Genomic DNA, 230,686 nt, shown 5'->3' with positions numbered 1-230,686 from the left:
TGCCTACTACTACAAAAAAGAGAGTAATCTATTGCTTTTGCAAGAGATTATGCCGCGGATCGGGATAGGCTTTGAAGGGCGCGGACATCATTATTTTGAAGTGTTTTTTGGGATACCGGTGTATGCTAACTTAGAGGTGAAAAACACGCATTCTACCTTTGTTACCTCGCGCTATCCTAGGCATTTACGCTTGGGCTTCTCCTATATGTATAGATTCTAAGTGATTGGTATGCAATATAGCTTTGGCGAGATAATGCAGCAGTGGCTATATGGGCAAAATGGCTACTACCACAAAGCACACATAGGCAAAGACTTTTATACCGCAGTAAATGTCTCTAAGCTTTTTGGCGGCGCACTTGCAAGACATATCATCACGCTCCTAGAATCCAGCCAGCTCACACTGCCGCTGCATATCATAGAGATCGGCGCACATCACGGCGAGCTTATGTGCGATGTGTATGACTTTTTGGGCGTTTTGAGTGTGGGGGTGATGGAGCAAACGCGCTTTAGTATCATCGAGCCGCTAGAATCCTTGCGCATCGCCGCTAGGGAGAATCTAGCCACGCGTGCGATCGCGCAGGTGAGCGACTTTGATGCGGTGGAATTGGGTGGGGGTGAGAGTGTGTTTATCTTTAGCAATGAGCTTTTTGACGCCTTTGCGTGTGAGGTGGTGCGTGAGGCGCAAGGGCGCACGCAAATGCTCTGTGGCGTGGGAGAGTGGCAGAAAGTGGATTCTAGTGAAGTGGATTCTAAGGGATTGGATAGCGAGGGGGAAGTGGATTCTAGTGCGGTGGGGAAGGTGGATTCTAGAGGGTCGCTGCGCCTAGAGTGGTGCGATATGGCTGCGCTGCGGCATAGTGGCTTGGCACAAAGGGTGCAAGAGGTTAAGCGATTTATGCGTGAGTATGGGCTTAGGACAGGGGAGATCCCGCTTGCTTGGGAGGGCTTTGTGCGGGATCTTTGCAGCTTTGCTAAGCGGGCAAAGCTCTGGCGGTTTCTTAGCTTTGATTACGCGCCTTTGGGGAGTGGTGGGCTTTCTCTACGGGGGTTTAGGGCGCATAGGGTGCTTGATTTTACAGAGATTATGCGCGATGTCTCACTGCTTTTTGGCGAGATTGATCTCACTTATAATGTCGATTTTACGCTACTTGAAAGACTCTTTGCTAGCAATGGTGCGCACAAGCTTTTCCAATCTCGGCTCAATGCCCTGCTCGTGGAGTTTGGCATTATAGAGCTGCTGCAAAGCTTGCTTGAAGCATATCCTAGCGAGTATGAAAGCCAAGCCTTGCGTGTGCGCCAGCTTCTGGGTGGGGGCTTGGGAGAGAAATTTATGGGCGTGTGCTTTAGTAGCTAGGGTTGGTAAGCAGCTAAAGCGTTGCGTGAAGCTTTGCACTAGTGAAGCCCTAGGGCTTAAGGGCTATATCACAAAGCACGGATTCTAGCCTACACAATCCACTACGCTACGCCTCCGCCACATAGCGATACAAGCTCACTTAGCCCTCCACCTCTAGCAATGATAGAATGCAAGCTATTTTCCCCCACAAGCACATATCGCCACAGCTTCTGTCCCTTTGCTGCCAAAGCCGCATTGACTTGCTCCACATAGCTTATCGCCGCCCTTTTCTTACGCACTACATCTTCTGCCCTTAGATCTTTTTGCGATTTTGTCTCTATGATATACACTTCCCTTTCACTCTCTACCATAAAATCCACAAAATACCGCCCCAGCACCCCATCAGCACGGATATAAGGGATATAGGCAAAGCTATGTGTAGATTCTAGTATTTTCACAAACCGCACAATATCGCCCTGCTTTTGTATCCACTCTATAAATGTTCTCTCCAGCCCACCCTTATTGCTAGGAAATGGCGTGTGCGTGTAAATACTCTTTATCCCATCTAGGCAAAACTGCTCCCTATGTCTAAAGCCCTTTGCCTCGCTAAAATACCTAGACTCTAGTGTCACTTCAAGGCTTTCTTGCCTAGATTCTAGCTCTTGTAAAAGCTCTAAAAACACCTTGATAATATGCTCCCCCACATCTTTCAAGCACAGCACCCTCCAGCTAGAATCCAGCGGATCAAAGCCCTGCTGAAACAGCTCATAGCGGATATACCTATCTATCCGCCTTAGTAGCAAATACTCCACGCCCTGCAGTCTAACTGATAAGCCCTTGCCCCCACTCACATTCCCCCCACTTCTCTCAAGCTTCCCGGCGATACTCTCGCAAAGCACGCGTAAAAATTCGCTATACGCCCCAGCGTTGAAAAGCTCCGCACTTACTTCAAAGCCCCCAAACTGCGTTTGTGTCGTGAGATTTTCTAGGACAAATTTCTCCTTTGTCCCAGCGATTTGCTTAAGAGTATCTAGGCTAAATGCGTCAAAATGCGGCAATGGCTTTTGCAAGAGAGTTTCTAGCCGCTCATTTAATCGCGACTCCGTATGGCTGCCCACCACCCTATGCCACGCCATATCATAAGCTTCATAATCAGGCTTTAAGCCCACATAGAGCATATCCCCTGTAACAGAGCCTCCACCTTGCTCATCAGTATCCACAAACACCAAATGATTTTTTATCATCTCATCATAAAATCGCTGGAAGCTTGGGTGCTCTACGATAAACAAATGGTCTATATAGCTCTTAGGCTTTTGCCCATTTTGCAGAGCTTTGAGATTTTCTTGTCTCATCTGCGCCCCTGCATTATCTCGCCACATTAGCCTAAGCCCCCTGCCAATGGTCTGCTCTATGAGTTTAGCACTCTCACTCGCTCGTAATGGCACAATCACGCAAATATTACTCACATCAAAGCCCTCTTTTAGCATAAGCACAGAGATGACGACTCTAGGCTCTTTATGCTTATCCATAGCAAAAAGCCGCGACTTTATCCGCAGATACTCCTGCGTGCCGATTTCATTTTTCTTCCCACTATGGATACTTAGCACACTCTCCCCACCTAGCCCCCTAGTCTCTAAATACCGCTCCACAAACTCCACCACTTCCTGCTGCTCACACACGATAAGCATTTTGGGGTATTTGCTAGAATCTAGCTTGATAAACTCTCTCTCCAAAAGCTCTAGCTGCCTTAATCCCGCATCAATCATCACTTCTTGCCCCTGTGATAGCCCTAAAATCTTGCCATCACTATCCCTAAGAGCGCGAAAGTCCAAGCTCTCTATACTTGAGAAAAAATTGCGTTTTGATAGGGAGATATTTTTGACTAGGGCAGAGTGTATCGCTGTCTTCAAGTCAAAATCCACGATGATATGCAAAAAGTGTGTTTTGCTTGTTTGCTTTTTGCTCGTTTTAGCGATATAGGGCGTAGCAGAGAAATCACACTGCATAAACCGCCCTCCATTTTTCACTATCGCTTGAGCGATATACTTGATAATCCCCTCCCATTTTAAGTCCTTATCATCATCATAAATATGATGCGCTTCATCATTGATGATACAAAGATTTGTAAGCTTAGATAAATACTCCCTTTCCTCCCCCGCTTTCACAGCCCTATCAAGCTTCTCTAAGTCATTTATCGTGCTAGGATATAGGGGCAAAATACCCTGCACGATAGAAGCGACATTCTCTAGCGGATACATCGTTTGCAAGCTCTCATCTACTCTCTCTTCTCTCTCATCTAAAAAATGCCAATTACTAAGGAGCAAAAATCCATTATCCCTAGATTCTAGCTTTTTGCTCTCTTTATCAAACACACTGCCGCTAAGAAACTCCACTATCTTCTCTCGCCACATTTCAGGGACAAACAGCGAAGCATTTTGCATAATATCGCTACTAAATACATCGCGGCTTCCATTTTCCCCCACTCGCCCTTGATAAGAGTCCAAGAGCCGCTCATACACAATAAGCCCCGGAGCTAGCAAAACAAAATTGCTAAAATACTGTATGCCTTTATATTCTTTAGCATACACTGCGTTTAGATACTGCCATAGCACAAGCGCATTCATCACCCAAGTTTTCCCCGTGCCTGTCGCCATTTTCATACAGAATTTCACAAAGCTAGATTCTGCTAGCTCGTTTAAAATCTCGCCCATAGCCTCTGGGTAAAATCGCTCATACATCTGCGCTACGCTCTCCACCCTTGCTACTTCATAGAGATATATCATATTTTTGATAGCCTGCTCCTGCCCCTTGTGGAAGTTACACTCCCTTTGCTCCCTATACTCTTCATCAAACCAAAAGTGCAGTAGCCTGCTTGTTACAGGGCTTACACTATCCCATATCGCCCCACTCTCAAAGCACTCATTCACCTCTTGGCTAATCCTACTTGCCAAAATAAGCGGTATAGTAGCTCTACTCTCTTCACGCATTGCCGCCTCCTTTCCCCTTGCTAGAATCCACTTTTTGTTTAGCGGCGTTATTTTTGTCATTGCGAGACGCTGCGGTAGCAGCGGCGTGGCAATCTACTGCTTTTTTGTCATTGCGAGCGGATTTATCCGCGTGGCAATCCATAGCCCTAGTCCCTTCACGCATTGCCGCCTCCTTTATTCGCCCTAGAATCCACTCCGCTAGATTCTCCCCACTCCATTGCTAAGCTCTCTTGTGCCATAGCCTCATAGCCAAATATATCCACACTCTTTACGCACACGCTATATCGCATCTGTTTTGGCACTTCTAGCTCTATTTTCTCTAGCACACTTAGAGACTTCTGCCCATTATCATCTTCCCTACCCCCGCGGAAGTCCTGCCATTGTGAGATAAACACCGCTCCATTATAGTTTGTATCCACACTCCAATACTCCAGCAAGCTTAAAGGCTTAGTATTCATTATCTCTATGACCTTATCCCTATCCTCTGCCTTATCAAGCGGCAGGGCATTGGGGCTTAGTAGCACATAGTTTTCTAGCTCTATTGTTAGCAGAGCAGTATCTCTATTACTAGGATTTTCTCTCACGCTTAAAGGCTTTATGCTTAGATATTGCAGGGAGCTAAACCGCACCTTGCCTACTAAGCTTTCATAGCCTTTGTTTTTTCGTAGCTTTTCTAGCAGATCTGGCGGGATTACTTGCGGTTTTATCTTTTTATACCGCTTTAGCACATCATTTATCATTAGGCTATAGTTCCACCCTAGCAGGATCACCTCGCTCCACTCCTGCCCTAAAAAGCCCTGCCGCAAGCTCTCACATTTCTTAAAAGTCGCTTCACTTGTAATGGCATTTGGCGAATCCACATAGACAAGCACTCTGCTAGATTCTAAGTAGCCGATATTTTTAGGCGTATTATCCAAAGTCTTTGGCAGCTCCCCACCCTCGCTGACATACAGACTTAGCACGATTTGCGCTAGCTCGCCGATATTTTTGCTTGCCTTTTCATACTCGCCTACACTTAGCAGCCCAAACTCCGCGCCTATATCTAGCAGCCGCTTCCTAGTAGTCATCACCGCTGGCTTGCCTATATCACTGCCGATAAACCTCCGCCCAAGCTTATGCGCCACCGCACAAGTCGTCCCACTCCCCATAAAGAAATCCGCCACTATGCTTCCCTCATCGCTACTTGCTTTGATAATCCGCTCTAGCAGGGCTTCAGGCTTTTGGGTGGCATAGCCTGTGCGTTCTTTCGCCTGTGGGTTAATAATAGGTATATCCCAATTATCAGTTTCCAGCGTTCCTATATTTTGCTTATAAACAATTTTATCATTTTCGCCAATTTTTATTTTCCCAATTTTTATATTTTTCTCAAAAATATCTACATTTTCCACAATATATTGTTTTATTTTTGTTCCATCACTTTGTTTTATTGTATTTGTATTGTATCCGCTTGAAAAATTACTTCTCGTGCTTGAAAAATCTTTATATATTTTATTAAATACATAATCATTTGTTTTTGTGTATATAAAAATTGTATCGTGCATTTTTTGAAAACTTTTTGATGGTGCTGACCACCTTTTATAACACCACACAATCTCATTCCTAAAATTCTCCCTGCCAAATATCTCATCACATAGCACCTTGATATAATGTCCGCAATGCCAATCACAATGGATATAGATACTCCCCTTATCGCTCAAAAGCTCACGCATAAGCATAAGCCTAGGGGTTAGCATTTGCAGGTAGCTTATCGTGCCTTTATGCCAAGTGTCGCTATACGCAAACTGCTCTAAAATCGTAGGAGCTTTGGTGATAGTAGAATCCGCTCTAAGAGTGATTTTACTTTTATAATCTGCCTTAGAGTCAAAGGGCGGGTCTATGTAGATCAAATCCACCTTGCCCCGCAAGGATTTAGTAGTCTCATCGCCTAGGATAAGTGCTAGAAGTATGGGGAGATTATCGCCTAGATAAATGGAGTTTGTAGGAGTAGATTCTCGTGTCGTAGCAAGATGAGATTCTAAAGAGTTAGGAGTTCCCCCCCCCCCCCCGCAGCATTATTGTCATTGCGAGCGTTATTTTCCGCGTGGCAATCCATAGAATCCCCACTAGAATCCACTTTTTCTAAAGAAGCTATGCTTTGTGTTTTTGGGGCGTTTTCTTCGTGGATTGCCACGCCGACTTTGTCGGCTCGCAATGACAGAGAAGCGGATTTTTCAAAACCACCCCGATTGTCTTCTTCTAGGATTCTAAGATTTGCGGTGGGGCTTTCGTAGCTTTTTGGGGATTTGGGGGCAGAGCTAGACTTGAGGTCTGCGGTTGCCTCCAAATCCCCAAAATCTGCGGAATGCCTACCCAAAGCTGAATCCTCTCGCACCACTTGGGCAAAAAGCGCGCCATCTTTGGCATTTGGATAGACTATCTCACTCACCTGCGCCCTTAACTTAAGCGGCGAGTTCAACGCCCTCTCCACCTGCTTTCTACTCTCTTCTAAAATCTTTGGAAGTTGTTCTAACATTATTTTTCCTTATCTTGCAAAATGGCGGGATTGTAGCATAAATGCTTTAGAAATGGATAAATCCATAAACACAATATGTGTTTGTTACTTTTTGTATCGTTTGGTGGATAATGATTCAAAGCCCTTGTTTGCGTGGATTCTAGGCGAAATCCCACCAAAACTTGCAAAAAATTTTCAAAAAATCTATAAACACAATATGTATTTATCAAAAATTGCCTATAATTCTCCCATATCAACTACGGAAAGGAAATGATATGAGTCAAATTATTGGATTCCCACGCATTGGAGAGAATCGAGAGTTAAAAAGAGCGTTAGAGGGCTTTTGGGCTGGCAAGATCAGCCAAAACGAGCTAGAAAAGGTCGCCAAAGAGCTACGAGCAAAGCACTGGGCAGAGCAAAAGGAGCTAGAAAATGTCTGTGTCAATGACTTTAGCTTCTATGATAATGTCCTAGATCTTGCCTACGCACTTGGGGCAAAGCCTGCGAGATTCCAGCATTTAAGTGGGCTAGAGGGGTATTTCGCTATGGCGAGGGGGCATAAAGATGGGCAAGCGTGCGCGATGACAAAGTGGTTTAATACCAACTACCACTTTGTCGTGCCAGAGCTTAGTAGCAATGATACTTACAAAGTCAATGCAAGCGCGATTATCGATCAATATAAAGAAGCTAAAGCTCTAGGCTATAAGCCTAAAATCGCCTTAGTAGGGCTCTTTACCTTTGTCGCGCTAAGCACGATCACACAAGGGGAGTTTGCAGAAGTCTTTGACGCTGTCAAAAGCGCGTATTTCACGCTGCTAGATGAGCTAGCAAAGCTGGATTCTAGTGTGCTAATTGAATTTAGCGAGCCGATTTTCACGCGCGGGGTTGATGAGCGGTTTTATCATCTTATCAAGCCTACTTATGATGCCATAGCAAATAAGGGCATTAAAGCGGTGGTTACAAGCTTTTTTGAGCATAGCAATGAAGCTAGCGAGATCCTGCTAGAATCCAAAATCTACGGGCTTGGGCTGGACTTTGTCTATGGGGAGAAAAATACGCAGATCCTCCCAGCCTTGGCAAAGAGTGATAAAGTGCTTTTTGCCGGGGTGATTGATGGGCGCAATATTTGGATCGCTGATTTAGAATCTAAGCTTGCCCTGCTAGAGCAAATCGCCACGCATATCCCTAAAGAGCGCGTTATCATCTCTTCTTCTTGCTCGCTTTTACACGCGCCTTATAGCAAGAGTGCGGAGACAAAGATCGATAGCGAGATCCTTTCCTGGCTCTCCTTTGGGCTAGATAAGGTGCAAGAGCTTTTGGTCTTAGACGCGCTTTTTAAAGCTCCTAGCGATGAAGCTCGCGCCAAGCTTACGCACAATCAAGCCCTAATTGCCGCACGCAAAAGCTCTTGCAAAATCCACGATAGCGCGATCAAAGCTCGCCTAGAATCCACTCTTAAAACTTCGCGAGATGAGAGCTTTGCCGCACGCATAAAGGCGCAACGAGCCGCGCTTGCCTACCCCAATCTAGCCACAACGACCATAGGCTCTTTCCCACAAACTCAAGAGATCCGCACCTTGCGTCTAGGCTACAAAAAGGGCGCGATTAGCAAAGAGCAGTATGATGATGGCATTAAGGCATATATCAAAGACTGCATTGCATTCCAAGAAGAAATCGGGCTTGATGTGCTTGTGCATGGAGAGCCAGAGCGCAATGATATGGTGGAGTATTTTGGCGAGCAGATGAAGGGCTTTGTCTTTAGCCAAAATGCGTGGGTGCAGAGCTATGGTAGCCGCTGTGTCAAGCCCCCTATCATCTATGGCGATGTCTCTCGCCCCAAGGCTATGACACTTGAGTGGATCACCTATGCCCAAAGTCTCACTACAAAGCTTGTCAAAGGTATGCTAACCGGTCCGGTTACGATTTTGAATTGGAGCTTTGTGCGTGATGATGTGCCACGCTCTGTGGTATGCAAGCAGATCGCCCTAGGCATTGCCGATGAGATAGATGATTTACAAAAAGCTGGGATAAAGATTATCCAAGTTGATGAAGCGGCGTTTAAAGAGGGCTATCCGCTTAGGGCTGAAAATATCGCCGAGTATGAGAGCTGGGCATTAGAATGCTTCAAGCTTGCTACTGCCATAGCAGAGTCCAGCACGCAAATCCACACGCATATGTGTTATAGCGAGTTTAATGACATTATTAAAACCATTGAAGCCCTTGATGCTGATGTGATTAGCATTGAGACTGCTCGCAGTGGCAATAGATTATTACAAGTCTTTAAAGAAGTGGGCTACACACACGAGATAGGACCGGGGGTCTATGATATCCATAGCCCTAGGATCCCAAGCGTAGAGGAGCTAGAGGGGCAGATCCGCGCGCTGCTTGAAGTGCTGCCCAAAGAGCAGCTATGGATCAACCCTGACTGCGGGCTAAAGACACGCAAATGGGAAGAAGTCAAGCCTAGCCTAGCCAATCTTGTCAAAGCGACAAAAAATGTCCTGCATACTTTGCAGTAGGGCAGGGCTATAAGGCAAGCTAGAGCAAAAGCGCAAGGCAAAGCCTTAAGGAGAATCTATGAGCGCGACACTAGATAGCAAAATTACTGCGGCTTTTAGCAAGCTAGAGAGTAGTGGGGACTTTGTGAGCTTTGAGCTAACGCCCCTTGTAGGTGCGCAAGTGCTAGCCCAAGACACCTTAGATGAGCTGCGAGATTGCACGCTTTTTGATAGTTTTGTCTGCACAGATTCTCCGCTAGCACGCTTCAAGCCTTCATCGGTGCTAAGTAGCATTGCCTTGCAAAATGCTTTGCAAACGCCACTTATCTGCACGCTTTCTATGAGAGATAGAAACACTGCTGCACTATGTGGGGAAATCCTAGGGGCAAATGCCTTTGGCTTGCGGGCGTTTTTGAGCCTTACAGGTGATCCTACAAAGCTTGGCAATACAGATTCTAAAGCCGTGTTTGAGGACAACTCCACTAGGCTTAATGCCATCATCAACGCTCTAAATGCAGGGCTTGATCTCACGGGCAATACCCTAAAATCCACGCCAAATCGCATTTATAACTGCAATGTCATAAACTCCTATGCCATCAATACCAAAACTATTGAAAGCAAAATGATAAAAAAGATCAAAAGCACGAAAGTGGATTCTAGCTGCGCTCTTAGCGCGTTTTTTAGCCAGCCTGTGTATAGCATAGAGTCTGCCCACACGCTCCTAGATAGCCTAGAGTCTGCGAATCGCACGCTAGGCACTAGAGTGTCTTTGGTGCTGGGGTTTTTCCCTGTGGTAAGCTATAAAAGCGCGGTATTCTTGCGCGATAAATTGCCCGGGGTCTTTATCCCAGAGTCGTGGATTTTGCGATTAGAAAAGGCACATAAAAGTCACGATCCAAAAGCAGAGAAGCAAAAAGTAGGGCTTGATCTCTCGCGCGAGCTTTTTTATAGCTTGCGCAAAATCCACAATAAATTCCATTTTATGACAAACAACAACCTCCCACTAGCGCGACAAATCCTACTATAATACGCTATTTGCAGCTAGGGGATACAATGATAGATAAACAGCCTTCGACTATTGGCGTGATTTTTATCCAAAATGCCTTGGGCGAGTGTGTGATAGGCTTTGAGAGTTTGTATGCGATTAAGCATATTTACCCGTGCAGGCTTGTGGTGTTTGCCCAGCCGACTTTGCAAAATCTCTTGCGTGAATGCGACTTTGTCGATGTGGTGGAGCCTTGCACAAAGCAGGCTATTGATGCGTATGCTTGTGATTATGCCTTGCTTACAAACTCTAAAAGTGTGCATATCCGCTTCGCACTCTCCACCAATGCCAAGCGTATCATTTGTGCGACAAAGTTTATAAGCTTATTTTCTTGGCGGTGCAAGAGCGTGGGGATTTATCTATGGAAAAAGTATAGAAACTACGATGAGCGCGAGATCTTGCTAGCGTTTGTGCGCAGGATCAGCCCCAAGCTCTATGATGAGCGACTCCCTAGCATAGATCTCACACAAAGCAAGATCCCTTATAGCAAGAGCCACGCGCAAGTGGTGCGAGACTATCTAGAGCTAGCAGGGCAAAAAGTGGATTCTAGCACGCCGCGCTATCTTATAATGATAAATCCTTTCAACAATGCCTGCCCCTACTCGCTAACTAAACAGGGCTTTGTTAGGCTCATAAATGCAGTGGCGCAAATCCCAGAGTGTATCCCACTTGTGATAACTTTTGACAAAGTGCATAGAGACTTCACACAAGCCCTAGAATCCTACTTTAATCATAATTTGAGCCATATCGCTGCCCCCCCTTACACAAAATCCACCTATAAAGCCCATAGTCTATCGCAATGGCGATGATCTCTTGCAGCTTGCAGCGTGGGTGGCTCACTCTAGCTGTGTGATAAGCCCCAGCACAGGCACACTGCACCTAGCGTGCAACCAGAGAGTCCCTACAATCGCCCTCTATCCAGAATACGACACGCGCCGCTGGGCTACGCATAATAAAAAATATGTATTTCTGCACACGCTAGCCAAACACATAAGCCCTAAAGAAGAGCAAGAGGCAATCACACAGACTATCACTATGCTTAGGGCAATGATCCGCGCAGGAGAAATCACCCCTATGACCTACTAGAATCCACTTTTATTGTCATTGCAAGAGCAACTAATCCACTTCCTTTGCCCTAGAATCCACTTTTGTAATTCTGTGTTTTCACAAGTGGATTCTAGCAGCACCGCCCCCATAGTCATTGCGAGACTTCCGCAGGAAGTCGTGGCAATCCAAAAAAGTGGATTCTAGCGGATACTATGGCTCACAAATTTTGCATAGTTATCTAAAATCAGCCCGCCCTTGCGGAATCCCAGCCCGCAAGACTCATAGGCGAAAAACACATTTGGCTGGTAGTAGAACTCGCCATTTTTGTTTAGCTCGTGGTAGGCTTGATAGACTTTTTTGCAGTTTTGATACTCGCTAGTGTTTTGCACTATGATCTGGCTACTTTCATCAAAAATCTCTATCCCCTGTCCCTCTCTGCCAAAGCTAGCCTTACTCACCTGCGCCTTGCCTTGTAGTGGCTCAAAACTGGATTCTAGGAGCAAGGGGTGATTAGGGAAGAGATCCCATAGGATTTTTAAGATCCTTTTACTTTGGAAAAGCAGCGTATAGGCTGGGTTTAGGAAAATCCCAGCCTTGCTCTCCATAATAGATCGCATAAGCATAGCTAGCTCTGGCTCATCGATAGCGATACTCTCCCACGGCAACAGCTTAAATAAAAATTCATAATTGCACTCATTAAAAAACACCCCTTGATCTTGGGAGAACTGCACTTCATCAATATAGGCAAACTCCGTCTCAAAGCCCGCACTCCTAGCGATCTCTTGTAAAAATCTGGTCGTGCGCTCTTCTTCATCATTGCCACTCACGCAGCTAAAGAGTATCTTCCAGCCCTCATAAATCTCGCTAAATCGGCTTGTATCTGCCCCAAGCGTGATAATGCGCTTAAAATTTTCTTGCAGTGCCTCATAGATATTATTAAACTGCGCGTTTTCATCAAGCCTATTAGCTTTGAGCATAGCCCATTGGATAACCGCGCTTTCATAGAGCATTGTAGGGGTGTCGGCATTAAACTCAAGCAGCTTTAATGGCAGCCCATCAAGCCCCCCAGCAAAGTCAAATCGCCCATATAAATGCCAATGCACCTCTTGCTCCCAGCTCTGCTTGATCATAGGGATAAGCGATACAGGTATATCTAGGTCAAAAAATAAGTTATTATCAATCACATACTGCCCCGCTTCGCAAAACATCTCATAGAGCTCATTGCCTGCATTGTAGAATCTCTCTGCTTCTTCTTGGGTGATCTCTACCATTTCTGGCGCGATATAGTCCGTAGTGTCGCGATCGGTATGCCAGCTAAGACCTATGGATTCTAGGGCTTGCTTGTTGATTGGGGTAAGTGGTGTGATGTGCATAATTGTCCTTTGGATAGAAGATATATCATAGCATTTTTAAGCGATGATAAAAGAAAAGTGCATTATAATGCGCGTTTGCAAATCTTTAGGGATTTGTAGCGGAGTATGGCGCAGCCTGATTAGCGCGCACCCTTGGGGTGGGTGAGGTCGTGGGTTTGAATCCCGCTACTCCGACCACTTGTCTTTTATGCTTTATCTCTCTTACTCTTTATAAGTAAAAACATTGCCATCAAAGTCTTGCAATCTCGCGCTGATATTTTCAAGGTAGAAAATTGCGAAATCCGGGTGATTGGGGTTGCTATCAAACACCTTTGCTATGCGATCATACTTTGCCATAAGGGCTTCTTTGGCGTCGATATGATTGACCACTCTAGCTTCTCCACGCACACGAAGTGCTAGAATATCTGCTGTGCTTATGCAAATCTCCACGCCACTATGCTGTGTGATGTGTTTGTAGAGATTTTTGCTAGGTGTGGTGCCGATGTATAGCTTGCCATTATGCACGATATTAGAGCGCATAGGGCGCACTCGTGGATTCCCGCAAGTGCCCTTTGTGCCAAGATAAAACGCCCCAAGATCTAGAATCTTGCCTATTTCTACCAGTGTAAGATCCATTGCACCCTACTTAATGCTTGCAAGGGCTTTGTCATAATCTGGCTCATTTGTGATCTCTTCACACACTTCTACATAAGAGACCTTACCGCTAGGATCAACGACAATCACCGCGCGAGTCAGTAGCCCAGCAAGAGGGGAAGATTCTAGGATCACGCCATAGGCTTTGCCGAAATCTTTGTTTGCAAAATCACTGAGTGTGGTTAGATTCTCGATCCCTTCTGTGCTACAAAATCGCCCTTGAGCAAAGGGCAAATCCAAAGATACAACATACACTTTTGCATTTGCTAGCTTTGCTGCTGCTTCATTAAATTTACGCGTTTGTGTCGCACATACGCCTGTATCAAGGCTTGGCACGACATTGATGATTTGATAGCTTCCGCTAGCTCCGCCTACTTCTACTTGCGATAGGTCTTTGGCGATGAGCTTGACCTGCGGGGCGGTATCGCCGAGCTTGATTGTATTTGCGCTTAATTTGGCTGGAGAGCCTTTAAATTTCACTTCCATAGTTATCCTTTGTGTTGTGTATCTCTATAATTAGAGAAGCGTGATTATAGTCTAAAGAATATTAAGGCACAATATGGGCAATGCTATTTGCCTATATGTGCTTTTAGGAAGCTTTGCACTGCCCAAGTCGCCCTAGTCAAAAAACTGCTGCGCTTTAGCTAGGATCTGTCTAGCACCTTTGGCGATAAGCTTATGGGCTAGCTCCTTAGCGCAAGTATCTGCTTCTTGCGCGCTAGCACTTAGGGATTCTTGCAGGATATTACTGCCATCAGGCAGACCGATTATGGCATTGATTTGCACCTTGCCTGTCTCTATCTCTCCTATAAGTGTGCAATGCACGCCAATAGGCACTTGACATCCACCTTCAAGCACTTTGATAAACGCTCTTTCTGCCTGTGTGCAAAGCGCGGTCTTTTTGCACGCAAGATTTTCTAAGATCGCGTGTAATGCACTATCGCTAGCCCTACACTCTATCCCTAGAGCTGCTTGCCCCATAGCTGGGATCATCTCTGTCGTGCTTAGTGGCACTATGTAGGGGATATGTGTGATATTAAGTCGCTTTAGTCCAGCATAGGCTAGGATTATGGCATCAAACTCGCCGGATTCTAGCTTGCTTAGACGCGTTTGGATATTGCCACGCAAAGATAGGCAAGCAATATCCGCACGCCTAGCCTTAAGCTGCATACTTCGGCGCAAGGAAGTGGTGCCGACTTTGGCATTTTTAGGGAGAGAGTCTAGGGTGGGGTAGGTGTAGCTTACAAAGCAGTCCTGCACATCTTCACGCTCCGTGATACAAGCAAGCACTAAGGATTCTGGGAGATCGATGGGGACATCTTTGAGTGAATGCACGGCTAGATCGATTTGTCTTGTGAGAAGCTGCTCTTCTAATTCTTTGGTAAAAAGCCCTTTGCCACCGATTTTTGCAAGGGGGACATCAAGGATTTTATCGCCCTTAGTTTTGATGATTTCTAAGCGAGATTCTACTCCGCATTCTTGCAATAGGCGATCTTGGATATAGTGGGCTTGCCACAAAGCTAGCGCACTCCCTCTTGTGCCGATGACTAGCTTTTTCATTGATTGCTCCTTGATTGCTTCTGGCTAGCAACGGAGCTTGGAGTGGATTCTATCACCTCTACATCGATGATTTCATCTTCTTGCCGTGTTTTTGGATTGTGCGCATTAGCAAAATACTCGCCAAAGTCTTTTTGGTATTGGGCTTGCGTGTTTTGGTCGTAGGGAGATTGCTTAGTTTTGTGGGACGGGAGCAGTCCCCAAAGCACCAAAACCACCCCAATAATATCGCTAAAAATCCCGGGGACAATCAAAAGCACTGCCCCAATACTACTAAACATACCACTACGCAAAAGGCTAAAAATATCTCTTTGCCCAAATAACGCTAGCATCCCCATTTGTGCTAGTCCTTTGCGCAATAGCCATAGCCCAAAGCCAGCGGAGAAAAACACCTCCATTACCCCAAGCACTAGCCCAAAACGCTCGACAAATAGACTAAGCCCAATAATCTCTAACACTATGTATCCCAAAATAACCCAAAAGGCAATCGCACGCATTATTTCTCCAATCGCTCTATAATAGCCGCACACACTGCTTGTATATCATTAGCTTCTAGCTCTTGCTTCTGCAATCCATCGCGCGTAATACACTCTATCACATTGGATTCTAGTCCCTTGCCTACGACTATCCCATACAACGCCGCGCCCACTAGCTCAAAATCCGCCATTTTTGCCCCAAAGCGCAAGTCTCTATCATCACACAGCACCGCCACACCCTTTGCCAACAACGCTTGATACAGCTCTAAGGCATAGCGCGATTGCTGCTCGTTTTTGGTATTTGCGATGATGATTTGCACAGAAAACGGCGCACTAGCCTTGCTCCATACACAGCCTTTCTCATCAGCCTTTTGCTCTAAGATAGCAGGCAGCAAGCGCGAGATCCCGATCCCATAGCAGCCCATTATGAAGGGCTTTGATTGCGAGTCTTGGTCAAGATATTGTGCTTTGAGTGCGCTTGAGTATTTATCACCTAGCTGGAAGATATGTCCTACTTCTATGCCTTTTTTATGTGTGAGTGTCCCACCACAGCTTGCACATATATCACCCTCTCGCACAGCGCACAATGGCGCATACACCATATTGGCAAACTCGCTAAAATCCACCCCTACGATATGCGTGTCTTTTTCATTGCCACCACAGATAATATCCCTACCATCGCGTAAATCTTCATCAAAAATCACAGGCGCATCGCCCATAATCGCACTAATCCCAACCGCACCAATACTGCCTGCTATAAGCCCTAGAGATTCTAGCTCTTGTGTGCTTGCATCAAGTAGCTCTAAAGCTTGATAGCCATTAGCACGCAGGGCATTTAGGGCTTTGGTTTCTTCTAGCACATCATCACCGCGCAAGAAAAAAACGGCAAATTTTTTCACCACACTAGAATCCACTTTTTTTAAAGAAGCTGCGCTTTGCGTTTTTGTGGTTTTTTCAAAAGTGGATTCTAGGGCTTGTTTTTCACTTGTGGCTTGGTTGTTTTCTTCTAGGATTCTAGGAGTTGCGGTGGGGCTGTGGGAGCTTTGCGGATTTTGGGGAAGGTTAGCGGACTCCCTGTCCGTGCCTTTCACAAAATCCGCAACACTGCCGCATTGCTCACCCAAAGCCGAATCCCCAGAGAGAGTATAAGCCTTTACCACTGCTTTGAGTGCATAATACGGGCTAATATGAAACAGCGCGCATACATCATCGATAGTTTTGACATTTGGCGTAGGGAAGCGAGCAAATTGTGCCTTAGGCGCAGAGTCTGGACCCACTCTTTTGGCGCGTTTGGCAGCTTCTACATTTGCAGCATAGCTACATTGTGTGCAGACTACAAGCGTATCTTCACCAGAATCTGCTAGCACCATAAACTCCTTGCTGCCACTTCCGCCAATCGCCCCAGAATCCGCTTCTACCGAGCGGAACTCCAGCCCTAGCTCACTAAAAATCGCGCTATATGCGTGATACATATTGTCAAATTCTTTGATCAAGTCCTCTTTGGAGCTATGGAAGCTATATGCATCTTTCATAAGAAATTCTCGCGTGCGCAAAAGCCCAAATCTCGGGCGCAGCTCATCGCGGAATTTAAGCTGGATTTGATAGAGATTAAGCGGGAGGGCTTTGTAGGATTTGACATAAGAGCGCACAAGCTCTGTGATACTCTCTTCGTGTGTTGGTGCTAGGACAAACTCATTATCCTTGCGATCTTTAAAGCGCAAAAGCTCCTTACCATAGAACTCATATCGCCCAGATTCTTGCCACAGCTCTGCTGGGGTTATAAAGCTTAGTAGCACTTCTTGCGCCCCGGCTTTGTTCATTTGCTTGCGCACGACATTAGCGATTTTATCTAAGACGATCTTGCCAAGTGGTAGCAAGCTATAAATCCCACTGCCACTTTGGTGGATATAGCCTGCTTGCACAAGGAGCTTGTGGCTTTTTAGCACGGCGTCTTTTGGGGTTTCTTTGCTTGTGGGGATTAGTAGGCGAGATTGCAGCATAAAAACTCCTTATAAAGATATATCATCATACTCGCATTTATAGCGGTCTAAAAGCTTTGGCTTATCATTTTGCGTAAAGACTTTTTGCAATGCTTGGATAATGGTATCTCCCTCTTTGTGGTGGGAGAGCTCTTTGAGATTAAGCGTGGGATTGTGCAAAAAGACATTAAAAGCATTGTGCAAGATCCTAAGCACTTCTTCTTCTTGCTCTTTGGGGAGATAGCCCTTTTTCACCGCGCGGGCGACTTCTTGTATAGAAGCTTGCTTTGCCTGCTCGCGCATAGATTTGATAAGTGGCAAGACATCAAGGCTTTGTAGCCAGTGGAAATACTCCACCACAGCCACGCCTATAAGCCCATAGGCGTGGTGGGCTTGGGTTTTTTTGAGTGCGCGGTTTTCTTGTATGACTTGCTGCAAATCATCGACACATAGCATCTCTATACCACACTCTGCGCAAGTGGATTGTATATCTCTAGGGACTGCTAGATCAAACCATAGCCGCTTATACTCTCTGCTAGCACACATTTGCTTATAGATAATAGGCTCTTGCGCACTTGTGGCACTGATGATAATCTCAAAATCATTCAACATTGCTGGGAGATTCTCCCACTCAAGCAAGTGAAGCGCACTAGGATCTAGCGTATTTAGCGGGGTATCTGGGGTGATATGAGCGATATTTGTGATTTTCCTCTCTTGCAAAAGTGTAGTAGCAAAGCTAATGGCGCGATTGCTGCTGCGATTGCTTATACATACTGCTACGCCAGAATCTAGTAAATGCCTAGTCGCAAGCTGCGCCATCTCTCCAGCTCCTATGACAAGCGCGGATTTTGGGGTGGATTCTAGGGCTTTTTTCACCGCGATAGAGGCTATAGAAAGAGAAGTTTTGGCAATGGTGGTTTGTGTGCGGACTTTGGCAGCTGTGCGGAAAGCAAAGTGCATAAGCCGTGTGATCTCCTGTCCGCACGCTCCTAGCTCAAAGCACGCTTTATAGGCTTCTTTCATCTGCCCTACAATTTGCGTCTCCCCTAGCACAATGCTATCAAGCCCGCTTACCACGCTAAAGATATGATGCACAGCTTCTTCATCAAGCGCGCTTTGGCAGTGGGATTCTAGCGTGTGTAGCGTAAGCCCAAGCTCTTGGGCAAAGAGATTTAGCACGGCGACTATGCATTCTTGCGGTGTGCGCGTGTAGAGATAGAATTCCACGCGATTGCAGGTGCTAAGGAGTAGCACTTCTTGCAGGCTTGGGATAGTGTCGCGTAGAGATTTGACAAATGGCTGGATTCTATCTTGGGGTAGGGCAAGCTTCTCGCGCAAGGTTATGGGCGTGCTTTTGTGCGAGAAGCTTAGGGAGAGATAGTGGGCTGGCATTAGTGCGTCCTTTCAATAAGGGCTTTGGCGATAGATTCTAGCGCGGTGTTTTGCTCACTAGCGATAGAATCTAGGGCATTGTGGATAAAGTCATTGGCGATTTGCTTGGCGTGGGTGATGATAGAATATGTGTGTAAAAGCTGCTTGATTTGGGCTATGTCTTCATCGCTTGCGCGAGTAAAGGCACGCAGGAATGACTCTTTTGCACTAGAATCCAGTTTGTGATAGAGCAAGATATAGGGCAGAGTGCTTTTGCCCTCTTTGATGTCATTCATCGCGGGCTTGCCTAGGGTCTGCTCATCTTGGGTGATGTCTAAAATATCATCGACAATTTGAAATGCCATACCTAGATTATGTCCATATTGCTTATAGGCATTATCATCAAGCCCTACAAGCAAAGCCGCTGCCTGTGCGCTTGCGGAAATGAGAGAGGCGGTTTTATCAGCTAGGATTTGGTGGTAGATTTCTAGGCTTGGCTGAAACTCCTTGCTATAAGCGACATCTTCAATCTCGCCTTTTGATAGCAGGCTGACAGATTGGGCTACGCAGCGGGCGATTTTAGGAGAGAAGTCGCAGAGCTTGACAAAGGCATTGCTATATAGCACATCGCCTAGCATAATGGCAAATTTATCGCCAAATTGCGCATTGATACTAGGGCGATTGCGCCTAGAAGTAGCAGAGTCTATCACATCATCGTGCAGTAAAGAAGCGCATTGGATAAGCTCGATAATGGCGCAAAGGTCGATGATGGCTTGCTGATGTGTAGAAAAATGCTTGGCAGTGATGGCTAGGATCAGCTTTGAGCGTAGCATCTTACCCTGACTCATTGCCGCATACATAGAGCTAATATGCACACAATCTTGCTCGTTTATCCAAGTATTTGCGCGATTTTGTATGGCTTGTAAGATTGCTTGCTCGTTTAGTGTTGTAGTGTCCTTGCTCATTAGCAGTCCTTTGGGCTTAGTTTGGTGATTTTTTAGGGAGCATTATAAAGAGTCCAAGCTGGGCTATTTTCTCTTGCTCATCAAAATCTTGAAAACTAAGAAGTAAATAGGCTGTTTTATCAATGTCTTGACCTTGTGAGAGTGGAAGTGTAAAACTTTTTCGCTTATAATCTGTATAAAGCACAAACTGATATGGGAATCTATCATACTGCAAATGCACCACAAGCCCATAGTTTTTATACAAAGTCCAATAAAGCTTAAGTGTTTTAGGCACGCCTGAGAGCAAAAACTCTTGCGTATAGATCTCATCTTTTTTCAACGATAGCTGCTCTTGTATATCCCAAGCAGGCTTTGCTCCATAGGCTTGCACACCTAGTGCCAAGGCAATGAAAAGCGCGCAAAAATAGCGACAAATCCCCACTTGTAGCATTTGTGCTATTCGTTTTCGCTTAGGATTTTCGCGCTAGATTCTATGGCGATATTGCGCTTTTGCGCTTCTATGGCTTCTTTATGTGTGTGGATAAACTTCCGCAAATCAGCCCCGCTCTCTTCAAATGCTACTTCATAGATCGCCAAAAGCTCTAGCAGCCTATCAAGCTCTTTTTTCGCAAGTGTCGGCGAAGCGTGCAGCACAATATCGCTCCATTTTTGCACAGGATCTCCTGCTAGCACTTCTAAATCATTCCATTCTTCCCACATAATCACTCCTTGTAAAGATTGTATTAGAATCTACTTTTGATGGCTGTCGTGCGGTGCCACGCGCTCTAGGACAGAGAGCTTGTGTGCTACAAGCCCTTCAAGCTCTGCTAAATGCGCACAAGGCTTAGCAAGTGCGTTAATGCCCTGCTGACTAAAGGCGATCAATGAGCTTTTTTTCATAAAAGTATCGACACTAAGCGGGGAGAAAAACTTCGCGCTTCCTCCTGTGGGGAGTGTGTGGTTTGGTCCTGCGAGATAGTCTCCTATAGCTTCTGGTGTATTTGCACCGAGAAATATCGCTCCTGCGTGCTTGATCTTTGGCAAATATGTGAAAGCATTATCAAACAATAGCTCTAAATGCTCTGGAGCTAGGTCATTGCAGAGTGTTATGGCTTCTTCCAAGTCTTTGCAGATGATAATAGCACCGCGATTTTGTATAGAAGCTGTGGCGATAGCGGATTTTGGCAAGCTTGGGAGAAGCTCTGCTAGCTTGCTTACTACTTGCTTGGCTAGATCGCCACTTGTAGTAAAGAGCAAGGAGCTAGCCATTTCATCGTGCTCGGCTTGGGAGAGCAAATCCCTAGCGATATATGCAGGATTAGCACTAGAATCCGCGATGATAGCAATCTCGCTTGGTCCTGCGATCATATCAATCCCCACTTGCCCAAAGACAAGCTTTTTTGCCGTGGCGACAAAGACATTGCCCGGTCCGCTGATCACATCAACTTTGGGCATAATCTGCTGCCCTTTTTCGTGTAGCCCATAGGCAAATACCCCTATCGCACTAGCCCCACCTACGCGATATATATCTGTAATGCCACAAATATGCAAGGCTGCTAGCAATAGTGGATTTGCATAGCCTTGTGGTGTGGGCGTGCAGACAATGATCTCACGCACCCCTGCTACAAGTGCTGGGATAGCATTCATAAGCACAGAGCTTGGGTAAGCAGCTTTCCCACCGGGGATATAAAGCCCAGCGCGATCTATGGGCATATAAATTTGCCCAAGTATAGAGCCGTGCTCATCGCTATCAAACCACGATTTTTGCTTCTGCTTTGTGTGAAATGCGTGGATTCTATCATAGGCGATATGTAGGGCTTCTTTTGTCTTAGAATCCAGTTTTTCATACGCGCTTTTACACTCTTCTTGTGTAATTACAAGATCGGCTAGATTTTTGGGAGCAAAGCCATCAAATCGCGCCACTTGCGCTAGCAAAGCTTCTAGCCCTTGCGTGCGGATCTCATTTAGCAATGGCAGCACAATACTTTGGGCATTTTGTAAATCTTCTTGCCCTCTATTAAGGATAGCTTGAAATGCTTGAGTAAAGCCACTTTGACTTGTGTGTAATGTCGCAATCATCAACAACTCCAAAACAAATATGCGACATTATACACAATCATTGCAAGTGTATTGCTATAATACAAAATGCTTTGATCTCGTAAAATATAGGAGTAGCCAATGGAGCAGCCAAATGATCAATCACTCAACCAGCCAGCCAAGCAGCAGCCTGATACGCCAGAATCTAATGTGGAATCTAATGTAGGGTCTAATGCACAATCCAGCCCAGCTAGCGAGGAATATGTGGATTCTACTACGCAGACTTCTAATGCCCACGCTAGCACGCACACTGGGCGATTACACTTAGCTAAGGAGAAATTCGCAAGCGAGAGTGCGCGCTATATCACTGCTGCGCTACTTGTCGTGGGTATTGCGATTTTGCTTATTTGGAACAACGCTCTTGTGATTTGGGCGGTGCTTGGCGTGGCGTTTATGCTAGGCTTTAGAGAATCTCTTAGCCTATATAAACTTGAAGAAAATTTGTGGCTTTATGCCCTTGCAGTGGGCGTTTGGATTCTAGCATTTTTCAGCGCACGCCCTATAGAATCTGCTCTTATAGCCTGTATCATTCTAGCAAGCGTAGTAGCCTATAAACAACACCTTAGCCCAAAATCTATCCTGCCGTTTCTCTACCCAACTTTGCCATTTTTAGCATTGTATAGTGTGTATGTGGATTTTGGTGTGCTGCGCGTGGTGTGGCTGATCTTGATCGTGGCATTATGCGATATAGGGGCATATTTTGGTGGCAGAATCTTTGGGAAAACACCCTTTAGCCCAACAAGTCCTAAAAAGACTTTAGAAGGGGTGATTATCGGGCTAGCGGTGGCGGTGGTCATCGGTAGTATTGCTGGGATTTTAATGCTTAATACACACTTTTTCCTTGCGATTGCTTTGAGCTTGTTTGTCGCGCTTTGTGGGGTGTTTGGCGACTTGTATGAAAGCTATCTTAAACGCAGAGCAGAGGTTAAAGACTCTGGCGCGATCTTGCCCGGACACGGCGGGATCTTAGATCGCTTTGATGCGGTGTTGTTTGGTGCTGTTGGAATGCATTTTGTCTTAATGTTTTTTGATGAGTTTGCCTGCACTAAATGCTCGATTTTAGATGCGGGACTGCTGTGATTGTCTTAGGTAGCACGGGGTCTATTGGCGTAGCGGCACTAGAGATTGCTAGCACATTTTCTCGTGAAGTAGAAGCTCTTGCTGCAGGGCGCAATATCTCCTTGCTTAATCAGCAAATCGCTACTTATCGCCCAAAGTTTGTCGCTATCGCTGATGAGCGTGATCTAGGAGGCTTGGAGGCTAGGGGGGCTAGGGTATTTGTGGGTGGAGATGGGATTTGTGAAATGCTAGAGATAGCATCATCTTCTTTGGTGATAAATGCCATTGTGGGCTTTGCTGGGCTTAAGCCATCACTGCATACGCAATATTGCAAAAAGACTCTAGCCCTTGCTAATAAAGAATCCCTTGTCGCAGGGGGCTGGCTGCTTGATACTAAAGCAATTACGCCCATTGATAGTGAGCATTTTGGCTTATGGTATTTGCATACAAATCGCGCGATAAGGCGGCTTGTCATCACGGCTAGTGGAGGGGCATTCCGCGATACTCCTATCCACGCTATCAAAGAGCAAACAAAATCTAGCGCACTCAAGCACCCAAATTGGCAAATGGGGCAGAAGATCACCATAGATTCTGCAAGTATGATGAATAAGATTTTTGAGATCTTAGAGGCGTATTGGCTCTTTGGCTACAAGGAGATTGAAGCCTTTATCGAGCGAAGCTCAAGCGTGCATGCGCTTATAGAGTTTATCGATGGTAGCACGACTGCGCATTTTGCTTTGCCGGATATGCACTTGCCTATTGCCTATGCGATCGATCCTATAAGAGCTGCGGCAACTGCTATTATACCCCCTATGGATTTATCCCAGATTTTATCGATACGATTTGATCCTATTGAGCTTGATCGCTATCCGCTTTATGGGCTTAAAGATATGCTGCTAGAGGATCCAAAGCTTGGCGTGATTGTCAATGCGAGCAATGAGCAAGCCATCGCACATTTTTTGCAAGATAGGATCAAATTTGGCGCATTGAGCGAGATTGTAGAACAAGCCCTTAGTGTATTTGCCCCTAGTCTTACAGAGCTAGATTCTTATCACGCGATTGCCTCGCTTGATGCCCAAGTGCGTGCGTGGTGCGATGAGCTAATCCAATCTCGCATATCCTAAATTTCTAGAATCCTATTCTTTATATATTTACTATGTAATTGTGTTGTGCTTATTAGGCTTAGAAGTAAAAAATTTTTTTACCAAAATCAAAAAATAAAGGGATATTTAAGTTGTTTTATATCAAACTTGCACGCGTTCAAGATTCTAGATAGGACTTCTAGCAAGGCTAGATTCTAGTGCTGGTATTTTGGTTTATCAAAGTTTCATAAAGCTTCCTAAAGGAGAGAATATGTCAAATATGGTTGCCCCTAGTCAAACTCCTGTTTGGGTCAATGAGGCGCGTTGCAAGGCTTGTGATATTTGTGTATCGCTATGTCCTGCTGGTGTGCTTGGTATGCGCCTAGATCCCCATAAAGTTTTGGGCAAGGTGATTGAAGTAGCGCATCCTGAGAGCTGTATAGGCTGTCAAGAGTGTGAGCTTCACTGCCCTGATTTTGCGATTTATGTCGCTGATAGGAAAGAGTTTAAATTCGCCAAAATCACCCCCGAAGCGCAAGAGAGAGCGCAAAAGGTGCGTAGCAATAACTTTATGGCTTTACATATCAATACACAAAGGAAGTAAGTATGCGAGAGGTAATTTCTGGTGGCAATGAGCTTGTAGCAAAAGCCGCAATTGATGCGGGCTGTCGTTTTTATGGTGGATACCCTATCACACCATCTTCTGATATTATGCACGAGATGAGCGTGCTTCTCCCTAAAAACGATGGACACTTTATCCAAATGGAAGATGAGATTAGCGGGATTTGCGCTGCGCTTGGTGCCTCGATGAGTGGGGTAAAATCTATGACAGGTAGCTCTGGTCCGGGGATCTCGCTAAAGGTGGAGCAAATCGGACTTGGCTTTATGGCGGAAGTGCCTTTGGTGATCGCTGATGTTATGCGCTCAGGTCCATCAACAGGTATGCCTACGCGCGTGGCGCAAGGTGATGTAGGGTTTTTGAAGCACCCCACACACGGGGATTTTAAGTCTGTCGCTATTGCGCCGGGCAATCTTGAAGAATCTTACACGCAAACAATCCGTGCTTTTAATCTTGCAGAAGAGCTGATGACTCCTGTATTTTTGCTCCTTGATGAAACTATCGGGCATATGTATGGCAAAACCTATATTCCAGATATTGAAGAGGTGCAAAAAAGCATTATCAATCGCCGCACTTTTACAGGCGACCCCAAGAGCTATCAGCCCTATGATGTCAAGCCTGATGAAGGGGCGATTTTGAATCCATTTTTCCAAGGCTATCGCTACCACATCACAGGACTTCACCACGGACCACTAGGCTTCCCCACAGAAGATGCGACAATGGGGCAGGCTTTGATCGATCGACTCTATAATAAAATCGAGTCTAAAGAGTCCTATATCTGCCAAAATGAAGAGCTTGATTTAGAGGGGGCAGAGATTGCTATCATCGCCTATGGCTCTACGGCACTATCAGTCAAAGAAGCGATGATTGAGCTAAAGAAAATGGGTAAAAAGGTAGGATTATTCCGCCCGATTACTCTTTGGCCAAGTCCTAAGACAAGACTCAAGCAGCTTGGAGAAACTTACAAAAAAATCCTTGTGATCGAGCTAAACAAAGGGCAGTATTTAGAAGAAATTGAGCGTATCTTTGAGCGCAAAGTAGAGTTTATGGGACAGGCTAATGGGCGCAGTATATCGCCTACACAAATTATCGATAGAATTAAGGAGATGTAAAATGGCTTTTAATTACGATGAATACTTGCGCGTGGATAAAATGCCTACACTTTGGTGCTGGGGCTGTGGCGATGGCGTTATTTTAAAATCAATTATCCGCACAATCGATGCTTTGGGCTGGAAAATGGATGATGTATGCTTGGTAAGTGGGATTGGGTGTAGCGGGAGAATGAGCTCTTATGTCAATTGTAACACTGTGCATACTACACACGGCAGGGCTCTTGCCTATGCCACAGGGATCAAGCTTGCCAACCCTAAAAAGCATGTCATTGTCGTAAGTGGCGATGGCGATGCGCTTGCCATTGGTGGAAATCACACAATCCACGCCAGCAGACGCAATATCGATCTAAATTATGTCCTTGTCAATAACTTTATCTATGGACTTACAAACTCTCAAACTTCTCCTACTACGCCGCAAGGTATGTGGACTGTAACAGCGCAATTTGGCAATATCGAAAATAGCTTTGATCCGTGTAAGCTTGTCGATGCAGCAGGTGCGACATTTGTCGCTAGAGAATCCGTGCTTGATCCCAAAAAGATTGAAAAAGTGCTCTATGAAGGCTTCAAACACGAGGGATTTAGCTTCTTTGACATTCATAGCAACTGCCATATCAATCTTGGGCGTAAAAACAAAATGGGCGAAGCAGTGCAAACACTCAAATGGATAGAATCCCGCACGATTAGCAAGCGCAAATACGATGAGCTAAGTGAAGAAGAAAAGGTAGGTAAATTCCCAACAGGAATACTAAAGCACGATACAAGCAGGATTGAATATTGTCGCGCGTATGAGGGCGTGATTGAAAAAGCACAAGCACAAAAAGGAGGGCATTAAGAATGGAAGCTGAACTACGATTTACGGGTGTTGGCGGACAGGGTGTTTTGCTAGCGGGTGAGATTCTTGCAGAGTCCAGAATCCGCGCGGGTGGCTATGGCATACAAGCTTCTACTTATACTTCACAGGTGCGTGGTGGTCCTACCAAGGTAGATATTTTGCTAGATTCTAAGGAGATTCTCTATCCTTATGCCAATGAAGGGCATATTGATTTTATGCTCTCCACTGCACAAGTGAGCTATGATCAGTTCAAAAATGGCGTGAAACAAGGCGGTGTTATTGTTGTTGAGCCAAATCTTGTTACCCCTAGTGCTGAAGATAAAAAGCATTTTAAAATCTATGAGATACCTATCATTACCATCGCCAAAGAAGAAGTTGGCAATGTCGTTACCCAATCAGTCGTAGCCCTTGGCGTAACGGTGGCTTTCACGCAATGCGTTGATAGAGATTTGGTCTATGAAACGATGATTTCAAAAGTGCCAGCAAAAGTTGTAGAGCTAAATAAAAAGGCATTTGAGCTAGGTGAAAAATACGCTAAAAATGCTATGGCATAGTTTGGATTCTTGCGGTGAATGCTAATGCCCTTTATCCGCGAGAGACACTCTATACAAGCTCCCATAAAATCCACGCGCTTTCTCATTAAGACTTTGGGCTTCTCTCCAAAGCTCGCGCAAAAGACAATCGATAAAGCTAGATTTCGACTCCCAGATAACACCCCTATCCACAAATCCCAGCTCATAAGTGGCGAAGTGTGGCTCACGCGCTTTGTGGATACCTATCCGCAAAGTGAGCTGCTCTCTCCAATATTTTCTACAAAAGATTTCACCCTTTTTGATAAGCCAGCCAAATTGCTCACCCACCCCAAAGGCACTTTCACACACAAAAGCCTAGTGGATTCTATCCGCCATTTTTGCGGCACGCAAGCTCAGCCAGTCCATAGGCTAGATTATGAGACGAGTGGGGCGATCCTTGTGGCAAAGACTAGGCAGAGTGAAAAAGCCCTAAAAGATCTTGTAGCCACCAAGCAAGTAGAGAAGCTCTATCTAGCAAAAATCAGGGGTATATTGCGCGATGAGATTCTTATTGACGCACCAATCTACACACCACATAAGCACGCAAGAGGACATCTCTCTATCCGCTCTTGTATCAGTGATAAGGGGAAAGATTCTCGCACGCTTCTTACACCCATACACATCGACACAGCGCATAATTGCACCTATATCCACGCTAGACCTTTCACAGGCAGGACACACCAAATCCGCCTGCATTGTGCCCACATAGGACACCCTATTTGCGGCGATTTGCTCTATGGGGCAAGCGATTGTGTGGCGGATTCTTACCTAAACGCACTCAAAGAGCATTTTCACACCGTCTCCCTAGAATCCACTTTTTCACACAATGCCGCACAAGCACAAAAAACACAGAAATTACAAGAAGTGGATTTTGGCAAAAAGGTGGATTCTAGGGAAAATGTTATTTTTCATAAAACAGCCAAGCCCCTAGAATCCACTTGTAAAAACACCCAAAGAGCAGAAATCCTAGAATCCACTTTACACACTAGCCCAAGAAACACACTCCTAGCACAGACTCTCTGCCTCCACGCCTTTAGCCTGCACTTTTGCTACGACCACACTACCTACGCTCTTTCTACCCACCCACCATCGTGGTGGCTAGATTCTAGCGAATACCCAAATGGTAAAACCTAGAATCCACTTTTTGAAAAAGTGGATTCTAGTATGGATTACTAAAGAAGCTACGGCTATGCCTTGCTTTCTAAAGAAACTTCGCTTCGCTCGTTTTCTAAAGAAGCTGCGCTTTGCCACGCGGCACAGAAGCACCGCTTGCAATGACAGAGTGGGGAGGGTGGATTGCCACGCCTTGCGGTGCAAGGCTCGCAATGACAGAAAACAGCGTTTTTATACCACGCCACAGGTGGTAGGTTAAAAAGTGGATTCTAAGAAATGCTAAAAAGTGGATTCTAGGAGTGAAGTCCCCCCTCTGTCATTGCGAGCGAGTGAAACAAGCGTGGCAATCCACAAAGAGACATAAAATCACAAAAAGTGGATTCTAGTCCTAGAAATTCTAAAATCCACACCGCCTCCCTAGAATCCACTTTGGAAAACCCCCAATCCACCAAACTCAACAGCTATTTTCTCCTTAAGCTTTCTTTTTCTCGCTCTTTTTCTCGCCAAACCAGCCTTTGATCTTTTCAAACGCTTCTTGGAATATGTTTTCATACGGCTTGCTATGCACGCCGAAGCTCTCATCAAGCCTTTGGATAAGCTCCTTTTGCTCGCTGCTAAGTGTTTTTGGATATGTGATAGACACTTGCGCGATCAAGCGACCCTTGCCCCTGCCATTGACATCAGCGATCCCCTCATCTCTAAAGACAAATTGCTCTTTATCTTTTGTATTTGGTGGGAGATTTAGCTCGATTGGCTCGCCTCGTAGTGATGGGATATGGATTTTCGCCCCTAGTAAAATCTGTGTGAAAAACACAGGCACTTCAATATACACATCATTTCCATTGCGGATAAAGTGCGTATCTTCTTGCACATACAGCACAAGATACAAATCCCCCCTAGCTCCACTTTTTGCTTGATTGCCCTTGCCGCTTATGCGTAGGCGCATTTCATTATCCACGCCTGCTGGGACAGAGATTTCTACCTCTTCATTTTTGGTGCTAAAGCCCTCTCCCTTGCAGGCTTTGCAAGGATTGGTGATGACATTGCCAGAGCCTTGACAGCGCGGACAAGTCTGCCCAAACGCCATAAACCCCTGCTGGATAAAGACCTGTCCCTTGCCCTTGCAGTCTGGGCAGGTGGTTGATTGCTTATCTGCGCTACCGCTACCATTGCACTCATTACAAGGGGTTTTATAGACAATGGAGATAGATTTTTTACAGCCAAAAACAGCTTCTTTGAAGCTAAGATCAAGCCGCATTAAAAAATCAAGGTCATATTTCTCCTGCTCTGCCCTAGCTCTTCTCCCACCGCCAAAGCCAAATGCCTGCCCAAACAAATCCTCAAATATCGAGCCAAACCCAGAAAAATCTCCGCTAAAGCCCTTGCCCTGCCGCTCTAGCCCATCTTTGCCATAGCGGTCATAGATTTGCCGCTTCTCATCATCGCTTAGAATCTCATAGGCTTCATTGATCTGCTTAAATCGCTCTTCAGCACTCTTGTCATCTGGATTTCTATCGGGGTGGTATTTTAGGGCTAGCTTGCGGTAAGCCTTTTTGATGACTTCTTTATCATTTGTGCGCTCAATCTCTAGAATCTCATAGTAGTCAAATTCTTCCATATATGCTCCTTAAAATGCGTTAAAACAATATCCTAACACCTAGATTCCCACTATATAAATATGCGGAGTTTGTGTAGATCCCGTGGGCTTTAAGGGCTATTGTGCAAGTCTGCGTGGCACGCCACTCTAGCCCTAGGGATAGCAGCCCATAGCTGTGGTATTTACTATCAGGCAGGGCGATGATAAGCTCACCATTTGGGCTAGCCACAAGCGGACGCGCTAGTCTATCAACCCCTATCACCCCAACATCTTGGCGAAATGCCGGAGCAAGTGAAAGTGTAATATGTCTCCCCAAAAACTGCGTAAAAAGCACGCCTAGATCGATATTTGTCCGTAGCATATAAGGCGACATAACAGAGCCTTGTGAGCTTATGGGGAAGAGTGCGTGGAGATTGTAGCGCGCATAAGTCTCTAGAAAGCTGCTAGATCCTAGCACAAACACATAGCCATAGGATAGTAGCGCGTTTGTCGAGCTTGCAAAGATCCAATCATCTAGCCTAGAAGCTAGGCTTTGCTCACTCTTATTTGTGTATGAAGCTTGGAATCCTTGTGCGGCAAATGCTTGTATATGGTGATTTTCAATAAATACATCGCTAAAAATCCCAAGTGTTAGGAGCTGCGTGGAGGCAAGAGCTGGGGAGAGACTCTGCCCATACGCATAGCCCACAAACGCCCCAAGTGGGTATCTATCGATGATACCATCATAAGCGATAGCCCCTCCGCTATACCTAGAAGCAGCGGCATTTACGCTGGACTCTCCATAAAGTCCCATTACTTTAATCTCATTAGGCTTATCAAAGCGTGTCGTGTAGCGATGGGTGAAAAAGGAGTTTTGCGTGAGATTGGATTCTGGTGTCATCGTGGGTAAAAGTGTGGTAGCACTCTGTCCTAGGGGATCTTGCTTGCTTGCTGTGAGTGCTTGTGCTGTGGGCGTAGGTGTAGATCGCGCATAGGCTAGGGCGCAAAGACAGCATAGCACGCAAGCCGCCCTTTTAAACATCGTGGTAAAAATCCGCATAGTATTCCTTATGGCTTACATTAGAAAAGTGGATTCTAGCCTATCTAGCCCAAGGCGACCTAGAAGCAGCTAAAAGCGCGCATTATAAAAAAAATGTGTTGTAAAAGGGCTTAATTTGCTAAAATTATCGGCATTTTTATACCATTTCAAGGATTTGTATGAAAGCAAATGTCAAAGATTTTAGCCTGTGGTGTGATTTTATCGAGCGTGGATTCTTGCAGCAAGACTTTAGCGCGCATATACAAGAAGCGCATTTTGTCGGGGCTACGAGCAATCCTAGCATTTTTGCGAACGCGATTTTGCACTCTAGCGGATACGCCGCCCAGCTAGAGCAGCTACGATCTACCCCCAATCTCTGCCCAAAAGACATTTATGAAGCCCTAGCTATAGAGGACATTAAGCTCGCTGCCCAAGCACTTTTAGGACTCTATGAAGCCGATAGGGACTATGGCTATATCAGCATTGAGATCGACCCTACGCTAAGTGATGATGCAAAGGCTAGTATAGAAGAAGGGAGGCGATTGTATGAGAGTATAGGCTATGAAAATGTGATGATCAAAGTCCCTGCCACGCAAGCAGGCTATGAAGTGATGGGCGCACTTTTTAGAGAGGGGATCAATGTCAATGCGACTTTGGTCTTTTCTGAAAAGCAAGCCGCGCAGTGTGCGAAGATTTTGGATAAAAATGCCAAGAGCAATGCCCGCGCGGTGATTAGTGTCTTTGTCTCGCGCTTTGACTCTGCTATCACTCCAGCAGAGCCGCTGCAACCAGAGCTTGGCATACTCAATGCTATGGTGTGCTATGGCGCGATAAATGAGCTAGAAAACCCTAGGATCCGCCCTCTCTTTGCCTCCACAGGCGCGAAGCTCCCGGGACTAGCTAAAGACTACTATATCACCAATCTCATCGCCCCTCATAGTGTCAATACCGCGCCTTTAGCGACTATCCAAGCCTTTTTGCAAGCACCTAGCGCGCGTGTGATCCCTTGGCTTGATAGGAAAGAAGCCTTACGCGCTATCTCTGCCCTAGATTGCAATGGCAGCTCGCTAGAATCCTTACAGGCAAAGCTCTTTACTGATGGGCTAAATGCGTTTAAGCAAGCCTTTAATGCAATGCTCCAAAGCCTAGCCTAGGCTTTTCTACATTGCTCCTTTGGGCTACTTTCTACGCCGCTTTTATCTACTCTTTATCCGCGCCACCCCCCCTTGACTTGAAAAAAAAAAAAAAACGCTACAATGTGGCATTTATGGGGCGTAAGCTCACATTGACAAAGGAGTGTGGAATGGAAAACAGAAAGGCGTTTTTAGAGTTTCAGCAAAAATGGTCTTTAGAACGAGTGCAAAATATGGTTTTAGATGAATATACTTCAATAGGCGGTAGCAACCGCGATGACTTTTGTTATTGGCTAGAGAGCAAATTAGACAAGATTGGGTCTATTTGGGGTGGTAGTGCATTTAAATTTGGCATATATCGCTGCAATAAAATTGAAAAAGATAGAATCGAAGGTAAGCGAAAATATGAAAGCGGTTATGCGTGGCTTATAAAATATGGCGATACAAAAGAACAAGCATTTGCAACTATTAAATCAAAAATCATAGAGATTATAAAAGCGAGCAAAGCAAATGATTTGGGGCAGATAGATTCCATAGATTTTAGCCCAGCAATAAAATGGAAAATAGCATTTCACTACCAAAACATTGATGATTTTAAGATTATTGATATTTTTCAAAAAGAGATGTTGGAAAATATCGCAGAATATGAGCTTGGAGATAGGTCATTAACTATCCCACAAATCCACCAAAGCATTTTAGGTAATCGGCGTTGGGATTTGGAAGCTCTACAAAATAGGGCTAGGGAATTATGGACAAAGTATGCGGAAAATGGGGAGCAATCAACAGAATATATAGAAAGACAAGAAATACCGACACCAAAGAAAAATATACCGCTTAATCAAATCCTTTATGGACCTCCCGGCACAGGCAAAACTTATCACACAATTGACAAGGCATTGGAGATTTTATGCGAGCGTGGCGAGATAGACTCTATCCCACAAGAGCGAGATGAGAAAAAGAAAATTTTTAATGCTTTTATAAATGATGAGCAAATCGGCTTTGTAACCTTCCACCAAAGCTATGGCTATGAGGATTTTGTAGAGGGGATTAGACCGCGACTTAGTGGCGAAAATGATGAGAGTCAAATAAGCGAAAAAATGGAATATGAGATTAGAGATGGGATCTTTAAGAGTATGTGTAAAAAGGCGAGTGAAAATTATGAAAAGCCCTATATCCTAATCATCGATGAAATCAATCGCGGGAATATTTCTAAGATTCTAGGCGAGCTTATCACCTTGCTAGAGCCTAGCAAACGCAAGGGCAATGATGAAGCCCTTGAAGTGAAGCTGCCTTATAGTCAAGAGTCTTTTAGCGTGCCAAACAATCTCTACATCATCGGCACAATGAATACTGCCGATAGAAGTATCGCCCTGCTTGATACTGCGCTGCGTAGGCGGTTTGAGTTTATAGAGATGCTGCCAGATTCTAGCAAGCTATCTACAAATTGCGATGGCATAAATCTACAAAAGCTGCTAGAAGCGATGAATACTCGCATAGAATTTTTGCTTGATAGGGAGCGGAGCATAGGGCACGCATTTTTCATAGGCGTAACAAATCTTAATGACTTGCAAGCAGTGTTTAAGCATAAAATCCTGCCGCTATTACAAGAATATTTCTATGATGATTATGCCAAGATAAATGCGGTGTTGAATAATAATAAAATGCTAAAGTCTCAAACAATGAATGATGTGAAAATTTCTTTAAGCGAGGAATTTGTGGATCGTGAAAAGCAAATATGGAAAATCACAGATTCTAGCGAGTGGAGTATGGACACTTTTCAAACGATGTATAAAGACACGCAATCTAGCTAAGGCTCACCTATGCCGACATTATATATCGCTGAGTATCAAAGCTTCGGGGCTTTAGAGATAGAGCAAGCGTTGGATTCTAGCAAGGTCAAAGACACCAAAGCCACAGCGCAAAAGATTTTTAACGAGCTAAAGGACTTTGCTAGTGATGAAAAGCACAGCGACTTTCTAGCCCATAAAACAAAGCACACACTCAAAGCCAAAAACTATGTCGGCACGATCCAGACTAAAAGCGGCTTTTGTGTAGAGATCTTGCCCAAGACCTTTGCGGCAGAGCGTATCACACAATGTCAAAAAGTGGATTCTAGCGCGGAAGTAGATCGCGATCAAAAAGTGGATTCTAGGGAAATGCAGTGCAAGCATACATACCGCTTTGAAAGGGAAAAGATTTTTGAAGCGTTTAGCAAGTTTAGCGAGCATATCACCGCAAAAACTACGAAAAACGCCGCTAAAACCGCCCAAGCCACAGACCAAGCCACCGCCACACAAACAACACCGCAAACCCTCCCAACACCTATGCAACACCTATGCGCTATTTGCCACGCCAAAGCGATTTTGCTCAACTGCCTTGCCACGCTGAAAGACACGCCCTTTAAGCACAATCACCTAGCCAATCTCCACACGCTCCGCCTCCCTCTGCTAGAAATTTTCGTGCGTATGTTTATCGATGAATGCGAGCGATTAGTGCGAGCGGGGCTAAAGAGTGATTATCTCTGTATCGCGCAAAATAGGGCGTTTCTCAAAGGCAAGCTAGAGTTCAAGGACCACATCGCGCAAAATTTTATCCACAAAGAGCGGTTTTACACCAGCAGCGATGAATACACGCAAGACATCGCCCCAAACCGCCTGATACAATCCACCCTGCGCCTCCTAGCCTGCCTAAGCCTGCACCCTAGCACACGATCGCGGCTTGATACTATGCGCTTTATTTTCGCCGATATTAGCCCGAGTGAGAATATCCAGCGCGATTTCACGCACTCTGCTACGATGAGCCGTGCCAAAGAGTATGAGACAATCCTTTTATGGTGCAGAGTATTCCTAGAGCAGCGGGCGTTTAGCCCATATAGCGGTAGCGACAAGGCAGTGGCATTTGTCTTCCCAATGGAAAAATTATTTGAATCTTTTGTGAGTTTTTGGCTCAAACAATGCGCCGACAAAGACTTGCGCATAACAACCCAAGAGAGCAGCAAATATCTCCTATGCGATGAAGGGGGTAAAAAGATTTTTTGCTTAATGCCTGATATTATAATGCGCGCTAAGAAAGGCGCAGCGATCATCATCGCTGATACCAAGTGGAAAATCCCAAATAGCAGCACTGATGAGAAAAAATACGGAATCTCACAAGGCGATCTCTATCAAATGTGGGCGTATGCGAGCAAATATCGCCTAGAGTCTAAAAATGTCCGCGTGGTGCTTATCTACCCACAATGCGAGCGGACAAAAAAGCTAGAAAAAGAGTGGCAGCATAAGCAATGGAGCTTCAAAGCAAGCCTAGAATCCACACAATGTAAAAAAGTGGATTCTAGCGCGGAGGCGGATTGCCACGCGGATAAATCCGCTCGCAATGACAATGCAACAGCCGTAAGTGAAAAAGTGGATTCTAGCGCAAAGACAGATCCTATCACCATCTCGCTAGCCTTTGCCCCACTAGGCTAGATCCATACAAATCCCACGCCATAGTCTTTACACAATACCAAGCTTAATGTATCATTGCGCTTTGGCTTAGTGGATTCTGGGCTTGATCGCAAAATTGTTGATATAGGTGGTCTATGGTTTGTCCTGTGGTGGGTGTGTGTGGTGGGTGTGAAGCTAATCACAGCTTAGAGAAAAAAGTGCGAGATATATATGAGCGACTTGGGGCAAAACTACAAGAGAGCGCACTACATATCTATGCTTCGCCAGATTCTGGGTATCGATCTAGGGGGGAGTTTCGTATCTATAAAAAAGCTCCTAATATAAAATCTACAAATGCGGATTCTAGGGATTTGGCGGATTCTTTTGGGTTAGATTCTACTAGCTTGCCTAAGCTTTTTTTATCAATGAGTGCAAAAAGCAAAAACACGCATATCCCCATTGCTCACTGCCCCATTCTCTTGCCTGCTTTGCAAGATGTCTTGCACGCATTATTGCCACTACTTGAGCGCGTATCGGTCCTAAGCCACAAACTCTATGCCATAGAAGTGCTAGGCTCGCGCTTTAGCACACTAGGGGCATTACCGCCCAAATCTAGCACTCTAGAATCCAGTGTGCTAATCGCTAGCCACTCTGCACTCTTACACACCATAGTCAAAGATACACACCAGCATAGTGATGTCGTGATAAGTCTAATCTACCACAAGCATTTGGATCTTGCCTTTGAGCAAGCAGCACTTGATCTGCTTCTTGCACTTAGGCGCGATCTCTCCCAGAGCAAAGAGACACAAGCGCGACTAGGGCGCATTAGCCTGATTGCTCGTAGTAAAAATGAGCGGCTTTGTATCACGCCACAAGGCGAGCAGATAAGAGACTATGCCACTGATGTCGTGCAAGTGTGCGATAAGCCCTACACATATCTGCGCAAAGAGGGGCAATTCTGCCAGCCAAATGCCTATATGAATGCCTGTATGCTCTCTTTTGTCAAGCACGCTATCTCCTCCCACGAGCGTGAAGACTTGCTAGAGATGTATGGAGGCGATGGGAATTTCTCTATCGCTTTGGCAGAGTGCTTTGATAAGGTGCTAGTAACAGAAGTAGTGAAAAAAGCTAGCGCACATATCGCGCAAAATGCGGCACTAAATGGCATTAGCAATATCACAAGTGTGCGCTTAAGCGGGGCGGAGACTATGAGTGCATTGCGCTTTGAGCGAGAGTTTTTCCGCTTAAAGAGGGTTGATATAAGGGCTTTTAGCTTCTCGCATATTCTTATCGATCCGCCAAGGAGTGGGGTGGGCGATGAGGCAATGCTGGCATTTATCGCGGGCTTTTCTTCTATCATCTATATCTCGTGCAATCCTGCTAGCTTACTGGAAGATTTGCAAGTGCTTTTGCAAACACATAGCATAGAAAATGTCGCGCTTTTTGATCAATTTCCACATACACACCACTTAGAATGCGCCCTAATCTTGCGCAAACAATCTTAAGGCTTTTTGTGCTACAATGCGCGGCTTAATTATTTATAAAATTACATTATTTAAGGAGCAAAAATGAAGCAAGTCGCTGGAATTAGCTTTATGCAGCAGGTAAAGACTTTGCGAGATATAGATCTAAGCAATAAGCATATCCTAATCCGCGTGGATTTTAATGTCCCAATGGATGAGGATTGTGATATTAGCGATGATACGCGTATCCGCGAAGCCCTGCCTACGATCAACTACTGCATCGACAATGAGCCAAAATCTATCGTGCTTGTAAGCCACCTAGGACGCCCTAAGGGTGTGCAGCCAGAATTCTCACTCAAGCATATTATCAAACGCTTAGAGAGACTGCTAGAGACAAGTGTGATGTTTGCAGATTCTATTGAAGCGGTCAAAGATCTGCAAGAGAGCGCGCCTAAAGGCAGCATTATCCTACTAGAAAATATACGATTTTATAAAGAAGAGGAGCAAAATGCTAAAGAGCTAAGCAAAAAGCTCGCGTCTTTGTGTGATGTCTATGTCAATGACGCCTTTGGGACAAGCCACAGAGCGCACGCTAGCACACACGGGATCGCGGAATTTGTAGGGCAGAAAGTCGCAGGACTGCTACTAAAAAAGGAGATCGACTCTTTTGCCAAAGCTTTGGCTAATCCGCTAAAGCCTGTGCTACTTATCGTAGGTGGGAGCAAGGTAAGCTCCAAGCTAGAGCTGCTCTCAAATATCCTTGATGTGGTAGATAAAATCATCATCGGCGGTGCTATGAGCAATACATTTTTAGCCTCTCTAGGCTTTGATATGGCAAAGTCTCTTGTGGAAGTGGAGCTTATCGATGAAGCGCGCAATATCTTGCAAAAAGCCGCGCAAAAGGGCGTGAAAATCTATCTGCCTGTCGATGTTGTCAGCACAGATGATATTGCTACGCATACAAATATCAAAATCACCCCCGCCCAAGATGTCCCAAGCGGCTATATGGCAGTAGATATGGGACCTGCTACGACAAAGCTTTTTAGCGAGGTGATCCAAAGCTCACAGACAATTATTTGGAACGGACCGCTAGGGATCTATGAGATCTCGCAATTTTCACGCGGGACATTTAATCTCGCCCACGCCATCGCAGATACCTATGCCTTTAGCTTGATTGGCGGCGGCGATACAGCCGATGCGATCGAGCGTGCAGGCGAGAGAGATAATATGAGCTTTATTTCCACAGGTGGCGGAGCGAGTCTCGAGCTCTTAGAGGGCAAGATCCTCCCAGCATTTGAAGTGCTTGATAAAAAATAGGATTCTAGAGCGATGATAGGAGCAAGCGATGATGAATGTATTTTTCAAACAAGGTGGCGGAGTTTGTAGGAAAGATATTAGCAGCACAGATAGTTTAGATCTCCCACAAGAGGTGCTATGGATAGATCTGCTCCACCCAAGCACCGCGGAGGTCTCTCACATCGCCCAGACCTACACCCTTGACATACCCACTAAAGAAGAGCGAGAGGAGATCGAGCAGTCTGCGCGATATTTTGAGGATACGCAGAGTATCACTATCAATACTTACTTCCTTATGCGTAGTGCGAGTATGGATCTGCAGAATGAGACCGTTACTTTTATCCTCTTCCAGGGCATACTTTTTACCATTCGCTATGCGGATTTTAAGGTCTTTGGCGAGATCCAGCAGAGCGTGCTACTAAGCCCTAGAAGCTTTGAAGATGGCTATGATATTTTAAGCAAGATTTTTGAAGTGCGCGTGGAGCAAGATGCCGATATGCTAGAGGGTGCAGCCCAGCTTACCAAGCTACTTCGCAAAGCTGTCTTTGATGAAGAAGCCAGCGATCACACCGCCCAGCTCGCCAAGCTCTCAAACTTGCAGGAGTTTAATCTAAGCGTGCGAGACTCACTCTTTGATAAAAGGCGCGCGATCACAGCATTGCTTAAGAGCTACAAAGTCGATCCCGAGATCAAAAAGGACCTAAGTATCGTGCTAAAGGACTTAAACTCGCTTGTAGAATTTACCACCGTCAATCTCAATATGCTTGATAATACCCAAAGTCTCTTTGCCAGCCGTGTCAATATCGAGCAAAACAAAATCATAAAGCTTTTTACCGTGGCGACTATGGCGATGATGCCCCCCACACTTGTAGGCACGATTTATGGTATGAATTTCAAGTATATGCCCGAGCTTGAGTGGGAGTTTGGCTATCCTATGGTGATTATTGTGATGATTGTATCCACCGTGATCCCTATTTGGTATTTTAAGAAAAAGGGCTGGCTATAATGGCGTTTTTAAGCGATCCGCAGGCGTGGATCTCTCTTGCAACACTTGTGGTGCTAGAAATCGTGCTAGGGGTGGATAATCTCATCTTCCTTGCTATTTTAGTCGCAAGACTGCCCAAAGAGCAGCAGCGCAAAGGCAGGATTCTAGGGCTAGGCTTTGCGCTTATCACGCGCATAGCTTTGCTTGGCACACTCTTTTGGATCACCAAGCTTACAACGCCGCTGTTTAGCCTATTTGGGCTGGCTATCTCTGGGCGCGATATTGTGCTGATTGCTGGGGGGCTTTTTCTTATGTATAAAAGCGTGCAAGAGATTCACAATCACATCACACACGCGCAAGAGACACAAGCGATAAAGCCTCGCCACGCAGGCTTTTTGATCACGATCGCACAAATTGGGATTATTGATATTGTGTTTTCGCTAGATTCTGTCATCACGGCTGTGGGTATGGCAGAGCATTTAGAGGTGATGATCCTAGCTATTATCATCGCGGTGCTAGTGATGATGTTTGCTGCTGAAGTTATTTCAAAGTTTATTGACACCTACCCCACGCTTAAGATTCTAGCCCTAGCGTTTTTGCTAATTGTTGGCATTGTGCTGCTTGCAGATGGACTCCACTTTGAGATCCCGCGAGGCTATGTGTATTTCGCGATGTTTTTCTCACTTGGCGTGGAGCTGCTCAATATCCTAGCCCACGCCAGAAAATCCACCAAAGATTCTTAAAGATAGCTGCCAAAGAGTCCTAACGCAGATCCTAGCCTTTTTTCAAAAAGTGGATTCTAGCACTAATGCCCCACTCTGTCATTGCGAGCCGATGAAGTCGGCGTGGCAAAGTGCAGCTTCTTTAGTAATCCATACACAAAAGCATAAGAAACGCTATCCAACACAAAGCCAAGAGTAAAACACAAGAATCAAGCAGATTTGTAGCAAAGTCGTAGCAGAGTTTGAGAGAGAGTGTTATAATACAACGCCCCCAAGATAGGGGGCAAATCCACTTCAAAAGGCTTTGTTATGAAAAAACATAGCAAACGCCTTAGGTTCGCATTGTATCTAAATTTCAAGCTCTTTGGGCTAAGATTTAGGCTAAATGTTAGACGCTAAGGCGTGGGGGCTATGCCCCTGCCTTTTGAGTGGGATTACTTGCTAGCGATTCAGTCTTGGGCGAGCAATGCGGCAGTGTTGCAAAAATTACTAAAGAAACATCGGCTATGCCGAGCGGTGTCTCTTGTTTTGTGAAAGGCACGACCGCCAAGGTCGCTAACCTTCCCCAAAGTTTGCAAAGCTCCCACAGCCCCACCGCAATCCTTAGAATCGTTTTACTCTAAAGCTAACTTTAATCCCAGAATCCACTTTGTCAAATAACGCCCTTTTCTGGTCATATTGAGCCTTTAGGCGAAATATCTTTTGCCATTTTTACCCCACTTTTACAATAACTACATATTTTTTACACACCTTTTACAAACTCTCCCAAACAATGCGCAAATTTATAATTAAATCATAAAAAGCCGTTTTTTTTTTTTTGATTTTGGCTAGAATTGCGGCTTTACATTTTGACTATTCAAGGAGACATAATGCAAACACTACACAATAATGCCCATATTCACGGGGGGGGGGGGGGGGAAATAATCTCTCTCTAAATACCCCTAGTCAATCCGCTCTCTCTCCGTCATTGCGAAGCCCTTTAGGGCTGAAGCAATCCACACAAGCCAATGCCCCAAGCAAATCCACCCGCTTAAGCTTAAGCCTAGCGTGCTTTTTCGCCCTTAGCTCTATGGCAGCGGCAAGCACACCTACTATACCAGAAAATGACCCAAATAATCTTCTCTCGCAACTTGAGAACAGAACCTGTCGTGGCTACCTTGATGGGCGACACTACAACAACTGCTATAACATTGTGTGGCAGACTACTAATAAACAAGGCGCCACAAATAGTTCGATGAGTGGTAATTGGAATTTTGGTAATGCAGGTGTCTATGGAGATGTATCGCGTTACACTTACGCAAGCGTAGCTGTTGCCTATCGTCCCGGAGGCTTTAGCGGCAAACGATTTTGGTTTGCAAACAATGCACGAGTGGATCACCTTGTGTTCAACCTTAAAAAAGTTGGCGAGGGGGATTCTCCTTGGGTTAATTTGGTTGATAGCAGTAATCTCAATGTTACAACCCTTGATGTCATCGGTGATGTAATGTTTGAAGTAAGGCTAGGCGACAACAGCAATATTGATACTATCAACAACGCTGCTGATCGTCTAAGCCTTACCACAAATGGTAATGGCTCCCTAACAATTCAAACACTCAATCAAAACAGAGCCGATAGCCAGCTAGTCATACAAGAAGCTCCCGGCTCTATTGTGATAAATACCCTTCATCAAAGCGGCGGTAGTGTCTATCAAAGGAGCGAAGAAGTAACAACCGCCAACATAACCGGCGGACACTACTACCAAGGCTATGGACCTAGTGGCGGTGGCTACGCACCAGTAGGCGATGGCGGACAGATAAGCACGCTCAATCTACAGGGCGGAGCATTTACTCAATATGCTGGGCAAATCACTACTGCTAATCTCTCTGGCGGAGTTTTCACTCATAAAGGCGGCACACTTAGCAATGTCGTGCTAAAAGCAGGTGGCAGTGGCTCTACATTTGTCAATGGCACAGATTCTGCCTTTGATAACATCACCCAAGAGGGCGGTAACCACACCATAGGCAAAGGCAAAAATGCTATCACCAGCTTCACCCTAAAGTCCGGCTCTCTTACCAACAACGGCACGATCACCACACTCACCACAAACACCACCACGACACAAACTAGAGCCGCAGATACCACAAACACAGCTACCCCACAATTCCGCAATGCCCAAACCCCTCGCGCTACTGGCAACCACATCACCAACAACGGCACCATTGATAAACTAGAGCTCACCAAAGACGCTGATAGCGTAACCAACAATGCTGTGTATAACACAGGCGGCGGTTTAGCAAGCGGTATCATCAAAGAGCTTAATGTAACAAGCGGCAATGCCACCATCAACACCCTAAATGGTGTAGGGCAAGGAGATGCAAGCAATGTAGAGCCCCACTCGCTCTCAAATATCAGCATCTCTAAAGGCAGCGGCAAACTCACCGTTGATACCCTAAGCGTAGGACTTAGAGGCAATCAAGCAATAGAAAGGGTAAAAATCAATAATGATACAAATAGCGGTAGCAACAAAGAATTTGCCGTGAATAAAATCCAAGTAACCTATATCGATGGCAGCTTTGATCCTGCTAAAAGCATTAGCAAAGAGCTTAAAAACTATGTAACACAAGGTAGCCAAAGCTATGTCGATAACAATTCTAAACCCACCTTTGAGTCAAGCCCAGAGCTACAAGCCATAGGCGTGAAGTTTAATCCCGATGGCACCCCTATCTTTGATGTAGAAGCTTCTGTGGCTGCAAGTATGACAAGCGTAGTCGTGCGCCAATCTATGCGACGAAAAATGCTTATAGACACCTATCTCGCAGAACAAAACAGAAGAAGTTTGAAAAACAAAGAGCGCAGAACCAAGCAACGCATAGAAGCAGCCACCCTAGGAGATGCAAGAGCCCAGTATCAAAAAGACCTAGCCAAATACAAGCTAGACTTAGCCAAATGGGATAAACTCGCTAGCACCAAAGAAAACAAAGCTTTGATCGCTAAATACGAGCAAGAAGACAAAGCCTACCAAGCCGCCAAAGCTCAATACGACAAAGACAAAAAAGCCTATGAAGACAATCGCAAAAACCTAGAGCTACTCTCTAAAGCGCAAAAGATCAAAGCTCCCATAGAGCCTAAAGCTCCTGTAATGCCAAACCTAAAGCCAAGTGATAAACACTACAAAAAAGCTATGGCTAACTATGACAAAGCACAAAAAGCCTATGAAAAAGCAATGAGCAAATACGAGCAAGAGCTTAGAATCTATACAGAGGAGAACAACAAGCTAGAGACAATAGCAAGAGCAAGCAACCTCAAAGCGCCCATAGCTCCTAAAGCTCCTATAAGACCAAACCTCAAACCAAACCATAAAGACTATAAGCGAGTAATGGCAGCCTATGAGTCAAACCAAAGAGCCTACCAAGCAGCCCTCAAACAATATGAGCTTGATAAAAAGAGCTATGAAGAGAAGAGAAAGCGTCTAGAAGTGCTTGCAAAAACTAGTAAGTTTAATGCCAACCTCAAAGCTCCCACAGAGCCTAAAGCTCCTATGCGCCCAAATCTCAAGCCAAACCACAAAGACTATAAAAAAGCTATGAGCAAATACGAGCAAGAGCGCAAAGACTATCTAAAAGCCTTTAAGCAATACGAGCAAGATAAAAAAAGCTATGAGAGAGAGTATCAAAAGCTTATAGCCCTAGCTGATGCCCAGAGCAATAAGCTAAAAGCCCCTATACAGCCTAAAGCTCCTACTAAGCCTAAAATCCTAGCCAGCAAGCCAGAAATGCCACAAGAGCCAAAGCTTGGAGAGATAAGTGCAGAGCTACTAGCTAAGCATAAAGTCCAAGGGGATTTCTTTATCCGTGCCTATGGTGGGACAGGCTCACATAAAGCAACCAATGGCGCACAAACAAGCTCTTGGAGTGTGGGCACACTCTTTGGCTCGACTTGGGATCTAGCTCTTGGACAAACAAGTGGGAATATCGGCTTCTATGGTGGGTATGAGTATATCTACAATGGCTATAAGCAAGCCCATATCGATGCCCAAGGACACACAGGCTTCCTAGGGCTTAGATTCTCCCATATCTTTGCTAAGACTAAGCTAGCAGGATTCTACTATATGGCTGATGTCAATGGTGGCTATACAGATATATCTGTAGGGCAGGATATGAATGGTATGCGATTTGGCGCAAATGTGGGGAATATCAACTTTGGCTCTTCTATCCGCCTAGGCTCATCTATCTATATGGCTGGGGCTAAATCTATGCTTTTCCCATCAATTGGAGTAGGAGTAGAGGGCGGCTATCTAGGAGACTTTGAGATGAGGACACAACGCTCTGGTGAGCTACGCTATGGAGGACTAAGCCAAGGCTATGCAGTTACCTATGCCCAAGCAAACTTAAACTACTACCAAGAGTATGGCAAAAGGATTTCTACCACACTAGGCGGGGGCTTTAGGTATCTAATGAATGCAGATATAGGCATTACCCCTACGCTGAATGGCAAGGCTTATACCATAGAGGAGACCACAGGCAGGGCAGCAGCAGTGCATTTAGCTCCATTTTTCTACCAAGGCACATTTGTGATAAATTACCACACAGACAAAGCAGGAAACTTCTCTGCTGGGTATGTGGCAGTAGGGGGATTGCTGGGGATTACGCATAACGCCTCTATGCGCTGGCATTATTTCTTTTAACCCATAGCGATTCAGCTTTGGGTATCCATAGTGGCGATTTTAAGGATTTTAGGGGAACCGCAGACCTCTAGTCTAGCTCCACCCTAAAATCCTTAAAAAGCCCCACTAGCAACACCGCAATTCTTAGAATCGTTTTACTCTCAAACTAACTTCAATCCTAGAATCCATTTTTTACACCTTTGGCATTTAACCCTAGAATCCACTTTTTGTAATCCTACCGCCGCGACTCTCTTAGTTTTTCAAGCTTTTTAATTTCAAGCTTTTTTCTCGTCATTGCGAGCGGACTTGTCCGCGCGGCAATCCATTAAAAATAAAGCGCAATTCTTTAGTAATCCACAAAAAACAAAACCAAAATCCTAGAATCCACTTTTTTAATTTTTCCCCTTACATTTTTAACATTTTCCTAGAATCCACTTTTTGATTGTGGATTGCCACGATTTGCCACGCAAATCTCGCAATGACAGAATTTGGGCTTCACTCCTAGAATCCACTTTTTCAAATAACGCTCTTTTTCTTAATCAATCATTCCCCTGTCATTGCGAGCGGATTGAAAATCCGCGTGGCAATCCATAAAAACACAAAAAGTGGATTCTAGTGGGAGAGTGGATCGCCACGCAATCGCTACCGCGCTTGCTCGCGATGACAAAAAATAGGCGTAAGGTGTAAAAAGTGGATTCTAGTATGGATCGCCACGCCGATACATCGGCTCGCGATGACAGAGGGGGTAGCGTAGCGCAAGGCTCGCGATGACAGAGATATTTCGCCTAAAGGCTCAATATGACAAGAGAAGGGCATTATACGCAAAAAGTGGATTCTAGATTGTGGTGTGTGGGGGAGGCGTATTGCAAGCTTTGGATAATAATGCTAAGATTAGCCACATACAAAGCCACATAACACTGAGAAGCTAGCACGCCACAGCTTGGCGTAATTTTGCAAGGAGCGTATATGCCCACACTTTTTAGACTTATTGGCAAGGGGCTTTTGGCACTAGCTCCTGTCATTATACTTTTGTGGATACTCACTTTTGCCTATGGGATTTTGGCGCGCATTATTGGTGTGATTTTTAATACCACTGCAAACAACTCCATAGCCACGCTTGCGATCGTGCTGATTTTGCTTTTGATCCTAGCTTATGCTGGGTATTTGCTGGAGAAAAATAAAGACTTCATTTTGCTTAAACTCTCCGAATTTGTGATTGATAAAATCCCCGGAGTCGCATCAGTCTATCATGTCATCAAAGATGTGTTTAAGATGTTTTCTGGCTCTGGCTCTGCAGAGTATCTTGGGGTAGGGTATTTGCGCTTGGGGGAGCATAAGGTGATAGGCTTTATCACCAAAGAAGAGGAAGAGCATTTGTGGGTGTTTGTGCCTACTACGCCTAATCCAACTTCTGGATTCTTGTTTCGCGTAGAAAAGGACAAAATCGAGCGCACAGATATTAGCGTAGCAGATGGATTGAAAAAAGTCGTATCACTGGGGATCAAGTAGCAAGGAAGCAGTGGTAATGTGGCATAAAATCCAAACATCATTCAAGCATTTTAGCGAGCTAGTCGCCTTTGAACACACGATCTTTAGCGCGAGTTTTATTTTGATAGCGATGTGTGTGGCGAGCGTGGAAGTCAATCTAAGCCTATGGGTGGGCTGGGAGACATTTGCTCTATGTGCGTTAGCACTCATTAGTGCTAGAAATTTTGCTATGGGGTTTAATCGCCTGTGTGATAGGGATATTGATGCGCGTAATGCTCGCACCAAGAATCGCCCAAGTGTCGATGGCAGAATCTCTGCTCGTAGCATTGCGATCTTTTGTGTGCTAAATGCGCTGGTCTTTATCTTAGCAAGTGCTATGATAAATACCCTTGCGCTAATGCTTAGTGTGCCGTTTCTGGCTATTTTGGGTGGGTATAGTCTTATGAAACGCTTTAGCTCTTTGGCGCATTTGGTGCTTGGGATTTCACTAGGGCTTGCGCCTATCGCTGGGGTGATCGCGGTGGCTGGGGCTGTGCCTTTGTGGAGCGTGCTGCTAGCTTGTGGCGTGGCGTTTTGGGTGGCTGGCTTTGATGTGCTGTATTCCTTACAAGATATACAAGTCGATAAGCAAGAGGGGCTATTTTCTATCCCTGCGCGCTTTGGTGTGAAGCGATCGCTGTGGCTTTCTCGTGGCTTTCACTGCTGTGCGGTGGGGCTGTGGTGTGGCTTTGCGTATATGGCAGATCTTGGGGCTTTGGCGTGGATTGGCGTGGGGCTAAGTGCGTGTATGCTTATCTATGAGCAGTATCTCGTGCATAAAAACTTCGCCAATATCCCTAAAGCCTTTTTTGTAGCAAATGGCTATCTAGGCTTTGTGCTGCTGGCGTGTATCATAGGCGATGGGGCTGGGCGGCTGGGCGGACTATGAGAGAAGAATTGCTACAAAGCTTTATCCAAGCCGCACAAGAGTGTGGCATACAAACGCGCATCATATCCTGCCATATCCCCATAGAATGGACTAGAATCCACTCTTGCTCAAATGCCTTAGAAAGTAGCGATGATATAAGCTATCTGCAAGAATACGACACTCTTGGCGCGAGTAAAAATGACCTAATCGCCCAAGCTATGCACTTTGGAGCGAAGGAGAAAAACACCTCCATAGCCTTAGTGCTAGAGCTGCTTATAGATATGCAGCAGCGACTTAGCAGGATTGAAAGCCATATCCTGCAAGAGCAGCAACGCTTGATCCCGCTGGATTCTAGTGGCATTATGCTGGGGCTAGGGCACGGCGTGCTATGCGTAAGAGATGGGGGGTTTAGCAAAAGTGGATTCTACTATGTGCGCTTTAGTCTGCCTACGCTCTCCCAGCGCGTGATCGGGGTGTTTGCGTGCGCACTTACAGATAGTCTCTTGCACATTGTGCGCATACATTCGCATAATACGCAAGCCCTTGATAGCTTCATCGCCGCCAAAGAGATGGAGCAGTTGCGGCAGCGGCAGGTGGCGCAATTTCAGCAAAAGGATGGCAAATGATGATTGATTATGAGTTGTTTTTGGTCTGTGTGGGGGGGATTGGATTTGTGCTAGTGTGTGTGCTTGCCTATATGATCATTAAGGATAAAGACACTTCTAAGCGTATCTCGCGCTTTGAGACTGCGATAGAAACCATTGTCAAAGAAGTGTATAAAGTGCAAAAAACCCAGCAAAAGCTAGAATCCGCCCAAGCAAGTCAAGAGTTTCTCACCACAGAAAATGGCGAGTCTAAATTCAACGCCACAAACGACAAGCTCATCGCGCTTAATAAAAAGCTCATCGAGCTAGATAAAGACATTGATCTATTGCGCAATCATTATGATGAAAAGATTATGAGTCTTGAAAATCGTATCCGTGAGTATGGGAGCTTTAGCTCAAGTGGGGGGGATATTGATGAGAAAAAGATCATTGATATGTTTCAAAATGGCTTTAGTGTGGATTCTATCGCCAAAGAATTGCGCATAGGGCGTGGCGAAGTGGAATTCACCTTGAAGCTAGCTAATATCAAATAGGCTTTTCATTGCTTCAGCTTATCGAGTTTTACTCCAAGCCCTGCAATCCTTGCGGCTATTATGATGATAGGTATTCACATTTTCGCTACTTTTTTATCCAAAACTGCTCGAAGGCTTTTTGCCAAGCATTGATTGAGCGTGGATACCGCCGCTTTGGGGAGTATTTCTTCACGCCGATGTGTGCAGACTGCAGCGAGTGCTTATCGATCCGCCAGAGAGTAGGGGGCTTTGTCCTTAGCAAATCCCACCGCCGCATAATCGCCAAAAATACCCAAACCACCATCACCATAGCACGCCCAAGCCTAAGCGATGAAAAACTCCAGCTCTACAATCAATATCATCAAATTATGGAGGGCAAAAAGGGCTGGAGCTATAAGGAAATGTGCGCGGAGAGCTATTGCGAGAGCTTTGTTGATGGCTTTTGCGACTTTGGCTATGAGATTAGCTACAAAATCGCTGGCAAGCTTGTAGGGGTGGGGTATTTTGACCTGCTAGAAAATGCGATTTCTGCGACATATTTTTTCTATGACCATAAGTTTTCTAAACTTAGCCTAGGGACATTTAATATCCTTACCCAGCTTCTCATAGCTCAAGATAAAAATCTCGCATATTTTTATCCGGGCTATTGGATCAAAGATCATCATAGTGTGGGCTACAAGGAGCGATTTACGCCCTTTGAAGTGCTGAAAAATGCCCCAGAGATCTTTGAGCTGCCCATTTGGGAGCTTTATCAAGCAAACACAAAGGAGATATAATGCAAGAGATTCTAAAAACTTATTTACAAGCCATACAAGACATAAAAGACAGCGACAAAGAGCATACCTATCGCACTGCCTTAGAAAATCTGCTAAATGCCTTAAAAGAGTGTTTGACTCTGCAAAATAAAGCCTTGCAATCTATCCATATCAAGCACGAGCCAAATAACGACAAAGAAGGCAGAGGCGCACCAGACTTTCTCATCACAAAAGATTCTCTAACACTTGGCTATATTGAAAACAAACGCGTAAATGCAGATTTAGATTCCATATCTCAAAGCCCACAGATTGAAAAATACCTGCGACTAAGCGACAATCTAATGCTTACAGACTATTTGCGATTTTGCCTTGTGCGTAAAAATGACAAGGGCAATGCGGAGATTGTGCGAGAATGCAGGATCTGTGAGCTTTCACAGCTAAAAGCCTTAGGCAAAAACCCCAAGCTTTTTAACCTAGAGACTAAAGCAAAAGAGCTGACCGAGCTTTTCACACTCTTTTTTTCCCAAAGCCCAAGCCCCATAATCACGGCAAAAGAGTTTGCAAATGCCTTGGCTCAAAGGACTAGAATCCTAAAAGATGAAATGATAGAAAAGCAGAGCAACGCTCACATACAAGGGCTTTTTAACGCCTTTAAAGAATCGCTCTATAAAGAATTAGAGTTTATCGCCTTTGCCGATAGCTTCGCACAGACGCTAACTTATAGCCTATTTCTCGCAAGGCTAAACAACAATACAAATGAAACAATCACTTTAGACAATGCCTACAACTTTATCCCCAAATCGTTTGCTTTAATCCAAGCGATGAGTGAATACCTAAACAAATTAAAAAAGCTAGATTCTATCAAATGGCTTATAGAAGAAATCATCGCTATTATCAATCATATAGACATCACTGCCATTATCCACGATCTCAACAAGCTCTCGCAAAAAGACCTGCTAGGGGAATACATTTATAAAGACCCTTATTTACATTTATATGAAGATTTTCTCAAAGAATATGATGAGAGCTTAAGAGAAGTGCGAGGCGTGTATTACACCCCAGCCCCAGTGGTGAAATTCATCATAGATTCTATTGACTTAACCCTGCAAAAAGACTTTAATAAGCAAGGGCTACAATCCGCTATCACTGATGATAATATCACGCTTTTAGACTTTGCCACAGGCACAGGGACATTTCTGCTAGAAGCCTTTAGAAAAGCCCTAGAATCTAGCGATAAATCCACGCCTAGCTTTATGCTTAAGCCACTTTTGAAGCGATTTTATGGCTTTGAGTTTTTAACCGCCCCCTACACCATAGCGCATTTAAAAATCTCTCAAGTGTTAAAAGAAGAATTTGGCATAGAGCTACAATATAATGATGAAACAAAGGAATATGAAAGCCTAAATATTATGCTAACAAATACGCTGTATTTCAATAATGCTACACAAAAGCCACTACCCTTTTTTGCAGAGCTTACAAAGGAGTTTGAAAAAGCCCAAGAGATTAAAGGCAAAGATATTTTAATCATCACGGGCAATCCCCCATATAGCGGAGCTAGTGCGAATAAAGGCTTATATGAAGATGAAGTGCGTATTGCCTATGGGCTAGAGCCAAGCCTAGCCGAGCTTAGTGCAACCCAGCGCGATAAGATTGAAGCGTATTTTAAAGCAAAGGCGAAAATGCCACAAGATAGCACCCAACAAAGCGACAGCCAAGCCCTTAAAGAATGGCGTAAAGACAATGCTTGTGTGCTCTCAACCTTTGCAGAAATCCTAAAATATCGCAAGCTTAAAGATAATCCCCATAAATTTGAGCAGCTGCTAGAGACACATAACATCACAGGCATTGTAGAAAATGGCAATCTTAAAACCCTACAAGAGCTGATCGTAAAGCACAATATCCACAATGAAAAAAACCCAAAATGGCTACTCGATGATTATGTCAAATTTATCCGCTTTGCTGAAAGCAAGATTGAGAAGCAAGGGGGCGGAATCTTTGCCTTTATCTCTAATAATAGCTTTTTAGACAACCCCACATTTCGCGGTATGCGTTATCACTTGCTAAGGACATTTGATAAAATCTATATCCTAGACCTACACGGCAATACGCGTAAGAAAGAGACCACACCAAGCGGCAATAAAGATGACAATGTCTTTGACATTATGCAAGGCGTTTCTATCAATATTTTTGTAAAAACCAAGTCATTGCGAGACAAAGTCGAGGCAATCCACAAACAAGCCAAAGCTATGGACTGCCACGAGACTAAAGCCCATCACAATGACAATCTAGCGACAATCTACCACTATGATCTCTATGGCAAACGCAGGGATAAATATCACTTTCTTAAAAGTAACAATATAGATTCTATCGCTTGGGAGACCCTTAAGCCACACAGCCCCTTTTATCTCTTTATCCCCCTTAATGCAAAGACCGATAAAGAATGGAGTATCAAGGATATTTTTAAGGCTTCTGGTGTGGGGATTTGCTCTAAAAGAGACAAGATAGTGTTTCACAATTCTAAAGAAAGTTTAAAATCAATGCTACACGATTTTATCACTAAAGCAAAAGATGAGTTGTATAAAATCCATAATATAGGGGAAGATTCTGGGGGCTGGAAATTAGAATGGGCGATTGATGAAATAAGAAAAAATAAGGATAATTTAGATGAGTTTATACAGCTCTGTCATTATCGCCCTTTTGATCATCGCTGGACTTATTATACAAATAAAAATTGTGGCTTTATGGCGCGTCCTGTCTATGAAGTTTTTAGGCATTTTCTACACGATTTTGACAATATAGGCTTGGTGTGTTATAGAAATTGTGGCGTCAATGGGCTGGATAATATTTTTATCGCAAATGGTTTGATTGATTTGCATTTAGTAGGCAGTGGGAGCAATATTTTTCCTTTATACACTAAGGATTCTAGCCGCAACGAGAATCTAAGCCCAGAGTTTAGAAATTTTATAGATAAACACTATAAAGAGCATTTTAGCCCAGAGCAGATTCTAGGCTATATCTATGCGGTGCTATTTCATAAGGATTATAGAGAGAAGTATTTAGACTTTTTGAAAATTGACTTTCCTAAAATCCCCTTTGTAGAATCTAAAGAGAAGTTTTTAGAGTTTAGCGAGCTTGGCAGTAGCCTTATATCTCTGCATTTACTGCAAGATAATGCGCTAGACTCTCACATAGGGCGACTGCAAAAAATCGGCAAAGATGAGAGTAGAGTCATAGAAAAGCCTAACTACAACGCAGAATCTAAACGGCTTTTTATCAACAAAAGCTTGTATTTTGACAAAGTGGATTCTGGGGTATGGGAGTATAAAATAGGCGGCTATCAAGTCTTGGACAAATATCTTAAATCCCACAAGGGCGAAGAGATAGACTTCATACATTTTCAAAAGATAATCCAAACACTACACAAAAGCCTAGAGCTAGAATCCAAAATCACAGCCATAGAGATTGCCTAGCTATCTCCTACTTTTGCAATAGCCTTTTGGGATAGCTAGCAGCAGCGCATTTCTGTCATTGCGAGCAAGCGCGATAGCGGTTGCGTGGCGATCCATAAAAGACACGATAAAAAGTGGATTCTAGTAAAAGTTATTTTGCTAGCGCAAAATTATGGATTACTAAAGAAGCTGCGCTTTGCCTTGCTTTGCCACGCTCGTTTCACTCGCTCGCAATGACTATAAAAAAGGCGGAGAGTAAAAAAGTGGATTCTGGGGTATGGGAGTATAAAATAGGCGGCTATCAAGCCTTAGAGATTAGCTCCAAAATCTCTTGCTTGCTTTTGTCTCTTAATGACTCATAGCTACCGCTAAGGGCTAGGGCGCGGGCAATTTGCGCTTGGCTTAGTCCTTTAGATTTTAGGGCGTTGTTTTGCGTGAGTGAGAGCTTCTTGCTGTGGCGGTGGTAGCCTATGGCGTATTTATGCACGCTATCGCGCAGCTTTTGTAAGAATTGCAACCGCTTGTCGCTAGGATCAAGCCTTATATGCTTGGTGCTAGTGTAGATCGTGTCTTTTGCTTTGCCTTTGGCGCGGTGGGCTTTGGCATCGCGCTTTTCTTTGGCGATGGCGATCACATCGACATAGATCCCGCTAGATTCTAAGATCTCTTTAGCTAGGGTGATTTGTGCTTTGCCGCCATCAAGTAGCCACAGATCTGGCGGCGACTCGGTGTCAAAGCGTAGGGCGCGGCGGGTGAGCATCTCGCGCATTTGCCCATACTCATCGCTAGAGTCAAGCTTGTATCGGCGGTAGTTTTCCTTGCTCAATGCGCCATTGTCATAGACGATCATTCCGCCCACGCAGTCTCTCCCGCTATGGTGGCTTGTGTCAAAGACCTCAATCCTACTAGGCAGCTGCTCTAAATCAAGCAGGCTTTGCAGCTCACGCAGTAGTGCTAGCTCGCTGGCGTGCGTGCTTGTGTGCTGGGCTAGAAGCAAGGCAGCGTTTTCTTGGGCTATGGGGAGGAATTTCGCGTATTGTCCGCGGCTAAGCGAGCGGAATGGGATCTTTCTGCCCTGTATGCGTGCGATCGCTTCTTGCAAGGCGTGCTTTTGCTCATCGCTAAAGCACTCTGGCAGGGCTATGGACTCTGGGAGTAGGGGGAGCTTGCTTGCGTAGCGATTCAGCAGGGCTTGGGTGTAGATCTCGCTTAGGTCATAGTCTCTGCTAAGGCGCACGATCTCGTGGGAGAAAGATACGAGCTTGCCGCCACGCACAAAGAGCCATAGCAGCAGCCCTTGGGAATGGTCGCTTTCTTTTGTGCGCTCTATGGAGTCTGCGCTAGAATCCACCTTAGAATCCACTTTTGTAATCGCACGAGCATTTACCCTAGAATCCACTTTTTCACTAGATTCTAAGGAGCTAGAGAAATACACAATATCAAAGCTCACATCTCTAGCAAGATCAAGCACGCAAAGGGTGCGGAGATAGGAGAGCTTTGTGAGTCTATCGCGATAGGTGGCGGCTTCTTCAAATTGGAGATTTTGTGAAAGGGAGAGCATTTTGGCTTCAAGCAGGGTGATTAGCTTCCTTGGGGATTCTAGGGCTTTTTGGGCGGATTCTACGATTTGGGCATAGTCTGTTTGAGAGATTTTGCCCTCGCAAGGAGCTTTGCAGCGGTTGATTTGGTAGAAGAGGCACGCGCGCTTTTTGGCTACACAGCTTGGCGCGCGCTGCACTAGGGGAAAAAGCTCTAGCAAGGAGTGTAAGATCTCTCTACAGCCATTGGGGTAGGGACCAAAGTAGCGCGTAGTCTTGCTCCCTTTGACTTGGCGCGTGATGATTGGCACAGGGAAGTCTAGCCCCATATCAAAGGCGATGTAGGGGTAGGTCTTATCATCGCGCAGTAGCACATTGTATTTGGGCTTTAGCTGCTTGATGAAGGAGTTTTCTAGGATAAGCGCATCGCTCTCGCTCTCTACGACAATCGTCTCGATCCGCGCGATTTGGCGCACCATAAGTGCTATGCGTGGGCTGCAGTTGGGGCTGGGGATCGGGGTGTTTTGCTGCTTGGTTGGCGTTAGGGCGAAGTAGCTTCTTATGCGGTTTTTTAGGCTTTTTGCCTTGCCTATGTATAAAATCTTGCCGCTAGAATCATAGTATTGATAGACACCGGGCTTTTCAGGCAGGTGGCTTAGAGTGTGCGCAAAAGTGGATTCTAGCATAGCAGGGCTAGTTTGCAGGGCTTAATGATGGCTCCCGCACGCTTACTTCTGTGATTTTGGCAATGCCTAGGAGATAAAAGACAAAGCTTAATATCGTAGCGACAAACGCTAGGGCAAAAATGAGTAGCGATACAGAGAAAAGAGAAGGAGCTATCATAAGGGCTTCTATGTTGGGGGATTTGTTTTGCGCTAATGCTTCTGTAAAAACACTCAAGTCAATCGCCATAAACACCACAGCAAACGCAATGACAACAAGCGCAAATGAGCCGACATAGAATTTAAAGGCTAGGATAAATTGCTTAAGATTCGTGCGTGCGCTAAACTCTGTGCAGATCCTCCAAAATAGCCAGAGCATTAGCGGAATATCGATGAGATACACCAAGCCAACAGCACCTATGAAAAATCCAAAATTTCCTGTTTCGCGTTGTGCGGCGATTATGATCATCACCGCTAGCATAAGCCCAAGTCCAAGAGTAAGCAAAATCATAAATATATGACTTTGAAATACAGAAGAGTTGCTAAGCTTTGAGAATTTATACACCCCCACAAGATACCATACCATAGCCCCTAGCATTACCACCGAAGCGATAATCCCAACAAGAGGCACGACACTAAGAAAATAGCAAATAAGCAGCGTAACAAGCGAGCGAAACATCGCATTTTTAGCCGATTGCAGCTCGGGAGAATTGTCTAGGTGGATAATTTGCATAAACACTCCTTGATAAGTAGCTAGATAGGGTGCGATTATAGCACAAGGCACAAAGACAGGAATACAAATTATTATCTAGAATCTAGTTTTACAAAAGTGGATTCTAGTGGGGTAGGGTAGGGGTGGCTTAAAGTTGATTATGCTAGGATTGCGGTTTTATACAAGGATTTATGATGTATGCGGATTCTGCTTTAAGTCTTATTGTGCCTTTATCAGTGATCGCGCTGGTGTTTATCACAAGGCGGGTTACTTTGAGCTTGTTTTGTGGGATAGTGATTGCTGCTGTGATGATGAGCGATAGTATAGCGGCAAGCTTAGGCTATGTGTGGGGGCATATTTCTGGGGTGTTTTATAGTGTCGATGAGGGTGGGAGTATCACGCTAGCGCGAAATGCCCTCTATGTGTTTGGGTTTCTTATAATCCTTGGGATTTTAAGTCAGCTTATCGCGTATTCCGGTGGGGTAGGGGCGTTTGTCGCGTGGGCAAGGCAGAGAGTCAAAAGCCCCAAAGGATCGGAGTTTGTGGCGTTTATCGCTGGGATTGTGATATTTATCGATGATTATTTCAATGCCCTAAGCGTGGGGCAGATCTCCAAATCGCTTAATGATGCCAATGGCTCCACACGAGAGCGACTAGCCTATATCATCGACTCTACTTCTGCGCCTATTTGTATCCTTATGCCGCTCTCTAGCTGGGGGGCGTATATCATAGGGATTTTAGAGTCTAAGCATTTAGCCCTAGAATCTGGAGCATTTTTCACACTGCTTGCAAGTATTTGGCATAATTATTATGCGTGGTTGGCATTGCTGGTGGTGTTTTTAAGCATTTATTGGCAGATATATTTTGGGGCTATGCGCACGCGCGTGAATGTGGGGCTTAAAGAAGTAGAATCCACACATAAGCACTCTATCTCAAGTATCTGGCTGCTCATCGCGCCTATTGTGCTGCTTATAGTGAGTGTAGCGGCAATGCTGTTTTATAGCGGATATGCAGAGAGCGGGAGCCTAAGCCCTATTGTAATGCTGCAAAACACCCAAACAGGCTTCGCGCTTTTCTGGGGTGGGCTTTTTGCTTTGTGCATTAGTGTAGCTCTGTGTATAAGGCATTTGGAGACAGATTCTATCGTGCCTATTATCCGCTATGGGATTGGCTCTATGATGCCTGCTATTTTGATTTTGATCTGTGCGTGGGCGATTGGACCCATTATCAATGAAGATATGCAGACAGGGCAGTATCTAGCGCATTTGGCACAGGCGCATTTAGCGCAATACGCGGGCGCGATTTTGCCGGTGCTAGTTTTTGTGATTGCTGGCTTCATCGCCTTTGCCACGGGGACTAGCTGGGGGACCTTTGCCATTATGCTGCCCATTGCCGCGACTATGGCGCAGCTGTGTGGGGCAGACTATGTGCTAAGCCTATCGGCTGTGCTAGCTGGGGCAGTCTATGGCGATCACGCTTCGCCTATTTCTGATACGACAATTTTGTCCGCGACTGGGGCAGGGTGCAATGCACAAAGCCACTTTGTAACGCAGCTACCCTATGTGAGCTTTGCGGCGTTGTGGGCGTTGATAAGCTTTGGCGTGGCGAGTGCCACAGGGCTTGTGGTGCTTGGCTGGGTGTGTGGGATATGCGGCGTTGTGGGCGTGATTTATATGCTGAAAAATCGCTATGTCAAGCCCATAGGGCAGGGCGGCAGTATAGGGCAGTAGGGTAAAAGGAGAGGTGATGAAGCCAGAAAAGCGCGTAGCATTTGTGGATTGCTGTGATGATGGGATAAGAGATAAGGTCTGCCCTATTTTGGAAGAGCATTTTAAGCTTGTGTTTGATGAGATAGCACCAGAGTATGTGTTCTACTCTGCGTATGGGGAAAGGCATTTGGCTTATGACTGCGTGAGAATCTTTATCACCGGTGAGAATATCACGCCTAATTTCAATATCTGCGACTATGCCATAGGCTTTGATCATTTACACTTCTTAGATCGCTATTTGCGCTATCCGCTCTACCTTTTCTATGAGCAAGACACACAAAGAGCAAGCAACAAGCACAAGGGCGTTGATGAGACACTTCTAGCAAGCAAGAAGCGATTTTGCAATTTTGTAGTGAGCAATGGCAATGCCGATCCTTATAGAGAGCAAGTCTTCTACGCGCTTAATGCGTATAAAAAAGTGGATTCTGGGGGGAGGTATCTAAACAACATCGGGCAGCGCGTGCAAGATAAATTTGCCTTCCAAAAGCAGTGTAGATTCTCCCTTTGCTTTGAGAATTCTTCTACTCCGGGCTACTTGACAGAGAAGCTTATCCAAGCAGCAGCAGCGCAGACTATCCCAATCTATTGGGGCGATCCCTTAGCGACTAAGGCATTATCTACGGGGGGGGGGGGGTAAATGCAAAGGCGTTTATCAACGCCCATAGCTTCCTTACCCTAGAATCCTTGATCGCGCATATTGCAGAGATAGAAGCAGATGAAAAAAAGCAGCTTGCGATACTGCAAGAGCCGCTGTTTTTGGACTCTAATCATATCGAGCTTTTTGAACGCCAGCTTGAGCAGTTTCTGCTCTCTATTGTAAGCCAGCCTTATGAGAAGAGCTTCAGGAGGGGGAGAGTGATGTGGCAATATTTTGTCGAGCAGCGATATAAACGCGCGATGTATTTGCTAGCCTTAGAAGATCGTATCAAAGCCCCTTATCGCAAATGCCGCGCATTGCTACATACACTAAAGGCAAAATACCTGCCCAAAAGAAAAGGCAAAAGATAGGGGAGATATAATTATTTATATAAAAAATTGAAAATTATAGTTTTCATAACTAAATTATAATTTTCAATTCTTTAGATTTTGATATTTATGGAATATTGGCTAGGGAGATAAAATGCGTGTATCACAATTTTTGGATTCTAGTATCGCGCCATTTGATTTGGGTGCATTTTTTAGTCGCTATGTCATCAAAGATAATAGTATTGTGAGTGTTTCTAGCTATAGACATCACAAAGAAAACTATGTCAGCAATGATGAGTGTAATGAAAGCTTGGATAAGTATGAATGCATTCTTAATGCTTGTAGTTACCATAATCTTTGGTATAGAAAAACTTCTACAAATTTTGTAATAACACTAGAAAATGATCTTGGGCTTAATAATGAGCAGTTTTTCACACGCTTATTGCAGAAAATTTGTCTTGCACCATTTTTTATGGATAAGGATTTGAGTGAAAACAAAAAGATGTTTTTGCGTGGGTTTTTTGAGACAAGAGGAAGTATTGATACTTCGCTTAGCTTTTTAACACTAGATTATTTTTATAACTCATCTTTAGAGCTAAAACGCATTCGATATTTGATTGATAATTGCGCCCTACCCGCACAGGCATTGAATCTTAACTTTAGAGAGCTGCAAGCGCAGTTTGTCAAAAATATCAATAAAAGAAACACGCAATTTCGCATAAATCTCTATTGGTATTTGCACCATATTGGGCTAATCAACCCATACAAAGCCCTAAAAGCAAGCAGAGCGTATAATTTAGATTATAAACTAGATAATGGTGTCTATTATTTTGCTTGTGAGGAGCCAAGTTTTACTCAAAACTCTTTTGAAGAACGCATAGCACATTATCTATATACAATTTATGATAAGCATTTATCGCCTTATGAAATTGAGAAAATACGCAAGGATTTAGCATTTGAAAAGGAAAATGATAGAGAATCTTTTAGCAGAGATGGACAGATTGTAAAAATATTTAAATACTCAAGTGATGATATTTGTGCGGCTTGCAATGCTTACTATGATATAAAAGATAGAAGCTTTTTAACAAAAATGGGGCGGTATTACACAGAAATTCATCACTGCATATCTGTGGGGAGTGATAAGCAATTAGATGTGCTAGAAAATCTCACAAAGCTTTGCCCTGTATGCCACAGAGCATTAAAGAAAGGTGCAAGTAGTGAAAGCTATCAAAAACAACTTATAAACAATATTTTTACAAATAATCCACAGAATCTAGAATTTGCTTCTATCATTTTTGCAAGCGATGATAGAGGATTTTTAATCGATAAAGTGTATCAATCTTTATTGTAGGATTCTAGTCGCTTTTGTGCCATAGTGAAAAACTTCTTATCTTTTTCTATGCCGATAAACTCTCGCCCTAGCTCTAGGCAGGCAGCCCCCGTGCTGCCACTGCCCATAAATGGATCAAGCACGATTTCATTTGGATTTGTGTGGATTTGTATAAGATCTTTCATAAGCTTTAGGCTTTTTTGCGTGGGGTGTCCTAATTTTTCCTTACCGCTTACAAGAGAATGTGTAAAAATCGATCGCAAATATGGCATATCGCTAGGCTTGTTAAACACCCATTTTGCCCCACTTTTTACCGCCCATACGGCAAACTCCAAATCCTGCACATAACGCCTTGTTATGTTTCTTGGCATAGGATTTGACTTCTGCCATATCAAAATATCTTTTACAAGCATATTTGAGCTCTCTAATGCTTGTGCGATAAGGCTGATAAAACGATAGGAGCAAAAGACTATCATCGAGCCATTTTTGTCTAAAATCTCTACATATTGCGGGATCCACGATACAAGATCAAAGCCCTTATCCCACACGCCAAAATCCACGCCCTGCCGTCTCTGCCTCATAGATGGAAAATTATTGGGCTTAGAGATATTGTAGGGCGGATCAGTGATGATGTGATGCACCCTTAGCTTATTTTCTCGCATTTGCGCGATCAATGTGTAAGAGTCCGCATTATATAGCTTCATATAAGCTCGCTTGCGATGTGATCTGCTAATGCCTTTGCAAGCAGTGGTGGCACGGCATTGCCTATTTGCTTGCACACTTGCGTTTTTTTACCTAAGAATATAAAGCTATCGCTAAAGCTTTGGATCCTAGCTGCCTCTCGTGGCGTGATGGAGCGGTGTAAAAAGGGGTGAGAGTTTGTGCCATTGCTTGGAGTGTCAAATCTTGTATCAATGGTCGGGCTTATTTCATTCCATTTTAGTCGCCCCCAAGTTGTGCTGAATTTTTGCTTGCCGTGCAAGGTTTTAGGCAGGCACTCCTTGCCCTTTTCTTGTGGGATCATTTCTAGCTTTTTTATGGCGATTTGAGAGTGATTGCTTGCTTTGTGATATTGCAGGATCTCGCCACGCAGCAGCGTTTGATAGGCACTTTGTGCTGGATTCTTATAAGAGCTTATAATCTCTCCTTGATTGCTCTGCAAATATGCTAAATCGCTTATAGCATCTTTGACACAAACTTGCGTTTTACTTGTCGCTGGGAATCCTAAGTGCTGCCTTTTATGCGCGATGAAAAATGCCCTTTCTCTATTTTGCGGCACGCCATAATCTTTAGCGTTTAAAATAGTAGAATCCACTTTATAGCCTAGATTTTGTATGTGCTTTTCTATCTCATTTTTGAAATATCCATTTGCAGTGCTAAAAATACTTTTGACATTTTCTATGATAAATAGTTCAGGCTGCAGCTGCCCAACAATGTCTAAATACTCTAAAAATAGAAAATTTCTAGGATCTTGTAGCCCAAGCTTCTTGCCCTTAAGGCTAAATCCTTGACAAGGAGGACCGCCTATAAGCATATTGACTTTAAGTCTTTTTGCGTGTTTGATAAGCGTGTTTTTTATCTTTATGTCAGTAATATCACCACAGATCGCTTGTGCTTTTGGAAAATTATGTGAAAAAGTATCGATAGCAGCTTGCTCAAAATCTAGGGCAAGCAGTGTTGTAAAATGTGGATTCTGGTCGATCCCATAGCTAAACCCCCCTGCCCCACAAAACAAATCCAAGACTCTAAAGCGTGCTTTACCCACTCTTGCAGCTCCATAGTATAAAAGTGGATTCTAGGTGCCAGCCCAAGCCGCTAGAATCCTAGAAGCGGTCTTTGATATTGAGAGCGGCGATGAGCTTGGTATAAGCTTCGTATTTGGTGCGTTTAAGGTATTTGAGTAGGTGTTTTCTCCTACTTACAAGCTTAAGTAGCCCTAGCCTGCTGGAGTGGTCTTTAGGGTTTGCTTTCAAGTGTGCTGTAAGGCTGGAGATTCTCTCGCTAAGGAGTGCGATCTGCACTTCTGGGGAGCCTGTGTCTTTTGTATCACGGGCAAAGCCTGTGATGATTTCTTGTTTTTTCGCCGTATCTAAAGCCATAATGACCTCCTGATTGGTAGTTAAAATAAAGCCGCGATTGTATAAAACAGAATCTAAAAATAAGGTTAAATTCTGTCTTTGGCAGCCTCCTTAAAGTCCGCCCTACTGCTACAAGCACTAAAAGCTACTTTTTACCAAAATCTCGCTAGAATCCGCGCCTACAACACATCACATACAAGGCATTATATGGCGTCTAAGGGGCAAACAGCACTACAAAAGCTTATCGCTTTTGCACAGACAATGCTGCGTAGCAAAGACTTGACCGTTGTGGCGTTTTTGCTCTGTATTCTTGTGATTATCATCGTGCCGCTGCCCCCGATAATCTTAGACTTTTTGCTCACTATCTCCATTATGCTATCAATCCTTATCATTTTTATCGCGCTGTATATTACTAAGCCCACGGATTTTTCCGCCTTCCCTACCCTACTGCTGATTGTTACGCTATTTCGCCTAGCTCTCAATGTCGCTACTACGCGTATGATTCTCACTGAAGGCTACCGCGGACCTAGTGCTGTGAGTGATATTATCACCGCCTTTGGGGAATTCACCATTAGTGGCAACTATGTCATAGGGGTGATTATCTTTAGCATTTTGGTGCTGGTAAATCTGCTTGTTGTTACCAACGGCTCTACGCGCGTTACAGAAGTGCGCGCACGCTTCGCGCTTGATGCGATGCCCGGCAAGCAGATGGCAATTGATGCGGATTTTAATAGCGGACTCATCGATGAGAAAGAAGCCAAGCTCCGCCGCGCCGCTCTCTCGCAAGAAGCGGATTTCTATGGCTCGATGGACGGGGCGAGTAAGTTTGTCAAAGGCGATGCGATCGCTTCTATCATCATTACTATCATCAATATCGTGGGTGGATTTTTGATCGGTATGTTTGAGTATGATATGGGCTTTGGGCAAGCGGCGCAAACTTTCACGATCCTAACCATAGGCGATGGGCTTGTGGGGCAGATCCCTGCTCTTATCATCGCCACTGCCACAGGTATTGTCGCCACACGCACTGCCGCGCAAGAAAATGCCAAAGAATCCTTCGCGCAAAATCTCGTCTCCCAGCTCACCTCCCAGTCTAAAACGCTAGTCATTGTGGGCTTGATCCTCCTGCTTTTTGCCTCAATCCCGGGGCTGCCTACTTTCTCACTGCTCTTTGTAGGCGCGCTTTTGCTCTTTGTCGCGTGGCTACTCTCTAGAGAAGATGAAAAAAGCCTGCTTTCTATCTTGCTTGATTGGGTGAATAAGAAATTTAACACAAACTTCAGCCTAGAGACACAAGCCACACCAGCAGAGCCTGATCTCTCCCCTGCCCCCAAAGCTGAAAAGACACAAGAAGAAATCCGCAAAGAAGAGGAGCAAAATCTCAAAGACGCGCTTAAGGTGGATTTCTTAGAGCTTGAGCTTGGGTTTGAGCTTATAGGGCTAGCGGATCAAAAGCAAGGAGGCTTGCTGATAGAGCGCGTGCGATCAATGCGCAAGAAAATCGCGCATGATTATGGATTTTTAATGCCACAAATTAGAATCCGCGATAATCTTATGCTCCCTTCACCCAACTATGAAGTCAAGCTAAAGGGCGTGGTGATTGGCGAGGGTATGGTAATGCCCACCAAATTCCTAGCCCTTGATACAGGCGTTGTAGGTAGCAAAATTGAGGGGGTAGAAGTGCAGGAGCCGGCATTTGGTATGAATGCCGTGTGGATTGATGCAAAGGATAAAGAAGATGCCATTATCGCAGGATATACGGTGTTTGATCCATCTTCTGTGATTTCTACGCATATTAGCGAGCTTGTAACGCGCAATGCACAGGAGTTCATCACGCGCGATGAAGTCAATGACATACTAAGCAGAATGAGTGATGACTACCCTGCCCTAATCGAAGAAGCACGCAAGATCTCTTCCATTGTCCGTATGGTGCTACAAGCCTTGCTAGCAGAGCGCGTGCCTATCCGCGATATGCTCACAATCCTTGAAACCACAATCGATAAGCACGCTATGGGTATGGAGCTTGATGTGATTATCGAAGGTGTGCGCACCAAGCTTGCTAGGGTCATCACCCAGACTTTTGCGGATTCTGATGGGGTGCTGAAGTTTATAGGATTTACCCCGCTTGATGAAGAGTATCTTAAAGCACGGATTAAAAATGACCCTGATTACGGGCAAGTCCTAGCCCTAACCGCCGCAGAATCCGAGAAATTTACCCTAGGGCTGAAAAACGCCATAGAAGCGATGAAAGAGAAAAATATCTATGGTGTCATCGCTACTGATGTGAAGCTGCGGCGCGTTATGGTGAAAGAAGTGCGCGATCTTAAAGCGCGGATTCCGGTTGTGAGCTATGCAGAAATTGACCCTAATGCAAAATATGAGCAAGTAGGCATAATCTCGCCAAACTTCTAATGGCAGACAAGCCAAAGGATATAAGATATTAAGAAGGATTAGATTATGAAAGTGTTTCATCTCTCACATATTGATCTTGATGGCTATGGGGCGCAGTTTATCACACGCTACTTTTTTGATGATATAGAGTTTTATAACGCCAATTATGGCAGGGAGGTTATGGCGCGTTTGCAGAGTATTTTCACGCGCCTTGATACGCATTTTGCCTTTGAGGAGAGATTCCGCACCAAAACACACCAAAGCTTTTTGATCCTTATCACAGATCTTAATCTCACCTTAAGTGAAGCAAAATATGTCTATGAGCGGGTCAATGCCTACAAACTCCAGCAAAAAGATGTATCCCTGCTTCTGCTTGATCACCACATTAGCGGCGAAGAGTGTGCGAAAATGTTTGATTGGTATCATTTGGATTCTACTCAATGCGCGACAAAAATCACCTTTGAAACCTTGCAGCAGCTCTACCCAAAGCCCCTAGAATCCACTAGGAAATTTGAAGCCCCCCTAGAATCCACTTTTGATACCCTGCTTAAAAAAGTGGATTCTAGCCACATCGCCCCGCTTGCGGATATGGTGGAGATGATAAACTCTGTGGATATTTGGCGTGAAGATGGCTATGGATTTGAGTTTGGCAAGGTGGCGTTGGGGCTTATTGCCGGGAGCAATGAGCTTAATCGCTTTATGTTTGACAAAGCCCATAGAATCTACAAATTCAATCTCCTTGAAGCCGCTAGGTCGTATCTAGGGAGAGAGAAAGGCGCGGTGGAGTTTGATAATGCGATATTTGTGCTGAAAAAATGCGCCCTTGAAGGCGACCCAGATAATGAGACAATGGACCATATCACAAGCACAAAGCAAGCCGCGCTACTTGGCACGCTCAAAGAGCAATGCAGCGTGCATTACCGCGATAAGCTTGGGTTTTTAAGCTACTCTATGGGGGGCATTAGCGTGCTTGCTAATCTTTTCTTACGCCAGAATCCAGAATTTGACTTTTATATGGACATTAACGCTAGGGGCAATGTCTCACTGCGTGCGAATGGGAATTGTGATGTATGCGCGCTTAGCAAGGAGCTTTTCAATGGTGGCGGGCATAAAAATGCCTCTGGAGGCAAAATGGAGGGCTTTAGAGAGAGCTTTTTCTACGATGATATAAAAGCACAGATACAACGCCTAATCACCGATAAAACCAACTAAGGAGAGACTATGAGCAAACACCGCGCAGAATCTAAAAGTGCAAATGTGGATTCTACTGATGAAAATGATTTAGAGCTTTTTGATATGCTGTGTGTCGCGCTGCATTTTGCCGGGCTTAAACGCTCTGCACTCAAGCAGATCCTACAAGCATATAGCGATGAGCTTGATAGCTTTGATGATGAAGCTCCCTATGGGCAAGAAGAGATAATCGCCATTATCCACACACTGCAAGCAAAATACCCAGAGGCATTTCACCACAAAGCTCAAGAGCGCATAGACAAGGGAGAGAAGCAATGCTAGAATCCAGCGGCGCGAAAAAAATCGCGCTTTTTATTGATTGTGAGAATATCAGCTACAAGCTGTGCGATGAGATTATGAAGCGGCTTGATGAAGTGGGCGAAGTATGTATCAAAAAGGCGTATGGCGACTGGCGCAAGGATATGCTAGGACCTTGGGCAGAGGTGCTGCTGCAATACTCCATCGAGCCTATACAGATCCTAACAGGCGCAAGAGACTCTACCCACAAAGCCAAAAATGCTAGCGACATACGGCTGACCATTGATGTGATGCACACACTCTATCAACGCTCTATGGACTGCTTCGCGCTTGCTACAAGCGATAGTGATTTTGCCTCTTTGGCGCAAGAGATCCGCAGGTGGGCTGTCCCAGCGATCGGCTTTGGGAGCTATAAGGCAAGAGAGGAGCTAAAGCAGGCTTTTAGCAGCTATGATGAGCTAGACACACCCATCACCCTTGCTAACAACAAAGCCCTAATCAAGCTCCTACGCAGAGCCATAGAAGACACGCAAGACGCCCAGTCCTTTGCCTTTGTCTCGACCATTGGCAATTGGATCAAGCAGCACTACTACAAAAGCGCGTCTTCCTATGGCAAAGAAAGCTGGGGCGATGTCTTTAAGCAAATTTGCCAAGAAAACAATAGCGAGTTTGAAATACACTACCAAGGCGAGCGTAAGAACATTATGAAAGTGCGTATTAAGCGGTCTTCCCACTAAGCGCGTTTGGGATTGTAGCTACCAGCTAGGCTCTAGCGTGCTTGGCACATAGCTCATAGAGTCGCCCTAGCTTGTCTATCTCCTTTTGGCTAAAGCCACATTGCAGGCGGGCTTGTGTGTTGGGGATTTTGCCACAGAGGATAAAATCCGCAAATCGCACACACAAAGCCAAAAACACCCCCTCACTATCAAAGCTGGATTCTAGTCTAGAATCCAGCTCCTGCCACGCTGGGTGGGGCAAGTCTTGCTGCATAAGTTGTAGCACATCTTGTAGCGCGTTTGTGGCTTGTGGATTTGCGTGTGTGGATCTCGCACTTTGCGCGCTCTCTAGGGCAAATCTCCACCACACATCTCCCCTACTCACATGCCCTATCTCATCGCGCAGTATTATGCCTAGCACTTCTTGTATTTTACTGCGTATAGGGTGCTTTAGGGTGCTAAATTTCTGCAGGACAAAGGGGTTTGCATCAAGCCCGCGAGCTTCTAGCCCCCTATGCACCACGCCCATACGATACAAAAGACTCGTATTTGTGCAAAGCATCGCATCATACAACTGACTATGCACGGCGAAATCCCCATACCCTGCCCCAAGCTCATTAAGCAAGCCTTCCAGCAAGAAAAAATGCCCAAACTCCTCTCCTGCCACCCTGAGCCAATCGATGTAATACTCCCTAGGCAAATGCCGGAAGCGATACGCAGAGTCTAAAGAGAGCGTAATAGCACTATATTCTATATGAGCTATTGCGTGCAGGGCTTTGGCGAGTCCATTGTGAGAGTCTAGCTTGGCTTTTTTGATATGGTGTGCGGGCTTTATGGGGGCGTTTGTGTGCGGGGCGATATACCTTAGAGGCGTGCTATGCTCAATGGCAAGCCTATGTGAGTAAAAATCATCACACAAATCCAAAAACGCCCTATGCTTTTGTGCTATATCAGTGGTGCATAGCACTTGCTCTAGCGCGGTGAAAAATTCTTGCATATTTGTCCTTATGATGCCTTGCCCTACCCTTTGGCATAAGAATAGATCCGTATTATACGCTAGCCTTAGACTTTTGCAGTGATTTGGCTTTGCTAAAGATCGGCACGCCTAAGCAGTGCTGGCTCTTAAAACCTGCTGCTTGCTTTACACCCTTGGCTTGTTCTCAAAGAGCTACACTGCGTTTGTCATTTTGAGCCGTAGGCGAAAAATGTCGTTGCAAGCCTTGCTGTAAGACAAAGCGTAGCAGAGCAAGCGAAGCGATGTTTCTTAGAAAATCCTAGAATCCTAAAGCAAGAATCCACAAACAACACACAATCCCAGCAAACAAACTCCACAAGAATCATCATCGCGAGCCTTGCGCTACGCTGCCTCTCTGTCATCGCGAGCAAGCGCGGTAGCGATTGCGCGGCGATCCATAATTTTGCGCTAGCAAAATAACCTTTACTAGAATCCACTTTTCAAAAAGCGGATTCTAGTGATAAACGCCAAAAGTGTAAAAAGTGGATTCTAGGAGTGAAGCCCAAATTCTGTCATTGCGAGATTTGCGTGGCAAATCGTGGCAATCCACAATCAAAAAGTGGATTCTAGGGTTGAAGTTAGTTTGAGAGTAACACGATTCTAAGAATTGTGCTGAAAAACCAAGAGAGTCGCGGCGGTAGGATTACAAAAAGTGGATTCTAGGGTTAAATGCCAAAGGTGTAAAAAATGGATTCTAGGATTGAAGTTAGTTTGAGAGTAAAACGATTCTAAGAATTGCGGTGTTGCTAGTGGGGCTTTTTAAGGATTTTAGGGTGGAGCTAGACTAGAGGTCTGCGGTTCCCCTAAAATCCTTAAAATCGCCACTATGGATACCCAAAGCTGAATCGCTATGGGTTAAAAGAAATAATGCCACCTTACAGAAGCATTATGCGTTATCCCTAACTCCCCACCTACTGCCACATAGCCTGCAGAGAAGTTTCCTAGCTTGTCTGTGTGGTAATTTATCACAAATGTGCCTTGGTAGAAAAATGGAGCTACATGCACTGCTGCTGCTCTACCTGTCTTTTCATCAATGGTATAAGCCTTGCCATTAAGTGTTGGCATAATGTTTATATCTGTATTCATTAGATACCTAAAGCCACCACCTAGTGTAGTAGAGAGCCTTTTGCCATACTCTTGGTAGTAGTTGAGATTTGCTTGGGCATAAGTAACAGCATAGCCTTGGCTTAGTCCTCCATAGCGTAGCTCACCAGAGCGGTTTGTCCTCATCTCAAACTCTCCTAGATAGCCACCCTCTACACCTACACCAACTGAAGGGAAGAGGATAGACTTAGCCCCATACATATACACAGATGAGCCTAGTCTAAAAGATGAGCCAAAGTTGATATTCCCTACATTAGCACTAAATCGCATACCATTCATATCTTGTCCTACAGATATATCGCTATAGCCGCCATTGATGTCAGCTAGGTAGTAGAATCCTGCTAGCTTCGTCTTAGCAAAGATATGGGAGAATCTAAGCCCTAGGAAGCCTGTGTGTCCTTGGGCATCGATATGGGCTTGCTTATAGCCATTGTAGATATACTCATACCCACCATAGAAGCCGATATTCCCACTTGTTTGTCCAAGAGCTAGATCCCAAGTCGAGCCAAAGAGTGTGCCCACACTCCAAGAGCTTGTTTGTGCGCCATTGGTTGCTTTATGTGAGCCTGTCCCACCATAGGCACGGATAAAGAAATCCCCTTGGACTTTATGCTTAGCTAGTAGCTCTGCACTTATCTCTCCAAGCTTTGGCTCTTGTGGCATTTCTGGTTTGCTAGCTAGGATTTTAGGCTTAGTAGGAGCTTTTGGCTGTATAGGAGCTTTTAGCTTATTGCTTTGGGCATCAGCTAGGGCTATAAGCTTTTGATACTCTCTCTCATAGCTTTTTTTATCTTGCTCGTATTGTTTGAAGTCTTTTAGATAGTCTTTGCGCTCTTGCTCGTATTTGCTCATAGCCTTTCTATAGTCTTTATGATTTGGCTTGAGATTTGGGCGCACAGGGGCTTTTGGCTCTATGGGAGCTTTGAGATTGGCATTAAACTTATTAGTTTTAGCAAGCACTTCTAGGTTTTTTCTCTTTTCTTCATAGCTCTTTTTCTCTAGCTCATAGCGTTTTAGGGCTGTTTGGTAGGCTCTTTGGTTTGACTCATAGGCTGCCATTACTCGCTTATAGTCTTTATGATTTGGCTTTAGATTTGGTCTTATAGGAGCTTTAGGAGCTATGGGGGCTTTAAGGTTGTTTGCTCTAGCTATGGTCTCTAGCTTGCTATTTTCCTCATTATAGATTCTAAGCTCTTGCTCATAGTTGCTCATAGCTTTTTCATATGCTTTTTGTGCTTTGGTGAAATCTGCCATAGCCTTTTTGTAGTGCTTATCGCTTGGCTTTAGATTTGGGCGCACAGGGGCTTTTGGCTCTATGGGGGCTTTTAGCTTTTTGGCTTTAGCGATGGTTTCTAGGTTTTTGCGATTATCTTCATAGGCTTTTTTGTCTTTGTTGTATTGCTCTAGGGCTTTTTGGTAGGCTTTGTCTTCTTGCTCGTATTTAGCGATCAAAGCTTTGTTTTCTTTGGTGCTAGCGAGTTTATCCCATTTGGCTAAGTCTAGCTTGTATTTGGCTAGGTCTTTTTGATACTGGGCTCTTGCATCTCCTAGGGTGGCTGCTTCTATGCGCTGCTTGGTTCTGCGCTCTTTGTTTTTCAAGCTTCTTCTGTTTTGTTCTGCGAGATAGGTGTCTATAAGCATTTTTCGTCGCATAGATTGGCGCACGACTACGCTTGTCATACTTGCAGCCACAGAAGCTTCTACCTCAAAGATAGGGGTGCCATCGGGATTAAACTTCACCCCTATACCTTGGAGCTCTGGGCTTGATTCAAAGGTGGGCTTGCTAGCTCCATCTACATAGCTATGGCTACCAGATGTTACATAGTCTGTAAGATTCTTGCTAATGCTTTTTGCAGGGTCAAAGTTGCCATCAAGGTAGGTTACTTGGATTTTATTGACGGCAAATTCTTTGTTGGTTCCTTGAGTGCTTGTATCGTTATTTATCGTTACTCTCTCTATAGCTTGGTTGCCTTTGAGTCCTACGCTTAGGGTATCAACGGTGAGTTTAGCGTCTTTAGTGATGTTGATATTAGAGAGTGTATGAGGCTCTACATTACCTGCTGTCCCTTGTCCTACACCATTTAGGGTGTTGATGGTGGAGTCGCCGTTTTGCACATCAAGGGATTTTATGATACCGGTGTTGGTTACCTTGGAAGACTCTTTGAGCTCTAGCTTATCGATTGTGCCAGCATTGTTGATAGTAGTGGATTTGGTAGCTGTGGAGAGGGTGCCAATACTTGCAGTAGCAGCGTTACTAATCACAATACCTTCACTTCCTCTTGTGCCATTGCTTTTTTTACTAACTTCTAGTGATGCTAGCTCTCCATTATTGGTGATATCACCAGTGGTGTTATCAAGGGTGAGGCTGCCATTGGTGAGTGTGGCGGTGATTGTGCCATTAGCCTTATTGTCTCCTAGCTCTATGGTATGCGCACCACTTACTTGTTTGTCAATCTTGGTGATAAGACCATTGTATGATGGTTGTTCGTTGCCACTAGTGAAGGTATTCTTAGTAGTAAAGCTTGCTTGTTTTTTATCACTTGTGAGAGTGATGCTTCCTATCTCTCCTTTGTATTGCTTGAATGTCCCATCTGCTAGGACTAGATTGCCTATGGTGCCAGCTTCTTCAGCTACAGCAGTGCTATCTGTGGCTCCTAGGTGGTATTCTCCACCTAGGAGGTTTAGGGTCTCTACTTTGCCACCTCGTTGATAGGATTTACCAGCATAGAGATTGAAATGCTCTACATTGACATTTTTGAAGATTTGGGAGAGTCCATTTGCATTTGTTAGTTGGTTGAGGGTGGTAACGGTGAGGACTTGCGAAGCCCCTCCTTTAAGGTTCAAGCGTAGGGCTTCATGGGTGATGTCGCTTATAGAATTACCACTTCCACCCTCGATGGAAAACTCTATCTGCCCCTTAGGAGCATCACTCGTACCTCCATTTTTTATAGTGATACTACCATATTGCGTGTTGTTTAGTTTTATATTTGTCCACCCATTATGACGGAACATCATAATGACAGGATCTAAGCTTGCGTTACGGAGAGTATATGCGGCTTTCCTAACGCCAGGATTACTCCACATATAGACATTGTAGAATGGTGTATGAGTGTTTCCGGGAAGCTCTCCGTGTCCATTAAGACATATTTTTCTTCTATCAGCAGCCATTCCAAACTGATTATTATTACATTCGTTCATCACGCTTTCATCAAAGCCTTGAGCTGCCAGCCCCAGTGCAGCTGCTAAAACTAGGCTGATAGAGAAAGTGAGCTTTGTGGGTAGGCTGGATTGCCACGCCGCTAACGCGGCTCGCAATGACGAATGTATGGATTCTAGGATTGCAGGGCTAGAATCTAAAGATTGAGTATTTAGAGAGAGATTATTCCCCCCCCCCCCGTGAATATGGGCATTATTGTGTAGTGTTTGCATTATGTCTCCTTGAATAGTCAAAATGTAAAGCCGCAATTCTAGCCAAAATCAAAAAAAAAAAAAACGGCTTTTTATGATTTAATTATAAATTTGCGCATTGTTTGGGAGAGTTTGTAAAAGGTGTGTAAAAAATATGTAGTTATTGTAAAAGTGGGGTAAAGTTTGCAGGGTGGTGGAGTAGGTGTGGGAGATATTTTGCTTAGAATCCACTTTTTGTGTTTGTTGTGTATTTATGGATTACTAAAGAAGCTGCGGCTACGCCTTGCTTTGCCACACGGTGCAAGCACCGCTCGCAATGACTATAAAAAGGGCGTTATTGCTAGAATCCACTTTTTGAAAAAGTGGATTCTAGTGTGAAAGCTCAAATTGTCATCGCGAGCCTTGTGCTACGCTGCCTCTTCTGTCATCGCGAGCGAGTGAAATGAGCGTGGCGATCCATAAACACAAACACGGATTCTAGGGAAAGTATGATAAAATCGCAGTAGAGATTGCCCAAGAGAGTTGCGACCTCTCTTGGCGTAACCTACTTTGAATAAAGGAGGTTACAATGAGTAAGATTTACCTGAAAATCTTAGTCGCTATGATACTACTATGTCTCATAGTAGTCAAGTGCTACTAGGATAATCCATAGCCTACCTTGATCGTTAAGGAGGTGGGCTAGTCTTACTCTACTCTCTTACTTAACGCGTGCTTCACTCTTGTTTGATTTATTCAAAATCGCTTGTTTTCTAAAGAAACATCGGCTTGCGCCGAGCGGTATCCCTTGTTTTCTAAAGAAACCTGCTTCGGCTTCGCCTTGCACCGCTGCGCTTGTTTTCTAAAGAAACTTCGCTGCGCTTGTTTTCTAAAGAAACTTCGCTGCGCTTGTTTTCTAAAGAAACTTCGCTGCGCTTGTTTTGGGGGCAGGAGTTACCTAAGCGGTAATGACTGCCCCAAAATTTTAGCAATCAAGTAAATGGATACCCAAGAGCGAATCGCTTGTGGCTATACCTTTTTCTTATTGGCATCATCTAAGATAGCTTTGGCAATCCCTGATACATCTTGTGAGATTTGTGAGCTAGCATTGGCGATGCTTACATTCTCTTGGGTGACAGACTCTAGGCTAGAGATGGCTTCATTGATTTGTGTGATACCTGCGGTTTGCTCTTTGATAGATTCTGCCATATCGTTGATTGATTGCACGAGCAAGTTTGTGTTTGCCTCTATCTCACCTAGGGATTTGCTGGTGCGCTCTGCCAATTTACGCACTTCATCTGCTACGACTGCAAAGCCTCTGCCGTGCTCCCCAGCTCTAGCGGCTTCGATAGCAGCATTCAATGCTAGGAGGTTTGTTTGATCGGCTATATCTCTAATGATACCTATGACATTTCGTATATCTTCGGTTTGCTGGATCACTTCATTGGTCCTGCCAGAGACATTTTGCATAGATGAAGTGATCTCTTCTACGGCAGTGGCAGTTTGCTCTAGGCTGCTGGCTTGGGAGTTAGAGGATTTAGTAAGGGCGGCTACGGCTTCTTCTAGCTTATCACTTTGAGAGTGGAGAGAGTTGGCAAACTCTAGGGAAGTTTTAAGCATTTTTCTAATCTCTTCGCCTAGTGTGTTGGTAACGACTTCTACCCTGCCGCTAGCATTTGCTACTTCTGTGGTGAAGTCAAGGCGCGTGTAGGAGTCAAAGACGCGATTAAGCTCTGGGAGATCGTTGCCAATGGCACTTGAAAGTAGATCTAAGAGATCATTGACAGAGTCTTTTAGCGCGTTTAGCTGGGGATTGCTACCTTCAAGCGTGATGCGCTTAGTAGCTTTGCCCTCTGTTTTAGCGAAGTTGATCACCTCTAAAGATTCTTTCACCAAGGCAGAATCCTGATTGAGATGGGCGCGAGATTTATCGACATTTTCGTTGATCATCTGCCCTATTTTACCCAGCTCATCGCGAGCTTTGATCTGGATATGATGGACTTCATCGCTCTCGTGATTGACAAATTTGAAAAACTGATCCAGAGTTTTAAGAATGATTGGCAGCCTTGATGATAGCAGCCTATGCACTAGATAATACACAGTCACCACTGCAAGGAGCAAGATCACCACTGCCACGCCAGCGATGATCCACTCAAGCCTATATAAAGGAGCTAGCACCTCTGCCTTTGGTGCAGCGACAAAGATAGAGTAGCTGCTGTCATCGGCGGTTTTAAACGATGATACACTTGCATAGCTCTCTATGTTGGAGAGAGTGGTGTAGTTATCTAGTGTCGCATTTTCTCCACTTTTTATGATTTTGACAATTTCTTGTGCGCTTGGGTGTTGGTTGGCTTCGCTAAGATTGTGTAGGGCTAGACCTGCACTGCTATGCACGGCAATCGTGCCATCTCCGGCAACAAGTGCTTTAGTCTCATTCTCCCATATTTTGTCCTTGGGATTTAGCATAAACCGCTCTACATCGCCTAGATCAATGACAAATCCCAGCACCCCGACAAGCTGTCTTTGACTATCAAAAATGGGGGCAGCGATATTAAGCCCTACAAATTCCCTACCGCCAAAGTTTAGCTTAGTGGGTTTCCCAAAGGATATGCTATCGCCGTATTTGGCTTGTTTTAGCACCTTTTGCACGACAGGAAAGTCCAGCACCGCGTCTGTGCTTTGTAGTGTTTTGATCCCGCCGGACTTATCAATATCTGTATCTTGGAAAAGCATAATGACATTGCCCTTAGGCGTGGTGTAGGCTCTACTTTTAGCAGCGAAATGGGGGGGGGCGTCTAGTAAATAGACAAAGCCATAGCGGGCAAAAGCACCGGCATCTAGGGAAGATTTCGTCGATGATTCAAAGACGGATGCGGTGGTGGGGTTGTTGATAGAAGTAACATTTAGCAAATCGCTTAAAATCTTCGCGCTGCTCTCAAGCACAGATCCCATCTCCTCAAACGCACCTTCAATGTAAATCGCATACTTTTGAGAAGAATTTTTGACAATATCTTCTGCATCTTTTTTCATATTGTCTCCCACAAAGTCAGAGACAATCAACGCTAATGCTGCAACCCCTAGAATCACGACATTAGAGACATAGATAATAAACTTCGCCCCAATGCCAAGCTTACGATACAAAGCTAACATACACACTCCTTGATAATTTCTAGCACACCATACGCCCACGCCTAAGCCTGCACACCAGACTACATCAAAGATGGCAGATAGCCTGCAGACACACAAGTGATGATGAATGTGGATAAGGCTGTATGGTAATGACTAATGCTTTAAGTATCGGTTAAATGGGCAGAAATTTTACAAAAAGATAGCAAAATATGCTAAGGCATAGTGATACGCTGCTTGTAATACCCCCAGCCCTTTTTGGTAAGCCCTATGCGTAGTGTCGTGATAGAAAATAGCTCCGGGCTATCCCAGCTAAGCTCTTTTGCCTGTGTGCGTAAAGCCGCTAGCGCATCGCTAGAATCCACTTTTGCCACTTTTGCCTGCTTTGCTTTATTTGCCTCCACTTTTGCACTTATCTCTGGGGCTTTTGCGCCCATTTTCGCCCCTATATCCGCCATCTTTGCGCCTGTTTCGATACTCGCGCATAATGGCGCAAAAAGCGTGTCAAACAGATAGTGCCACGCGCTAGATCTATACGGGAAGCTTTGTGCTAGGCTTAGGCGGTGTGTGTGGCTAGGGGCTTTGCTTGTGTATAGCCTTGCATCAAGCCAGAAATCCACCAGCCCATCACAAAAGGCATTTTCTAAAATCCCTAGAGCAGAATCTAGCAAGCCATTTTGCACTGATGTGGTATCACAAGGCAGCCACGCCCACGCGAGCAAAATTGAAGTGCTAAAAGTGGATTCTAGGGGGCTTGACTTGCTTGTGGCATTAGGGCATTGCGCGCGTGCAAGGCTTGCAAAGATACGCTTCTCAATAGCACATAGTATCTGCACGGGATCATCGCTGGATAAATGTGTGCTTTGATATGCGGGCGTATCTGTGGCAAGCGTAGCAGAGGGTGGGGGTATATTAGGCGTATAGAGATAATCAGCTATGCACAAATCCCTCTCGCTTCTCTCTCTAGGGCTAGAATCCATCTCATCAATATACGCACGCAAGGCGCATACAATGCTCGGGTGGATATGGAGAGCTAGCTCCATAATGCTTAGGATTTGGGAGAAATCTTGGAGCTTGGTGGCGTCTTTTTGCGTGGTGAGCAGCGATGTAGGGGCGTAGGATCCTAGGATAGCGTGGATCTCTTGGGGGGTGAAGTGGTGATGATCGGGGAAAAATTGCCTTCCAATAATCTCGCAATCTTTATCCATAGCAATGGGAAGAAATGCTAGCAAACGCGTGGGATTGGCTATGGCGGTTATAAGGAACATTTTGGGACTTGGGTTTGTGATCTGCACCTCTCTAGTGAAGTCGATATTGTCTTGGGCGATTATGGCGCGCGGGGAGCTAGCTAGCTTGCCATAGAGAGAGTGGGACTCGCGGTAAAGCCCGCTTGGGATAAAGCGCGGATAAAAAGGCTCAAAGCTTGGGCGCAAAATGACATCAAACTTCTTAAAGCAAAAGCGGAATCCATCATCAAGCAAAATGAGTTGCGCGCCTTGGGCTTTGGCTTGCTTGATGGCTTTGGCGCGGTTTTTACACACAAGCACGCTGACATTATGCCCTGCTAATGCGCTAGCGATGAGATAGGGCTCATCACCGCTTGTAGCGACATCTGCTAGAATCCTGCCTTGCCTGCTCACCCAGATAAGCCCCTTGCTCTGGCGTTTATAGCCGCGTGAGATGATAGCGATATGCCCATATCTAAAGAGGCATAAATGCTTGCAAAGTGCGATGATAAAGGGCGTCTTCCCGCTGCCGCCGGCGATTAAGTTGCCCACTGATATGATAGGCAGCCCAAAGTCCCTGCCCTGCTTGCCATAGAGGATTCTAGGGGCGAGTCTTTTAAGCGTGGCGATTAGCCCATATAATGCGCTAAAGGGCAGTAGAAGTAGGCTTAGAATCTTATGTCTTAAGCTAGGGGTATAGTGGTAGGCATAGAGATCCACACTTATATCCTTATCAAAGCTTTGTGCAAATGCCTTTGTAGAGAGGCTTTAGGGGTGAAGATCTCTGGCATTTCGCGCTTAAATTGATTGGATTTTATGCGAGATAGCACCATTGCTACAAGTGTTTGGTCAAAGTGCTTATAGAGCTTTTTGCGTAGGGCTTTGGGGTGGATGGCGTGCGATGTCAGGGGCTTGTGCTTTGTGGATTCTAGCTTTATGGATTCTAGGTAGATTGCAGCAAGCAAGGAGTCAATATCCCCATAGCTAAAGCCCAGATCGCCCTCATCGCTTTGATTGGGGTAGAGATCGGCACTTGGGGGCTTTGCGATGATGGATTCTGGGATTTGTAGGATTCTAGCTAGGGAGAAAATCTCTGTCTTAAACAATGTGCCGATAGGGTTGATCGCGCACGCCAAATCGCCAAAAATCGTGCCATAGCCTAGCAGCAGCTCGGATTTATTGCTTGTGCCTATGACTATGCCCTTATGCACGCTTGAGTAGTGATAGAGTAGTGCCATTCTCACCCTAGCGCAGAAATTCCCCACCTCAAGCGCACTAGAATCCACAAACTGCACGCTAAAAAGCTTGTCATACTCGGCTATGGGGCTTTCTATAAAGGGGAGCGAAAATCTCTCTACAAGCTCTTTGGCATCAATGCGTGATTGCGCACTAGTCTTAGAGCTAGGGAGAAAGACACAAAGCAAGCGGTCTTTGCTTTCATCGCCCAGCGCGATTTGGCATAATCGCGCCACCACCGCAGAGTCGATCCCGCCGCTAAGCCCGATGATGAGCCTTTTAGCGTGCTTTTTTTGCATTTGTTTAGTGATAAATCGCGTAGCAGTGGTGATAAAATCTTCAAGCCTAGAATCTAGCGCGATATATGGGCTACTCGCTTTGTTTCTCTTGTGTTTTTTGTCGCTTTTGTTTGCCATAGTTGCTCCTTGCTAATAGATCTAGCAGATCTTACCAACGCTCCCCAATCCCCAAAAGCAAGCAGCGATTGACCACGCTAAGTGCGCAAAGTGCGTAGAATCTCTGCTTGCCAATAGCAAGAATATCGCTAAAATAACGCCCCTGAAAATTTAAGTGGATAGGCTTAGGGCTATCATCTATATATGCATCAATACTCACGCCGCCAAACTCACTATACAAGGGCTTCCCGGCAAAAAATCCGCTGAAAAATATCAAAGGCTTTGGGATAGATTGTATCTCTTGCTTGCTTATTTGCTGATATATCGCATAGTCAATTAAACTATACCCACGGAAGCGCACAAACTCCCTGCTGATCGAGCCTTCTACAATCGCCCTGTGCGCTGCTGTGAGATTGCTATGATAGAAGTGTAAAAAGTCTTTGGCATCTACTTGTGGCTCGCTGGCATTCGCGCTAAAAAGAGCAAAACACGCAAGAAGGATAAAGCGAGTCATAGGCTATGTCGTGATCTAAGCCTATTGGTCGCACTACTCATCACGCACAAACACAATGCTCTCACCACACTTTTTGCAGTGGAATGACTGCCCGCTCTGGATTTTCTCATGCACAGTGTTTAGCACTTTAAACGCTGGCTTGCACGCGCATTTATAAACATGCGTGATTTCTTTCTCTCCATTTCGCTTTGCCTGCATAGCTTTGATTTCTTCTTCGTGGGCTTTGCGGTATATTTCAATTTGCATATCTTCTTTTAAGATATGGTTGATTAGCCACTCTTCCGTGATGATGGCAAGCTTTTGCTTAAAGTCATAGCGGATATTTTGGATCAGCTCTGTCATATCGCGGATAATCTCTTGGTGCATATGGGACTGCCGCTCAAGCCCCGGGTAGCCGATACTTGCCATATAGGCTTCCTCATCGTGAAAATGCACTTTCATATATTCAAAAAGCTCTACAAGGATCTTTTTGATCTCATTGCCATCGACTTGCTTGCTGATAAGTAGCCCTGCTCTGTGGGCAATGTCAAAGAGCTTTTTATGCTGGATGTCAATCACATCATTGTGTATGCTAAACTTCTCATCCCATTCAGGTATCGCCATATCACCTTCCTTTAAGTTTCACTCCTAAAAGCTGTCATTTTATAACTTTCAAGGTTTTTTTTCCCTTAAAAACTCTTGCAAAATATGTTCCCAAACTATGTATAATTACAAAAATGATAATGAAACTTAGAAAGGTAAAACTTATGGAAGGCTTTATCGACTCATTTAAAGACTCTTTTGAGACTTGGGGCTATGTGGCGTTGTTTTTTTATTGTATGGGGAGTGGGTATGTGGGGATTCTCGCAGCTGGCGCACTTGCCACACTAGGGCATATCAATCTTGCAGCAAGCATTATCATCGCTACTATGGGGAATTTTACAGGTAGCTCTCTGCTCGTGATCCTTACGCGCTATCAAAAAAAGGACTTCGAGCGGTTTCTCTCCGCTCATCGTAGGAAAATCGCGCTTATGCATATCTGGCTGAAGAAATATGGTGCCGCACTAATTGTGATCAACAAATACATCTATGGCGTGAAGTTTCTCGTGCCTTTAGCCATTGGTGCGAGTCGCTATGATCTTAAGAAATTTATAGTGCTAAACTTCTTAGCTAGCGTGATTTGGGCTACTAGCTTGGGGCTACTAGCGTTTTATTTCTCAAAGGCGGTGATTGAGATCGTGGAGTCGTATGGGCAGTATTCTTACATTGTCATTGGGGTGTTTGTCGCTTTGGTCATCGTGGCTTTGTGGTTTAGCAAAAAGGCATTAGCAAAGCACACTTCCTAGAATCCACTTTTCACATATTGCGTTTATTGCCATTGCGAGCAAGTGAAACGAGCGTGGCGATCCACACAATCTGCAAAAGCGGATTCTAGTATGATTATCTGCTAGCGCAGAGTATGGATTGCCACGCCTTGCGGTGCAAGGCTCGCAATGACGGAAAAATTGCCACAAATCAAAAGTGGATTCTAGGAGTGAAGTTAGCTTGAGGGTAAAACGATTTTAAGAATTGCGGTGTTGCTAGTGGGGCTTTTTAAGGATTTTAGGGGGGAGCTAGACTTAGAGGTCTGCGGTTCCCCTAAAATCCTTAAAATCGCCGCTATGGATACCCAAAGCTGCATCGTCCCTTTCAAAAGTGGATTCTAGGGCTTGGGCTTTTGGGCTAGGATATATATAGGCTCATAGGTGATCTTCCCGCCAAATCGCGCTTGATACGCTAGGATTTTGGATTTACTTAGTGTATTGCCTGCTAGGCTATTGACACCGCTTGCACGAAAATGCCTAAACACCCCAAGCGCACTCCCACAATCAAGCTTAAGAGTCTCGCTACTACTCTCTACAATCTCTAGCCCAAGTCCCTGCAATAGCTCGCATAAATCTTCTAGCTCCATATACTCTAGCCCTATGCCTAAAATCTCTCTCACCTCATAGCAAGTCCTAGCCCCAAAGCTCCCTAGCAGCAGCAGCCCACCGCTAGCAAGCATAGGCACAACACTAGCTAGAATCTCCTTTGCATTAAGCCACTGCAAGCAGGCATTTGAAGCGATAAGATCAAATCGCTGGGCAAAAATGGGCTGGTCTTTTATATCGTGCATATCAAAGATCGCTACGCGTGTGTGGGGCTTTAGGCGTGCTTGCAGTATGCTTGCGTGGTTGTTTATGTCATTGCAAACAAAGTGCCTATAAGCGAGATTTTCTTGCAATAGCACGCTAAAGTCCCCCACCCCAGTACCAAATTCAAACACCTTTTCAAACTCCCTGCCCTTTGCGTGTGGCAAGAGCAAGCGCATAAGATTCTGGCGCATAGTGGCTTGGATAGGGGCATTCTCCGTGTAGCTCTGCCTTGCCTCCCAGAATCTAGCCCCACTACTAGAATCCACTTTTGGCACACATATCCCAAGCAGCTTCCTCCAGCTTGTAAAGCTCCCAAACACATAATGCGGCGCATCGATAGAGTGGCATTGTGTGTGCGTGTGTGAAAAGGTGGATTCTAGGATCATAGGAGAGAAAATCATATCCCTACTGCTTATGATCGCGTGGGTGAAATGCACGCTTCTTGCGCTATGGCTATCAATCGCGCTTGGGCTTGCTTGATTGTGTGATTGACAGAATCTCTGCAATGCTTGCAGCTCTTGCTTGCACTCTAGCACACTCCCAAACAAAGTGCTAAAATCCCCATTAAATCCACGCATTATAGGGGATTTCACAGCCTTAGCCCTAGCGGTGATCTCTGCCACATCATCGCTGCCAAAAAACGCTCGCGCAAACTCCCGCACATCAAAATACTCCAAAGTCCGCGCATAGATTCTAGGGTGTATGCCATAGCGCGTATCTATCCCTAAAGGCGTGCCATTGATAGCAATACTATGCCTAAAAGCCCCTGCCCTATCAATCGCCCCTATCACCCTAGCAGCCACTGCCACCCCTAGAGAAAACCCCACCAAAATGCAATGCCTATGCCTATCAATTAGCTCTTGCAAATCGCGTAGCACAGGGGGTAAAAAAGTGGATTCTAGGCTGGGCTTGTGCAAAGTAGAATCCACTTGTGCTAAATCCCTATAATCATAGCAAATAGCGATATTGCAAGCAGGTATATCACACGCCAAATGCGCGAAAAATTTAGGGTTAGTCGCAAAGCCGCTAAAACATAGCACCAAAGTGCTTGCGTGCTTGTCAAACGCCCTAGCAAAAGCGATTTGCATACTGCTCCAATGCCTGATAGAATGGCTCTAGCGTGCTAAGGCTAGCATTGAGGCTAAAGCGGATTCTAGCTGTGCCCTGCGGGATTGTGGGGGATTTGATCGCTTTAGCAAAGATCCCGCAAGACTCTAAGAAATCTTGGCACTCTATGGCAGTAGCATTATCTCCTAGCACTAGTGAGATGATATGCCACTCTCCTAGCACATAAGGCAGCTTTTTAGCCTCTCCCCTAGAATCCACTTTTGCAAAAGTGGATTCTAGCTTAGATCTTGCCTGCTTACTTAGGGCGCGTAAATACTCCCTTTGCTCCCCCAAACGCCAAAGCTCACAAAAGGCAAAAAAGCTAAAAGCTATGCTAAGCGGTGGCAACGCAGTGGAGTAGATAAGCCCACGCGCAGTATTGATAAATAGCTCTTTTAGCTCCTTAGCACAGAGCATACAAGCCCCCATACTCCCCAATGCCTTGCCAAAAGTGAAGATAAGAAAATCCACCTCCCCACACAGCCCAAGGCTCTTAGCAAGCCCTAGTCCATTCTCCCCTACCACGCCAAGGCTATGGGCTTCATCAAGATAGATTAGGACATTATCATAGCGGTGTTTTAGCGCGACAATCCCAGATAAATCACACACATCACCATCCATACTAAACACCCCCTCGCTTATGATGATAATATGCCTAAATCGCGCAAAAGTGGATTCTAGTAGCTCTTGCAAATGCGCCATATCATTGTGCCTAAACCGCCTCCACCACAGAGCCTTACTCATCGCCTTTGCCTGCAAAAGTCCATCAAACATACTTGCGTGCGCGTATTCATCGATCAAAATCCCCACCCCTTCAAGCCGCCCAAGAGCCGCGATACAAGAGACATTACAATGATAGCCGCTATTGAAAAGTAGCGCGGATTTTGGCGCGAAAATCTCTTGCAAATATGCCTCAAAGCTCTCCCACACAGGAGTCCCCCCACTAAGCAAGCGCGAAGAGCCAGAGCCAAGCGATAAATCCCCTGCCCCAATGCCCTGCTTTGCACTAAACTCCCAAAATCTAGCCCCAAAATCTTTGGCTTTTTGCCTATGTGTGTCTAGCTTGTGTAAATCTATGTGCGTATCGTGCAAGGAGTGTGGCGAGATGATGGCGTGCGATAAGCCTGCCAAGCCTAGATAGTCATTGCTTGTGAGATTAAGCAAGGGGGCATTATCTTTGATGATAAACTCCCCCAAATGCGCATAATCTGTAATAGAGCGGAGGTTGTGTGCATTAGAGAGAGTGTGGGCTAGGTGCTGGGCGTGGGCGATTAGCGTGGGATTCTTGGCTGGATTTTTAGGCATAATATCTCCGCAAAAAGCTAGATTATAGCTTAGAATCGCTATTTCACAAAGGATCATAATGCCAAATCTATCCAATCACACTCTCTCCGCGCTTGATCTGGCTCACATCTGGCACCCCTGCACGCAGATGAAAGACCACGAAGACTTCCCCATAGTCCCCATAAAATCCGCCAAAGGTGTGTATTTATACGACTTTGATGGCAGCAGTTATATTGATTGCATTAGCAGCTGGTGGGTCAATCTCTTTGGGCATTGCAACGCAGCCATAAACGCCGCTATCACAAATCAGCTCAATGAGCTAGAGCATATCTTGCTAGCAGGCTTTAGCCATAAGCCTATCATCGATCTATCGCAGCGGCTTTGCGCCCTGCTCCCACACCCTCTAAACAAATGCTTCTATGCAGATAATGGCTCTTCTGCCATAGAAATCGCCCTAAAAATGAGCTTCCACTATCATCACAACCTCCACCGCAAAAGCCCGCCTCGCTCCAAATTCCTAGCCCTTAGCAATGCCTACCACGGCGAGACGATCGGCGCATTAAGCGTGGGGGATCTGGGGCTATACAAGCACACTTACGCGCCTATTTTGCTCTCCTGCCTTAGTGTGCCTGTGCCAAATGTCTTTGATGGCACAAAGGGGGCTAGCTTGCACGCCCCAGCAGAGCTAGAAGATGAGAGCTACTATGAGAGAGAATTACACGCGCTAGAATCTATCTTATCGCGCTATGGGGAAGAAATTTGCGCTTTTATCTTAGAGCCATTAGTCCAATGCGCGGGCAATATGCACATCTATCCAAAAGCCTTCATCAAAAAAGCGTGCGAGCTATGCAGGAGCTATGGGATTTTGATTATCTTTGATGAAATTGCCGTGGGCTTTGGGCGTAGTGGGAGTATGTTTGCCCTAGAGCAGTGCGGGATCACGCCAGATTTTTTATGCTTATCAAAGGGCATTACAGGGGGGTATCTGCCTTTAAGCGTGGTGGTTACAAGCGATGAGATTTATCAGGCATTTTACGCGCCCTATGAGAGTGGCAAGGCATTTTTACACTCGCATAGCTACACGGGCAATGCCCTAGCCTGTGCGGCTGCAAATGCCGTGCTAGATATATTTGCCACGCAAAATATCATAGAGCAAAACCGCGCCCTATCGCGAGCGATTTTTGCTCTATGGCAGGAGCTAGAAGAGCTAAATATAGTCAAAAACTTGCGCCACTGCGGAATGATCTTTGCCTTTGAGATAGATTCTAGCACGCCTCGCGCGGGGGTAGAGATCTTTAGAGCGGCGTTGGCTAAGGGCTTGCTGCTGCGACCATTGGGGCATACGATTTACTTTATGCCACCATATATCATCACCATAGAAGAAGCGCGCTTTGTAGTCCAAACGCTTAAAGAGATTTTGCAAGCGCATTTTGCCTAGGCTTAAGGCACTTAAGGGCAAACGCGGATTCTACTTTGAAGCTTTTGCGCGGTTTGGCTAGATTCTAGGTTTGTTTTGTGGATCGCCGCGCAATCGCTACCGCGCTTGCGCGCGATGACAATAAAACGCGGCGTTTTATACCACGCCGCAGGTGGTAGTGTAAAAAGTGGATTCTAGGGAGAAAGCCCATTTTGTAATAAAACGATTCTAAGGATTGCGGTGGGGCTGTGGGAGCTTTGCAAAAATTGGGGAAAGTTAGCGACCTTGGCGGTCGTGCCTTTCACAAAACAAGGGATACCGCTTAGGCTGTGCCGATGTTTCTTTAGTAATTTTTGCAACACTGCCACATTGCCTACCCAAGAGCGAATCGCTTGTGGCTATACCTTTTTCTTATTGGCATCATCTAAGATAGCTTTAGCAATCCCTGATACATCTTGTGAGATTTGTGAGCTAGCATTGGCGATGCTTACATTCTCTTGGGTTACAGACTCTAGGCTAGAGATGGCTTCATTGATTTGTGTGATCCCTGCGGTTTGCTCTTTGATAGATTCTGCCATATCATTGATTGATTGCACAAGCAAGTTGGTGTTTGCCTCTATCTCGCCTAGTGATTTGCTGGTGCGCTCTGCTAATTTGCGCACTTCATCTGCTACGACAGCAAAGCCCCTGCCGTGCTCTCCTGCTCTAGCGGCTTCTATGGCGGCATTCAATGCTAGGAGGTTTGTCTGATCGGCTATATCTCTAATGATACCTATGACATTTCGTATATCTTCGGTTTGCTGGATTACTTCATTGGTCCTGCCAGAGACATTTTGCATAGATGAAGTGATCTCCTCTACGGCAGTGGCAGTTTGCTCTAGGCTGCTGGCTTGGGAGTTAGAAGATTTGGTAAGGGCGGCTACGGCTTCTTCTAGCTTATCACTTTGAGAGTGGAGAGAGTTGGCAAACTCTAGGGAAGTTTTAAGCATTTTTCTAATCTCTTCGCCTAGCGTGTTGGTAACGACTTCTACCCTGCCGCTAGCATTTGCTACTTCTGTGGTGAAATCAAGGCGCGTGTAGGAGTCAAAGACGCGGGCGATCTCATTAGTATCGCTACCGATTTTCTTTTGCAAATCATCTAGCATATGGTTTAGCACATCTTTTAGCTCTTTTAGCTGGGGGTTGTGCGGGGTCTCTGTGATACGCGCTTGCAAGTCGCCAGATTCTATCTTTTTGGCTGTTTGGACAGACTGCTCCACGGCTCTTGTGTCTTGGGCTAAGCCTAGCTTTGTTATCTCTATATTTTCGTTAATTTTACTTCCCATTTCACCTAGCTCATCTTGAGCGACAATCCTTAGCGGCTGTGGCGCGTCTTGTCTTTGATGATTAAGGTATTTGAAAAATTCAAAGAGAGTGTGGGAGATACGATGGATACGAGCTGTGATCGTCATCTTTACATAGATAAACACAAATGTCGCGATCACCAGCACACAGATCAAAACACCCGCAATATTGACATTTCTCATAAAGCCCACAGAGTCATACACTGATGATTTGGGCGCAACGGTAACGCTCCCCCACCACTGCCCAGTGCTACCTCGCCCCACTTCAAATGAAGCCACACCCATAATACTCGCCTCCCCTCGTGTGTTTGTTACCTCATACACACCAGATTCGTGGGATTTGAGTGCGTTGATTACATCTTGCATACTTGGATTATCCGCACTTACATCGGCAAGATTCTTGCCTGTAAATTCGCTATTTGGGTGCAGGACAAACGCCCCATCACTTGTGATAAGCGCGCGATAGTCATTTTCAAAGATACTTCTGCGCTGCGCAAAGAGAGAGTCCCCTATAAGCCCCAGGTGCAATGTAGCTCCCACGACACCTTGGATACTGCCATATTCATCTATGATTGGGTAATTAAGCGTTACGCGTATTTTCTGCTCCCCAGCAGTGTGCATCCCTGTGGGATTACCGATACTTGGCTTGCCACTTGAAAGAGCCTTTTGCAAGCCATCATCGGCTAAAAACGCCCTATCAGCAGGCAAAATCGCCACCCCTCCAAGCTCCTTTGGCTTATCATCGTGCCCTAGCATCAGCACTCCGCCATTTGCCAGCCTATAAGCACTACTTGCATCAGGCATTAGCGATGGGCTTTTTAGGTAGATATAGCCGTATTCTACCCATTGATTAGAGTCTAAAAGGGCGGTTAGGATATGCTTTGCTGTATTTTCATTGAAGCTTTTGCTATGGATATATTGCGTAAGATTTCTTTGCGAGTAGTTTAGGGCTACAAAGCTTTCATTGATATAGCCTTCTATGGCATTGCCTGTCCGCTTTGCTACATTTAGCACAAGCTTATTGGCATCACTAGTTTGGATATTGTGCGAAACACTCACCAAAACAACGCCCAAAATCCCCATACACAAAAGCAGAATCAAACTCACTGAAACAACGATCTTGCTCCCTATGCTTAGCCTATTAAACATTGCTTCCTCCTTGATTTGTCAAATACAAAATTCTATTTTTTTTTTTTTGTCAAGTCAAGGAAATAGCGCAGATATAAGGAGTGCTGTGGCGATCCATAACAAGCCTAGATCCAGCACAAACCACACAAACCTAGAATCCACTTTTGAAATAATGCTAACAAACGCAAAAAGTGGATTCTAGGCTTGCTTTGAAGCTCCATCGCTTGCTCATCGCCTGCCCTATTCACGCATAAGCCATAGCACGATCTCATCAGCCAGAAATATATCACGCGCCACAAGCCTGCCACCTCGCAAAAAACACATTTTTTCCTCTAGTAAAATACTTAGGCGATTGGGATTGATAGACGCAGATACCGCAGCAATATCCACGCCCACTTCACTCCTAAGCCCCAAAAACACCGCCTCAAAGGCTAGGTCGCTTGGGGCTAGAATCTCACACGCCTTTGCCAAAGGATCTGCTAGGTATGCTCGCAAGTCCTTTTGCCGCTCATAGCGCACCTGCCCTACCCTACCCACTGCCCCCACACCGCAGCCTAGATACTCCGCCCCAGCCCAATATTTGCGATTGTGTAGGCATTTGTAAGGGCGGGCGAAGTTGGAGACTTCATAGTGGCAAAAGCCCTGTGCTAGGGCTACTTCACACACGATGTGTGCTTGCTTCTCTAGGCTGTCTTTTTGCGCTAGGCTTGGCGTGGCTAGGGATTTATGCTTATGGGCAAAGCGCGCGCCCGGCTCTATCATAAGCGAGTAGGCAGAGAGGTGATCAATATCTAGCGCACAGGCTTTTTGCATATCCGCACGCAGCGTGGCTTCATCATCAAAAGGCGTGCCATACATCATATCAATGCTTCTATGTGGGAAGACTTGGGCGATTTCTAGGGCGTGGTAAATATCTCGCCCGCTATGATCGCGCTCTAAAAATGCGAGCTTGCGCGGATCAAAGCTCTGCACCCCTAGGCTAATGCGCCCTACTCCTAGGCGCGAGAGATCGCGGCACCATTGTGCTTGGAGGGTGTTGGGATTGGCTTCTATGGTGATTTCTTGGATACTTTGCATATCGCAAAATCGCGCGATTTGCTCAAATATCAGCGCATACGCGCTGCTAGGCAGTAGGCTTGGCGTGCCACCACCGATATAAACACTCTCAAGCTCCATAGGCGCGAAGTCGCTAGAATCCAGCTCTGCAAGGCTAGATTCTAGGGCTGGATTTATGAGTATAGATTCTAGCTTCTTAGCCCTATACGCACTAAGCGTGTAGCTAAGATCACGCAACAGGCATTGTATGTAGGCTTGCTGCACACTAGAATCCACCCCCGTATAAGAGCTAAAGGCGCAATACCCACACTTACTTGTGCAAAATGGTATATGGATATATAGCACCATAGCTACTCCGTTGTATTAGTCTCAAAAATTTGGATAGAATCTTAGCTTATTCTAACTTTTCAAGGAGCAATGATGAAGAAACTTTTCGTATTTATAGTGTGTGCGTTCCTAAGCACACAGAGCTTTGGGGCGAGCTATTTGCCTATCACAGATCTAAAAGGCAATGGTCTAGCAGTCTCTACGCACGAGCTAGCAGATAGCATAGGGCAAAAGGTGCTAGACTCTGGCGGGAATGCCATTGATGCGGCAGTAGCAGTGGGCTACGCGCTATCAGTCGTGCATCCAGCAGCAGGCAATATCGGTGGCGGAGGCTTCGCGCTAATCCACCTAGCAAATGGGCAAAACATCACCCTAGACTTCCGCGAAGTAGCTCCCGCAAAAGCCACGCGCGATATGTATTTGGACAAAAATGGCAATGTCATACAAGATCTTAGTGTTGTAGGCTATCTAGCTGCTGGCGTGCCGGGCACGGTAAAGGGTATGAGTGCTATGCTTGATAAATATGGCACCAAAAAGCTAGCCGATCTCATCGCGCCCTCTATCGAGCTAGCGGAAAAGGGCTTTGCTATCACAGAGCGACAAGCCCAAACAATGCTAGAAGCCCAAGGCAATCTAGCCAAATTTGCAAGCTCTAAGAAGTATTTCTTAAAGCCAGATGGCAGGACTTATAAGCAAGGTGAAATTCTCGTGCAAAAAGATCTTGCCAAGACTTTGCGACTCATCGCCCAAAAGGGTCCTGATGCGTTCTACAAAGGTGAGATTGCTGGAATGATCGAAGCAGATATGAAGAAAAATGGCGGGATTATCACCAAGCAAGATCTAGCACAATATGAAGTTGTATGGCGCAAGCCTGTGGAGGGGACTTATAGGGGCTATAAGATTCTCTCTATGTCTCCGCCAAGCAGTGGTGGCACGCATATTATCCAAATCCTAAACACCATAGAAAACGCCAATATCACAAAGCTAGGCTACCAAAGCTCGCAAGCTATCCACATCATCGCTGAAGCTATGCGCCAAGCCTATGCGGATCGCTCCGAGTATATGGGGGATCCTAGCTTTGTCAAAATCCCATTAGATAAACTTCTAAGCAAAGCGTATGCAAAAAGCATTTATGCCAATATCAAGCCAAACGCCACGCCAAGCAGTGAGGTAAAGCCAGGTCTTGGACCAATCCACGAGGGCAATAACACTACGCATTATTCTGTCGCAGATAAATGGGGAAATGCCGTGAGTGTAACCTATACGATCAATGGCTCTTTTGGTGCGTATGCGGCGATCGATGGGGCAGGATTTTTGCTCAATAACGAAATGGACGATTTTTCCATTAAGCCCGGTGTGCCTAATCAATTTGGGCTAGTGGGTGGCGATGCCAATGCCATTGAGCCGGGCAAACGCCCTCTAAGCTCGATGTCTCCTACAATCGTGCTAGATAAAAGCAACAAGCTCTATATGGTAGTCGGCAGCCCCGGCGGTGCTAGGATCATCACCACCGTGCTGCAAGTCATCATCAATGTGATTGATTACAAAATGGACATAGCTCGCGCGGTAGAATCTAGTCGCTTCCATATGCAGTGGCTCCCTGATGAGCTGCGGCTTGAAGCCTTTGGACTTGGGCAAGATACTAAAGACAATCTTACTAAAATGGGCTATAAACTTGTAGAGCTCCCTGATATGGGCGATGTGAATGCGATCCTTATCAATAACGGAGTAATGCAAGCCGCCCACGATCCTAGGACAGAGTTTTAGATCTAGCTAGGCTTACTTAGTTTTTGCGCTAGGGCGTGCAAGCCCTAGCACTCTCCCTAAACCCCCTACTCTCTATCAATCTCTTAAACAATCTCTTAAAGTAGATCTACTTATATCACTAACACTTATGCAAGGCATTGTGCAGGGCTTTGGCATTATGAGCTATGGTATCTAGGCGGTCTTGCAAGGTGGATTCTAGCTCCAAAATCTCCTGTGCGGAGTTTTTTACATTTTTGGCATTATCCCTAGAATCCACTTTTTCTCTAGAATCCACTTTTTCTAAAGAAGCTGCGTTTTCTAAAGAAACTGCGTTTTCACTAGGGGCATTTTTCTCTGTCATTGCGAGACACTGCGTAGCAGTGGCGTGGCAATCCATTTTTTGCGATGTATCAAAAGTGGATTCTAAGAGGCTAGAATCTTGGGGACTATAAGACCATAGAGAGCTTATCACTGCGTGCATATCGGCGTTTTTTAGCAGGTGGATATTATGAGTGCTAATGCCACCGATAGCACAGATTGGTATGCGTAGCTCTTGCTTGGCTTGGGGCAGGATCTCAAGCGGTGCAGGCGTGGCATTGGGCTTTGTAGCAGAGGGGAAAAACGCGCCAAACGCCACATAATCCGCCCCCAAAGACTCTAGAATCTTTGCTCTGTGTAAATCCCCATAGCTTGAAGCACCTAAGATCCCGCCAAACTGCTCTCGCACACGAGCAAACTCCCCATCATCTCTGCCGATATGCAATGCCGGGGCATTAAGCCTTAGGGCTAGCTCTAGCCTGTCATTTAGCACAAAAAGTGCGCCATACCGCTCACACAGCCCTAAAAGCTCCTTAGCAATGGGATAAAGCCACGCATCGCTATGGCTTTTATCGCGCAGCTGAAAGATCCTAACCCCAGCTTTAAGAGCGGATTCTACACATTTAGGCAAAATCGCATAAGGTGTTAGGCTCTCATCACTTATGGCATAAATGCCTTGTAGTTTTTGTGGCATTATGGATTCTGTCATAGCGTGTTTGTGTGTGGCGTGTTTTTGTGGGTGTTTTTGTGTGGCGTGGCTTTTGGGGCAGCAAATACCACGACAATCTCGCTGCCGCTACTAGAATCCACTTTTACACTAGAATCCGCATTTGCACTACAATCCACTTGAGAGCGCAGGAATATATGGGCATTGTGGTAGATCGCTATATGCTTGACTATGGATAGCCCAAGCCCTGTGCCGCCAAGCTTTTTACTGCGGCTTTTATCTACGCGATAAAATCGCTCAAACACGCGCTTTTGCTCGTCCTTTGGGATCCCTATGCCGCTATCTTTGATGGCAATAGCAATGGTATCTTGCTCTAGCGGGAGTGGGAGACTTGCCGTGATATGGGTGAAGTGCGCAAAGTCTTGGATATAAAATTTCGCGCGAGTGATGCGGATTTCTAGCAAGCCTTGCTGGGCGTTGTATTTAATCGCATTTTCGCAAAGATTATAGAGCATATCTTCTAGCAAACGCGCTACACCATTGATAGCACACTGCTCCTCATCGCACAGCACCTGCACGCGCAGCTGTTTGTCAGCGATTAGGGGCGATAGAGATTGCAGCACCTTGTGGGCTACTTCTTGGATATAAATCGTGCTAGTCTCTAGCTCCGCGCCACCTTCATCAAAAAACGAGAGCTTTAAAATATCATTGATGATTTCCAGCAGTCTTTTGCACTCATCATAGATTTTGTCAAAAAATAGCATAAAGTCTTTTTGCGGGATTAGCCCTTGGCGCATCATCTCGCTACTTGCCATAATCACACTTAGCGGAGTTTTTAGCTCGTGTGTAACATTCGCGCTAAACTCCTTGCGCATTGCGTGGATTTGGTTTTTTTCATTACGATCAAGCAGCAGCACGACAAAGGCTTTGGGCTTTAGCTTCCCCCAAATAGGCAAGGCAATGCACTCGATGTAATTATCGTGTATTTGTAGCTCGCTTGTTTGGATCTGGGGAGAAAGCAGATCGATAAATGCAAAAATCTCGTGTGCTACATACAGCTCTGGCGACTCTGGTGTGGCATTAGTAGCAGAGATGGATTCTAGGCTTGGGAGCAGGGTCTTTGCCTTGGTGTTGTAGCTTAGAATCTGCTTTTTTGTATCAATTAGCACTAAGCCTTCATTGATATTTTGGCTAATTGCTTGGAACTGCTGCTGCTGGTGGCGGATAATTTTAAGCTGCTTTTTAAGGCGTCTTTTTTGCGCGATGAGCTTATCAAAAAACGGCACAAGCTCGCGGTAAGGTGCGCGGAATTTCTTGCTATCTAGGGTGGAGAGATTATTAAGCGGAGCGATGATAGATCTTGTCAAGTAGCTTGTGATGATCGTGCTTAGCAGCAGCGTAAGGATAAGAAGTCCTGCCATATAGCCCAAAATAGGCAGTAAAAACGCATAAATGTCCTTTTGATTCATAGAGATCCGCAAGATCAGCCGATATTCAGGCAAATAGCTTGCATAATACAGGGCTTTATAGAGTGTGTTTGTGGATTTGCGCTCGATATAGCCCTTGCCAATGCTTAGTGCCATTTGCACCTCTTCTCGGTCTTTGTGATTATCTAAATCCACCGCGCTAATGGTGTTATCATACACGACAACGCCCTCTTCTGTGATGAGTGAAATACGATAGGGGTATTGCGCCCAAAAGGAGAGATAATCAGTATTGTGCATTTGTGTGATGAGCTTTTTGGACTCTTGCTCTAAATGCTCATAAGCCCATTTTTGCCCAATGGCATCAGCTGCTAGAAAAAATAGCGCGAAAATCACAATCTCCACTCCCGCTACAAGCCCAAAAATCGAGTAAAAAATCTTTGCCTGCAAGGACTTTGGCGGTGGAGATTTGGGCGGATTGCTATTATCAGTGTTGGCGTAGGGGGTGCTGATTTGTGGGCTGCTAGCTTTGTGCGTGATTGATAGGCGTTGGCGTGGCATTATAACTCTTTAGCAAAATCTATTTAGAAAAGCGGCATTGTAGCAAAGCTTTGGGCATTAGTATTCTTTAGGATTCTAGTGTTTGCCATAGGGCTTAAACATTTACTATATTTTTACAAAACTTACTTGACACTTTACAATGGACTATTACCATTCTACTTGCATTCTGCAAATTTATTAAAGGAGTTCTTATGAGAACATTTGCTTTCCCAAAAGCGTTGAAGAAATTTGTCTTGGCGTTTAGCCTATGCTCTGTAACACTTGCTAGTGCTGCACCTATCAATCTCGTATCTCGAGAAGAAGGCTCAGGCACTAGGGGAGCGTTTGTAGAGATTTTTGACCTCTTGCAAAAACAAGGTGATAAAAAGATCGATATGACTTCACCACGCGCAGAGATCACAAACTCCACTGCCGTTATGCTCACTACAATCGCACGCAACAAAAACGCGATCGGCTATGTATCGCTTGGCGCATTAAACGATAGCGTAAAAGCCCTAAACATCGATGGTGTAGCCCCAAGTGTAGAAAATATCAAGAGCAAGAAATACACCATCTCTCGCCCATTCCTTGTCATCACAGCCAAGCCAAACCCACTTGCAGATGACTTCCTAGGCTTCATCGGCTCAGACAAAGTGCAAGACACTATCGTCAAAGCTGGCTATATCCCAACAGAAGCTAAAGCATACACGCCTAAAAACCCCGAGGGCAAAATCGTCATCGCTGGCTCTAGCTCTGTAACACCTCTTATGGAAAAGCTCAAAGAACTCTACATCGCCCAGAATCCAAAAGCCACGATCGAAGTGCAGCAATCAGATTCTACAACGGGAGTTAATGCCACAGTGCAAGGTATCGCACATATCGGTATGGTAAGCCGCGAGCTAAAAGATAGCGAGCTAGCAAAGGGTGTAAAGCCACGCGTCCTTGCTCTTGATGGTCTAGCAGTGATTGTCAATCCAAAAAACTCTCTTAGCAATCTCTCAAAAGCTCAAGTCAAAGACATCTTTAGCGGTAGTATTAAAGATTGGGATCTTAAATAATCCACTTTTAGACTACACTTCTTATAAGCCCTACTGCTTGGTGGGGCTGATTTACCTTAGTTTTATTAAAACTTCTTTAGCATTACACTTTCACTTCGTTGATAGAATCCACTTTTACAGATTGGGATAGGATATGCGACATATTCCTGTGCTTATGGAGCAAGTAGCTAGTGTTTTTGCGCCGTTGCGCTCTTACTCTAATGCCGTGTTTATCGACTGCACGCTGGGGCTTGGCGGACATAGCAAAATGATCTTAGAGCTATGCCCAGACCTTACACTCATCGGGATCGATCAAGATGCTAGTGCCATAGCACTTACTAGGGAAAATCTAGCTGATTTTAGCGATCGCCTAGAGATTTTACACACAAACTTTGCGCAAGGATTCTTACAAGCCCTAGATCTAGCACACGCCCAAAATAAGCGTATAGCAGGTGTGCTAGCAGATATTGGGGTAAGCTCCTTGCAGCTAGATACACGCGAACGGGGCTTTAGCTTTGTGAGTGAAAGGCTTGATATGCGTATGGATACGCGCCTATCGCGCAATGCCAGCTCTATCATCGCAGAATTTTCTCCATACGCACTAGAAGAGCTACTGCGCGATTATGGGCAAATAGTAGAATCCAAAAAAATGGCGCGTATCATAAAAGAGTTTGCCAGCACACAGCCGCGCGATGAAAGTGGATTCTACAATGCACGCGATTTAAGCGAGCTTCTCTCTAGGCATTTCCCTAAGCATAAAATCCACCCTGCCACGCTTGCTTTCCAAGCTTTGCGCATAGCAGTCAATGATGAACTTACTGCCCTACAAACCCTGCTAGAATCTATCTCTCAAGCTAGCACAAGCCCCAGCCTGTGCGGAGCTATTGTTGGCATTATCAGCTTTCATTCACTAGAAGATAGGCTTGTAAAAGAGTGCTTTAAGACTTTATCAAAATCCTGTATCTGCCCAAACGATGCCCTGCGCTGCGTGTGTGGAGACAATCACGCCAAAGGCACAATCCTAACCAAAAAGCCTCTAGTAGCAAGCCTAGAAGAAGTGCGCGCTAATCCACGCGCAAGATCGGCTAAACTTCGCGCTTTTGCGCTACAATAATCGCCCAAGGAGACATAATGCCAGATACCCATAATGATCTTTACCAAGATATACGCGTAGATTCTAGTGAGAAATCAGCTCTCTATGATGATGAGCCTGCAAGCGGACTGCATATACGCTATTTGATCATCGTATATGGGGGGTTGTTTCTTGCCTTGCTTATTTGTATGCCTAAAATCTGGCTTTCTAGCTCGATCTACTACATTAGTCGCGACATCAACAAGCTCCAAACCCAAAGCGATCTACTCAAAGAAGAAAACAAACGCCTGCAAAATGAGCGTGAATCCCTGCGCTATCAATACCTCAAGACACAATCCACCACGCGTTAAGATTATGATATTTCAAGGGAGTTTAAGAAGTTTTTGGATAGAAACACGCTTTATTTTATCACCCACAAGGAGAGAATATGAGCTTAATGATCAATGATGAATGTATCGCTTGCGATGCGTGCCTAGAAGAATGCCCAAATGATGCGATCGTAGAGGGCGATCCAATTTATACGATTGATCCAGATTGCTGCACAGAGTGTGTGGGGTATTATGATGAGCCAAGCTGTGTGAGTGTCTGCCCTAAAGATGCCATTATCCCAGATCCGGATAATAGCGAGAGCTTAGAAGAGCTGAAATACAAATTTGAGCAGCTTAACAAAGGCGAGTAATGGCAAAAATTACTGCAGTGATTGACATTGGCTCAAACTCTGCAAGGATGGCGATTTTTGAAAAGACAAGTCGCTATGGATTCCGGCTTATTTATGAGTGCAAATCACGCGTGCGGATTTCTCAAGGCTGCTATGAAAATGACGGATTCTTGCAAGAAGCCCCTATGCGCCGTGCGATCAACGCACTTAAAGAATTCCACGCTATCGCTAAAAAATACACCGCTAGAAAGCTACTTTGCGTAGCAACTTCAGCTGTGCGCGATGCGCCTAATCGCGCAGAATTTCTCCACAGAGCTAGAAAAGAGAGTGGGATAAAAATAAAAGTCATCGATGGGGCAAAAGAAGCGTGGTATGGTGGGCTAGCGTGTGCTAATCTCTCTCATAGAAAAAGTGGCATTACCATTGATATAGGTGGGGGTAGCACGGAGTGTGCGATCATAGAAAATGGCGACATCAAGGAAGTCATATCGCTGCATTTAGGCACAATCCGCTTAAAGGAGCTGTTTTTTGACCGAAAATCCCTAGATGAAGCAAAGCAGTTTGTCAAACAAGAGCTGCAAAAAATCCCCCCGCATTTCACCCACGATAATATCTTTGGTATCGGTGGGACGATCCGCGCACTAGCCAAAATCACAAGCAGGCAAAGAAAATACCCGATAAAAACCATCCACGGCTATGAAATCGCTATCAAAGATGCAAAATCCTTTATCCAGACTATCTATAAGGCAAAAGAAGAAGATCTAGGAGGGCTTGGGGTATCGCTAGATCGGCGCGATAATATCCGCTCAGGTGCGCTAATATTCTCTATGCTACTAGAGCATTTTGGGGCAAAATGTATCACAGCAAGCGGTGTGGGGGTGCGAGAAGGAGTGTTTCTAGCTGATATGCTACGCACGCAAAAATACCGCTTCCCACAAGGGATCTATCCGTCGCTTATCGCCTTGCAAGATCGCTTCAAAGTGCGCACCAAATGGGGAAAATCAATCGCTAAAGAAGCTAATGCGATCTTTGATGCGCTCGCTAGCGTGCATAGACTTGATGAAAGCAACAAGCGATATTTGCATATTGTGTCGCAATTATGCGATGTGGGAGGGTTTTTGAATTTTTATGGGCGGACGGATCACGGAGCGTATTTTTTGCTACACGGGCTTGATTATGGATTCTCACATACTGATAGAGCAGTGCTATGTCTCTTGCTTGAATACATCAACAAACGCATACCCAAAGATGACGCTATAGCCCATATCACAGATATTATGCCACCTATTGAGCATTTGCAATGGCTAAGCTTTATCCTATCGCTTGCGTATGCTTTATGTCTCACTGGTGATCATTGCTTGCAATATAGCTTTGAGAACAACACGCTTTTTATCACTGCAGATTCTAAGCTAGTGCTAGCTAGAGAATCTATCGCGCATATAATTCCACCAGCACAGCTTAGCGTGATCATCTCCTAGGTGCAAGATGAATATAGTTGGCGTATTGCTTGGAGCATTTGTGGGCGTGCTAGGATCAATCCTTGCGATCGTGCCACATCGAGTGTTTTTGCTCTGTGTGAAAAGCCTTGGATTTTTAATGTGTCTTTTGGACAACAAACGCCGCTATAATGACGCGCTGACAAATTTGGATTTTATCTATGGAGATTCTCTAACTCTCGCCCAAAAGCGCGCGATCATCAAGCGTTGCTACCAGAATTTTGCCTTTGTGATTTTAGAGAGCATTAGAATCCCCAAAATCCCCTACCATATCCACAAACAACGCTTTGATATTATCGATGAGCATTACATACTAGATAGCTTGCGTAAAGATGGTAGTGCTGTGCTTGTATCGGGGCATTTTGGATATTGGGAGGCATTGGCGACTTTTCTCCCCCCTCGTCTAGAGCCAAGCAAAATGGCAAGCCTAGGGCGACTCACAGGGATTGATAGTATCGATAAGCTTATTATTTCTCGTAGGGAGCTGCAAGGCGTGCGCTTTATTGATAAGGCAGGGGCATTTAGAAATTTACTTAGATTCTACACGCAGGGCAATGCTGTGGCTGGGATCTTAGTGGATCAAAGTATCTCATCAAATGAAGGCGTATGTGTGGAGTTTTTAGGAAAGAAAGCAAGCCACACGCCCATAGCTTCTGTGCTTTCACGCCGATTTAATATCGCCATTGTGCCGGTGTTTATCGATATGAATAAAGACTACTCGCGCTTTGTTATGCGCTTTTTTCCGCCTATTTATGCGCCACACACACAAGATCCCACAAGCGATCTAGCGCAAGCCACACAAGCTCAAGCAGATATTACAAGCAAAGTCGTGCGTAGCAATCCAGCAAGCTGGTTTTGGTTCCATCGGAGGTTTAAGGACTACTACCCAAATCTCTATGCCAAAAAGCCCTAGAATCCCCAAAAAGCTACAAAAGCCCCACCGCAAAGCGTAGCTTCTTTAGAAAACAAGGGATACCGCTCGGCGTAGCCGATGTTTCTTTAGAAAACAAGCGACAGCAGTGCAAGGCGTGGGCACGCAAGCAGGTTTCTTTAGTAACCCCTAGAATCCTTGTAGCAGACAATCAGGGCGGTTTGAAAAATCCGCCGAAAATCAAAACCAGCCGCAAAGTAAAAAAGTGGATTCTAGCGACACTGCCCCTTTTTCTGTCATTGCGAGACACTACGCTAGCAGTGGCGTGGCAATCCACAAAAAACACAAGCACACAAACAGTGGATTCTAACTTGAGTGCCCTACCCTAGTCTTAAACTAGAATCCACTTTTTAGATTCTAGCTAAGCACGCTCTAAATACTACTAGACACGCCAAAAAGCGCGTTGATTTGCTTGATGAAGTCTAGTGGATCAATCTGCACGCCATTACACACCACGCCAAAATGCAAATGCGCTCCACTTACCCTGCCTGTCGCACCGCTTAGGGCGATTTTCTCACCCTTGCGCACAAACTTTCCAGCACGCACCAAAAGCTTGCTATTATGAAAATATGTCGTATAAATCCCATTGCCGTGATCAATCACAACCGACTTTCCCGATATAAATCGATCCTTAGCCAGCACCACCACCCCATCATTCACCGCATAAATCGGTGTGCCTTGCGGTGCTCGAAAATCTGTCCCACTATGGAAGCTATGCACTTCGCCATTAAATACACGCGCACCGCCAAAGGGGCTTGTGATAGTAACGCGCTTTACCGGATAGGCAAATGGCTTTGTCCAGTAGGTGGCTTTGCGGTTGTGTTTATAGATCGCTAATACCTCTTCACGCTCTTTGGCAATGCGTTTTTGCTCTTTCTTGCTTGGGTGGATTTTACTGCTGTCTAGGACTTTGATGGACTCTTGTTTGTAGGGTGCTTGCTGGATAGTGATTGCCAAATCACTAGATAGTCGCACTACTGCAGGCTTAGTATGATAGCCAATAGGCACTAGAGCGATTTTTTGCTTAGGTTGTGTCGGGTGCTTAAGCCAAGTGATTGTGCGCTTATCTATTGCTAGCGGGGTGGGATTGGGACTACTGCTATAAGCGATAAAAAGCTTGCCATTATAGGCAGTATGTGTGGCGTGAGTGCCATTAGCCTTTGCGGTGGATTCTAGAGCTACTGCAAGGATCGCACAGGCAAGAAGTAAAATCCAATATCTGCGCATACATTTCCTTTATGTGGATTCTATATAGATTCTGGGGCTAGATTTTTTAGCACAAATTTACCTTGTGTATGTTGCAAAAAATTTGCCACCACCGCGCACTTAATCTTAAAAAGCAAAAACACTCTAGGATCAGCTTTATCTTCTAAACACTCAAAATTCCCCATACCCTTTGCCAAAACCACATCAGCCCTATCATACAAACCCCTAGCATACGCGCTAGCATCATCATACAAAAACCCCGGCGAGCGCACCCCAGAATCCACCACTTCACATATCTCTAAAATTGGCGAGTGATTATCGCGCAAATCTTGCAAAGTAATGTCATTGATGATAGGTGCGCCACGCGTGAAGTAATACACCTTAAGCTGCGGATACAGCTGCATTACAAGCTTTATGCACTCACTATCAAACACATCTTCTCCAGCATTATCGCCAATATATACAAGCTCCCGTGCGCTAGCTAATCGCTGCTTTAAATTGCTTATATCATAGATAGCAAACTCCATAGAATCCATATCAAATAAACACGATTCTATATCAAATTCATCTGCACTGCCATAGTCGATGATATTGCCAAGTGCTGCGAGCTTAATTGCAGATTCTAGTGTGTGTGGCATATCAGTATGTGCTTTGATTTGCTCTAGTGCTATTTTTGCCTTTTGTATGCTTGCAATCTTTTGGTCGTGATATAAATCCATCTTTGCGACAAAATCCCCAATCGCCCTATAAACATCTATCGCAAGCTTTGGCGGAGGGCAAGATGGCGGAGCTTGGGGTATGGGTAGAGTGATATGGGCTTGGGTTTTTATATGATGCAATATAGTGCGCCTAGCTTGCTTGTGTAGGCAAGCTAGGCATTCTTGTGTCGCTTGCACCTATTTATTTCCGCTAAGATCAGAGACTTTCCCCCACATAAGCCGATATTTACGCTTCATAAACTCTAGCTCTTCTCTAGCGGATTTTAGCTCTTCGCGCATTACATCAATGGTCTTTTTGTCATCATCATAGACTTCTTGCATAGAAATCAATGCTTCTTTTAAAAAACTATTTTCACTTTTAAAAGCACTGATTGTTTCATCTTTGGCTCCAATGACCTTCTCGTGCAAACCCATAATAGTATGGATCGTGCGCTCGACAAAGACAGGGTCATAAGCCACGCCATTAGCCTCTGCACTAGTTAGTCCTGTCTGCACGCGATTGACTAGTGCATTTGTGCTGCTTTGTGCTTCGATGAAGATCTGCCCATCTTCTTCCTTGCTTGCGATAGAGCCATTTTCGATCATCTCTTTTACTTTTTGCTCTTCAAGACCAGAAAGCTTGATAAATTCGCTAAACTCCAACCACGCAGCGTTTTTTGCTTCCATATTACCCCCTATTTGGTAGTCTCACTTCAATGCTTTTAGAATCTTGCTCAATTTGCACAACTTTTGCCGCCCTATCTGCAAGCAATTTTTCCGCTAAGTCCTTATTACCAATAGCTAGAATCTGCACCGCCATATACGCAGCATTGAGCGCACCAGCCTTACCCACAGCCATACAAGCTACCGGCATACCTCCGGGCATTTGCACAGTAGAGAGCAAAGCATCAAGCCCATCAAGCACTCCACCAGATAGCGGGACTCCTATGACAGGCTTTGTCGTTTGCGCACACACTGCCCCAGCCAAATGAGCCGCCATACCAGCCGCACAGATAAATACTTTTGCACCTTTGGATTCTGCTTGTTTGATATAATCTTTTGTCCTATCAGGGCTTCTATGCGCGGAGCTAATTAGCACTTCATACGGGATAGAAAACGACTCTAACGCCTGCAAACAATGTCGCATAATTTCATAATCACTCTTGCTACCCATAATCACGCTAACAAAATCCATCATTTCTCCTTATTGACAATTTACACACTCAATGCTTCTATCTAGCACTTCCTCTGCCTCTGGGCTTTGAGAACGGAGATAGTATGTAGATTTTAGTCCAAGCTTCCAAGCAAGTGAATAGATCTCGTGTAGCATCTTGCCACTGACACTAACATCTTTTAACTTGATAAAGATATTTGTGCTTTGCCCTTGGTCAATCCATTTTTGCCGCACTGCAGCAGCTTTGATAATATCACGCTGATCCAAATCATACGCACTCTTATAATACTCCCAAGTATCTAGTGTGAGTCTTGGCGCAACCACAGGAATAAGCCCACTTAGATTTTCTTCAGACCATTTTTTGCGATAAATTGGCTCAATGGTTTGTGTCGTCCCCACAAGAATGCTAATAGAGCTAGTAGGAGCAATTGCCATAAGATAGCCATTGCGCATACCATTTGTGCGCACAATCTCTCGTAGATTCTGCCAATCACAACTCAAGCTAAAAAGCCCCCCTCTATCCACAAGCTTTAAGGCTTCTTTGTTTGCCAAATCAATGGGGAATATCCCCTTACTCCAATTTGATCCTTCAAACTGCGGGTAGCTACCACGCTCTTTGGCAAGATTGGAGCTAGCTAAAATAGCGTTATAGCTTATCATTTCCATAAGCTCATCAATTTTACACAAATGCTCTTGTGAACCCCAATGTATCTTCTCTGTAGCAAGCAATTCTGCTTCGCCCATTACACCAAGCCCCACGGCTCGATTGAGCAAGTTTGTCGTTTTGACTTTGCGATTAGGATAGAAGTTTAGATCAATCACATTATCAAGCATTCTAATGGCTATGGGCACCACACGCTCAATGTCTTCTTTCGTATGGATTCTACTAAGGTTAATGCTTGCAAGATTGCAGACTGCTGTCAGCCCACCTTCTTGGATTTTTTGAGTAATGAATATTTTTTTACCATTGATAGAATCTAGACTTGTTAGCTTATTTGCCTTTTTAGTCAGCCCAACATCGGTGGTGATCATATCGCTTTCTTCAAATATTTCCTTATTGCCATCTTCAAATTCTATTTCTATTTTATAATGGCTTGGCGCGGTATTTTGGAATATCTCTGTGCAGAGATTTGAGCTGCGGATAATGCCAGCATGTTTATTGGGGTTTGCGCGATTGGCGTTATCTTTGAAGCATAAAAATGGCAAGCCTGTTTCAAAATAATTGACTAAAATCTTTTTCCATAGATCTTTTGCTCTAATTTCTTCTTTAATGATACTTGAGTCATTTTCTAGCTCGATATAACGCTTTTCAAACTCTTCTCCATACAGTTCCGTAAGCTCTGGACATTGATAGGGATCAAACAATGTCCAGAGTCTATCTTCTGCCACACGCTTCATAAACAAATCTGGAATCCACAATGCTGGAAATAGATCGTGTGTGCGCCTGCGCTCTTCGCCAGAATTTTTACGCAAATCAATAAAATCCGTTACATCAAAATGCCAAATCTCCAAATAAGTAGCAATAGCACCCTTACGCGTGCCAAGCTGATCTACGGCGATGGCTACATCATTGGTGATCTTTAAAAATGGCACGACACCACCCGCAGCACGCTTATGTCCATCGATAAAACTTCCAAGTCCCCTTACCTTGGAGTAGTCCCAGCCGATACCACCACCATACTTACTAAGCAACGCCATTTCTTTATATGCATCAAAAATACCTTCAATATTATCCGGCGTGCTTCCTATGAAGCAAGAGCTTAGTTGATGTCTTGGTGTGCGCGCATTGGCTAAAGTTGGGGTCGCACAGACAACTTCAAATTTTGAAATTAAATCATAAAACTTAATCGCCCATTCATTTGGATTTTGTTCATTTTGTGCTAGAAACATTGCAATCGCCATAAACATATGCTGTGGTAGTTCGATAGGCTCGCCACCTGCATCTTTGATCAAATAGCGATCATATAGTGTTTTAATCCCAAGATAATTAAATTGCAAATCACGCTCTGGCGCAATGTGGGAGTTAAGCAAATCCAAATCAAACTTTTCCTTTAATCCTATGACAACTCGCCCTGCCTTTTCAGCTTTTTCAAAATACTCTCGCAAGCTTTTATAGCCAGTGAATCTACTCACGCGATGATATAAATCATAGAGAAACAATCGCGCCGCGACAAATGTCCAATTTGGCGCATCAATGTCGATTTTATCGACTGCTGCTTTGATGAGAGCTTGCTGGATTTCTTTAGTCGTAATACCATCTTTAAAGTGTAGTTTTGCATCAAGCTCCAAGTCACTTTGACTCACGCCACTTAAACCCGCAATAGCACTTGCGGTGTATTTTTGGATCTTGCGTATATCAAGTGTTTCTATGCGCCCACTTCTTTTTACTACCTTTATACCTGTCATTGCCATTGTATATCTCCCTATATGTATTGCACAAATTCATTCATACTAATGCGTGGGGCTGGTCTTTTAGGTGCTTCTAACCGATAGCCAAAAGTCATAATCAACGCCACTTGATAATCAAATGTATCAAGAGCTAAAGACTTCTCAACATTGTCTTTCTCAAACCCTTCTATTGCACAGGAATCCACGCCCAAATACGCCGCGCAATTCATCATAGAGCTTGCTGTTATATACGCTTGCCTAGCACTCCATTGAAAAATACTTTGGCTATCTATATAACCATTAGCCTGCAAAAAGCCCTTATATCGCTCATCTTTATATGCCTTAATACGATCGATATTGATACCTTTACGCATAAAACTCCACATTGCATAATTACTATCGCTCTGCATATCTGCAATTTTAGAAAGATATATCACAAGCTCGCTGGCTTGGGTGATTTGATCTTGATTCCAGCACAAAGCCTTTAGCTGCTCTTTTTTTTTCTTATCTCTTACTACTAGCAATCGCGTAGGCTCCATACCAAAAGAGCTTGGCGAAAGTCTGCCAGATTCTAGGATTGCCTCAAACACATCAGCTGGGATCGACCTTGTCTCATCAAATTTCTTACAAGCGTGCCGAAAACGCATCGCTTGGATAAAACCATTATCCATTCTCACTCCTTTGCAATGGTATCAATAATGCGTGCTATTTCTTGCTGGCAGCCCGCTTGCGCAAATTTGGCTCAAGGATCTTTTTGCGAATGCGGACATTACTTGGCGTAACCTCTAAAATCTCATCTTCTTCTATCCACTCTAGCGCGCGCTCCAAGGTAAGATCTCGTGGGGGCACAAGCTTAATGGCATCATCACTCCCACTTGCGCGCATATTTGTCAAATGTTTTGCCTTAATGGGATTGACATCTAAATCATTATCGCGACTATGCTCGCCTATTACCATTCCCACATACACTTTGGTCTGTGGTGTGATAAACAACACACCTCTTTCTTGGATATTAAAGAGCGAAAAGCCTGTCGCTTCACCATTTTCCATAGAAATAAGCGCACCATTTTTACGAGATTCTACATTGCCACTAAATGGACGAAACTCCAAAAAGCTATGATTCATAATCCCCTCGCCTTTCGTATCAGTCAAAAACTCGCTACGATAGCCTATAAGCCCTCTTGCTGGGATTTCAAACTCTAGCCTCGTGTAGCCATCGCCCATAGGATTCATCGCTTTCATTTCAGCCTTACGCTTGCCAAGTCGCTCGATAATCGCTCCACTAAAATCCTGTGGCGTATCAATGACAAGATGCTCAAAAGGCTCGCATTTAGCCCCACCGATTTCTTTAATGATAACTTCTGGTCGCGAGATGCTAAACTCAAACCCTTCACGCCGTAGATTCTCGGCTAAAATCGTGATTTGCAGCTCACCTCTACCACTCACGCGAAATTTCCCTTCGCCCATTTCTTCACAGCGCATAGCGATATTAGTCTGCATTTCTTTAAGTAATCTATCTTTTAGTTTATTTACTGTTACATGCTTGCCCTCTAAGCCTGCTAACGGACTATCATTGACCGCAAAATACACACTCATTGTAGGCTCTTCTAAGTGCATAGGATCTAGTGGCATAGGATTGTTTGGATCAACGATAGAATCCCCCACATCAATGGCATTAAACCCAGCAATAGCTACAATATCTCCTGCTTCAGCAGATTCTATCTCTGTGCGCGCTAATCCCATAAAGCCAATGAGCTTTGTGATGCGCCCTGTCTCTTTCTCACCATCACTTTTGGCAAGCATTACACTCTCATTCTTTTTCACACGCCCATTAAACACCCGCGCAATGCCAATTTTCCCTACATAATTATCATAATCAAGAGTGAATATTTGCATTTGCAAGGCATTTTCTACGCTACCACTAGGAGCAGGGACATACTTTAAAATCGTTTCAAACAATGGCTCTAGGTTCTCCTTAGGGTCATTAAGGTCTTTTATCGCATAGCCATCACGCGCAGCAGCATACACCACCGGGAAATCCAGCTGCTCATCGCTAGCACCCATAGCAACAAAAAGATCAAAGACTTCATCAACAACTCTATCAGGCTCTGCGGCGGGCTTGTCGATTTTATTTACCACGACAATGGGGCGGATCCCAAAACTTAAAGCCTTTTTGACGACAAACTTTGTCTGTGGCATAACGCCTTCTTGTGCATCTACAAGCAGCAAGACACCATCAACCATTTTTAGCACTCGCTCCACCTCTCCGCCAAAATCTGCGTGCCCGGGCGTGTCTATAATATTGATCTTAGTATCTTTGTAGGTAATTGCTGTATTTTTAGAGAGTATCGTGATCCCACGCTCTCTTTCTAAATCGTTAGAATCCATTACGCGCTCATCGACTTTCTCGCGCTCTCCAAAAGTGCCAGACTGGCTCAAAAGCCCATCAACTAATGTCGTTTTGCCGTGATCTACGTGTGCTATTACTGCGATATTTCGTATATTTTGCATTGATAAACTCTCTAGTGGGATTGGGAGCGGGATTGTAGCATACATTTATTGAAATTTATAATATAAAACGCGGCATAAATCTAGAGAGAATCCACATAAAAATCTTGCTATAATGCCCAAAATAAGAGTATCTAGCACACCAATCACACGCAAGGATACAAATGCGACTATGGGTATTATTTTGCACAAAGCACTTTGCTTGCATAATGGCATTGTGTATCTGTCTTGGCTGCTTTACAGGATGTGCCACAGATGTCGCCACATTAGAGCATTTTAGTAGAATCTATTACCACCACTCTGCCGACAAAGCACATAAGTTTGCACAAAAAAAGGCTAAAAACAATGATCTTTTATGGCTTATACAAGCAGGGATAAGTGGCTTTACTACCCAAAACGCCGATACCTTATCACTCCTAGATCAAAGCGAAAATAGACTTTTGGCATTTGAGCAAGAAGGACTGCTTGCTTCCACACTCTCTCAAGTGGGATCCACCCTTGTAAATGACAATGCAAGAGAGTATCGTGGCAATATATATGAGAGTATATTTGTCAATTACTATAAAGCTCTAGCCTATCTTGCACAGGGCGATCAAGCCCGTGCTAGAGTGGAGTTTAATCGCGCCAATGACCGCCAAAGAAGAGCCAAAGAATACTACACTAGCCAAATATCTAAAGCTCTAGCGCAAGAACAAAGTCGCTACAACCAAAGCAGTGCCAATGGCATTATCGATCAATCCAAATCCACCCGAGAAATCGATAGTATTCTCACGCAATATTATGGGAATCTCAAGCAATTTAGCGCGTTTGAAAACTTCATCAACCCAAGCGTGTCTTATCTCTCTGGATTAGTATTTTTGCTCTCTGGGGATTCTAAGGGGTTAGACTATCTTAAAGAATCTTATGGGATCACACGCTCGCCAACTATCGCTAATGACTTGCAGCATTTTCTTACGCGCAACAAACAGGCTTATACTTGGATTATTCTTGAAGAAGGCAGGCAGGTAAGAAAAAGCGAATTGCGCATATCACTGCCATTTTACACGGCTCAAGGGCTTTTTCACTTTGGCTTAGCATTGCCGCAGCTAGAATCGATCCCAAGCTATGCACAAGAGTATAGACTAGATTCTACAAAGACATTTGAAGTGCTAGCAGAAGTGGATTCTATCATCGCCACTGAGTTTGATAAACAGCTTAAAGCCATAAGCACGCGCGCACTTGTCTCAAGTAGCATTAAGCTTGCTATGCAAGTGGGCGTATCTAGCGCACTTGATCAGGTTGATCCACTGCTAGGGCTACTAGGCTCTGTGCTTGGCTCTACCTACTCTATGGCAACAACAAGTGCGGACTTACGCATAACAAGCGTGCTGCCTAAGCGAATATTGCTAAGCAAAATCCCCCACCGACATCCACAAACCATCCAGCTAACAGCCCAAAACACCCCCATAGCGACACTGACACTAAAGCAATGCGATAAAGCCACGCAAGATTCTAGCAAGACAAAAATCAAGCCAAATAAGCCTAACCACATCGAATTATGTCTAGGACATAATTCCATCATCTATGTGCGCGATACACCAGCTAAAGCCTATATGCAAGCTATCTATAAACAAGTCAAATAGACTTTGGGATATGCCTACTTGACTTGCTACTCGATTTTATTTTCCAAAACAGATAAATCATTAAACCTTGTTGCCGTGCTAGGATCACCATAGTAAGGATCTCCTTGAAATCCACACCCCTGCATAAGGAGCATAAGAAAATATGCTACAATCAACCTATGAAAACCATTCATCAAGTCATCACCTCTTTTTTTGCCAACAACAGCACGCTTGCTAGTCGTCTGCACTCTAGGGAGAATCTAGAGAAGCTTAAATATGTCTTGCCAGCTGATATGCAAAAAGGACTTCTAGCGATCTCCTACAATCCACCTAAACTGCTCTTTTGCTTCAATCATCCAAGCCACGCCTATAACTTTAATCATTATAAAAAAAAAGACATTATGTATTGTTTAAAATCCTATCCTGATACTTTTAAAGCCTTTTTAGCAAGCATTGGAGAGACATCAATGCAAAACTTTATGCAAAATGTCCAAATCTCTGGCTATGTGCCTAGACATATTCTTCAGCACCCCACTTCTCAAAAACCCATAGCAAGCCACTTTGATGAGCCAGCAAATGGTGCGTTTATCAATCACGCCACAGACCCGCATTTGCACGCGCGTTTTGAAGAAATTAGACAATTAATTTTGCACAACAACGCAAAGAGTAAGCACGACTAGAGTGATGATAGATTTTGCCAAAGCATACGAGGAGAAAAACAAGGGCTTTAGCATATTTCCGCGCTCAAATACCCCCAAACAAGATAGATTGCTCCTATATGGCGCGCCCAAATGTGGCAAGAGCGCATTAGCCCTTGATCTAGCGCGTAGCTACAAGCACCAGATTCTAGTAGATTGTGCGGATTTGCGCCTACATAAAGAAAGAGCGCAAGCCTCCCTGCTAAAGCTATTTTTAGAGAAAAAATTTGGTGTGCTAATTATTGACAACTATCTCCCAGAGATCACAATCCCAAGCCACCCAAATATTATCCTAATCACTACAAAAATCTCCCATATATCAGAATCTATCCGTGCAAGCTTTCATACTCATTGTGTGCGAGCTTTGAGCTTTGAGGAGTATGTATCTTTTAGCAAAGGTAATCGCCTAGAATCCATATTTGCCAGCTTTCTCAAAGAAGGTAATCTCCCAGAAATCGCTCTAATGCCAGAACATAAGCGTATCCAAAGGATACAAGAAATCACCCTGCTCTATGCCAAGCAAGACACAAGTATTCTGGCATTTTTGCTCCACTATCAAGCAAAGCCATTTAAGACACACAATGCATTTTGCCTACTTAAACAGCAGCAAAAAATCTCCAAAGACAAAATATATGCCTTTGTGCAAACTCTCTTAGATGACCAAGTGGTCTTCACGCTCACACACAAAAATGGCAAAGAATCCAAGCTCTACTTCTATAACTTCGCCCTACCCTATGCGATCTCCCCCACGCCAAGCTTCCAAGCGATTTTTGAAAATATGATCGCCTGTGAGCTCTTACACAAATCTTTAGCAATAACCTATGATGATACTTGTGATTTTATCTTACAAGGCACAGCACTCTTTGCCACGCCTTTTCCCAATCAAGCCCTAATAGAATCTAAACTCTCCAAAGCAGGGGCAATGTATAAAGAGTGTATATTTATCAGCATAGATACTGCCATCCCCCAAACCATCTCGCATTTAGGCACATATCGCGCTATGAGTTTTATTGATTTTGGATTAGATTATCTTTGTAGCTATAAATAATAGTCGCTATAAATTTACTTCATCGTTGTAAGATTTATGAAGTGCTTAAAGCCATTCACACCAACAACATTAAGGATAACTATGAAGCTAGCTACAAAACAAAACTTCGCTGAACTGATAAAATCTCAACTATGTATAGTAGAGATGAGCGCGCCTTGGTGTCCAGACTGCCGCAAAATCGAGCCTATAATGCAAACCTTAGAATCCAAATATCCACAAGTGGATTTTATCTTGCTTGATTTTGATGCAAGCCAAGATTTAAAGCAGGAGCTTGCCATACGCAGAATCCCTACTTTGATATTTTATAAAAATGGGCAAGAAGTCCTAGAGCGACTAGTTGAGCCAGATAGTTTGCATACCATAGAGCAAATGATCCAAGCCTTGTTGCAAGCATAGAGCAATATTTCATAAGTATTTTGGACTTTTTTAGATAAAATGCCGATTTTTTAAAGCAAATTCCTCCCATTAGACTAGATTCTCTTGTTTGCTTATATCTTGCCGGCGTGGGGCTGGCGTAGCAGATCTTAGAGATTTAAGACTAGTATTTTAAGGTTATATTATGAGTAGAAATTTCTTTTTAGGTATAGGGATCGCATTTTTTAGTGTGTTTCTTGCTTTTGGAAGTCTCACAGCACTTGCCAAAGATGACTCACCGCAAAAAGTAGATACAAAAAAGCAGCGAGCGCAAGCTTATGATAGGCTTGCGCAAGCCATTGCTACGATAGAATCTTACTATGTTGATGATGTGCCTATTGATAGCTTGATCAACAAAGCCATCGATGGGCTTATCGCTAATCTTGATGCCCATAGCGAATATCTTAGCGAGAAAAAATACAAAGAGCTAAAAACTCAAACCGAAGGCGAGTTTGGTGGGCTTGGGATTACCGTTGGGCTAAAAGATGGTGCGCTTACCATCATCGCGCCTTTAGAAGGCACTCCGGCACACAAAGCTGGGCTAAAAAGTGGCGATGTGATCTTAAAAATTGAAGACCAAAGCACCATTGGTATGAGTATCGATGATGCAGTTAATCTTATGCGTGGAAAGCCAAAAACACAAATCACCATAACCATCGTGCGCAAAGGCGAGAGTAAGCCTCTAGTCTTTACCTTAATGCGCGATATAATCAAAGTAAAATCAGTCTATGCCAAGACTATTGATAATACGCCTTATCTCTATGTGCGGGTTAATTCCTTTGACAAAAATGTCGCCCAAAGTGTCAAGCAAGCACTAAAAGAACATAATGGGATACAAGGACTTGTGCTTGATTTGCGTAATAATCCGGGAGGATTGCTAGACCAAGCGGTTGATTTATCTAATCTCTTTATCAAAAGCGGCGTGATCGTCTCCCAAAAAGGCAAAATCAAAGAAGAAAACATCATCTACAATGCAAATGGCAAAGCCCCTTATAGCAAGCTCCCTATTGTCGTGCTTGTCAATGGCGGGACAGCAAGTGCTAGTGAAATTGTCTCTGGTGCATTGCAAGATCATCATCGTGCGATCATCATAGGGGAAGAAACCTTTGGCAAAGGCAGTGTGCAAATCGTGATTCCAATCAATGCTACTGAAGCGATCAAGCTCACTACAGCTAAATACTATCTCCCAAGTGGGCGCACGATACAAGCCGTAGGCGTGAAGCCTGATATTGTCGTATATCCAGGCGTTGTGCCACAAAGCGAAGGGGGATTTGAGATTAAAGAAGCAGACTTGCGCAATCACTTACAAAACGAATTGCAAAAACTTGATAATACTGAGTCAAAATCCGATGAAAAATCATCGCCTGAAAATCAAAAGAACATTACAAATGCGGATATTTCTAATGATATTCAACTCAAATCCGCCATTGATGCGCTAAGGGCGTGGGGGATATTAGATTCTGCAAAGACACAAGACAAGCCCAAAAAGTAGCCCACCACACACCAAAGGAGAATCTATGCTAACACAACAAGCACTGCTTTATGAAGGCAAGGGTAAAAAACTCTTTGCCACAGAAAATCCCAATGAAGTCATCGCGGAGTTTAAAGATGATCTTACTGCATTTAATGCACAAAAACGCAGTAGTGAAGATGGCAAAGGTGCGCTAAATTGCCTAATTAGTAGCATACTCTTTAACCTACTTGCGCAAAAAGGTATAAAAAGCCACTTTATCCAATTTCTTAGCTCCACAACAATGCTCTGCCAAAAAGTGCAGATAATCCCCATTGAAGTTGTCGTGCGCAATATCGCCACAGGCTCCTTGAGCAAGAGACTAGGTATAGAAGATGGGCTTGTGCTGCCCTTTACACTTGTGGAGTTTTACTATAAAGATGATGCGCTAAATGACCCAATCATCAACGATGAGCATTGCAAGATTTTAGGCATTGTTGATGATGAAAACGACCTAAGCTTCTTGCGCGATCAAGCGCGTAAAATCAACGCGATCTTGCGAGATTTCTTCGATCAAAGGGGCTTAAAGCTTGTGGATTTTAAGCTTGAATTTGGCAGAAATGCACAAGGTGAAATTATCCTAGCTGATGAAATATCTCCAGATAGCTGTCGGCTTTGGGATAAGCAGACAAACCAAAAGCTTGATAAAGATCGCTTTAGGCAGGATTTAGGAGATCTAAAAGGTGCGTATGAAGAAGTGCTAAGACGCATACAAAACAATTTTTCATAATTCAAGCAATAGTTTCAAGGAAAGACAATGCAAGCAAAAGTTACAATATCCCTAAAAAATGGTGTCCTAGACCCACAGGCAAAAGCTATCCATCACGCCATAGAATCACTTGGATTCCCACAAGTAGCGCAAGTCGTGGTAAAAAAGCAAATCATCTTAGAATTCGCACAAAATCAACATTGCGAGCAAATCGCACAGCAAATCGCCAAAGATCTGCTTGCTAATCCTGTGATAGAAGAGTATGAGATGCAAATCCTTGATAGCACAAACACATCTCAAGCATAAGGACCCACTATGGTAAGTATCGTGCGTTTTGCTGGGACAAATTGTGAATTTGATATGCACTATATCTATGAAAAGCTCTTGCGCATTCCAAGTGCCATCATCTGGCACAAAGACACATCTTTGCCTAAAGACACAAAGCTTGTCATCTTAGCCGGAGGCTTTAGCTATGGAGATTACTTGCGCAGTGGGGCGATCGCGCGGTTTGCACCGATAATGAAAGCTATTAAAGCATTTGGTGAAAATGGCGGGCGGATTCTGGGTATTTGCAATGGCTTTCAAATCCTAACCGAAGCCAAGCTTCTGCCCGGCGCACTTATGCGCAATCACAATCTCCACTTCATCTCTAAAACAACCCCTTTACGCATAGCAAATACAGACAATGCTTTCTTGCGCCCACATAAGCAAGATGATCTCATCGCTCTTCCTATCGCACACGCTGATGGGCGATACCATATCGATGAAGACAGCCTAGGACAAATGCAAGAATCTGGGCAGATTCTCTTGCGCTATGTGGATAATCTCAATGGCTCTGTGGATTCTATCGCGGGCATTTGCAATAAGGACAAAAATATTTTCGGGCTTATGCCCCACCCAGAGAGAGCGTGTGAAAAAATGCTATACAAACGCGCTAGATATGCTGACATTCGCCATAGCTACAGCACGCAGATCCCCCCAAAGCCAACGCAAAATGCACAAGGCATAGCAATGCTAGAATCCATCTATAAGGGCTAGAATGTTACGCATATATCTTGCACCTGCACTCTCACTGCTATTGCTATGCACTCTTTATGCAGAGCCTACTTTAGATTCTAATATCATAGAATCTAATCTCCTAGAGTCATTTGCAGATTCTAGCGAGCCTAGCACGCAAGAAGCCTTTATCCGCCCTAACAACAGCACAGAGCAGATTCTCCACTTGCAAAATATCACACCAGAATCCACTTTAAGCTCTACGCTTTATGTCGGGCAGAGGATCCCTATCACCTATCGCGTGCTGTTTTTCAATAATGCCTCGTTAAATCAAAGCTCTTTCAAAGAAAAAACCTCGACCAATGCCATAGCCTTAGAGAATCCAAATCAAGCGTGGCAAGAAGTTGAGCTAGATTCTAGCACGGCACAAAGCTTACAAAAAACCTATGAGATCACCTATCTTTTCAAAATCAAATCCCAAAATGCCAAAATCCCAGCTTTTGAAGTCTCTGCAATCGCAAGCGATGGATCATATATTGATGTGGCTACAAGCGATCCTATCGTGCTTAATGCTACGGATTTGTATCAAAACAAAAACTACGCCGGTGTCGTGGGAGAAGACTTGCGCCTAGGGATTTATAAAGCCAAGTCCTATGATGATCAAGGCAATCTTATCGCCTTTGAACTCATCGCCAAAAATGCAAATCTAGAGGACTTCAAGATCCCAGAAATCGACAAACAGGGTATTGAGCGATCAAGCTTTGGTCCTCTAGAATCTAAAGCGATTTTTTATGCAGTCGTGCCAAAAAGTATGCAGCATCTCTTATTTGAATACTTCTCCACCCAAACAAACCGCTTCGAGCAAATCCGCATCCCCATCGTGCCTACTGCTGATGGCGTAACGACACAAGAGAACCTAAAGCCTAAAAACACTTATCTAATGTATTGGGCATTGTTTATCGGTGGGGTTGCCATTAGCTGCTTTGTCTTAGCCTTTTTCTCCAAACGCTTGCGTAAGATATGGCTCGCACTTGGTGTGATTATAGCGATATATCTACTCTACTATCTCTTCTATACCAAAACCGCCACTTTGCAAGCCCAGACGAATATTTGGATTCTACCTACACATAACTCCACTTTGCTTGAGACTACAAGCGAGGCTATGCGTATTAAAATCATTGGCGAGCACGGCGAGTATTATAAAATCATCACACCCAAAGAAGCCATAGGCTGGATAAGGAAAGATGATGCGCACTAGAATCAAGGGCATATACGAAGTTGTCTTAATCGGCATTGGACTGGCGATTATTATTTGCTTTATTTACTTAAATCGCAAGACCAACAACGCACGCAATGCTAGAAAATCTTGCTATCGATTCTTCACCTACGCAAATATCACGCTTGAGCAGCTAGGCGATTTTGATAAAGAAGCCGAGCTAATTATTATGAATCACCAAAGTGTCGCGGATATTTTATGCCTTGAAGCCTACCACCCGCGCAATATCTGCTGGGTTGCCAAAAAGCAGTTAGGCGAGATTCCATTTTATGGCTATGCACTCACAGGACCGGAAATGATCCTTATTGACAGAGATGATAAGCGCGGACTTGTCGCACTGCTACAAGCGATCAAGCAAAAGCTCGCCCAAAATCGCCCCATTGTAATCTTCCCCGAAGGCACGCGCAGCAAGGGCAAAGAGCGTTTCTTATCCTTTAAGCCCGGCGCAAAAATCATCGCAGAAAAATTCAAGCTAAAAATCCAGCCCATCGTGCTTATCAACACGCGCAAAATCTACAATTCATCTCCCATTGAAGCCACGAGCAATGTCGCTAGGATGGTGCTGCTTAAGCCATTTTATATCAATGAGCACCCAAGCAAACAAGTTTTTTACCACAATATAGACTCCTACAATAACGCCAAAGCTGGTGCGAAGAAAAGCAAAGGACTATATCCAATCTATGACCCACACTCTAGCTACTTCATCTCGCAGCAAGATTCTACCCAAAGCCAAGACTCCATTGAGCCACTAGAATCGTGGTATGAAGAGCTGCAGCAATGTATGCAAGAGGTCTATATCCAGCATTATCACGAGCTTAACAAGCAATTATAAGGCACGCTATGGAAAATGATCAAAAAAACCTTGTGTGCTTTGAAGATAGGGAAGAAGCGTTTTTAAAGCTTTATGATGAGCTTATCAATCACCATCTTGCCCACGATAATAGCATTGTGCTATCTACAAGCTTTGCGGGACTATTTTTAGCCGATAGGCTTGCTAGCAAGCTGGATTCTGGGCTTGATATGCTTTTTTGCGCACCTGTTATTGCTCCTGCTAATAATGAATGTGAGATTGCAACAGTGAGTGAAAATATGGATTTAATCATCAATGAGCCACTGATTGATTCTTTTGGTATTTCGCTTGATTATGTCTATGGAGAAGCCAAGAGGGCTTATGAGGAGATCATTCTCCCTAGAATCTATAAATTCCGCAAGGGTGCGACCTTGAGCGAGCTAGGGCAAAAAAATGTCTTCTTAATCGATCAAGGTGTAGAGACAGGCATCACAATGGATCTAGCCATCAAAACTTGTATCCAAAAAAAGGCAAAAAGCATCTATGTCCTAAGCCCTACTATACCCTATGATATTGCTACAATTTTATCCCGCACAAGTGATGCGCTAGTGGCTGTCTATAAGCCTAGATACTTTGTCTCCACAAGCCACTACTACAAAAGCCTAGACCCCATAAGCGAAGAAGAAGCCCTAGCTATTATGGATAAATACATCGCCAAACCAAACCTCATACAAAAAGGATCATAATGCACCAAATTGACTTGGCATTAACAAATCTTACCGAACAATACAAGCTTGATTATGTCGCTAGGCAAGCGTGTGGAAGCGTGTGGTATCGCTCTGGTGGGACAATCTTGCTCGCAAGTGTCGCTGTCGATGAGACGCCTACTGATGATGATTTTCTCCCACTTGTTGTGCAATATATCCACAAATCCTATGCTGTGCGCAAGATCCCGGGCGGATTTATCAAGCGAGAAGGCAAGCCCAGTGAGTTTGAGACACTCACCTCGCGCATTATTGATCGCACCTTGCGCCCACTTTTTCCCGTAGGCTATCGCTACCCCACGCAAATCACAATCCTTGTGCTAAGCTATGATGGCGTAAGTGATTTGCAAGTATGCGCCCTGCACGCTGCAGCAAATGCCCTACTCCTTAGCTCGCTGGATTTTATCCCACCTGTGAGTAGCGTGCGTATCGGTAAGGTCCAAGGCAGCTTTGTAATCAATCACGACAAACAAGCAATGCTAGAATCCAGTCTTGATCTCTATGTAGCTGGGAGCAAGGGGGATATTTTGATGATAGAGATGAAAGGAAGCGATGAGAGCTTGACAGAAGATGAGCTAATGGCTGCCATAGCACTAGCCAAGCAGACAATCCAAGCGGATTGCGCACAATATGAAGCAAAACTTATCCCCCATAAATCTAGCCCAAAGCCACTGCCACTAGCACTTACCAAAACCCACCCACATATTTATGAGCATATTGCTACACATTATAGCAATGATGTGCGCCAAGCCATTACGCAAATGAGCAAGAGTGAGCGCAATAGCGAGCTAGAATCTCTAGCTAAAGATATTTATGCCAAAAACCCCATTTGGGAGCTAGAATCCATCTATGATATGCTCGGGCTGTATAAAAAACACCAAGTGCGTGCGATGATCTTGCAAGAACATAGACGCGCTGATGGCAGAGGTCTAGAAGAAGTTCGCCCAATTAGCATAGAGACAAATGTCTTGCCTTGTGCGCATTCTAGCGCGCTTTTTACTAGAGGGCAGACACAAGCTCTGGTAGTTTGCACGCTAGGCAGTGAAAACGATGCGCAAATACAAGAAGACCTTAGCGGTGGGGGCAAGGAGCGATTTATGTTCCACTACAATTTTCCGGGCTTTAGTGTGGGGGAGGCAAGTATGATAGGAGGTGTGGGGCGCAGAGAGTTAGGGCACGGCAATCTTGCCAAAAAAGCCCTAGAATCCAATATCCCACCCACCAAACACACAATCCGCCTAGTCTCTGAAATCCTAGAATCCAACGGCTCAAGCTCTATGGCAAGTGTGTGCGGCGGCTCTCTTGCCTTACGCGCGTGTGGCTTAGATAATCCCCTTGTCGCAGGCGTAGCAATGGGGCTTGTGATTGATGGCAAGCAATATGCTGTGCTTACGGATATTATGGGACTAGAAGATCACGATGGCGATATGGACTTTAAAATCGCAGGCACCAAGCACGCCATCACTGCTATGCAAATGGATATTAAGCTAGGGGGTATTAGCCCAGATATTTTACACGATGCACTCCACCAAGCAAAACGCGCTAGAATCCACATTTTAGAGCAAATGGAGCAAGCCGCACAAGCCATTATCCCCCATACACATTTGCTCCCCAAAAGCGAGTATCTCTCTATCCCTAGCTATAAGATCCCAGATATTATTGGGCAGGGTGGCAAGGTGATCAAAGATATTATCGAGCGGTTTAAGGTTAGCATTGATATTGAACGAGAAAATGAAAGGATCTGTATCCAAGCAGATTGTGCACAAAATCTCCAAAATGCCAAAGCATTTATTACCCAGCTTGTTAGCCCAAATGCGCATTATGAAATTGGCGAAGAAGTTGATGGCACCATTAAGCGTATTATGGATTTTGGCGTGTTTATCTCCCTACCTAGAGGCAACGATGGGCTTTTGCATATTAGTAAAATCCCGCAAACTATGCAGCCTTTGGGGCAGTTTTTCCGCGAAGGAGATATTATACGCTGCGCCATAGCTGGGAATCCAAAAGGCAAGATAGAGCTTATTTTGTGCTAGTTTTTAGCTAGTTTTTAGCTAGTTTTTAGCTAGTTTCTGCGATAATAAATTCCTATTTGACCGCGCGAGTAGGGGACAGATCCGAAAGGTGGCAAAAATTTTTAAGGAGAAACAATGAAAGCTTTACTTGTTTTGTGTTTTGGTTTTGTAGCGTTTGCATTCGCTGGCGAGAGTGTGTTTAGCGGTAGTGATCTATCACTTTTGCTTGCTCTTTCTGTAGCTGGTGGTGTTATTGGTCTTGGTATTGCTGCACTTGGTGGAGCAATCGGTATGGGAAATGCAGCAGCAGCTACAATTTCTGGGACCGCGAGAAATCCGGGTATTGGCGGCAAGCTTCTTGGGACAATGTTTATCGCACTAGCACTTATTGAAGCGCAAGTTATCTATACGCTTGTTTTTGCGATCATTGCAATCTATGGGAATCCATTCCTACCAGAATCTAAAATGATCGTTGAAGCATTCAAAGCTCTTTTAGGCTAATTTCCCCTGCTTATGCAGGGTATGCGCTGGTGGTGGAATTGGTAGACACACCATCTTGAGGGGGTGGCGGGGCGACCCGTGCGAGTTCAAGTCTCGCTCAGCGCACCATTCACAAAATGCCGAAGTGGTGAAACTGGTAGACGCGCTAGACTCAAAATCTAGTAAGGGCGACCTTGTGTCGGTTCGAGTCCGACCTTCGGCACCATAGATGTTTTACACTTATTTCTACAATATAAATCTATCAAAGATTGCTTATGCAGGCTTTATGCAACCCCATCTTACACAATGGCAAATTTCTGCTTGGATTTTCTGGCGGAGCAGATTCTGTCGCACTATTTTTTTATCTACTTGAAAAGCATATTGATTTTGACATTGCTATTGTGGATTATGGCGTGCGCACACAAAGCAAAGAAGAGATCGCCTATGCCAAAGAGCTTGCCACACTACACGATAAACAATGCTTTCAAACTAAAGCCCCTATTTTTTCTAGTAATTTTGAAGCGCAAGCACGACAATTTCGCTACAAGTTTTTTAGCACGCTAATTGCTAGATACAGCTACTCTGGGCTTTTGCTAGCGCATAATTTCAACGATCGTATTGAATGGTTACTACTACGACTTGGCAAGGGCAGCGGTATCGCCGGGCTACTTGGCTTTGAAGAGATTGCTTGGTATTATCCACAAAGCACACAAGAAACCCCAAAATCCACGCCCTACCCCATTATCCGTCCATTACTTTGGTGCTATAAGCAAGATATTCTCAACTACTGCACAAGCAGGGGATTAAAGTTTTTTGTAGATAGCACAAACACCAACCCAGCCTATGAGCGCAACTTTATCCGCACACATTTTGCCACCGAGCTAATCCAGCGTTACGGCAAGGGATTGCAGCAAAGCTTAAAAATCCTTAGCAAAGAAAAAGATTCTCTCTATCAAGGTGGATTCTTCCTTACTAAGCATAGTTATTTTATCGGTATTTATGCTTTTGACACACACCAAGCAATCCACCACATCGCCAATGCATTAAAGACACAGGGCTATGTGCTCTCAAGCAAACAGCGAGAAGAAATTATACGCACACATTTTTCTTGTGAGATTTATACAGCAAGCAAGCAGCAAGCAAGCCAGAATCCGCCTTTTACACATACCAAAGCCCAGCAAAAAGCTAGATTCTGCATAGAGCATTTTCCTAGCACGAGCTATCCTTTTGCTATTCTTATCACCAAATACACCAGTATCACCCTACCCAAACAAGTCAAAGACCAATTCCGCAAACTACATATCCCTAAAAGATTGCGTCCAAGCTTGTATGCTTATAGCCTGCAAGAGTCCCTATCGCTAGCACAATGCAAGGAGCGCATTGCCAATGCCTTCATAAGCCCTGTAACTTAGTGATCTCACAAGCAATTTGCTCTTTAAATACTCTTGCATAAGGTGCATTAGAATCTAGCTTGCTAGCAAAATCTTCTAATATCACCCCATACTCTTCACTCTGCAATTCTCCCTTTAATATCGCATACTTCAAATACAGCCAATAAGTATTTAGCACATCGCTTTGGCAATAATGATTGATCACATCAAGGGCTTTTTGCTTATAAAATAGCTCATACACATCACCACCACTCACATCATATTTCCCCACAATCCCAAGCATTTTACACACGCCATCAAGCGTGAGCGCACGCGTAGAGCCGAAATTCCCCAGAGAATCCAGCAAATCCGTATGCCAATATTCACTATATCTCGCGCGATAATTTTCCCATTTGCTTTTTGTCCGCGCGTAATTTTGCGCCTCAAAGAATCTAAACGCGCTGCAGTTATAGCGCATAGCCCTAAGCAGCAGCACAGGCATATCAAATCCCCTGCCATTAAAGCTCACAAGCCTAGGCTCTTTGGTATTTAAAAATTGCAAAAACTCCTCTATCAAGCACTGCTCTAGCTTATCAATCCCTGCTTCATCATAGACTAGATTCTCGCTAGCACTCTTGCCAAAGCTCCCCACCTTAGCAAACTTCCCATAATCATCACACACCACACTTGAAATCGCAATCACCCTATGCCAATAAAGCGGTAAAAATGTGCTACCACTCTTTTCTAATTGTGCATTAAAGGCGTATGTGCAAATCTCCAAAGCACTCTTGCCATCCAAATTATATGCTTGTGCAATTTGTGCTACATCTGGGATTGTTTCTATGTCAAATACACAAATCATCTCTTGCTCCTTATATAGACCTACTCCTTTGCCCCATAGGAAAACACCGGCACAGAGAAGTTATACCAAATCGCTAGAATCCTAATGATAAACCCACTCACAACAGCCACAATACTCGCCACCTCCAAATCCCACTCAAGCAAACTTAGTCCATAATAAATAAGCGAAGTAAGGATCGCTACTCCTGCATAAAATTCCTTACGAAATACAAGCGGCACAATCCCACAAAATATATCGCGCAGCACACCGCCAAATACCGCAGTGATCACACCAGAGGTTACCACTAGCACGACTCCTAAGCCTTGCGCACGCGCGATCTCTGCACCAATGACTGCAAATGTAACAAGCCCCAAAGCATCAAGCACCAAAAACAGCTTCTCTAGCCGAGCAATCACGCTTGGGATTAGTGTCGTAAGCAATGCCGCAGCACAAACAATGATAATATATTCTGGATGGGCTACCCAAGTAAGCGGATAATGATTAAAGAGTATATCGCGGACCGACCCCCCGCCAATAGCAGCCGCTAGAGCGATAAACAGCACGCCAATTAGATCCATCTTATACCGCCCAGCGATCAATGCCCCACTCATACCCTCTGCGGTAATCCCTATGATATATAGCACAAGCAAAAACATCTACCACGCTCCTGTAAAACGCAAAATATAGCAAAAATTTGCTAAAATCCACGCCAAATATTGCACCTAGGAGATCTAATGGATAAGCGATTGGTTGTTACGCGTTTTGCCCCATCACCCACAGGCTATTTGCATATTGGAGGGTTGCGCACAGCGTTATTTAACTATCTCTATGCACGCAAGCACGGAGGCAAATTTCTCATACGCATTGAAGATACAGATCTTGCTAGAAACTCCAAAGATGCTGCACGAGCGATCCTAGAATCTTTTGCGTGGGTGGGGCTAGAATGTGATGATGAAATCATCTATCAAAGCGAGCGATTCCCACTCTATGCCAGCTATGCTAAAAAACTTGTAGAAGAAGGCAAGGCTTATTACTGCTATATGAGCAAAGAAGAGCTAGAAGAGTTGCGAGAATCCCAACGCGCACAGGGCATAACGCCGCGCTATGACAATCGCTACCGAGATTTTACCGGCACGCCGCCAAGCGATCGCACTCCTGTGATCCGCATAAAAGCCCCACTTGATGGTGAAATAGTCTTTGATGATGGGGTAAAAGGCAGAATCTGCGTGCAAGCAAAAGAGCTTGATGACTTCATCATTTTGCGCTCAGATGGCAGCCCGACTTATAACTTTGTCGTGGCAATCGATGATGCGCTAATGGGCGTAACAGATGTGATCCGAGGTGATGATCACACTAGCAACACACCAAAGCAGATTCTTATCTATCAAGCCCTAAACTTCTCTATTCCCAAGTTTTATCATATCCCTATGATTCTCAACCCCGATGGCAAAAAGCTTAGCAAGCGTGATGGGGCAATGGGCGTTATGGACTATAAGCTTATGGGCTATTTACCAGAAGCACTGCTGAATTTCCTTGTGCGACTTGGCTGGAGCTATGAGGATCAGGAGATATTTTCTCTCCAAGAAATGCGCGAGCTTTTTGATGCTAAAGACATCAATTCTTCTGCTAGCCGCTACAATCAAGAAAAATTCTTATGGCTTAATCAACACTACATTAAAGCCTGTGATGATACAAGGCTAGAAGCCCTATTGCAAGAATTTGGCGCGAAGCTTGATGAATATGAAAAGCCGATAAAATCACTACTTTTTAGCGCATTAAAAGACAGGAGCAAAACTCTCGTAGAGTTTGCCGCCCAGCTTAAAGATATCCAAACCCCGCCAAAATCCTATGATGAAAAAATGCTACAAAAAGTGGATTCTAGTGCGCTGAGAGTTTTGGCAAAAATCATTGATGAAGAAGAATTTGCCCAATGTTTTTGCGCTCTTAATCCCAGTAAGCTAGAATCCTATCTCCACAACTACGCAGAATCCAGCTCTGTAAAAATCGGCAAGCTTATGCCAGCCTTGCGCCTAGCCCTACTTGGCAAAGGTGGTGGTATAGGCGTATGCGAAGCTTTGCTAATCATAGGGCAAGACCAGAGCATACAGCGCATACAGGCACTACTAGCACATTTATCATAATAGCTTTTGGGGTCTTGCAGAAGAGAGCTATCTCAAAACTGCTTGGATTCTAGCAAGACCACAAAGATTACACACTTCTGCACTAGGGATTTAGGGGCTATTTTAGGGCTATTCTTGTGCGCTTAGGGCAAGCGATTGCGCGTGGGCTATCAAAAGATCAATGATAGAATCCAAATTACCAGAGAGCATTATTTCTTCTAGGCTATATAAAGTGGTGTTGATACGATGATCTGTCAGGCGATTTTGCGGGTAGTTGTAAGTGCGGATACGCTCACTTCTATCGCCACTGCCGACTTGATCTTTACGCGCTTGGGAGTTTTGCGCCATCTGCTCGGCAAGCTGGGCTTCATAGATTCTAGCTTTTAGAATCTTCATCGCTTTGTCTTTGTTTTTATGCTGGGACTTTTCATCTTGCATAGATACGCTAATGCCTGTGGGGATATGCGTGATACGCACCGCAGAATCCGTGGTATTGACACATTGTCCGCCGTGCCCGCCCGCGCGGAAGACTTCTATGCGTAAGTCATTTGGGTTAATGGTGATTTCTACATCATCGACTTCTGGCATAATCGCCACGGTGATAGCAGAAGTGTGGATTCTACCTTGAGATTCAGTTTGAGGGACACGCTGGACACGATGCGTGCCACCCTCAAATTTAAGCTTAGAAAACACGCTAGCCCCCTTCACAAGCGCGATGATCTCCTTGTATCCGCCTACATCATTTTCACTTGAGCTTATAATCTCCACCTTCCAGCCCTTTGTATCAGCATAGCGGCAATATGCGCGAAACAAATCCCCCACAAAAATCCCCGCCTCATCGCCCCCTGTGCCTGCTCGCAGCTCGAGATAAATATTTTTATCATCATTTGGGTCTTTGGGGATTAGCAGCACTCGCAAGTGCTCTTCTAGCTCTGTTTTAGTGGATTCTAGAGATTTTAGCTCTTCTTTAGCAAGCTCACTTAGCTCTTTGTCTTCTAAAAGTAGCTTGTTTTCTTGTATGGATTCTAGGGTAGAGAGATAGATTCTCGCTTGCTGCGTGATTTCTTGGATTTGGCTTTGCTCTTTGCTAAGGGTAGTTAGCTGCTTGACATCTGCTACTATCTCGGGGCGAGAGAGCAGATCGCTAATTTCATCATAACGCGCGATAATGGGACGCAGTGTATCACTAAGCATAAAATTTGTAACCCTTGAGAGAGCCTAGCAAAAGCTAGGAGATTAAGCAGATTGGGCGAGCTTTTTTACAGCAGCGTTTAGGCGGCTGACTTTGCGTGCGGCGGTGTTTTTCTTCACAATGCCTTTGCTGACAAATTTATGAAGTTCTTTATTGGCGATTTTAAAGGCTTCTTGTGCTTTAGGTAGGTCATTATTCGCCACGCTCTCACGCACAGCTTTAATGATATTTTTGATCCTTGTGCGGTAGTAGCGATTGCGCTCTGTGCGTCTCTCTGTCTGGCGGATTCGTTTCTCTGCGGACTTGTGGTTTGCCATTGGCTTAATCCTTTTGTAAAAAATTTTAGGGCATTATTCTGCCTAATTTTTATTTAAAAGCAGTTTAATCTCCACACATAGCGACCACAGGAGCAGTTCAATGAGCAAAAAGACTTTATCAACAAATAAGCCCCAGAATCTAGCCAAAATCTTTGGCACTGATGGTGTGCGCGGCAGGGCAGGAAGCTTCCTTACACCGGCATTTTGTATCGAGCTAGGCATCGCTGCTGGGCTGTATTTCCGCGATCTTGCCAAGCAAAAGCATATCCGCTCAAGCAATAAGATTCTACTTGGCAAAGACACGCGCCGCAGCGGCTATATGATAGAAAACGCCCTAGTAAGCGCACTTACTTCTGTGGGCTATGATGTCATACAAGTAGGTCCTATGCCCACCCCTGCCATAGCCTTCCTCACCGCAGATATGCGCTGTGATGCGGGGATTATGATTAGTGCGAGTCATAATCCGTTTGATGATAATGGGATAAAGTTTTTTGATCGTTTTGGCAATAAGCTTGATGAAAAAGCTGAAGCACAGATAGAAAAAATCTATCACAACAAGCAGCTGCTAGCCCAAAATCACAAGGTAGGACAGGAGATCGGCAGCTCCAAGCGTATAGATGATGTGGTAGGACGCTATATCGTGCATATTAAAAACTCTTTTCCCAAGGAGTTAAGCTTGCAGGGCTTGCGTATCGTGCTTGACTGCGCCAATGGAGCGGCTTATAAGGTCGCGCCTACGATTTTCCACGAGCTAGGGGCAGATGTGGTTATCATCAACAATACGCCAAATGGCTTTAATATCAACGAGCAATGCGGGGCTATGCACCCCCAAGATCTCGCAAATGAAGTGCTGAAATACCGCGCAGACATTGGCTTCGCGCTTGATGGCGATGCCGATAGGCTAGTGGTGGTCGATAATATGGGCAAGATCATCAATGGCGATATTTTGCTAGGTGCGCTTGGGGAGTATCTCCACAGCATTGGCGAGCTAGAATCTAACACAATCATCGCCACGCAGATGAGCAACCTTGCTTTAGAAGAATTTTTTGCCAAGCACAATATCACCCTGCAACGATGTGATGTGGGGGATAAATATGTCTTTGATGCGATGAAACAATATGGCAGTAATTTTGGTGGTGAGCAAAGTGGGCATATTATCTTTAGTGATTATTCCACCACGGGCGATGGGCTGATGAGTGCGATTGCTGTGATGGCACTAGTTTTGCGCAAGAAAACTTCAAGTCATCAAGCTCTAAATCCTTTCACGCTCTATCCGCAAAAGCTTATCAATCTAAAAGTGTTAGAAAAAACGCCCCTAGAATCCATCTCTGGCTTTAGCGAGCTATGCAAGCAAATAGAAAAGGCAGGTATGCGCACACTTATCCGCTACTCTGGCACGGAGCCTATCTTGCGTATTTTGGTGGAGGGCAAAAGTGCTGAAGCGATAGAATCTGCTAGCAAAGAGCTAGAGAGCTTTTTGCGCTCAAAGCTTGCGTAGGTGCGCGCGATGAAAACACGCATAGTGTGGTTTTTGGCTATTCTTATTAGCGTTATTGTGCTAGATCAGTGGCTTAAGATTCAAGTGCTAGAAGGATTCCGCTGGGAGAGTCGGGCAGTTTCTATCGTGCTTGTCTATAATGATGGCGTGGCGTTTTCGATGTTTGCGTTTTTGCAAGGGTGGCTTAAGTGGATACAAATCGCGCTGCTAGCGGGGCTAGGCTTGTATTTGACATTAGCAAATGGAGCGTTTAGACAGTATTGGCTAGGCTTTGGCTTTATCCTAGGAGGTGGGATAGGCAATGTGATTGATCGCTTTGTATATGGCAAGGTGGTGGATTATGTGTATTGGCATTATTGGTTTGAATTTGCGATATTTAACTTTGCTGATGTTTGCATTGATATTGGCGTAGGGATTTTGATCATATCTTGGCTATGGCACGAGCGCAACACACATAGAGCCAAACACAAAGCCGCACAAAATAGATTCTAGCACTGCACTCATTAAAACCTAGAATTTAGAGCTTTGCAAATTAGATTCTAAATCGCCACGCAAGCAAAGCTTGATCGAAGTGAGAGAAATTGGCTTGCTTTGTGGATTTGCACGGTGCTAGTGCTTGCCCTAGAATCCACTTTTATTCATCGTAAGCCTACGCGATAGTATTCGCGCGTGAAAATCTATAAGGCTTCCTTAAGTAATCCATACAAAATGTTCCAAGCCCCCTAGAATCCACTATCAAAATGAAATATTTCCACCCACACGCACATTAAGATAGCGAGGGAAGCGGTAGCCTTGAGCTTCTCCTAGCTCTGTGCCAGCCTGCACAGCCACATCTAAAAAGCCTAAGATATTTACCCCACCTGTGATGATAAGCCCATCATCTTGGCGCATATCTTTCATAAGCCCCACGCGCAAATCAAAAGCTTTAATATCAAACTTCACGCCGCCGCCTATCATTTGACTAAAGGGGCGATTGAAGCTATCACTTAACATTTCATTTTTCCATAAATCCACATCAAAAGCAAAGACAAAATTATTTTGATTATACGCTATTCCAGCGCGATATTGGGGCTTTATGGCAACTTCACCGGTGCTGTATTGGAAAGTGGGGGTATTGATATTTTTTGCCACAACGCCAAAGCTAAGATAGCGGAAATTAGGCAGATCAATCTCTAGCATAGTCCCTAGATCCACTGCGACTGCGGTCTTTGTCTCAAAGTTTTTCCCTGCTAAGAAGTTTTTCCCCTCTGTGGCAAAATCTGTTTTAGTTGAGAGAGCGATATTGCTCACTGTGTTACTAGCACTCATTAAACGCGCAGACACGCCTAGATTCCAATTGACATTACTAAAGTAAAAGGTATGCGCATAGCCTATGGGGATCTCTGTGATCCAAAATCCGCGCGTAAGGATAGAGTGTGCATTGCCCTGCTGCAAGGCGTATTCAAGAGAATGCTGCTCGTAATCATCTTTTGTTGTTTGTGTATAAGAAAAATTGCCACCTTTTGCATCAATTTTATAATAATCCTTGCCTGAAGCAATGATGAGTGCTGTGCGGTTTGGATCAATTTTTGCCGAAGTCGCACCATAAAATGATGAGAAAAGCCCCACGCCAAATGTCCCCAAAGTCCCGCGCAAAAATGCAGGGGCAAACTGCAGTGCCACGCCATTTTGGCTTGTGAAATTAAGCGCGTTTTCTTCTAGCGCACTCTTAAGATTAGCAAAATCTTTGATAGCCTGATCTAGCCCTAGATTCCCACCGAAATTTATCTCAATATTTGTGATATTGCCGCTAGAATCCACTTGCAAATTTCCAAAATCCACACTCCCAGCCAGAGAGTCTAAAAGATCTTTTTGCTCTTGCGAGAGTGCTTGTGAAGAGCCAGCTTCTTGCTTGATATTTTCAACAAGCTGCCCCCATTGGCTTGGGTCTGGATTTTGCGTTTGGAAGGCTTCAAGCTTTTGCTCTAGGGTCTGTCCTGTGCTGCCACCACCCAGCGTCTTATCAAGCGCAGAGTCTAAAACACTCTCAAAAGCACTTGTATTTCCTGTGCCACCACTCACAGCACCACCTATAAGAGAGGCAAACTTCTCTGCACTAGCAGCGAAATTTTCAAGGTTGATATTAGCGATTTTATCGAGATTTTTCTCTCGCACGCCAATCCCAAGAGAATACCCAAACCGCACGCTATTTTCTGCACTTAAAAGCGCGGGATTATAGTAGAGAGCAAAGGGAGAGTTTTTAAGCGCGACCCCTGCCCCACCCATACCGGCAGAGACATTGCCCATAACGCCAAACTCCAGCCCAAAGCTAGCCGAAGTAGCTACTGCTACAATCCCCAATATATGCACATAAGTGCGCATTATCACTCCTACTTAGCCACAAGCACCGGAATAGGAGAGGAGCTTACAAAGCTATTTTGATGTGAGCTAAAAATCCTATGAAGCAAGGAAGATTCGCTAGCACCGATGACAAGTAAGTCATAATCATCGGCGATTTCTAGCATCACATCGATAGGATTGCCCGTGCGCAAAATCTTTTTACACGCTATGCCTTCTGCCTTAAATGTTTGCTCAAATTCATCTAAAATTTCATTGCTTTTTTCGTTTTCGATATTCTCAATCATTCCATAATCCACAATCCCACTCTCCGCATATACAAGCACCTCTGGAGTTACATGTAAGAGCGTAAGCTCCACTTCCTGCCTATGTCCAAAAAGCCTGATGATTGTCTTTATCGCTGCGCGACACTCCTCTGTATCACTCACACCAAACAACAACTTCGCCATACATTCTCCTTTGATAAATTGTCCTATTGTAGCAATTCTTAGGTAAATCCTTTACAAAATTACCACACCTCTTCTACTTGCTTTTTTGCAAAATCTCATCAATCATACATAGTTGATATTGCAAAAATCGCACCACCAAATCAAGCTTATTTTGTGTATCTTGTAGCTCTGGCATTTTTAGCCCCTCAAAAAGCACGAGCAGCTTCTCCCTAAGATTTTCTAAAAGCAGCAAGCTCTCTTGACTTAGCCCGCACTCCCGCGCACTTGGCGCGATGATTTTACCCTCTTTTATCGGGCTAGATTCTATGCTAGTCTTTGGTAGAGTCATCTTGGGCTTTGGCGTATTGGCAAGATCTGGGCTAGGATCACTAGAATCCAGTTTTTGCTTTGCCATAGATTCTATGGGCTGGATTGATTCATCTTTAGATATATCATTTGGATCTCTTGCCACTTCATCAAGGGTTTGCAAGATAAGATCTTTTAGCTCTGTGTTATCTCCCATATTTGCTCCTATTCCTATCGCTTAAACTGCCACTAGCCCAAAAGCCATTGCTCAAGCTTTTGGTAATCACTTTGTGTTTTTGCATTGACAAATAATGCGAGCTTGTCTTGATTGACCCCGCTGAAATGGTGCTTTTTTGTCTTTAGGCGGATTAAGGCTAGCTTTGCTTCTTGATTATGCGGATCTTTTTTCAACAGCTCTTCATAAATCACTATCGCTTCTTCATTATAGCCCTGCATTTCATAAATACTAGCAAGCGTGCTTGTGTGTATCGCCATCACACTTCCTCCGACAAAACAGATCGCGCAACGGCTTGTGCGATGAGATCACCCATCTCCTGTGTGCTGCAAAGCTTCTTGCACCCAAAGCGCGCTATATCTTGCGTGCGCGCACCTGCCTTTAGCACCGATGAAACTGCCTTGCGCACAGCATTTGCAGCCTTTGTGTGATTAAGCGAGATCTCAAGCATCATAGCCATACTAAGGATAGCTGCAATTGGATTAGCAACACCCTGCCCTGCTATATCAGGCGCAGAGCCGTGAATGGGCTCATAAATAGCGTGGGACTCACCCACACTAGCACTTGGCAGCAAGCCGATAGACCCGGTGATCTGGCTTGCTTCATCACTCAAAATATCGCCAAAAAGATTGCCTGTAAGCATCACATCAAACTGCCTAGGATCGCGGATAAGCTGCATACTTGCATTATCGACATATTGATGACTTAGCGCAACTTGTGGATATTCTTTTGCCACGCGCTCTACCACCTCTCGCCAAAGCTCACTTACTTCAAGCACATTTGCCTTATCCACCGAGCAAAGCTTCTTAGAGCGTGATAACGCTAGGGCAAATGCCTTATGCGCGATCCGCTCAATCTCTTGCACACTATATGCCATAGTATTATATGCGCGATTCTTTTCCTTGCCCCTTGGCTCTCCAAAGTAAATCCCAGATATAAGCTCACGCACGATCAAAATATCCACACCTGTAATCACCTCTGGCTTCAATGCACTTGCTTCTACCAGCTCATCAAAAACCATAGCAGGACGCAGATTTGCAAAGACACCAAGCTCCTTGCGCAAGCGTAAAAGCCCAGATTCTGGGCGTTTGTCTTTAGGGAGATTCTCCCACTTTGCCCCACCTATAGCACCAAATAGCACCGCTTTTGCCTGCAACGCCCCTTGCAAGCTCTCTTTGGGCAGTGGATCGCCATAGTTATCATACGCACACCCACCCATCATATACTCACTACACTCACAAGCTATGTCAAATCGCTCACACACTACACGCAAGACCTTCAATGCTTCATCGACAACCTCTACGCCAATCCCATCACCTTTGATGACTGCTATGGATTCTGCCATTTTTGCTCCTTGCTCCACATTAGCCTATAACTGCTTCTTGGCATACTCGATAAGCCCGCCACTTTGCAATAGCTCTCGCATAAACGCCGGAATAGGCTTGAAGTGATAAATGTGGCTAGTTGTTTGATTGATAATCTCTCCTTTGACTACATCAACTGCCAGCCTATCCCCCTCGCTAATACCCCCCACTTCATCGCATTCTAAAATGAGCAATCCCATATTAAAGGCATTGCGATAGAAAATCCTAGCAAAGCTCGGAGCAATCACACAAGCAATCCCAGCTGCCTTTAACGCAAGTGGGGCGTGCTCCCTGCTACTCCCACAGCCAAAATTCTCATCTGCCACGATAATATCCCCACTTGCTACCATATCTGCAAATCCCGCACGCGCATCTTCCATAATATGGCGTGCCAAGATATTTTCATCGCTTGTATTAAGATAGCGCGCGGCGATAATCACATCTGTATCGATATTTGCCCCAAATCTCCACACCTTACCTTCAAATCTCTCTTGTGCCATACCACCCCTTTCCTAGCTATATTTAATCGCCACCACAGCGATCGCAAACCCACCATCGTGGCTCACACTAACCGCCAAAGATTCTACGCCAAATTCTGCGCATTTCCTAGAATCCAGTTTTAGAAGCGGGGCATTTGTAGGCGCGTAAGATAAGCACATATCGACAAATCTAAGCCTATCGCCAATCCCCACGCCAAGTGCTTTGGCACACGCCTCCTTAGCCGCCCAAAATCCCGCCACACTCCTAGGGGCATACGCCTTATGTGCTAAAATCTCTCGCTCACTCTCGCATAAAAATCTCGCCAAAAATTTCTCGCCATAACGCTCGATAGCACGCTCGACTCGAGAGATTTTGACAAGATCGATGCCTATCATAGATTCTAGCTAGCCCTGCTGGATAAAGGCATTTGTGCGGAATATATGCGTTACTTGCCCATCTACTAAAAATTCATTGATTCTATTTCTAGCCTCTTCAAGTGCGCGATTCATACCCTTAGAGGTTTTAAGCTCTTCAGGTGTTTTGGTAGAAAACACATCAATAAATGTATCTTTGATAATATCTAGCTTGCGCTCGGCTTCTACTTGCAATTTATCGCTACTAAGCCCAATGGATAGCTGAATAGACAAATATGCATCGCGCCCTTGTGTGGAGAGATTGATGATCAAAGGCTCTTTAGCTGTAACAGGTAAAATCGGTCCTACATTCATCAATGCCACATCAGTGCCTACCGATCCAGCTGGCTTTTTGGCACCTTGCTTTTGCTCTTGTTTGGGTGCCTGCGCTTCTTCTTCCTCTTCTCCATCTCCACTCATCAGCATAATCACCACAACACCCACGATAATTAGGACAAGCACCGCCCCAATGATCACGAACAACATCGTTTTGCTACCGCCTTTTTGCTGCTCTTGTCCTTCTTGCTCTTCTGCCATTTATGCTCCTTTTGTGAAATAAGTCAATGCACTTTTACCAAATCGCCTAGTTTTACTCTGGGTAAAATCCCCAATCACATCCGCAAATGTATATCCACTACTATGCTCGATGATAATAAGCTTGAGATATGGGCTAGCGACAGAGTCGATAAGATTAGCACATTTTTCATAAATATCAGCATAATTTTGGCGGATACAAAAGGGCGGATCAAGATAGAGAATACTAGGCATAGCACAAGTGCGCAATATATCTGTAAGATTGCTAAAGCTATCGCCCTGCACGATACAAGCGCAAGGGGGCTTTGCGTGAGCGTTTGTGGTAGATTCTAGGGAGATGGATTCTAGGGTTGTAATTGGCAAGAGATTGAGATTTGTCCGCAAGGCTTGCAGTGCATTTTCATCACGCTCGCAAAACACCGCCACACTAGCCCCTAAGCTCAACGCTTCTATCCCCATACTACCACTCCCGGCAAACCCCTCGATAAAGCAAGCTCCATAAATATCCCCGCCAATGGTATTAAAGCACGATTCCTTGACAATAGATTTTGTCGGGCGAGTGGGGCGCATAGAGCTAGAATCAAGGCTAGATTCTGGGGCAAAGAGCTTAAGCCCTCGCCATTTCCCCCCTATCACGCGCAAGATTTTTAGGGATCTGGCGGAGCTTGGCTTGCTAGTGCGCATTGTAGCCGCCATCTCGCAAAATCTCATAGAGCTTTTGGCGAAAGTCTTCTAGTGTCTGGGTAAATAGCTGATCAATTTGCATAAAAATACGAGAATCTTTGGGCGGCAAAATAGGTAGAGACTCCGCGCAATAAGTCGCATAAAACACCTTGCAGTTTGCTAGCAAACTCTCTTGCGTAAAGGGTGTTTTGATATGGGCATTTGCTGTGCCTACTAAGCATACAGGCTTCATATCACAGCTTTGATAATCCGAAATGACAAAATCGCACGCCTCTATAGGCGCAAGATAGTCTTTGAGATAAATTTCAAGGCTTTTTTGCAGCAATTCTGATGCACACACAATAGCAATTTTCACACACTCTCCTTGGCACACACTTTTACAAGATTTTTGCGATTATAAGGCACTTTGGGTAAAAGATTGTTTAATATATTTAGCCATCTTTAAGTGCAAACTATCTATAATCCGCCCGCTCCTTTTTAGACCTATGCAAGGCTATCTCTAGGCAACGCTTCAGGGTGGGAACACAGCAGAGCACTTAGATTTGGCTTGTGCCGTAGGGATCTGGAAAGGGGTGCTAGAATCCACTTTTTACCTTCACACAATTATCTCGTAGTAGCTCTTTGATTTTTTGCTTCACAATCTAGTCTCCCTTAGATCCACCCTTGCTCTAGAATTTATCGCCCTCGCTTATGTGATAGCTTTGCTAAAGCCCCTATCCTAATGAAAATGACACCAATCTAGCCCTGCTAGCACACACCATAAAAGCCGATAAAAATGCCAATATCACAGAAATGCTAAATGCCTTTAGCAAACTTGATAAAGAAGATGCGGATAAGACACTGCAGACCTTTACAGATACCGCGGGACTTTGGCATATCCTAAGCAACAACGCCGTAGAGTATGGGCTAAAGCAGCTAGACTTACGACCCTACTTGCTAGGAGCTATGTATAAAGCCGCCACAAGCCTACGCACCACCCGCGCGGCAAACTTCAAAGAGCTAAATGAGCAGATCAAGCACATCATAGACACGACAGATTCTAGCGGCACAAATATGATGCTAGAGATGATGCCAAATACTTATGATAATTTGATCGCCGATTTACTAGGGGCGAGCTTGGCGCGATTTATGCGCTTAGAAAATCCTAGCGGATCACTCTATGAGTCGCTAAGAAACACCCACAAAGGCTTAGAAGCCCAGCTAGCCCCTAGGATAGACTTTTTCAGCGAGACGGGCTTCACACAGGGCAAAAATATCAGCCAAGCAGACATCTTTGACTTCATCGAGTATATGATCAAGCAGGGCGAAGCAGGCAGCGAAGTCGCCCAAGCGGTAGAGCTACTACCCAAGCTCCGCGAGAAATATAATGCTTTCAAGGGCAAGGATTCAGCTTTACTAAAGAAACATCGGCAATCGCCGACCGCTTCGCTTGTTTTGGGTAAGCATTCCGCAGATTTGGGCGATTCTAGGGCAGTCATTACCGACAAGGTAACTCCTACCCTAGAATCGCCCAAAAACCACGAAAGCCCCACCGAAACTCCTAGAATCTTAGAGGGAGACACGCCCCCACAAAAAGGGCTTTTTGATGAAGCGGATTCTAGTGTAGAATCCACACCAGCAGACACACCAAAAGTGGATTCTAGCGAGATAAAAGAATTAAGCACAAAAACCACAAGCAAACTCACTAAAGAACAACTAGAAGCCCTACCCCTAGCCACACCGCAAGAATATGGCGAGTTTTTAGAAAAAATCGCGCAAAAAGACTACCAAAACGCCCCAGAGATTCTAAAAATCGCAACACTAAATAACAACTTACAAGAGCTTATAAACAACAATCACAGCGCAGGCGTTTTTATCACACGAGCTAGGGCAGGACACATCAGCGAAGCTAGAAAAAGCGAGTATGGGCAAGCACTAACACTAGAGGAGCAAAAGCAAATCCCAGAAGTGATAGCCCAAGCAAAAGAAGCCTACACAGATGATAAAAGTGGCTTTATCATACCTTTTGCAGATAAAAATAATGGGGAAAAAATAAATCTCATCATACTTGATAGCGATAATAAAGGGAATTTTCTCATCACAGCAAAGAAAGTCAATAGCGCAGAACTTAGCAATCCAAAATACAAAAAACTAGCAAGGACAGGAGTCGAACCTGCTACCACTACTCCACCTAAAGCAGAGCAAAAGCCTACCGAAGCTATTTCACCTGCTAGCGATGAGATTATACCACAAATGCCAAAAGACAATAGCGATCCTGTAAAGACTTTTGAGTATTTTAAAGATGATTTTATAAAAGAGTATCCCAAAGCCTTAGAATTTTACGAAGGGCATATACCAATGGCAAGCTCGCTATCATACAAGGTAGAGCTATCTGTGAGAAATGAGATAGAAGCAACCAAAAAAGCGATGAACAACACCGCAAAAGATAAGTTTGAAAAGCTATTGAAAAACATAGGATTAAAGCAAAATGAGATAGCCCAAGTGCTAGATACAACGATTAGAAGTGATATTGATTACACTTTGTGGGTGGTTAAAGACTATTTAGACTATGTAGCCAGAAACCTAAATAATTTCCCCCAAGAGCAAAAACCTATAGCACAAGAGATCCTAGCCCATAGCCAAGAGATCCTAAATATGTTTGAAAACAAAACCCCCCAAATCGAGCAGCTACAAAAAAAGCGCATACTAATATCTAGATTTCACGACAATGCAAGAATGTCTGGCACTAAAGAACAGGATTTACTAAAAGGGCTTATTACTGAACTCTACAAGCCACAATCTAAACAAGCCCAAGAAGCCCTAGAATCCACCCCCAAAGCCAAAGAGCCGACACAAAAAGGGCTTTTTGATGAAGTGGATTCTAGTGCTACACCGCAAAAAGTGGATTCTAGTGGAGAATCCACGCAACCAAGCCCAAAGAGCGAGCCAGCCCAGCCGTCATCACCGAGCGACCCCCACTCTGTCATCGCGAGCCGCGATAGCGGCGCGGCGATCCACAAGGAGCCCACGCAAACCCCAAAAGAAACACCCCAAGCCAAAGAGCCCACACAAAAAGGGAAAACAGATTTTAATATGGAAGTGCTAGAGTCGTGGAGCAAAAACAATGAATACCTTAGAGATATACTTGATTTTATAAAAGCAAATCCCCTAGCTCAAAAAATCGACTCACAATTAACTGAAAAATGGGGATATGATAGCGATGTGCCACCTTTAGTAGTATTTGATAGTGCTTTATTGCTGAAAGATAAAGAAGCGTTTTTGCAGACAAAAGACCCGCTCACCCCTAAAAAAATGCAACGCTTTAGAGAAAAGGCGGAAAGACATTTTGCAGTGGCTCAAAAATATGGGCTAGATCTTGATGGATTTTATGATTTTGCTAGGGAGTGGAGAAAAGTAGTCAAAAACTATCACATTTATGGACATACTAACAAGAAAAAGATACAACCTAGACTAGATTCTAGCACCACCGCCAAAGACACCACCACGCCACAAGAAATGCCAAAAGTGGATTCTAGCGCGTCAAGCTTCACCTACACCACAGGGGAAGCAAAGGGCATAGCAGAGTTAAGAAAGGATTTGAAACAAGCCCTAGAGCCTTACAAATCCACCCCTATAACCAACAAAGAAACAGGACTGCAAGGAGTGGTAACAACCGATGAAATTAACAAAATCGCAAGCAAAAAAGCAGTGGATAAAAGCGTGGCAAATGGATTTAGCAGAGATGAGCATTTCACAGCGGCACAGGATTTGAAAAATCTCTTTGAAAATAGCAAGCTTAAAGAATCGCACGCAGACAATAAACACAGAGAAAATATCGCGCAAGTGCATAGATTTATAAAAGATCTACACATAAACGATAAGCAAGCCCAAGCAAAAATAACATTGTTTGAAAAAATAGAGGGGAAAAATAGAATCTATACTCTAGAGCTAGAGAGTTTAAATAAGCCCGACCCTTTTAGTGCCAGCGTGCCTAGCACAGAATCGGCGGCTAAAGCTCAATCGGTGGCGACCGCACGCCCTGAAACCACTACTATTGCTAAAACCGATGGGGAGAGTATAGCACAAGATTTGCAAGAAACGCCAAAAACGGATTCTAACGCCTTGCTAAAATCCGCGATGAAAAAGTTTGCCTACGATGAGAAAAAGGCAAAAGATCTGCTAGAGTGGCACAAAGACTCAAGCCCTTTGACAAAAGATGAAAACGGACTGCCGAAGGTGTTTTATCACGGCACGAAATGGAAAGAAATAGGAAATAAAATTTTTGAAGTCTTTGATACAAAATATAGTAATCAAGTGGATAAATTTTTACAAGGGCATTACTTTTCATCAAGCAAAAAAATCGCAAGAACTTATAATGCTAATATTTATGAAGTATTTTTGAATGCCAAAAATCCTTTAGTGATAGACTTTAAGGGGCATACATTTAATGATTATATAGATGATGCAATAGATAGTATCCCTAAACATATACAAGAAAATATTAGGGATTTTCACGATTCTATAATATTTAAAAATATCATAGATGATAGCACACAAAATGGCAAAAAACACCCCGTGGCAGATACGATTATGGTGCTTGATAGCAATCAAATCAAGCATATAGAAAACAGGGGCGTAGAGAGCGAGAGTGGGCGGAAGTATTTTAATAACTCTAGTCCCAATATCTTTCACAGCAATCCACACTTAGGGGCGGGACTACTAGGCGGAAGCGTGAGCGGCATAGAGCAAGATGAAAATGGGCAGTGGAGATTTAGCCCCGAGAAGTTTGCCCTAGGGCTGCTCGGCGGAGTAGCTGGGAGCAAGGCAGTGGCAAAGGGACTAGAGTGGCGAGCAAAAAAAGTAGCCAAAAGCTACCCAAACATCGCAAAAGACAATCCACAGCTAATGCAAGAAATCGCCAAAAGAGACTTGCACACCTACGCCACCACCAGCACGCACAATGCTTTAACGCGCTTTTTACACAACAATAAGCTTTTTGATATAAATCCACAGCTTTTCGCAGGGGAGAAGGCTCTAGCAAATGAAGCCTACGCACCGCACAAAGCAAGGCTAGAGAGAGCCAAAGAGCTAGAAGCAAAAGGCGCAAAAGAGATAGAGATATGGGAGCAAACAGGCTGGTATAAGGACAAGGATCAAAGGTGGAAGTTTGAGATAAGCCAAAGGGGTGGGGAGCTTGATATACCCAAGCTTGAAAAAGCCCAGCAAGTAGAGCTAGGGGAGATTTTGCAAGATAAAGAGCTTTTTAACGCATATCCACAACTTAAAACCCTAGTGATAAAAAATGATAAAACACTAGAAGCCTTTGGGCTGTATATGCCAGAATATAACGGAAAGAGCAAGCACCTATCCATAAACCTAGGCGAGATCGCCACGACACACCACACCCCCAAAGAAGTGCTATACCACGAGCTACAACACGCAATCCAAGATATAGAGGGCTTTGCGTATGGGAGAAACTATTATAGACAAGCCAAAGAGTATTTTGACCTGCACGGAGAAGTGGAGGCTAGAAATGTGCAAGCAAGGCTAATGCAAGATGACGCACTTGCAAGAGCTGAAAAAAATCTTTTACAAACACGCCAAGAGCTAGAGAAAACAAAGAAAGAATATGACAACATACTTGCAGAATATAAAAAAGTATTTGACAATCCAATAACTGCAGAGAAACTAGCCAATGACAGAATCCACTCCTTGCAGGAGCATATCTACAAGCAAGAGCAAAATATACACAATTTAAAAACCCTAGGGGAAAAGGGATTTTTACAAGCACACCCCCATAAAACTATGGACACAAGCATTTATGATACAAATGCCGAAGCCACGATGATGGGCGAAGCATTAAGCAAGAAGCTAGGAGACAAAGCAGGAGATACGCTAAAATCCACGCCAAAAGCGCAAGGACAAAAAGTGGAGATAGCAATACCAAAGGAAAAGGATTTTAAGACATTAAGACTTGAGAGTGAAGCATATCTAAACAGCTTAAAAGACATAGCAATCACAAACAAAGAAACAGGAATACAAGCCACAATCGCACGAAAAGGCACAAAAGAGATAATCAGCAATGTAAAAAAGAGTATAGCAAATGGCTTTAGTTTTAACGAGCATTTTGCGGTGGCAAATAATCTAAAAGAAGTGTTTGAGAATGCAATTTTTGCTAAAAAGCTAAGTGATACTAAGCACAACGACCCTAGAGTAAGCATTTATCGTTTTAATTCTGCGATAACACTAAATGGCAAGGAAGCAAACGCACTTATAACACTCAAAGAATATTTAGAAAATGGAAAAAGGCTTTATGCTTTAGAGTTGGAAGAACTAAGCAAGGCTAAATTTATCCCATAGTGGTGATGGTTTAGCCTTAATGCTCTTAAATCATAAGCCCACGATACCACAACTCCCGCAGGTGATTTAAAGGCTTGCCCATATTCTACCCCACAAAGCTTAATATCCACTTTACCCCTTTTTGTGTGCTTGTGTTTAGTGAATAATCACGCAAAAACACAAGGGCAAAGATGATTTACACAAAGCCGCCGCTACCCTTTATGGGAAATAAGAGAAATATGCTAAAGCATATCAAGCAAGTGCTAGAGACTATGAGAGCAGATGGGGAGATCGATGGGGAGAGCATATTTATCGATGTGTTTGGCGGATCAGGGCTTGTCGCGCATAATATCAAGCAATGGTATCCGCGCAATCAAGTGATATGGAATGACTATGACAACTACCAAAAGCGGCTAGATCATATCCCACAGACAGAAAGCTTGCGCGAGTGGATCTATGAAAAAGTGCGCGATGGTGAGTATCAAAACGCTTTACCAAAGGAGATAAAGCAAGAGATTTTAGCGCATATCCACGCTCTAGAGACACAGGGCGAGTATATCGACTATACTACACTTAGCTCTTACCTGCTTTTTTCTGGGAATTATGCAAGAGATTTTACAGAGCTTAGCAAAGCCACCTTTTATAACAATATAAGTGTCACAAGGCTTAGCGCGCAGGGATACCTTCACGGCGTGGAGAGAGTATCCCTAGACTTCATAGAGCTCCTAGATAGCTATAAATCATATAAAAACAAATGCCTAATCCTAGATCCACCCTACTTGCAGACACAAGTAGGGAACTATAAAGATCACTTTAGCTTGGGGCAGTTTTTTAGCCTCATAGAGAGGGTGCAAAAGCCGTATTTGTTTTTTGGTAGTGATAGGAGCGACATCATAGAGGTGTTTGAGTATTTCAAAAGGTATCACAAAGAGCTAGAGGACTATACCTTCAATAGCGCGTATTTACTAGGGGGGAATAACACAGATTATATCATCTACCCAGAGGGCAGAAGTTTATTTCGCACAGGGTAAAAGTGGAGAAGCTAGAAAAGGGGGAGATTATAGGGGGGGCTTTACCCCTTTTTTAGTGCGGGGAGTTGTAGCACAATGCCAAGCAAAAAGGGGTAAAAATGAAAAGACAAGCCACAAAGCCCACCGCCCAAAAGAGCCAAGAGCCAAGCCAAGAAACAAACCTAGAAGAGCAAGAAAACAGCCCAAGCCTAGAATCCACACAAGAGAGCAGCCAAGCCGAGCCGCAAAAAGTGGATTCTAGCGCAGATTCTAGCGGCGATTCTATGGATTCTAGTATGGATCGCCACGCCGACAAGTCGGCTCGCGATGACGATAAAAACGCGGATTCTAGCGAGCTAGCCCAAGAAGCCACACCAAGCACGGCGCAGGATTCTAACGCGGCGCAAAGTGATAGCGCAGTCAATCCAAAAGAGCCGCAGACTGAAAAAGAGAGCGACACCACGCCAAGCACGCAGACAGAAACGCCAAAAGAGTCGCTGGATTCTAAGATCGCGGAGGGAGAATCTGGGGCTTTCTCAAGAAACATCGGCTTGCGCCGAGCGGTGTCCCTTGTTTTGCAAGGCGAGCAAGGAGATAAGACTAGTGGTCTATTAAAGGATTTTAGCTCAAAAACTAAATCCCCCTATAATCTCATCTGTGTCATTATAAGCTGGCACACTTACCTCGCGTGGTAATCCCTAGAATCCGCGCTAATGAAATCACCACGCCTTATAGAATCCACTTTTTAAAACTAGATTCTAGGTTTGGGTATTTTTGGTTGGATTCTAGATTTGTTTTATGAATCGCCACGCGAGCAATCCACCTGCAAGTGAGAGAGTAGGAGAAATCAACTTATGAAAAATGAGTGCTACTAGAATCCACTTTTTAAAGCTTATAATGACAGCCCTTTATCATCACAGCTTTGGTATAAGCAACACTTGGCAATCCAAACAAAAACAATAAATACCACAAACCTAGAAGCCGCATTTACACGAGAATCTAGCTTTGAGAGCCTTAGTGCTTTGCTGTATAAAATTTATTTCCCCCTTGCTGCTTGATGATAACAGCACCTTGAGCGATGAGTGTTTGTAGCTGGGCTAATTCTTGCGGGCTAAAGATTTGTGCAGCTTCATCGCAGGCAATAGGACGCGTGGCGATGAGCTTTAGCAATGTCTCTTTGCTGCGAGGTGAGCTTTTTGCAGGTGGATTCTGGGCTAGATCATCTTGGCTATCTTGGTTTTTGGAGCTCACTCGGCTAGGCAGCATAAGCGGCAAACCGCTAAAAATCTCTGCCATCTCTTGCAATCGCTCATTGCCTAGAGGCTTTACTGCATAGGCACTTGGGCGATCGATACTCCCTAAATCCACGCGAGATATAGGGATCTGGCGCAGAAATTCTGCGATAGCATAGAGATTTTCTTGCGTGTCATTATGCCCTTGCACAAGCAGCACTTCTGCGATAAGTTCGCCCTTGTAGCTAGAGGCAAACTCCCTAATCCCATGCAAAATCTGCGCTATATCAAGGCTTTTGCTTGGGCGATCTACCTTTTTAAACGCGCTAGGCACCACCGCATCTAAAGAAAACTTCACCATATCAAAAGCATTTAACGCGTGCTTTTGGGCTACAAGATTTGAGCCATTGCTTAGGATTAGCGATTTTGTGCCTTGTGGCAAAAATGGCGTAACCGCAGTGATGACTTCATACAAATGCGGATAGAGTGTAGGCTCGCCTGTGGCAGTGAAGCTTAGCACATCAATCGCCCTATGGACCTGCAACGCTTGCTTGATCGCTTGTATCACCGCTTGTGGTGGCAGCACGACTTCCATAGAGTCCATAGGACCTGCCTTGTGTAGCTCGCAATACACGCAGTCAAAGTTGCATTGCTTATGGCTTGGTGAGAGATCCACGCCAAGCGATAGCCCAAAGCGGCGCGATCGCACCGGACCAAAGATTATGGATTCTAGGGGATTGGAGCTAGAATCTATGCTTGATTTTTTTGTCTTTTGCGGCACGATCTATGCCTTTTTTGCCTTGCTTGTGCGCGATGTGGCGGGGGCTTTGGTAGAAGTTTTAGCGGAAGCTGTGGCTAGAGTTTTGGCAGGAGCCTTGCCCAAAGGCTCTTGTGTCTGCCCATCATAGCGTGCCTTGCACCGCAAGCACTCAAGCACTTCGCCACTTTTTAGCTGCTTTTGCCCAAGCATATAGCCACACTCTTTACACGCAAGATTAGTAGGCTGCAACGCCGTCAAAAAGGTGCATTTTGGGTAGTTTTTACAGCCATAGAAGCTCCCCCTGCGGCTTTGTCTTTGCACAAGCTCGCCCTTGCACTCTGGACAAGGGACTTCAAGGCTTGCCCTAGGGCTTTTCTCGCCACTTGCACCATTTAAGGGCTTGGCATTTTTGCACTCTGGGTAGCCGCTACACGCTAAAAACTCTCCCCTTTTGCCAAATTTTCTCACCATTGCCCTGCCGCATTTCTCACACACTTCTTCACTGGATTCTAGAGGTTGATCTTCTTTTTTAATGTATTTGCATTTGGGGTAGCCGCTGCAGCCTACAAACTCTCCATAGCGACTCTTGCGCTTTACAAGCTCCTTGCCACACTCTGGGCAAAACTCTCCCGTAGGTGTGGCGATCTTTTGACTAGCGATGGTTGTTTTGCCCTGCGTGATTTTCGCCATAAATGGCTCGTAAAAATCCCACAACACTTCCTGCCAAGAGTGCTTGGCAAGCGCGATTTCATCAAGCTTTTCTTCCATATCCGCACTAAAGGCAGAATCCACTATTTCGCAAAAATGCTCCTCTAAAAGCGTGATGACTTGAAAAGCGGATTCTTGCGGGATAAGCTGGCGGTTTTGGATAGCGATATACTCCCTAGAAGCAAGCAGAGAAATCGTGGGTGCATAAGTGCTAGGACGCCCTATGCCTAGGGATTCTAGCATTTTGATAAGGCTTGCTTCAGAGTAGCGTGCTGGTGGCTCTGTGGTGTGCTTTTGTGCGGCGATAGATTCTGGTGTGATGAGAGCATTAAGCGTAAAATCAGGTAGCAAAGAGTCTTTATCATCATTGCCTAAAATAGCCAAATATCCATCAAAAAGCAGTTTCCTGCCGTGCGCCTTACACTCGCCCCTTTCACTTGTGAAAAACACATTTTGCACTTCATAGATGGCTTCTGTGCTTTGAGAGGCTAAAAATCTCTTATAAATCAGTGTATAGAGCTTTAGCTCATCGGGCTTTAGGTAGGATTTGGCGATTTCTGGCGTGAAGTTGATATTTGTAGGGCGGATGGCTTCGTGCGCTTCTTGCGCACTTTTGGCGTTTCTCGTGTAGATTTTGGGCTTATCTGGGACATAGCTTGCTCCATACTTTTCCCCGATGTATTTGCGTGCGGCTTCTTGGGCGATTGTAGCGATATTTAGGCTATCTGTGCGCATATAGGTGATAACACCCATAACCCCACTATCTGTCGCCACGCCTTCATACAAACGCTGGGCGATGCTCATCGTGCGCGTAGGCGAGTAGCCAAGAGTAGATGACGCGCTTTGCTGCAAGGTAGAAGTCATAAATGGCGGAGGCGTTTGAGACTTTTTTTCCTTTTTGCTAATGTCGCGGATAGTGAAAGTGGATTCTAGCAAGGCTTGCACCATAGAATCCGCCATTTCCTGCGTGCTTATATCAAACTTTTGTAGCTTTTGTCCGCTGAAGTGCGTAAGCTCACTTTGCACACCATTAAACACCGCGCAAATAGTGTAGTAGTCTTGCGGCGTAAATGCCTGTATCTCTCGCTCTCTATCGACAACAATCTTTAGCGCAGCACTCTGCACCCTGCCTGCAGAAAGTCCTTTAGAAATTTTGCTAGCAATAAGCCCACTAAGCTTAAAGCCCACAATCCTATCAAGTAGTCGCCGTGCTTGCTGGGCATTGACTCTATCCATATCAATCGTGCGTGGCTGTGCTAATGCCTGCAAAATCGCGCCTTTGGTGATCTCGTGGAAGACTATGCGCGGGAAAGATTCTAGCGGCTTTGTGTTATCGATTGCTTGTGTGATGTGATAGCCTATGGCTTCTCCCTCTCGATCTTCATCGGTGGCGATGTAAGTAGTCTTTGCCTTTTTGGAGAGCTTTTGGATCTGGGATACAAGCTCTTTGTGATCGCTAGGGATTTGATACTCTGGGATAAAGTGCCTATTTTCCACCTTGATCCCGAAAGAAAATTTAGGCAAATCGCGAATATGTCCTTTAGACGCGATGACTTCATACCCATCGCCTAAAAATGCCTTAATCGTCTTGGCTTTAGCTGGGGATTCTACAATGATAAGATCTTTCATATTGACTCTTTGTGTTTGTGTGGTGGATTATTGTAGCAAAAAGCACGCGCAATTTGTCAAGCTAGCATACCCACTGCCTAAAGCCATTTGGGATTAGCCGTGAAGCTCACAGACAGCCAGATTTTATAGCTTGGGATCTCAAGGGCTGCTTCAATATGATCGCGGATTTTATCAAAATCATCGATAGAAGCGATCGCGCAATCTGTCGTAGAATCTACTAAGATATTGATCTCTATCATATAGAACCGCCCCGATTTTGCTGTATGTGTATCATAATCACCAAAGCCAAACTTTTGACTAAGCTCTTCCATAATCTGCGTAATTTTCTCATCAAGATCCTTTGGCGCGACCATAATGAGATCTTTAAAATTCGCGATACAAATCCGCACAGGACTCACACATAAAAGCAGCGACAAAATCGCAAGCAACCCCGGATCAATATAGCGCGAGAGGATTAAAATCTGGCTAGAATCCAGGGGGATAAGACTGCGCAGGGATTCTATATTGTGCGATTGCAGTGGAGTTAGCAGCACATAGAGCAAGGCAAATGCACTAAGCGTGCCTAGATACAAGATACAATCAATTTTCCACTCTGTATTATCCACGCCGATGAGATCAGAATCTAGCCTCTTAGCATACACACTCGTATAGCCAAATAGCAGCGCACAAAAGCCAAAAGCACACAGCGTGTAAAGCACCGCCCCATCAAGCAGCACCTCATACCCACCAGAAAATATACTCTCTAGCGCAGTGATAAACGCATACAAACACACAAGCACCAAAATCAATGATTTAAAAAAATTCACCATAGGCTCAAAGCGCACATAGCCGTATTGAAACACATCATCATCTTCTTTATAGATGTAGCGCGAAGTGATCACGCTAAGCGCACCAAGCCCCACGCTAATAAGCGCGACAAAGCCATCAAAAATCACCGCCTTGCTCTGTATCCACACACCAAAGCCCACGCCAAATACTGCTAAAAATAGCGCGCTAAACATTGAAACTTTTAAGACAAATTGCTCTTTGGCATTGTTTAGGGCGATACTCTTAGTAGAATCCTGTGTAGATTCTACGCCGCTAGGCTTGGGGGCGTTAGGCTGCCTAGCTTTACGCACGCTTTTTATGTAATTATTTCGCGCTTTGAGAATCGTATCAAATGGTGTGTGATTCATACTGCTACTTTAACTTCTCTAGCCTAAAGGCAAATCTATGCACTTCACCCACAATCCGCACTTCTACTATCATTATGCCATTGTGCTTAATGCCCTTGTCCTTGATGACAACAAAGCCGCCTTGTGCCTTGTCGCTTGATAAGCTAGATTCTCGCAAGGCATTCATTAGTAGCACTTTAAGCGCACCGCGCTTCTCTTGTGCATAGGCGATTGTGCTTGGATTTTCTATCATAAATGGGCTTGCCATAAGCGGGAAATATAAAAACCCCGGACTTGCCACATAATAAAATGGTGAGATATTATAATGCACCATTTGGGCATTTACACTAGGCGTGGGCGTGGGGATATTGAAATCTTGCAAAATCTCAATAAAGTCATAATCACCCTTGCGCAGCCTGTCATAATCCACCACCTCTAATGCCACGCCTCCTATATGCGCACTAATATTTGCCGGGCTAAAGAGTAGGGATTGTGCGGAGTGCTTTTGTGCTGCAGATGGCGTTAGCTGCGCACTGATATAAAGGACAATCACGCTATGGGCTATGTCTTTTTGCCCAAGCTCAACTTGCACACTAGAATCCACAAGCCTAGAGCGCAAGATCTGCACGCCCTTTTGATAGCTCACGCCCCCTTGCTTCAAGGCTTTTATCTCTATGCCACTTGTTTGCTTAAGCATATCTAGCTCATCTTTTGTCGCGCTAAAATCCGCCGTAATGCCAAAGCGAGCGCACCCACCAAGCCACACAGCAAACACCAATCCAAGAGCTATATAAACACCCCTATACACACCAACTCCTAGCAATACTAAAATAACAATGCAACGATATAGCCAAAAAGTAAATACAGAGATTTTCAAGCTATACCTAAGGCAAGCTATGCTAGAATCCGCGCTTTACACTTAATTTAAAGGGTTTTTATGAAAAGGACTTACCAACCACACAACACACCACGCAAGAGGACACACGGATTCCGCGAGAGAATGAAGACAAAAAATGGTCGCCGAGTCATCAATGCAAGACGCGCCAAAGGACGCAAACGACTCGCAATCTAACGCTAGTAGGTCGCTATGGATTCACTTAAAACCAAGCAAGAATTTGACTTTGTCTATAAGCGTGGGTTTTCGCGCTATGCTAAAGGCTTCACGCTTTATGTGTGCAAGATCTCTAGCCCGCTAGGATCCCACACAAACACCCACCTATACCGCGATCACGATTCTCCTAAGCAGCCTTCAAGGCTCGGGCTTAGTATCTCTCGCAAAGTTGGCAATGCCGTAGTGCGCAACCGCCTAAAAAGACGCGTGCGTGCGATATGCAGTGCAAATGAGCAGATCGCGTATGGATTGTGCTTGGTATTTGTCGCTAAGCCCGGTGTAGCGGATTTGAGCTTTGCAGAGCTGCAAGACTCACTCCACAAAACGCTAGCCTTTATCCTGCAGCATTTACACAAGGCAAAAGCCAAGCCTAGCCAAGCCCCACGCACCCAAGCAATGCATAGCCCAGCAAATAAAGCAATGTCTCACAGCATAAGCAATCATAGCAAGGATAGCCTGTGCGTGGCTCAATGCTCGCGAGAAACAGCACACAAGCCCACAAATGCCTATGCTAAAATTCACAACCAAAGCAATCTTGCTAGATTCTGTGATGTAGTATGATAGTAGCAAGACAGACAGCTTTGCTCACACGCAAAAAAGGCAGCAAAATCGCGGTGGCTATGGTGCTGGGACTATGGCGATTGTATAAGGTGCTTCTATCGCCGCTATTTGGTAGCTCGTGTAGATTTTACCCGACTTGTTCGCATTATGCTTGTTTGCTTTTGACACACGAGAATCCACTTCACGCGATGATGAAGATAGCTTATCGCCTTATGCGCTGCCAGCCTTTCGCACAAGGCGGGATAGAATACCCGATCATCAAAAAGCGATTTCTAGCACATAGCATAGGAGTTACAAAGGGCATTGACCTAGAATCCACACACGCCCAAGACTTTGTGTATTGGTATGTCCCTATCCATACGCACAAGAGCGCGCAAGACGCTACTTGCTATGCCATCATTCCAGCACTTAGGAGTAAGTAATGCAATCTCAATCCCGCATACTGCAGATGTCTCTACCAAACAGCTACAAAAAGCTAGCAAGAGCCTTACACAAATATAAATTTTAGAAGGATACGCGAATGAAAAAAGATGATACCAATTCTCGAGTGCTACTTGCCGTTGTTGTTTCTTTTATCTTCATTATTATTTACAGCTACTTTGTGCAAGACCCAAGCAAAGCCCAGCAGAAGCGCGAGCAAGCAAACACAGCAAAATCGCTAGACTCCACAGAATCTAGCACAAGTCAAGCAGACTCTCCCAACTTTGCTCACAATCAAGCCCCACAAGCCAGCCAAGATAGTCCATTTCAAGCACCTGCACGCCCTATCATCTCGCGCGTTGTTTCTAGTAGCGTGGAAGTAGAGATTGATGATCTAGGGAGAATCGCACAAGTCTATTTGAAAGACAAGAAATTCACCGCCCCAAGACAAGAAGGCTTTTTTAGCCATTTGGGCAAGCTCTTTGGGCTAAACTCCGCAGAATCCACACCCCAAGAAAAACTCCCACTTTTCGCGCCACAGACTATTCTACCACTAGAGATCCGCTTCCAAGATCAAGCCCTAAACGCCCACGCCACAAGCACCACCTACAAGGCTTCAAACGCCCATATCACCTTAGAGAACAACGGCACACCACAAACGCTCACACTCACGCAAACAATGCCAAATATGACCATAACCAAAACTCTGCAGTTTTTCTATGATGATGATGGCTTGAAATACACCATAAATATCGCTATGTCCAAGCCCACACCTTACGCGCTCTCAAGCGGTATGCGCCCGGTTGCTGATGATGATGGCTATGCGTTCCACGGCGTTGTGCTAAAAAGCGATGGATTAAAAGGCACCATAGAAAAAATCGAAGACAAAGACGCCAAGCTAGAGGGGCAGTCTTTCACACAAGTGCCTTTTATCTCTGCATCAGATCGCTACTTCACTACGCTACTTTTCACACGCGATGTGCGAGGGCTGCACGCACAGGTTGTCGGCGATAGCAAAAAGCACCCGATCCCCTATATTATGCTAGATTCTAATATCGAGCTAGAGGGCTATGTAGGACCCAAAAATTATCAGCTGCTAAAATCCATTTACGAGCCGCTCACTGATGTCGTGGAGTATGGGCTTATCACCTTTTTTGCTAAACCGGTATTTTTACTCCTAGAGTGGCTCTATATGCTTATGGGGAATTGGGGCTGGGCGATTATCGGGCTTACGATTATTGTGCGACTAATCCTCTTCCCTCTTAGCTATAAGGGTATTATGAGTATGCAGCGGCTTAAAGATCTCACGCCTAAAATGAAAGAAATCCAAGAGCAATACAAAGGCGATCCGCAAAAAATGCAAATGCATATGATGCAGCTCTACAAAAAGCACGGCGCAAACCCACTTGGTGGCTGCTTGCCACTACTACTACAAATCCCCGTATTCTTCGCTATTTATCGCGTGCTCTATAATGCTGTGGAGCTTAAAAGCTCGCAGTGGATTCTATGGATACACGATCTATCAGTAATGGATCCTTACTTTATCTTGCCTATTCTTATGGGGGCTAGTATGTATATCCAGCAAGCTCTCACACCAAATACCCTAGACCCTATGCAAGCAAGGATTTTCAAGCTTTTGCCTATTATTTTCACGCTTTTCCTTATCACTTTCCCAGCGGGGCTTGTGCTGTATTGGACGATCAACAACATCTTTGCTATCGGTATGCAGCTTGTCATCAACAAAATCATCGATAAGCAAAGAGCCGTAGAAATCGCCAAGCACAAAAAGCCTAGCAAAGACCACGCCCAAAAGACCAAACCAAAAACCAAGGAATAACACCGATGAAAAAAATCACTGCACCGACATTGCAAGAGGCATTAAGCCAAGCGGCTTTAGAGTTTGGCTGCTCTGTCACGGAGCTAGAATATGAAGTTATCCAGTATGAATCTAGCGGGTTTTTGGGCTTATTTAAAAAGCCAGCGACTATTGTCGTTAGTCTAAAAGACAAGCCCCACGCCACAGCCCCTATCCCACACGCCCATGCACCACAGAGTGCCGCGCTACACCAGCCTACACAAGCCACAGATCAAGAGTTTTTTAACGCATCAGAGTTTTTCAAAGATTCTCCAGAAACGACACAAATATTTCAGACAAAAGACGAAATCATCGCAGAAATCACCGCTGCTATTGAAGAAATGCTAAGCTTTATGCCCTACAAAATCCACACGATTCAAGTAAGCTTCTGTGATCCACAAACGCTCTATATCTTCTTAGATGGAGCGGATTCTGCCTTATTGATCGGTGAGAGAGGCTACCGCTACAAAGCCCTATCCTACTTGCTTTTTAATTGGATCCAGCCCACTTATGGCTACAATATCCGCCTAGAAATCGCGCAATTTTTGCAAAACCAAGAAGAAGCCATAGAGGCGTATTTGGTAGGTATCATCAATGAAGTGCGCCGAGAGGGCAAAGCCCAGACCAAGCCGCTTGATGGGATTCTAGCCTTTATCGCGCTAAAAAAGCTCCGCGATACATTTCCGGATAAATACATCTCTTTCCGCCAAAACGCCCAAAATGAGCGGTATATCGTGATTAACGATTTTTACCGCTAGATTCTGGACTTATATGCAAGATACCATAGCTGCTATTGCTACCCCTAGTGGTGTGGGTGGGATTTGTATCGTGCGTGTGAGTGGCGAGCTAGCCCCCCAAATCGCCCAAGCCATCATCAAAGACCAGCTCCCCACCCCACGCTACGCCGCCTTACGCACACTCTATGACACGCAAGGCGCGCTTATCGATGAAGCCATAGTGCTGTATTTTGCCGCGCCAAGAAGCTACACTTGTGAAGAAGTCGTGGAGTTTCAGTGCCACGGCGGCGAGATCATCGGCAGCAAAATCCTAAGCCAATGCCTAGCCCTAGGAGCTAGGATCGCTAGGGCTGGGGAATTTACCAAGCGCGCTTATCTCAATGGTCGCTTAGATCTCGCTCAAGCAAACGCCATAGCCCAGATGATTGCCACAAGGGACGCCTCTTTCCAAAGCGCATTAGCCAAGCAGCTAAAAGGCGATTTAGGAGCGTTTGTAAAGCAAGTGCGCATAAGCCTTATAAACGCCCTAGCTCACACAGAAGTGATGATTGATTATAGTGAAGAAGACATTCCAAGCGATATTATCACTAGAATCCACTCTATGCTAGATGCCCTTGCCACGCGCCTAAGCAATATCTACACCTTTTCCAAAGCTCGCCCCAATCAATGCCACAGCCTTTGCCTTATCGGCAAGCCAAATGTCGGCAAGTCCTCCTTGCTTAATGCACTTTTGCTCTATGATCGCGCCATCACCTCTCCCATAGCCGGCACCACGCGCGATAGCATTGAAGAGGAGTTGCTGATAGGATCTCACCGCGTGCGGCTTATTGACACCGCTGGCATACACCAAAGCACCGACCCCCTAGAATCCAAAGGCATAGAAAAGAGCCTCCAAGCCCTAAAAGAAGCGAGCATAATCCTTGTCGTTTTCGATGGCTCTAGCCCTCTAGATACTCAAGATGAAGCGATAATAGCACTCGTGCAAGAAGAGGGCGCAAGCCGCCAAAGCCCCCCCAAAATACTCCCTATAATCAACAAATGCGACCTCCCAAGCAGACTAGATTCAGCCACACTCCAAAGCCTAGAATCCACTTCTGCCGCTACAATCGCGGTAAATGCCCTAGATAAATCCGCCACTGCTAGCATACTTTATAGCGCGATCGCACAAGCCCTAGCCCAAGAATCCTACCAAGACATTATCCTAAGCGCACCCTACCAGCAAGAGGCAATCGCACAAACACAAGCCCATATACAAAGTGCTTGCACCAAGCTAGACTCCCTAGAATTAGAGCTGTTTGCCTACCATATCAAAGATGCCCTAGAATCCATAGGGCATATCACCCACCCCTACAATAGTGAAGAAGTGCTTGATAGTATGTTTGGGCAGTTTTGCTTGGGGAAGTGATTGGATCTAGTCATAAGGCGCGAAAGTGGATTCTAGAGCAGCAAGAAAAGCAGCAATGTCAAAAGTGGATTCTAGTCTAGAATCCACTTTTGAAACCACCCAAACTCTACACGAGCACAAAGGATTGAAAACGGCTCAAAATGTGCTTTGTAGCCAAGTGAATAGGCAGCAGCAAAAGTGGATTCTAGGCTAGAATCCACTTTTAAACCACTCAAACTCTACAAGAGCAAACAAAGGATTCTAGGATTTGCGATGATAAATCGGGGTTTTGCGAGTGCGTGCAAGGGCGCATACTTGGCGTATGTAACTGCAGCACGCGCGAAGCAATCCACGATTTATCGCGCAAAGCCGAATCCACCAAAAAAAAGGATATACAATGCACCTAGCAATCATTATGGACGGCAACGGCAGATGGGCACAGCTACAAGGCAAGCCACGACAAGCAGGACATAAAAAAGGCGCGAGCAATGTCCGCACGATCACAAATTGGTGCGCCAAGCACGATATAGGCTATCTCACACTCTATGCCTTCTCCACAGAGAATTGGAATCGCCCCAAAACAGAGGTCGATTTCCTTATGAAGCTTTTAGAGCGATATTTGCGCGATGAAGCCAAGACCTACCACGACAATGCCATTAGATTCCGCGCGATTGGGGATATAGACTTCTTCTCCCAGCCATTAAAGCATCTAATCTTAGACCTAGAATCCTCCACCTCCCACTACACAAACTTGACCCAAACCCTAGCCCTAAACTACGGCTCGCGCAATGAGATCACCAGAGCCTGCCACAAGATTGTGCTAGCAAGCCCAAAGCTTAGTGATGATCCGCAAGAAGCCGCCAAAGCCCTAGAATCCACTCTAGCCAATGCGCTTGATACTGCAGATATGCCCGATGTGGATTTGCTTATCCGCACAGGTGGCGAGCAGCGACTCTCAAACTTTTTGTTATGGCAAGCAAGCTATGCCGAGCTAGCTTTCACCCAGACGCTGTGGCCAGATTTTAATACCAACGAGCTAGCGCGCATTATTGAGGAGTTTCACTCACGCACAAGGCGATTTGGCGGATTGTAAGCCATAGGCAAATCCTGCTATACGCCACATACTGCAAAGCATAAAACAAAGAAAAGTTAAGAAATAATTAAACTTATGCTAGCGCAAGATTTGCTATACTAGAAATTCTCAAAGCAACCCCAACAATGAAAAGGAGAACCCCAATGCAAGCATTTATCACAGACTACAACAACGCCGTGCAAGAGCGAGCCAAAGAAGGCGTCCCACCACTACCACTTACGCAAACGCAAGTTAGCGAAGTGATCAAAATCCTGCTAGATTCCGCTGCTAGCAAGGAGGAGCAAGACTTCGCACTTGATTTGCTCACCAATCGCGTAAGCCCCGGAGTCGATGAAGGAGCCAAGCTTAAGGCTGAATTTTTAGGCGAGATCATCGCCGGCAAATCCTGCAAGAGCATCTCCCCAGAGCTAGCAGCAAAGCTACTTGGCACAATGCTAGGAGGCTACAATGTCCCCTATCTCATCAAAGCCCTAGAAAATAGCGACAAGCAAGTAGCACAAACCGCAGCAAATGGGCTAAAGCACACACTGCTTATCTATGACACCTTTGATACCATTGCGGCGATGAGCAAAACTTCTACCCTAGCAAAAGAAATCATCGAGTCGTGGGCAAATGCAGAGTGGTTTTTGCATAAGCCTGCCTTGCCAGAGGAGATTAAGCTTGCCGTGCTTAAAATCGATGGCGAGACCAACACCGATGACCTAAGCCCAGCAAGCGATGCTTTCACCAGAAGTGATATACCCACTCACGCTAAAGCTATGCTAAAAAGCCGCATAGATAACTACGAATCTCGCATAGAAAATATCAAAAAAATCGCCAAGGATAATGGTGCTAGTGTCGTGTATGTCGGCGATGTGGTCGGCACAGGTAGCAGCCGCAAATCCGCTTGCAACTCTATCGTATGGCATTTTGGCAATGACATTCCATTTGTGCCAAACAAAAAAAGCGGCGGCTTTGTGATAGGCGGCATTATCGCGCCAATATTTTTTGCCACTTGTGAAGATAGCGGCTGCTTGCCTGTGGTAGCCAATGTCGATAAGCTAAAAGAGGGCGATATTATCACGCTTAAGCCTTATAGTGGCGAGATTGTGAAAAATGGCGAGGTGGTAAGCAAATTCACCTTAAGCCCAAATACAATCTTTGATGAAATCCGCGCGGGCGGGAGGATCCCCCTTATCATCGGGCGAGGGCTTACCAACAAGGCGCGTAAATTCCTAGGGCTAGGCGAGTTTGAGGGCTTTGCCAAGCCTGCCCAGCCACAATCTAGCACCAAGGGCTTCACCCTAGCGCAGAAAATGGTCGGTCGCGCGTGCGGCAAAGATGGGGTTAGAGCAGGCGAATACTGCGAGCCAATCGCCACCACCGTGGGCAGCCAAGACACCACCGGTGCTATGACTCGCGATGAAGTCAAAGAGCTTGCCAGCCTAAGTTATAGCGCGGATTTTGTGATGCAAAGCTTCTGCCACACAGCAGCCTACCCCAAGCCTGCTGATGTGAGCTTGCAAGCGACTTTGCCAGATTTTATGCGCAATCGCGGTGGTGTCGCCCTACGCCCTAAAGATGGCGTGATCCACTCGTGGCTCAATCGCTTCTGCCTGCCAGATACCGTTGGCACAGGTGGAGACTCACACACTCGCTTCCCCATAGGCATTAGCTTCCCAGCAGGCAGCGGGCTTGTAGCCTTTGCGGCAGTTACAGGCTCTATGCCACTTAATATGCCAGAATCCGTGCTTGTGCGCTTCAAAGGCAAGATGAATCCGGGCATCACCCTGCGCGATCTTGTCAATGCGATCCCTTACTACGCTATCAAGCAAGGACTCCTAACCGTCCCCAAGCAAAACAAAAAGAACATCTTCAGCGGCAAAATCCTAGAGATCGAAGGGCTAGAAAATATCAAAGTCGAGCAGGCGTTTGAGCTAAGTGATGCGAGTGCCGAGCGCAGTGCGGCTGCTTGCACCATAGCCTTAAACAAAGAGCCCATAATCGAATACCTAGAATCCAATATTTCACTCATCAACGCAATGATCAAAGACGGCTATGGCGATGCCAAGACCCTAGCACGCCGCGCGGAAAAAATGCGCGAGTGGATCAATAACCCCGTCTTGCTAAGAGCGGATAAAGATGCCGAGTATGCCGCGGTGATTGAGATTGATCTAAATGAAATCACAGATCCTATCCTAGCCTGCCCCAATGACCCTGATGATGTAGCCACACTAAGCGAGATCCTAGCAGATCCTAAACGCCCCAAAAATATCGATGAAGTCTTCATCGGTAGCTGTATGACAAATATCGGGCATTTTAGGGCGTTTGGCGAGATTATGAAAAACGAAGGGCAGTCTGCCACACGCACTTGGCTTGTGCCTCCTACAAAAATGGATTCTAAGCAGCTAAGCGATGAGGGCTACTTCTCTCTCTTTGGCGCAGCAGGTGCTAGGATCGAAGTGCCCGGCTGCAGCCTTTGTATGGGCAATCAAGCGCGCGTGAAAGATAATGCCGTGGTCTTCTCCACCTCTACAAGAAACTTCGACAATCGTATGGGTAAAGGCGCGCAAGTCTATCTAGGCAGCGCGGAGCTAGGCGCGGTGTGTGCCAAGCTCGGGCGACTTCCAAGCCTTGAAGAATACCTCCAAATAGTCCCACAAAAGCTAGGGCAAGACACCTCTAAAGTCTATAAATACCTAGAATTTGACAAGATCAAAGACTTCGCCCTATAACTTCTCTAGCTTTAAGCACACGCTTAAAGCTAGCCCACAATCCAAGACCCACACTCTCTAAGGAGCATTTCAAGCGATGAAGCATTTGCAAGAGTCTAGCACCACTGCCAAAAGTCGATTAGGGGGGGGCAGCAGCAAAGTAGCCCCACACTAGAATCCAGCTCTGCCCCCACACAGATCCGCACAGCCCCCACCAATCTCACACGATCCAATCTCATCACCAACGAGCCGCCAAACACCCTAGCTAGCAGTATAGAGTCCATACTCCACAGCTTTGAGGACCACAGCTGCGACATCGCTATAATCAGTGGCTACTTCAATGCCAAAGCCCTAGAGTATCTCTCCACCCACGCACACAAGATCCGCTCCCTAACCCTTATCCTAGGCACGCAAGACCCATCGACAAAAGACACAGATCAAGTGCGATTTTTCCTACAAGATCCCTATGATTTACGCATAGTTGATTACACAGAGCAGCTAGAGAGCTTACGCACCACGCGCAAGGCATATAGATTTATCAGCGACACGCCCACGCACATCGCTATGCTACAAGAAAAAAGCACTCTTATCCACGCAAAGCTCTATGTCTTCCACACCAAAGACACGCCAAATCGCACGCAAACTGCCATCATCGGCAGCTCAAATTTCACCGCCAGCGGATTAGGACTCTATGACAATAAGAGCAACAAAGAGCTAAACCTAGTATGCGACTCCAAAGCCGACACGCAAGCCGCCCTAGAGTATTTCTACCAAATGCTACACGCCTGCCAAGATAGCACCAAGCAAGTCCAAGAAGCCCTAAGCACGAGCTTTTTCTACCACAGCCCTAAGGATATTTTCGCCAAGCTCTATGCCCTGCTAGAGCACCCAGAAGCCGATCTAGATAGTGATGAAAATGCGCTTATAGAGCAAGGGAGCAAGGCATTTGGACTCTATCCTTTCCAGCAAAAAGCGGCAAAAGAGCTGCAAAAGCGGCTTAAAACCTACAAGGTAGCCCTATGCGCGGACTCTGTGGGCGCGGGTAAAACACTCACCGCCCTAGGCGTGCTAAGCGCATATAGCAATATTGTCATAATCACCCCTCCCAAGCTCTGTGCCCAGTGGGAGAGCTACTTTAGCCAAGCTCCGCAAAGCCCACACGACACATTTATAGCAGACCTTAGCTTCTGCACCCATATCATAAGCTACCACCAAGCCGCCAACCCAGATGAAAAAGTGCAAAAACTACTTAAATACGCCAGCCTTATCATCATCGATGAGAGCCACAATCTCCGCAACGGCTCGGCAAAATCACGCCAAAACCAATACGACAAGCTCCAAGCCAATCTCAGCAAATCCGCACGCCTGTTGCTCCTTAGCGCGACACCTATCAACAACAAAATCACCGATTTATCCAATCAACTAGCCCTAATCAACCCCACAATCACCATAGGCGGCGACACGCTAAACCTAGCTAGAGTCTGCGCCCAAGCAGACAAAGCCCTAGAGTCCAACGCCCCAATCCACAAGGACTTTTATAGGCTCACCCATACTATCTACACCACACAAAGCAGCGAGATAGAATCCCAGCTAAAGCTTTGGGGCAAGCACCTCCCCAAAGCCCACATCGCGCCCAAGCTCTTCCTATCAAGCGTGCCTAGTGGGATAGACTTTAGCTATGAAGAGCTTGTGCAAATCCTAGGACTTGGCGATGATAAGACAAGTGAGTCTATCAGCTTTAGTATCTATGACCCCTACCCCTTTCTCCCAGACTCCATTAGAGAAATCCTACAAGACAAGCAGCTAGAAAATCTAGGCGACTACACCACGCCAAGGGGCTTCCTAGCGATGAGCTTGCTAAAAGCCCTAGAATCCTCCCTAGATGCATTCTCCAAAATCCTAGGCACGATCATCGCCTACCACCGCAGCTTCCTCTCTGCCAAAGAGCTAGAAGAAAGGCAAGATGACTTGCTTGATGAAGATGCCGCGATCTTCCCCACAAGACTCAAGAAATGCTACGAATATGGCTATATCACCAAGCTATCTCCGCGCTTTAGAGAGCTATGTGAGCAGGATTTATCCAAGCTAGAATCTATCCTTGAAAGGATCTCCCCCTACAATGCGCAAAAGCACTTTGCTAGAAGCGAGAAATTTACCCAAGTATGCAAGATCATAGACGCCCTAGGCGAGAGTATCCACAGCCAGAAGCTCCTAATCTTTAGCGAGTCTATCATCACTTGCGAGACCATTAAGCAAAGCTTGCAGGCTAGCTACCCTAAGCTACACATAGCTAGCATTACAGGCGAGACCAAGACCAAAGAGTTTAATGCAAACAAGCGACTCTTCTCCCCCAAATCACAGAAATACACCCTAGCTAGCGGCGAAAAGCCCATAGATATTCTCGTAGCTAGCGACTGCATTAGCGAGGGGCAAAATCTCCAAGACTGCGCCAATCTCATCAATTGGGACATAGCCTTTAATCCCGTGCGTGCGATCCAGCGCATAGGGCGGATCTATCGTATCGGCAGCAGCCACGCACAGATACATATCTACCACTTTTTCCCACATATCAAGCTAGAATCCTACATCAAGCTAGAATCACGCATAGCCCACAAGACCCAAGCGGCAGCTACCACCACCACGCAGAAAAACTTCTTTGGCACAAGCCTTGAGCAAGAGCCAAGCCAGCAAGCCAGACAAGAAGCCTACCAAGCCCTAGATAGCAAGCTAAGCGCACTTGATGAGACCAAAGACTATCTCCTATCCCCAAGCTCTGTGCTAGGCTCTATGCTAAGCGAGAAGCACCAAAGCCACCTGCCAAATGGCATATTTTCTATCGCTAGATCAAGCTCCACAAGCGCAAGCACCCTAGCCCAGAATCTCATCTTTGCCGCCTTGCAAGATGAGAGTAAGAAAACTTACTACACCCTCTACAACTGCGCTAGCAAGAAGCTCCTGCCATCTGTGAGCGATAGCGACTGCAGCCGCAACCTCTCACAGCTTAGAGACTTTGCCAGCATAAACGAAGCCGATAAAGCGGAGTTTAGCTCCCTAGAGCGAGCCAGCCAAGATTATGAAAATATCGCTTTCTTGCAAGCTATTTTCAAAGATATAGCCAAAGATTTAGAAGCACAGATACTATCCCACAGCCAAGCCAGAGCCAGTATAAAAACGCGCGATAGCGGACTCTACTCTATCGAGAAAAAACGCTTTACACTCATTGCATTTTTGTTTGTCAATCCGGACTTTAGCGAGCTGGCAAACTATAAGGCAAAGAGTCTATGAGCACTTTTTCTAAGGGGGATTCGGTCTTGGGTGAGCAATGCGGCAGTGTTGCGAAAATTACTAAAGAAACATCGCCTACGGCGAGCGGTGTCCCTTGTTTTAGGGCAACCGCAGACTCTTGCTCCCCCCTAAAATCCTTAAAAAACACCGCTAGCACCACCGAAACTCCTAGAATCCTTGAAGAAGAAAATCAAGCTTCTCTGTCATTGCGAGCCGACAACGGCGGCGAAGCAATCCATAAAACCGCCCAAAAATCGCAAAGCGTAGCTTTTTTAGAAAAAGCGGATTCTAGCCCCAACGCCCTTTCTTGTCATATTGAGCCACAGGCGAAATATCTCTCGTCATTGCGAGATTTTGCGCTAGCAAAATCGTGGCAATCCACACCACCAAAACCACAAACCCTAGAATCCACTTTTGATACAAACGCACAAAAATCGCAAAGCGTAGCTTCTTTAGAAAAAGCGGATTCTAGTATGGATTGCCACGCAATCGCTACCGCGCTTGCTCGCAATGACAGCAAAAACGCCACTAAACAAAAAGTGGATAAAAAAGCGGATTCTAGGATTTTCACCCAAGCCACCCAGCCAGCCCACCACGATTCTAGGATTTGCGGTGGGGCTGTGGGAGCTTTGCGATTTTTGGGGAAGGTTAGCGAACTTGGCGTTCGTGCCTTTCACAAAAATCGCAACACTGCCGCATTGCCTACCCAAAACAAGCGAAGCGCAGTTTCTTTAGAAAGCCGAATCGCTTAAAGCCAAACCCAAACCAAAGGAGCAAAAATGACCCCCCATCTCTCCCCCCTATCCCACCACAAAGCTAGCCCCAAAGATCTAGCACAAAGCTTCAAAGCACTTATCTATGAGCTTTTCTCCCTAGAAGTAGCCCAAGCAGACGCGCAAGCCCTGCACGCCCTAGAGCAGAGCTATGGAGAGTTTGACTTTGGCGGCGCGATTGTATGCTTTGCCTCTGCTGCTAGCAGCGAGACTCTCTCTAGCTCTAGCCTAGGGCATACAAACCTAGCCTTTAGCCTTATCTGCTCAAAGCCTAGTGCCACACTCTCCAAATCTCTCTATGCCAAAGCCACCCAAGCCATAAACCGCGCCATCCCCTCCTACAACATCATCTTCTTCCTAAATCCGCAAGAAGACCTACTTACCATAAGCTTCGCCACGCGCAGAGAGCATAAGCGCGCCGCAGACCAAGATGTGCTAGAAAGAGTCATAATCATCAAAGATCTATCCCTACTCTCCCCTAGCAAAGGGCATTTGCGCAATCTTGACTCCATAGCCAAAGCCTCCAAGCATAAGAAGCAAATGCCCACGCCTATTGATCAGCTCTACCAAGAGAGCATTAAAGCCCTAAGCATAGAAAGCTTAAATGAAAAATTCTACCAAGAGGTTGTGGGGATTTTTATCGCGCTGATAGACTCTATCCAGCTCCCCACTCCGTCATTGCGAGCGAGCGAAGCGACCGAAGCAATCCACCCCACTCCGTCATTGCGAGGCGAAGCCGAAGCAATCCATAAATCAAAAGCGGATTCTAGCGATGAAGCTATGGATTGCCACGCGGACAAGTCCGCTCGCAATGACAAGAAAAAAGCGGATTCTAGCAACGAAGCGGATTCTAAGAAAACCGCTCAAAATCTAAGCGAGCAAGCAAAGGATTCTAGGATTTGCGATGAGAAATCGGGGCTTTGCGAGCACTCTCAAGGGCGCGCACTTGGCGTGCGTAACCGCCGAGAGTGTGAAGCAATCGCCGATTTATCGCGCAAAGCCGAATCCACCAGCCAAGCCTCCCAAGACAACACTAAACGCGAATTCTCCCTCCGCCTCCTCTCCCGCCTGCTTTTTTGCAAATTCCTAGAGAAAAAGGGCATTATAGATACAGCCATTTTTAGCACCACCCTAAGCGGCAATTACTACCACGAAGTCCTAGAGCCGCTCTTTTTCTCCACGCTAAACACCCCCAAAAACGCCCGAGACTACGCCCTGCTAGACCCACACATAGCCGCCCTTTTAGAGCAGATCCCCTACCTAAACGGCGGGCTTTTCGCCCCACAGGCAAGCGACTTCTACTCCCCAAGCCGCCCCACCGCCTACCACACCACCCTAAAAGTCCCCAACACCCCCTTAGCCGAGCTTTTCACCCTGCTTGAAAGCTACCACTTCAGCATTGATGAATCCACCCCAGACGCCCAAGAAGTAGGGCTAAACCCAGAGCTTTTGGGTATGGTGTTTGAGAGCCTTTTGAGCGAGCTATTTACTGATAATCGCAAGGACTCTACTAGCTCATTGCGTAAATCGACAGGGAGCTACTATACACCGAGGGAGATTGTGCAGTATATGTGTCGCACTTCTCTCTACCAATACCTTTTGTCTAAAATGGATTCAGCTTTTGGGCTAGAATCGCGGATTTCATCGCCGCGCTTGTGCGATAGCCACTCAAGGCTTATCTCCGCGCGCGGCTCGAAAAGCCACGATTCTAGCTCCAAAATCTTAGAATCCACAAGCAGCGATAAAACAGCCGCGCAAAAATCCTGCCGCGAGCAGACCGCCCTTTCCCCGTCATTGCGAGCTTTGCGAGAGCAAAGCGTGGCAATCCATAAATCAAAAGTGGATTCTAGTGTGGATTGCCACGCGGACAAGTCCGCTCGCAATGACAGCAAAAACGCCGCAAATAAAAAAGCGGATTCTAGGAATGAAGCACAAAATCTAAACGACTCACAGGCGGAAGGATTTGCCGATGATTTTGTGGGTTGTCAAGGCGTGGGCGAAGGGATTTACCTAAGCGGTAATGAGCAAGCCCACGCCGCAGACTCCCGCAAAAGCGCGGCAAAGCCAACGCCAGAAACTCTACACGCCCTAATTTTCCACCAAGACCCATCACACCTACCCCCAACCACACACGCCCAAATCCTAGCCGCCCTATCCACCCTAAAAGTCCTAGACCCAGCCTGTGGCAGCGGGGCATTCCCCATAGGGCTTATGCAAGAGATCCTAGACCTCCAAGACCTGCTAGGCGACACCCGCTCCCCCTACACCCGCAAGCTAGAAATACTGCAGAGCAACATCTACGGCATAGACATTCAGCCTATGGCGACAGAGATTTCACGCTTGCGCTGCTTCCTATCGCTCATAGTCGATGAGTCCCCACACTCCATAGCCCCCCTGCCAAACTTAGAGTTCAAATTCCTAAGTGCCAATTCCCTGCTCCCACTGCCAAAAGACTCTATACTAGAGTATGATGGCTACCAAGCCGACAAGCAAAAGCTAGAGTCTATCCGCCAAGCTAACTTCACCGCAGACCTAAAGAGCAGAGAGAAGCTAAAGCAAGACTACCTAAAGACCGCCGCCCACATAGCGAGAAACCTTATCCTACACGACCAAGGCGAGAGCCCATTGACACTATGGAATCCCTACGACCCACACTCTGTGGCAGGCTTTTTTGACAGCGAGTATATGTTTGGACTTCAAGGCTTTGACATCGTCATCGGCAATCCGCCGTATATATCTGCTCCAAATCAAATGAAAGATAAGTTTTTAGCCCAACAAAGAGAAACATTAAAAAATATTTCATACTACAAAACATTACACAAAAAATGGGATTTGTATATCCCTTTTATAGAGCGTGGATTGAAAATACTAAACTTCAATGGAATGTGTTCTATGATTATTCCATATCCCTACACAAATCAACCATACGCACAAAAAAGCAGAGAAAATGTTTTTAAAGATTTTAGCCTTGTAGAAATTGCCGACCTACACGAGTCAAAAGTCTTTAATGCTGAAGTTTTAAATTGTATCGTTTTTATACAAAACAACAATGCAAACAATGAAATTTTTATTTCAAAATTACATCATCATACTATTGAGCGTATTTATAAGAAGAATAGAAACATATTCATACAAGATGAAAAAAGTTTTATTTGGAATCTTACAGGTGAAAGAGAAATTGATAAATATCAAAAATTAAATACGCTAGGGGACTTCTGCTATATAAGCGTTGGTATGGGACTTCATTCAAGTGAATCTAATAAAAATTATAAATTTACAAAAAAAGATTTGATTAGTAGAACAATGGATAAAATCCATAATAGAGCATATATTGAAGGAAAAGATATTGAAAAATATCAAATAGTAAATGTTAAATACCTTGAATACAATACAGAACGCTGTCCATCACAATGTAGAGAACCAAGATTCCCAGAACTTTTTGAAGCAGAAAAACTTGTAATTAACAAAATAGGATATTTAAAGTCAGTCATAGACACTAACAAAACTATTTGCGACCAAACTATTAGGGTTTGTGTGCTGTGGCATAATCTTAAAAACATAAATAACAAAAGCATTATTTCAAGTATAAAAAAATTTTCTAACTTTGAACGAAATGACCTTGAAAACTTATCGCAACAAGTCAATTTATTATATTTGTTAGGGATACTTAATTCAAAATATATTGCTTTATTACTAGATGAAATAAGGGGAGTTGGAAATATTGATTTAAATCCAGAGTATCTAAGAAAAATCCCTATCCCCAAAATCACAGAATCCAACAAGCCCCTAGCGAATGAGATTATACAATGTGTAGAGCAGATTCTGTCATTGCGAGGCGAAGCCGAAGCAATCCAACCCCAATCGTCATTGCGAGCCGATGAAATCGGCGCGGCAATCCATAAGCAAAAAGAGCTAGAATCCAAAATTGACTCTTTAGTCTATAAACTCTATGACCTAAGCGAAACAGAAATCCACACCATAGATTCCAAAACATAAAAAACTAATGCTACAATCTAAGCCACACAAAACGATAAGGAAGAGCCTATGACGCTGATTATAGAAAATATCAAAGATGAGTTTCTGCCAGCCTATACCGAGCTAGTGAAAAACACAAATGCCATAATCATCGCACAGCACGATGATATGCAAAAGGCAGAGATACAAGAAGCTATCGCCGAGTTTGAAGCAGAGCAAAGAGAGGGTAAGACAAAGCGATACAAAAGCCTTGCAGAGTTTGAAAGGGCTATGCAAGCTAATGGATAGCCCAAAATATGAGCTAGAAACATCAAGTAGATTTGAAAAGCAGTATAAAAAGCTCTCCCAAGCCCAAAAGCTACAAGCAAAATCGCTGATAAATCGCCTGCTCTATGACCTACCCCTGGAGCCAAAGCACAAAGACCATAAGCTTATCGGCAATTATAGTGGATATAGAGAGTGCCATATAATGCCAGATTTGCTACTCGTGTATAAAAAAGATAAAGAAGCATTGCTACTCTCTTGCATACGCATAGGCAGCCATAGTGAGCTGTTTAAAAAATAGACCCTAAAGGCAAAAGTGGATTCTAGTATGGATTGCTTCAGCGTTGCTAATGACAAATAAAACGCTTTCCCCGTCATTGCGAGCGGTGCTTGCACCGCGCGGCAATCCACAAACCAAAAGCGGATTCTAGTGTGAAAGTGGATTGCCACGCTTTGCTTTACGCCAAAGCTCGCAATGACAGCAAAACCACCGACACCGCCGAGCTAGAATCCAAAATTGACTCTTTAGTTTATACACTCTACAATCTCACAAACGATGAGATAGAAATAATAGAATCCAAAACATAGAAAACTAATGCTAGAATCACGCCTTAAAGCAGTGCAGGAGACACGCAGTGAATGATAATGCAAGATTTGAGCTATGGAATACTACAAAGCAATCTATCCATAGCAAAACACACGCCAAAAACATACAACCACGCAGAATCTATTGGGTATCCATAGGGCAGAATGTAGGCAGTGAAGTCTATGGCAAGGACTCCACTTTCACGCGCCCTGTGCTTGTGCTAAATGTTTTTATAATCAGCTGTTTTTGGGAGTCCCCCTTAGCAGTAAAACTAAAGGCAAAAGCGGCAAACTCTATCATAAATTTGCCGATAGCAAGGGGAAGCTACAAGTCGCACTACTTGGGCAAATAAGGGTATTTGATAGCAAAAGGGTAGAAAGGCTACTTGCAAATGTGGATACTAAAGAATTCACACTGATAAAGCATAAAGTAAAGGAAAATATCATAGGAAAAGACTAAGGGCAGCACTAAAAGAAGTGAGTAACCCCTGCTCTAAGACAGGGAAACTTACCTTATACAAGTAAGCCGATGCTTTCTATCTCTAGAAAGTATGGGGGCGATTATAGATACCTACGCCTTAAAGTTGCTTTAATTGTTTGGGGAAGTGGATTCTAGTATGGATTGCTTCACTGCGTTGCTAATGACCACCCCCCTTTCCCAGTCATTGCGAAGCCCTTTAGGGCTGAAGCAATCCATAAAAAACAAGTGAATTCTCTTAACTAGGCTAATGGTTATTTTCTATAATTTGCTATATTTCGTAAGCTCAATAATAATAAAAGAAGCGGAAAGGGGTAGATATGATTGCAACAAACTATGACAAATATGCGAATATGAGCAGGCGGCAGCTTCTAAACTCTCTCCTAAATGCAGAAAAAAAGGAGCAGAAAATCAAAGCAGATTTAAATGCCAATAAAGAGCTTATTAAATTCCTAAAATCAAAAATGAAGGAGAGTTTAGATTCTCCAAAATATGAATTTGCTACACGAGAGCAATCTGGGCTTGACAAAATCGCAAATGAACTAAAAAGTCAAATGTCAAAACAAGAGCAAGAGCGATTAAAAATAGAAATAGAGCAAGAGATAAGCAGGGATTATGGCAATGAGCTATAACATTGCATACGAAAAGAAAGTTATTAAATTTTTAAAAAAATTAGCAAAATCAGCACCGAGAGAATTTGTAAAAATAGATATTTTTCTCAACGAAAGCTTGGCAACTTGCGAAAATCCTTGCACCCTACCAAATGCAAAGCATTTACAAGGCTTCAATGACAATCGCTACCGCTGGAGACTTGGGGATTATAGGATTATCGGCATTGTCAAAAATGATACTTTTCAAGTTATCCAAATTATCAAAGTAGCCAAAAGAGATGAAAACACCTACAAAGGCTTATAGATTGCCACGCAGAAAATAACGCTCGCAACGCACACAAGCTAGAATCCAAAATTGACTCTTTAGTCTATACACTCTACAACCTAAGCTATGATGAAATCGCAACCATAGATTCCAAAACATAGAAAACTAATGCTAGAATCTAAGCCACACAAAACGATAAGGAAGAGCCAATGACAATCACTATAGAAAACGCCAGCAAAGAGCTTTACACCGCGATAAAAAGTCTAGCAAAGATTGATAACGCAAAATGCAAGGTGCAAAAGCCAAAGCTTACAAAATTTGAAAAAGAGATTCTAAAGGCAAAAGCAGAGCTTGAAAAAGAGAGAGCAGCAGGCACGCTAAAGACTTACACCAATGTGGCTGAGTTTAGGAAGGCGATCGATAATGGCGAGCTATAATGTCAATTTCACAAAAAGCTTTATCAAAGACTACAAAAAGCTGCAAACAAAAGACAAAGATTTGACTGACGCGCTTATAGATAAGCTAACCACAGGTGCGACACTAGAGCCAAAGCACAAAGACCACGCGTTAAGTGGAAACTTGCAGGGCTTTAGAGAGCGTCATATTAAGCTAGATTTATTGCTAATCTATGAGCTATGTGATGATACTTTGCAGCTTAACGCCTTGCGTGTGGGAAGCCATAGCAAATTATTTAAAAAGTAGTAAGTTACAAAAGCTAGAATCCAAAATTGACAGCCTAGTCTATACACTCTACAATCTCACAAACGATGAGATAGAAACAATAGAAAAGGAGTAAAAGTGGATTCTAGTATGGATTGCTTCACTGCGTTCGCAATGACAAGTAAAACGCTTTTCTCCGTCATTGCGAGGCGTAGCCGAAGCAATCCATAAGTAAAAAGAGCTAGAATCCAAAATTGACTCTTTAGTCTATACACTCTACAACCTAAGCGATGATGAGATACATACCATACAAAGAGCTAATCCCCTGTCATTGCGAGCTGACAACGGCGACACGGCAAAGCAAGCGCAGCGAAGCTTCTTTAGAAAGCAAGCAATGCAAGTTCTTTAGAAGCAAGACAGCCTAAATTCTTTAGTAGCCAACAAACAATGCTCAAAACCGGATTCTAGGGCTTACTACTTCACTCCACAGAAATCTTTAATCGCTTCAACCTTATCAGTTTTCTCCCAAGAAAATTCAGGCAATTCTCGCCCAAAGTGTCCATACGCTGCAGTTTTGCGATAAATAGGGCGAAGCAAATCAAGTGATTCTATAATGCCTTTAGGCGTAAGTCTAAAGACCTTTTTCACGCACTCTGTCAGCACGGAGTCTTCTACTTTGCCTGTGCCTTGCGTATCTACAAGGATTGATATAGGCTCTACCACGCCGATAGCATAGGCTACTTGCACGACTGCTTTATCACACACGCCACTTGCTACAAGATTCTTAGCTACATAGCGAGCTGCATACGCCGCACTTCTATCTACCTTGCTAGGATCTTTCCCGCTAAATGCCCCGCCTCCGTGCGGACAGCTCCCGCCATAAGTATCCACGATGATTTTACGCCCGGTTAGCCCTGCATCGCCTTGTGGTCCGCCGATGACAAATTTGCCTGTGGGATTGACAAAATAACGAATATTATCGTTGAGATATTCTTGTGGGATCACCTTTTGCACGATTTCTTCAATGACTGCGTCTTTCAAATGTGTTTGCTGTGTCTCTGGACTGTGCTGCGTTGATATAACGATTGTATCAATGCCTACAGGCTTGCCATCTTCATAACGCACGGTAACTTGAGATTTGCCATCTGGGCGCAAAAAAGGCAGTGTGCCATCTTTGCGTTTTGTTGCTAAGCCTTCTGTAATGCGGTGTGAAAGCCAAATAGGCAAAGGCATAAGAGAGGGCGTCTCACGACACGCATAGCCAAACATAAGCCCTTGATCGCCAGCACCTATCTCGCCATCGGCTCTATCCACGCCTTGATTGATATCCGGGCTTTGCTCGCCAATGCCATTTAGCACCGCTGCACTGCGGTAGTCAAAGCCATAGAGCGCATCTGTGTAGCCGATTTCTTGCACGACTTTTCTAGCAATTTCTTGCATAGGGGCATATACGCTTGTCTTTAGCTCCCCAGCGATGACACAAAAGCCATTGCTTACAAGCGTCTCACACGCTACCCGTGCATTTTTATCTCGCTCAATGATGTAGTCAAGCACCGCATCACTGATTTGGTCTGCCATTTTATCTGGGTGTCCTTCTGTTACAGATTCTGAAGTGAAGAGAAACGATTTTTTCATAAACTCACCTTGTGTTTTGAGATTTTGGAGATGGAATACTAGCAAAAATTGTTAAACACAATATATGTTTAGTGATTTTTGACATACATTGCGCGTGGTCGATTTCTAAATGTTTCCGTATCTGCGTGGAGTTATAGGCATTTTACAAAGCCTTTACAATGTGGTGAAAGGCTTTTACATACTCACTTTATAATCCTAGCTAGATTCTTTAATACTCAAGGGACACTATGGCAAAAGCTCATACCACAAAGCTACCAAGCAAGCAAGCAAAGCTAAAGCCCCAAAAGCAAGCGACACAAACGCGTGGCACCACAGCCCACAATGATCTCTTATCACTTATCCTGCGAGTAAGTGTGTATATAGCCATCACACTTACGATCGCTGTCTTTGCGCTTATCGTGGGCTATATCCTGTATAGTGGGCTGCCGCATTTAAATGCCACGCTTTTTGAGTGGAAATACACCACAGAAAATGTCTCTATGCTCCCAGCTATCATCAATACCATTATAATCGTGGTCATATCCCTACTCTGCTCCGCGCCCATCGCCATTCTAGGAGCAATCTACCTACAAGAATACGCCAAGCCTGATTCGTGGTTTGTTGGCACGATCAATATGGCTTCAGAAACATTGGCTGGGATTCCATCTATCGTATATGGGCTGTTTGGCTTCATTGTTTTTGTCATCTATGTGTTTGATAATACTTTCACTATGCTAGCAGGGGCTTTTACCCTAAGCATTATGGTGCTGCCGCTGATCTTGCGCAACACCCAAGAAGCCCTAAAATGCGTGCCAGAGACTTACAAAGAAGCGGGCTTTGGGCTTGGTGCGCCAAAACTTGTGGTGTTATTTCGCATTATCCTGCCTTGTGCGGTAAGCGGCGTGCTATCTGGGGTGATTTTATCCATAGGGCGCATCATCAGCGAGAGTGCTGCGCTGCTCTATACATCAGGGAGTGTGGCGCAAGTGGCGGTAGCTATGGATTCTGGGCGGACACTTAGTGTGCATTTGTATCAATTACTTAATGAAGGGCTTTATATCAATCAAGCCGCCGCAAGTGCGGTGGTAATCTTGCTCGTGGTCATAGCTCTAAATCTCTTATCAAACTTTGTCGCTAAAAAGTTTAGCCCGCCTATGCCAGCATAACAACACCAAGGAGCAATAATGCAAAACGCCAAGTCTCAAGCCCCAAAATCAAAAGATATTTTCACGCTAAAAGGTATGAATCTCCACTATGGGGACTTCCACGCGCTTAAAAACATCAATCTCAACTTGCTCAAAAATGAAGTAAGTGCCTTTATCGGTCCAAGTGGTTGCGGCAAATCTAGCCTTCTGCGCTGCTTAAATCGTATGAATGACTTAGTAACTGATTGTCAAGTAAGTGGCAAAATCTTGCTTGAGGGCAAGGATATTTACAAAGACTACAATGTCAATATCCTGCGCAAGCGCGTGGGGATGGTGTTTCAAAAGCCAAATCCTTTCCCTATGAGCGTATATGACAACATCACTTTCGGTCCCAAAACCCACGGCATAAAGAAAAAAGCCGAGCTTGATGAAATAGTGGAGCGGTGCTTAAAAGGTGCGGCTTTGTGGAAAGAGCTTAAAGACCGCTTAAAAAAATCTGCCCTTGGGCTAAGTGGTGGGCAGCAGCAGCGACTCTGTATCGCACGCGCCCTTGCTGTCAATCCAGAAGTGCTACTAATGGACGAGCCTACAAGCGCACTAGACCCCATCTCTACGCTAAAGATCGAGGAGCTAGTCAGTGAGCTGAAGCAAAAATACACCATAGTAATCGTTACGCACAATATGCAGCAAGCCGCTAGAATCTCGGATAAAACAGCGTTTTTCTTGCTTGGAGAAGTGGTGGAGTTTGACACAACTTATGCGATGTTTAATAGCCCCAAAGACAAGCGCACTAAAGATTACATCGGCGGAAGATTTGGGTAAAATCTCACAAGATTTGCGATAAGGACTTATATGGTATATGTGCTAGAAGATGATAGCAGTATTTTGGAGCTTGTGCTATACGCGCTCTCAAGCCAAAATATCGAAGCCAAGGGCTTTGATAATGCGCTAGATTTTAATGCTAGCTTGACCAAAGAGCTGCCTGCGCTCATCGTGCTTGATTTAATGCTGCCCAATGAAAATGGCTTAAGTATCCTAAAACGCCTGCGGGAAAAGAGCAAGACACGCGACATACCTGTAATCATACTAAGCGCACTTGGCAGTGAATATGACAAGATCAAAGGTCTAGATCTAGGGGCTGATGACTATCTCTCAAAGCCTTTTAGTGCGCTAGAGCTACTTGCTAGGATCCGCGCCTTGCTGCGCCGCTATAATGGCGATGATTTTGGGGATTTGGTGCTAGATACACTCTCTCTATCGCCCAAACGCCACACAATCACTCTTGACAATCAAGAGATCAAAACCACCTTGAAAGAATTTGATCTGCTTGCCTGCTTGCTGAAAAATCCCGATAGGACATTTTCTAGGGAGGAGCTTTTGGAGCTTGTGTGGGGATATGAGCTTAGCGGAGAGACACGCACTGTGGATATGCATATCAACACCCTGCGCAATAAGCTTGGAAGCTTTGGGAAAAAGATTGAAACCATACGCGGTGTGGGATATAAGCTAAACACACAGCAAGCCTAGAATCCGTTTTTATAAAAGCTTAGGGCTGGCAGACTAGGATTATAGATTAAGCATTACGCTGCATTGATAGCCCTAGTCTTATCCCCTTCATTATGCGATCCTAGATTCTCGCATCTAAAGCCTAGAATCCACTTTTTGCCCATTGTGTTTTTTCATCATATTGTTATTGCAAGCCTGCATATAAGTAAAGCAGCGAGCTAAGCCAATCTATGATAATCAGCTAGCCTATACACTTACTTTAGGGAGATAGATTCTAAACTCCTTATCTTTGGCATTAAGCTCTATGTGCCCAGAATGCGCTTGGATAATGTGATTTGACAGAGCTAGCCCTAGCCCATTACCCTTAAGCTTGGTGGTAACAAATGGCTCAAAGAGAATGTTTGGATTATCAAAGGGCTTGCCATTATCTTTGATCAAAAAGCACACTTCCCCCTGTGTAATATCGCCCTCTAGCACTACTTGCCCGCATTCATTATCGCCCTCTTCTATCGCATCAATGGCATTAAATAAAAAATTCTGCAAAGCGATCAAGATCAAATCCTTATCCATATAGGCAACTTTATCGGCAAAAGCATAGTGAAATGCGATGTCTTTGCTAAAGCTATAACTTTTTACAAAGGCTTGCAGCTCATCTTGCAGCTCACAGATTCTTAGGGGCTGCTTATTGGCACTAATGCCTTTAGAAAACAGCAGTGTTGCTTTGATGATACGCTCCACGCGGAAAATGGACTTTTGCAGCTCATCGATGATGGGGAGCTGTGATTGTAGTGCTGATTTTTGCAATGTCGCTGCAAGCAAAGACATCGAGCCTATGGGATTGCGGATCTCGTGTGCCAAATGCGCGGAAATCTGCCCCATAGAAGCAAGTCTGGCTTGACGCTTTTGGCTTGTAATATCTGTGGCAGTAATTAGCAAGCGATTTTGAAAAGAGCTTGTTTGCACAAGGAAAATCCGCTTGTCGCACTCAATTTCTAAAGTGGATTCTAGGCTATCTTGGGGGTTTGCTTGTATCAATTCTACTATGTGTGAAATCTCTATCGCGCGAGTATTGCGGTAGAAAAAGCTCCCATCGTAATTATAGACCCAAATAGCTTGCGGCAGTGTCTCTATGAGCCATTCATACAGGGCTTTAGCATCTTTGACATCTTTTTCATAACGATAGCTAATGTTGATAAATTCTTCTAAAAGCTGCTTGATATTTTCTGGATTTTCTTGGATCTCGCGCAAAAAATCTTGTCCAAGCTTGTCGTCATTATCATTGCGATCTTGTGTAGGGTCTAGTAATTGTGCTGGATCTATCTGTGGGGATACGGATTTGTCTGTGTTTTTGGGAGATCTCAATCTAGTCTGCTTTGTAGTATTTGTAGTAGAAGTGCGCCCGCCGCTAAGCAGCAGACACAATGCTTATTTTTCTAAGACTTACTTTTTCAAAGTAGGGATATATTTTGCAAGCGCATCGATTTCTTCATCGCTTAGTGCTGCTGCTTGCCCCCACATTGTCGCGCCAAGACCGAAGTGATTCAAAGTCTTTGCCTTATATCCTAGAAGATCCTTTTTGATCTCTTCTTCTGTCATTGTATTTGTGATCTTGCTTTTACCAAGAGCTTGCTTCTCCATATTTGCCCCGTGGCACGCTTGGCACTTTGTCTTAATAATATCTGCTGGCGCAGCAGCATTTAGCGCAACAGCGCAGCCAAAAATCCCTAGTGTAGCAACGAACTTTTTTTGAAGTGAGTTCATAGACTTCTCCTTTAGTGTGAATGTGAGCCTAGATTCTACAACGAAAAAATAAATAAATACTATAAATATACATAAGTCAAAGCTATTTTGGCACAATATTTATGGAATCCTTTTTGCTTAGAATCCTAGCGATACCCATCAAATATGGCTTATCCTAAGGAGAGATAATGACTGCAAGAATGCACAAGCAATGCCACCGCTACATAATGACAGCGATATTTTTGCTGCTTTTTAGCACGCAAGCCTATGCGGAAAAAATCGGCGATATAGCCAATATCGTAGGTGTGAGAAGCAATCAGCTAATCGGCTATGGACTAGTTATCGGGCTTAATGGCACGGGCGATAAAACTAGCTCAAAATTTACTATGCAATCCATCGCCAATATGCTTGAAGGCGTGAATGTCAAGGTAAGCCCAGAGAGCATAAAGTCCAAAAATGTCGCTGCGGTGGTCGTTACCGCAAATCTCCCGGCGTTTGCTAGACAGGGTGATAAGCTTGATATACAAATTTCTTCCATAGGCGATGCCAAATCCCTAGAATCCGGAATTTTAGTGATGACTCCACTGACCGCAGTAGATGGCAATATCTATGCCATAGCGCAAGGCGCGGTGAGCACAGGCAGCTCGAGCAATCTCCTAAATGCCACGATCGCTCAAGGTGCCGTTGTAGAGCGCGAAGTCGCTTATAATCTAAGCAATCAGCAAGATCTAACCCTAAGCCTAAAGACTTCAAACTTCCAAAATGCTATCAAAATCCAGCAAGTGCTAAATAGCACCTTTGGCGAGCAAAGTGCCATAGCCATAGACTCTCGCACGATCAAGCTAAATCGCCCAGAAAATCTAACCCCTGTGGAGTTCCTAGCCCTACTCCAAGAAGTGCAGATTGATTACACAATGGGTAGCAAAATCATCATCGATGAAAAGTCCGGCACGATTGTCGCAGGGATCGACATACCTGTGCGTCCTGTGGTGGTTACAAGCGGTGATATAACGCTAAAAATCACCAATGAACCCTTGCTTGATGAAAAAGGCGCGCAAAAGCTGGATTCTACGACAAGCTTTGATCCCAATAGCACGACAATCAGTGCGAGCGAGCCCAACACGACTATATCTAATGTCGTCAAAGCCTTGCAAAAAATGGGCGCAAGCCCAAAGAGTATGATCTCTATCCTAGAGGCTATGCGCCAAAGTGGTGCGATCGCCGCGCCGATAGAGGTTCTATGAGAAAGGTGGATTCTAGGGCTGTGTGGATTTCACACTTAGCCCCTTTTCTTCTAGGATTCTAGGAATTGTGGTGGGGCTGTGGTTGTTTTGCACGAATTTTAGGGTAGAGCTAGACTAGAGGTCTGCGGCTGCCCTAAAATCGTGCAATCAATCACATTGCCTACCCAAGACCGAATCCATAAGACTAGAATCCACTTTTTAACACATTAAAGGAGCAACAATGAAAATCGACACAAGCAGCACCCTAGCAGCCTACCAAGCAAGCAAAACCCCAAGCATTAGCAAAACTAGCGATGATGCAAAGCTAAAAGAGCAGACCGATGCCTTTGAAGCGATTTTGCTAAAGTTTATGCTCGATACTTCGCTCAATCTTAAAAATCCACTCTACCCTAAGCAGCCCGGCAGCGACATCTACCAAGGAATGTATAAAGACACGCTTGCTAGCCACCTATCCGGGGGCTTTGGATACAGTCAAGCCCTCTTTGACTGGCTTAAAGAGCAGCAAAAGGGCTAGACTTGCACAGACATACAAATACGCTACAATACGCGCCTAAACTAATCCATAGGGCTTTTTGATGAGAGTTGTGCATATCACTAGTCTAGATAATGGCGGAGCTGGTAGAGCTTGCATAAGGCTACATAAAGCCCTGCTAGAAGCAGGGGTGGATTCTATTGTTCTCACGCAGACTAAAACAGGCGACACGCCGCAGGTCAAACAGCTTGCTCAAACAAAGCCTCAAAAGCTTGTCGCTAAAATCCGCCCTTTTCTATCCCAGCTTCCGCTTATGGCTTACCCAAAACGAGTAAAAGACATATTCTCCCCTAATCTCCCCATTTTTACCCCAAGCAATCATCTGCTTATCTCAACGATAAAAGCCCTAAAACCAGACATCGTGCATTTACACTGGGTGGAAAATGGCTTTTTTAGTATCAAAGACTTACAATCCATACAAGCCCCTATACTATGGAGCTTACACGATGCCAACCCCTACACAGGCGGCTGCCACGTAGTGGCAGCCGCCTGTGTAGGGGTTGGCACTCGTTGTAAAAGCTGCCCCTTGCTTAAATCTACCTATCCGTTTGACATAAGCTTTTGGACATTTAAGCGTAAAGCAAAGACCTATGCCAAGCTAAAAAATCTTACCATCAATGGCTTATCTCGCTGGATAGCACAAAGTGCCAAAGACTCTAGCCTATTAAGCTCTAAGCCTATTATCAATCTGCCAAATCCCATTGACACACGCATTTATCGCCCCATACAAAAATCCCTAGCACGAGAAATGCTGCATATCCACACGCCTAAAAAAATCATAAGCTTTGGTGCCATTGGTGCGACTTCAACGCCACGCAAAGGCTTTAATGAGCTAAAAGCCGCGCTAGATTGTCTCCCGAAAAATCTTAAAGATAAGTGTGAATTGCTCGTCTTTGGCTCTAGTGAAGGGCAAAATCTACAAGATATACCCACACATTATGTAGGCACACTGCACGATGATATTGCTTTGGCTTTGTTGTATAGCGCAAGTGATGTGTTTATTATGCCAAGCCATTTAGAATCCTTTGGGCAAACCGCCCTTGAAGCCCTAGCCTGTGGCACACCTGTTGTGGCATTTGATACAAGTGGGCTAAAAGACATTATCACTCATAAACACAATGGCTATCTTGCCAAATGCTATGACACAAACGATTTAGCAAGAGGTATAGAGTGGATTTTAAGCCTTGAAACAGCTAAGTATGAAGCTCTCGCTCACAATGCTCGCTCTTCTGCGATAAAAGCTTTTGAATCTTCAAAAGTCGCCCACGCTTATATTGACACTTACGCACAATTAGCTGGGGGGGGGGGGGGGCAGTAGATAAAACTTGGCTTATTTCTATTGCCAAGCATACTTTACATACGCTATTCCCCCATATTTTTGCACAGCCTACTTACTACATCGGCTTTGGTGCGATTGGTGGGGCTAGTGTGGGAAGAAAGGGCTTTAACGAGTTAAAAATTGCCCTAGAAAATCTCCCTTCTAACCTTAAATCACAATGTGAGCTACTTGTCTTTGGCGGAGAAGCCCCACAGATTCAAGGGATTAAATCCCACACACTAGGCTTTCTCCACGATGACTACGCTCTATCCTTTGCCTTTAATGCTTGTGATATATTTGTCGCTCCAAGCTTGGCAGAAAATCTAAGCAATGTCATTATGGAATCCTTAGCCTGTGGCACACCTGTCGTGGCATTTGACATCGGCGGCAATGGTGATATGATTACCCACAAGCATAATGGCTACCTAGCACCGCTTGCAAATGACTCTAACACACTAGGAGAGGGTATAGAGTGGATTTTAAGCCAAGATGCAAAAGCCTATGCCACACTTGCCCACAATGCTAGAGTCTCTTCTTTGAGATTTGAATCTGCAAAAATAGCACATACCTATATCAATACTTATGTATTTTTAACGGGGGGGGGGGGAGCAATCATAGATTCTTAAGTCTTTTTTTACAATTCTCATATTTTCCAGATTCCACAAGTTTCTTAGATTATCCTGTATTTTTCGCTCCTATCCCCACTTCCACTCATATCGCTAGCACTTTTGACACAACTCACGCAAGGTTTGTAGCATAATGCTAAAGCCTATCCTACGCGAGATTTTAGAGCCTATTGTGGAGCTTTGTATCAATATTCTTGCCTACACAAAGCCCAAGATTCATAGGCAAAAAAGCATTGTTATCCTCCGCACTGATGCCATAGGAGATTATCTGCTTTTTCGTGCCTTTTTAAGTGAAGTGCGAAAAGCCTACTCTAATCACCACATCACACTTATTGGCAATAGTGCGTGGAAGCCCTTGTATGAGTATTTTGACTCATCATATTGTGATAATTGCATTTGGATTAACACGGCACATTTTCAAACAAAACATATTTATAAGAAAATTAAAATCCTACGCCACATCAAGCAAATAGGCTATGAGCTACTCATTAACCCCGTGCATTCTCGCGATGAGCTCAATGCCACCCTTGCTTCACATATCAATGCCCTAAGCAAAATCGCTCCACAAGGTGATGATGTCAATCTCTCTCCACGCAAAAAAACACGCCACGATAGAATCTACACAACCCTAACACCAAGCACCAAGGATATTATATTTGAGTTTTATCGTAATAAAGAGTTTTTTGAGCACTTGCTACAAAAGCCCCTTGAGACTTCTCCAAAGCTTCATCTCCACTGCCCACCCACACGAGCAATACCCACCAAAAAGCCTTATGGCGTGTTATTCATAGGGGCAAGTGCAAAATATCGCCAATGGAGCATAGAGCATTTTGCAGAAGTTGGGGCATATCTTATGCAAAACCACAAGCACAATATCCTTATATGCGGAGGGAGTGCGGATAGGGAATCTGGAGCAAAACTCACTCAAATTTTACAACCCATAGCAAAAGAGTGTGGGCAATCTCTATGTAATTTAGCGGGGGAAACTACTTTGGTGGATTTGGCATTTCTCGTGTATAACGGCAACCTGCTTGTTTCGAATGAAACAAGCGCGGTGCATTTATGTGCCTTGTTAGACACGACGATAATTATCGTCGTGTCTAACGGCAACCATTTGGGTAGATTTATCCCCTATCCTAAAGAGATAAGGGATAAATACTACCCTGTGTTGCACCCCTTTATCACGGCAAATTACGCCAGATACAAGGAGCTAAGCAATGTCTTTGCCTACAAAAGCACACTTGATATTAACGACATACAGCCTAAGCAGGTTATTGATGTCATAGAGCAAATCTACACAAAGGAGCAAAAATGAGTGAATATTTTGAAGCAAGGGGTGTGAGTCCAGAGACCTACAAGGAAGCAAAGTTGCCAGCGTATTTTGAGGAAGTGATTTGCCAGCTGCCTAAACACGCTAGAATCCTAGACTTTGGCTGTGGCTTTGGACAAAATCTTTTAGCGATTAAAAAGTGTTATTGTAATTTTGCGGATTCTAACGGGGGGGGGGGGGCGAGTATAAACTGCTTGGCATTGATATAAATCCCAAAGCCATTGCCTATGTGCAAAGCGTAGGGATAGAAGCCATAGTGTGTGAAAATATCCTAAACTTTAGCCCCCAAGACAAATTTGACCTAGTTATCACAACACATGTTTTGGAGCATCTACCAAAAGAGCAAGTAGTGGAGATTCTCTCTCATTTTAAGAATAATATTTTGAAAGAAGGTGGAAAAATGTTTATAGCAGTGCCAAATGCCCAAAGCCACACAGGCTGCTATTGGGCGTATGAAGATTTTACTCATAACACACTTTTTACAGCTGGAAGCTTGATTTATGTCCTAAAAATGGCAGGTTTTACTCACATAGACATTATAGATCAAGATGCACTTGCAGGGACAAAAGGTGTAAAAAGAATTATTCGCAAGTTCTTTTTACACCTCTACAAACTTAACTTTGCCTTTTGGAATCGCATAACAAATAGTGCTTTCCACGCACCAAGTCCGCAAATTTTCAGCTATGAAATAAAGGTCCTAGCCTACTAACCAAAAAAGGAGCAGCAATGAAAAAAATTCTTAAAAAAATATTCAAAAAGTTGAGAATCTACTTCGCCCACGGGCTAGATTCTAAGCTTGATAAATTAACTATGCTACACGCAAATCTCCTATCAATCCAACATAAACAGCTTTATAGACAGCAATTAATGGGGGGGGGGATAGATATTAGAGATTTTGAGTTTAGCGTGTATTCACAAAATGGCGAAGATGGGATTTTGGACTTGCTTATTGAAGTACTGGAGCTAGATTCTATACACTCGCCTTATCCTCGTGCTTTTGTGGAATTTGGAGTGCAAGATTATACAGAATCCAACACTCGCTATCTTTTGAAAAAGCGGAATTTTATGGGATTTATTATGGATGGAAGTGCGACACATATTGAATCTATCAAACAAGATGGTATATATTGGAAGCACGATTTAGAGGCACAATGTGCTTTTATCACAAAGGATAATATCAACACTCTAATCAAACAATGGTTAGATTCTAGAAAGCTAGATAATATCGCTATTTTAAGCATTGATATTGATGGGGTGGATTATTTTGTCTGGGAGGCTATAGAGTGCGTAAATCCTGCTATCGTGGTGGTGGAGTATAATGCTGTATTTGGAAGTGAGCTTTGCGTGAGTGTGCCATATCGTGCAGATTTTGATCGATTTTTAGCTCATCACAGCGGACTATATTTTGGTGCAAGTATAGAAGCTTTAATCTCGCTTGGCAAAAGCAAAGGATATATATTTGTAGGTGCAGATTCTAGTGGGACTAATGCATTTTTTATTCACCAAAGCTTAGAATCTAAACTTCCATTCTCTACTGCTCCATTGCAAGAGTATTGCTCCACTCATCACGCAAGGCAAAGTCGCGATGCATTTGGCAATCTTTCATTTTTGCAAGGAGATGAAAGACTTAAAGCCATAAAGCATTTGCCCTTGCATACTTGCAAGGATTTTAGTCATTAACACAAAGGAGAATCTATGAAAATACAAAATGTCAAACAAAGTGTTTCGTGCAAAATCTGTGGCTCAAAAAGTAATGTAGCCTTTTATGCACAAATTCTACATCAATTTAATGAGCCTTTCTATAAGTGTGAGCATTGCGGATTTTTAGGTTGCGATGAAGTGTATTGGCTTCCTTTAGCCTATCAAAGTGCTATCAATATTGCTGATACGGGCATAGTCGCACGCAATTTTTATTTATATAAAATTGTTTCGTGTGTCGCTGCCCTCTTGTTTGGTATGGGCGATAAAGGTGATATTTTAACGGGGGGGGGGGGGTGAATGAAAAGATTCTGCTTGACTTTGGTGGTGGAAGTGGGCTACTCGTGCGTTTGCTCCGCGATGTTGGGATAGATAGCTATTGGAGTGATAAATATTGTGAAAATTTATTTGCACGAGGATTTGAATGGGATAGCAACACAACACCAACAATGGCGACCTGCTTTGAAGTATTTGAGCATTTGCCAAACCCTAGAGAAGAGATAGATTCTATGCTAAGAGTTTGCCCTAATTTGCTTTTTTCCACAGAACTTCTCCCCTGCCCTATTCCAGAATCTAGTGGCACAAATACTTGGTGGTATTATGGTTTTTCTCACGGGCAGCATATTAGCTTCTACACTTATCAATCCCTAGAACTCATTGCTAAAGCACATAATCTGCATTTTTGTTCCTATGGGGGATTGCATTTATTTAGTCAGTCTTATATCTCGCCTTTGTATTTTAAATGGCTCATTAGACTTGCACACAGAGGGCTTTTTACATTTATTAAAAAATGTTTTCACTCAAAGACTATGAGCGATTGCGAAAAATTAAGTCAAACATCATTATAATTGCGATATTTGTCTATAAAACAAGCCCATAAGGATAAATGATGAATATATCAAATCAAAAACTCCTAAACTTTGCCTGTGGTAGTAGAATCCACCTAGATTGGGTCAATATTGACTTTAGCCCGATAGATAAAAGAGTAAAGAAAGTGAATCTTCTTCGCACACTCCCTTTTGCTGATGAAAGCTTTGATGTGGCGTATAGTAGCCACTTTTTAGAGCATTTAACCCCACAAAAAGCCCTGCAAATCCTTAAAGAAATCAAAAGAATCTTAAAGCCAAATGGCATTATAAGGATTGTCGTGCCAAATTTACAGAATCTTGCTTCCGCTTATCTTGCCACACTTTACAAGCTGACAAATTCCGCACAAGATTCTACAAAGCAGAATCTAACGGGGGGGGGGGGGGGAGCAAACAGAATCTAGCCCAAACCTTAGATATTGCAAATCTTGAATTTGAATATGATTGGCTTATGATTGAAATGCTTGATCAAATGGTGCGTATGCAAAGTGGCGGACAAATGGGAGAGTGCTTCCACAAAGTATCAGTAAGCAAAGATAGGATAAAAGCGGATTTTATAGAGCAACGAGTAGGCGAAAGGCTCATAACTCCCCACGCTGTTACAAAACCTAGCCTAAAATCCAAAATCACCCTTGATAAACTCACAAATAAGATATTAAATCTCTATCTTAAATCCCTTTATTTTCTAGCTCCGCGTAGCATACGCGATGAAGTCTTTATCCGCACAAGCATTGGAGAGCGACACAAATGGGCGTATGATAGCTTTTCGCTTAAGCGGCTGCTTACACAAGCGGGATTTAGCGATATACAAACAATGCGTTATGACCACTCCCAAATCCCCCATTTTAATACCTACCTGCTTGATATAAATGCCGATGGCTCAGCATACAAAGGTGTATCAAGCTTGTATATGGAAGCTAGAGCTTAGATTTTTAAACTATCTAAACTATCAAGGAATATTTAAGATTGCAAAATGTAGAATCCACGCTATTTTGATCTTAGGAAATATTATGGCAAACAGCACATTACGCACTATGCTTAGGCGTCCGTGGCGAATTTTCAATCAATGCAAAATAAAAGTTCTGCAACGCTACAATCGCCTATGTCGCCCACCAAAATGGCACAATCTCCGCTCTATTGAGCCAATTTCAAAAGTTTTTGGCTTTGATCGTGGCACACCCATTGATAGAATCTACACCAATGATTTTCTACGAAAAAACGCACATTTTATACAGGGTAGAGTATGCGAAATTGCTGAAAATACCTACACCAAAACTTTTGGGAGCAATATAACACAAAGCGAGATTCTCCATTACACCACAGAAAACAAAAACGCTACGATTATAGGCGATCTCACACAGCACAGCACTTTGCCACAAGGTATTTTAGACTGCTTTATTTGCACGGTTACGCTGAATTTTATTTATGATTATAAAGCAGCGATTAAAGGTATATATTTAATGCTAAAAAGTAATGGGGGGGGGGGGCATAACAAACTCAATGTGTGAAATAAATCCAACGAATCAATCTATAAATCCACCCGCAAAACCATCTAGCACCGCCCTTGTAACCGTGGCAGGACTCGTGCAGATTTCACAATATGATTATGAGAGGTGGGGAGATTATTGGCGTTTCACGGATATGGGGATTAAAAGGGATTTTGAAGAAGTGTTTGGCAAGGGGAATGTAGAAGTTGGCACTTATGGTAATGTTTTAGCTACTATGGCGGAGCTTCAGGGTATTGCCGCCGAAGAGCTTAAACACGATGAACTTTTTTACAATGATTCACACTATCCTGTGCTAATAACCATTGTGGCTAAAAAATATTAGGAGCACAACTTGAGATATTACATCAACAAAATACGCGATACTCTCTCGCAGTTTAAATCTATTCAGCGTTTTTTTAAAGGAAAGGGAATGATTGTAATGCTCCATAGAATTGCTCCTTTTGAGGACAAACTTTCACCAAATGAACATATGAAAGTAAGTCCTGAGTTTTTAGAATCCTTCATTACTCAAGCATTAGATTCAAAATATCACTTCATCAGTCTTGATGAACTCTATGAAGGGTTACTACATAATGATTTGCCTGAATACTTCATCTGCATAACCATTGATGATGGTTATAAGGATAATTTGACTTTTGGCTATCCTATTTTTGCTAAATACAATATCCCATTCTGCATTTATGTTTGCACCTCTTTTCCAGAATCTAGCCATAATATGTGGTGGTTTGCACTAGAAGATTATCTCTTAAAACACAGCAACATTATTTACAACAATACAAAATATGACATTTCAACAAAAGCTTTGAAAGAAGCGATGTTTCTTACAATGAGAGCTAATATAATCACACAAATTGATAGCTATGAAAACTGCAAACAAACCCTTGAAAATTTTGGAATCTTCTATAATCCACGCGATTATGATAATCTCACACTTTCTTGGGAAAATATAGCCTTCCTCCATACTCAAAAGCTGCAAAATACGCTGGGGGGGGGGGGGGGCAAAGACAACTTTGCACCATAGGCTGCCACACTCACTCACACCCCATTTTTAATAATCTTAGCAATGATGAAATAGCACAAGACATAGCAAAAGCCCAAAAACTTTTTTTACAACATCTGCACTTCACGCCTACGCACTTTGCCTATCCTTTTGGTAGTAGAATAGAAGTAAGCCCACATCATTTTTCACTTATTCAAAACCTAGGCTTTAAAACTGCTACCACAACGAGACACGGAAGCATTTATCCCCAACACGCTAGGCATATCCACGCCCTACCTCGTGTGTTTTTCAAGGAAAATTTTATGCTAGAATCTGCCTTTAAGATTCGCAAAAGACGCATTGTAACATCTTGATACAACTTAAACAAGGAGAGAAAATGACTATCAACTTACAAGAGAAAAATCTCACAGAGCAAGAAAAACTAGGTGTAGAACGCTTATTAGAATCTCAAAATCCGGATATTACCGATGACTTAGAACAAATTTGGTATCTACTCAATAAAACTTGGCAGGATATGGGCTGTGATAACAAAAAATTAGATTGGGATAAAATCGCTCAATTTTACGCCCACCCCGTATGGCTGCTCAATGGGCTTTTTATAGAAACACACGATCTTTCAATGCAAATACGCAAAAGTATAGCTTTGTATATCGCACAGCAAGGCTTTAAACGCATTTGTGATTATGGGGGAGGATTTGGCACTTTGGCAAGAGAGATAGCACAGATTTGCCCAGATATAGAGATTGATATATATGAGCCATTCCCAAGTGAATATGGCAAAAAATGTATAGCAAATTTTACCAATATATGCTTTGTCAGCGAGCTAAAAAAAGATTATTACGACTGCCTTATTTCAACAGATGTGCTAGAACATGTAGATAATGTGCTAGAGACATTCAATACAATGCTTGAAAGTCTGCAAGTAGGTGGCAAGGCACTCATTGGTAATTGTTTTTACCCTGTAATTGACTGCCATTTACCAAAGCATTTCCACTTCCGCTACACTTTTAAGCATATCGCCACGCTTATGGGCGTTACATACATTGGCAATATACAAGGGGCGGAGTATGTCCAAATTTATCATAAATCTAAATCTACACAAGCAAGTTTAGCCGTGAAATTAGCGGGGGGGGGGGAGCAGATGTTTATTCCCCTTGCTGAATATGGTGCGATTTGTGCTTAGACCCTGTGTGAGATTGTTTAGAAAATTAAAAAAATAAAAGGAGAGATTAGATGAAACCACAACCTTGCATACTCTGCCATAGCAATGATACACACATTACACAAGAAATTGCCAGAGATGATATTATCGCACTTTATAAAAGTTTCCCCGGCGTTGCAATAGATTCACTTATCTCAAGTGATTTACTCTATCATCACTGCAATGTTTGCGATCTTAGCTTTTTTACTTGCAAAGATGGCTCTATCCCCACTGGCGATAATGCCTTCTATAATGCCCTAAATCAGCTTGATTGGTATTATTTTAGCGAGAAGCACGAATATCACTTTGCCAAAAAGTTTATTACCAAGGATTCTAAAGTGCTAGAAGTTGGCTGTGGCAAGGCAGCATTTGCCCGCTTTCTCCCACAAGAAGCCAAGCCCCACTATGTCGGCTTAGAGTTTAGCACACAAGCAAAGCAAATGGCAGCAAAAGATGGAATCTTGATTGAGAACATATCCATTGAAGAATATGCAAACTCACATTCCAAGCAATTTGATGTTGCTTGTAGCTTTCAAGTTTTAGAGCATACGAGCAATCCAAACTCTTTCATACAAGCTCAAATTGACTGCTTAAAAAGTGATATTTTACGGGGGGGGGGGGGGCGAGATAAGATTCCATATTTAATTATAGCTGTGCCTAGCCAAGATAGCTTCTTGCAATATTGTGTAAATGGTGTTTTAAATATGCCGCCTCATCATATCTCCCGCTTTAGCGACAAAACTCTCCAAGAAATAGCCAATATTTTCAATCTTGAATTACTAGAGATTTATCACGAGCAAGTCCAGCCCGAACATATTGATTTTTACAAAGCCACAATGTGGGCAAAGCTCTTTTTACCCACTCCGCTCATAGACAGGGGATTGCTAAGAAAATTTATCAACAAAGCAGGGTTTATCGGCAGATCGTTTATCAAGATTCCACCTGATGCCTACGGACACACAGCAGTGGCAGTATATACCATAGCCTAGCCTAGAATCCGCACTTCAGGTTCTAGGTGGATTCCAAAGCGATCTTGCACGATTGTTTGTGCGTATTCTATCACCCACAATGCATCTTCAAAGCTCGCTCCACCACGATGGACCAAGAAATTTGCGTGCTGCTCGCTAAAGCCCACGCCATTTTTCATAAAGCCTTTTAGTCCTGCTAGCTCAAGCAATCTCCCCGCATAATCTCCGCTAGGGTTTTTAAAACAGCTGCCACAGCTAGGGAGTTTGGGGTGGGTTTTTCTCATCATCTTGCACGCTTGTAGCACCTCTTCCCTAAAGCCTACTTGCTTCTTAAATCGCATAGCACTGATAATCCCACTAATATTGCTACTCCTATACGCCAGCCCCAGATCCTCTTCCCACGCACCATCGACACACGCGCTTAGCACGACATCTTTCATCTCATATTGCTTCATACCGGCATTCATCATCAAAAGCCCCCCAGCACTACCGGGCAATGCCTGCAAAAACTCCAGCCCGCACAGATCTCGATCACGAAAAAACGCAAAAATCTTCCCGCTTGGTGTCATAGCCCCCACTTCTACCCACTCTTCACTCTCACAGATATAGTCAAACTCCTTACTAAGCATTGCTAGGTGTTTTGCATTTGGTGAGACTAGGAGATTATATGCGTGCCCTATACATCGATATGCCTGCATTGCACTAAAGTGCGCTTCATCGCCCTTTTCTAGCACGACAACAGGCGTCAAACCGCCGATCTTCAAGCTACTATATTTAGCAAAATCTACGCAACTCTCACGCATACTAGCTGATGAATTTTGGGATTAGCTCGATGATGTTTTTCGTATAATCTGTAAGCATTGTAAGCATCCACGGCATTGTGAAAATAATCACCGCAATGACCGCTAGGATCTTAGGCACAAATGAAAGCGTCATTTCATTGATTTGTGTTGTCGCTTGAAAGATACTGATCAAAAGCCCCACCACAAGCCCTGTGGCTAAAATCGGCAGAGAAATGAGCAATGTGATCTTATAGGTCTCAATGGCTAATGCCATAAGCTGCCCTTCCATATACATCAATCCTTACTTGTCATATAGTCATTATCTAGTGATTAGAATCCACTTTTACCACGCTGAAGATTTCTTCCCCACTTTAATGATATTTACTTCATTATCCCACACCACAAGCCCGCTCTTGAGATCTGTAAGTGTCAGGAGAAAAAAGTAATCCACCCTTTGCTTGGATTTTACCTTTGTATTGCGCTGGATAATCTTCCCAGATAGCGATAGCTCTGGGGCGATGATATTGCCCTTTTCTGGGACTCCATATTGATTGACTTCATCGTTTTCGCGCGCCTCTCGCACGGAGTCTAGCATTTTATCCTTGCTACCACCACTGCCTGCAAACGCCATTGTCAAAATAAATTTCCCACTATTGCGCATATCTCGTGTGATTTTGCGCGTAAGCTCTTCGGTAGAGAAGTGCTGCATAGTGTCATTTAACACATCAGAAATCGCCAGCACTTTGGGCTTTGAGAGACCTGCTAGAGAGCGCACATACCCACTCTCAAGCAAGGATTTTATATTATCACTTGCTGCCTTTTCCAAGTCGTGATAATCAATCCCTAAAGAAGAGTGTTCCTTAGAATCCACATTATCCACATACTGCACACCGCCACAGCCAAGCAGCACAAGCCCAAACGACATAGCCACAAGATAAGCCAATCTATACATAACTAGCCCACTTTCCTATTTCAATGTCTTTTCAAGATCAGCTATACGCGTCCAAGTAGCCACCACAGAATCCGGATTTAAAGAAATAGAGTTGATCCCCTCTTTTACCAAAAACTCCGCAATTTCGGGATAATCGCTTGGAGCCTGCCCACAGATCCCGCAATATTTGCCGTGCTTTTTACAAGCTGCAATCGCGCGCTTAAACATCTCTAGCATAGCAGGATTGCGCTCATCAAAGATATGGCTTACAAGCTGCCCATCGCGATCTACGCCCAAAGTAAGCTGGGTTAGGTCATTTGAGCCAATGGAGAAGCCATCAAACATACTTAAAAATTCATCTGCCAAAATCACATTCACAGGCAGCTCGCACATCACATAGATTTCTAAGCCATTTTTGCCGGATTCTAGTCCATTACGGCGCATAATCTCAAGCACCTTTTTCCCCTCTTCTGGCGTGCGAAGAAATGGCACCATCACCTTCATATTAGTAAGCCCCATTTCCTCTCGCACCATACTAAGAGCCTCGCACTCCCATTCAAACGCCGTGCGATAGAGATCCGAGTAATATCGACTCGCCCCACGATAGCCAAGCATTGGATTTTCTTCTAGTGGCTCATACGCTAGCCCACCAATCATACCGCGGTATTCATTAGACTTAAAATCACTCACACGCACGATTACAGGCTTAGGGTAAAACGCCGCAGAGATCATACCCATACCCTCGGCGATCTTTTTGATGAAAAAGTCCTTAGGACTCTCATAGCCAGAGATGAGCTTTTCTATCTCTTCTTTGTCTTTTATGTCCTTTTTGCCATTTTGCAAATCAAGTAGCGCAAGCGGATGGGCTTTGATTTGATTTAGGATAATATGCTCCATACGCGCAAGCCCTACGCCATCGTTTGGCAGCTGTGAAAATCCAAACGCCTTCTCTGGATTGCCGATATTCATATAGATTTTTGTCTTTGTCTGCCCAAGATTGCTAAGCTCAATAGTTTCAATCTCAAAGGGGTGGATACCATTATAGATATAGCCCTCTTCACCCTCAGCACAAGATGCCGTGATCTCCATACCTGTATAGAGCCTATCTGTCGCGCCCACAGCCCCCACAATCGCCGGCACGCCAATTTCACGCGCCACGATAGCCGCGTGGCAAGTGCGCCCACCACGATTGGTGATGACAGCCGCTGCCTTTTTCATCGCCGGCTCCCAGTCTGGGTCGGTATTATCTGTTACAAGAATCTCGCCCTCTTTAAAGGTATTCATATGCTCTAAATCATTGATGATCCGCACTTTTCCGTGCCCGATCTTCCCGCCGATCGCACGCCCTGTGAGTATCACCTCTCGCTCTGCATCTTTGTCTTTGAAGCGAAATTTCTCCAGCCTTTGTGCGCAGCCATTTTTGCTCTTTTGGCTCTGCACGGTTTCTGGGCGAGCCTGCACGATAAATATCTCCCCACTCTCGCCATCTTTAGACCACTCCATATCCATAGGGCGATACTCGCCTGCTTCTTTGGTGTAATGCTCCTCGATCTTTATCGCATAGCGCGCGAGAGTCAAAATATCTGCATCTGTGATAGAAAAGGTGCGCATTTCTTCTTGGGTGGTTTGGATATTTTTCGTAGGGTGTGGATCGCCGGGTGTAGCATAGACCATTTTTTGATGTTTATGCCCTAGCTGGCGTTTGATAATGGGGCGTTTGCCCTCTTTGAGCGTGGGCTTAAAGACATAAAATTCATCAGGATTCACCGTGCCGCCTACGACATTTTCCCCAAGACCCCAGCTAGAGGTGATGAACACCGCATCTTTAAAGCCTGTTTCTGTATCGATAGAAAACATCACCCCAGCACTGCCCTTATCTGCACGCACCATTTTCTGCACGCCCACAGACAAAGCCACCTTAAAATGATCAAATCCCCTAGAAGCGCGGTAGCTCACCGCCCTATCGGTAAAAAGTGAAGCAAAACAAGATTTAATATAATGCACCAAATCTGTTTGTCCCTTTACGCTTAGATAAGTATCTTGCTGTCCCGCAAAGCTCGCATCTGGCAGATCCTCCGCAGTAGCCGAGCTGCGAACCGCCACATCAGCATATTTCATACCATATTCTTCACTCAAAATCCTATATGCTTCAAAGATCTCATCGCGCAAATCTGTCGGCAATGGCGTGCCAAATATCAGCTCACGGATCTGCTTTGAGCGAGTCTTAAGCACATCGATTTCTGTTACATCAACACCAGCAAGCAGATCGATGATCTTTTGCCGGATCCCACCAGAATCCAAAAGATACCAATACGCATCGCTTGTGATAGCAAAGCCATTTGGCACCTTAATCCCAACAGGGACAAGCTCTTGAAACATCTCGCCAATACTAGCGTTCTTACCACCGACAAGCGGGACATCTTTATTATTGAGCTCTTTGAAAAACTTAATATACTTCATTCTCTCTCCTAGGGTATTTGGGTAATGGGGGCGTGTGTCTTGCGACTCAAAAAAGTATATTGTAATTTATAAACCTTTAATAAACCTTACATATAAGCTTAATACAAATACAAAGAATCAACTGCTACAATGCCAATCTTTCACATCTATATCACAGCACTTTGTTAAGGATTCTCAATGGACAAGACTTTTGCCATACAAGATATGCCAAGCGCATTGCAAGCACATAAACTCTCCAATGATGACTACAAGCAGATTCTAGCGATTTTGGGGCGAGAGCCAAATCTCGTGGAGCTTGGGATTTTCTCGGCAATGTGGAGCGAGCATTGCAGCTACAAATCCAGCAAAATCTACCTAAAAGGCTTCCCCACAAGCGCACCTTGGGTGATCCAAGGTCCGGGGGAAAATGCCGGCGTGATCGATATAGGCGGTGGCTATGCCGCGGTGTTTAAGGTAGAGTCTCACAATCACCCTAGCTTCATCGAGCCTTATGCTGGGGCAGCAACGGGTGTGGGCGGGATTATGCGCGATATTTTCACAATGGGTGCGCGTCCAGTGGCAAGCCTAGATTCTATCCGTTTTGGCGAAATCTGGCGAGATGATGAAGTGGGCAAGAAGCATAAATCCTTGCTTAAAGGCGTGGTAGCAGGGATTGGCGGCTATGGGAATTGTATGGGCGTGCCAACTATCGGCGGGGAAACAAACTTTGAGCCTTGCTACAATGGCAATATTTTGGTCAATGCCTTTTGCCTAGGGATCGCCAAAGCACAAGAGATTTTCTACGCTAAAGCACAGGGCAATGGCAATCCCGTGCTATATGTAGGGAGCAAAACAGGGCGAGATGGCTTAGGTGGGGCAGTGATGAGTAGCGATTCTTTCAATGAAGATTCTAAGTCCTTGCGTCCAACGGTGCAAGTGGGCGATCCTTTTACAGAAAAGCTCCTGCTTGAAGCCTGCCTAGAGCTCTTTGCGCAAGATCTCATCATCGGTATCCAAGATATGGGGGCTGCTGGGCTTACTAGCTCTAGCTTTGAAATGGCTGGGCGAAGCGGAAGCGGAATGAAGCTTTACCTTGATAGAGTGCCTATGCGTGAGAAGGCTATGAACGCCTATGAGCTAATGCTAAGTGAATCCCAAGAGAGGATGCTAATTTGCGCGAAAAAGGGCGCGGAGGAGCAGATTAAAGCGATCTTTGATAAATGGGAGCTTGATTGCGAAGTGATTGGCGAAGTAACCCAAAGTGGCGATATGGAGCTATTTTGGGGGGAGCAAAAGATAGCACATATCCCCATAGCCCCCATCACAGACAATGCCCCTATGCTACACCTCCCCACAAAAGAGCCTGCCTACATCGCGCGTGTGCGTGCGAAAAATCCCCTAGAATCCTTGCAGCACCACACCGCTGCGCATAGTCTCGCAGACATAGCGCGGATTCTGCTAGGGAGTATTGATATTTGTGATAAAGAGTGGATTTATAGTCAGTATGATAGCAGCGTGCAGACAAACACACTCATCGCAGCAGGACAAGGTGAAGGCAGCATAATCCGCATAAAAGAAAATGGCGCAGCTCTTGGTATGGCTATCCACGCGCCTGTGCGCTACTGCTATCTAAACCCCAAAGAAGGAGCCAAGATCGCTGTCGCCAGAGCAGGGAGAAAATGCACTACAAGAGGGATAAAGCCCCTAGCGATAAGTGATTGCCTAAACTTTGGCAACCCAAACAACCCTGAAGTAATGTGGCAGTTCAAAGAGAGCTGTGAAGGTATCAAAGAGGCGTGCGAAGTGCTGCAAACCCCTGTGGTAAGCGGCAATGTCTCGCTCTATAATCAAACAAATACGACAGATATTTACCCGACTCCAACGATTGTAAGCGTAGGGCTAGCCAAAGATCCGCTTAATGTCATCGACTCTGCTTTCACAAAAGAGGGGAGCAAAATCGCCTTGCTAGGCGAGATTGGTGAAGATTTTGGGGGGAGTGTGTTAGAGAAGCTCGCACAAATGGGCGCATTTTCTATGGATTCGCGCGTTGGCTTTTTGGCTAAAAATGGCGATTGCTACGGCGATTCTGCGCTCATTACCACACAAGGTAAATCCCTTGAATCGCCTTGCAAAGCCCCATTTTTAGCTCAAAAATCCTGCCGCGAGCAAACTACCCCAGAATCCACTTTTGATACCGCAATTCCTAGAATCCAAAGCCAAGCCCAAAGTAAAAAATCGCCCTTCTCGTCATTGCGAGCCGACTTGTCGGCGCGGCAATCCATACAAACAAAGACACAAACCCTAGAATCCTCGTTTGAAAAATCAGCCGAAAATAAAAAAACTACCGACATTCAAAGCGTAGCTTCTTTAGAAAAAGTGGATTCTAGCGACACCGCCCAAAACGCAAAAACGGATTCTAGGCAGAGCGAGATTACCCCAAGTGGTGATGCGCCGCATATCGATCTAGCACGCGAGAAGCGGCTCTGGGATCTCTTGCTAGAGGGGGTAGAATCCAAGCTCATCACTTGCGCGAAAGAAGTGGGCGAGGGGGGGCTAGGCATAGCATTGGCAAAGATGGCTATCTTTGGTAGGCTTGGCTGTGCGGTGCAAATCGCCCTGCCTAAGCGCGAAATGCTTTTTTCCCAGACACAAAGCTGCGTGGTGGTGGAGACAAGCGATTTTGCGCAGCTGCAAGAGCTAGCACAGAGGCATAATATTTCTTGCTTGCTGTTGGGAGAGGTGGGGGGAGAGCATATCAGCATACAAGTGGATTCTAGCCCAAATCCCCAAGCAATCCACCTATCTACCCAAGAAGCAGGGGAGATATTTTTCCAAAGTTTTGACAAGCACTTAGAATCCACCCCTTAGCCTAGAATCCACTTTTAAAAAAGTGGATTCTAGTATAGATCGCCACGCCGCTACTATCGCAGCGACTCGCGATGACAAAAACACGCCGCCATTGCGAGGGAGCAAAGCGACCCAAGCTTTCCATAAAAAGTGGATTCTAGCCTTTGCTAGCTTTTTTACAATTCTTACTTAACCCTAGAATCCTCGTTTTACACTTTTGGCGTTTAACCCTAGAATCCACTTTTTCAAAAAGTGGATTCTAGTATAGATCGCCACGCCGCTACTATCGCAGCGGCTCGCGATGACAAACCCAGCTGTCATTGCGAGAGAGCAAAGCGACCCAAGCTTTCCATAAAAAGCGGATTCTAGAAAAAGTGGATTCTAGCCTTAACGCCTCTTTATTATCATCATTGCGAGCCGTGAAGCTCTCTCTGTCATTGCGAGACTTGCCGTAAGGCAAGGCGTGGCAATCCATACATTTTGCGATAGCAAAAATGAGCTTTGTATAAAAAGCCCTAGAATCCACTTTTGACTCATCGCGTTTTTCTCTGTCTTTCAATCCTTTGACGCGCCACTATCAAAGCCCTTTGCTAGATACCCTGCCTTGCTATCTATGCTTCTTATCACTACTCCTTGCCACTACTTCTTGCCACCTGCCTTGCCATATTTGGCACACTGATTTATAAAGCGACTTTTAAGGGGGGGGGTAATATCGCAGCCTTTATAGCAATCCCTACCCAAAGGCTGTGTATGAGTCAGTTTCAAACAATCCTAGATAAAGTCAATGCCACAGATCTTAGCAATCGCACAAGAGGCAGTATCTTTGAGCGGCTTTGTGTGCATTTATTACAAGACAAAGACACGCAAGGCGAGTATAAAAGCATTAAATTATGGAATGATTGGAAACATAAGGGCAGTCAAAAAGATATTGGCATTGATATAGTCATTGAGACCCATAGTGGCGAGTTTATCGCTGTGCAGTGTAAGTTCTACACTCAAGGCAAGCTGCAGCTACACGATCTAGCTACATATTTCACACTACTGCAAAGCGGTGTGGGGGATATTAGATTCTCAAAAGGTATCCTTATAAGCACCACTGATTTGGGCAAAGAAGTAGAAAATGCCATCTATCAAATCAACAAGCAAATGCCGCTAGAGATGATTACGCTCCAAGATTTTCTCTACTCAAGCATTGATTGGGAGAAGTTTGACCCTACAAAGCCGATAGAAACCCACGCGAGAAAGACCCCCCTACCACACCAAAAAGAAGCTTTAAAAAAGATCGATGAGTATTTCGCAGATGTGAGGAATACCCGCGGTAAGCTCATAATGGCGTGCGGGACAGGCAAGACCTTTGTCGCGCTTAAAGCCACTGAAATGCTCACAGATGCAAATGATTCTATCACGCTATTTTTAGCCCCTAGTATCGCACTTGTGGGGCAGAGTCTTAGAGAGTTTGCCGCCCAGAAGACACAGAGCTTCATCGCCTGCGTGGTCTGCTCTGATAGCACCGCTGCAAGAGGCGAAGATGACCTAGATCCAAGAGAGCTGCCCATACCGCCATCAACAAGCCCTAGTGCTATCCTAGAGTCCTACTATAAGGCTAAAAGTGCGCGTGAGCGGCTTGTGATCTTTAGCACTTATCAATCACTAGAGCGGATCAAGCAAGCCCAGATTCTCCACAAGCTCCCGCCAATTGATCTAATCATCTGCGATGAAGCCCATAGAAGCGTAGGCTCACTATATACCACAACAATTAAGGGGCAAGCAGCCCAAGATATAAAGATCAAAAACGCTTTCACTCTCTGCCACGATAATGATTCAATAAACGCCAAACGCAGGATCTATATGACCGCCACGCCTAAAATTTATAGCAATACGCAAAAAACAAAGGCTAAAGAAAAAGACAATGAAGTATTCTCAATGGATGATGAAGCTATCTTTGGTAAAACAATCTATGAAATGCGCTTTGGCAAGGCGGTGCAAGAGGGGCTGCTGACAGATTATAAGGTCATCATTCTGGCTTTGGAAAAGGAGACCTACGCACAAGTAGCCAACAAAGCCATAGCCAAGCTAAAAGAGAGCGGGATAAATAAGCTTAATGAAAAGCTAGTTGATTTGGAGTTTGTCTGCAAGATCATAGGCACGCATAAAGGGCTGGTAAAAAGCGATCTAATCACCCTAGATTCTAGCCCCAACAAAGACATAGAGTATAAAACAAGCCAAGATTCTATCCCAAGTCAAAAGGCTCTAAACTTCTGCCGCAATATCGCCACTTCTAAAAATATCAAAGAAAGCTTTCAAGCGATCATCGACTGCTATGATGAAGAGATGAGGGCTAAGACTAGAGAGCATACAATCCACATAGACCACATAGATGGCACGATGAATGCCAACACAAGATTTGAGAAATTAAGCGAGCTAGAAAAAGGCAAGCCTAAAACTTGCGAGCTAATCACCAATGCCAAATGCCTAAGCGAGGGCGTGGATATACCAGCTCTAGATTCTGTGGTGTTTTTTGATGGGCGATCGGCTATGGTGGATATTATCCAAGCGGTGGGGCGTGTGATGCGAAAAGCCCCGGGCAAAGAGGTAGGCTATATTATCCTGCCAATCGCCCTAAGTGAAAAGGAGCTAAACAATCTTGACAAAGCCGTAGATAACACCAATTTCAAAAATATCTGGAATATCCTAAAAGCCCTAAGAAGCCACGATGAAAGCCTAGTAAGTGAAGCAAGCTTTAGAGAAAAAATCAAAATCGCTATGATAAGCGACCACACAAGCCAAGACACAAACCCAAACAAACGCCCCACAGCAAGCCAGCAAGAGAAGCAAAAGCAAAAGAAAGCCAAAGAAGCCAAAGAGCATATACAAAGACATTTATTTGAAGTCCAACGCTCTTTAAATGATATAGCGGATTCTATCTACAATGTCTTGCCAACTAAGCTTGGAGATAAGCACTATTGGTCATCTTTCTCAGCCAAGACAGGCAAGATAGTCCAAGATCTAACCATACGCCTAAATGCCTACTTCAAAGACAACCCAAGCATTTTAAGCGAGTTTGTAGAGTCGCTACAAGAAGCGATCCACCCAAATATCAAAGAAGCAGAGTCTATTGATATGCTAGCTTCCCATATCGTTACAAAGCCTATCTTTGACACGATCTTTGGTGAAATTATGGGCGATAATCCCATAGGCAATGCCCTAGATTCTGCCTTTGAACGCCTTAAAAGCTTAGGGCTAGATAATGAAGAGTCAAAAGAGCTAGACACACTTTATAAAAGCATTAAAGAAAGCGTAGAGATCGCCAAAACAGATGGCGATAAGCAAAGGCTCATTAAAGATCTCTATGATACATTTTTCAAAACAGCTTTCAAAAAGCAGAGCGAGAGACTAGGCATAGTCTATACACCCATTGAAGTGATAGATTTTATACTACACTCGACAAACGCGCTTTTACAGCGGCATTTTGGCACAGACTTTAACGACAGCCAAGTAAAGGTGTTTGACGCATTCACTGGCACAGGCTCATTTATCGCAAGACTTTTAAGCAAAGAAAATGCCCTGATAGATTCTAGCACGCTGCAAGATCGCTACAATCACGGGATCTACGCCCAAGATATAAATATCCTAGCCTACTACATCGCACTAATCAACATCACCCAAACCGCACAGAGCAGAGACCCTAGCCTAGATCTATTCTCCCATATAGCCCTAGCAGACTCGCTAAATTATTTAGAAGACAAGCAAGACTACGGACTCTTTAGCGACTACTACAAAGACCTCTTAGCAAACAAACAGACCCAAGACTTCATAGCCAAAGAGCCTATACAAGTCTTCATAGGAAACCCCCCTTACTCAAGCGGAAGCAAAAGTGAGAATGACAATAACGCCAATCTCCCGCACCCAAAGCTAGAAAAACACATTTACAATAAATATTCCACCCTTTCAGCAAACAAAGGCACAAGCGGTATCCTTACACGAGATACCCTAATACAATCCATACGAATGGCAAGTGATAGAGTGCTTAAAGAGGGCTGGGGGGTCGTAGGATTTGTGGTCAATGGTGGATTTATCGATGCTAAAAGTGCCGATGGCTTTAGAAAATGCCTATCCAAAGAGTTTGAAGATATTTATATCATCAATCTACGGGGTAATCAGCGCACATCAGGCGAAATCTCACAGCAAGAAGGCGGCAAAATCTTTGATATTGGCTCAAGAGCGAGCGTGTCTTTACTCTTTTTGGTAAAAAGCAAAGAGACAAAAGAGTCAAAGCTGCATTACTTTGCAGTGGGAGATTACTGGGACAGACAAAAAAAGCTAGATTTTTTAGTTGAAAAGCACGATATAAAAAACATAGACTTTTACAATATCGCGCCAAATGACAGGGGTGATTGGATCAATCAACGCCACGAGCATTACTACACACTATTGCCTTTAAAGCTAGAGAAGAGCGATAAAGGCAGCAATGCACTTTTTAGCCTTAATTCAAATGGCGTTATATCAAGCAGAGATTCTTGGGTATGGAATTTTGATAAAACACTGCAAGCTTCTATGCAAAAATGTATCGCCACTTATAATGAGAATCTAGCACGCTTTGATAAAGAGACATTCCTAGCAAAGCACGAAAAAGTCAAAAAAAGCGAGCTGTATAAAATGCTAACAAGTGAAGAAATCAACACAGATGAAAGTCAAATTTCTTGGACAAGAAAGCTAAAAAAGGCTTTTCTTAAAGATGAAAAAGCTGGTGATTTTATGGAATCTAGAGTGAGAATCGCCACTTATCGCCCTTTTGTAAAATCGTATGTATATTACGATGAATTGTGGAATGAAGACCAATATCGATTAAGATATATTTACCCAACAGCAGAATCCAAAAATATAGCTATTTGCATAGGAAGTAATTCACACGCTTTTATTTTAGACACAATGCCAGACCATAGCATTGTAGGCAGTTATCAAGCCTATCCACTCTATCGATATTCAATCGATTTCACGGGCAAGTATCAAAAAGAATATGCCATTACGCGCTGGGGATTAGAGCAGTTTCACAATCACTACAAGGACAAAAGCATAAATGAAGAAGATATTTTCTACTACATTTATGCGATCTTTAATCACAAGAGCTTCTTAGCTAAATACAAGGCAAATTTAAGCAAAGATGCCCCAAGAGTGCCATTTAGCAAGCATTTTGAGAGGCTTTCAAAGCTAGGCAGAGAGCTAGCAGAGCTGCATTTGGGCTATGAAAATGGAGAGAAATTCACCCCAAGCAATGCTGATTTACTCCTAGACTCACAAGAAGACTCGTATTTTTATGTAACCAAAATGGCAAAAGTAGGCGATGGGAGTGAGATTTACTACAATGAAAATTTAAGCATTAAAGGCATACCGCTTAAAGCTTATAGCTATGTGCTAAACCAAAAAAGCGCGATTGACTGGATCATCGAACGCTATCAAATTATAAGCACAGACCAGACAAGCAACAAAGCCCAAATCCCCAACAACCCAAATCTCTTCAATGGCTCGCGCTATATCTATGACCTGCTTTTGCGAGTCATCAATCTATCCATAAAAAGCGTAGATGTGATAGAGTCCATTAGCAAGCTAGAGTTTGAAGCCTAGCGAGATTCTAGTGCCTAGAATCCGCCTTTACACTAGAATCCACTTTTGCCCTAGAATCCACTTTTTGAAAATGGATCGCCACGCCGCTACTATCGCAGCGGCTCGCGATGACAAAAACACGCCGCCATTGCGAGGGAGCAAAGCGACCCAAGCTTTCCATAAAAGTGGATTCTAGCCTTAACGCCTCTTTTTTTGTCATTGCGAGCCTTGCCGTAAGGCAAGGCGTGGCAATCCATACAAACATCACACAAAACACGCACCCACTAGAATCCACTTTTGACTCATCGCGTTTTTTCTGTCATTCAATCCTTTGACATAACGCTGTCAAAGCCCTTTGCTATAACTTCGACCAAGGATTTCGCGCAAGCGAGATCCCACCAAACAAACCCAAAAGGAGAGTCAATGACACATCTTGAAAAGCTAGTAAAAAGCCAAATCGCAGCCATCTATGCAAGCCTTGTAGGCACGCAAAAATATAGCGCAGAAACGACAAAAAGCCACATCACATTATGGCATAGTGATTTTGATGAGAGTGATATGTGCTTTGTCATCGAAGTAGAAGCATACTGCGAGAAAAAGGCTAGCTTTAGTGCATATCTGTATCCGCACGATAAAAATCGCAAAGCAAAGTGCCTAAAAGTGCTGCAAGAAGTGCTAGAGGTAGGGGGAGAGAGCTTTGATGAAGAGACGCAAGAGGATAAGGAGTGGTATATTATGCTTCCAGAATACGAAGAAGTCGATATTGATGAGTCTTTGGCTGAGAAGTTTGCTGTGTATTTTGACAAGGTCAAAGACAGAGTATATCACTTCAATCAAAAAATCCAGGCAGACCTACTAAGCCAAGCAGGCTCAAAGCTAGAAGAGTTCATAGCCTAGAGTCTATTTCTTGCCACTGCGCTAGAATCCACTTTTGATAAAAGTGGATTCTAGGAATTACACAAATCCACACGATCAATCGCGTGCTTTTATAATTTTTTTAGACTTGTGTGAGTATAATCGCCGATTTATACAATCCACAACACAAGGACCACACTATGAAAAAAGGCATCCACCCAGAATATATCCCCTGCAAAGTAACTTGCGTAACAAGCGGCAAAGAAATCGAAGTCCTTAGCACAAAGCCCGAGCTTCGTATCGATATATCAAGCTTCTGCCACCCCTTTTACACAGGAAGCGATAAAATCGCCGATGCAACAGGGCGAGTAGAGAAATTCCGCCAAAAATACAACCTAAAATAGCCAGTGCTACTGCTTGTCCCCACACCTATAGGGAATCTCGGCGATATTACCATACGAAGTCTTTGCGCTCTTGCTAGCGCGGAGATCGTCCTATGTGAAGACACAAGAGTAGCCAAAAGACTTTATACACTACTAGCTGATCGCTTTAGCACGCTGCTATCTATGCTTGATAGCAGTGCTACTACACTAGACCCACAAGCAAGGCAATTTATCCCCCTACACTCACACAATCAGCAAAAGCTCTTTGCAAGCTTTACGCAAGAATTTTTCCACGCTAATGTGATTTACATAAGCGATGCAGGTATGCCAAGCATTTGCGATCCGGGGGCGGAGCTTGTGCGCTACTGCATAGAACATAAAATAGACTATGATGTGCTGCCCGGGGCTTGCGCGCTTGTGGCAGGCTGGGCGATGAGTGGTATCAGCTCGCAAGAATTTGTCTTTGGCGGATTTCTTGCGCATAAAAAGCACGATAGAAAGCACCAAATCTTGCGCTTATTAGAATCTCGTGTGCCTGTCATTTTCTATGAAAGCCCACATAGACTGCTAGAATCCTTGCAAGACATCGCAGAGCTACTGCCTAGTGGGCATATCACTGCTATCAAAGAGATCAGCAAGCTCTACCAAACCCACACACAAGGCACGCCACAAGAAGTGCTACAAGCCTTGCGACAAGCAAACACGCAGGGCGAGTGGATTCTAATCCTGCAAGCTACAATTCCGCCTAGAATCCACTTTTATGAAAGCGATATTCTCGCCTTGCCCCTAGCCCCCAAGCACAAGGCAAAGCTCCTATCGCGCCTAAATGGCATAGACACCAAAACGCTCTATGAGCAAATTTTGCGCGACCAAAGCAGATGTGATGAAGGTGGGCTATGATCATCTACGGCAAACAAATCGTGCTATATGCAATAGCCCATCACAGCGATAAAATCTGTGAGCTATATTTAGCCAAAGAAGTGGATTCTAGGCTTTTTGCCACGATCAAATCCTGCCGTAAGCCCATCTTGCGCCTTGATAGTAAAAAGGCTCAAGCCCTAGCGCGTGGCGGCAATCATCAAGGCGTATTAGCGCGTATCACTCCGCTAGAATCCACCTCCTTTGCCCATATCAAGCAATGCCAAAAAATCCTTGTGCTATGTGGGATTAGCGATATGGGCAATATCGGTGGGATTTTCCGCAGTGCTTATGCCCTAGGCGTTGAAGCCATCATCATCGCCCAAATCAAATCCCCCAAAATCGAGCAGATTTTACGCGCATCATCTGGGGCGGCATTTGGCTTGCCATTTTGTGTGGTAGAAAATATCCTTGATCGTATCAATGAGCTAAAAATGGCAGGCTTTGCTCTGTATGGGGCAGATATGCGTGGAGACAACATCGCCCACTTCAATCCCGCCAAAAAGTGGGCGATGTTTCTAGGCGATGAATCGCAAGGTTTGTATGATAAAATTGCCAAAAAACTCGATAGAATATTATCCATACAAATGCACAACAGCTTTGATTCGCTTAATGTGAGTGTGGCAGCGGGCATTATGATGGCGTATTTAGATTCTAACAAAGGCTAAACTATGGAAGAAAACTTAGAAAAACTCCGCAAAATAGGCGTGAAAGAAATCGCCAAACAGACAAGAATCTCCACTTCAAGGATACAAGATATTCTTGACAAGCAGTTTGAGCATACCCAACGCGTGCATTTAGTGGGATTCTTGCAGATTCTAGAGAGAGAATACAAGCTTGATTTATCCGGCGTGCTAAAAGCCTATGACGACCAGCACAACACCACCACCATAGAAGAGCCTACTGAAAAGAGCGTGCAAGTGCAAGATCTAAGTCTAGATACGCAAAAACAACGCTACGATGCCATTGATGAGCGCAAGAAGCAAGCCAACTCCAAGCAAAAGTTCTATCTCACACTTGCGAGCGTGGCGATTGTGATTTTTGCCTATCTCATCTATCAAAATATCGCCAGCAAATACAAAAGCCAGCCAAGCCCACAAGAAATCACGCAAGAAAGCGATGCGCAAAGCAATGAGCAAGACTTGACACAAGCTACTGATGACACCACCCTAGAATCCACACAAGAAAATACTTCAAGCGATGAGCCACAATCATCTCAAGATGAGGGCACAAGCGATAGCACGCAAACACCCCAAGGCACACAAGAGCCAGATTCTAGCCACCTAGAATCCACACAAGCACCAAGCAATGCTATGGTGCTTAATGCCGATATGGACTTGTGGTTTGACATTGTCGATCTTGATACCAACCGCCGAAAATACCAAGGCGTAACAAGCGACACCTACTCCATAAAAACAGACAATCACCGCTGGCTCCTTGCCTTTGGGCATAGTAATTTCACACTCACGATGAATGGCGAGCCATTTGCTTTCCCCAAGAGCAACTATCCGCTTTACTTCATCTATGAGCCAGACAATGGATTCCGCAAGATTGACCCTCAAACCTACAAACGCCTAGCTGAACAGGTGCGCTAATGAGAGCTATACACAAGCTCATCTGCGCTCTTTTTTGCCTAGTTTATAGTGGCTTCATATATGCTGATGTTATCGATACTAAAATCCAAGAGCTTATCGGCACGACAACCTACACACAAAACAAAAACTTCATTGATACAATATTTGCCAACAAAGCAAAATTCTACCTAGAAAACAACACGCCAAATATCGGTGCTATCATCTATGAGCTAAAGAACAACGGCTTATTGATGCTTAAGTTTCCCCAGCCTATGGAGCTGCAAATATCCTTTGAGTCAAAATCCTCTCTCATCGCTCTAAGCTACACACTAAATAGCCTACTCTCATCTATGGGGTATTCGTATTTTATGGTCTCACAAGCTAGCAGAGTGCAGGGCAAATCACTTCTATCATACTCCCTTATCACAGAGCACGCCCTTGATCCAATCATTTTATATAGAGAATTACAAAAAAGAGGATTCTTCTTGCAAGACATTGCACGCAAGGACATCAATCAATGGAGCTATACAGTCCAAGCCCAGAATCTACAAATATTTAATGCCAAGACACTAACCCCAAACAACACGCTAGCATTGCGGGAAGTAAGCGGACAATATTGGCTTAACACCCCGCAATCAGGTATCTTGCAAATCACCGCAAGCCCCAAATGGACTCCGCGCATTATATGCTATGACAAAAATCTAGAAATCACGCAAGCAATCATTGAGGGAAATCAAAAGTCTTCAATGAGTTTGCGGCTAGATTCTGCAAGTGCATTTGTAATGATAACCGATGCGGAGAATCCAGACCTAATCAAGCAAATTGAAGTCAAGCTAGGGTCGTAAGTAGAATCCAAGGAGAAACTATGTTTGATGAAATAACTTTTGACAAGATCAAAAGACTGCCAAAATATGTATTTGCCGCTATCAATGAAATCAAGCTTGCTATGCGCCAAAATGGCGAAGATGTGATTGATTTTTCTATGGGCAATCCAGATGGACCGACTCCACAACACATAGTCAATAAACTTTGCGAAGCCGCCCAAAAGCCCAAAAATCACGGCTACTCTGTGAGTAGGGGGATTTTTAAGCTACGCGTGGCAATTTGTGATTGGTATAAGCGCAAATATGGCGTAGATCTTGATCCAAACACACAAGCGTGCGTAACTATGGGTAGCAAAGAAGGCTATGTGCATCTTGTGCAAGCAATCACAAATCCGGGCGATACAGCCATAGTCCCAGACCCAGCCTACCCTATCCATTACTATGCCTTTATCCTAAGTGGCGCGAATGTTGCTCGCTTCCCCCTAGAGTGGAACGAAAAAAGCGAGCTGTGCTATGAAGCATTTTTTGATAATCTCACGCGTGTTTTAAGAGAATCTATCCCAAAGCCGAAATTTGTTGTTGTCAATTTTCCACACAATCCCACTGCAGTCATTGTCTATAAAGATTTTTATGAGCGATTAGTCGCTATGGCAAGGCAAGAGCGATTTTATATCATTAGCGATATTGCGTATGCGGACCTAAGCTTTAATGGCTACAAAACGCCTTCTATCTTTGAAGTTAAGGGCGCGATTGATGTAGCCGTAGAGACTTATACACTAAGCAAAAGCTACAATATGGCGGGCTGGCGCGTGGGCTTTGTCGTGGGGAATGACAAAATAGTCGATGCATTGCAAAAGATAAAAAGCTGGCTTGATTATGGTATTTACACTCCTATGCAAGTCGCCGCGACAATCGCGCTAAATTCTTCACAACAATGTGTCAAAGATATTACTAATACCTACAAAAAGCGTATGGATATTCTTGTGCAGACATTTTGCGATGCAGGCTGGGAGATCCAAGCTAGTCGTGCAAGTATGTTTGTATGGGCTGCTCTGCCCAAACAATGCGAACATTTGGGGAGTATGGAATTTTCTAAGCGACTCTTACAAGAAGCAAAAATCGCAGTGAGTCCGGGGATTGGCTTTGGTGAGAAAGGCGAAGGATATGTAAGAATAGCCCTTATAGAAAATGAGAAAAGGATCCGCCAAGCAGCCAAGAATCTCAAGGCGTTTTTGAAACAATTTTAATGCAATAATCAAGGGCTTTTATGCTATGATAGCCCAAAAAATTCAAAGGGATTGCTTATGTCAAATCTATCTCAAGTCGATCAGGTTACCAATCTCCATAAAAATAACGAACTCCAGCTTTTATGCTTCCGCCTTGAAAAAGGCAAAGATCTCTATGCGGTAAATGTTTTTAAAATCCGTGAAGTCGTAAAATATCGCGGTGTCATCACAATCGTAAGCCACGAGCCAAGCTCTCTTGTAGAAGGGCTGATCACGATCCGCGAGCTTACTATCCCACTTATTGATATGCGCAAGTGGTTTTTCTATGATAGTGCAAATAAAACTAAAGATCTGCGCCCCTATAAAATCCAGCAAGATGGCAGCGATGATATTGTGATGATTTGTGAGTTTTCTCGCTGGACAATTGGCGTGCGCGTGTATGAAGCAGATAGAATCTTAAGCAAAAAATGGACAGAGATAGAGCAAAGCACCGGATCAGTAGGCAGCAACCCCACTAGCAAGCTAGTAAGCCGCACGCGTTATTTTGATGGACGCTTGGTGCAAGTTGTCGATATAGAAAAAATGCTTGTTGATGTTTTCCCTTGGATAGAGAAAGAAAAGGAAGAAGACTTGCAGAAAATCTCTCGTATCCACACCAACAAAGAAGTCTTGCTTGCTGATGATAGCCCAAGCGTGCTAAAAACAATGCGCATTATCCTTGATCGCATTGGCGTAACGCACCACGATTTCTTAAACGGCAAGAGATTGCTTGATCATCTCTTTGCTCCTACTACAAATGTCAATGATATAGGGCTTATCATCACCGACTTGGAAATGCCAGAGGCAAGCGGCTTTGAGGTGATTAAACAAGTCAAAGCAAACGCACAAACAGCACATATCCCTATTGTTGTCAATTCATCAATGAGCGGTAGCAGCAACGAAGAAATGGCAATGTCTCTTAAGGCAAATGATTTCATATCCAAATCCAATCCGCTTGATGTAGAACGCGTTATCAAAAATTTTATGATCAAATAATGCAAAATCCACATATTGACTACTTCTCTATCCCATCGCCTAGCTATATCCTAGAATCCACAAAACTGGATTCTAATCTCGCCATACTTGATACAATCCAAAAAGAAAGTGGCGCAAAGATTCTACTCGCGCTTAAAGGCTATGCTTTTTGGCGGAGATTCCACAATGTGCGCCAAGTTTTAAGCGGTAGTGCTGCAAGTGGAATCTATGAAGCAAGGCTTGGATTTGAAGAAATAGGTGGCAGAGAGAGCCAAAAAGAAGTATGTGTGTTTTCCCCGGCTTTTAAGCCACAAGAAATTGCCGCCCTACTTCCCATAGCCACGCACATTATTTTTAACTCTTTTGCACAATATCAAAAATTTAAACCAACTATCCAAGAAAAAAACAAACAATTACAATCCCTTGGGCTATCACCCATTTCAATGGGCTTGCGTGTCAATCCGCTTTATAGTGAAGTAACCCCACCTATCTATAATCCTTGCGCTCCACAAAGCAGACTTGGCATCACACCAGATGAGTTTCAAAAAGGTGTAGAATCCTATGGTCTTGCCGATATTTGTGGGCTACACTTTCACACACATTGCGAGCAAGACTCCTATGCGCTAGAGCGCACACTAGAGCATATAGAGAAGCATTTTGGCACATATATCCCACAAATGCAGTGGATAAACTTCGGTGGTGGTCATCATATCACTAGGGCAGATTATGACACACACCATCTCATCACGCTCATAAAAAACTTCCGCCAAAGACATAACCAAATTAAGGTCTTCTTAGAGCCCGGTGAAGCGGTTGGTTGGCAGTGTGGATTCTTGCTTGCAGAAGTCGTGGATATTGTGGAAAATAGCGGATCTATTGCGATTTTAGATGTGAGTGCATCTGCACATATGCCTGATTGCCTAGAAATGCCCTATCGCCCACAATGTGCCAAAATCAGCAAAGAAAACGCTATGCTTGAGCAAGATTTAGGCGAGATGCAAGGTGCATATCACTATCGCTTCGGCGGTCCTACTTGTCTCTCTGGTGATGTGATTGGAGATTTTAGCTTTGATACGCCCTTGTGTGTTGGCGATAGAATCCTGTTTTTTGATATGCTGCATTACACTATTGTCAAAAACACAACTTTCAACGGCGTGCCACTCCCTAGCCTTGGTGTCATAGAAAACAATCGCTTTAGCCTATTGAAATCTTTTACCTATACAGATTATAAAGAGCGCAATTAAAGCAAGGAGAGATAAATGAAAAACTACACTATCGCCATTGTAGGTGCTACTGGTGCAGTGGGTGAAGAAATCATCAACATACTAGAAGAGGAGCAATTTCCGGTAGCATCGATCCTGCCACTTGCTAGTGCTAATAGCCTAGGCAAATCTGTAGAGATTTGTGGCAAAGAAGTGCCTGTGCTAGCTACTGATGATGAAGTGTTTAACAAACACAAGATAGATATAACATTTTTCTCTGCTGGCGGCAGTGTGAGCGAGCGATTTGCCGATATTGCTGCTGCTTCTGGCGCACTTGTGATTGATAATACAAGCTTTTTCCGTATGTGTGATGATGTGCCTTTGGTTGTCCCAGAAGTCAATCCCAATGACATCGCCCACGCTCCACGCAATATCATCGCCAATCCCAACTGCTCCACAATCCAAATGGTGCAAGTGCTAGCACCACTACATAAGGCATTTGGCATAAAAAGAGTAGATGTAAGCACTTATCAAGCCGCAAGTGGGGCAGGCAAGCGCGGTATGGAAGAGCTAATTGTGCAAATGCAAAAGTTCTTTTCCTTTGAGCTAGAATCCTGTGTGCCAGAAGTGTTTGCCCATCGCCTAGCCCTTAATGCAATCCCTCATATCGATGTCTTTTTAGATAATGACTACACAAAAGAAGAAATGAAAATGATTAAAGAAACGCACAAGATTATGCACGCAGATTTTCCTATCAGTGCCACTTGTGTGCGCGTGCCTGTTTTACGCAGTCATAGCGAATCTATCACCATAAGATTTACCCAAAAAGTTGATGGCAAAATGGCAAAAGAGATTCTAGAATCTGCACCAAACATCATTGTCTTAGATGATCCTAGCACACATTCTTATCCTATGCCATCTATTGCCACAGATACAAATCACACCTATGTAGGTAGAATCCGCAAGGATAATTTTGATGACACGATATTACATTTATGGTGCGTAGCTGATCAAATCCGCGTAGGAGCAGCTACCAATGCCGTGCGTATCGCACAAAAATGGATCGAACTAGAGCAAAAATCTTAAGTCAAATCTTAGAATCCACTTGTTAAAATTCGCGCCTATGGGGTCGATTTGGCTTCGACAGGATTCGTATCCCTTGAGTGCATGTCGGCTCGGTAAGCCGTAAAACTGCCACACAAATAAACGCAAACAATGCAACTTTCGCTCCAGCTTACGCAAAAGCAGCATAAGCCTAACTAATTTCGGAGCCGATTATTTAAGCAAGACTAGCGTGCTTTTATAATCGTTACCCTTGCTAGTTGCCCCTAGATGTTGCTCGACTTCTAGGGAAAGATTGAGCTTTTTGCACAAATAAGTTTAAGGTCTTTTTGTGCGAGAATCCAAAAACCTTAGCCCTTAAACATGTCGAGTCTCTTGCGGTAGCGGATTTTGGACTGGGGTTCAACTCCCCACGACTCCACCATTTTATACAACTTCTACTTTGCAGGTATTATATTTCTAATCAATCTTTAGCACTGCGAGAAATGCTTCTTGTGGTAGATCAACCTTGCCGATAGACTTTAGCCGCTTTTTGCCCTCTTTTTGCTTCTCTAGAAGCTTGCGCTTCCTTGTTATATCTCCGCCATAGCATTTAGCAGTTACATTTTTGCCCACAGATCGCACACTCTCGCGCGCGATAATCTTTGAGCCAATGCTCGCTTGGATCGCTACTTCAAAGAGCTGGCGCGGGATAAGATCTTTCATAGACTCCACTAATGCTCGCCCCTTTTCATAGGCTTTGGATTTTTCCACAATGATTGAGAGCGCATCGACAATCTCGCCTGCTACGCGTATATCAAGCCGCACCAAATCCCCGCTCCTATACTCGATAGGCTCATAATCAAAGCTCGCATAGCCTTTCGTGCAGGATTTTAGCTTGTCATAAAAATCCATTACAATCTCATTGCTAGGAAGCGCGTATTCTAGCAGCACACGATCTTGCGTGATATAGTCCATTTTCTCCTGCACACCACGGCGATTTGCTAAAAGCGTGATGATATTGCCCACAAACTCACTTGGCGTGATGATACTAGCACGGACATAAGGCTCTTTGATGTGATCGATTTTTTGCACTTCTGGCAGCTCGCTTGGATTTTGCACTTCTATCATAGAGCCATCAGTGAGATAGACCTCATACACCACCGTTGGCGCAGTGGCGATGAGACTTAGCCCAAACTCCCTCTCCAGCCGCTCTTTGACCACCTCCATATGCAAAAGCCCCAAAAACCCCACGCGAAATCCATAGCCCAGCGCGACAGAAGTCTCTGGCTCAAAGCTTAGGGCAGAGTCATTGAGCTTAAGCTTTTTCAATGCTTCGCGCAGCTCTTCAAATTTATCTGTCTCAATGGGATAGATTCCAGCAAAGACAAAGGGCTTGGCAGGTTTAAAGCCCTCTATTGGCTCACTTATGGGTGTTTGCGCATCAGTGATCGTATCGCCTACTGCTAGATCGGTTAGGGACTTTACCCCAAGCGATATGATCCCTATCTCGCCGCACTCAATGCGATTTGTAGGGATTTTCTGCACAGGGTGAGGATAGTAGAGCCCTAGGATTTCATAGGACTTTTGGCTACTCATCACAAGCACGCTCTGCCCTTTTGTTAGGCTGCCGTCCTTTAGCCGCACGAGAGCTAGCGCGCCTAGGTAGTTGTCAAACCAGCTATCATAGATGAGAGCCTTTGTAGGGGCGTTTGGCTCGCCATTTGGGGCAGGGATTTTACGCACAATGGATTCTAGTAGCTCGGCTATGCCTATGCCGCTTTTGGCACTCACGCTTATGGCATTAGAGCACTCAAGCCCTATGCTTTCTTCAATCTCGCTACACACCTTTGGCACATCGGCTGCTGGGAGATCGATTTTATTGACCACTGGGATGATTTCTAGGTTATTATCAAGGGCGATATAGACATTGGCAATGGTCTGGGCTTCTACGCCTTGCGTGGCATCAACCACTAGTAATGCCCCCTCACAGGAGCTAAGAGAGCGCGAGACTTCATAGCTGAAATCCACATGTCCGGGCGTGTCGATGAGATTTAGGATATATTCCTGTCCTTGATAGACATAGCGCAAGCGCACAGATTGGGCTTTGATAGTGATCCCACGCTCCTTTTCTATATCCATAGTGTCCATAATTTGCGCGGTCATCTCGCGCTCACTCACTGCCCCGCACTCTTGGATAATCCTATCTGCGAGCGTGGATTTGCCGTGATCAATGTGGGCGATGATAGAAAAATTGCGGATAAATTGCTGCACTATTGTAATCCTTTGAAGTATGCTATCGTCTTTTCTAGCCCTTCTCTTAGCTGCACTTTTGGGCTAAAATTTAGCTCTTTTTTGGCTAGGGTTATGTCTGGTTGGCGTTGCTTGGGATCATCTTGTGGCAGGGGTAGAAATACAAGCTTTGATTTAGATTCTGTGAGCTCAAGCACATTTTTGGCAAGCTCTAGCATACTAAATTCGTGCGGATTGCCGATATTTACCGGTCCATAGAATCCATCTTTGCTATCCATAAGGGACACCATTCCACTAATCAAATCATCTACATAGCAAAAGCTTCGCGTTTGACTCCCATCGCCATAAATGGTAATGTCCTCCCCACGCAAAGCCTGAATGATAAAGTTACTCACCACACGCCCATCATTTGGGTGCATTCTAGGACCATAGGTATTGAAAATTCGCATTACCTTAATGTTTAGGTTATGCTGCCTTTGATAGTCAAAAAACAGCGTCTCCGCACATCTCTTGCCCTCGTCATAGCACGCCCTTATGCCGATAGGATTGACAGAGCCTTTATAGGATTCTACTTGCGGGTGGATTTCAGGATCGCCATAGACTTCGCTTGTGGAAGCTTGTAAAATCTTAGCTTTCACGCGTTTAGCAAGCCCTAGCATATTGATTGCCCCCATTACAGAAGTTTTAGTCGTTTGCACAGGGTCAAACTGATAATGCACAGGGCTTGCTGGACAAGCAAGGTTATAAATCTCATCAACCTCCACATACAAAGGGAAAGTTACATCGTGTCGCATAAATTCAAATCTAGGGTTTTGCAAAAGGTGCATAATATTTTGCTTTGTGCCGGTGAAAAGATTATCCACACACAGCACTTCATCACCGCGATCAAGTAGTCTTTCGCATAAATGTGAGCCTAAAAACCCAGCCCCTCCAGTTACTAGAATCTTTTTGTTTAGCATTGAAACTCCTTAGAAAATTAAAAAGTGGATTCTAGCATAAGTTAAGTGGTATATGTGGTATGGAGTAAGTATTAAGCTATACTGGCTTGCTTTCACAAGCCAAAGTAGCAAGCTATTTAAAAAGCCAAGATTTTAATGCTTTTAGCCCTGCTTTTGTAATTGTCTTTATTGCGGCTGGCAATGGCAGTATATCAACCGCCGTCTCAACAAACTCCACTGCGCTCTCCCAAAATGACCCCTCTTTATTGTGGTTTGTGATATATGCACTCTCTTCGACTTGTTGCACAATACGCTTTTGCTTTGGAAGCTTGCTTATAATGCTTTCTTCAAGTCTCATAATATTATATGGCTCATCTTGCTTTTGTGTATTTTCATCATAAAATCCAGCACTATAACACACTACATCATTCTCTGTCAGCTCCAATCCAGTGCTTTCTTTAATGCGTTTTCTTAAATCTGCTACTTGCTTTGCTAAATACTCTTCTTGCTCTTTGCCCAATTTGTTATTTGCTCTATCAAAATACCGCTCACTTACAACACAATCGCATTTATTAAGAGCTATCAAAATACGCTTAGTATCACCTAGCTTTTTAATGAGATAATCAATCATTTGATATTCTTCTCCAAGCCCCTTTACCGTTGCATTGACAACCACAAGCACGCAAACGCGCTTTTAATCTTGCAAAGCATTTTTAGCATTGAGAAACATAAAGTAAAGCTCGCTTTCATAAAAATCATTTTATAAGCACTCTATTTTCTACTTTGGCATAGCTTTTGCTTAGATCTTAGGCAAATTCACCACAAAGGACGACAATGCTACGATCACTATGGTCAGGTGTAAGCGGTATGCAGGCGCATCAAATCGCGCTAGATATTGAGAGCAATAACATTGCCAATGTCAATACGGTTGGGTTTAAATACTCTCGCGCATCATTTGTCGATATGCTTTCTCAAACAAAGCTTATCGCCACTGCCCCTTATAAAACAGGGCTTGGAGGGCAAAATGACTTCTCTGTGGGGCTAGGAGTTGGGATTAACGCCACGACAAAGGTGTTCTCCCAAGGAAGCACGCAAAACACCGATGTCAAAACCGATATGGCAATTGAGGGGGAAGGCTTTTTTGTCATCTCGCCAGATAAGGGCATTACGCTTAATTATACGCGCGATGGGAGCTTTCTCTTTGATGCAGATGGCAATCTTGTAACAACAGGCGGCTATGTCGTGCAAGGCTGGCTCAAAGATGACTTGAAAAATGCCTCAAAAATGAGTGAGCAGGAGTTCTACCACATCGATAGCACAGGACCTATCCGCAATATCCAAATTGACCCAAATATGGTAATGCCTGCGCGATCTTCGACTAATATCAAGCTCCGCGCCAATCTCAACGCCGGGCGACACACTGACCAAAATGCCAATATCTACGCGCTAGATTCTACGACCAAAACGCCTGCTGATGGGATCAATCCTTTGTATGATTCTGCTGGGAATCTCACACAAATGCAAGAAGATATGGGCGCACTCTTCAACCAAGATGGCGATGCCTTTGGGCTTACAGAAAATCAAGGAATATGGGTAAGCTATAAAAATGCGCAAATGATCAATAGTGTAATCCCTACTAAAGAAAATAGCTCTATCACTATCAATGGTGCGAAAGTGTCTTTCTCTAATGACTCTGCGATGAGCGGGATCTCCACACTTGTCGCCGCGCAAAATGCAATCAATGGCGTGCGTGATAAAACAGGTATAGAAGCCTATATGGAGGGCAAGCTCTTAAAGCTTGTCAATCGCAATGAAATGGATGGCGATGAAAAGACCAAAAATATCATCATCACCAAAGGTGGCACCGGCGCGTTTGAAAACTTTGTAGAAGGGGATTCTGACATCACCTCCTTCCGCTATCGCTACACCAAATCCGAGTCCCCAGACTCTTCTACAGGGCAGTTTAGGACCACAGAGGAGCTTCGCAGACTCTTGCAATATGATGCAAATATGATCAAAGACCCAGATAAGGAGTATAACGACTCCACTGCATCAGTATCTGTAACGATCAATAAGTTTGGTATGTTTGAAATGCTAAACCAAGATAATGGCGATGAAGAAGTGCAAAATATGTCAATATTTGTCGCTTCTTATGGCTCAGATCAAGTCTCTACAAATGTGCTTTTTAGAAATACTATGCGCGGACTTAATACTGCTTCGCTGCTAGAAGGTGGGGCTTCTGTATCCACCACGCGCCTAAGCCACGCCACACACACCACGACAATCGAGCTTTTTGACTCGCTAGGCTCTAAACACACAATCCGCTTTGAGTTTGTCAAAACAGGCTCTGCGGAGTGGAGTTTTAGGGCGATTGTGCCAGAGCCTTCTGTCATCTATGGGGCTTCTGCTACGCGTCCAAATATCTTTGAAGGTGGGCGACTGCGCTTTAATAGCGATGGTAGTCTAGCGGGTATGAATCCCCCTATCTTGCAGTTTGACCCCAAAAATGGCTCTATCGCACCACAGCGACTAAGCTTGTCCTTTGGCTCCACAGGTGGCTTTGGCGGGCTTACAAGCGTGGATAAGCAGTCAGAAACCTATGCCATTGAGCAAGATGGCTATGGCGCAGGGGATTTGGTGGATATACGCTTTGACTCGGTGGGATCATTACTAGGCTCATTTAGCAACGGACGCACGCTAGCTCTAGCCCAAGTCGCCCTAGCAAATTTCGCCAACAACACCGGGCTCCAAGCAGAAGGCGGCAATGTCTTTTCATCAACAGGGAACTCTGGGCAAGCGATGATCGGCGCGGCAAATACCGGTCGCCGTGGCGGTGTCTCTGGCTCTAAGCTTGAGATGAGTAATGTGGATTTAAGCCGCTCGCTCACCCAGCTTATTGTCGTGCAGCGTGGATTCCAAGCAAACTCCAAAGCCGTTACCACCTCTGATCAGATTCTAAACACACTCCTCAATCTTAAGCAGTAATGTTGCTTGGTAGGTGTTCAAACATCACACCTACCACAAAAATTTCTATAATTGCTTTATAGATTCTATGGTGTTACCTTTTTGTAACACCCACCAAAAATCTCACATATTTTATTCTACTTTATGATGCGTTTTACTACGCTAGTTACTAGTTTGCTTAGGGGTTAAGGAGAGCGCGATGGATATTAAGGATATAAAAAAGCTTCAGCAAGGTGTCAATACCCAAGACAATCAAATCGATCGTATCAAAATTGGTGCAGTTGTGTTATTTATGGTGGCTATCGCGCTCATTGCCATAAATTTTGGTGGAGGCTCACAGCCGATGCTACTAGCATTTGCCACACTTGTGGGGGGCTATATGGCGATGAGCATTGGCGCAAACGATGTGGCTAATAATGTCGGTCCTGCTGTGGGATCGCAAGCCATCACGCTCGCTGGGGCGATCATTATCGCTGCTATTTGCGAGGCAAGTGGGGCGATTTTGGCGGGCGGCGATGTTGTTAATACCATCAAATCTGGCATTATTGATCCTAAAAATATCAGTGATTCTCAGGTGTTTTTGTTTGTTATGCTTGCTACCTTGATTGCCGGAGCGATATGGGTGCATCTTGCCACTATTTTACGCGCACCTGTATCAACCACACATTCCATTGTCGGCGGCGTGCTAGGAGCTGGGATCGCTGCTGGTGGATTTGGCGTGGCAAATTGGTGGGTGCTTGGGACAATCGCTTCAAGCTGGGTGCTCTCCCCTGTGCTTGGCGGGATCATCGCTGTGCTATTTCTACTTTTTATCAAGCGCACGATCACCTACAAACAAGACAAAAAAGAAGCCGCTAGAAAAATTGTGCCGATTTTGATTTTTGTGATGGTGTGGGCGTTTGGCATCTATCTTATGCTAAAAGGCTTTTCTAAGCTTTACTCCTTTAGCGCGTGGCAGGCAATCGGCATAGCATTTGTGATTGCTGTGGTGAGCTATTTTATCACCACGCCTATTATCCGCAAAAAAGCCGCCTTACTTGAAAACACAAAAGAATCGATCAATACTCTCTTTACTGTGCCATTGATCTTTTCAGCAGCATTGCTGAGCTTCGCGCACGGCGCAAATGATGTCGCCAATGCCATAGGACCGCTTGCTGCCATCCATCAAGCCCTATCAGAATCCCTAGAATCCGGTGGGATAGCCAAAGCAAATGTGCCGTTTTGGATTATGTTTGTAGGGGGTGTTGGGATTTCGCTTGGACTTGGACTTTATGGACCAAGGCTTATCCGCACAGTGGGGAGCGAGATCACAGAGCTTGATCGAATGAGAGCATTTTGTATCGCTATGAGTGCTGCACTAACGGTGCTACTTGCAAGTGCGCTTGGGCTTCCTGTTAGCTCGACACACATTGCCATCGGTGCTGTCATTGGAGTGGGCTTTTTACGCGAATACATTAAGGGCAGATATTTTGAAATGTGTGAGCAAATCATCAAAGCTCACAAAGGCAAAGATCAAAAGACTATCGAGACCTTTTTAAGAAACTTTGCAAAAGCCAATGTCAAGCAAAAAAGCGCGATGCTAGAGCTCCTAAAAGACAAGGCTCAAGGCGATGATTTTTATCTCAATAAAAAAGAGAAAAAAGAGTTGAAAAAATTCTATAAGCACGAGCTGGTCAAGCGCAGTGAGATCAATCGCATTATCGCATCTTGGATCATTACCGTGCCTGCTTCTGGCGTGCTTGGGGCATTGGCATTTTTCATCATTCAAAAAGTTTTAGGATAAATGTGCTATACTCCTAGCCTTTATTTTCAAGGAGTCAAATTTTGGACCCATATCACTCGGTTATAATGCTACTTCTTGCATTATTTTTCGTTTTACTCAATGCCTTTTTTGTTGTCGCAGAATTTGCGATTGTCAAGGTGCGCCGCTCCAAGCTTGAAGAATTATCCAAGACAAACAACACCGCTAAACTGACTCTCTCTATTACCAAACGGCTAGATTCTTACCTAAGTGCCACGCAGCTTGGGATCACACTAAGCTCCCTTGCTCTAGGGTGGATTGGGGAGCCAGCACTTGCCAAACTTGTGGCAATTCCTTTTGAGAGTTTCTTACCACAGGATTCTTTGATTATCCATACAATTAGCATTGTCATTGCCTTTACACTTATCACGCTTTTTCATGTGGTGCTAGGCGAGATTGTCCCAAAATCTATCGCCATTGCCAAGACGGAAAAATCCGCCCTGCTCATCTCCTATCCTCTTTACTATTTTTCTATCGTTTTCTACCCTATCATCGTGCTATTTGATAAACTTGCTAATTTTGTCTTGCGTCGCATAGGTATCCAGCCAGCAAGCGAAGAAGAAAACGCCCACTCCGAAGAAGAGCTAAAAATCATTGTAGGCGAGAGCTTGAAAGGCGGCTTTATCGACTCCTTAGAAGGCGAGATTATCAAAAATGCCGTGGATTTTTCTGAGACAATTGCTAAAGAGATTATGACACCGCGCAAAGATATGGTATGTCTTTATGCTGATAAAAGCTATGAAGAAAATCTCTCTGTTGTTACACAGACTAATTTCACGCGCTATCCTTACTGCAATGGCAACAAAGACAATATCATTGGAATGATTCACATACGAGATTTGCTTATAAGTGGCATTAGCCAGCACCATACGCACACACCGCAGCCTATCAATTTTGAGCAAATTATCCGCAAGATGATCATTGTCCCAGAGACCGCACGCATTGTAGAGATTCTAAAATCTATGAATAAAGAGCAGATCCATACGGCGTTGATTATCGATGAGTATGGTGGGACCGCAGGGCTTTTGACAATGGAAGATATTATCGAAGAAGTGATGGGTGATATTACCGATGAGCACGATTGCAAAAATCAAGACTTCATACAAATCAGCCCTGATACTTATGAGATTGATGGAATGCTTGATTTAGAGAGTGTAGAAGAGCTTATGGGTGCGGAGTTTGCAGAGGAATTTGAGCAAGTAACTGTTGGTGGCTATGTCTTTAGCCTACTAGGAAGACTGCCAGAAGTGGGTGATGTCGTGCAAAATGGCGGGATAGAATTTAGCGTTTTGGCGATGGATGGTGCAAGAATCAAGCGACTAAAAGCCCATAAAATCACGCAAAAAGATCAATAACATAAGGTATATCCATAAATTCTAAAGATTCTAGCCAGCTTCTCACAAAGACAAGCCACACTCGAGTAAATCGCTTGCCACAAGCCGCGATCTACCCCTTGTCGGCACACAAATCTAAGTCCTTTGACTCTAAAGCCAAACTTCGTGCATTTGCTAAAGCAGCCCCACTAACGCACAATCGCTATGCCAGCAGGGCATTATGCGCCTACCTAGAATCCATTATCACAAAGCACAATTTTAAGCGCATTGCACTCTTTTATCCCCTGCCACACGAGCCAAATATCCTCCCTCTACTAAAAAAGCTAAAAAAGCACAAAACCAAACAAGTTTTTCTCCCAACTATGCAAGGTCTTAAGGTAAAAATGCTACCATACCGCTTGCCGTTAGTGCGGAATTATTTGGGGATTTTTGAGCCAAAAGTATCATATCAGCATTCTTATAAGGTTGATTTTGTGCTAATACCAGCCCTTGGGATTGATATGGCATTTGGTCGTATCGGTATGGGGAAGGGTATTTATGATAGATCTTTTAGCGCACGATCTATCACGCCTTATAGGGTGTTTGTAAGCCAGAATCTCCACATATCCAGCACGCATATAACGCAAGAATTTGACATCAACGCACATCAATATATCAGCTATACATTGCAAATGAAAAATATAAAGGGTTTTTATAATGTGGTGGATTCTTCTCATAGGATTTCTAGGATTCGGGCTTCTTGTAGGATTAAGCGTTTATCTAGCGTGCAAAAAGTTTTTCGCTCTTGATGCGACACATCTACTTGAACAAGCCAAAGCAAAAGCGCAAGCCATCGAGCTAGAAGCACAAAATCTCCTACACAAAAAGCAACTTGAGCTAAAAGATATGCAACTCTCCTTAGAGCAAAGCCATAAAGAAAAAGAGCGCGCACTGCAAGAGTCCTACACACACAAGCTCCACGCCCTAGAGCGCAAAGAGCAAAATCTCCAAGACAAGCTCCAGTGCGAGCAATCCGCCATCGAGCAAAGCAAAGCCCACATAAAAAGCGAGCGACACGAGCTTCTTATGCAAAAAGAAGAGAATCAAAAAATCAAAAAGCAATATCTTAGCCTTATTGATGAGCTCAATAAAACCCTAAGCCACTACACAGGGCTGACCAAAGAAGAAGCCAAAAATATCTTGCTAGACAACCTAGAAAGCGAGCTGATTGATGAAAAAGCCCACCTTATCCGCCGCTATGAGAAAGAAGCCAAAGACCAAGCTCAAAAAACAGCCAATCACATTCTAGCCCTTGCGACTTCTCGCTATGCTGGGGAGTTTGCAGCAGAGCGACTCATCAATGTCCTAACACTCCCAGATGATGAGATGAAAGGCAGGATCATCGGCAAAGAAGGGCGCAATATCAAAACACTAGAGATGATAAGCGGAGTTGATGTGATCATCGATGACACACCAGCGACCATTATCCTAAGTAGCTTCAATCTCTACCGCCGAGCCATCGCCCTAAAGACACTCAATATCCTTATTGAAGATGGCAGAATCCACCCTGCTAGGATCGAAGAAGTCTATGCGCGAGTGGAAGAGCAAATGGAGCAAGATATCCTTGATGAAGGCAATAATGTCTTAGTTGATTTGGGGGTTGATTTTGTGCATCCAGAGATTACCAAGCTTATCGGCAAGCTCCGCTATCGCGCAAGCTATGGGCAAAATGCGTTAGGGCATTCTATCCAGACCGCTAAATTAGCAGGCATCATCGCTAGTCAGCTTGGAGGCGATGAAAAGCTAGCAAAACGCGCAGGATTGCTGCACGACATCGGCAAAGCCTTGACAATCGATCAGGGTGGTGGAAATCATGTAATCCTTGGTGCAGAGATTTGCAAGCGTTACAAGGAGCATCCTGTGGTGATTAACGCCATTATGTCTCACCACGGCAATGAAGCATTTGAGAGCGTAGAGGCAGCAGCAGTATGTGCAGCTGACACACTCTCAGCCGCACGCCCTGGGGCTAGGCGCGATGTCTTAGAGAGCTTTTTAACAAGAATGCAAGATTTAGAAAAAATCGCCCAAGATAAGCTAGGCGTGAAGCAAGCCTATGCGATTAACGCTGGGCGAGAGCTGCGCGTGATCGTGCGTGCGGATATTATAAGTGATTCTCAAAGTATCGTGCTTGCTAGAGAGATCGCCCAAGAAATCCAATCCACCCTAAACTACCCCGGTGATGTGAAAGTCAGCGTGATACGCGAAGTGCGCGCGGTGGAGTTTGCACATTGATTGAAATTGATTGTAAGGAGTAACTATGTCTTTCATACAACGGATTCTAGCGGTTTGTAGCCTATGTCTATATGCCTTGCTTATTACAAATTGCAGCAGCGATGGCACAAAACAAAGCTTTGAGCATAGCTTCCAAGCCGATGACTCTAGCTCCTATGCTATCACTCTTAATGATGAGAGCATACTTCTTAAACGCAATGGTAGCAAGGTGGATTCTGTGGTGCTGCTAGTGTTCTTAGCAGATGAATGCCAAGCGTGTCAGGGGTATTATGAGCATTTAAACCACCTCCAAGCAAATCAAGCCAATCTACAAATCCTAGGTATCTTTGGGCAAACCTCCAAAGACCTCCAAACGCTCAAAAAAGACTTAGGCATAGATTTTACACTCTTGCAAGATACTTCAAAGACCCCCTTGCTAGACAATCTCCTAGCGCAAAAGCAAGCGCGTGCAAATGCCCTGCTAGCAGCACAAAACCTAGAATCTAATAGTGCAGATATGGATTCTAGCGATAACGCCGCCACTGCGTCATCGCGAGCCGACAATGGCGGAATCCATAGTGAAAAAGGTGAAAAAGTGGATTCTAGGGAAAGGGGCGATTCACAAGGCGATATGAGAGAAAAAAGCGATTCTAATGAAAAAGTGGATTCTAGCAGCACTGACCCAAGCTCCCAAAGCCTAGAATCCACGCCATTAAAGCCTGATCTGCCCTATTTCGTGCTATATGATGATAAGCAGCATTTCTACCAAGATTATGAAGGTATCGTGCCAGAAGAGATCTTTTCTAGCGATATTACACAGCTTGCTAACTAGGATCTACAATGCTCTCCTACCTTGCTAAAACCGCCCAAAATCTCGCCTCTATCTTCACGGACAAAAGCGACACAATCGACAAAGACACGCTTGAAGAGCTACTCATAGAAGCAGATATAGACTATGATCTAGTCGAACTTCTCCTTGCCAATCTCCCCAAGCACATCAAACGCGCCCAGCTACAAGAGCAGCTCTATGGGCTTTTTGCAGATTCTACAAAAGCCCCACTAGAATCCACTTTTGACACCTCTCCGCAAATCACCCTCGTGATCGGCGTAAATGGCGCGGGCAAGACCACCACCATAGCCAAGCTTGCCTACCACTATTTACAGCAAGGGCAAAGTGTGCTGCTAGGAGCTGGCGATACTTTCCGTGCAGCAGCCATAGAGCAGCTACAACTTTGGGCTTCAAAGCTACAAATCCCCATTATCGCCACTCAACAAGGCAGCGATCCTAGTGCGCTGGCTTTTGACACTATCCAAGCCGGGCTTGCGAGAAAAGCACAGCATATCATCATCGATACTGCGGGGCGATTGCACAATCAAACCAATCTCCAAAAAGAGCTAGAAAAAATCGACCGCACCTGCATAAAAGCCGCGCCAAATGCTAATGTGCGCAAAGTCCTAATCCTTGATGGCACGCAAGGCTCATCTGCCCTAGCCCAAGCCAAAATCTTTAGCCAAAGTGTGCAGATACAAGGCATTATCGTAACTAAGCTTGATGGCACAAGCAAGGGCGGGGCTATCCTTAGTATTTCACATTTTTTGCAAATCCCTATACTCTATCTTGGCATAGGAGAAAAACAAGGCGATTTAGTGCCATTTGACAAAGAAGCATATATCCAAAATCTCCTTGATTGCTTTTTCACAAGTGGGGCATAATGGCGAAAAAATCAGCCCTTTTTGAATGCCAGCATTGCGGCTATACCACGGCAAAATGGCTAGGCAAATGCCCAGAGTGCAATAGCTGGGATAGCTTGCTAGAGCTTACAGATACGCAAAAGCAGATTCTACGGCAAGAAAGCACACTAGAATCCACTCCGTGTGCTATCACACAAGTCGCCATTGATGAGCATAGCTTTTTTAGCTCCTATCAAGAAGAGCTAGACATCGTGCTAGGTGGGGGGATCGTGCCAGGTGGGCTATATCTCATCGGTGGAAATCCGGGCGTTGGTAAATCAACCTTGCTGCTAAAAGTCGCTGGCTCTCTAGCACAAAATGGGCAAAGCGTGCTGTATGTAAGCGGCGAGGAAAGTGCCGGGCAAATCCGCTTGCGTGCGCAGCGACTAGGGGCGTTAAGCGAGCGGTTATTTCTACTCAATGAGATCAATCTCGCGGCAATCAAGCACGCCATAGTGAATGCCCCGCAGGTGGATTCTCCAAAAGTGGATTCTAGGGTGGATTGGGATTTTCAATCCGCTCGCAATGACGATAAAAAAGTGGATTCTAGGGTGAATGCCTCAAAAGTGGATTCTAGGACGCGTGATAAAAAAGTGGATTCTACTCCTTATCGCTTGTGTATTATTGACTCTATCCAGACAATCTATGCCCCAGAGATCTCTTCTGCTCCGGGGTCTGTGAGCCAAGTGCGCGAGATCACATTTGAGCTTATGCGCCTAGCCAAAGAGCAGAATATCGCCATAATGATTATCGGGCATATCACTAAAGATGGCTCAATCGCTGGTCCTAGAATCCTAGAGCATATGGTGGATTGCGTGCTGTATTTTGAAGGCGATCCAAGCAAAGAGCTTAGAATCTTGCGTGGGTTTAAAAACCGCTTTGGCACGACAAGTGAGATAGGGATTTTTGAGATGAGTCAAGATGGCTTAAATAGTGCCAAAAATGCTTCAAAGCTCTTCTTCCAAAAGCGCGTAAGCACCATAGGCAGTGCGGTGAGTGTCGTGCTAGAGGGCTCACGCGCCTTAGTGATAGAGATCCAAGCCCTAGTGAGTGAAAGCTATGGGAATCCACGCAGGCAGAGCACGGGCTTTGAGCTAAATCGCTTAAATATGCTCCTAGCCCTGCTAGAGCGCAAATTAGAGCTGCCTTTAGGGCGATATGATGTGTTTATCAATATCACCGGTGGGATTAAAATCAGCGAGCCAAGCGCGGATTTATGCGTGCTTGCGTGCATTATCTCAAGCTTCCGCAATCGCGCGCTTAATGCCAGCACGGCTTTCATCGGTGAAGTCTCCCTTGTAGGCGACATACGAGAAGTAAGCAATATTGACATTAGACTAAAAGAGCTTGCAAGCTATGGCTTTGATAAGGTCATAGTAGCCAAAAAGCCCAAAGCCACTCCAAGCGGTATCAAATGCTTTGAAGCCGATGAAGTGAGCAAGATCCTAGAGTGGATGTAGCAAGCAATGCTGTTTAAGGATTTTTGGTATTATTGCGGCTTTGCAGGAGTGAGAAATGGAACCTATCAGTCAATATGGCTATGAGAAGCTAACCAAAGAACTAAAACAGCTCAAAGAAATCGAGCGACCAAAGATCATCAAAGAGATTGACACTGCTAGAGAGCACGGGGATTTGAAAGAAAATGCCGAATACCACGCGGCAAAAGAGAGGCAACTTTTCATTGATGCTAGAATCAAAGATCTAAGCACTATGCTTACAAACGCCCAAGTCATTGATCCTTCTACTTTGCCACACGATAAAGTAAGCTTTGGCAGCACGATTGAAATCATTGATTTAGATACACAAAAGCCTTATACCTATACCATTGTAGGGAGCATTGAGAGCGATACAGCAAGGGGGCTTATCTCCTATGGCTCTCCTATAGCTAAGGCTCTTCTTGGCAAAGAGGTGGGCGATGAAGTAGCGATCAATCTGCCCCGCGGGGAGTGTGAATTTGAAATTATGAAAATCCACTACAAACCAATTGTATTTTAATCGCATCTAGGCAAGGATACACAATGCAACCACATCTTAAAGTGCAAAAGCTCCACCCACAAGCCATAATCCCCGCCTACCAAAGCACCGGTGCTTCTGGCTTTGACTTCCACGCCCTAGAATCCACTTTTATCCCAGCAGGCGATATTGGCGTAGTGCGCACAGGGCTTGCTATGGAGATAGACCAAGGGCTAGAGCTACAAATCCGCCCTCGTAGTGGGCTTGCGCTCAAGCATAAAATCTCTGTGCTAAACACACCCGGCACGGTTGATAGCGACTATCGCGGAGAAATTATGGTGATTTTAATCAATCACGGCAAAGAGGATTTTACTATCAATCAAGGCGATAGAATCGCACAGGGCGTAATCGCGCCAATCGTGCAAGTGGCATTTGAAGAAGTAGCCACACTTGCGCAAACTGCGCGTGGGGACAAGGGCTTTGGCTCTAGCGGTATTGCCAAAGATAAAAGCTAGCCCCCAAATCCAAAACTCCAAAGGACCATATATGCCAGATAACAAAAACCAGCAAATCCTAAATGCCATCAAACAAGAATTTAAGCAAGATGAAAAAATGCTAGAAAATGCCTTTAAACTCGAGCGACTTGTGAAAAAATACAAATATTGGCTCATCGCTTTAGCAGTGATCTTGCTACTATGGCTTGGGTATCGCACTATCTACAACGCTATGCAAGAAAGCCGTGCGCAAAAAATTAGCGCACTCTATGATGAATTTTTGCAAAATCCCAACAACGAGCTTTTACAAACACAGCTAAAAGAGCAGGCAAGAGAGCTCTATGATCTCTACCAACTCTCCCATAGAGATTCTACCCACGATACGCAAGCGACCCAATCAGCCCTAGAAGAGCTTGCGACCTCTGCAAACCCACTTGTCCAGCAGCTTGCTAGCTATGATCTAGCTAGCCTAACGCGCAAAGATCTTGACAAGATCGGCGGTGATCTGGCGGATTTAGCGATAATCCAGCGCGCTTATTTGCTCTTGCAAAATGAAAGCATTCAAGAAGCACGCACACTGCTTGATACAATCAAAGTGGATTCTACTCTCTATGGACTTGCTGCACAAATGAAGCACTATGGCATCATCAAGCACCCGCTAGCCGATACTCTCACAATCAAAGAAGTGCAAAATCCAACCCCCCAGAATCCAAACTCCACAGATAATCGCAACGACACCAAGCTAGATTCTACACAAGTGGATTCTGCCCAAAACACAGGGGCTAGCAAATGAGCCGCCAGCTTAGATGGCACACTCTATGCAAATACACAATGCTTTGGGGCTATATCTGCCTTGCTGCCCTTATCCTAGCTGCTTGTGGGAGCAAGAAATACTACACCCCAGCCCAAGTGCAAGGCACAATTATTTTTGATCGCTCATTTTCTGCTCCCATTGCTACTAGCAATCGCTATGGCGCAGAGCTAAGAGATGGCTCGCTTATCACACAAGATGGCATTATCCCCTATAATGCTAAAATCCCCAAAAAATCGCGATTCCTTGGAGAATCAGGCGGGTATTATATCTTTGCCAAAGGTTGCGAGAGTGTTTATCTTATACGCACAAGCGTGCTTGATGAGCAAGCCTTTAGTAACCAAACTTGCCCTATCAAAGAGCGAAATACCGCTTGTGCTGAAGATGAGCTAGAGATCCCCACAACTATGTGCGCACTTAGTGCTAGTATCAAAGGCAATCTCCTAGCTCTCATCGGTAGCGATAATTCTATGAGTATTATTGATCTAAACTCCCCGAAAAAAGAGCAAAAATTCTCGCAAAAAGGCTCTTCTGTGCTAGCTGTGAATGAGCTAATTGCCGCGCCACTTTTCCTAGAATCCCTTGTTATATTCCCTACGCTTGATGGACGGCTGCTGATTGTAAGCACCAAAAGCTTCACGCCAGAGCGCAATATCATCATCTCTAGTGAAAAGTTTTTCAATAATGTGATCTTTCTCTATGGTGATGAGACAAGGATCTTTGCAGCCACGCCCAAAAAGCTCATAAGTATCGTATCCGGGCAGGAGTTTAGCTACAATGAATCTATCAAAGATGTGCTCTTTTATAAAGGCTATCTCTATGCACTCACCCTAGATGGTATGCTAGCCCAGCTTGACCACACTCTGCGCCCTGTCAATACACAGAAATTCGACTATGCAAAGCTAGAGGGCATAGCTATGGCAAATGACACACTCTATACCTTTGAGACACACGGAGGCTATGTGATAGCCGTGCAGCTATCAAACTTTGCGCATAAAATCTATAAAACCCAAGATACCTTTGGCAAAACGCCGCCTAATAAGCTTAATTTCTACAGCAAGGGTGTGTTTTACTACAACAAATACTACTACGACTTTGAGAGACTGCCTTAATGCTGCTTTGTGATATTGGCAATACGCATTTTCACTTTTGGGATAATGGCAAAATCTCCCATATCCTGCCAAAATCCTTGCATAAAAATATGTTCAATCAAGAAATCTACTACATAAGTGTCAATGCCCAGCACGAAAAGCTGCTGAATAAAACTTTCAAAACAACTTATGACCTAGAATCCATAATCCACCTCCCCACGCAATACAAAGGCTTAGGCGTGGATAGAAAAGCGGCGTGCTTGTGCGTTAGCGATGGGGTGGTAGTCGATGTGGGCAGTGCTATTACCGTTGATGTGATGAGTGGTGGCAAGCACCAAGGCGGCTATATTCTCCCGGGGTTTAATGAATTTATCAATGCCTATGCCAGAATCTCCCCAGCTCTGCAAGGGCATATCAACTTTGGGCTAGAGCCAAGTGCTTTGCCCAATACCACCAAAGATGCTATCGGCTATGGTGTCATCAAAAGCACTATTTTGACCATACAAAACACCATAGGGAGTAAAAAGGCGTATTTCACCGGAGGTGATGGCAAATATCTCGCAAAATTCTTCGCCCAAGCCATCTATGATGAAACGCTTGTGTTTCGAGGTATGCGCATATCTATCGAGCAAGCCCTACAAAAACGGCGCAAGCAGCAAGGCATACAAGAAAAACAAGGGCAAAACAAGGAGCAAGAATGATCAAAATAGCACTCCCCAAAGGTCGTATAGCAAAAGATACTCTGCGTGTGTTCTCCCAGATTTTTGGCGAAGAATTTGCATTTGATGATAGAAAGCTCATTTTGCAAAGGGGGGAATTTTGCTTTATGCTTGTGCGCTCTCAAGATGTGGCGACTTATGTCTATCATCAAGCAGCAGATATTGGTGTCGTGGGGCTTGATGTCTTGCAAGAGCAGCCCTGCAAGGTCTTGCGCTTGTTTGACTTGGGGATTGGAAAGTGTCGCGTGATCGTTGGCGAGCATAGAGACACGCCCATTGACTATCTCCAGCCAAAGATCAAAATCGCTACAAAAATGCCCCATATCACGCTCAATCACTTTTCACAAAAGGCTATCCCCATAGAAATCATCAAGCTCTATGGATCCATTGAGCTAGCTCCGCTTGTAGGGCTAGCAGATGGGATAGTAGATATTGTAGAGACAGGCGATACAATGCGCCAAAACAATCTCATCGAAGTAGAAACGATCCTGCACTCAAGCGCGCATTTAATCGCTAATACCAATAGCTTTTATGCCAAAAAGACACAGATCCTAGCTCTTTGCTCTAAGCTTGAGCAATGTTTGGATTCTAGCACGCAGGGCTGATTGATAGATGGAGCTAATTGTATAAAGGCTGATTGATACATAAGAGTATGCCTATACTATGCTTGTATGCACACATTTTGCCCCAAACCCTATGAAGATCCTGCTAGCAAGCAATGCTTTAAGGCTTTGTAGGGTGTGATTTATAGGACAATGGCAGGATAGCAACACTTAAAGGCTATATAAGGACTTGCTAGAAAGCGGGCATTGCTTCTACTAGAATCCACTTAAGCCTAGGTGTGATACAGCACATATTTGAGATATAGCTCTTGGACAAATCTATGCGTAGGGATATTGATATTATGCAGCAGCAATGCCCATCTTGACTCAAGATGCCGATGTGGGAAAAATAAGCTTTTAACAAAAAGCTTACTATTAGTAAGCCAGCTATTATCCCTACTAGGCAGCAAAAAGACATATTCATAATACTTCATATACTGCGGATACACCTGCGTGATGATCTCTATAATAGCCCTTTTATACGCGCATTCATCGTGCAGCACCGCATTAAGACTCTCCATACTCACACAAAGCCCACTAGAATCCACAATCCCCACACTATCCCCCACCTGCTGGGAGAACACCAGCTCATAGCTTGCGATTTTACCGCTACAAAATTGCAGCACCACACTTAGCCCTTGTAGCTCTAGCGGATCGGTGATTGGGCGATTATAGGAGAAAAAGAAATTCCCCAAGCTATAAAAAATCCTAGCTTCTCGCCCATCTTTTGTGTGATAGTCCTCATAGCCTTGGATAATGTGGGGATGATGGGCGATAATGCAATCTGCCCCCATATCACAAAACATCTTGTAAAGCTCTCTAAATTGCGGCAGTGGCTGGGCGACATTCTCTAGCCCAGCGTGGATCACAGCAATCACCACATCAACGGCTTTTTTCAATGTCTGCAAATGCGCGATAAACCCCCAGCCAAAGCAGTCTTCATACCCATACTCCGCACCCAAAAACGCGCTGCTAGAATCCAGCGTGCCAAACTGCGATTCTGCGGCATTCACTATGGCTATTTTTGTATCATTGATCGTGTAAAACAGCGTGGGATTTTGCGGATATTTTTTTGTTTTGACACCCGTATAGACAGCTTTGGATTCTAGGATTTGCTCTATGCTTGCATCTATGCCAGCCTCGCCATAATCTGCGATATGGTTGTTTGCTAGCATAAAGCCATTAAAGCCAGCTGCAACTAAATTGCTAATTGTCTCATCGTGTGTATATAGCGATGGTCCGGCTTTAAGCGTTTGGGTTACCCCCCCCCCCCCCGTTTTTGGCAAGATTGGGGCTTCTAGGTTGCAAAAGCTAATATTGCTTCTAAGCTTTTCTTGCAATGCCCTATCGATACTAATGCCGCCATTCATCGCCACTACATCGCCACAGAATAGTAGTCCTTGCATATATGCTCCTTATACAAAAAAGTGGATTCAGGGATTCAGCTTGCGGGCTAGAATCGTGGATTCTGCGGCGGAGGCTTGCTCATTATCGCCTAGATAAATCCCTTCGCCTCCGCCTTGAAAACAAGGGACACCGCTCGGCGCAAGCCGATGTTTCTTTAGAAAACCACAATTCTAGCACCACAATCCTAGAATCCCAAAACGACAATAAAAAAACACCCACAGCCCCACCGCAATCCTTAGAATCATTATGATACAAAACGATTGTAAAGTGGATTCTAACATAAGCTATGTCTGCACTAGAATCCACTTTTTGCAAACAGGCGCGCTTAGGATACACCGCAGCTTCGACTAAAGTGCGCAAATCCAAATTTAAGACAGAAATTATAAAAGCTTAGCTACAATCGCGCCTGTCCTTTGTCAATCCTAAAGTCCTTTGGGCTAGGATCACAAAGATAAGTGCTAGAAATTCACACACGCCAATCCTTTTTGTGTTGCAGAGATTCTGTATAAGGGCGTGGAGGACAAACCAAACTACAAGGAGACCATTATGGTAACGATGAAAGACCTACTTGAATGCGGCGTGCATTTTGGACATCAAACAAGACGCTGGAATCCAAAAATGAAGCCATTTATCTTTGGTGTGCGTAAAAATATCCACATCATTGATCTGCAAAAGACAATCCGCTACTTCCGCTACACTTATAATATCGTGCGTGATGCTGCTGCTGAGGGCAAGACGATCCTATTTGTCGGGACAAAAAAGCAAGCGAGCGAGACAATCAAAGAATATGCCGAGAAAATCGGTGTGCCTTATGTGAATTACCGCTGGCTAGGTGGTATGCTTACCAACTTTAGCACAATCAAACGCTCCGTGCGCAAGCTAGAAATCATTGAAGAAATGGAAGCAAGTGGGCAGATTGACTTACTCACCAAAAAAGAAAAGCTTATGCTTTTGCGTAAAAAAGACAAGCTTACACAATACCTTGGCGGTGTGCGACATTTGAAAAAAGTCCCGGATATGCTCTTTGTCATCGATGTGGTGAAAGAAAAAATCGCCGTGGCTGAAGCTAGAAGACTTGGGATCCCCGTAGTCGCGCCACTTGATACCAACTGCGACCCTGATAAGGTGGATTACCCCGTGCCGGGCAATGACGATGCGATCCGCTCTATCCAGCTTTTTTGCAAAGAGATTGCCGAGGCTATCACTGAAGGGCGCGAGATGAATGGCGGAGAAGCAGAGGAAGAGGCACAAGGATCTGCACAAGAGCCAGCAAGTGAAGCAGAGAAGCAAGCGGTGATTGATGAAGCTATGCAAGAGCAAGAATAATGCGCACATTGTAAAGGAGAAACTATGAGTGAGATTACTGCCCAGCTTGTAAAACAACTGCGAGAAATGACTGATGCAGGTATGATGGACTGCAAGAAAGCTTTGGTAGAAGTGCAAGGAGATTTGCAAAAAGCCGTGGAATATTTGCGCGAAAAGGGCTTAAGCAAGGCTGCTAAAAAGGCAGATAGAGTCGCGGCTGAAGGGGCGATTTCTGTCAAGGTAGCAAGCGATTTTTCCCAAGCTTGTATGATTGAGGTTAATTCTGAAACAGACTTTGTCGCCAAAAACGATGGGTTTAAAGATTTGGTAGCAAAGACTAGTGAGCTTGTATTTGCACACAATATCAGCGAAGTAAGCGCGCTGGAATCCTTGCATATAGAAAATCAAAGCTTTGATGAGTATCTAAAAACACAAATCGCCAAAATCGGCGAAAACATTGTCGTGCGCAAAACTTGCAATATCAAGGCAAATCAAGGCACAATCGTCAATGGCTATGTCCATAGCAATGGGCGAGTGGGCGTAATCATCGCCCTAAAGGGCAGCCAAGCAAACGCATCTAAGCTTGCCGAGCTTGCGCGCAATCTCTGTATGCACGCAGCAGCGATGAAGCCTGTGTATATTGATTATAGCGGCTTTAGCGTGGAGTTTTTGGACAAAGAGCGCGTGGCGATGATTGCCGAAGTGGAGAAAGAAAACGAAGAGCTAAAGCGACTAGGCAAGCCGCTCAAAAATGTCCCTAAATACATCTCCCGCGCCCAGCTCACACAATCTGTGCTAGCCGAGCAAGAGCAGATTTTAAAAGATGAGCTAAAGAAACAAGGCAAGCCAGAAGCGATTTGGGATAAGATTATCCCCGGACAGCTAGAGCGATTTATCGCGGATAATACGCTTATCGATCAAAGGCTAACGCTCCTTGGGCAGTTTTTTGTAATGGATGATAAAAAGACCATTGCCCAAGTGCTTGCAGAAAAGTCCAAAGAGTGGAATGACACTATCGAAGTGGCAGAATATGTGCGCTTTGAGCTAGGTGAAGGGATCGAGAAAAAGGCAGAAGATTTCGCCGCTGAAGTCGCTGCGCAAATGCAGTAGCCTAGCAAAATGGGGGAGTAGAATCCACTTTTTTGAAAAAGTGGATTCTAGGATTAAACGCCAAAAGTGTAAAAAGTGGATTCTAGGGAAAGCCCAAAACTTAGAATCCACTTTGAAAAAACTCTGTCATCGCGAGCCGATGAAGTCGGCGTGGCGATCCATAACACAATCTTAGAATCTCAAGCAGAAAAAACGCACAAAGGATAGAATCCAATTTTGCAAAAGTGGATTCTAGTATGGATTGCCAAGCACCACTCACAATGACGATAAAAAAGTGGATTCTAGGATTAAGTAAAAATTCTAAAAAAGCTAGCAAAGGATTCTAGGATTTGCGATGAGAAAGTAGGCTAGAGGCTACATAAACGCAAGGGGCTAAGATGAAAAAGTGGATTCTAGGGATTGGGCTAGGGCTTTGTGCGTGTGTGGTGTGTGGCTTGGCAGGGGTGAAAAACGCGAGCTATGTGGAGGATTCTAGCGCGTATGTCTCCTTTGGGATTGATATACACGATATAGATAAAGTGATAGAGAGCAATGCCACCTCACTCCTTGACTCGCAGTATGCCCGCACACTTCAGGGTAAAAGACTGCTAGCGATCGCAGATATTACCAATGAGACAAGTGAGGCAATCGATATAGAGCTTATGGCTAGGAAGCTTGCTAGGGCTTTAAGAAAAAGCGGTAAATTTACGCTCACAAATGCCATCGCTGGCAGTGGTGCGAAAGCTGATAGATTTATCAAAGACTCTAGGAAGCTCACAAAAGACCCAAACTACAACCAATACACCACCCACGAGCAAGACACGCTGCAAGCCCCAGACCTCTCCTTAAGTGGCAAAATCACCCAAAGGAGTAAAAAGATAGGCGAGGTCGTGCGCTTTGATTATGTGTTTTTGCTGACTTTGAGCGATATAAAAACAGGCAGGGTGGTATGGGATCACGAGGAGATTATCTCTAAAGTGGCAGATCCTAGTGTCTTGAGCGAGATAGAGCAGCAGAATAAGGCAAAGCAGAGAGAAAAGGAGCTGCAAAATCAAGCAAGACAGAGAGAAAAAGAGCGGCAAGCTAAAGCAAGGCAGAGAGAACAGGAGCTACAAGCCCTAAGGAGCAAATGCCAAGGCGGTGATGGCGAGATGTGTGTGGCACTTGCTGAAAAGGGGGATATAGAGTGGCTTAAGTCTGCTTGTGAAAAGCAGGTGGGCTATGCTTGCTGGGCTGCAGGAGAGTATTATGAGAAAAAAAATGATGTCAAGCAATCAATGCTATGGTATCAAAAAGGCTGTGATGTGGGCGATATGCCTTCTTGTCTAGTGTCTGGGTTTTTGTATAAGAAAGCAAAAAACCACTCACAAGCTTTTAGATTTTATGCTAAGGCTTGTGATGGGGGTGTAATGGAGGCTTGCTATAATTTAGGGGTTCTTTATCAAAAAGGGTTAGGTGTCAAGCAAGATGGCGCAAAAGCCCTTGAGTTTTATACTAAAGCTTGTGATGGTGGGGTAGGGAAAGGGACTGGCTGTTTAAGATTAGGTGAGTTTTATTATTTTGGTAGGCTTGGGGTATCAAAGGATTTTGTCAAAGCAAGAAACTACTATACAAAAGGCTGTGAGCTTGATAATGCTTCGGCTTGTTTTAATCTTGCCATTATGTATGAAGAAGGGGAAGGTGGGGTAGAAAATAGTGAAAGAGCCTTTGATTTGTATGGCAAGGCTTGTGATTTAGATTATGGAGAGGGTTGTAGTGGTTTTGGATTTATTATGTTTTACAAGAAACAACAATATGCTGAAGCAAGAAAATTTTTAGAAAAGGGTTGTAGGCTTGATAGTGGATTGGCGTGTTTTGGGCTTGCTTTGTCGTATGAAACAGGAAGTGGGGCAAGGCAGGATTTTGCAAAAGCAAAAGAGCTTTTTGGCAAAGCCTGTGATTTGGGTGCTCAAAAGGGCTGTGAAATGTATAAAAAATTAAAATATTATGGGTATTAGAATCCACTTTTCTTTTGTGGATTACTAAAGAAGCTACGGCTACGCCTTGTTTATGGATTGCCACGCGGTGCAAGCACCGCTCGCAATGACAGGACAATGGTTGATTAAGCTCACAAATGACGAGGGATATTTCGCCTGTGGCTCAATACGACAAGAAAAAATGGCGTTTGTAAAAAAGTGGATTCTAGGGATTAAGCAAGAATGGTAAAAAGCTAGAATCCACTTTTTGCGGTTTTGCAGTGGGATTATTAAAAGTGGATTCTAGGTTGTGGTTGTTTGCGTGTTTTTTGTTTATGGATTGCTTCGGTCGTTACACTCCCTCGCAATGACAGGAAAATGGGCGTTTTTACCAAAAGTGGATTCTAGGGAAAACGATTCTAAGGATTGCAGTGGGGCTTTTGGAGTTTTTTACACATTTTCTAAAGAAACATCGGCTTGCGCCGAGCGTTTTACTTGTTTTCTAAAGAAACTTC

The 230,686-nt window shown here is 44.5% G+C and carries 224 protein-coding genes, 3 tRNA genes, 2 other RNA genes and 5 pseudogenes (1 of these 234 cut by a window edge); 151 read left to right on the top strand and 83 right to left on the bottom strand.

Features of this window, described 5'->3' with window-relative positions; all coding sequences use genetic code 11:
- A protein-coding gene (locus DX060_RS07855) for a hypothetical protein (protein WP_115011936.1) crosses the window boundary here: on the top strand, window positions 1–220 show its 3' end. Its footprint begins 482 nt before the window's first position; 220 of the gene's 702 nt are visible here — the last part of the coding sequence; its start codon lies beyond the left edge, outside the window; the stop codon is at window positions 218–220.
- Window positions 221–229: 9 nt separating this feature from the next.
- A complete protein-coding gene (locus DX060_RS07850; RefSeq protein ID WP_147278799.1) occupies window positions 230–1,354 on the top strand; it encodes an SAM-dependent methyltransferase in 1,125 nt (374 codons plus the stop codon).
- A gap of 101 nt (window positions 1,355–1,455) precedes the next feature.
- Here the strand turns inward: DX060_RS07850 and DX060_RS07845 are convergent, their stop codons facing one another.
- The 4 genes from DX060_RS07845 to DX060_RS07835 all read right to left on the bottom strand — a co-directional run bounded on the left by DX060_RS07845 (window position 1,456) and on the right by DX060_RS07835 (window position 6,832).
- Window positions 1,456–4,320 carry a DEAD/DEAH box helicase family protein gene (locus DX060_RS07845; RefSeq protein WP_181814246.1) on the bottom strand — a complete coding sequence of 955 codons (2,865 nt, stop codon included), beginning with the start codon at window positions 4,318–4,320 and terminating at the stop codon, window positions 1,456–1,458.
- Window positions 4,313–4,483 (bottom strand): hypothetical protein, encoded by a 171-nt coding sequence (locus tag DX060_RS11460; RefSeq protein WP_181814245.1) that lies wholly within the window; start codon window positions 4,481–4,483, stop codon window positions 4,313–4,315. Before DX060_RS11460 ends, DX060_RS07845 begins: the two co-directional genes overlap by 8 nt.
- Complete coding sequence (locus DX060_RS07840) at window positions 4,476–6,206, bottom strand: DNA methyltransferase (RefSeq protein WP_181814244.1); 1,731 nt, start codon at window positions 6,204–6,206, stop codon at window positions 4,476–4,478. The genes DX060_RS11460 and DX060_RS07840 overlap by 8 nt, the downstream gene beginning before the upstream one ends.
- A gap of 128 nt (window positions 6,207–6,334) precedes the next feature.
- Window positions 6,335–6,832 carry a hypothetical protein gene (locus tag DX060_RS07835; protein WP_115011932.1) on the bottom strand — a complete coding sequence of 166 codons (498 nt, stop codon included), beginning with the start codon at window positions 6,830–6,832 and terminating at the stop codon, window positions 6,335–6,337.
- 254 nt (window positions 6,833–7,086) lie between these two features.
- Between DX060_RS07835 and metE the strand changes: the two genes are divergently transcribed.
- The 4 genes from metE to DX060_RS07815 are packed head-to-tail and all read left to right on the top strand — an operon-like array spanning window position 7,087 to window position 11,440.
- A complete protein-coding gene (gene metE / locus DX060_RS07830) occupies window positions 7,087–9,330 on the top strand; it encodes a 5-methyltetrahydropteroyltriglutamate--homocysteine S-methyltransferase (protein WP_115011931.1) in 2,244 nt (747 codons plus the stop codon).
- Window positions 9,331–9,388: 58 nt separating this feature from the next.
- Window positions 9,389–10,336: a methylenetetrahydrofolate reductase gene (locus tag DX060_RS07825; protein ID WP_115011930.1), complete on the top strand. Its 948-nt coding sequence runs from the start codon at window positions 9,389–9,391 to the stop codon at window positions 10,334–10,336.
- 26 nt (window positions 10,337–10,362) lie between these two features.
- The gene (locus DX060_RS07820; protein WP_115011929.1) at window positions 10,363–11,163 is read left to right on the top strand and encodes a hypothetical protein; all 801 of its coding nucleotides are present in this window, start codon (window positions 10,363–10,365) and stop codon (window positions 11,161–11,163) included.
- Window positions 11,164–11,167: 4 nt separating this feature from the next.
- Entirely contained in the window at window positions 11,168–11,440 is a 273-nt protein-coding gene (locus DX060_RS07815) for a glycosyltransferase family 9 protein (RefSeq protein ID WP_181814243.1), read from the top strand.
- A gap of 161 nt (window positions 11,441–11,601) precedes the next feature.
- On the opposite strand, the gene DX060_RS07810 is transcribed toward DX060_RS07815, so the two are convergent.
- On the bottom strand, window positions 11,602–12,774 hold the full coding sequence (locus tag DX060_RS07810; protein ID WP_115011927.1) for a glutathionylspermidine synthase family protein: 1,173 nt from the start codon (window positions 12,772–12,774) through the stop codon (window positions 11,602–11,604).
- 99 nt (window positions 12,775–12,873) lie between these two features.
- Here DX060_RS07810 and DX060_RS07805 point away from each other — a divergent pair.
- A tRNA-Pro gene (locus tag DX060_RS07805) sits at window positions 12,874–12,951 on the top strand.
- A 24-nt stretch (window positions 12,952–12,975) separates the two neighbouring features.
- Here DX060_RS07805 and DX060_RS07800 read toward each other — a convergent pair.
- From DX060_RS07800 to hisD, 11 genes and pseudogenes are all read right to left on the bottom strand, one after another.
- A complete protein-coding gene (locus DX060_RS07800) occupies window positions 12,976–13,389 on the bottom strand; it encodes a pyridoxamine 5'-phosphate oxidase family protein (protein WP_115011926.1) in 414 nt (137 codons plus the stop codon).
- 6 nt (window positions 13,390–13,395) lie between these two features.
- Window positions 13,396–13,893, bottom strand: coding sequence for a thiol peroxidase (gene tpx, locus DX060_RS07795; RefSeq protein ID WP_115011925.1), 498 nt, complete (start codon window positions 13,891–13,893; stop codon window positions 13,396–13,398).
- Window positions 13,894–14,025: 132 nt separating this feature from the next.
- Entirely contained in the window at window positions 14,026–14,967 is a 942-nt protein-coding gene (gene hemC / locus DX060_RS07790; protein WP_115011924.1) for a hydroxymethylbilane synthase, read from the bottom strand.
- The gene (locus tag DX060_RS07785; protein ID WP_115011923.1) at window positions 14,964–15,461 is read right to left on the bottom strand and encodes an FxsA family protein; all 498 of its coding nucleotides are present in this window, start codon (window positions 15,459–15,461) and stop codon (window positions 14,964–14,966) included. The genes hemC and DX060_RS07785 overlap by 4 nt, the downstream gene beginning before the upstream one ends.
- Entirely contained in the window at window positions 15,461–15,760 is a 300-nt protein-coding gene (locus tag DX060_RS12085) for a His/Gly/Thr/Pro-type tRNA ligase C-terminal domain-containing protein (protein WP_258552321.1), read from the bottom strand. Before DX060_RS12085 ends, DX060_RS07785 begins: the two co-directional genes overlap by 1 nt.
- 63 nt (window positions 15,761–15,823) lie before the next feature.
- Window positions 15,824–17,440, bottom strand: a pseudogene (gene proS / locus DX060_RS07780) (proline--tRNA ligase); the annotation flags it as partial.
- A 9-nt stretch (window positions 17,441–17,449) separates the two neighbouring features.
- The gene (gene hemA, locus DX060_RS07775; protein WP_115011921.1) at window positions 17,450–18,811 is read right to left on the bottom strand and encodes a glutamyl-tRNA reductase; all 1,362 of its coding nucleotides are present in this window, start codon (window positions 18,809–18,811) and stop codon (window positions 17,450–17,452) included.
- Window positions 18,811–19,755: a polyprenyl synthetase family protein gene (locus tag DX060_RS07770; protein ID WP_115011920.1), complete on the bottom strand. Its 945-nt coding sequence runs from the start codon at window positions 19,753–19,755 to the stop codon at window positions 18,811–18,813. Before DX060_RS07770 ends, hemA begins: the two co-directional genes overlap by 1 nt.
- Before the next feature lie 16 nt (window positions 19,756–19,771).
- Window positions 19,772–20,185: a hypothetical protein gene (locus DX060_RS07765; RefSeq protein WP_115011919.1), complete on the bottom strand. Its 414-nt coding sequence runs from the start codon at window positions 20,183–20,185 to the stop codon at window positions 19,772–19,774.
- 5 nt (window positions 20,186–20,190) lie between these two features.
- Window positions 20,191–20,454: a DUF2018 family protein gene (locus DX060_RS07760; RefSeq protein ID WP_115011918.1), complete on the bottom strand. Its 264-nt coding sequence runs from the start codon at window positions 20,452–20,454 to the stop codon at window positions 20,191–20,193.
- 30 nt (window positions 20,455–20,484) lie between these two features.
- Window positions 20,485–21,813 (bottom strand): histidinol dehydrogenase, encoded by a 1,329-nt coding sequence (gene hisD / locus DX060_RS07755; protein WP_115011917.1) that lies wholly within the window; start codon window positions 21,811–21,813, stop codon window positions 20,485–20,487.
- 99 nt (window positions 21,814–21,912) lie between these two features.
- Between hisD and DX060_RS07750 the strand changes: the two genes are divergently transcribed.
- The 8 genes from DX060_RS07750 to DX060_RS10880 all read left to right on the top strand — a co-directional run bounded on the left by DX060_RS07750 (window position 21,913) and on the right by DX060_RS10880 (window position 28,479).
- Window positions 21,913–22,911, top strand: a complete 999-nt coding sequence (locus DX060_RS07750) for a phosphatidate cytidylyltransferase (RefSeq protein ID WP_115011916.1) — start codon at window positions 21,913–21,915, stop codon at window positions 22,909–22,911.
- The gene (dxr, locus tag DX060_RS07745; protein WP_115011915.1) at window positions 22,908–24,014 is read left to right on the top strand and encodes a 1-deoxy-D-xylulose-5-phosphate reductoisomerase; all 1,107 of its coding nucleotides are present in this window, start codon (window positions 22,908–22,910) and stop codon (window positions 24,012–24,014) included. Before DX060_RS07750 ends, dxr begins: the two co-directional genes overlap by 4 nt.
- 229 nt (window positions 24,015–24,243) lie before the next feature.
- Window positions 24,244–24,576: a 4Fe-4S dicluster domain-containing protein gene (locus DX060_RS07740; RefSeq protein ID WP_115011914.1), complete on the top strand. Its 333-nt coding sequence runs from the start codon at window positions 24,244–24,246 to the stop codon at window positions 24,574–24,576.
- A gap of 2 nt (window positions 24,577–24,578) precedes the next feature.
- Window positions 24,579–25,703, top strand: coding sequence for a 2-oxoglutarate synthase subunit alpha (locus DX060_RS07735; RefSeq protein ID WP_115011913.1), 1,125 nt, complete (start codon window positions 24,579–24,581; stop codon window positions 25,701–25,703).
- 1 nt (window position 25,704) lies between these two features.
- Complete coding sequence (locus tag DX060_RS07730) at window positions 25,705–26,535, top strand: 2-oxoglutarate ferredoxin oxidoreductase subunit beta (protein WP_115011912.1); 831 nt, start codon at window positions 25,705–25,707, stop codon at window positions 26,533–26,535.
- A 2-nt stretch (window positions 26,536–26,537) separates the two neighbouring features.
- On the top strand, window positions 26,538–27,089 hold the full coding sequence (locus DX060_RS07725; RefSeq protein WP_115011911.1) for a 2-oxoacid:acceptor oxidoreductase family protein: 552 nt from the start codon (window positions 26,538–26,540) through the stop codon (window positions 27,087–27,089).
- Window positions 27,090–27,107: 18 nt separating this feature from the next.
- Entirely contained in the window at window positions 27,108–28,241 is a 1,134-nt protein-coding gene (locus DX060_RS07720) for an RluA family pseudouridine synthase (protein WP_115011910.1), read from the top strand.
- Window positions 28,228–28,479: a hypothetical protein gene (locus tag DX060_RS10880; protein ID WP_147278798.1), complete on the top strand. Its 252-nt coding sequence runs from the start codon at window positions 28,228–28,230 to the stop codon at window positions 28,477–28,479. The genes DX060_RS07720 and DX060_RS10880 overlap by 14 nt, the downstream gene beginning before the upstream one ends.
- 34 nt (window positions 28,480–28,513) lie before the next feature.
- On the opposite strand, the gene DX060_RS11455 is transcribed toward DX060_RS10880, so the two are convergent.
- From DX060_RS11455 to DX060_RS07710, 3 genes are read right to left on the bottom strand one after another with little or no spacing between them, the layout of a single operon-like run.
- Window positions 28,514–28,678 carry a hypothetical protein gene (locus tag DX060_RS11455; protein ID WP_181814241.1) on the bottom strand — a complete coding sequence of 55 codons (165 nt, stop codon included), beginning with the start codon at window positions 28,676–28,678 and terminating at the stop codon, window positions 28,514–28,516.
- Between the two features lie 14 nt (window positions 28,679–28,692).
- Window positions 28,693–29,838 carry a molecular chaperone DnaJ gene (gene dnaJ / locus DX060_RS07715; RefSeq protein WP_115011909.1) on the bottom strand — a complete coding sequence of 382 codons (1,146 nt, stop codon included), beginning with the start codon at window positions 29,836–29,838 and terminating at the stop codon, window positions 28,693–28,695.
- A gap of 19 nt (window positions 29,839–29,857) precedes the next feature.
- Window positions 29,858–30,856: a hypothetical protein gene (locus DX060_RS07710; protein ID WP_115011908.1), complete on the bottom strand. Its 999-nt coding sequence runs from the start codon at window positions 30,854–30,856 to the stop codon at window positions 29,858–29,860.
- A 158-nt stretch (window positions 30,857–31,014) separates the two neighbouring features.
- Between DX060_RS07710 and DX060_RS07705 the strand changes: the two genes are divergently transcribed.
- The 9 genes from DX060_RS07705 to DX060_RS07665 all read left to right on the top strand — a co-directional run bounded on the left by DX060_RS07705 (window position 31,015) and on the right by DX060_RS07665 (window position 44,519).
- A complete protein-coding gene (locus DX060_RS07705; RefSeq protein WP_115011907.1) occupies window positions 31,015–31,989 on the top strand; it encodes a transaldolase in 975 nt (324 codons plus the stop codon).
- A gap of 149 nt (window positions 31,990–32,138) precedes the next feature.
- Window positions 32,139–33,779, top strand: coding sequence for an McrB family protein (locus DX060_RS07700; RefSeq protein ID WP_115012343.1), 1,641 nt, complete (start codon window positions 32,139–32,141; stop codon window positions 33,777–33,779).
- A gap of 9 nt (window positions 33,780–33,788) precedes the next feature.
- Complete coding sequence (locus DX060_RS07695; protein WP_115011906.1) at window positions 33,789–35,432, top strand: McrC family protein; 1,644 nt, start codon at window positions 33,789–33,791, stop codon at window positions 35,430–35,432.
- A 113-nt stretch (window positions 35,433–35,545) separates the two neighbouring features.
- A complete protein-coding gene (locus tag DX060_RS07690) occupies window positions 35,546–36,895 on the top strand; it encodes a tRNA (uridine(54)-C5)-methyltransferase TrmA (protein ID WP_115011905.1) in 1,350 nt (449 codons plus the stop codon).
- A gap of 63 nt (window positions 36,896–36,958) precedes the next feature.
- Complete coding sequence (locus DX060_RS07685) at window positions 36,959–38,170, top strand: phosphoglycerate kinase (protein ID WP_115011904.1); 1,212 nt, start codon at window positions 36,959–36,961, stop codon at window positions 38,168–38,170.
- Window positions 38,171–38,198: 28 nt separating this feature from the next.
- Window positions 38,199–39,155, top strand: coding sequence for a magnesium/cobalt transporter CorA (corA, locus tag DX060_RS07680; protein WP_115011903.1), 957 nt, complete (start codon window positions 38,199–38,201; stop codon window positions 39,153–39,155).
- Window positions 39,152–39,877 (top strand): TerC family protein, encoded by a 726-nt coding sequence (locus DX060_RS07675; protein WP_115011902.1) that lies wholly within the window; start codon window positions 39,152–39,154, stop codon window positions 39,875–39,877. The genes corA and DX060_RS07675 overlap by 4 nt, the downstream gene beginning before the upstream one ends.
- Window positions 39,878–39,926: 49 nt before the next feature.
- A complete protein-coding gene (locus DX060_RS12080) occupies window positions 39,927–40,055 on the top strand; it encodes a hypothetical protein (protein ID WP_258552256.1) in 129 nt (42 codons plus the stop codon).
- 768 nt (window positions 40,056–40,823) lie between these two features.
- Window positions 40,824–44,519: an autotransporter outer membrane beta-barrel domain-containing protein gene (locus tag DX060_RS07665; RefSeq protein ID WP_115011901.1), complete on the top strand. Its 3,696-nt coding sequence runs from the start codon at window positions 40,824–40,826 to the stop codon at window positions 44,517–44,519.
- Between the two features lie 514 nt (window positions 44,520–45,033).
- Here the strand turns inward: DX060_RS07665 and DX060_RS12075 are convergent.
- A complete protein-coding gene (locus DX060_RS12075) occupies window positions 45,034–45,165 on the bottom strand; it encodes a hypothetical protein (protein WP_258552255.1) in 132 nt (43 codons plus the stop codon).
- Complete coding sequence (locus tag DX060_RS11450; RefSeq protein ID WP_181814240.1) at window positions 45,141–45,323, bottom strand: hypothetical protein; 183 nt, start codon at window positions 45,321–45,323, stop codon at window positions 45,141–45,143. The genes DX060_RS12075 and DX060_RS11450 overlap by 25 nt, the downstream gene beginning before the upstream one ends.
- 141 nt (window positions 45,324–45,464) lie before the next feature.
- On the opposite strand from DX060_RS11450, the gene DX060_RS07660 reads away from it, so the two are divergent.
- The 7 genes from DX060_RS07660 (at window position 45,465) to DX060_RS10875 (ending at window position 52,576) form a co-directional block, all read left to right on the top strand.
- A complete protein-coding gene (locus DX060_RS07660; protein ID WP_115011900.1) occupies window positions 45,465–46,007 on the top strand; it encodes a DUF502 domain-containing protein in 543 nt (180 codons plus the stop codon).
- 16 nt (window positions 46,008–46,023) lie between these two features.
- Window positions 46,024–46,914 carry a menaquinone biosynthesis prenyltransferase MqnP gene (gene mqnP / locus DX060_RS07655; protein ID WP_115011899.1) on the top strand — a complete coding sequence of 297 codons (891 nt, stop codon included), beginning with the start codon at window positions 46,024–46,026 and terminating at the stop codon, window positions 46,912–46,914.
- Complete coding sequence (locus tag DX060_RS07650) at window positions 46,911–47,519, top strand: hypothetical protein (RefSeq protein ID WP_115011898.1); 609 nt, start codon at window positions 46,911–46,913, stop codon at window positions 47,517–47,519. The genes mqnP and DX060_RS07650 overlap by 4 nt, the downstream gene beginning before the upstream one ends.
- Window positions 47,516–48,031 carry a DUF6115 domain-containing protein gene (locus DX060_RS07645; RefSeq protein ID WP_115011897.1) on the top strand — a complete coding sequence of 172 codons (516 nt, stop codon included), beginning with the start codon at window positions 47,516–47,518 and terminating at the stop codon, window positions 48,029–48,031. The genes DX060_RS07650 and DX060_RS07645 overlap by 4 nt, the downstream gene beginning before the upstream one ends.
- Window positions 48,032–48,039: 8 nt before the next feature.
- Window positions 48,040–48,786 (top strand): arginyltransferase, encoded by a 747-nt coding sequence (locus tag DX060_RS07640; RefSeq protein WP_115011896.1) that lies wholly within the window; start codon window positions 48,040–48,042, stop codon window positions 48,784–48,786.
- A complete protein-coding gene (locus DX060_RS12070) occupies window positions 48,786–52,235 on the top strand; it encodes a type ISP restriction/modification enzyme (protein ID WP_258552254.1) in 3,450 nt (1,149 codons plus the stop codon). Before DX060_RS07640 ends, DX060_RS12070 begins: the two co-directional genes overlap by 1 nt.
- 113 nt (window positions 52,236–52,348) lie before the next feature.
- Window positions 52,349–52,576 (top strand): hypothetical protein, encoded by a 228-nt coding sequence (locus DX060_RS10875; RefSeq protein WP_147278797.1) that lies wholly within the window; start codon window positions 52,349–52,351, stop codon window positions 52,574–52,576.
- Here the strand turns inward: DX060_RS10875 and DX060_RS07625 are convergent.
- Both DX060_RS07625 and DX060_RS07620 read right to left on the bottom strand, forming a co-directional pair.
- Window positions 52,516–54,438 (bottom strand): excinuclease ABC subunit UvrC, encoded by a 1,923-nt coding sequence (locus tag DX060_RS07625; protein ID WP_115011895.1) that lies wholly within the window; start codon window positions 54,436–54,438, stop codon window positions 52,516–52,518. The two genes, DX060_RS10875 and DX060_RS07625, sit on opposite strands and share 61 nt — an antisense overlap.
- Before the next feature lie 7 nt (window positions 54,439–54,445).
- Window positions 54,446–55,147, bottom strand: a complete 702-nt coding sequence (locus tag DX060_RS07620) for a hypothetical protein (RefSeq protein ID WP_115011894.1) — start codon at window positions 55,145–55,147, stop codon at window positions 54,446–54,448.
- Between the two features lie 173 nt (window positions 55,148–55,320).
- On the opposite strand from DX060_RS07620, the gene DX060_RS07615 reads away from it, so the two are divergent.
- From DX060_RS07615 to DX060_RS07600, 4 genes are all read left to right on the top strand, one after another.
- Window positions 55,321–56,856, top strand: a complete 1,536-nt coding sequence (locus DX060_RS07615) for a Na+/H+ antiporter NhaC family protein (protein ID WP_115011893.1) — start codon at window positions 55,321–55,323, stop codon at window positions 56,854–56,856.
- Between the two features lie 16 nt (window positions 56,857–56,872).
- On the top strand, window positions 56,873–57,532 hold the full coding sequence (locus tag DX060_RS07610) for a glycosyltransferase family 10 domain-containing protein (protein ID WP_115011892.1): 660 nt from the start codon (window positions 56,873–56,875) through the stop codon (window positions 57,530–57,532).
- Between the two features lie 47 nt (window positions 57,533–57,579).
- Window positions 57,580–57,903: a hypothetical protein gene (locus tag DX060_RS07605; protein WP_115011891.1), complete on the top strand. Its 324-nt coding sequence runs from the start codon at window positions 57,580–57,582 to the stop codon at window positions 57,901–57,903.
- Between the two features lie 112 nt (window positions 57,904–58,015).
- On the top strand, window positions 58,016–59,212 hold the full coding sequence (locus DX060_RS07600) for an HNH endonuclease (RefSeq protein ID WP_115011890.1): 1,197 nt from the start codon (window positions 58,016–58,018) through the stop codon (window positions 59,210–59,212).
- Here the strand turns inward: DX060_RS07600 and DX060_RS11440 are convergent.
- Genes DX060_RS11440 through rpsO form a run of 3 tightly spaced genes read right to left on the bottom strand, consistent with a single transcriptional unit; the run spans window position 59,197 to window position 61,290 of the window.
- Entirely contained in the window at window positions 59,197–59,895 is a 699-nt protein-coding gene (locus tag DX060_RS11440) for a DNA-methyltransferase (protein WP_181814239.1), read from the bottom strand. The genes DX060_RS07600 and DX060_RS11440 overlap by 16 nt on opposite strands.
- Entirely contained in the window at window positions 59,892–60,956 is a 1,065-nt protein-coding gene (locus tag DX060_RS11435) for a DNA cytosine methyltransferase (protein WP_181814238.1), read from the bottom strand. Before DX060_RS11435 ends, DX060_RS11440 begins: the two co-directional genes overlap by 4 nt.
- A gap of 58 nt (window positions 60,957–61,014) precedes the next feature.
- Window positions 61,015–61,290 (bottom strand): 30S ribosomal protein S15, encoded by a 276-nt coding sequence (rpsO, locus tag DX060_RS07590; RefSeq protein ID WP_115011889.1) that lies wholly within the window; start codon window positions 61,288–61,290, stop codon window positions 61,015–61,017.
- A 186-nt stretch (window positions 61,291–61,476) separates the two neighbouring features.
- On the opposite strand from rpsO, the gene flhA reads away from it, so the two are divergent.
- From flhA to DX060_RS07570, 4 genes are read left to right on the top strand one after another with little or no spacing between them, the layout of a single operon-like run.
- On the top strand, window positions 61,477–63,681 hold the full coding sequence (flhA, locus tag DX060_RS07585; protein ID WP_115011888.1) for a flagellar biosynthesis protein FlhA: 2,205 nt from the start codon (window positions 61,477–61,479) through the stop codon (window positions 63,679–63,681).
- A 45-nt stretch (window positions 63,682–63,726) separates the two neighbouring features.
- Window positions 63,727–64,872, top strand: coding sequence for a DHH family phosphoesterase (locus tag DX060_RS07580; RefSeq protein ID WP_115011887.1), 1,146 nt, complete (start codon window positions 63,727–63,729; stop codon window positions 64,870–64,872).
- Window positions 64,873–64,881: 9 nt separating this feature from the next.
- Entirely contained in the window at window positions 64,882–65,172 is a 291-nt protein-coding gene (locus DX060_RS07575; RefSeq protein WP_115011886.1) for a hypothetical protein, read from the top strand.
- Complete coding sequence (locus tag DX060_RS07570) at window positions 65,166–65,885, top strand: NYN domain-containing protein (RefSeq protein WP_115011885.1); 720 nt, start codon at window positions 65,166–65,168, stop codon at window positions 65,883–65,885. Before DX060_RS07575 ends, DX060_RS07570 begins: the two co-directional genes overlap by 7 nt.
- Window positions 65,886–65,910: 25 nt before the next feature.
- On the opposite strand, the gene DX060_RS07565 is transcribed toward DX060_RS07570, so the two are convergent.
- The 3 genes from DX060_RS07565 to DX060_RS07555 all read right to left on the bottom strand — a co-directional run bounded on the left by DX060_RS07565 (window position 65,911) and on the right by DX060_RS07555 (window position 71,412).
- Entirely contained in the window at window positions 65,911–66,861 is a 951-nt protein-coding gene (locus DX060_RS07565; RefSeq protein WP_115011884.1) for a DUF455 family protein, read from the bottom strand.
- 185 nt (window positions 66,862–67,046) lie between these two features.
- Window positions 67,047–67,208 (bottom strand): hypothetical protein, encoded by a 162-nt coding sequence (locus DX060_RS11430; RefSeq protein ID WP_181814237.1) that lies wholly within the window; start codon window positions 67,206–67,208, stop codon window positions 67,047–67,049.
- Window positions 67,209–67,734: 526 nt separating this feature from the next.
- Entirely contained in the window at window positions 67,735–71,412 is a 3,678-nt protein-coding gene (locus DX060_RS07555; RefSeq protein ID WP_115011882.1) for an autotransporter outer membrane beta-barrel domain-containing protein, read from the bottom strand.
- A gap of 183 nt (window positions 71,413–71,595) precedes the next feature.
- On the opposite strand from DX060_RS07555, the gene DX060_RS11425 reads away from it, so the two are divergent.
- Window positions 71,596–71,769, top strand: coding sequence for a hypothetical protein (locus DX060_RS11425; protein WP_181814236.1), 174 nt, complete (start codon window positions 71,596–71,598; stop codon window positions 71,767–71,769).
- A gap of 627 nt (window positions 71,770–72,396) precedes the next feature.
- Here DX060_RS11425 and DX060_RS12405 read toward each other — a convergent pair.
- The 6 genes and pseudogenes from DX060_RS12405 to DX060_RS07525 all read right to left on the bottom strand — a co-directional run bounded on the left by DX060_RS12405 (window position 72,397) and on the right by DX060_RS07525 (window position 78,467).
- Window positions 72,397–72,837 (bottom strand): methyl-accepting chemotaxis protein, encoded by a 441-nt coding sequence (locus DX060_RS12405; protein WP_408938844.1) that lies wholly within the window; start codon window positions 72,835–72,837, stop codon window positions 72,397–72,399.
- A gap of 1,020 nt (window positions 72,838–73,857) precedes the next feature.
- A pseudogene (locus tag DX060_RS12400) lies at window positions 73,858–74,319 on the bottom strand (PDC sensor domain-containing protein); the annotation flags it as partial.
- A 389-nt stretch (window positions 74,320–74,708) separates the two neighbouring features.
- On the bottom strand, window positions 74,709–76,439 hold the full coding sequence (locus tag DX060_RS07540) for a tetraacyldisaccharide 4'-kinase (RefSeq protein ID WP_115011879.1): 1,731 nt from the start codon (window positions 76,437–76,439) through the stop codon (window positions 74,709–74,711).
- 2 nt (window positions 76,440–76,441) lie between these two features.
- Complete coding sequence (locus DX060_RS07535) at window positions 76,442–77,371, bottom strand: NAD+ synthase (protein ID WP_115011878.1); 930 nt, start codon at window positions 77,369–77,371, stop codon at window positions 76,442–76,444.
- Between the two features lie 31 nt (window positions 77,372–77,402).
- Window positions 77,403–77,864: a hypothetical protein gene (locus DX060_RS07530; protein WP_115011877.1), complete on the bottom strand. Its 462-nt coding sequence runs from the start codon at window positions 77,862–77,864 to the stop codon at window positions 77,403–77,405.
- Window positions 77,865–77,897: 33 nt separating this feature from the next.
- Window positions 77,898–78,467, bottom strand: a complete 570-nt coding sequence (locus DX060_RS07525; protein ID WP_115011876.1) for a bacteriohemerythrin — start codon at window positions 78,465–78,467, stop codon at window positions 77,898–77,900.
- Window positions 78,468–78,610: 143 nt separating this feature from the next.
- On the opposite strand from DX060_RS07525, the gene DX060_RS07520 reads away from it, so the two are divergent.
- Entirely contained in the window at window positions 78,611–79,189 is a 579-nt protein-coding gene (locus DX060_RS07520) for a DedA family protein (protein WP_115011875.1), read from the top strand.
- Window positions 79,190–79,545: 356 nt separating this feature from the next.
- On the opposite strand, the gene DX060_RS07515 is transcribed toward DX060_RS07520, so the two are convergent.
- Both DX060_RS07515 and DX060_RS07510 read right to left on the bottom strand, forming a co-directional pair.
- The gene (locus DX060_RS07515; RefSeq protein WP_115011874.1) at window positions 79,546–81,105 is read right to left on the bottom strand and encodes a pimeloyl-ACP methyl esterase BioG family protein; all 1,560 of its coding nucleotides are present in this window, start codon (window positions 81,103–81,105) and stop codon (window positions 79,546–79,548) included.
- On the bottom strand, window positions 81,086–82,504 hold the full coding sequence (locus DX060_RS07510; protein WP_115011873.1) for an aminotransferase class I/II-fold pyridoxal phosphate-dependent enzyme: 1,419 nt from the start codon (window positions 82,502–82,504) through the stop codon (window positions 81,086–81,088). Before DX060_RS07510 ends, DX060_RS07515 begins: the two co-directional genes overlap by 20 nt.
- Between DX060_RS07510 and DX060_RS07505 the strand changes: the two genes are divergently transcribed.
- Window positions 82,488–83,846 carry an adenosylmethionine--8-amino-7-oxononanoate transaminase gene (locus DX060_RS07505; RefSeq protein ID WP_115011872.1) on the top strand — a complete coding sequence of 453 codons (1,359 nt, stop codon included), beginning with the start codon at window positions 82,488–82,490 and terminating at the stop codon, window positions 83,844–83,846. The two genes, DX060_RS07510 and DX060_RS07505, sit on opposite strands and share 17 nt — an antisense overlap.
- Before the next feature lie 377 nt (window positions 83,847–84,223).
- On the opposite strand, the gene DX060_RS12395 is transcribed toward DX060_RS07505, so the two are convergent.
- From DX060_RS12395 to hemW, 3 genes and pseudogenes are all read right to left on the bottom strand, one after another.
- Complete coding sequence (locus DX060_RS12395; protein ID WP_258552320.1) at window positions 84,224–84,814, bottom strand: methyl-accepting chemotaxis protein; 591 nt, start codon at window positions 84,812–84,814, stop codon at window positions 84,224–84,226.
- Between the two features lie 192 nt (window positions 84,815–85,006).
- Window positions 85,007–85,150, bottom strand: a pseudogene (locus tag DX060_RS12390) (methyl-accepting chemotaxis protein); the annotation flags it as partial.
- A 1,386-nt stretch (window positions 85,151–86,536) separates the two neighbouring features.
- Window positions 86,537–87,700, bottom strand: coding sequence for a radical SAM family heme chaperone HemW (gene hemW, locus DX060_RS07490; protein WP_115011869.1), 1,164 nt, complete (start codon window positions 87,698–87,700; stop codon window positions 86,537–86,539).
- A 72-nt stretch (window positions 87,701–87,772) separates the two neighbouring features.
- Between hemW and ggt the strand changes: the two genes are divergently transcribed.
- Window positions 87,773–89,446, top strand: coding sequence for a gamma-glutamyltransferase (ggt, locus tag DX060_RS07485; protein ID WP_115011868.1), 1,674 nt, complete (start codon window positions 87,773–87,775; stop codon window positions 89,444–89,446).
- 118 nt (window positions 89,447–89,564) lie between these two features.
- Here the strand turns inward: ggt and thiE are convergent, their stop codons facing one another.
- The gene (thiE, locus tag DX060_RS07480; protein ID WP_258552253.1) at window positions 89,565–90,437 is read right to left on the bottom strand and encodes a thiamine phosphate synthase; all 873 of its coding nucleotides are present in this window, start codon (window positions 90,435–90,437) and stop codon (window positions 89,565–89,567) included.
- A gap of 11 nt (window positions 90,438–90,448) precedes the next feature.
- Entirely contained in the window at window positions 90,449–92,395 is a 1,947-nt protein-coding gene (locus DX060_RS07475) for a sensor histidine kinase (protein WP_115011867.1), read from the bottom strand.
- 191 nt (window positions 92,396–92,586) lie between these two features.
- Here DX060_RS07475 and DX060_RS07470 point away from each other — a divergent pair, with 191 nt between their 5' ends.
- From DX060_RS07470 to DX060_RS11420, 7 genes are all read left to right on the top strand, one after another.
- Window positions 92,587–93,432: a substrate-binding domain-containing protein gene (locus DX060_RS07470; RefSeq protein WP_115011866.1), complete on the top strand. Its 846-nt coding sequence runs from the start codon at window positions 92,587–92,589 to the stop codon at window positions 93,430–93,432.
- Window positions 93,433–93,565: 133 nt separating this feature from the next.
- The gene (rsmH, locus tag DX060_RS07465) at window positions 93,566–94,525 is read left to right on the top strand and encodes a 16S rRNA (cytosine(1402)-N(4))-methyltransferase RsmH (RefSeq protein WP_115011865.1); all 960 of its coding nucleotides are present in this window, start codon (window positions 93,566–93,568) and stop codon (window positions 94,523–94,525) included.
- 17 nt (window positions 94,526–94,542) lie between these two features.
- Window positions 94,543–94,854 carry a hypothetical protein gene (locus tag DX060_RS07460; RefSeq protein ID WP_115011864.1) on the top strand — a complete coding sequence of 104 codons (312 nt, stop codon included), beginning with the start codon at window positions 94,543–94,545 and terminating at the stop codon, window positions 94,852–94,854.
- 77 nt (window positions 94,855–94,931) lie between these two features.
- Window positions 94,932–95,183 (top strand): YfhL family 4Fe-4S dicluster ferredoxin, encoded by a 252-nt coding sequence (locus tag DX060_RS07455; RefSeq protein WP_115011863.1) that lies wholly within the window; start codon window positions 94,932–94,934, stop codon window positions 95,181–95,183.
- A complete protein-coding gene (locus DX060_RS07450) occupies window positions 95,183–96,640 on the top strand; it encodes a Ppx/GppA phosphatase family protein (protein ID WP_115011862.1) in 1,458 nt (485 codons plus the stop codon). Before DX060_RS07455 ends, DX060_RS07450 begins: the two co-directional genes overlap by 1 nt.
- Before the next feature lie 7 nt (window positions 96,641–96,647).
- The gene (locus tag DX060_RS07445) at window positions 96,648–97,571 is read left to right on the top strand and encodes a lipid A biosynthesis lauroyl acyltransferase (RefSeq protein WP_115011861.1); all 924 of its coding nucleotides are present in this window, start codon (window positions 96,648–96,650) and stop codon (window positions 97,569–97,571) included.
- A gap of 179 nt (window positions 97,572–97,750) precedes the next feature.
- Entirely contained in the window at window positions 97,751–97,918 is a 168-nt protein-coding gene (locus DX060_RS11420) for a hypothetical protein (protein ID WP_181814235.1), read from the top strand.
- A 43-nt stretch (window positions 97,919–97,961) separates the two neighbouring features.
- Here DX060_RS11420 and pgp3 read toward each other — a convergent pair whose 3' ends face one another.
- Genes pgp3 through typA form a run of 7 tightly spaced genes read right to left on the bottom strand, consistent with a single transcriptional unit; the run spans window position 97,962 to window position 105,566 of the window.
- Entirely contained in the window at window positions 97,962–98,816 is an 855-nt protein-coding gene (gene pgp3, locus DX060_RS07440; protein WP_115011860.1) for a peptidoglycan metallopeptidase Pgp3, read from the bottom strand.
- A 20-nt stretch (window positions 98,817–98,836) separates the two neighbouring features.
- A complete protein-coding gene (locus DX060_RS07435) occupies window positions 98,837–99,691 on the bottom strand; it encodes a damage-control phosphatase ARMT1 family protein (RefSeq protein WP_115011859.1) in 855 nt (284 codons plus the stop codon).
- Entirely contained in the window at window positions 99,692–100,180 is a 489-nt protein-coding gene (locus DX060_RS07430) for a DUF3972 domain-containing protein (RefSeq protein ID WP_115011858.1), read from the bottom strand. It abuts the gene before it with no gap.
- Window position 100,181: 1 nt separating this feature from the next.
- A complete protein-coding gene (gene purE, locus DX060_RS07425) occupies window positions 100,182–100,688 on the bottom strand; it encodes a 5-(carboxyamino)imidazole ribonucleotide mutase (protein ID WP_115011857.1) in 507 nt (168 codons plus the stop codon).
- A 9-nt stretch (window positions 100,689–100,697) separates the two neighbouring features.
- Window positions 100,698–103,073 (bottom strand): ribonucleoside-diphosphate reductase subunit alpha, encoded by a 2,376-nt coding sequence (locus DX060_RS07420; protein WP_115012342.1) that lies wholly within the window; start codon window positions 103,071–103,073, stop codon window positions 100,698–100,700.
- Between the two features lie 17 nt (window positions 103,074–103,090).
- Window positions 103,091–103,726 carry an NAD(P)H-dependent oxidoreductase gene (locus tag DX060_RS07415; RefSeq protein WP_115011856.1) on the bottom strand — a complete coding sequence of 212 codons (636 nt, stop codon included), beginning with the start codon at window positions 103,724–103,726 and terminating at the stop codon, window positions 103,091–103,093.
- Window positions 103,727–103,760: 34 nt separating this feature from the next.
- The gene (gene typA / locus DX060_RS07410) at window positions 103,761–105,566 is read right to left on the bottom strand and encodes a translational GTPase TypA (protein ID WP_115012341.1); all 1,806 of its coding nucleotides are present in this window, start codon (window positions 105,564–105,566) and stop codon (window positions 103,761–103,763) included.
- Window positions 105,567–105,727: 161 nt separating this feature from the next.
- Between typA and DX060_RS07405 the strand changes: the two genes are divergently transcribed.
- The 16 genes and pseudogenes from DX060_RS07405 to tilS all read left to right on the top strand — a co-directional run bounded on the left by DX060_RS07405 (window position 105,728) and on the right by tilS (window position 119,273).
- Window positions 105,728–107,185, top strand: coding sequence for a COG3014 family protein (locus DX060_RS07405; protein WP_115011855.1), 1,458 nt, complete (start codon window positions 105,728–105,730; stop codon window positions 107,183–107,185).
- 104 nt (window positions 107,186–107,289) lie between these two features.
- The gene (locus DX060_RS07400; protein WP_147278795.1) at window positions 107,290–107,844 is read left to right on the top strand and encodes a hypothetical protein; all 555 of its coding nucleotides are present in this window, start codon (window positions 107,290–107,292) and stop codon (window positions 107,842–107,844) included.
- A 1-nt stretch (window position 107,845) separates the two neighbouring features.
- Complete coding sequence (locus tag DX060_RS07395) at window positions 107,846–108,910, top strand: ATP-binding protein (RefSeq protein WP_147278794.1); 1,065 nt, start codon at window positions 107,846–107,848, stop codon at window positions 108,908–108,910.
- 81 nt (window positions 108,911–108,991) lie between these two features.
- Window positions 108,992–109,306, top strand: a complete 315-nt coding sequence (locus tag DX060_RS07390; RefSeq protein ID WP_115011852.1) for a thioredoxin family protein — start codon at window positions 108,992–108,994, stop codon at window positions 109,304–109,306.
- A 163-nt stretch (window positions 109,307–109,469) separates the two neighbouring features.
- Complete coding sequence (locus DX060_RS07385) at window positions 109,470–110,816, top strand: S41 family peptidase (protein WP_115011851.1); 1,347 nt, start codon at window positions 109,470–109,472, stop codon at window positions 110,814–110,816.
- Between the two features lie 25 nt (window positions 110,817–110,841).
- Window positions 110,842–111,564 (top strand): phosphoribosylaminoimidazolesuccinocarboxamide synthase, encoded by a 723-nt coding sequence (gene purC, locus DX060_RS07380; protein WP_115011850.1) that lies wholly within the window; start codon window positions 110,842–110,844, stop codon window positions 111,562–111,564.
- A 27-nt stretch (window positions 111,565–111,591) separates the two neighbouring features.
- Entirely contained in the window at window positions 111,592–111,849 is a 258-nt protein-coding gene (gene purS / locus DX060_RS07375) for a phosphoribosylformylglycinamidine synthase subunit PurS (protein WP_115011849.1), read from the top strand.
- A 9-nt stretch (window positions 111,850–111,858) separates the two neighbouring features.
- Window positions 111,859–112,581 carry a phosphoribosylformylglycinamidine synthase subunit PurQ gene (gene purQ / locus DX060_RS07370; protein WP_115011848.1) on the top strand — a complete coding sequence of 241 codons (723 nt, stop codon included), beginning with the start codon at window positions 111,859–111,861 and terminating at the stop codon, window positions 112,579–112,581.
- Window position 112,582: 1 nt separating this feature from the next.
- Window positions 112,583–113,797, top strand: a complete 1,215-nt coding sequence (locus tag DX060_RS07365) for a hypothetical protein (protein ID WP_115011847.1) — start codon at window positions 112,583–112,585, stop codon at window positions 113,795–113,797.
- Window positions 113,784–114,389: pseudogene (locus tag DX060_RS07360) on the top strand (1-acylglycerol-3-phosphate O-acyltransferase); the annotation flags it as partial. The gene DX060_RS07365 and the pseudogene DX060_RS07360, both read left to right, overlap by 14 nt.
- A 266-nt stretch (window positions 114,390–114,655) precedes the next feature.
- Window positions 114,656–115,351 carry a phosphoribosyltransferase gene (locus tag DX060_RS07355; protein ID WP_115011845.1) on the top strand — a complete coding sequence of 232 codons (696 nt, stop codon included), beginning with the start codon at window positions 114,656–114,658 and terminating at the stop codon, window positions 115,349–115,351.
- Window positions 115,351–117,402, top strand: a complete 2,052-nt coding sequence (locus DX060_RS07350; protein ID WP_115011844.1) for a polyribonucleotide nucleotidyltransferase — start codon at window positions 115,351–115,353, stop codon at window positions 117,400–117,402. Before DX060_RS07355 ends, DX060_RS07350 begins: the two co-directional genes overlap by 1 nt.
- A 114-nt stretch (window positions 117,403–117,516) precedes the next feature.
- Complete coding sequence (locus tag DX060_RS07345; RefSeq protein ID WP_115011843.1) at window positions 117,517–117,882, top strand: F0F1 ATP synthase subunit C; 366 nt, start codon at window positions 117,517–117,519, stop codon at window positions 117,880–117,882.
- A gap of 23 nt (window positions 117,883–117,905) precedes the next feature.
- Window positions 117,906–117,990: transfer RNA gene (locus tag DX060_RS07340), tRNA-Leu, on the top strand.
- Between the two features lie 10 nt (window positions 117,991–118,000).
- Window positions 118,001–118,087 (top strand) — tRNA-Leu (locus tag DX060_RS07335).
- A 49-nt stretch (window positions 118,088–118,136) separates the two neighbouring features.
- Window positions 118,137–119,273 (top strand): tRNA lysidine(34) synthetase TilS, encoded by a 1,137-nt coding sequence (gene tilS, locus DX060_RS07330; RefSeq protein ID WP_115011842.1) that lies wholly within the window; start codon window positions 118,137–118,139, stop codon window positions 119,271–119,273.
- On the opposite strand, the gene DX060_RS07325 is transcribed toward tilS, so the two are convergent.
- Together DX060_RS07325 and DX060_RS07320 are read right to left on the bottom strand one after the other, a co-directional pair.
- Window positions 119,254–120,093 carry a 3'-5' exonuclease gene (locus tag DX060_RS07325; protein ID WP_115011841.1) on the bottom strand — a complete coding sequence of 280 codons (840 nt, stop codon included), beginning with the start codon at window positions 120,091–120,093 and terminating at the stop codon, window positions 119,254–119,256. The genes tilS and DX060_RS07325 overlap by 20 nt on opposite strands.
- A 20-nt stretch (window positions 120,094–120,113) precedes the next feature.
- Window positions 120,114–120,728 (bottom strand): trimeric intracellular cation channel family protein, encoded by a 615-nt coding sequence (locus DX060_RS07320; protein WP_115011840.1) that lies wholly within the window; start codon window positions 120,726–120,728, stop codon window positions 120,114–120,116.
- A 78-nt stretch (window positions 120,729–120,806) separates the two neighbouring features.
- On the opposite strand from DX060_RS07320, the gene gltX reads away from it, so the two are divergent.
- Entirely contained in the window at window positions 120,807–122,213 is a 1,407-nt protein-coding gene (gene gltX / locus DX060_RS07315) for a glutamate--tRNA ligase (protein ID WP_115011839.1), read from the top strand.
- 108 nt (window positions 122,214–122,321) lie between these two features.
- On the opposite strand, the gene prfA is transcribed toward gltX, so the two are convergent.
- Window positions 122,322–123,386 carry a peptide chain release factor 1 gene (prfA, locus tag DX060_RS07310; protein WP_115011838.1) on the bottom strand — a complete coding sequence of 355 codons (1,065 nt, stop codon included), beginning with the start codon at window positions 123,384–123,386 and terminating at the stop codon, window positions 122,322–122,324.
- Window positions 123,387–123,428: 42 nt separating this feature from the next.
- A complete protein-coding gene (gene rpsT / locus DX060_RS07305; RefSeq protein WP_115011837.1) occupies window positions 123,429–123,701 on the bottom strand; it encodes a 30S ribosomal protein S20 in 273 nt (90 codons plus the stop codon).
- Between the two features lie 100 nt (window positions 123,702–123,801).
- On the opposite strand from rpsT, the gene glmM reads away from it, so the two are divergent.
- Together glmM and lspA are read left to right on the top strand one after the other, a co-directional pair.
- The gene (gene glmM, locus DX060_RS07300) at window positions 123,802–125,199 is read left to right on the top strand and encodes a phosphoglucosamine mutase (protein ID WP_115011836.1); all 1,398 of its coding nucleotides are present in this window, start codon (window positions 123,802–123,804) and stop codon (window positions 125,197–125,199) included.
- Window positions 125,200–125,208: 9 nt separating this feature from the next.
- On the top strand, window positions 125,209–125,691 hold the full coding sequence (gene lspA / locus DX060_RS07295; RefSeq protein ID WP_115011835.1) for a signal peptidase II: 483 nt from the start codon (window positions 125,209–125,211) through the stop codon (window positions 125,689–125,691).
- Window positions 125,692–125,934: 243 nt separating this feature from the next.
- Here the strand turns inward: lspA and traF are convergent, their stop codons facing one another.
- From traF to DX060_RS07245, 10 genes are all read right to left on the bottom strand, one after another.
- A complete protein-coding gene (gene traF, locus DX060_RS07290) occupies window positions 125,935–127,560 on the bottom strand; it encodes a conjugal transfer protein TraF (protein WP_115011834.1) in 1,626 nt (541 codons plus the stop codon).
- A gap of 8 nt (window positions 127,561–127,568) precedes the next feature.
- On the bottom strand, window positions 127,569–127,985 hold the full coding sequence (locus DX060_RS07285; RefSeq protein ID WP_115011833.1) for a universal stress protein: 417 nt from the start codon (window positions 127,983–127,985) through the stop codon (window positions 127,569–127,571).
- A gap of 73 nt (window positions 127,986–128,058) precedes the next feature.
- Entirely contained in the window at window positions 128,059–128,487 is a 429-nt protein-coding gene (locus tag DX060_RS07280; protein WP_115011832.1) for a CiaD-like domain-containing protein, read from the bottom strand.
- A gap of 32 nt (window positions 128,488–128,519) precedes the next feature.
- Window positions 128,520–128,765, bottom strand: a complete 246-nt coding sequence (locus DX060_RS07275) for an MDM20/NAA25 family protein (RefSeq protein ID WP_258552251.1) — start codon at window positions 128,763–128,765, stop codon at window positions 128,520–128,522.
- On the bottom strand, window positions 128,765–129,850 hold the full coding sequence (gene leuB / locus DX060_RS07270; RefSeq protein WP_115011831.1) for a 3-isopropylmalate dehydrogenase: 1,086 nt from the start codon (window positions 129,848–129,850) through the stop codon (window positions 128,765–128,767). Before leuB ends, DX060_RS07275 begins: the two co-directional genes overlap by 1 nt.
- Window positions 129,851–129,874: 24 nt before the next feature.
- Entirely contained in the window at window positions 129,875–130,369 is a 495-nt protein-coding gene (locus DX060_RS07265; protein ID WP_115011830.1) for a 3-isopropylmalate dehydratase small subunit, read from the bottom strand.
- 12 nt (window positions 130,370–130,381) lie between these two features.
- Entirely contained in the window at window positions 130,382–130,744 is a 363-nt protein-coding gene (gene acpS / locus DX060_RS07260; RefSeq protein WP_115011829.1) for a holo-ACP synthase, read from the bottom strand.
- A gap of 9 nt (window positions 130,745–130,753) precedes the next feature.
- On the bottom strand, window positions 130,754–131,299 hold the full coding sequence (locus DX060_RS07255) for a flagellar basal body-associated FliL family protein (RefSeq protein ID WP_115011828.1): 546 nt from the start codon (window positions 131,297–131,299) through the stop codon (window positions 130,754–130,756).
- Entirely contained in the window at window positions 131,300–131,980 is a 681-nt protein-coding gene (locus DX060_RS07250; protein WP_181814234.1) for an RsmD family RNA methyltransferase, read from the bottom strand.
- Window positions 131,970–132,335 carry a hypothetical protein gene (locus DX060_RS07245; protein WP_115011826.1) on the bottom strand — a complete coding sequence of 122 codons (366 nt, stop codon included), beginning with the start codon at window positions 132,333–132,335 and terminating at the stop codon, window positions 131,970–131,972. Before DX060_RS07245 ends, DX060_RS07250 begins: the two co-directional genes overlap by 11 nt.
- Window positions 132,336–132,454: 119 nt before the next feature.
- On the opposite strand from DX060_RS07245, the gene ffs reads away from it, so the two are divergent.
- From ffs to DX060_RS07225, 4 genes are all read left to right on the top strand, one after another.
- Window positions 132,455–132,552, top strand: an RNA gene (gene ffs / locus DX060_RS07240) — signal recognition particle sRNA small type.
- Window positions 132,553–132,772: 220 nt separating this feature from the next.
- On the top strand, window positions 132,773–138,319 hold the full coding sequence (locus DX060_RS07235; protein WP_115011825.1) for an LPD3 domain-containing protein: 5,547 nt from the start codon (window positions 132,773–132,775) through the stop codon (window positions 138,317–138,319).
- Between the two features lie 170 nt (window positions 138,320–138,489).
- The gene (locus DX060_RS07230; protein ID WP_115011824.1) at window positions 138,490–139,329 is read left to right on the top strand and encodes a DNA adenine methylase; all 840 of its coding nucleotides are present in this window, start codon (window positions 138,490–138,492) and stop codon (window positions 139,327–139,329) included.
- Window positions 139,330–139,427: 98 nt separating this feature from the next.
- Window positions 139,428–140,003 (top strand): hypothetical protein, encoded by a 576-nt coding sequence (locus tag DX060_RS07225; RefSeq protein WP_115011823.1) that lies wholly within the window; start codon window positions 139,428–139,430, stop codon window positions 140,001–140,003.
- A 319-nt stretch (window positions 140,004–140,322) separates the two neighbouring features.
- Here DX060_RS07225 and DX060_RS07220 read toward each other — a convergent pair whose 3' ends face one another.
- The 4 genes from DX060_RS07220 to DX060_RS07205 all read right to left on the bottom strand — a co-directional run bounded on the left by DX060_RS07220 (window position 140,323) and on the right by DX060_RS07205 (window position 145,599).
- Window positions 140,323–141,321 (bottom strand): radical SAM protein, encoded by a 999-nt coding sequence (locus DX060_RS07220; protein ID WP_258552250.1) that lies wholly within the window; start codon window positions 141,319–141,321, stop codon window positions 140,323–140,325.
- Between the two features lie 3 nt (window positions 141,322–141,324).
- Window positions 141,325–143,637, bottom strand: coding sequence for a type I DNA topoisomerase (gene topA, locus DX060_RS07215; RefSeq protein WP_115011822.1), 2,313 nt, complete (start codon window positions 143,635–143,637; stop codon window positions 141,325–141,327).
- Between the two features lie 77 nt (window positions 143,638–143,714).
- Window positions 143,715–144,812: a cation diffusion facilitator family transporter gene (locus tag DX060_RS07210; RefSeq protein WP_115011821.1), complete on the bottom strand. Its 1,098-nt coding sequence runs from the start codon at window positions 144,810–144,812 to the stop codon at window positions 143,715–143,717.
- Window positions 144,813–144,816: 4 nt separating this feature from the next.
- A complete protein-coding gene (locus tag DX060_RS07205; protein ID WP_115011820.1) occupies window positions 144,817–145,599 on the bottom strand; it encodes a hypothetical protein in 783 nt (260 codons plus the stop codon).
- A gap of 129 nt (window positions 145,600–145,728) precedes the next feature.
- On the opposite strand from DX060_RS07205, the gene rpmH reads away from it, so the two are divergent.
- The 7 genes from rpmH (at window position 145,729) to DX060_RS11415 (ending at window position 151,073) form a co-directional block, all read left to right on the top strand.
- Window positions 145,729–145,863: a 50S ribosomal protein L34 gene (rpmH, locus tag DX060_RS07200; RefSeq protein ID WP_084330947.1), complete on the top strand. Its 135-nt coding sequence runs from the start codon at window positions 145,729–145,731 to the stop codon at window positions 145,861–145,863.
- A 15-nt stretch (window positions 145,864–145,878) separates the two neighbouring features.
- Window positions 145,879–146,463 (top strand): ribonuclease P protein component, encoded by a 585-nt coding sequence (rnpA, locus tag DX060_RS07195; protein WP_115011819.1) that lies wholly within the window; start codon window positions 145,879–145,881, stop codon window positions 146,461–146,463.
- Between the two features lie 59 nt (window positions 146,464–146,522).
- Window positions 146,523–146,885: a membrane protein insertion efficiency factor YidD gene (gene yidD, locus DX060_RS07190; RefSeq protein ID WP_115012338.1), complete on the top strand. Its 363-nt coding sequence runs from the start codon at window positions 146,523–146,525 to the stop codon at window positions 146,883–146,885.
- A 98-nt stretch (window positions 146,886–146,983) separates the two neighbouring features.
- Window positions 146,984–148,720: a membrane protein insertase YidC gene (gene yidC, locus DX060_RS07185; protein WP_115011818.1), complete on the top strand. Its 1,737-nt coding sequence runs from the start codon at window positions 146,984–146,986 to the stop codon at window positions 148,718–148,720.
- A 5-nt stretch (window positions 148,721–148,725) separates the two neighbouring features.
- Window positions 148,726–149,496, top strand: coding sequence for a Jag N-terminal domain-containing protein (locus DX060_RS07180; RefSeq protein ID WP_115011817.1), 771 nt, complete (start codon window positions 148,726–148,728; stop codon window positions 149,494–149,496).
- A 13-nt stretch (window positions 149,497–149,509) separates the two neighbouring features.
- Window positions 149,510–150,880, top strand: a complete 1,371-nt coding sequence (mnmE, locus tag DX060_RS07175) for a tRNA uridine-5-carboxymethylaminomethyl(34) synthesis GTPase MnmE (protein WP_115011816.1) — start codon at window positions 149,510–149,512, stop codon at window positions 150,878–150,880.
- Window positions 150,881–150,905: 25 nt separating this feature from the next.
- The gene (locus tag DX060_RS11415) at window positions 150,906–151,073 is read left to right on the top strand and encodes a hypothetical protein (RefSeq protein WP_181814233.1); all 168 of its coding nucleotides are present in this window, start codon (window positions 150,906–150,908) and stop codon (window positions 151,071–151,073) included.
- An 18-nt stretch (window positions 151,074–151,091) separates the two neighbouring features.
- Here DX060_RS11415 and DX060_RS11410 read toward each other — a convergent pair whose 3' ends face one another.
- On the bottom strand, window positions 151,092–151,262 hold the full coding sequence (locus DX060_RS11410; RefSeq protein ID WP_181814232.1) for a hypothetical protein: 171 nt from the start codon (window positions 151,260–151,262) through the stop codon (window positions 151,092–151,094).
- Between DX060_RS11410 and DX060_RS07170 the strand changes: the two genes are divergently transcribed.
- Window positions 151,257–151,952: a di-trans,poly-cis-decaprenylcistransferase gene (locus DX060_RS07170; RefSeq protein ID WP_115011815.1), complete on the top strand. Its 696-nt coding sequence runs from the start codon at window positions 151,257–151,259 to the stop codon at window positions 151,950–151,952. The genes DX060_RS11410 and DX060_RS07170 overlap by 6 nt on opposite strands.
- 143 nt (window positions 151,953–152,095) lie before the next feature.
- Window positions 152,096–154,666 (top strand): bifunctional aconitate hydratase 2/2-methylisocitrate dehydratase, encoded by a 2,571-nt coding sequence (acnB, locus tag DX060_RS07165; protein WP_115011814.1) that lies wholly within the window; start codon window positions 152,096–152,098, stop codon window positions 154,664–154,666.
- Window positions 154,667–154,761: 95 nt separating this feature from the next.
- On the opposite strand, the gene DX060_RS11405 is transcribed toward acnB, so the two are convergent.
- The gene (locus DX060_RS11405; protein ID WP_181814231.1) at window positions 154,762–154,929 is read right to left on the bottom strand and encodes a hypothetical protein; all 168 of its coding nucleotides are present in this window, start codon (window positions 154,927–154,929) and stop codon (window positions 154,762–154,764) included.
- Window positions 154,930–155,086: 157 nt separating this feature from the next.
- On the opposite strand from DX060_RS11405, the gene DX060_RS07160 reads away from it, so the two are divergent.
- From DX060_RS07160 to DX060_RS07095, 12 genes are all read left to right on the top strand, one after another.
- Window positions 155,087–157,930 (top strand): helicase-related protein, encoded by a 2,844-nt coding sequence (locus tag DX060_RS07160; protein ID WP_115011813.1) that lies wholly within the window; start codon window positions 155,087–155,089, stop codon window positions 157,928–157,930.
- Window positions 157,927–158,682, top strand: coding sequence for a hypothetical protein (locus tag DX060_RS11400; RefSeq protein ID WP_181814230.1), 756 nt, complete (start codon window positions 157,927–157,929; stop codon window positions 158,680–158,682). Before DX060_RS07160 ends, DX060_RS11400 begins: the two co-directional genes overlap by 4 nt.
- 27 nt (window positions 158,683–158,709) lie before the next feature.
- Window positions 158,710–162,699 carry an Eco57I restriction-modification methylase domain-containing protein gene (locus DX060_RS07145; protein ID WP_115011810.1) on the top strand — a complete coding sequence of 1,330 codons (3,990 nt, stop codon included), beginning with the start codon at window positions 158,710–158,712 and terminating at the stop codon, window positions 162,697–162,699.
- Window positions 162,700–162,747: 48 nt separating this feature from the next.
- Window positions 162,748–162,966 (top strand): hypothetical protein, encoded by a 219-nt coding sequence (locus DX060_RS07140; protein ID WP_115011809.1) that lies wholly within the window; start codon window positions 162,748–162,750, stop codon window positions 162,964–162,966.
- Entirely contained in the window at window positions 162,959–163,243 is a 285-nt protein-coding gene (locus DX060_RS07135; RefSeq protein WP_115011808.1) for a type II toxin-antitoxin system RelE/ParE family toxin, read from the top strand. Before DX060_RS07140 ends, DX060_RS07135 begins: the two co-directional genes overlap by 8 nt.
- A gap of 89 nt (window positions 163,244–163,332) precedes the next feature.
- A complete protein-coding gene (locus DX060_RS07130) occupies window positions 163,333–163,530 on the top strand; it encodes a type II restriction endonuclease (protein WP_258552248.1) in 198 nt (65 codons plus the stop codon).
- Window positions 163,531–163,577: 47 nt separating this feature from the next.
- On the top strand, window positions 163,578–163,880 hold the full coding sequence (locus tag DX060_RS07125; protein ID WP_115011806.1) for a hypothetical protein: 303 nt from the start codon (window positions 163,578–163,580) through the stop codon (window positions 163,878–163,880).
- Window positions 163,775–163,987: a hypothetical protein gene (locus DX060_RS12055; protein ID WP_115011805.1), complete on the top strand. Its 213-nt coding sequence runs from the start codon at window positions 163,775–163,777 to the stop codon at window positions 163,985–163,987. Before DX060_RS07125 ends, DX060_RS12055 begins: the two co-directional genes overlap by 106 nt.
- A gap of 338 nt (window positions 163,988–164,325) precedes the next feature.
- The gene (locus DX060_RS07115; protein ID WP_115011804.1) at window positions 164,326–164,637 is read left to right on the top strand and encodes a hypothetical protein; all 312 of its coding nucleotides are present in this window, start codon (window positions 164,326–164,328) and stop codon (window positions 164,635–164,637) included.
- On the top strand, window positions 164,621–164,920 hold the full coding sequence (locus DX060_RS07110; RefSeq protein WP_258552247.1) for a type II toxin-antitoxin system RelE family toxin: 300 nt from the start codon (window positions 164,621–164,623) through the stop codon (window positions 164,918–164,920). Before DX060_RS07115 ends, DX060_RS07110 begins: the two co-directional genes overlap by 17 nt.
- A gap of 170 nt (window positions 164,921–165,090) precedes the next feature.
- Window positions 165,091–165,318 (top strand): hypothetical protein, encoded by a 228-nt coding sequence (locus tag DX060_RS07100; protein ID WP_115011803.1) that lies wholly within the window; start codon window positions 165,091–165,093, stop codon window positions 165,316–165,318.
- On the top strand, window positions 165,305–165,583 hold the full coding sequence (locus DX060_RS07095; protein WP_115011802.1) for a type II toxin-antitoxin system YafQ family toxin: 279 nt from the start codon (window positions 165,305–165,307) through the stop codon (window positions 165,581–165,583). The genes DX060_RS07100 and DX060_RS07095 overlap by 14 nt, the downstream gene beginning before the upstream one ends.
- A 48-nt stretch (window positions 165,584–165,631) precedes the next feature.
- On the opposite strand, the gene DX060_RS11395 is transcribed toward DX060_RS07095, so the two are convergent.
- Both DX060_RS11395 and metK read right to left on the bottom strand, forming a co-directional pair.
- Window positions 165,632–165,793, bottom strand: a complete 162-nt coding sequence (locus tag DX060_RS11395) for a hypothetical protein (protein ID WP_181814229.1) — start codon at window positions 165,791–165,793, stop codon at window positions 165,632–165,634.
- Window positions 165,794–166,015: 222 nt separating this feature from the next.
- On the bottom strand, window positions 166,016–167,176 hold the full coding sequence (gene metK, locus DX060_RS07085) for a methionine adenosyltransferase (RefSeq protein WP_115011801.1): 1,161 nt from the start codon (window positions 167,174–167,176) through the stop codon (window positions 166,016–166,018).
- Window positions 167,177–167,403: 227 nt separating this feature from the next.
- On the opposite strand from metK, the gene pstA reads away from it, so the two are divergent.
- From pstA to DX060_RS11390, 4 genes are all read left to right on the top strand, one after another.
- The gene (gene pstA / locus DX060_RS07080) at window positions 167,404–168,321 is read left to right on the top strand and encodes a phosphate ABC transporter permease PstA (RefSeq protein WP_115011800.1); all 918 of its coding nucleotides are present in this window, start codon (window positions 167,404–167,406) and stop codon (window positions 168,319–168,321) included.
- 18 nt (window positions 168,322–168,339) lie between these two features.
- The gene (gene pstB / locus DX060_RS07075) at window positions 168,340–169,122 is read left to right on the top strand and encodes a phosphate ABC transporter ATP-binding protein PstB (RefSeq protein WP_115011799.1); all 783 of its coding nucleotides are present in this window, start codon (window positions 168,340–168,342) and stop codon (window positions 169,120–169,122) included.
- Window positions 169,123–169,152: 30 nt separating this feature from the next.
- A complete protein-coding gene (locus tag DX060_RS07070; protein WP_115011798.1) occupies window positions 169,153–169,827 on the top strand; it encodes a response regulator transcription factor in 675 nt (224 codons plus the stop codon).
- A gap of 63 nt (window positions 169,828–169,890) precedes the next feature.
- Complete coding sequence (locus DX060_RS11390; RefSeq protein WP_181814228.1) at window positions 169,891–170,028, top strand: hypothetical protein; 138 nt, start codon at window positions 169,891–169,893, stop codon at window positions 170,026–170,028.
- 24 nt (window positions 170,029–170,052) lie between these two features.
- On the opposite strand, the gene DX060_RS07065 is transcribed toward DX060_RS11390, so the two are convergent.
- Window positions 170,053–171,168, bottom strand: a complete 1,116-nt coding sequence (locus DX060_RS07065) for a sensor histidine kinase (RefSeq protein ID WP_147278793.1) — start codon at window positions 171,166–171,168, stop codon at window positions 170,053–170,055.
- 78 nt (window positions 171,169–171,246) lie between these two features.
- Window positions 171,247–171,567 (bottom strand): c-type cytochrome, encoded by a 321-nt coding sequence (locus DX060_RS07060; RefSeq protein ID WP_115011797.1) that lies wholly within the window; start codon window positions 171,565–171,567, stop codon window positions 171,247–171,249.
- Window positions 171,568–171,734: 167 nt separating this feature from the next.
- On the opposite strand from DX060_RS07060, the gene DX060_RS07055 reads away from it, so the two are divergent.
- The 18 genes from DX060_RS07055 (at window position 171,735) to DX060_RS12035 (ending at window position 183,858) form a co-directional block, all read left to right on the top strand.
- The gene (locus DX060_RS07055; RefSeq protein WP_408938836.1) at window positions 171,735–172,790 is read left to right on the top strand and encodes a flagellar basal body P-ring protein FlgI; all 1,056 of its coding nucleotides are present in this window, start codon (window positions 171,735–171,737) and stop codon (window positions 172,788–172,790) included.
- A 220-nt stretch (window positions 172,791–173,010) separates the two neighbouring features.
- Entirely contained in the window at window positions 173,011–173,304 is a 294-nt protein-coding gene (locus DX060_RS07050; protein ID WP_115011796.1) for a Rod binding protein, read from the top strand.
- 61 nt (window positions 173,305–173,365) lie between these two features.
- Window positions 173,366–174,640, top strand: coding sequence for a glycosyltransferase (locus tag DX060_RS07045; protein ID WP_258552246.1), 1,275 nt, complete (start codon window positions 173,366–173,368; stop codon window positions 174,638–174,640).
- 110 nt (window positions 174,641–174,750) lie between these two features.
- On the top strand, window positions 174,751–175,266 hold the full coding sequence (locus DX060_RS12050) for a glycosyltransferase (RefSeq protein WP_258552244.1): 516 nt from the start codon (window positions 174,751–174,753) through the stop codon (window positions 175,264–175,266).
- 133 nt (window positions 175,267–175,399) lie between these two features.
- Window positions 175,400–176,581 (top strand): glycosyltransferase family 9 protein, encoded by a 1,182-nt coding sequence (locus DX060_RS07040; RefSeq protein ID WP_115011795.1) that lies wholly within the window; start codon window positions 175,400–175,402, stop codon window positions 176,579–176,581.
- Entirely contained in the window at window positions 176,578–176,805 is a 228-nt protein-coding gene (locus DX060_RS07035) for a hypothetical protein (protein ID WP_115011794.1), read from the top strand. The genes DX060_RS07040 and DX060_RS07035 overlap by 4 nt, the downstream gene beginning before the upstream one ends.
- Window positions 176,806–176,825: 20 nt before the next feature.
- Complete coding sequence (locus DX060_RS07030; RefSeq protein ID WP_258552242.1) at window positions 176,826–177,305, top strand: methyltransferase domain-containing protein; 480 nt, start codon at window positions 176,826–176,828, stop codon at window positions 177,303–177,305.
- Between the two features lie 17 nt (window positions 177,306–177,322).
- Complete coding sequence (locus DX060_RS07025) at window positions 177,323–178,276, top strand: hypothetical protein (RefSeq protein ID WP_258552241.1); 954 nt, start codon at window positions 177,323–177,325, stop codon at window positions 178,274–178,276.
- Window positions 178,277–178,291: 15 nt separating this feature from the next.
- Complete coding sequence (locus tag DX060_RS07020; RefSeq protein WP_115011792.1) at window positions 178,292–178,594, top strand: hypothetical protein; 303 nt, start codon at window positions 178,292–178,294, stop codon at window positions 178,592–178,594.
- The gene (locus DX060_RS07015; protein ID WP_258552239.1) at window positions 178,591–179,142 is read left to right on the top strand and encodes a class I SAM-dependent methyltransferase; all 552 of its coding nucleotides are present in this window, start codon (window positions 178,591–178,593) and stop codon (window positions 179,140–179,142) included. Before DX060_RS07020 ends, DX060_RS07015 begins: the two co-directional genes overlap by 4 nt.
- Before the next feature lie 38 nt (window positions 179,143–179,180).
- Window positions 179,181–179,564 carry a class I SAM-dependent methyltransferase gene (locus tag DX060_RS07010; RefSeq protein WP_258552238.1) on the top strand — a complete coding sequence of 128 codons (384 nt, stop codon included), beginning with the start codon at window positions 179,181–179,183 and terminating at the stop codon, window positions 179,562–179,564.
- 47 nt (window positions 179,565–179,611) lie between these two features.
- Window positions 179,612–180,088 carry a methyltransferase type 11 gene (locus DX060_RS07005; RefSeq protein WP_115011790.1) on the top strand — a complete coding sequence of 159 codons (477 nt, stop codon included), beginning with the start codon at window positions 179,612–179,614 and terminating at the stop codon, window positions 180,086–180,088.
- An 82-nt stretch (window positions 180,089–180,170) separates the two neighbouring features.
- Window positions 180,171–180,668, top strand: coding sequence for a hypothetical protein (locus tag DX060_RS07000; protein WP_115011789.1), 498 nt, complete (start codon window positions 180,171–180,173; stop codon window positions 180,666–180,668).
- Window positions 180,661–180,990, top strand: a complete 330-nt coding sequence (locus tag DX060_RS06995; RefSeq protein ID WP_115011788.1) for a hypothetical protein — start codon at window positions 180,661–180,663, stop codon at window positions 180,988–180,990. The genes DX060_RS07000 and DX060_RS06995 overlap by 8 nt, the downstream gene beginning before the upstream one ends.
- 87 nt (window positions 180,991–181,077) lie before the next feature.
- Complete coding sequence (locus tag DX060_RS12045) at window positions 181,078–181,689, top strand: polysaccharide deacetylase family protein (protein ID WP_258552236.1); 612 nt, start codon at window positions 181,078–181,080, stop codon at window positions 181,687–181,689.
- On the top strand, window positions 181,605–182,021 hold the full coding sequence (locus tag DX060_RS12040) for a polysaccharide deacetylase family protein (RefSeq protein ID WP_258552234.1): 417 nt from the start codon (window positions 181,605–181,607) through the stop codon (window positions 182,019–182,021). Before DX060_RS12045 ends, DX060_RS12040 begins: the two co-directional genes overlap by 85 nt.
- Window positions 182,022–182,044: 23 nt before the next feature.
- The gene (locus tag DX060_RS06985) at window positions 182,045–182,851 is read left to right on the top strand and encodes a class I SAM-dependent methyltransferase (protein ID WP_258552232.1); all 807 of its coding nucleotides are present in this window, start codon (window positions 182,045–182,047) and stop codon (window positions 182,849–182,851) included.
- 50 nt (window positions 182,852–182,901) lie between these two features.
- On the top strand, window positions 182,902–183,858 hold the full coding sequence (locus DX060_RS12035) for a class I SAM-dependent methyltransferase (RefSeq protein ID WP_258552230.1): 957 nt from the start codon (window positions 182,902–182,904) through the stop codon (window positions 183,856–183,858).
- Here DX060_RS12035 and DX060_RS06975 read toward each other — a convergent pair.
- Genes DX060_RS06975 through ppsA form a run of 4 tightly spaced genes read right to left on the bottom strand, consistent with a single transcriptional unit; the run spans window position 183,855 to window position 188,010 of the window.
- On the bottom strand, window positions 183,855–184,640 hold the full coding sequence (locus DX060_RS06975) for a UDP-N-acetylmuramate dehydrogenase (RefSeq protein WP_115011787.1): 786 nt from the start codon (window positions 184,638–184,640) through the stop codon (window positions 183,855–183,857). The genes DX060_RS12035 and DX060_RS06975 overlap by 4 nt on opposite strands.
- Window position 184,641: 1 nt before the next feature.
- Window positions 184,642–184,908: a flagellar biosynthesis protein FliQ gene (gene fliQ, locus DX060_RS06970; protein WP_115011786.1), complete on the bottom strand. Its 267-nt coding sequence runs from the start codon at window positions 184,906–184,908 to the stop codon at window positions 184,642–184,644.
- A gap of 54 nt (window positions 184,909–184,962) precedes the next feature.
- The gene (gene lpoB, locus DX060_RS06965; RefSeq protein ID WP_115011785.1) at window positions 184,963–185,571 is read right to left on the bottom strand and encodes a penicillin-binding protein activator LpoB; all 609 of its coding nucleotides are present in this window, start codon (window positions 185,569–185,571) and stop codon (window positions 184,963–184,965) included.
- Between the two features lie 15 nt (window positions 185,572–185,586).
- Entirely contained in the window at window positions 185,587–188,010 is a 2,424-nt protein-coding gene (gene ppsA, locus DX060_RS06960) for a pyruvate, water dikinase (RefSeq protein ID WP_115011784.1), read from the bottom strand.
- A gap of 177 nt (window positions 188,011–188,187) precedes the next feature.
- Between ppsA and purL the strand changes: the two are divergent.
- The 3 genes and pseudogenes from purL to DX060_RS11385 all read left to right on the top strand — a co-directional run.
- Window positions 188,188–189,999: pseudogene (purL, locus tag DX060_RS06955) on the top strand (phosphoribosylformylglycinamidine synthase subunit PurL); the annotation flags it as partial.
- Window positions 190,000–190,008: 9 nt separating this feature from the next.
- Window positions 190,009–190,857 (top strand): AIR synthase-related protein, encoded by an 849-nt coding sequence (locus DX060_RS12030; RefSeq protein ID WP_309473199.1) that lies wholly within the window; start codon window positions 190,009–190,011, stop codon window positions 190,855–190,857.
- A gap of 22 nt (window positions 190,858–190,879) precedes the next feature.
- On the top strand, window positions 190,880–191,029 hold the full coding sequence (locus DX060_RS11385; RefSeq protein ID WP_181814227.1) for a hypothetical protein: 150 nt from the start codon (window positions 190,880–190,882) through the stop codon (window positions 191,027–191,029).
- Window positions 191,030–191,119: 90 nt separating this feature from the next.
- On the opposite strand, the gene DX060_RS06950 is transcribed toward DX060_RS11385, so the two are convergent.
- Window positions 191,120–191,395, bottom strand: a complete 276-nt coding sequence (locus DX060_RS06950) for a hypothetical protein (protein WP_147278792.1) — start codon at window positions 191,393–191,395, stop codon at window positions 191,120–191,122.
- 191 nt (window positions 191,396–191,586) lie between these two features.
- Between DX060_RS06950 and DX060_RS06945 the strand changes: the two genes are divergently transcribed.
- Window positions 191,587–196,458: a type ISP restriction/modification enzyme gene (locus DX060_RS06945; RefSeq protein ID WP_115011781.1), complete on the top strand. Its 4,872-nt coding sequence runs from the start codon at window positions 191,587–191,589 to the stop codon at window positions 196,456–196,458.
- A gap of 7 nt (window positions 196,459–196,465) precedes the next feature.
- Here DX060_RS06945 and DX060_RS06940 read toward each other — a convergent pair whose 3' ends face one another.
- Window positions 196,466–196,657: a hypothetical protein gene (locus tag DX060_RS06940; RefSeq protein WP_147278791.1), complete on the bottom strand. Its 192-nt coding sequence runs from the start codon at window positions 196,655–196,657 to the stop codon at window positions 196,466–196,468.
- A 203-nt stretch (window positions 196,658–196,860) separates the two neighbouring features.
- On the opposite strand from DX060_RS06940, the gene DX060_RS06935 reads away from it, so the two are divergent.
- The 11 genes from DX060_RS06935 to ssrA all read left to right on the top strand — a co-directional run bounded on the left by DX060_RS06935 (window position 196,861) and on the right by ssrA (window position 205,919).
- Window positions 196,861–197,334 (top strand): hypothetical protein, encoded by a 474-nt coding sequence (locus DX060_RS06935; protein ID WP_115011779.1) that lies wholly within the window; start codon window positions 196,861–196,863, stop codon window positions 197,332–197,334.
- Window positions 197,335–197,492: 158 nt separating this feature from the next.
- Entirely contained in the window at window positions 197,493–197,696 is a 204-nt protein-coding gene (rpmE, locus tag DX060_RS06930; RefSeq protein ID WP_115011778.1) for a 50S ribosomal protein L31, read from the top strand.
- Window positions 197,697–197,699: 3 nt separating this feature from the next.
- Entirely contained in the window at window positions 197,700–198,575 is an 876-nt protein-coding gene (rsmI, locus tag DX060_RS06925) for a 16S rRNA (cytidine(1402)-2'-O)-methyltransferase (RefSeq protein WP_115011777.1), read from the top strand.
- Complete coding sequence (gene rlmB / locus DX060_RS06920) at window positions 198,572–199,261, top strand: 23S rRNA (guanosine(2251)-2'-O)-methyltransferase RlmB (protein WP_115011776.1); 690 nt, start codon at window positions 198,572–198,574, stop codon at window positions 199,259–199,261. The genes rsmI and rlmB overlap by 4 nt, the downstream gene beginning before the upstream one ends.
- Before the next feature lie 3 nt (window positions 199,262–199,264).
- Window positions 199,265–200,188, top strand: a complete 924-nt coding sequence (locus tag DX060_RS06915) for a RodZ family helix-turn-helix domain-containing protein (protein ID WP_115011775.1) — start codon at window positions 199,265–199,267, stop codon at window positions 200,186–200,188.
- On the top strand, window positions 200,188–201,012 hold the full coding sequence (locus tag DX060_RS06910) for a hypothetical protein (RefSeq protein ID WP_115011774.1): 825 nt from the start codon (window positions 200,188–200,190) through the stop codon (window positions 201,010–201,012). Before DX060_RS06915 ends, DX060_RS06910 begins: the two co-directional genes overlap by 1 nt.
- A 20-nt stretch (window positions 201,013–201,032) precedes the next feature.
- On the top strand, window positions 201,033–202,238 hold the full coding sequence (locus tag DX060_RS06905) for an LL-diaminopimelate aminotransferase (protein ID WP_115011773.1): 1,206 nt from the start codon (window positions 201,033–201,035) through the stop codon (window positions 202,236–202,238).
- Window positions 202,239–202,295: 57 nt separating this feature from the next.
- Window positions 202,296–203,252, top strand: a complete 957-nt coding sequence (locus DX060_RS06900; RefSeq protein ID WP_115011772.1) for a chemotaxis protein — start codon at window positions 202,296–202,298, stop codon at window positions 203,250–203,252.
- Window positions 203,252–204,475, top strand: a complete 1,224-nt coding sequence (gene nspC, locus DX060_RS06895) for a carboxynorspermidine decarboxylase (RefSeq protein ID WP_115011771.1) — start codon at window positions 203,252–203,254, stop codon at window positions 204,473–204,475. Before DX060_RS06900 ends, nspC begins: the two co-directional genes overlap by 1 nt.
- Window positions 204,476–204,490: 15 nt before the next feature.
- Window positions 204,491–205,519 carry an aspartate-semialdehyde dehydrogenase gene (locus tag DX060_RS06890; RefSeq protein WP_115011770.1) on the top strand — a complete coding sequence of 343 codons (1,029 nt, stop codon included), beginning with the start codon at window positions 204,491–204,493 and terminating at the stop codon, window positions 205,517–205,519.
- A gap of 39 nt (window positions 205,520–205,558) precedes the next feature.
- Window positions 205,559–205,919: a transfer-messenger RNA gene (gene ssrA / locus DX060_RS06885) on the top strand.
- A gap of 35 nt (window positions 205,920–205,954) precedes the next feature.
- Here ssrA and lepA read toward each other — a convergent pair.
- The 3 genes from lepA to DX060_RS06870 form a co-directional block, all read right to left on the bottom strand.
- Window positions 205,955–207,748 carry a translation elongation factor 4 gene (gene lepA, locus DX060_RS06880; protein WP_115011769.1) on the bottom strand — a complete coding sequence of 598 codons (1,794 nt, stop codon included), beginning with the start codon at window positions 207,746–207,748 and terminating at the stop codon, window positions 205,955–205,957.
- Window positions 207,748–208,686, bottom strand: coding sequence for a UDP-glucuronic acid decarboxylase family protein (locus DX060_RS06875; RefSeq protein ID WP_115011768.1), 939 nt, complete (start codon window positions 208,684–208,686; stop codon window positions 207,748–207,750). The genes lepA and DX060_RS06875 overlap by 1 nt, the downstream gene beginning before the upstream one ends.
- Before the next feature lie 112 nt (window positions 208,687–208,798).
- Window positions 208,799–209,296, bottom strand: coding sequence for a hypothetical protein (locus DX060_RS06870; protein WP_147278790.1), 498 nt, complete (start codon window positions 209,294–209,296; stop codon window positions 208,799–208,801).
- 203 nt (window positions 209,297–209,499) lie between these two features.
- On the opposite strand from DX060_RS06870, the gene flgE reads away from it, so the two are divergent.
- From flgE to hisG, 14 genes are all read left to right on the top strand, one after another.
- Complete coding sequence (gene flgE, locus DX060_RS06865) at window positions 209,500–211,650, top strand: flagellar hook protein FlgE (RefSeq protein ID WP_115011766.1); 2,151 nt, start codon at window positions 209,500–209,502, stop codon at window positions 211,648–211,650.
- 178 nt (window positions 211,651–211,828) lie between these two features.
- Window positions 211,829–213,412 carry an inorganic phosphate transporter gene (locus DX060_RS06860; RefSeq protein WP_115011765.1) on the top strand — a complete coding sequence of 528 codons (1,584 nt, stop codon included), beginning with the start codon at window positions 211,829–211,831 and terminating at the stop codon, window positions 213,410–213,412.
- A 65-nt stretch (window positions 213,413–213,477) separates the two neighbouring features.
- Window positions 213,478–214,785 (top strand): hemolysin family protein, encoded by a 1,308-nt coding sequence (locus DX060_RS06855; protein WP_181814293.1) that lies wholly within the window; start codon window positions 213,478–213,480, stop codon window positions 214,783–214,785.
- Window positions 214,786–214,859: 74 nt separating this feature from the next.
- Complete coding sequence (locus DX060_RS06850; protein WP_181814226.1) at window positions 214,860–215,552, top strand: 5-formyltetrahydrofolate cyclo-ligase; 693 nt, start codon at window positions 214,860–214,862, stop codon at window positions 215,550–215,552.
- Window positions 215,461–217,035 (top strand): ribonuclease Y, encoded by a 1,575-nt coding sequence (gene rny, locus DX060_RS06845; protein ID WP_115011762.1) that lies wholly within the window; start codon window positions 215,461–215,463, stop codon window positions 217,033–217,035. Before DX060_RS06850 ends, rny begins: the two co-directional genes overlap by 92 nt.
- A gap of 25 nt (window positions 217,036–217,060) precedes the next feature.
- A complete protein-coding gene (locus DX060_RS06840; RefSeq protein ID WP_115011761.1) occupies window positions 217,061–217,846 on the top strand; it encodes a peroxiredoxin family protein in 786 nt (261 codons plus the stop codon).
- An 8-nt stretch (window positions 217,847–217,854) separates the two neighbouring features.
- Entirely contained in the window at window positions 217,855–218,727 is an 873-nt protein-coding gene (gene ftsY, locus DX060_RS06835; RefSeq protein WP_115011760.1) for a signal recognition particle-docking protein FtsY, read from the top strand.
- Entirely contained in the window at window positions 218,727–220,205 is a 1,479-nt protein-coding gene (gene radA / locus DX060_RS12025) for a DNA repair protein RadA (protein ID WP_115011759.1), read from the top strand. The genes ftsY and radA overlap by 1 nt, the downstream gene beginning before the upstream one ends.
- 55 nt (window positions 220,206–220,260) lie before the next feature.
- Entirely contained in the window at window positions 220,261–220,740 is a 480-nt protein-coding gene (greA, locus tag DX060_RS06825) for a transcription elongation factor GreA (protein WP_115011758.1), read from the top strand.
- 23 nt (window positions 220,741–220,763) lie between these two features.
- Window positions 220,764–221,213 carry a dUTP diphosphatase gene (gene dut / locus DX060_RS06820; RefSeq protein WP_115011757.1) on the top strand — a complete coding sequence of 150 codons (450 nt, stop codon included), beginning with the start codon at window positions 220,764–220,766 and terminating at the stop codon, window positions 221,211–221,213.
- Between the two features lie 31 nt (window positions 221,214–221,244).
- Window positions 221,245–221,985 (top strand): hypothetical protein, encoded by a 741-nt coding sequence (locus tag DX060_RS06815; RefSeq protein WP_115011756.1) that lies wholly within the window; start codon window positions 221,245–221,247, stop codon window positions 221,983–221,985.
- A complete protein-coding gene (locus DX060_RS06810) occupies window positions 221,982–223,115 on the top strand; it encodes a hypothetical protein (RefSeq protein ID WP_115011755.1) in 1,134 nt (377 codons plus the stop codon). The genes DX060_RS06815 and DX060_RS06810 overlap by 4 nt, the downstream gene beginning before the upstream one ends.
- A complete protein-coding gene (locus DX060_RS06805; protein ID WP_115011754.1) occupies window positions 223,115–223,795 on the top strand; it encodes a type III pantothenate kinase in 681 nt (226 codons plus the stop codon). The genes DX060_RS06810 and DX060_RS06805 overlap by 1 nt, the downstream gene beginning before the upstream one ends.
- Window positions 223,792–224,418, top strand: a complete 627-nt coding sequence (gene hisG / locus DX060_RS06800) for an ATP phosphoribosyltransferase (RefSeq protein WP_115011753.1) — start codon at window positions 223,792–223,794, stop codon at window positions 224,416–224,418. Before DX060_RS06805 ends, hisG begins: the two co-directional genes overlap by 4 nt.
- A gap of 230 nt (window positions 224,419–224,648) precedes the next feature.
- Here hisG and DX060_RS06795 read toward each other — a convergent pair whose 3' ends face one another.
- Window positions 224,649–225,821 (bottom strand): CapA family protein, encoded by a 1,173-nt coding sequence (locus tag DX060_RS06795; protein ID WP_115011752.1) that lies wholly within the window; start codon window positions 225,819–225,821, stop codon window positions 224,649–224,651.
- A 2-nt stretch (window positions 225,822–225,823) separates the two neighbouring features.
- Between DX060_RS06795 and DX060_RS06790 the strand changes: the two genes are divergently transcribed.
- The 6 genes from DX060_RS06790 to DX060_RS11370 all read left to right on the top strand — a co-directional run bounded on the left by DX060_RS06790 (window position 225,824) and on the right by DX060_RS11370 (window position 230,421).
- Entirely contained in the window at window positions 225,824–226,072 is a 249-nt protein-coding gene (locus DX060_RS06790) for a hypothetical protein (RefSeq protein ID WP_115011751.1), read from the top strand.
- A 296-nt stretch (window positions 226,073–226,368) separates the two neighbouring features.
- Entirely contained in the window at window positions 226,369–227,148 is a 780-nt protein-coding gene (rpsB, locus tag DX060_RS06785) for a 30S ribosomal protein S2 (protein ID WP_115011750.1), read from the top strand.
- Between the two features lie 24 nt (window positions 227,149–227,172).
- Window positions 227,173–228,237: a translation elongation factor Ts gene (tsf, locus tag DX060_RS06780; protein ID WP_115011749.1), complete on the top strand. Its 1,065-nt coding sequence runs from the start codon at window positions 227,173–227,175 to the stop codon at window positions 228,235–228,237.
- Window positions 228,238–228,312: 75 nt separating this feature from the next.
- Complete coding sequence (locus DX060_RS12020; RefSeq protein ID WP_258552228.1) at window positions 228,313–228,444, top strand: hypothetical protein; 132 nt, start codon at window positions 228,313–228,315, stop codon at window positions 228,442–228,444.
- Between the two features lie 170 nt (window positions 228,445–228,614).
- Window positions 228,615–230,213 (top strand): SEL1-like repeat protein, encoded by a 1,599-nt coding sequence (locus DX060_RS06775; protein ID WP_115011748.1) that lies wholly within the window; start codon window positions 228,615–228,617, stop codon window positions 230,211–230,213.
- A 52-nt stretch (window positions 230,214–230,265) separates the two neighbouring features.
- Window positions 230,266–230,421: a hypothetical protein gene (locus DX060_RS11370; protein WP_181814225.1), complete on the top strand. Its 156-nt coding sequence runs from the start codon at window positions 230,266–230,268 to the stop codon at window positions 230,419–230,421.
- Window positions 230,422–230,686: the final 265 nt, after the last annotated feature.

The organism is Helicobacter canis, from assembly GCF_900451095.1.
GTDB classification, from domain to species: domain Bacteria; phylum Campylobacterota; class Campylobacteria; order Campylobacterales; family Helicobacteraceae; genus Helicobacter_B; species Helicobacter_B zhangjianzhongii.
This window is presented reverse-complemented; position numbering and strand designations above follow the sequence as displayed.

What these genes read in the sequence shown, in the direction of transcription:
- DX060_RS07850 (WP_147278799.1), top strand. Translation starts at nt 230, where the DNA reads ATGCAATATAGCTTTGGCGAGATAATGCAGCAGTGGCTATATGGGCAA.
- DX060_RS07845 (WP_181814246.1), bottom strand. Translation starts at nt 4,320, where the DNA reads ATGCGTGAAGAGAGTAGAGCTACTATACCGCTTATTTTGGCAAGTAGG.
- DX060_RS11460 (WP_181814245.1), bottom strand. Translation starts at nt 4,483, where the DNA reads ATGCGTGAAGGGACTAGGGCTATGGATTGCCACGCGGATAAATCCGCT.
- DX060_RS07835 (WP_115011932.1), bottom strand. Translation starts at nt 6,832, where the DNA reads ATGTTAGAACAACTTCCAAAGATTTTAGAAGAGAGTAGAAAGCAGGTG.
- metE (WP_115011931.1), top strand. Translation starts at nt 7,087, where the DNA reads ATGAGTCAAATTATTGGATTCCCACGCATTGGAGAGAATCGAGAGTTA.
- DX060_RS07825 (WP_115011930.1), top strand. Translation starts at nt 9,389, where the DNA reads ATGAGCGCGACACTAGATAGCAAAATTACTGCGGCTTTTAGCAAGCTA.
- DX060_RS07820 (WP_115011929.1), top strand. Translation starts at nt 10,363, where the DNA reads ATGATAGATAAACAGCCTTCGACTATTGGCGTGATTTTTATCCAAAAT.
- DX060_RS07810 (WP_115011927.1), bottom strand. Translation starts at nt 12,774, where the DNA reads ATGCACATCACACCACTTACCCCAATCAACAAGCAAGCCCTAGAATCC.
- DX060_RS07800 (WP_115011926.1), bottom strand. Translation starts at nt 13,389, where the DNA reads ATGGATCTTACACTGGTAGAAATAGGCAAGATTCTAGATCTTGGGGCG.
- tpx (WP_115011925.1), bottom strand. Translation starts at nt 13,893, where the DNA reads ATGGAAGTGAAATTTAAAGGCTCTCCAGCCAAATTAAGCGCAAATACA.
- hemC (WP_115011924.1), bottom strand. Translation starts at nt 14,967, where the DNA reads ATGAAAAAGCTAGTCATCGGCACAAGAGGGAGTGCGCTAGCTTTGTGG.
- DX060_RS07785 (WP_115011923.1), bottom strand. Translation starts at nt 15,461, where the DNA reads ATGCGTGCGATTGCCTTTTGGGTTATTTTGGGATACATAGTGTTAGAG.
- hemA (WP_115011921.1), bottom strand. Translation starts at nt 18,811, where the DNA reads ATGCCAGCCCACTATCTCTCCCTAAGCTTCTCGCACAAAAGCACGCCC.
- DX060_RS07770 (WP_115011920.1), bottom strand. Translation starts at nt 19,755, where the DNA reads ATGAGCAAGGACACTACAACACTAAACGAGCAAGCAATCTTACAAGCC.
- DX060_RS07765 (WP_115011919.1), bottom strand. Translation starts at nt 20,185, where the DNA reads ATGCTACAAGTGGGGATTTGTCGCTATTTTTGCGCGCTTTTCATTGCC.
- DX060_RS07760 (WP_115011918.1), bottom strand. Translation starts at nt 20,454, where the DNA reads ATGTGGGAAGAATGGAATGATTTAGAAGTGCTAGCAGGAGATCCTGTG.
- hisD (WP_115011917.1), bottom strand. Translation starts at nt 21,813, where the DNA reads ATGATTGCGACATTACACACAAGTCAAAGTGGCTTTACTCAAGCATTT.
- DX060_RS07750 (WP_115011916.1), top strand. Translation starts at nt 21,913, where the DNA reads ATGGAGCAGCCAAATGATCAATCACTCAACCAGCCAGCCAAGCAGCAG.
- DX060_RS07740 (WP_115011914.1), top strand. Translation starts at nt 24,244, where the DNA reads ATGTCAAATATGGTTGCCCCTAGTCAAACTCCTGTTTGGGTCAATGAG.
- DX060_RS07735 (WP_115011913.1), top strand. Translation starts at nt 24,579, where the DNA reads ATGCGAGAGGTAATTTCTGGTGGCAATGAGCTTGTAGCAAAAGCCGCA.
- DX060_RS07730 (WP_115011912.1), top strand. Translation starts at nt 25,705, where the DNA reads ATGGCTTTTAATTACGATGAATACTTGCGCGTGGATAAAATGCCTACA.
- DX060_RS07725 (WP_115011911.1), top strand. Translation starts at nt 26,538, where the DNA reads ATGGAAGCTGAACTACGATTTACGGGTGTTGGCGGACAGGGTGTTTTG.
- DX060_RS07720 (WP_115011910.1), top strand. Translation starts at nt 27,108, where the DNA reads ATGCTAATGCCCTTTATCCGCGAGAGACACTCTATACAAGCTCCCATA.
- DX060_RS10880 (WP_147278798.1), top strand. Translation starts at nt 28,228, where the DNA reads ATGGTAAAACCTAGAATCCACTTTTTGAAAAAGTGGATTCTAGTATGG.
- dnaJ (WP_115011909.1), bottom strand. Translation starts at nt 29,838, where the DNA reads ATGGAAGAATTTGACTACTATGAGATTCTAGAGATTGAGCGCACAAAT.
- DX060_RS07710 (WP_115011908.1), bottom strand. Translation starts at nt 30,856, where the DNA reads ATGCGGATTTTTACCACGATGTTTAAAAGGGCGGCTTGCGTGCTATGC.
- DX060_RS07705 (WP_115011907.1), top strand. Translation starts at nt 31,015, where the DNA reads ATGAAAGCAAATGTCAAAGATTTTAGCCTGTGGTGTGATTTTATCGAG.
- DX060_RS07700 (WP_115012343.1), top strand. Translation starts at nt 32,139, where the DNA reads ATGGAAAACAGAAAGGCGTTTTTAGAGTTTCAGCAAAAATGGTCTTTA.
- DX060_RS07695 (WP_115011906.1), top strand. Translation starts at nt 33,789, where the DNA reads ATGCCGACATTATATATCGCTGAGTATCAAAGCTTCGGGGCTTTAGAG.
- DX060_RS07690 (WP_115011905.1), top strand. Translation starts at nt 35,546, where the DNA reads ATGGTTTGTCCTGTGGTGGGTGTGTGTGGTGGGTGTGAAGCTAATCAC.
- DX060_RS07685 (WP_115011904.1), top strand. Translation starts at nt 36,959, where the DNA reads ATGAAGCAAGTCGCTGGAATTAGCTTTATGCAGCAGGTAAAGACTTTG.
- corA (WP_115011903.1), top strand. Translation starts at nt 38,199, where the DNA reads ATGATGAATGTATTTTTCAAACAAGGTGGCGGAGTTTGTAGGAAAGAT.
- DX060_RS07660 (WP_115011900.1), top strand. Translation starts at nt 45,465, where the DNA reads ATGCCCACACTTTTTAGACTTATTGGCAAGGGGCTTTTGGCACTAGCT.
- mqnP (WP_115011899.1), top strand. Translation starts at nt 46,024, where the DNA reads ATGTGGCATAAAATCCAAACATCATTCAAGCATTTTAGCGAGCTAGTC.
- DX060_RS07650 (WP_115011898.1), top strand. Translation starts at nt 46,911, where the DNA reads ATGAGAGAAGAATTGCTACAAAGCTTTATCCAAGCCGCACAAGAGTGT.
- DX060_RS07645 (WP_115011897.1), top strand. Translation starts at nt 47,516, where the DNA reads ATGATGATTGATTATGAGTTGTTTTTGGTCTGTGTGGGGGGGATTGGA.
- DX060_RS12070 (WP_258552254.1), top strand. Translation starts at nt 48,786, where the DNA reads ATGCAAGAGATTCTAAAAACTTATTTACAAGCCATACAAGACATAAAA.
- DX060_RS07625 (WP_115011895.1), bottom strand. Translation starts at nt 54,438, where the DNA reads ATGCTAGAATCCACTTTTGCGCACACTCTAAGCCACCTGCCTGAAAAG.
- DX060_RS07620 (WP_115011894.1), bottom strand. Translation starts at nt 55,147, where the DNA reads ATGCAAATTATCCACCTAGACAATTCTCCCGAGCTGCAATCGGCTAAA.
- DX060_RS07615 (WP_115011893.1), top strand. Translation starts at nt 55,321, where the DNA reads ATGTATGCGGATTCTGCTTTAAGTCTTATTGTGCCTTTATCAGTGATC.
- DX060_RS07610 (WP_115011892.1), top strand. Translation starts at nt 56,873, where the DNA reads ATGAAGCCAGAAAAGCGCGTAGCATTTGTGGATTGCTGTGATGATGGG.
- DX060_RS07600 (WP_115011890.1), top strand. Translation starts at nt 58,016, where the DNA reads ATGCGTGTATCACAATTTTTGGATTCTAGTATCGCGCCATTTGATTTG.
- DX060_RS11440 (WP_181814239.1), bottom strand. Translation starts at nt 59,895, where the DNA reads ATGAAGCTATATAATGCGGACTCTTACACATTGATCGCGCAAATGCGA.
- rpsO (WP_115011889.1), bottom strand. Translation starts at nt 61,290, where the DNA reads ATGGCTTTAGATACGGCGAAAAAACAAGAAATCATCACAGGCTTTGCC.
- flhA (WP_115011888.1), top strand. Translation starts at nt 61,477, where the DNA reads ATGGCGTCTAAGGGGCAAACAGCACTACAAAAGCTTATCGCTTTTGCA.
- DX060_RS07580 (WP_115011887.1), top strand. Translation starts at nt 63,727, where the DNA reads ATGAAAGTGTTTCATCTCTCACATATTGATCTTGATGGCTATGGGGCG.
- DX060_RS07575 (WP_115011886.1), top strand. Translation starts at nt 64,882, where the DNA reads ATGAGCAAACACCGCGCAGAATCTAAAAGTGCAAATGTGGATTCTACT.
- DX060_RS07570 (WP_115011885.1), top strand. Translation starts at nt 65,166, where the DNA reads ATGCTAGAATCCAGCGGCGCGAAAAAAATCGCGCTTTTTATTGATTGT.
- DX060_RS07565 (WP_115011884.1), bottom strand. Translation starts at nt 66,861, where the DNA reads ATGCAAGAATTTTTCACCGCGCTAGAGCAAGTGCTATGCACCACTGAT.
- DX060_RS11430 (WP_181814237.1), bottom strand. Translation starts at nt 67,208, where the DNA reads ATGATGATTCTTGTGGAGTTTGTTTGCTGGGATTGTGTGTTGTTTGTG.
- DX060_RS07555 (WP_115011882.1), bottom strand. Translation starts at nt 71,412, where the DNA reads ATGCAAACACTACACAATAATGCCCATATTCACGGGGGGGGGGGGAAT.
- DX060_RS12405 (WP_408938844.1), bottom strand. Translation starts at nt 72,837, where the DNA reads ATGCAAAATGTCTCTGGCAGGACCAATGAAGTGATCCAGCAAACCGAA.
- DX060_RS07535 (WP_115011878.1), bottom strand. Translation starts at nt 77,371, where the DNA reads ATGGCAAACAAAAGCGACAAAAAACACAAGAGAAACAAAGCGAGTAGC.
- DX060_RS07530 (WP_115011877.1), bottom strand. Translation starts at nt 77,864, where the DNA reads ATGACTCGCTTTATCCTTCTTGCGTGTTTTGCTCTTTTTAGCGCGAAT.
- DX060_RS07525 (WP_115011876.1), bottom strand. Translation starts at nt 78,467, where the DNA reads ATGGCGATACCTGAATGGGATGAGAAGTTTAGCATACACAATGATGTG.
- DX060_RS07520 (WP_115011875.1), top strand. Translation starts at nt 78,611, where the DNA reads ATGGAAGGCTTTATCGACTCATTTAAAGACTCTTTTGAGACTTGGGGC.
- DX060_RS07515 (WP_115011874.1), bottom strand. Translation starts at nt 81,105, where the DNA reads ATGCAAATCGCTTTTGCTAGGGCGTTTGACAAGCACGCAAGCACTTTG.
- DX060_RS07505 (WP_115011872.1), top strand. Translation starts at nt 82,488, where the DNA reads ATGCCAAATCTATCCAATCACACTCTCTCCGCGCTTGATCTGGCTCAC.
- DX060_RS12395 (WP_258552320.1), bottom strand. Translation starts at nt 84,814, where the DNA reads ATGCTTAAAACTTCCCTAGAGTTTGCCAACTCTCTCCACTCTCAAAGT.
- hemW (WP_115011869.1), bottom strand. Translation starts at nt 87,700, where the DNA reads ATGGTGCTATATATCCATATACCATTTTGCACAAGTAAGTGTGGGTAT.
- ggt (WP_115011868.1), top strand. Translation starts at nt 87,773, where the DNA reads ATGAAGAAACTTTTCGTATTTATAGTGTGTGCGTTCCTAAGCACACAG.
- thiE (WP_258552253.1), bottom strand. Translation starts at nt 90,437, where the DNA reads ATGCCACAAAAACTACAAGGCATTTATGCCATAAGTGATGAGAGCCTA.
- DX060_RS07475 (WP_115011867.1), bottom strand. Translation starts at nt 92,395, where the DNA reads ATGCCACGCCAACGCCTATCAATCACGCACAAAGCTAGCAGCCCACAA.
- DX060_RS07470 (WP_115011866.1), top strand. Translation starts at nt 92,587, where the DNA reads ATGAGAACATTTGCTTTCCCAAAAGCGTTGAAGAAATTTGTCTTGGCG.
- rsmH (WP_115011865.1), top strand. Translation starts at nt 93,566, where the DNA reads ATGCGACATATTCCTGTGCTTATGGAGCAAGTAGCTAGTGTTTTTGCG.
- DX060_RS07460 (WP_115011864.1), top strand. Translation starts at nt 94,543, where the DNA reads ATGCCAGATACCCATAATGATCTTTACCAAGATATACGCGTAGATTCT.
- DX060_RS07455 (WP_115011863.1), top strand. Translation starts at nt 94,932, where the DNA reads ATGAGCTTAATGATCAATGATGAATGTATCGCTTGCGATGCGTGCCTA.
- DX060_RS07450 (WP_115011862.1), top strand. Translation starts at nt 95,183, where the DNA reads ATGGCAAAAATTACTGCAGTGATTGACATTGGCTCAAACTCTGCAAGG.
- DX060_RS07445 (WP_115011861.1), top strand. Translation starts at nt 96,648, where the DNA reads ATGAATATAGTTGGCGTATTGCTTGGAGCATTTGTGGGCGTGCTAGGA.
- pgp3 (WP_115011860.1), bottom strand. Translation starts at nt 98,816, where the DNA reads ATGCGCAGATATTGGATTTTACTTCTTGCCTGTGCGATCCTTGCAGTA.
- DX060_RS07430 (WP_115011858.1), bottom strand. Translation starts at nt 100,180, where the DNA reads ATGGAAGCAAAAAACGCTGCGTGGTTGGAGTTTAGCGAATTTATCAAG.
- purE (WP_115011857.1), bottom strand. Translation starts at nt 100,688, where the DNA reads ATGGATTTTGTTAGCGTGATTATGGGTAGCAAGAGTGATTATGAAATT.
- DX060_RS07420 (WP_115012342.1), bottom strand. Translation starts at nt 103,073, where the DNA reads ATGACAGGTATAAAGGTAGTAAAAAGAAGTGGGCGCATAGAAACACTT.
- DX060_RS07415 (WP_115011856.1), bottom strand. Translation starts at nt 103,726, where the DNA reads ATGGATAATGGTTTTATCCAAGCGATGCGTTTTCGGCACGCTTGTAAG.
- typA (WP_115012341.1), bottom strand. Translation starts at nt 105,566, where the DNA reads ATGCAAAATATACGAAATATCGCAGTAATAGCACACGTAGATCACGGC.
- DX060_RS07405 (WP_115011855.1), top strand. Translation starts at nt 105,728, where the DNA reads ATGCGACTATGGGTATTATTTTGCACAAAGCACTTTGCTTGCATAATG.
- DX060_RS07390 (WP_115011852.1), top strand. Translation starts at nt 108,992, where the DNA reads ATGAAGCTAGCTACAAAACAAAACTTCGCTGAACTGATAAAATCTCAA.
- DX060_RS07385 (WP_115011851.1), top strand. Translation starts at nt 109,470, where the DNA reads ATGAGTAGAAATTTCTTTTTAGGTATAGGGATCGCATTTTTTAGTGTG.
- purC (WP_115011850.1), top strand. Translation starts at nt 110,842, where the DNA reads ATGCTAACACAACAAGCACTGCTTTATGAAGGCAAGGGTAAAAAACTC.
- purS (WP_115011849.1), top strand. Translation starts at nt 111,592, where the DNA reads ATGCAAGCAAAAGTTACAATATCCCTAAAAAATGGTGTCCTAGACCCA.
- purQ (WP_115011848.1), top strand. Translation starts at nt 111,859, where the DNA reads ATGGTAAGTATCGTGCGTTTTGCTGGGACAAATTGTGAATTTGATATG.
- DX060_RS07365 (WP_115011847.1), top strand. Translation starts at nt 112,583, where the DNA reads ATGTTACGCATATATCTTGCACCTGCACTCTCACTGCTATTGCTATGC.
- DX060_RS07355 (WP_115011845.1), top strand. Translation starts at nt 114,656, where the DNA reads ATGGAAAATGATCAAAAAAACCTTGTGTGCTTTGAAGATAGGGAAGAA.
- DX060_RS07350 (WP_115011844.1), top strand. Translation starts at nt 115,351, where the DNA reads ATGCACCAAATTGACTTGGCATTAACAAATCTTACCGAACAATACAAG.
- DX060_RS07345 (WP_115011843.1), top strand. Translation starts at nt 117,517, where the DNA reads ATGAAAGCTTTACTTGTTTTGTGTTTTGGTTTTGTAGCGTTTGCATTC.
- tilS (WP_115011842.1), top strand. Translation starts at nt 118,137, where the DNA reads ATGCAGGCTTTATGCAACCCCATCTTACACAATGGCAAATTTCTGCTT.
- DX060_RS07325 (WP_115011841.1), bottom strand. Translation starts at nt 120,093, where the DNA reads ATGATTTGTGTATTTGACATAGAAACAATCCCAGATGTAGCACAAATT.
- DX060_RS07320 (WP_115011840.1), bottom strand. Translation starts at nt 120,728, where the DNA reads ATGTTTTTGCTTGTGCTATATATCATAGGGATTACCGCAGAGGGTATG.
- gltX (WP_115011839.1), top strand. Translation starts at nt 120,807, where the DNA reads ATGGATAAGCGATTGGTTGTTACGCGTTTTGCCCCATCACCCACAGGC.
- prfA (WP_115011838.1), bottom strand. Translation starts at nt 123,386, where the DNA reads ATGCTTAGTGATACACTGCGTCCCATTATCGCGCGTTATGATGAAATT.
- rpsT (WP_115011837.1), bottom strand. Translation starts at nt 123,701, where the DNA reads ATGGCAAACCACAAGTCCGCAGAGAAACGAATCCGCCAGACAGAGAGA.
- glmM (WP_115011836.1), top strand. Translation starts at nt 123,802, where the DNA reads ATGAGCAAAAAGACTTTATCAACAAATAAGCCCCAGAATCTAGCCAAA.
- lspA (WP_115011835.1), top strand. Translation starts at nt 125,209, where the DNA reads ATGAAAACACGCATAGTGTGGTTTTTGGCTATTCTTATTAGCGTTATT.
- traF (WP_115011834.1), bottom strand. Translation starts at nt 127,560, where the DNA reads ATGCGCACTTATGTGCATATATTGGGGATTGTAGCAGTAGCTACTTCG.
- DX060_RS07285 (WP_115011833.1), bottom strand. Translation starts at nt 127,985, where the DNA reads ATGGCGAAGTTGTTGTTTGGTGTGAGTGATACAGAGGAGTGTCGCGCA.
- DX060_RS07280 (WP_115011832.1), bottom strand. Translation starts at nt 128,487, where the DNA reads ATGGGAGATAACACAGAGCTAAAAGATCTTATCTTGCAAACCCTTGAT.
- DX060_RS07275 (WP_258552251.1), bottom strand. Translation starts at nt 128,765, where the DNA reads ATGGCGATACACACAAGCACGCTTGCTAGTATTTATGAAATGCAGGGC.
- leuB (WP_115011831.1), bottom strand. Translation starts at nt 129,850, where the DNA reads ATGGCAGAATCCATAGCAGTCATCAAAGGTGATGGGATTGGCGTAGAG.
- DX060_RS07265 (WP_115011830.1), bottom strand. Translation starts at nt 130,369, where the DNA reads ATGGCACAAGAGAGATTTGAAGGTAAGGTGTGGAGATTTGGGGCAAAT.
- acpS (WP_115011829.1), bottom strand. Translation starts at nt 130,744, where the DNA reads ATGATAGGCATCGATCTTGTCAAAATCTCTCGAGTCGAGCGTGCTATC.
- DX060_RS07255 (WP_115011828.1), bottom strand. Translation starts at nt 131,299, where the DNA reads ATGGCAGAAGAGCAAGAAGGACAAGAGCAGCAAAAAGGCGGTAGCAAA.
- DX060_RS07250 (WP_181814234.1), bottom strand. Translation starts at nt 131,980, where the DNA reads ATGCGCACTAGCAAGCCAAGCTCCGCCAGATCCCTAAAAATCTTGCGC.
- DX060_RS07235 (WP_115011825.1), top strand. Translation starts at nt 132,773, where the DNA reads ATGCTAAATGCCTTTAGCAAACTTGATAAAGAAGATGCGGATAAGACA.
- DX060_RS07230 (WP_115011824.1), top strand. Translation starts at nt 138,490, where the DNA reads ATGATTTACACAAAGCCGCCGCTACCCTTTATGGGAAATAAGAGAAAT.
- DX060_RS07225 (WP_115011823.1), top strand. Translation starts at nt 139,428, where the DNA reads ATGAAAAGACAAGCCACAAAGCCCACCGCCCAAAAGAGCCAAGAGCCA.
- topA (WP_115011822.1), bottom strand. Translation starts at nt 143,637, where the DNA reads ATGAAAGATCTTATCATTGTAGAATCCCCAGCTAAAGCCAAGACGATT.
- DX060_RS07210 (WP_115011821.1), bottom strand. Translation starts at nt 144,812, where the DNA reads ATGAATCACACACCATTTGATACGATTCTCAAAGCGCGAAATAATTAC.
- rpmH (WP_084330947.1), top strand. Translation starts at nt 145,729, where the DNA reads ATGAAAAGGACTTACCAACCACACAACACACCACGCAAGAGGACACAC.
- rnpA (WP_115011819.1), top strand. Translation starts at nt 145,879, where the DNA reads ATGGATTCACTTAAAACCAAGCAAGAATTTGACTTTGTCTATAAGCGT.
- yidD (WP_115012338.1), top strand. Translation starts at nt 146,523, where the DNA reads ATGGTGCTGGGACTATGGCGATTGTATAAGGTGCTTCTATCGCCGCTA.
- yidC (WP_115011818.1), top strand. Translation starts at nt 146,984, where the DNA reads ATGAAAAAAGATGATACCAATTCTCGAGTGCTACTTGCCGTTGTTGTT.
- DX060_RS07180 (WP_115011817.1), top strand. Translation starts at nt 148,726, where the DNA reads ATGAAAAAAATCACTGCACCGACATTGCAAGAGGCATTAAGCCAAGCG.
- mnmE (WP_115011816.1), top strand. Translation starts at nt 149,510, where the DNA reads ATGCAAGATACCATAGCTGCTATTGCTACCCCTAGTGGTGTGGGTGGG.
- DX060_RS07170 (WP_115011815.1), top strand. Translation starts at nt 151,257, where the DNA reads ATGCACCTAGCAATCATTATGGACGGCAACGGCAGATGGGCACAGCTA.
- acnB (WP_115011814.1), top strand. Translation starts at nt 152,096, where the DNA reads ATGCAAGCATTTATCACAGACTACAACAACGCCGTGCAAGAGCGAGCC.
- DX060_RS11405 (WP_181814231.1), bottom strand. Translation starts at nt 154,929, where the DNA reads ATGGACTCTATACTGCTAGCTAGGGTGTTTGGCGGCTCGTTGGTGATG.
- DX060_RS11400 (WP_181814230.1), top strand. Translation starts at nt 157,927, where the DNA reads ATGAGCACTTTTTCTAAGGGGGATTCGGTCTTGGGTGAGCAATGCGGC.
- DX060_RS07145 (WP_115011810.1), top strand. Translation starts at nt 158,710, where the DNA reads ATGACCCCCCATCTCTCCCCCCTATCCCACCACAAAGCTAGCCCCAAA.
- DX060_RS07140 (WP_115011809.1), top strand. Translation starts at nt 162,748, where the DNA reads ATGACGCTGATTATAGAAAATATCAAAGATGAGTTTCTGCCAGCCTAT.
- DX060_RS07135 (WP_115011808.1), top strand. Translation starts at nt 162,959, where the DNA reads ATGGATAGCCCAAAATATGAGCTAGAAACATCAAGTAGATTTGAAAAG.
- DX060_RS07115 (WP_115011804.1), top strand. Translation starts at nt 164,326, where the DNA reads ATGATTGCAACAAACTATGACAAATATGCGAATATGAGCAGGCGGCAG.
- DX060_RS07110 (WP_258552247.1), top strand. Translation starts at nt 164,621, where the DNA reads ATGGCAATGAGCTATAACATTGCATACGAAAAGAAAGTTATTAAATTT.
- DX060_RS07100 (WP_115011803.1), top strand. Translation starts at nt 165,091, where the DNA reads ATGACAATCACTATAGAAAACGCCAGCAAAGAGCTTTACACCGCGATA.
- DX060_RS07095 (WP_115011802.1), top strand. Translation starts at nt 165,305, where the DNA reads ATGGCGAGCTATAATGTCAATTTCACAAAAAGCTTTATCAAAGACTAC.
- metK (WP_115011801.1), bottom strand. Translation starts at nt 167,176, where the DNA reads ATGAAAAAATCGTTTCTCTTCACTTCAGAATCTGTAACAGAAGGACAC.
- pstA (WP_115011800.1), top strand. Translation starts at nt 167,404, where the DNA reads ATGGCAAAAGCTCATACCACAAAGCTACCAAGCAAGCAAGCAAAGCTA.
- pstB (WP_115011799.1), top strand. Translation starts at nt 168,340, where the DNA reads ATGCAAAACGCCAAGTCTCAAGCCCCAAAATCAAAAGATATTTTCACG.
- DX060_RS07070 (WP_115011798.1), top strand. Translation starts at nt 169,153, where the DNA reads ATGGTATATGTGCTAGAAGATGATAGCAGTATTTTGGAGCTTGTGCTA.
- DX060_RS07060 (WP_115011797.1), bottom strand. Translation starts at nt 171,567, where the DNA reads ATGAACTCACTTCAAAAAAAGTTCGTTGCTACACTAGGGATTTTTGGC.
- DX060_RS07055 (WP_408938836.1), top strand. Translation starts at nt 171,735, where the DNA reads ATGACTGCAAGAATGCACAAGCAATGCCACCGCTACATAATGACAGCG.
- DX060_RS07050 (WP_115011796.1), top strand. Translation starts at nt 173,011, where the DNA reads ATGAAAATCGACACAAGCAGCACCCTAGCAGCCTACCAAGCAAGCAAA.
- DX060_RS07045 (WP_258552246.1), top strand. Translation starts at nt 173,366, where the DNA reads ATGAGAGTTGTGCATATCACTAGTCTAGATAATGGCGGAGCTGGTAGA.
- DX060_RS07040 (WP_115011795.1), top strand. Translation starts at nt 175,400, where the DNA reads ATGCTAAAGCCTATCCTACGCGAGATTTTAGAGCCTATTGTGGAGCTT.
- DX060_RS07035 (WP_115011794.1), top strand. Translation starts at nt 176,578, where the DNA reads ATGAGTGAATATTTTGAAGCAAGGGGTGTGAGTCCAGAGACCTACAAG.
- DX060_RS07025 (WP_258552241.1), top strand. Translation starts at nt 177,323, where the DNA reads ATGAAAAAAATTCTTAAAAAAATATTCAAAAAGTTGAGAATCTACTTC.
- DX060_RS07020 (WP_115011792.1), top strand. Translation starts at nt 178,292, where the DNA reads ATGAAAATACAAAATGTCAAACAAAGTGTTTCGTGCAAAATCTGTGGC.
- DX060_RS07010 (WP_258552238.1), top strand. Translation starts at nt 179,181, where the DNA reads ATGATGAATATATCAAATCAAAAACTCCTAAACTTTGCCTGTGGTAGT.
- DX060_RS07005 (WP_115011790.1), top strand. Translation starts at nt 179,612, where the DNA reads ATGATTGAAATGCTTGATCAAATGGTGCGTATGCAAAGTGGCGGACAA.
- DX060_RS07000 (WP_115011789.1), top strand. Translation starts at nt 180,171, where the DNA reads ATGGCAAACAGCACATTACGCACTATGCTTAGGCGTCCGTGGCGAATT.
- DX060_RS06995 (WP_115011788.1), top strand. Translation starts at nt 180,661, where the DNA reads ATGTGTGAAATAAATCCAACGAATCAATCTATAAATCCACCCGCAAAA.
- DX060_RS12045 (WP_258552236.1), top strand. Translation starts at nt 181,078, where the DNA reads ATGATTGTAATGCTCCATAGAATTGCTCCTTTTGAGGACAAACTTTCA.
- DX060_RS06985 (WP_258552232.1), top strand. Translation starts at nt 182,045, where the DNA reads ATGACTATCAACTTACAAGAGAAAAATCTCACAGAGCAAGAAAAACTA.
- DX060_RS12035 (WP_258552230.1), top strand. Translation starts at nt 182,902, where the DNA reads ATGAAACCACAACCTTGCATACTCTGCCATAGCAATGATACACACATT.
- DX060_RS06975 (WP_115011787.1), bottom strand. Translation starts at nt 184,640, where the DNA reads ATGCGTGAGAGTTGCGTAGATTTTGCTAAATATAGTAGCTTGAAGATC.
- fliQ (WP_115011786.1), bottom strand. Translation starts at nt 184,908, where the DNA reads ATGGAAGGGCAGCTTATGGCATTAGCCATTGAGACCTATAAGATCACA.
- lpoB (WP_115011785.1), bottom strand. Translation starts at nt 185,571, where the DNA reads ATGTATAGATTGGCTTATCTTGTGGCTATGTCGTTTGGGCTTGTGCTG.
- ppsA (WP_115011784.1), bottom strand. Translation starts at nt 188,010, where the DNA reads ATGAAGTATATTAAGTTTTTCAAAGAGCTCAATAATAAAGATGTCCCG.
- DX060_RS12030 (WP_309473199.1), top strand. Translation starts at nt 190,009, where the DNA reads ATGGGCGCATTTTCTATGGATTCGCGCGTTGGCTTTTTGGCTAAAAAT.
- DX060_RS06945 (WP_115011781.1), top strand. Translation starts at nt 191,587, where the DNA reads ATGAGTCAGTTTCAAACAATCCTAGATAAAGTCAATGCCACAGATCTT.
- DX060_RS06940 (WP_147278791.1), bottom strand. Translation starts at nt 196,657, where the DNA reads ATGACAAAAAAAGAGGCGTTAAGGCTAGAATCCACTTTTATGGAAAGC.
- DX060_RS06935 (WP_115011779.1), top strand. Translation starts at nt 196,861, where the DNA reads ATGACACATCTTGAAAAGCTAGTAAAAAGCCAAATCGCAGCCATCTAT.
- rpmE (WP_115011778.1), top strand. Translation starts at nt 197,493, where the DNA reads ATGAAAAAAGGCATCCACCCAGAATATATCCCCTGCAAAGTAACTTGC.
- rlmB (WP_115011776.1), top strand. Translation starts at nt 198,572, where the DNA reads ATGATCATCTACGGCAAACAAATCGTGCTATATGCAATAGCCCATCAC.
- DX060_RS06915 (WP_115011775.1), top strand. Translation starts at nt 199,265, where the DNA reads ATGGAAGAAAACTTAGAAAAACTCCGCAAAATAGGCGTGAAAGAAATC.
- DX060_RS06910 (WP_115011774.1), top strand. Translation starts at nt 200,188, where the DNA reads ATGAGAGCTATACACAAGCTCATCTGCGCTCTTTTTTGCCTAGTTTAT.
- DX060_RS06905 (WP_115011773.1), top strand. Translation starts at nt 201,033, where the DNA reads ATGTTTGATGAAATAACTTTTGACAAGATCAAAAGACTGCCAAAATAT.
- DX060_RS06900 (WP_115011772.1), top strand. Translation starts at nt 202,296, where the DNA reads ATGTCAAATCTATCTCAAGTCGATCAGGTTACCAATCTCCATAAAAAT.
- nspC (WP_115011771.1), top strand. Translation starts at nt 203,252, where the DNA reads ATGCAAAATCCACATATTGACTACTTCTCTATCCCATCGCCTAGCTAT.
- DX060_RS06890 (WP_115011770.1), top strand. Translation starts at nt 204,491, where the DNA reads ATGAAAAACTACACTATCGCCATTGTAGGTGCTACTGGTGCAGTGGGT.
- DX060_RS06875 (WP_115011768.1), bottom strand. Translation starts at nt 208,686, where the DNA reads ATGCTAAACAAAAAGATTCTAGTAACTGGAGGGGCTGGGTTTTTAGGC.
- DX060_RS06870 (WP_147278790.1), bottom strand. Translation starts at nt 209,296, where the DNA reads ATGATTGATTATCTCATTAAAAAGCTAGGTGATACTAAGCGTATTTTG.
- flgE (WP_115011766.1), top strand. Translation starts at nt 209,500, where the DNA reads ATGCTACGATCACTATGGTCAGGTGTAAGCGGTATGCAGGCGCATCAA.
- DX060_RS06860 (WP_115011765.1), top strand. Translation starts at nt 211,829, where the DNA reads ATGGATATTAAGGATATAAAAAAGCTTCAGCAAGGTGTCAATACCCAA.
- DX060_RS06855 (WP_181814293.1), top strand. Translation starts at nt 213,478, where the DNA reads ATGCTACTTCTTGCATTATTTTTCGTTTTACTCAATGCCTTTTTTGTT.
- rny (WP_115011762.1), top strand. Translation starts at nt 215,461, where the DNA reads ATGTGGTGGATTCTTCTCATAGGATTTCTAGGATTCGGGCTTCTTGTA.
- DX060_RS06840 (WP_115011761.1), top strand. Translation starts at nt 217,061, where the DNA reads ATGTCTTTCATACAACGGATTCTAGCGGTTTGTAGCCTATGTCTATAT.
- ftsY (WP_115011760.1), top strand. Translation starts at nt 217,855, where the DNA reads ATGCTCTCCTACCTTGCTAAAACCGCCCAAAATCTCGCCTCTATCTTC.
- radA (WP_115011759.1), top strand. Translation starts at nt 218,727, where the DNA reads ATGGCGAAAAAATCAGCCCTTTTTGAATGCCAGCATTGCGGCTATACC.
- greA (WP_115011758.1), top strand. Translation starts at nt 220,261, where the DNA reads ATGGAACCTATCAGTCAATATGGCTATGAGAAGCTAACCAAAGAACTA.
- dut (WP_115011757.1), top strand. Translation starts at nt 220,764, where the DNA reads ATGCAACCACATCTTAAAGTGCAAAAGCTCCACCCACAAGCCATAATC.
- DX060_RS06815 (WP_115011756.1), top strand. Translation starts at nt 221,245, where the DNA reads ATGCCAGATAACAAAAACCAGCAAATCCTAAATGCCATCAAACAAGAA.
- DX060_RS06810 (WP_115011755.1), top strand. Translation starts at nt 221,982, where the DNA reads ATGAGCCGCCAGCTTAGATGGCACACTCTATGCAAATACACAATGCTT.
- DX060_RS06805 (WP_115011754.1), top strand. Translation starts at nt 223,115, where the DNA reads ATGCTGCTTTGTGATATTGGCAATACGCATTTTCACTTTTGGGATAAT.
- hisG (WP_115011753.1), top strand. Translation starts at nt 223,792, where the DNA reads ATGATCAAAATAGCACTCCCCAAAGGTCGTATAGCAAAAGATACTCTG.
- DX060_RS06795 (WP_115011752.1), bottom strand. Translation starts at nt 225,821, where the DNA reads ATGCAAGGACTACTATTCTGTGGCGATGTAGTGGCGATGAATGGCGGC.
- DX060_RS06790 (WP_115011751.1), top strand. Translation starts at nt 225,824, where the DNA reads ATGCTCCTTATACAAAAAAGTGGATTCAGGGATTCAGCTTGCGGGCTA.
- rpsB (WP_115011750.1), top strand. Translation starts at nt 226,369, where the DNA reads ATGGTAACGATGAAAGACCTACTTGAATGCGGCGTGCATTTTGGACAT.
- tsf (WP_115011749.1), top strand. Translation starts at nt 227,173, where the DNA reads ATGAGTGAGATTACTGCCCAGCTTGTAAAACAACTGCGAGAAATGACT.
- DX060_RS06775 (WP_115011748.1), top strand. Translation starts at nt 228,615, where the DNA reads ATGAAAAAGTGGATTCTAGGGATTGGGCTAGGGCTTTGTGCGTGTGTG.
- DX060_RS11370 (WP_181814225.1), top strand. Translation starts at nt 230,266, where the DNA reads ATGGATTGCCACGCGGTGCAAGCACCGCTCGCAATGACAGGACAATGG.